Here is a 225646-nt window from a genome sequence, read left to right on the forward strand (position 1 = left end):
CCCCACGCAGCGCAAGGAAGGCTTGTTCGGCCTGGCGGCCTTCGGGCTGCTGCTGACCGGGATGTTTCTCAGCCGGTCGTAGGCGCCCACGGCGCTTCAGACCGGAGGAGATATTCCGTCCTCGCCCTCATCCTGAGGTGCTGCGCAGCGGCCTCGAAGGAGGCCTCCAGGGATCGCGCGGCCGGCTGGAGGGCTCCTTCGAGGCTCGCTTCGCTCACACCTCAGGATGAGGGCGAGGACGGGAGACACCGATCAGGTAAGCCCCTCACCCAGTCATGGCCGTGGCGGTGTAGCCGGCCTTGGTCAGGGCTTCGGCGATGACCAGGGCCTGGGCGTCGGTGCGGATCGCGACGCGGCCGGATTCGCGGTCGACCTGGACCTCGGCCGCCGGGTCGATCCGGTTGACCGTGCGGGTCACGGCGGCGGCGCAGCCGTCGCAGGTCATGCCCTCGACCTGCATCAGCAGGTCGGCGTGCGTCTCGTCCATCCGGGCCTCCGTGAACAGCGTCACCGGAATGTCGGGGCCGGGCGGTGCCGGCGCAAGACGCGTCAGAACTGCGCCGGCATGCGGAACGCGTAGTCGATCTTCAGGCCGAATTGGAACTGGTCGGGGTTGCCGAACGGGCGCCGCACCAGCGGGCTGTCGCCCGACGCGCCCAGGATCCGGGTGTAGCCGGCATAGCCCGTATAGGCCCAGGTCTCGTCCTGGGTGTAGGTCACGGCGCCGAGCACGCCCGCCGCGTAGAAGCTGTCGGGATTGTACGGGGTCACGCGGCCGTTGAGCGCCGCCTCGGCCGGCGACACGCCGAAATATTTCCGGGCGTAGCTGGCATCGCCGACGTTCAGGCGCGGTCCGAGCGAGAACAGGAACGGGCCCACCGGCATCAGGTAGTCGGCCGCGATCGAGCCGACCGTGCCGTGATGGCCGTACACGCCCTGGCGGATCTCGACGCGGGTGCGGATGGAGGGCGAGGGGTAGAACTCGGCGAACACCCCCGGCTCGAGGGCGATGCGGGCGTCCCGGAAGCCGAACAGGTGGCGCCGGTCGTCGCCGTAATAGCGGCCCGGCACGATGCGGGCGGTCGGGCCGATCCGGAACACGGGATCGTCGTAGAGCGAGACGCTGAAGCCGTCATCCGGCGTCGAGAAGCGGCGCGGCTCGCCGGCCTTGCGGATGTCGATCCCGGGATAGCCAACCGCGGTGTAGTCCGACGCGCCGGGATAGCGCGGGATCGCCTGGAGCGAGGCGCTGACGGTGACGATCCAGGTGCTCGGATCGACGGCGCCCGGATCGACCTGGGTGAAGACCGGCATCGGGCGCGACGGCGCCGCTCCGAGATCCGCGGCCAAGGTTGGCCCAGCGCCGAGGGCGAGAACGAGGGTGCCGATGGACGAGCCGACACGACGGAGGGAACGGAACATCGGGACGCACTTCGGAACACTTGGAGGCACGATCGTCATAGCCACGCTTTATGGCGCCTTTTCTTCCCATCCACATAAGCGCCCGGCGCAACCCTCGTCCGATCGCGTGCAAACCGCCCGGCCGTGACGATTCCGCAACGTTTCCGCGGGCGCCGGCATCACACCGGGCGGAATTCGCATGCCCTCGCCTTGCCGGGCGGGCCGCGCGGCGACAAAGATCGTCGCATCGGTCTTCGCCCGCCGAATCAGCGCCCGGGACTTCTCCCGGCGGCCGGTGCAGGCCCCTGTTAGGTGTTGTCACGATGATCCCGGTCCTCCGCCGGTACGCGGGGTTGTTGGCGGCCGGGCTTCTGGCGCTCGTCGTGCTCGGGCCGCTCGCGGTGTTCGCGCCGGCCACGAGCGCCCTGGCGCTCGGCGCGCTCGCCGCCGTCGCGGCTGGCCTCGCCCAGACGCGTGCCGCCACCCTGAAGGCGCGCTGCGACAAGCTGTCCGGCGAGGTCGACCTGCTGTCCCGGCGCCTGCTGAAGGCCGAGACCGCGGCCGCGCCGCCGCGGCAGGAGACGGGCGACGCCGCGCTCCGGGCCGAGGTCGAGGAATTGACCGTCGAACTGGGGCTGCTCAGCGGCATCGTACGCGACCTGACCCATGTGGTCGGCACCCAGGATTCCGAGATCGCCGCCCTCAAGGCCCGGCCGGAGCCGCGCCCGGAGCCCCTCCCCACCGTCGCCGCCGCCCAGGCTCATGCGGAGCCGGCGCGCACCCAGGCGCCTCCGGAACCCGAGCGCCCGGCACCCCCGAGCCCTCAGGGTGCAGCCCCTTCGCGGGCGCCGATCGAGCCGCGCCCGATCGCCCAGGACGCCCCGCCCGAGCCGGTGCCCGCACCGCGACCGATCCCGCCGCGCCCCGTCCCCCGTGCGCCCGCGCCCTGGGCCGAGAGCGAGGCCGAGATCGTCCGGGCCTTCGAGGCGGACGCGCTGGAGATCCACCTGCAGCCGGTGGTGACCCTGCCCCAGCGCAAGGTCACGGCCTACGAGGCGCTGGCCCGCCTGCGGGTCGAGGGCCGCCTCATCGAGCCGGAGGCGTTTCTGCCGGCTCTGGAGCGCTACGGCCGCACCACCGAGCTCGACCGGCGCATGCTGCAGCGGGCCGCCATCGTGGTGCGCCACCTCGCTCGCCGGGGCAGCGAGACCATGCTGACCTACGGCCTGTCGCCGCTCTCGCTGTTCGAGCCCGGCCTCCTCCGGGAGCTGGCGCGCAACGTGGCCGAGGATCCCGCCCTGGCCGGGCTGGCGATCGCCCTGCCCCAGGCGAGCTGGCACGGCCTCGACGGCGGCCAGCGGGGCCTGCTCCTGCCCCTGCGCGGCCGGATCGGGTTCAGCCTCGACCGGGCGGATGATCTGCGCTTCGACGTGGCCCAGCTCGCCGGGCTCGGGGTCGGCCAGGTCAAGGTGCCGGCCGAGATGCTGCTGCGGCCGGGCTCGGACCGGCGCAGGCTGTCGGACATCGCCATCGAGGATCTGGCGCCCGCCCTGGCCCGGGCCGGCATCCGCCTGGTCGCCACCGGCGTCACCGACGAGGCCGACGTGCCCGACCTGATCGACCTCGACGTGCCCTACGCCCAGGGCGCGGCCTTCGCGGCGCCGCGACCGGTGCGGGCCGAGGTTTTGGCCGCGCCGCCGCCGTCCGAGGCGCCCCCACCACCGCCGGCCGAGCCGGAGCCCGAGCGGCGGCCGTTCCGCTCGGTCCTGCGCAGAGCCGTCTGACGAGCGGTCCGAGCCGCGGGTCTCACCAATAAATCTGGAGCCGTCCCAGGACGGTGTCCACCGAGAACGGCGCGGTGCCCAGCGCGTCGGACTGGGCCGCGCCCGGCTGCACGCGGCCGTGGATGACGTTGGCGATCAGGCGCAGGTTCGGCTCGGGGTACCAGCTCAGGCCCAGGCTCACGTCCTGCTCGGCGCCGCCGCGAAACCCCCGGGCGTTCAGCGCGATGGCGCTGTAGCGGGCGGACAGCTCGAACACGCCGATCCCGCCCCGGGAGACCCTTTGGTCGTCCCGCGGCTGGACGCCCTTGAAGGTGGCGTAGGTGGTGCCGCCCTGCGGGGCCAGCGCGTAGGCGCGGCCCGCCCCGTTCAGCACCCAGCCGGCCTCGACATAGCCGCCCTGGAAGGCGAGGGTGGGGACGGTCTCGCCTGGGCCGCCGAACCGGTCGATCGCGGCGCGGATAACCTCGGCCTGCACCAGGAACGGGCCGTTGCGATAGGCGAACTCGGCGCCGATCCGGGACACCCGCGCCACGTCCGGCAGGTCGCCGGTATCGACGAACGGACGCGTGAACAGGAACGCCTCCGGCGGGGTGGAGAAGCTGAAAGGCCCGTCGCCCCGGGCGCGGCTCTGGTAGATGCCGGCCAGCCCGAGATGCAGGGTCTCGCGCTCCTCCAGGATCGGCGCCACCGTGGCCCGGCCCGCGGCCGCCACCCCGTCGCCGGTGATGCCGTTGCTGGCGGCGTCGCCGAACACGCTCGCCACGGCGGTCCAGGCCTGCCCGTGATGCCCGATCGCGAAGCCGAAGCGGCGATCCGGCACGAAGGCGTTGGCCAGGGAGCGCTCGGCGAACAGGGTGTCGTTGTTGCTCTGCAGCCATTCGAGGCTGAACGGCACCTTCATGTTGCCGACCGTCAGGATCGTGTCCGGCAGCCCCTTCCAGGCGACGAAGGCGTCGTTGATCGGCAGCATCGGATCGCTGAAATCGTACTGGAAGGCGACCACCCAGTCCTTGCCGATGGTGAGGGTCGGCTCGATCCACGAGCGGCGCACCGCGACGCTGTCGGGGAAGGTCGCGGCGAGGCCCGGCCGGCTGAAGCTCGCCGCGCCGGCATCGAGATGCAGGCGGCCGCCGATCTGGAGCTTCACTTCGGGCTCGGGAAAGCTGAGCGTCAGGCCCTTCGCGTCGTAGCGCAGGCGCTCGCCGGAGGGGCCGGCCATACCCTCGATCGCGTCCTCGATCGCGTCCTGGGCCGCGCCGGCGGGCGACGCGGCGGCCAGCGACAGGGCCAGCAGGGCAGGGGCACGGCGCATTCCCATCACCCGGCCACAGAGCAGGTCGGGGGACCGGTGCCAATCACGTCAGGCAGCGAACGCCCGAATCGCCGAGGGCGTGGCCCGGCGGCCACGGCTTGGCGACGGGCAGCGGACCGCAGGCTAGGCTTCGTATCCCGTCAGGGCCACGCGGTCCCGGCCGGCCGCGCAGGCGGCAATCGGGCGGCGGCCAACAGCCCGATCAGGGCAGCGCCGGCCAGCAGAACCATCACCCGGGAAAAGCCGTCCTCGCCGAACGCCACGGCGCCGAGGGTGACGCCGATGCTGCCGCCGAGCAGCGTGCAGCTGTTGACGATGCCGGAGCCCTGACCCGCCTGCGGCCCGGGAATCTCGGCCAGCGCCAGGCGCGGCGCGATCGCGTAGGGTACGGCCAGGCCCCCCCCCCGAGCCAGAACAGCCCGAACCCGAGGAGCGGGAGCGCACGGGCTTCGAAGGCCCACGCCACACCCGGGGCCGCCGCGGCGACCAGCACCAGTGCCGCCCCGATGGGTCGCCGCACCCCGAACCGCGCCGCGAGCCGGGGAGCGAGCAGCGCGAAGGCGAGCAGCCCCGCGCTCATCGGCAGCAACAGGGCCCCGGCGGCGATCGCGCTGAGGCCGAGGCCGTCCGGTCTCTGGGCCTCGAGGTTGAAGAACAGCAGCAGCGGCAGGATGCAGACCATCGCCGTGGTGGCGATGACCAGGGCCGGCCTGAAGCCCCGCGTCGCGAACAGGCCGAAATCGACCAGGGGGTCGGGCCGGCGCCGCTCCTGGCGCACGAACAGCGCGAAGGCCAGGAGCGCGAGGCCGAGCGGCACGGCCAGCCGGAGGGGAGCCCGGCCGACATGGGCGAGCCCCTCCAGGGCGAAGATCGTGGCGACCATCGCGACGGCCAGGGACACGAAGCCGACTCCGTCGAAGCGGTGCCGCCCGGTTGCCGGCAGCGCGGGTCGGCGCGGTCCCGCGAACCACAGGCCGCACGCGGCCAGCAGGATGGCGGCCCCATCCGCCCAGAAGATCACGCGCCATCCGGTGAGATGGGTCAGAATCCCCCCGATCAGAGGCCCGATGCTGAAGCCGAGCATCAGCGCCCCGCCCCAGGCGCCGATCGCCGCCGCGCGGCGTTCGGGCGGGCTCGCGGTACTGATCGCCGCCAGGGTGCTGGGGATCGACAGGGCCGCGCCGAGACCCTGGAGCGCGCGGCCGGCGAGCAGCATGTCCGCATCCCGCGCCAGGGCGATCACGGCGGAGGCGAGGGCGAACAGCAGCAGGCCGACCACGGAGGCCCGGGCCGCACCGATCCGGTCGGTGATGGTGCCGCCCAGCATCACGCAGGCGGCGGCCGCCACGAGATAGGCGTTCACCGCCCAGGCCAGGTGGCCGGCATCCAGCGCGAGATCGCGCCGCATGGTCGGCAGCGCGGTCATGATCGCCGTGCCGTTGATCCCGATGGCCAGCATGCCGAGGCAGCACGACAGGACGACGAGACGCGCGCCCGCCGGCCCGGCCGTCATGCGCCGGCTGCCCCATCCAGCCGCGCCCGGATGAACCGGCCCGCGCTCGCCAGGGAGCGCCGGCCGGCCGCGACCTCCGGGTAGAACAGGTGCCAGGCGTGGATCATGTGCGGCCAGACCTCCAGCGCGACCGCCACATCCGCCGCCGCGGCCACCCCGGCGAGCCGCAGGGCGTCGTCGAGGAGGGTTTCGGCGGAGCCGACCTGGATGAGCGTCGGCGGCAGGCCGGCCAGATCGGCCTGGATCGGCGAGACCAGCGGGTCGCGCGGATCGGCGCCGTTGAGATAGGCGGTGGCGAGCTCAGTCAGGTAGGCCCGGCTGATCAGCGGATCGACGGCGGCCTTGGTGTCCAGGCTCCCGCCGGTGAGCGCCAGGTCGGTCCAGGGTGAGCTGAGCCAGAGGCAACCGGGCAGCGGCATCCCCCGCGCCCGCAGCGACAGGGCGGTCGCCATAGCGAGGCCGCCCCCCGCGCTCTCGCCGGCCAGGGCGATGCGCTCGGGCGCGAACCCGGCTTCGAGCAGGAACCGGTAGCCGGCCAGCGCGTCACCGATCGCCGCCGGGTACGGGTGCTCGGGCGCGAGCCGGTAGGCGAGGGCGAGGGTGCGCGTCCCCGCCTCCCGGCCGGCCTGGGCGACCATGTGGCGGTGGCTCGCCAGCGACCCCGAGACGTAGCCGCCCCCGTGCAGGAACAGGATCACCCGGTCCCGGTCGGCCTCCGGCGTCGCGGTCCATTCCGCGGGCACGTCCCGGGCCTTGGCCGGCTGGACATGGACATCGTCCGGCAGCGGATAGTTTGCCCCGAGCGCATCCACGCGGGCGCGGCGGGCCGCGAGATCGGCCGGTCTCGGGCTGGCGGCCAGACGGGCGCGGATCCGGTCGATGTCGCTGGCATCAGGCGAAGGGGTCGGCATCGTCGGGTCTCGGCGCGGCGGGAATACAGTCACGATGGCCGGAGCCGCGTGATCGGCCAAGATGAGCGCGATCCCGCTGCTGACGCAACTGGAGGTTTGAAGGACTTGAAAAGTTGCAGGGCGCTACCCTGCACCCGCAAAAGGTCACGGACCTTTTGAAACCTTGGGTTTCCCGTCGATGCGCTTGGGCGCCGGACGAACGCTAGACCGCCACGTTGTCGATCAGCCGGGTCCGGCCGAGGAACGCGGCCACGAGAACCCGGGCGGGTGCGTCCACCCGCTCGACCGGCGCCAGGGTCCGGGCGTCGCAGACCACGAGGTATTGCACTTGGAAGCCCGCCGCCTCCAGCGCCGCGCGTCCCTCGGCGACCGGGCCCGCGACCGGGCTGCCGCCGCGAGCCGCGGCGGCGATCTCGGTCAGCACCGCGTGGAGCCGCGGGGCCACCGCGCGCTCCTCGGGCGAGAGGTAGCGGTTGCGCGACGACAGGGCGAGGCCGTCCCCTTCCCGCACGGTCGGCACGCCCCGGATCTCCACCGGCAGGTCGAGATCGGCCACCGCCTGCTGGATCACCCGGAGCTGCTGGAAATCCTTCTCGCCGAACAGGGCGACATCCGGCCCGACCTGGGTCAGGAGCTTGGTCACCACCGTGGCGACCCCCGAGAAATGCCCGGGCCGGAACGGGCCGCACAGCCCCTCGGTCAACCCGGCGACATCAATCCGGGTGGCGAAGCCCGGCGGGTACATGGTCTCCACCGCGGGCGTCCAGGCAGCGTCGGCACCGGCCCGGCCGAGCAGGGCGAGATCGGCCTCGAGGTCGCGCGGGTAGCGCGAAAAATCCTCGTTCGGGCCGAACTGGGTCGGGTTCACGAAGATGCTGGCGACGACCCGCCGGCCGATCCGCCTCGCCTCGGCCACAAGGGCGAGATGGCCCTCGTGCAGGGCCCCCATGGTCGGCACCAGGACGACGCGCTCGCCCGCGCCGCGCCAGTCGGCCACGCTCCGGCGCAGGGCGGCGAGATCGCTGAAACGCTGGGGTGTCGATTCGGGCACGGGTCGGGCTCCGCGGCGGGGCGCCGATCTAGAACATGATCCGCCGGAGTGGAACCCGCCTGCGCGGGATCAGGGGCAGTACGGCAGCAGCGACCGGCCGAACGGGTCGTCGACGCCGAGCGGCGGCGTGAAGCCGTAATAGCTCGGATGCGACAGGCCGTACTCCGAGCCGACATAGCTCGGATCGTCCGGCGCGTTGGTCGGCACCGGCACCCGGCGGGGCGTGCAGCCCACCGGAACCGCCCGCGTGCGAAGGCTGTAGACCGGCGGCCGGTCGATCCCGTCGTTGCGCGGGAAGAAACGCGGTCCGCTGCGGGTCACCGTCTCGTAGCCGCCGCGCACATCGAGATCCGCCGCGGGGGCGTGGTGCCCGGTGATCAGCAGAGCCAGGCCGAGCGCCGTCCCGATCGCGTATCGCCCCGTCACCCGCATGCCCGACCCATCCCCGTTCCGGCGGCAGGGTGCGGGAACAGGGTAAACGGCAGCTTACGCCCGCGCCGCGGTTCAGGTCAGCGGCACCACCAGGGCCGCGAGGGCGGCTACGAGATCGCCCTCGGTCAGGCGGATCTGCAGGCCACGCCCGCCGCCGTTGATGTGGATCTCGGCCGCCGGGTCCGACAGCGAGCCGGCATCGATCGCGGTCGGAAACACCCGCTTCTGCCCGAGCGGGCTGATGCCGCCGACATGGTAGCCGGTCAGGCGCTCGGCGTCGGCGGGCTTGAGCATCGCCGCCGCCTTGCCGGAAAACGCCGCGGCGACCCGCTTCATCGCAACCTCCTTGTCGGAGGCGACCAGCAGGCAGACGGTCTTGCCGTCCACCGCCGCCATCAGGGTCTTGAGCACCCGGCTGGGCGCGACGCCGAGCGCCTCCGCGGCCTGGAGGCCGATGCGCGGCGCCTCCGGGTCGTACTCATAGGCGTGGAGGCTGTAGCGCAGGCCGACCTTGTCGAGGGCCTGGGTCGCGCGGGTGGTCTTTGCGGGCGTCTTGGCCATGGCCGTCTCGGTTCAGGCTCCCCCCGCCCGCGCGGCGACGAGCCGGCCGATCTCCGCATAGGCCGCCTCCACCGCCTCCGCCGGGACTTGGGCTCCGGTGATGTACACGCAGGCGAAGACCGGCGCATGGCCCGGCGGCCGCAGGATCGCCACGTCGTTGAACGTGCCGTTGTCGCCGGTTCCGGTCTTGTCGCCGACGGGCCAGTCCGGCGGCAACCCAGCCCGGATGCGCTTCAGCCCGGTCCGGGATGCGGCCATCCAGGCCTCCAGCCGCGCGCGCGACGCGGCCGACAGGACGGGGCCGACCAGCACGCGCCCGAGGGTGTCGCGCATCGCCGCCGGGCTGGTGGTGTCACGCGGGTCGCCGGGCAGCGCGGTGTTCAGGGTCGGCTCGTTGCGGTCGAGGCGGGTGACGGAATCGCCGATGCCGCGCAGCCAAAGGGTCAGCGCCTCGGGGCCGCCCAAAGCCGTGAGCAACAGGTTAGCCGCGCTGTTGTCACTCCATTCGAGCGCGGCAGCGCAGAGATCCGACACCGTCATCCGCCCGGTGCCGCCGCCGGCTTCCAGCGTTTTTCGGGTGATCGGCGCGTAGCTGAGAAGATCGTCGGGTCCAAACGCGATGGCCCGGTCCAGAGATTCGCTCCCCGCATCGACCCGGGCCAGCACGGCGGCGGCGGCCAGAGCCTTGAAGGTACTGCACATTGGGAACAGCTCATCCGCCCGATGGCTCAGAACGACGCCCGCCTGCGTGCCCGCCGAAACCCCGAGCCGCCCGCCGAGCCGGCGCTCGATCGCGGCCAGTGCGGGCTCGGACTCCTCGGCGCGAGCGAGCCCGCGGCGCAGGATCAGCGGCGCGGCGAGGGTGCTCAAGCAGGCGGTGCGGCGGGTCCAGGATGTCATGGCGCGACTCGGTCTTTCGACGGCATCGCCGGCCGATGTGATGGCCTAGCTTGGCCATTCGATGGCGGCGGTGGAGCGGCGGTGCTCAGATGCTAAGGAGCAGGCGCGCGTGTTTCACGTGAAACGCGCCTTCACGAATCCACACGGATGCCGATCCCCGCCGGCGACATCACCATGACCGAGACCGAAACCCTCTTCGCCCCCGCCAGCGGCTTCGGCCGGGCCGCCGTCTCGGTGATCCGGGTGAGCGGACCGGCCGCCGGGCAAGCGCTTGTCGCCCTCGGCGGCCAGCTGCCCCCACCCCGCCGAATGTCCCTGCGGACCTTGCGGGACCCCGCGGACGGCACGGAACTCGACCGGGCGCTGGTCGCGTGGTTCCCCGGACCCGACACCTATAGCGGCGAGGACATGGCCGAGCTGCACCTCCATGGCGGTGCGGCGGTGCGGCTGGGGGTGCTCACCGCCCTGGCCCGGATGCCGGGCTGCCGCGCCGCCGGTCCGGGCGCCTTCACCCGCCGGGCGGTGCTCAACGGCCGGATGGACCTCGCCGAGGCCGAGGCGGTGGCCGACCTGATCGATGCCGAGACCGAGGGGCAGCGCCGCCAGGCCCTGCGCCAGCTCGACGGCGCGTTGAGCCGCCAAGTCGCCGCGTGGCGAGCCAAGGCGATCGATTGCCTCGCGGCCGCGGAAGCCGCCCTGGATTTTTCGGACGAGGGCGATGTCGATGAGGCTGGCCTCGACACCGCCCTGTTCGGCCGCGCTGCCGCCCTGCGCGAAGACATCGCCCTCGCGCTCCACGACGGCCGGCGGGGCGAGCGCCTGCGCGACGGCTTTTTCGTCGTGCTGGCGGGCGCGCCCAATGCCGGGAAATCGACCCTGCTGAACGCCCTCAGCCGCCGGGACGTGGCGATCGTGTCGGACATGCCGGGCACCACTCGGGACGCCATCGAGGTCCGCCTCGATCTCGGCGGCCTGCCGGTGTTCTTAGTGGACACCGCCGGCCTGCGTGACACCGCCGAGCCGGTGGAGGCCGAAGGCATCCTCCGCAGCCGAGCCCGCATCGGCTCCGCGGATCTGGTGCTGGCCCTGGTCCCCCCGGACGGCGCGGTGCCCGACCTCGGCGAGGCGGGGGTTCGGACGTTGACGGTGCACACCAAGGCCGATTTGTTCGCCGGCTCATCACAAGATATGCCGCCCGGTGTGCTTGCCGTTTCGGCCCGAACCGGAGCAGGCCTGGAGGCGCTTCTCGACGCGATCCAGAAGGAGGCGGCGGTCGGTCTCGGCGCCGGCGATGCGCTGGTCACCCGAGCGCGCCACCGGGCGGCGCTGGAGGCCTGCGTCGCGCATCTCGACCGGCTGCTCGCAGGGGAGGGCGCCCTGCCTGAACTCGCCGCAGAGGATCTACGCTTGGCTGTCCGGTCCCTCGGCGAGGTCGGCGGCCATGTCGGCGTCGAGGATGTTTTGGACCGGCTGTTCTCCGGATTTTGTATCGGAAAGTAGTTTTATTAGTCGGCGCATTATTTAGAACGCGGCCGGCGTTTGTGATGATTTTGAAATGGATTTTGGGGGGTCTTCCTACCCACACCCTCATCCTGAGGTGCCGCGTCAGCGGCCTCGAAGGAGGGCTCCAGGGATCGCGCCGCAGGCTGGAGGGCTCCTTCGAGGGCTCCGCTGCGCTACGCCACCTCAGGATGAGGGAGAGGTTTGGAGCTCTGTAGTCTCGAACCGCAAGCGATCACCCTAGCGCGGGATCCGCAGGATCCGCGGGCGCCAGATCCCCAGCGCGACATTGGCGGTCGCCACCGCCAGCAGCACCCACAGCGTGCCGCGCTCGCCCTCGAGCGAGCGGGCCAAGGCCGCGGGATCGAGCAGACCGGCCAGCGCCCGCGCACTCTGCTCGGCCTCGCGCTTCATCGGGCCCTGGATGTAGACCAGGCCGCCCTCGAACATCAGGACGCCGGTGGCGAGCTTGATCCAGGCCCAGCCGGCATTGAGGTAGGCGCGATTGAGCGCCATCGCCAGCAGGCCGGACATCAGGGTCACGGCCAAGGACGGCAGGAAGATCCAGGTGGCGACGGCGCCCATGGCACCCCGGATCGCGGCGTAGCCGGGCAGGGCGGCCGGCGCCGGGGCCAGGCTCACCATGACCACCAGGGCCGCCATCGCGCCCAAGAGGCCGGCGGATCCCATCGTGTGCAGGAATTTCAGGACGCGTCGCACGCCGTCTCAGCCCCCAGGGTCGGGCCGAGCATAGCGCCGGACATCCCAGGCGGGAGCAGGCCCGAAGGTCGCGCCTCGGGCCTGTCAGCTGCGCAGGCCCGGCGCCTCCTGGCCGGTGCGGGCGACGTATTCGGTGTAGCCGCCGCCATATTGGTGGATGCCCTCGGGGGTCACCTCCAGCACCCGGTTCGACAGGGCCCCGAGGAAGTGACGATCGTGGGAGACGAACAGCATCGTGCCCTCGTAGGCGCCGAGCGCCGCGATCAGCATCTCCTTGGTGCCCATGTCGAGGTGGTTGGTCGGCTCGTCGAGCACCAGAAAATTCGGCGGGTCGTAGAGCATCAGGGCCATGACCAGCCGGGCCTTCTCGCCGCCCGAGAGCACCCGGCAGCGCTTCTCGACATCGTCGCCCGAGAAGCCGAAGCAGCCGGCGAGCGCCCGGAGCGAGCCCTGGCCGGCCTGCGGGAACGCGTCCTCCAGGGTCTGGAACACGGTGCGGTCGCCGTCGAGCAGGTCCATGGCGTGCTGGGCGAAGTAGCCGAGCTTGACGCTGCCGCCGACCGTGACCGAGCCGTCATCGGGCTCGGTGGTGCCGGTGACGAGCTTCAGGAGCGTCGACTTGCCGGCGCCGTTGATCCCCATCACGCACCAGCGCTCCCGGCGGCGCACCGAGAAGTCGAGCCCCTCGTAGATCGTGCGGCTGCCGTAGCGTTTGTGCACGCCCTTGAGCATCACGACGTCGTCGCCCGAGCGCGGCGCCGGCTGGAACTCGAAGGCCACGGATTGCCGGCGCCGGGGCGGCTCGACGCGCTCGATCTTGTCGAGCTTCTTCACCCGGCTCTGGACCTGGGCGGCATGGGAGGCCCGGGCCTTGAACCGCTCGATGAAGGCGATCTCCTTGGCGAGCATCGCCTGCTGGCGCTCGAACTGCGCCTGCTGCTGCGCCTCGTTCAGCTTCCGCTGCTCCTCGTAGAAGGCATAATCGCCCGAGAAGGTGGTGAGCGCGCCGCCGTCGATCTCGATCACCTTGGTGACGATGCGGTTCATGAACTCGCGGTCGTGCGAGGTCATCAGCAGGGCGCCGTCATAGGCCTTCAGGAACGATTCGAGCCAGATCAGGCTCTCCAGGTCGAGGTGGTTGGAGGGCTCGTCGAGCAGCATCACGTCCGGGCGCATCAGCAGGATGCGGGCCAGCGCCACGCGCATCTTCCAGCCCCCCGAGAGGGCGCCGACATCCCCGTCCATCATCTCCTGGCTGAAGCTGAGGCCGTCGAGCACCTCGCGGGCGCGGCCCTCCAGGGCGTAGCCGTCGAGCTCCTCGAACCGGGCCTGGACCTCGCCGTAGCGCTCGACCAGGGCGTCCATCTCGTCGGCGCGGTCGGGGTCGGCCAGCGCCGCGCCGAGCTCGGCGAGCTCCGCCGCCACCGCGCTCACCGGCCCGGCCCCGTCCATCACCTCGGTGACGACGCTGCGGCCGGCCATCTCGCCGACATCCTGGCTGAAATACCCGATGGTGATGCCCCGGTCGGCGGAGACCTGGCCCTCGTCGGGCTGCTCCTGGCCGATGATCATCCGGAACAGGGTGGTCTTGCCGGCCCCGTTGGGACCCACGAGCCCGATCTTCTCGCCCCGCTGCAGGGCGGCCGAGGCCTCGATGAAGACGAGCTGCCGCCCGTTCTGCTTGGTGATTTTGTCCAGGCGTATCATGAAGGGCGGTTGCCGTGTCCGGGGGAGGGCTTTCTTCAGGCCGCTTACGGCATGGATCGAGACGGCGCAAAGACGGAGCCGGGATCGCGGGCTGTGGGATGCTTCACGCAACCGTGGTCGGGAGACCGGGAGCCAAGGGCAGGCTGGGCCGTTGTGCCCCGCGCGACGCCTTGGGTTGGGCATCATCTTTATCTAGACGCCGGCACATACCTGTCGGGCTGAGGCTCGCGAGACGAGGACCACGATGCTGTTCGGTTGGTGGAAGACGAGCCTCGACATGGCCATGCTGGGGCTGGAAGCGCAGGGGGTGATCGCCCAGCGCATGGCGATGTTCGCGGTGGGCGGCCCGGCCGCGCAGCTTGAGGCGCAGCGCATGGTCACGGAGAAGATCATGGCGGCGAGCGAGGCGGCCCTGATGGTCGCCTCCGGCGCCTCGAACAGCAAGGTGATCCGCAGCTACCGCCGGAAGGTCCAGGCCAACGCCAAGCGGCTGAGCAAGGGCTGAGGTATCCGGACCGGGGCCGCGTTCAGGAGAGGAGCTGCGCGGCCTCCCCTTGCTGGGACAGCAGCGCCACGGCCTTCCGATCGAAGGAGATGAAGGTCTCGCCGCCAAGCCATCGGCCTTCATAGGCAATGACGCCGTCGGCGAAGTCGCCGCCGGCCTCGAGCAGCCTGAGCCCGGCTTCCACGGCGGGTCGGTTCATGGCGACGTTCCCAGTGTTGACCAAGGCGCGGATCGCGCCTGCGATATCCGCTGTCGCGAGCTTGGCCCCGCGCCGGAGGATCCAGACCAATTCGCACAGGCACGGCAGCGGGACCGCGATCGTGGTCGCATCTGTGAGCAGCTTTCGGGCTGAGCGGCCCTGCTCGGGATCGTCCGCCAGAATCGCGCGCACCAACACGTTGGTGTCGACGGCGATGTTCATGCGTCGTCCGACACGCCGGCCCACCCCGCGTCGGTGATGGCGTTCATCGCCTCGATCGTCAGCGGTTGATCCAGCGTCACCTTTCCGTCGAGGGCATGAAGGAAGTCGTCGATGCTGCCGGTCGGCCGTGCCGCCCGCACCCGCAACTCACCGGCTGGCAATTTCTCGAAGTCGATCCGCTCGCCGGGCTTGACGCCGAGATGTTGCAGCAAGTCACGTTTGAGCTTGACCTGCCCTTTCACTGTCACCGCGAGGGACACCATCGCGATCTCCATAGGTCGGACTGGATCGAACGGAAGGTGAAATGACATTCCTGTCAAGGCGGAGGCCGTTTAGTCAGGATGCCGTAGGGGCAGAAAGCGATGGGCTCGCTTCAACGATTGCGGGAGGTCCAGGCCAACGCGAAGCGGCTGAGCAAGGGCTGACGCGGGATCGAGGCGGATTTCACATACGGAGTTTTCCGCCAAGCGTTTGAATCACAACGCTTTCCCCTTCCCCCTCTGCCTACGGACTACACAGGTTTCGACCGTAGCCGTGATCATGCCGTGGGCGCAGAAGGCGCGGGTTCCCTCTCCCATGCGGGAGAGGGACAGGGTGAGGGATGCGACCTCTCCGGAAAGACCTGATCCCTCACCCCAACCCTCTCCCACACGGGAGAGGGGGCGCGGCGCGGTCTGCAACAGCGCTTGTGCCTTAAACCAGTCTAAACCGTAGCCCCCCTCTGCGGGGGAGGGAGAGCGCGCATCTCTCGCCGGTCCAAGCTCCTTCAGAACCAGGGAAGCGACCCGAACAGCCGTCTCAGTTGTTCGCCGTCCGGAACGTGTCGCAGGCCTTGGTCTGGCCGCTCTTGAAGCCGGCGGTGAACCAGCGCTGGCGCTGGGCCGACGAGCCGTGGGTGAAGGAATCCGGCACCACGTAGCCCTGCGAGCGCTTCTGCAGCGAATCGTCGCCGATCTGGGCGGCGGCGTTCAGGGCCTCGTCGATGTCGCCCTGCTCCAGCTCGGCGTATTTGTCGTTGGAGTTCTTCGCCCAGACGCCGGCGAGGCAATCGGCCATCAGCTCGATCCGCACCGACAGGGCGTTCGCCTCGGTCTTGCTGGACGCCTGCTGCTGGCGGGCCTGGACCTTGCCGAGGATGCCGAGCACGTCCTGGACGTGGTGGCCGACCTCGTGGGCGATGACGTAGGCGTAGGCGAAATCGCCCTTCACGCCGAACTTGGTCGCCATCTCCTTGAAGAAGCCGGTATCGAGATAGACCTTCTTGTCGAGCGGGCAGTAGAACGGCCCCATGGCGGCTTGGGCCGAGCCGCAGCCCGAGCGGGTGCCGCCGGTGTAGAGCACCAGGGTGGTCGGGGTGTATTGCTTGCCGGTCTGCTGCGGCAGGATCTGGCTCCACACGTCCTCGGTGTTGCCCAGAATTTTTGACGCGAACCGGCCGCTCTCGTCCGTGGGGGCCTGGCGCCGCTTCGCCTGGGTCTGCGGATCGGCCGGCTGCTCCTGCTGGCTGCCGCCGCGGCCGCCGATCTGCTGGGCGCCGCCGATCAGGATCGCCGGGTTGATGCCGGTGAAGTAGCTGATGATCAGCAGCACCACGATGGTGCCGATCCCGAGCCCGCCCGCGCCGCCGCCCGGGAAGCCCATGCCGCCACCGCCGCCGCCCTCACCGCGGCGATCTTCGACGTTGTCGGAGCTGCGTAGATCGTCCCAGCGCATGGTCCCGCCCTGCATGCCGCGCAGCAGGGCGCGGTCCTAACTGTGCATCGCCTCGTGTCCGAAAGCCGGCAGACACCGTTCGGGACGAAGCTCTAATGACGGGAGGGAACGCCCGGTTCCGCGCCCACGGTCAAGCTTTTCCGTCGAGCAGGGCGCGCAGAGCCCGGAAATCCCGCCAGGCCAAGCGCTTCTGCACCGGCTGGCGCAGCAGGAAGGCCGGGTGGAGGGTGGCGAGCAGCTTCGCCTCGCGGGTCGGCAGCTTGTAGGGGAACAGCCGGCCGCGGGTGCGCAGGATGCCGTCCTTGGTGCCGGTGAGGGTCTGGGTCGCGGGAGCGCCCAGGCAGACGATCACCTCCGGGTCGACCAGCTCGATCTGGCGCTCCACGAAGGGCCGGCAGACCGCCACCTCCTGGGGGGTCGGGTTGCGGTTGCCCGGGGGCCGCCAGGGCACGATGTTGCCGATATAGGCGCTGGTCCGGTCGAGGCCGACCGCCGCCATCATCTTGTCGAGGAGCTGGCCCGACCGGCCCATGAACGGCTTGCCGATCCGGTCCTCGTCGGCCCCCGGCGCCTCGCCCAGAAACATCACCCGGGCTTCCGGATTGCCATCGGCGAAGACCAAGTTCTTGGCGGTGAAGCGCAGCGGGCAGGCGTCGAAATCCGCCAGGATTTTTTCCAGCTCGTCGAGGCTCTTGGCCTCGCGCGCCCGGGCGCGGGCGTCGATCGCTGCCTCGTCCGGCTGGGCGCTCGCCGCGCGCCCGAAGGTCCGGGCCGGGGCCGCCGGCGGCGGCGAGCCCGGGGGAGGGACGAGGCTGTTCGGCTGGGCCACGGGCCGAGGCGCCGCGGCCGGGCGGCGGGGTGCCCGCAGGGTCGGGGCCGGCGTGTCGGCCTCGCCGAACCGGTCATGCGGCTGCTCATCGAGAGCCGCGTCGGCGCCGGCCTCCACGTGGAAATCGAGATAGGCGATGAGGTCGGCTTGCGCGTCGTTGGGGCTCGGCATGCTGATCAGCATGTGGGGCGCTCGATGCCTGTGGACAACTCTTGAAACCCGCTCGACGACAAGGACTTGCGTGACCGAACGGCGCGGCTCCCAGCGCTATGCCGCGCCCGAAGGGAACCGCCGAGTCGCCCCGACCCCGTCCGCAGGCCCCACCCATGCGGCATAGGGGAGCGTTCGCTCAAGTCCGGGCCTCAGCACCTTGCCTTTCTAGCTTAGAATCGCTTGAGACGGCAGAACATCATGCCCACCCGGCAACGGATCGGGCATAGCGACAAGAAAACAGGAGGCTCGACGATGGCGCTGCCCGAACGCGAAAGCATGGATTTCGACGTGGTCGTGGTCGGCGCCGGCCCAGCCGGGCTCGCCACCGCGATCCGCCTGAAGCAGCGCGCGGCCGAGATCGGAGAGGACATTTCCGTCGTCGTGGTGGAAAAGGGCTCCGAGGTTGGCGCCCACATCCTGTCGGGCGCGGTGATCGACCCGAACGGCCTCGACCTGCTGGTGCCGGACTGGCGCACCGATCCGGAGCGGCCGCTGAAGACCGAGGTCCGGCGCGACGAGTTCATGATGCTGACCAAGAACAGCGGCGTGACCCTGCCGAACGTGTTCTTCCCCAAGCTCATGTCGAACCACGGCAACTTCGTCGGCTCGCTGTCGAACGTCTGCAAGTATCTGGGCGTCCAAGCCGAGGCGCTCGGCGTCGAGATCTATCCGGGCTTCCCGGCCTCCGAGGTGCTGTTCGACGAATCCGGCGCGGTGGCGGGCATCGCCACGGGCGATCTCGGAATCGGCAAGTCGGGCGAGCCGCGCGACGACTACACCCGCGGCATGGAGTTGCGCGGCAAGTACACGGTGTTCGGCGAGGGCGCCCGGGGCAACCTGACCAAGGGCCTGGTCCAGCGCTTCTCCCTCAACCGGCACAGCGACCACCAGAAATACGGGCTCGGCGTGAAGGAGCTGTGGCAGCTGCCGGATTCCACCTTCGAGCCGGGGCTGGTGCGCCACACGATGGGCTGGCCCCTGCCCAACAAGGCCGGCGGCGGCTCCTGGCTCTACCATTTCGACGACAACCTGCTCTCGGTCGGCTTCGTCACGCACCTGAACTACGAGAACCCGACCCTGTCGCCGTTCGAGGAGTTCCAGCGCTTCAAGACCCACCCGATGATCGCCGACACCTTCGCGGGCGCCAAGCGCATCGGCTATGGCGCGCGCGCCATCATGGAGGGCGGCTGGCAATCGGTGCCCAAGCTCGTCTTCCCCGGCGGCTGCTTGGTCGGCTGCTCGGCGGGCTTCGTCAACGTGCCGCGGATCAAGGGCTCGCACAACGCGGTCCTGTCTGGGATCCAGGCGGCGGACGCCATCGCGGACGCCCTGAAGGCCGGCCGCGCCGGCGACGAGCTCACCGCCTACGAGGCCGGCTGGCGCGACAGCCCGATCGGGCAGGACCTCAAGGCCGTGCGCAACGTCAAGCCGCTCTGGTCGCGCTACGGCACCCTGGTCGGCGTCGGGCTCGGCGGCATCGACATGTGGACCACCAGCCTGCTCGGCACCTCGCTGTTCGGCACGCTCAAGCACGGCAAGCCGGACCATGCCTGCCTCAAGCCGCTCTCGGAGGTGACGCCGATCACCTACCCCAAGCCCGACGGCAAGCTGACCTTCGACCGGCTCTCCTCGGTCTACCTCTCGAACACCAACCACGAGGAGGACCAGCCGCCGCACCTCAAGGTCCGGGACATGGAGCTGCAGAAGCACTCCGAGCACGACATCTACGGCGGCCCCTCAAGCCGCTACTGCCCGGCCGGCGTCTATGAATGGGTCGAGGACGCCGCCGCCAGCGACGGCGTGCGCTACCAGATCAACGCGCAGAACTGCGTCCACTGCAAGACCTGCGATATCAAGGACCCGAACCAGAACATCGACTGGGTGACGCCGGAGGGACCGGGCGGGCCGAACTATCCGAATATGTGAGGGGGGCCGATACCTATCGGCCGTCTCGCGCGCTCCCTGTTCGTTTGACAGGACAGGCGGGCGGACCCATATCTTCGCTATCAGCCGGCAGCGGGTTTGGGTCACCGAGCCCCGGCGCTTCCCACGGGATGGCGCGCCGGTTGACCCCCGTTTTTTCAGGGAAACACTTTTCGTCCGACCGTCAGGGCGTCGAGCTTTCGTCCGATCTGATGGATCGCCTTCTTGCTGGGCGCGGCATCGAGCTGCGCTTCACGCCATGTCGGCCAGGGAACGTTGGTCAGACTAGCGGCCCGGAAATCCTGGATCAGCCTCTGTTCCTGTCGATAATATTTCAGTGAAAAATACGCGACAATATCGACGCATTGGATGAGTCGGTTATTCGTCGATTGGACAAAATGAATCGAGTCCACGATCGAACTGATCTGGGTCGGCCGCCAGCCCATATTGGTGCCGCTCAGCTTGAAGATTTCAAGATCGTCGATCAGCTTCTGCTCTATTTCCTTGTTCTCGTCGGCGACCAGCAGCCCGAGTTTCGGCTCGGCGCGACTCAACCAATCTTCCAGGCGCTCGACCAAGAACAGGAATGCCATGCGATGGGGATGGCGGCTGGAATGGAGCTTCATCTTGTCCACGGCCGCCCACAGGACCGCCACGTCGTGCGCCGCGAGGGCGTCCAGGATATCGTGGATGCAGCCGATCCGTTGGTCTGGCCTGATCCCCTTGAAGAAGCCGTTGCCGCCGTACAGGTCGGCGGCATGCAATTCGAAGCCCTCCGTCAGAACCAGGACGCCGAAGCGGGCCTTTACGATTTCCCGGACGGCCATCTCGATCGCGCGAATCCGGGACTCGTGGACACACAGGGCCGCGATGAGGTGAATCGGCTGATCGGGGTCCTTGCGGGCGCCGGTGTTGCCGGATTCGTCCAAGTAGATGAGGTGCATGCCCCGAGCTTAACGGTGGAGACGGACCAGCCACAACGATGCAAGAGTTGAAGCAAGAGGCGAGGTATGACGCGCCACGTTGATTCCGAGACGGCGTAGGCGCGAGGACTCCGGCAGGATCGCGCAGGTGTCGAGCGCGACTTACGGGCGCGCGCTGTAGCGATCTTGACCGAGCATCAGACCGGCTTTCTCGCACCGCGGGTCCTCATCGAGCCGTTTCGCAATCTCGATCCGGCTGCCTCGGCCCGTCTGGAACTCAAGCTTGCGGAAGCCGCGTGAGAGATTGCCGGTCTCGATATCCCTGTGCGCGTGCCCAGCCTCGCGACGAACACGCTTCCAGCGATGCTTCCCAGCAAAACTCTGCCCGATCTGCTCGCCGCGGGCGGCAGCGTTGTCGCAGCAAGCGACGAGGGCCCGCGAGGGTACGAGCCTGACAGAAGTGCACGAGTCCGAGGACGACGGCTACCGAGCCTGCCTGACCCCGACAGCCCCCCGCGCCATCCTTTCGCCTTGCGGGGCTGGCGGGATGAGTCCAGTGTCCCCAGCGATTTTCGGGGACGCCCCGCCATTCTCGCGCCCGGCCCTTAGCGGGCCGGCGCCCAGGAGCCGCGACCGGTTCATGATGACAACACGCGCCCGCCGGAGCGTCTCGGCGCTCGCCCTGATGCTCGCTGCCGGTCTGCCCCAGACCGTTCTGGCCGCCCAGCCGCGCGAGTCGGCCCCGCTGCTCGAATACGAGCCCGCCGAATCCCTCGAGGGCAACTTCCTGTCCGCCTACATCGCGGGTGCCGCCCGGGACACGGCGGCGGCGGCAAGCTTCTACCGCGAGGCGGTCAAGGCCGATCCGCGCAACGCCGAGCTGGTCGAGCGCGCCTTCATCTCGCTCTTGGCCGACGGCGCCCTGCCGGACGCGTTCCGGGCCGCCGAGAAGCTGATCGCGCGCGATCCCACCAACGGGCTCGCCAACCTCTCCCTCGGGGTACGCCAGATCAAGGCCGGCCAGTGGGCCGCCGCCCGCCAGAATTTTTCCAGAAGCGGCCGGGGTGCGGCCACCGACCTGACCGCGACCCTGCTGACGGCCTGGTCGTATGCCGGCGCCGGCGACGGCAAGAAGGCGCTGGAGACGGTCAACAAGCTTCGGGGTGAGCGCTACTACAACACCTTCCGCGACTACCATGCCGGCCTGATCGCCGCGGTGATCGGCGACAACGCCGAGGCCGAGCGGCGGCTCAAGGCCGCCTACGAGGCGGACCGCAACACCCTGCGCATCGTCGACGCCTATGCTCGGCTCGAGGCCAGCCTCGGCCGCACCGACCTGGCGATCCAGGCCTATTCCGATTTCGACCAGCTCTCGCCCCGCCACCCGCTGGTGCGCGACGCCCTGGACAAGCTCAAGGACGGCAAGCCGCTGACCCGGCTGATCGGCACCGCCCAGGAGGGCGCCGCCGAGGTGCTGTACGGGCTGGGCTCGGCGGGCTCGACGCAGGGCGACGAGCTGCCCGCGGTGATCTACCTGCGGCTGGCACTCTACCTCGCCCCGGACCACGCGCTGGCCCGGCTGACGCTCGCCGACACCCTCGACCGGATGAAGCAGACCGAGCGGGCCAACGAGGCCTATGCGCAGATCCCCGCGACCTCGCCGCTCAAGCTCAACGCCGACATCCAGATCGGCCTCAACCTCGAGCAGATGGGCAAGGGCGACGAGGCGCTCGCCCATCTCGACGCCGCCATGAAGGCGCATCCGGACGACATCGACGTGATCACCGCGCTCGGCAACGTCCAGCGGGCGCGCAAGAAGTATGAGGAGGCGGCCGCCACCTATACCCGCGCCATCGACCTGATCGGCGACCGGCCGCTGGCGAATTACTGGACGACCTTCTACTTCCGCGGCACCGCCTACGAGCGCGCCAAGCAATGGCCCAAGGCCGAGGCCGACCTGAAGAAGGCCCTGTCCCTGGTGCCGGCGAGCCAGCCGGCCGCCAAGGCGCAGGTGATGAACTACCTCGGCTATTCCTGGGTCGACCAGAAGATCAACATCGACGAGGCGTTCAGGCTACTGCAGCAGGCCGCCGATGCCAGCCCCCGGGACGGCATGATCGTCGACAGCCTCGGCTGGGCCTATTACCGCCTCGGCCGCTGGGACGACGCGGTGCGCGAATTGGAGAAGGCGGTCGAGCTGAAGCCCGGCGACCCGACCATCAACGACCACTTGGGCGACGCCTATTGGCGTGCGGGCCGGCGCCTCGAGGGCAAGTTCCAGTGGCAGCACGCCAAGGACCTGAACCCCGAGCCGGACGATCTCGCCCAGATCAACGACAAGCTGAAGGACGGTTTGCCGGAGATCGAGAAGCCGACCGCCACCGCCGAGACCACGTCGGCCCCGGTTGCCGCCCCGCACAACGCCGAGAACCCGGAACTGCCCAAGGGCGCCCCCCAGCCGCACGAGGCCCCGGGCGCCGCCGACAAGGCCAAGAAGTCCGGGGGCTGACGGCTCCCGGCAGCCGCCGCCGGAGGGCGCATCCTCTCCGCGCCGGCAAGACTAATTTGTCGGCCGGCTCATAAAAATCGACGGGCGTTTTCGTCCGGTTTGACGCACAGTGCTGCCGCTGCGCGTCGGGCGGCCTCGCCGTGCGACCGCGTCCGCGCGAGACCGGCGCAGGCAGGACACCGCGAGGCAAGATCCCCGTACGATAACAGTCGGCGGGTGGGCGGGCGCCGTGCCCGCAGAGCCAGGGAGGAACGCCCATGCCGTCAGATATCGAGATCGCCCGCGCCGCGACCCTGAAGCCGATCGCGCAGGTCGCGGAGAAGCTCGGCATCCCGGATGCGGCGTTGCACAATTACGGCAAGCACATCGCCAAGCTCGACCACGGCTACATCGCCGGGCTGGAAGGCCAGAAGCCCGGCAAGCTCGTGCTGGTGACGGCGATCTCCCCGACGCCCGCAGGTGAGGGCAAGACCACCACCACGGTGGGCCTCGGCGATGCCCTGAACCGCATCGGCGAGAAGACCATGATCTGCCTGCGCGAGCCCTCGCTCGGCCCCTGCTTCGGCATGAAGGGCGGGGCGGCCGGCGGCGGCAAGGCGCAAGTCGTGCCGATGGAGCAGATCAACCTGCACTTCACCGGCGACTTCCACGCCATCACGTCGGCCCACAGCCTCGCGGCGGCGCTGATCGACAACCACGTCTACTGGGCCAACGAGCTCAACATCGACGTGCGCCGGATCCACTGGCGCCGGGTGGTCGACATGAACGACCGGGCCCTGCGCCAGATCAACCAGTCGCTCGGCGGCGTCGCCAACGGCTTCCCCCGGGAGGACGGGTTCGACATCACGGTCGCCTCCGAGGTGATGGCGGTGTTCTGCCTCGCCAAGGACCTCGCCGACCTGGAGGAGCGCCTCGGCCGGATCGTCATCGCCGAGACCCGGGACCGCAAGCTCGTCACGCTCAAGGACGTGAAGGCCACCGGCGCCATGACGGTGCTGCTCAAGGACGCCCTGCAGCCGAACCTGGTGCAGACGCTGGAGGGTAACCCGGCGCTGATCCATGGCGGCCCGTTCGCCAACATCGCCCATGGCTGCAACTCGGTGATCGCCACCCGGGCCGGCCTGCGGCTTGCCGATTACACGGTGACCGAGGCCGGGTTCGGCGCCGATCTCGGCGCGGAAAAGTTCCTGGACATCAAGTGCCGGCAGGCCGGCCTGACCCCCTCGGCGGTCGTGGTCGTGGCCACGATCCGGGCGCTCAAGATGCATGGCGGCGTCGACAAGAAGAGCCTCGGCTCCGAGAATATCGGCGCCCTGGAGAAGGGTTTCGCCAACCTCGCCCGGCACGTGACCAACCTGCGCGGCTTCGGCCTGCCCGTCGTGGTGGCGGTCAACCACTTCTACGCCGATACCGACGCCGAGCATGCCCGGCTCAAGGAGCTGTGCCGCGAGCGCCTCGACGTCGAGGCGATCACCTGCCGCCACTGGGCCGAGGGCGGCGCCGGCGCCGAGGACCTGGCCCGGGCCGTGGTGCAGCTCGCCGCTGCCGAGCCGGCGCCGCTCCGCTACGCCTACGAGACCGAGGCGCCGCTCACGGAAAAAATCCGGGCGATCGCGACCAAGCTGTACGGCGCCGCCGACATCCAGATCGAGAGCAAGGCGGCGGGCAAGCTCGCCACCTTCGAGAAGGACGGCTACGGCCACCTGCCGATCTGCATGGCCAAGACCCAGTACTCGTTCTCCACCGACCCGAGCCTGATGGGCGCCCCCGAGGGCCACGTCGTCGGCGTGCGCGACGTCCGCCTCTCGGCGGGCGCGGGCTTCGTGGTGGCGATCTGCGGGGAGATCATGACCATGCCGGGCCTCCCCCGAGTCCCGGCCGCCGACACGATCCGGTTGGATGCCGATGGGCAGATCGACGGGTTGTTCTGAGCGGGAGCGCTCAGGCTGCGCCTCCGCCGGGCTTGTCTGGATGCGGAACGTCGTTGGGATGTGGTACGTCGGGCGATCAAAGCCTACGCTTGATCAAACCCTACGCTTGGCGGTTCGAAGATGTGCGCCGCCGGTCTGCCAGGAGGGCTCGTTGATGCTCGCCATCCATCCCCGGCCCGCACCACTCTGGCTGTCCGCGCTGAGATCGCCCGCCTGGCGATCGCTCCGGCGCTTAGCCTGATCCAGCTCACACGACCGTCCGCCGATCTGCAAACACGCATCCCCAACCCAAAGCGCAAACGACAACAAGCCGCCCATTACCATAGGCGATGGATATCTTAGTGCCTGTGGGGCAGAGCCCCGATACCCCGCCAAAGGGCTGAGCCCTTTGGGAACCCTGATCTCAGCGTCGCTTGAACGGCAGCATCGCCGCCACGGCGAGCGCGTCGACCCGGTTGTTCAGCGGGTCGCTGGCATGGCCCTTGACCCAGTGCCAGGCCACCTCGTGGCGGGCGTTGGCCGTGTCGATCCGGCGCCAGAGGTCCTCGTTCTTCACCGGCTTCTTGTCGGCGGTGCGCCAGCCCCGGGCCTTCCAGTTGTGGATCCAGCTGGTGATGCCCTGGCGCAGGTACTGCGAGTCCGTGAACAGATCGACCCGGCAGGGGCGCTTGAGCGCCTCCAGGGACTCGATCGCGGCCAGGATCTCCATGCGGTTGTTGGTGGTGTGCGCCTCGCCGCCGGAGAGCTCCTTCTGGGTATCGCCGAAGATCAGGATCGCGCCCCAGCCGCCCGGGCCGGGATTCCCCGAGCAGGCGCCGTCCGTGTAGATCTTCACCCGCGTCGGCTCGGCCGCGGTCTCGGTGACGTCGTCGCTCATTCCATCCTCAAGCCTGCCGCCCGTAATCCCGCGCGTCCTGCGCCTGGCGGTGGAACGTCAGCCGGCGATCGAACTCCCGCGGATCCTTGGGCTTCACCAGGGCGCCGGGCGGCACGTTCAGCCAGTCGACCAGGCGGGTCAGCATGAAGCGGAGCGCCGCGCCCCGGCACAGGATCGGCAGCGCCGCGACCTCCGCGGGCTCCAGCGGCCGCACCGCCTCGTAGCCGGCAATCAAGGCGGCTGCCATGTCCCGGTGGAAACGGCCGTCGGCCTCGAAGCACCAGGCGTTGAGGCAGACCGCGAGGTCGTACGCGAAGGCGTCCGTGCAGGCGAAGTAGAAGTCGATCAGCCCCGACAGGGCATCGCCGATGAAGAACACGTTGTCGGTGAACAGGTCCGCGTGGATCACCCCGCCCGGCAGATTTTGGGGCCAGGCGGATTCGAGCAGCGCGAGGTCGGCGCGGGTGCGCTCCGCCAGCCCGGGCTCAACCGAATCGGCCTGGGCCTCGGCCTGGGCGAAGAGCGGGCGCCAGGAGGCCACCGAGAGGCTGTTCGCGCGCACCATCCCGAAATCGGCGCCGGCGGCGTGGAGTTCGGCCAGCGCCCGGCCGAGTTCCCGGCAATGCCCGACGCCGGGCGTCTTGACCGAGACGCCCTCCAGGAAGCTGACGATGGCGGCGGGCCGTCCGCAGAGCTGGCCGAGTGCCGTGCCGGCCCGGTCCCGCACCGGCTGCGGGCAGGCGAGGCCCCGGGCCGAGAGGTGCTCCATCAGCCCGATGAAGAACGGCAGGTCGCCCTCCCGCACCCGCTTCTCGTAGAGGGTCAGGATGTAGGAGCCTTGGGTGGTGTGCAGGAAGAAGTTGGAATTCTCGACGCCCTCGGCGATGCCCTTGAAGGAGAGCAGGCTGCCGATGTCGTAGGCAGACAGGAACTCGGAGAGCGCCGCGTCGGATACCTCGGTGTAGACGGCCACGTGATCGCGCTCGGGTTCGGGATTCTTTTGGGAGTTGGGATCGCCGATGAGCGGTACGGTCCCGGTCTTCCGACCCACCCCCTCATCCTGAGGTGCTGCGCAGCAGCCTCGAAGGAGGCCTCCAGATATCACAGCGGCCCCTGGAGGGCTCCTTCGAGGCCTCCGCTGCGCTTCGGCACCTCAGGATGAGGGGGTTGAATGGGATAAGCCCCCTTTGAGGGGAGGCTGGATCCTGGGGCTTACTCGGCGGCTTCGCTGCGCAATTCGCGCGGCAGCGGGAAGACCATGTCCTCGACCACCGTCGAGACCGTGTCGACGATCACGTCGTAGCGGGCGGCGAAGGCCTCGATGATCTCCTCGACCAGCACCTCGGGGGCCGAGGCCCCGGCGGTGAGGCCGAGCTTGCGGATGCCCTCGAAAGCCGGCCAGTCGATCTCCTCGGCACGCAGCACCAAGCGGGTGATCGGGCAGCCGACGCGCTCGGCGACCTCGCGCAGGCGCTGCGAGTTCGAGGAGTTCGAGGAGCCGACCACGATCAGGGCGTCCACCAGCGGGGCCACCTGCTTCACCGCCTCCTGGCGGTTGGTGGTGGCGTAGCAGATGTCGTCCTTGTGCGGCCCGGTGATGTTCGGGAATTTTTTCTTGAGCGCCTCGACGATGTGGCGGGTGTCGTCGACCGACAGGGTCGTCTGGGTGACCCAGGCGAGGTTGTCGGGATTCTCGGGGGTCAGGGCCTGGATCTGGTCCAGATCCTCCACCAGGGTGATCGAGCCCTTGGGCAGCTGGCCCATGGTGCCGACCACCTCGGGATGGCCGGAATGGCCGACCAGCAGCACGTGGCGGCCGCGCTTGTGATGGATTTCGGCCTCGCGGTGGACCTTGGTCACCAGCGGGCAGGTGGCGTCGATGGTGGTGAGGCCGCGGGAATCGGCGTTGGCCGGCACGGTCTTCGCGACGCCGTGGGCGGAAAAGATCACCGGGGCGCCGCTGTCGGGCACCTCGTCGAGTTCGCGCACGAACACGGCGCCCTTCCGCTTCAGGCTCTCGACCACGTACTTGTTGTGGACGATCTCGTGCCGGACATAGACGGGCGGTCCGTAGAGGGCGAGGGCCCGCTCGACCACGTCGATAGCCCGCACCACGCCGGCACAGAAGCCGCGGGGGGCACAGAGCAGGATCTCCAGCGGCGGCTTGCCGGTGGTGCCCTGAACGGGCGCGAGGGGCGCGAGGTCTGCGGTCATGGGGGCGATGTGGCGAGGGCGGGGCTGTCCTGTCAACGGTCCTGGACTGCGAACCGGGCAGGAAGACGACCGCGGAGCGCCTCTGTAGCACGTTTGCCGCGCAATTTGGACCCGGGCGCCCCAATCCGTGATCTAGAGTCTTCGGATTCCGGTCACGGCGCCGAAACTGTTCTCCCGGATCCGGGCGACCGCGCCGGCCAGCGGCTCGACCGCCACGGCCATGTGGTGGCCGTTGGCATGGATCAGCGTCTCGGGGTCGCGCATCAGCCCGACATGGCCGCGCCAGAACACAAAGTCGCCCCGGCGCAATCCGTCGAGGGCGAGGGGCAGCGCGTGGCCTAAAGACCGCTCCTGCATGTCGGCGTCGCGGGGGCAGGGCAGGCCGGCGGCGTCGAGGCACAATTGGACGAGGCCGGAGCAGTCGAGCCCGAGGCTGGTGCGCCCGCCCCACAGATAGGGAACGCCCACGAGCCGCTCGACCGTGGCGACGTAGTCCGGCTCGTGCTGCGCCAGCGGAGCACAGTGACTCGCATAGACGTAGCCGCCGGGCGTCTCCAGGTAGGCCCCCGCCTCCCCGGTGACCACGAGGCGCGCGCCCAGGCTGAGATGCCCGCGCACCGGCCGCTTCAGGTCCGGCTCGGGATACAGGAAGGTGCGCAACGCCGTGACGCGATGGCTCGGCTCGGGATCCGCCGGGCCGAGGCAGGCGGCGGGCAGATAGCCGACATAGCCATCCCGGACGAGCTGCACGAAGGCGAAGCCGTCCTGCTCGGCGTAGAGATCGACCGCGTCGCCAAGCAAAGCCTCGGTATCGAGCCCGGCCTCCGGGGTGGGCGCCCGGCGCAGCGGCGCGACCGGGGCGACCACCCGGCGCGGCGTGGCGGTGACGAAGCGCTCGGCCGTGACCCGGCCGCGCAGGCGCAGGTCGGCGACGTCCGGGCGTGCCGGGGTGAGGCGGGGATCGAGCGATTCGGTCATGGCGGTGAGCTTAGCGCATCCGCGCTTTCCGAAAGGCAGCAACCCGCATTCGGGCGGCGGCTCGGCGCGTTCGCCGGGCAGCTCGGGAGCCGATCGCGATCTCCGTGTGGCGTCCGGCGCGGGCGCGCGCTATTATGCCGCAGCGCGATGCCGGCGGCTGGCCGGATGATTTCCGCCCTGGGGAAACGAGCCGCTGGCATGCCTGACGCTCAGGTTCCGTGGTGAGGCATGTTCCCGGGACGGGCGGCCGCCGATTTTGATGCACTGCACAACCCGCCGGGAAGGCGCTATGTCTTGCCCATGATGACCGCGAGTCGCCCCGTGAAGAAGACGCAGAAGAGCTTCGCCGACCTGCCGCCGATCCGCGTGCGCCGCGAGCCGCCGACGGTGAACGAGGCGGTCGCCGCCGCCCAGGACCTGTCCGACGATGTCGAGCAGCAGGTCGAGATCGCCGCGGGCCTGATCGGTCTGCCGGCCGACGAGGTCCGCCCGCACGTCCTGGCGGCTAAGAAGGCCAAGCCGGAGCGCGCGCCGGAACGGATCCTGACCCATGCGAGCCCGAGCCGGGCGCCGCGCACCGTGGTGGTCGAGCGCCGCACCCGCCCGACCGTAGTCATCGAGCGCCGCAGCCGGCCCCTCGCCCCGCCGCGCTGACGGGACCGTCTGGTTCTCCAAGCCTGTTTGCCCCAGCCGTCCCTACCCTCGACCTGAGGTGCCCGCGCCAGCGGGCCTCGACGGAGCCCTCCAGCCGGCCGCGCGATCCCTGGAGGCCTCCTTCGAGGCCGAGCGATCTTCGATCGCCCGGCCCCTCAGGATGAGGGGAAAGACGAGGGGATCCGTCGCCTGAAACGGTCGTTCGAGCGTGAACGCGACATCGACAGGCTCTCACTGGGACTCGTCGGCACCCTTCGCGGTGACGCGGGCCCAGCGGCAAAAATCCCAAAAAGATCAATCGGCGGTCTGGACCGACCAGGTTGCGTGGCGGATGCCCGGGGCCTTGGCGAGATCGGCCGTGACGGCATCCAGCTCGTCCGCCTTGACGGCGCTGGCGGTGAGCGTCGCGACCACGTCGACCGCGCCTTCGCCGCGCTCCTCCACTTCGACGTTGCTGACCGGATAATTCGCCGCCTCCAGGCGCTCGACCAGCAAGTCCTGGGCGGGTCCGGCCTCGCCCGGCGCCGTGGTCACCTGGACCTCGTAGGTCGCCTCGGTCGAGGATTCGCGGATCGGCGCGCGGTTGATGGCGTTGACCAGCGGGCGGAGCGCAGTGTTGCAGGTCAGCACCGTGACGGTGACGAACACGGCCTCCAGCGGCAGGTCGGCGCCGCAGAACGCGCCCACGGCAGCGGAGCACCACAGGGTGGCGGCCGTGTTGAGGCCGCGCACGTTCATCCCCTCCTTCATGATCACGCCGGCGCCCAGGAAGCCGATGCCGGAGATCACGTAGGCCACCGTGCGGACCCCGCCGTCCGGGCCGGTGAGCCGCATGCCGAGATCCACGAAGGCCGAGGCGCCAATCGCCACCAGCACCGCCGTGCGCAGTCCGGCGGTGCGCTGCCGGTACTGCCGCTCGGCCCCGATCGCCGTGCCGAGCACGAAGGCCACGATCAGGCCGATGCCGGATTTCAGTTCCTCGGGGAAGGCGGCGTAGCTGGTCATGCCGGTCTCTTGCGAGCGGAGAGGTGACGAAACCGTGACATCATGGCCAGCTTGGCGCGTCGTCCTGGGCATCGGACCCAGGATGACGCGCCAGGCTTTTGATTTTCCATCATCTTTTTCCGAAAGCCGGCGACCGCCTTTCGGGAGGATGCTCTGCCCCAACCAAAGGGGGAACCCACCGGGATTGACGGCCCTACCGGGCAGCGGGCACACCGGCTGCAACCTGAGGATCCCATGAGAAGACGGGACCCGGCCGAGGAGACGTGCAGGATGCAGGACGCGGCCCCCGCGGCAGGAGTTTTTCTCCGCGCACGAGCGTTTCCCGCATGAGCAGCGCCCTCGCCGAAAGCCGGCCCGTTCTCGCTCCGGATGCAGCCTTGCACGGGCGGGTCATGGCGCTCCGTGACGGGCTAGAGCGCGGCCTGATCGGCAGCACCGGCCTGGTTGAGCGTCTGCTGATCGGGCTGCTGACCGGCGGCCACCTGCTGATCGAGGGCGCGCCCGGTCTTGCCAAGACCCGCGCGGTCAAGCGGCTCGCCGACGGGCTCGACGGCTCCTTCGCGCGCATCCAGTGCACGCCGGACCTGATGCCGGCCGATCTCACCGGCACCACCGTCTGGCGCCAGGACAGCGGCAGCTTCGAGTTCCTGCAGGGGCCCCTGTTCCACGCCCTCGTGCTGGTGGACGAGGTCAACCGGGCCCCCCCGAAGGTCCAATCGGCCCTGCTCGAGGCGATGGCCGAGGGGCAGATCACGGTCTCCGGGCAAACCCACCCGCTCGCCGATCCGTTCATGGTCGTGGCGACCCAGAACCCGATCGAGCATGCCGGCACCTTCCCGCTGCCGGAGGCGCAGCTCGACCGCTTCCTGCTGCATGTCGTGGTCGAGATGCCCGACGAGGCCACCGAGCGGGCGATCCTCGACCTCGTGGAGGGCGAGATCACCCACCATGTCGAGGCCATGCCGGTGCGCCTGTCGCTCGCCGACGTCCGCGCCGCCCGGGAGGCTGCGCTCGCCACCTACGTGTCGCCGGCGCTCAAGGATTATCTGGTCCGCCTGGTGGCGGCGACCCGTACCGACGCGGCGGCCCCGGACCTGCGGGCGATGATCGAGCACCCCGCCTCGCCGCGCGGCACCCTGGCGCTGATGATGGCCGGCAAGGCCCGGGCCTGGCTGCGCGGCCGGGACCACGTCACCCCGGAGGACGTCACCGAACTCGCCCGGGACGCGCTCTCCCACCGCATCGGCCTGACCTGGCGGGCGGCCGCCGAAGGCAAGACCGCCCGCGGCCTGGTCGGCGAGCTGGTGCAGCGGGTGCGGGCGCTCTGAGGGTGTTCGGGTTCGGAAAAGCGCACCGCCCATCCCCTCCCCCCTCTGCGGGGGAGGGTACCCTGCGGAGCAGGGGGGGAGAGGGGAGCGCCGCATCCGGACAGGGCGCTCCCCTCTCCCGACGCGGCCTGACGGCCGGCCCACCCTCCCCCGCAGCGGGGGGAGGGAAGAGCGCGCGTTTTGAGAGTGCCGCCCCATCCCAAATGAACGGCATTCATCTCTCGGGCGAGGCGCTGATGGGCCTGCGCCACCTGGCCCGACGGGGCGCGGCGCCCGCCACCCGGACGCTTGCCGGCCTGCCCGGCGGCATCGTCACGAAGCGGCGCGGACGCGGCTCCGAGCCGGAGGATGTGCGGCTCTGGTCCGAGGGTGACGACCGCCGGTTCATCGACCGCAACGCCACCGCGCGCACCGGGCAGCTGCACGTGCGCACCCACCACGACGAGCGCGACCGCGCCGTGGTGCTGCTCGCCGATTTCCGACCCTCGATGCTGTTCGGCACCCGCCGAGCCCTGCGCTCGGTGGCCGCCGCGGAGGCCCTGGCGCTGCTCGGCTGGCGGGTGGCGGCCGATGGCGGCCGGGTCGGCCTCGCAGTGGCGGCCTCGGGAGCGCCGACAGTGCTGCGGCCGGCCGGCGGCGAGCGCGCCATGATCGCGGTAACTGGGGCCCTGGCCCAGGCGCATGCGAACGCCCTCGAGACGGCCGGCACCGCCCGCTCCGACGCGCCCTTGGAATCGACCCTCGGGCTGGCCCGCAGCCTGCTGCCCGCCGGCGGCCACCTGGTCATCGCCAGCGCCCTCGATGCCCCCGGCCCGGGCTTCGACGAGACGCTCACCCTGCTGGCCGAGCGGGTCGCGATCCGGCTGATCCTGGTGAGCGACGCCTTCGAGCGCACCCGCCCGCCGGGCTTCTATCCCTTCGCCCTGGCGGATGGCCGCCGCGGCACCGCGCTCCCGGCGGTGCTGCCGGGCGAGACCGCCGAGGCCCGGCTCGCCGATTATGCCCGCCGGGGCATCGCCGGGGTGCGCCTCGACGTCGAGGCCGGCCCCGAGGCCTACGCGCCGCTGATGGAGCGCCTCGATGCGGTGCTGTGAGGCCGGAACCCATCTTCGCCGTCCGGGCTCGGCGCGATGAATCCCGTCGCGATCGCCCCGTCCCTCGACCAGCTCCGCGGCCTCCACCTGCCCGGGGGCGCCGCCGGGGCGGTGCAGGGCGAGATCGTCGCGGCGGCGGCTTTGGGCTTCCTCGCCGCCCTGCTGGTCGGGCTCGTTCGCTATCTGCTCGGCCGGGCCCGGCCGAGCCTGCGCCGGGCGGCGCTGGCCGAGCTCGCCGGCACCCGCGCCCTCGATCCGGAGTCCCGGCTCGTGGCCCAGGCCCGCCTGCTGCGCCGCCTCGCCCGGACGCTCGCAGGGGACGAAGCCGCCCGGGAAACCGGCGCGGCCTGGGCCACCCGTCTCGATGCGCTCCTGGCTACCGACTTCTTCACGCGAGGGGCCGGCCGGGTCCTGGCCGACGGGCTCTACCGGCGCCAGACGCCCGACCTCGACGGGCTCGACGCCGAGCTGGGCCGCCTGATCGGACGGTTGCGGCCATGAGCGGCCTCCTCCCCGCCTGGCTCGCCGCGCAGCTCTCGGCCTTCGACCTCGCGGCGCCCTGGATCCTGCTGGCTTTGCCGCTGCCGCTGCTCGCCGCGCGCCTGCTCCCGGCCGAGCCGGAGGGGGGCAGCGGCGCCCTGCTGGTGCCCGGGACCCTGGTCGGCACGGCCCGCTCCGGCGCCGACCTCGCCGCACGGGGCCGCCGCCGCGCCGCCCTGGTCTGGACCCTGTGGGCGGCCCTGGTGATCGCGCTCTCCGGCCCGCGCTTGGTGATGCCGGCCGCCGCGCTGCCGGCCTCGGGCCGGGAGATCATGATCGCCATGGACCTGTCCGGCTCGATGGAGCGGCGGGATTTCGCGCTGGACGGCGAGACCGTGAACCGCCTCACCGCGGTCAAGCGCGTCGGCACCGACTTCATCCGGCGCCGGGCCGGGGACCGGATCGGCCTGGTGATCTTCGCCGACCAGGCCTACGTGGCCGCCGCCCCGAGCTTCGACACCGCCGCGGTCGCCCGTGCCCTCGACGAGGCGACCATCGGCATCAGCGGCCGCTCCACCGGCATCGGCGACGGCCTCGGCCTCGCCCTGCGCCGGCTCGATCCGAAGGACCCCGCGACGAGCGCCGACGGCGCGGCGGTGCCTTCGGCGAAGGCGGTGATCCTGCTCTCGGACGGCGCCAACAATGCCGGCCAGACCGCCCCCAAGGACGTGGCCGCCCTGGCCAAGGAGCTGGGCATCAAGATCTACACGATCGCCCTCGGCCCCCGTGACATGGCCGATGCCGATGGCGAGCAGGACGTGGTCGACACCGAGACCCTGCGCGACATGGCCCAGGCCAGCGGCGGCGAGGCGTTCCGCGTCCGCACCACCGAGGATCTCGTCCGGGTCGCCGACGCCATCGACCGGCTGGAAGGCGGCCGCGCCCTCGCCCCACCGCTGCCGCTGCGCCGGGATTTTTGGCCTTGGCCCGCCGCCTTAGCGCTCGCCGCCGCCGCGGCCCTGCTGGCGACCCGGAGGGGGGTATGAAGCATCCGAACACCGCCTCCCCAACCCACGCCCTCATCCTGAGGTGCCGCGTCAGCGGCCTCGAAGGAACGCTCCAGCCAGCCGCGCGATCCCTGGAAGCCTCCTTCGAGGCCTCCGCTGCGCTCCGGCACCTCAGGATGAGGATGCGGGCGGGAGGACAGCCCGCATGAGCGCCCTCGATGCCTTCGCGTTCCTGCGCCCCTGGTGGTTCCTGGCGATCCCGGTCGTAGCCCTGCTGGCGCTCCGCGCCGCCTGGCGGGCGGCGCCGCTGGGCGATTGGGGGCGGGCGGTCGATCCGGCGCTGATGGCCCATCTCGCCCGCGCCGGCGCCGTGCTCGGCGGAAAACGGCAGGCGAACCGGGCCGCCGCCCTGGCGGCCGGGGCGATTGCCCTCGCCCTCACCGGGCCGGCGGTGGAGCGCCAGGATACCGAGACCTTCCGCAACCTCGACGAGACCGTGATCGTCCTGGACCTCTCCCGCTCGGTCACCGAGGGCGGGAACCTCCAGGGCGTCCGCCAGGCCGCCGCCGCGATCGCCGAGGCCGCCGGCACCCGGGCCGTGTCGCTCGTCGTCTATGCCGGCGACGCCTACCTCGCCGCCTCGCCGACAACCGACCGGGACAGCTTCGGCACCACCCTGTTCGCCCTCGACGCCGACACCGTGCCGGATCGCGGCAGCCATCCCGAGCGCGGGCTGGCGCTGGCCCGCCGCACCCTGGCGGAGGCCGACGTGGTCGCGGCCGACGTGGTGCTGATCACCGACGGCGACGGCATCGGCGCGGCGGCCGACCGGGAGGCCCGGGCCCTGGCCGATCGCGGCTGGCGCCTCCAGGCCCTGTTCGTCCCGGCCGACAAGCCGCTGCCGCCGGGCGCTCCGAAACCCGACCGGGCCGGCCTGGATGCGCTCGTGCGCGCCGGCGGCGGCCGAGTCGCCGACATTGCCGAACCTGGCCCAGTGCTCGACGCCGTCGGGGCCGGGACCGCCCAGCATCTCGCCGCCGGCGGCTACGGCGTGCTGGCCTACGCGGATCTCGGGCGCTGGCTGCTGCTGCTCGCGGCCCTGCCGGCCCTGGCCCTGTTCCGCAGGAGCGCGTGATGAAGCGGTTTTTTCCCAAGACCGGCCTCCCTAAGACCAACCTCCCTAAGACCGGCCTCGCCTTTCCGATCCGCGCCGGCCTGCCTGCCGGCTGGCGACGGTTCGCGCGGATGGCCGGGCTGGCGCTCGCCGGCCTCGGCCTCGTGGCTTTGCTCGCCGTCTCGCAGCCCCGCACCGGGTTCGGGCGCTTGTTGATGGCGCTGGGCCTGCCCGGGCTCGCCGCCGACCTGATCGTCGATCCGGCCTGGCGCGCCGCCGCCCTGTACGAGGCCGGCCGCTACGGCGAGGCGATCGCGCTGTTCCGCACCGGCGGGCGGCGGGCGCGCTACAATCTCGGCAACGCCCTGGCGCGCGCGGGCGACCTCGACGGGGCCCTCGCCGCCTACGACGAGGCCCTGCGCTTCGACCCACGCGATGCCGATGCGCAGGCCAACCGCTCCCTGGTGGCCCGAATGCAGGCCGAGGTGATCGACCGCGGCCCTGGCGGCGGCATCGCCAACGGCACCGCGCAGTATGGCGCCCGCTACAACAACACCGCCAACCAGGACCCGAACAACGACATCAACGCCGCCTCCAGCGGCGAGGGTCTGGCCGGCAACAAGGAATCCAACGCCAGCGCCTCGCTGCCCGGCAACAGCAAGGTCGCCCGCCGCGGCAAGGCCGAGCAGCAATCGATCGACGCCGGCAAGGGCCAGGCCCGGGGCTCGGCCGGCGACGCCGCCGGGCGCGGCCGCACCGGGGGCGGTTCGGCCATGGTCGCGGAGGCGCCCGAGCGCGAGGTCCGCCGGGTGACGAAGAGCTTCGAGGCCCACGAGATCCGCCCCGACCGGCTCTGGCTCCAGACCCTGCCGGACGATCCGGGCCGGTTCCTCAAGCTGCGCCTGCGCGCCGAGCAGACCCGCCGGGTCGAGGCCGGCACCGCCATCCCGGCCGGGAGCAACCCGTGGTGATTTTTTTTGGGATTTTGGCGCGCGTCCTCCCTCCCCCCTCTGCGGGGGAGGGTACCCTGCGAAGCAGGGGGGGAGAGGGGCAGCGCGACTTTTTCGGATACGGCTTTTCTTTCCGTCGCCACCACCAGACTCATGCGTCTCTGGATGCGGCGCGAGTCCCCTCTCCCGTGCGGGAGAGGGACAGGGTGAGGGGACAGGTTTGTCCTGATAGGGCGCATCCCTCACCCCAACCCTCTCCCGCACGGGAGAGGGGGCCCGTCGTGGCCTGCGCAACGCGATGTGTGAACAGCGTCGCTCATAGACGAACCAGTCACGTCCTCCTCTTGGCCCTCGCGTTCCTCGCCCCGCTCCCGGCCCGGGCCGAGATCGAGCCCGGCGACCTCAGCCTCACGGTCACCGCCGAGTTCAACGGCAACAGCGCGCCCTTCGCCCGCGAGATGGTGCTGTTGAAGATCCGGGGGGTCTACAAGCAGCCGATCCTGCTGGAGGAGGTGGTCCAGCCCTCCCTCGCGAACTTTTCCTGGACGCAGCTCGGCCGGGACCATTGGAGCAAGACCAAGCTCCCGGACGGCCAGAGCGCCATCGCGTTCGATCGCACCGTGGCGGTGTTCCCGCACCATGCGGGCGACTTCGTCATCGAGCCCTTCACCCACAAGCTCACGGTCAACGATGTCGGCGAGCGGCGGGTGGTCGAGGTGCGCTCGAAGCCGATCCCGTTTCCGGTGGCGGCCTGGACCGAGGCCAGCGGCGGGCCGGACGTCAAGGAGCCGTGGTGGCTGCCGGCCGGCGACGTGGCGGTCACCGATTCCTGGAGCCCGGATCCCGAGACCGTGAAGCTCGGCGAGACCACAAGGCGGATCGTCACCCTGGAGGTCCAGGGCATGGTCGCCGAGGGCCTGCCGCCTCGGCCGGTGATGCGCACCCGCGGCATCCTCACCTTCGCCGGCCCGGTCACCCGCGAGACCCTGCTGACGCCCTCGGGGCCGGTCGCCCGGGCGACCTACCAGTGGGACGTGAAGCCCGGCGTGCCCGAGGTGATCCCCCTCGACGCCATCGCGATCCCGTGGTTCGACACCAACACCCGCACCATGCGCGAGGCCGAGATCCCGGCCCGCCAGATCGGCGGCGGCCTGCCCGACCGGGAAGGCGACCGGGCGCCGCCGCCTATCCCGTCGCCGCTGGTGGCCGCCGCCGCGGCGCTCGCCGCCTTCGGCCTCGGCCTGGCGCTGATCGGTTACGGCACGGGCCGTCCGCGCCTGCGCCTCTCCGCCGCCACACGTCAGGCCCTGAACCGGGCCGCCCGCGCGGGTGATCCGGCCGGGCTCCGCGCCGCTCTGGAGACGGCTCGCCGGGAAGCGCCGGCGCTCGCCCGGATCTGGCAGGCGCGGCCTGATCTCGCGGCGCCGCTTGCCGCCCTCGACCGGGCGGTGTTCGGAACCGCGGGCGCCCTCGCCCCGGACCTGCCGGCGCTCGCCCGCGCCCTGTCGCGGCCCGAACTTTCAGCGACCGCACCCGCTCAGGACCGCTTGGCTCCCCTCGACGGGCCGGCGACCTGATCCGGCCTGCGATCCCTGCACAGGACTTGAGCACGTACTATTCCTGTGCAACGGCTCAAGTTCTCATCAGGCATCAATATTTTGCACTGTCTTGCGTCACCTGATTTCGCTTCGTAGTCTTCGATTCCTGAACAACGAAGCCTCATAACGAACATCAGGGAGGAACGCGATGACCCGCACCAACGACATCAAGGACCGGTTCCGCGCGCGGCTGCAGGATGCCGATGCCCGCAGCAACGATTTCCGCCGGAAGCTGCTGGAGGAGGGCAGCCGCGCCCTCGAGCCGGTGGTCGACGTCCTGAACCTGATGGCCGAGGTCCTCAACGAGGAGGACAACGTCCACGGCAGCATCACCGGCCTCGAGGCCAAGATCGACCAGGACAACTTCATCAGCCTGTGCGCCAAGCTGCGCGGGACCGACACCGAGCAGAAGATCAAGATCAAGTACGGCCCCGAGCTCGGCGGCAGCAACTACATCTCGGTCTCGGGCCTGAACCAGCGCTACAACGAGCGCTTGGTCCCGGGCGCGGCCGGCGCCGCCCTCGGCCGCAGCGTCGGCAGCGACATCCACCTGGACGAGCATCGCGGGACCGAGCTGGCCGAGGTGGTCCGCGAGGTGGTCGAGGATTTCTACGCCGCCCAGATCGAGCAGCGCAGCCACTTCGCCGCCGTCCAGTAGCGCGGAGGCCGACCCGGATTTCCCTCGGACCCATCCTGCGCTAGATCTGCCCGGGATGGGGATGGAGCTCCCCGATAACCGCCTGGCGTTCATGCCGGGCTGATGGCTCCTACCGCACGGGCGCTCCGGTCGTCCGCGGTGGGGCCCTGTGCCGACGCCGCCCGACCGAACAGGAAGGGCAGGCATGGTCAACACCCTCATCGTCATCCTCGGCGCCGGGCTCGGCGGCGGGGTCCGCCACGGCATCAACGTCGCGGTGGCCCGGCTGCTGCCGGGCTTCGGGTTTCCCCTCGCGACCCTGGTGATCAACGTGCTCGGCTCGTTCCTGATGGGCGTGCTGGCCGAGGGCTTCGCCCTGCGCGGCGCGGCCGGGCACCCGGCGCGGCTGTTCCTGACCACCGGGATCCTGGGCGGCTTCACCACCTTCTCGACCTTCTCGCTCGACGCGATCAGCCTGTACGAGCGCGGCGAGCCGGCCCTGGCCGCCCTCTACGTGGGCGTCTCGGTGGCGGGCGGCCTGCTCGGCCTCATCGCCGGCATGGCCCTGATCCGCGCGCTCTGAAAAAGTCCTGGTTTCACAAGGTCCGAGACCTTGTGCGGGTCCAGGGCAGAGCCCTGGAGTCATGGGGCTCCGCCCCAATCCCCGCCAAAGGGCTTGCCCTTTGGGATCCCGGATCTGTCTCAGTCCGCGATGAACTTCAGGCGGTGGTCGCGGTAGAGGTCAACGATCGCCGCAGCGGTCTCCTCGATCGAGCGGCGGGTCACGTCGATCGTCGGCCAGCGGTTCTTCGTGAACAGCCGGCGCGACATGGTGATCTCGTCGGCCACCGCCGAGCGGTCGACATACATCGAGGATTCGTCGGCGTTGAGGCTCGACAGCCGGTTCTGCCGGATCTGCACGATCCGCTCGGGCGAGGCGAACAGGCCGACCACCAGGGGCTTGCGCGCCCGCTCGATCGCCGGCGGCAGCGGCATGCCCGGCACCAGCGGCAGGTTCGTGGTCTTGAGCCCGCGATTGGCCAGGTAGATCGAGGTCGGCGTCTTCGAGGTCCGGCTGACCCCGAGCAGGATCACGTCGGCATCCTCCAGGTCCTCGGGCAGGTTGCCGTCGTCGTGGGCCAGCGTGAAGTTCATCGCGTCGATGCGCTTGAAATACTCCGCGTTGAGCATGTGCTGGGCGCCCGGCCGGGCCGTGGTCTCGGCGCCGAGATAGGCGCGCAGCAGGTCGTGGACCGGCCGCAGCACCGACAAGCAGGGCGAGCCGGTCTCCCGGGCGACCTCTTCGAGCCGCTCGCCGAGGTCGCCGCCCACTAGGGTGTAGAGCACCAGGCCCGGCGCCGCCCGGATCTCCGAGATCACCCGGTCGAGCTGCGCCGCCGAGCGGACCAGCGGATAGACGTGCTCGATCGCCGAGACGCCCTCGTACTGCGCGGCCGCCGCCCGGCCGACATTGATCAGCGTCTCGCCGGTGGAGTCGGAGACGAGGTGGAGGTGGAAGTAGCTGCGGCCCATCCGGTCTCCTTCGCCTCGGGCAATCGGGTTATCCACCGCCGGCCGCCAGGGGAGTTGATGAGTGTGGATAGGATGCGGCTTCGGGCAGGTCCAGGGCGCAGGGGCTGCGCTTTATCGACTCCGCCGTTCACAGGTCCGCCATAAGGGCACGCGGAATCCGGGCGCCTGGGAGAATCCGGGACGCAACAGGGGTGCGTACCGGACTCGGCGCTCGCAAGCCGCTGTTGGACTTGGCCGTTCTCGCAATATGGAGCGAATCCTTTAAAGCCTCGTTAACGGCGCGGCGGCGGGGACGGCCTGTGGACCCGCTTGCACCACCGTGTTGAGGCCCTCCAATAGAAAAAACAGAGTCTCAGAATCTCTCTTTTCTTTTCGAGAGGGGCCTGTGTGGGGATCCGGCGCGCCTCGACTCGACAGGGCGGCCGCCGACAGGCATGCCGGGTGACGGATACGGGATGGGAGCGACGATGACGGGGACGGAGCGCATGTCCGAAGGCCAGTCCGAGCGGACGGTGCTGCGCGTCCTCGACGGCGAGGCGATCGGACCGCCCCCCGCCTGGATGATGCGCCAGGCCGGCCGCTACCTGCCGGAATACCGGGCGAGCCGGGCCGAGGCCGGTTCCTTCCTCGACCTCTGCTACAGCCCGGATTTCGCCGTCGAGGTGACCCTGCAGCCGATCCGCCGCTTCGGCTTCGACGCGGCGATCCTGTTCTCGGACATCCTGGTCGTCCCCCATGCGCTGGGCCAGGACGTGCGCTTCGTCGAGGGCGAGGGGCCCCGTCTCGATCCCCTGGACGGCCGCGACGCCTTCGGGCGGCTGCGCGAGGCTGGCGATCCGGCGATCTTCTCGCACCTGGCTCCGGTCTTCGAGACGGTGAAGCGGCTGCGCTCCGAACTGCCCAATGAGACCACTCTGCTCGGCTTCTGTGGCGCGCCCTGGACGGTGGCGAGCTACATGATCGGCGGCCGCGGCACCCCGGACCTCGCCCCGGCCCGGGCGCTGGCCGAGGGCGACACCGCGTTGGTCGACAGCCTGATCGACCGCCTCGTCACGGTGCAGACCGAATATCTCGTCCGCCAGCTCGAAGCCGGCGCCGACGCGGTGCAGATCTTCGAATCCCACGCCGGCACCTTGCCGCGCGCCGTGCCGGCGTCCGGGGATATCGTCGAGCCGGTCGGCGACGTGACCGAGAGCGCCCTGCCGGACGATGCGGCGATGGACGCCCTGACCCGCTGGTCACTCCGCCCGATCGCCCGGATGATCGCAGGCGTCCGCGAAAAAGTGCCGGGCGCAAAAATCATCGTGTTCGCCCGCGGCTCGGGCCTCGACGGCCATGCAAGGGTGGTGCCGGAGACCGGGGCCGACGCCGTCGGCGTCGACTGGGCGGTGGACCTGAAGGCCCTGCGCGGACACGTGCCGGCCTCGATGGTGACCCAGGGCAACCTGCATCCCGACACGCTGATCGCCGGCGGCGACGCCCTCGACGCCGCGGTCGACACCGTGCTGGAGGCGACCGCCGGCCTGCCGCATATCTTCAACCTCGGCCACGGCATCACCCCGCAGACGCCGGTCGCCCATGTCGAGCGCATGCTCGCACGGCTGCGCAGGTAGGCCGTGCTCTACGATTGGCTCAAGGCCGGGCACGTCATCAGCCTGATCGCCTGGATGGCGGGCATGCTCTACCTGCCGCGGCTGTTCGTCTACCACGCCAGCCTGCCGCCGGGCTCGGAAGCCCAATCCGCGACCTTCAAGGTCATGGAGCGGCGCCTGCTCAAGGCGATCATGAACCCCGCCCTGATCGCCACCTGGGCGTTCGGGCTGGTGCTGGCCTGGATGAGCGGCTTCTACGCGAGCCCCTGGCTCCAGGCGAAGTTCGTGCTGGTGCTGGCGATGTCGGGCATCCACGGCTGGCTCGCCCGGATGGTCAAGGATTTCGCCGCCGACCGGAACACCCGCGGGCACAAGTTCTACCGCGTGCTCAACGAGGTGCCGACGCTCCTGCTGATCGGCATCGTCATCCTGGCGGTGGTCAAGCCGGGCCTCTGATCCCGGGATCCTGTGATCCGGCTGCGATTTACCACGCCGACGGCCCCGCCGGAGCCTTTCGCCGGCCGGGCCGTTGGGGGGCCATGACCAAGGTTTTCGTGCTCCTTCTGCCGCTGGCTCTCCTCACCGCCGCCCCCGTCCGGGCCGCGAGCTTCGCCTGCGACAAGGCCGAGACCCCGGACGAGAAGGCGATCTGCGCCCACCTCCCCCTCAACGACATGGATGTCGAGATGGCGACCCGCTTCGCCATCCTGAAGGATGTCCTGCCGATGGGCGGCCAGACCAAGCTGCGCGACGACCAGGAGACCTGGCTCAAGGAGCGCCACGCCTGCGGCGCCGACATCGCCTGCCTGCGCGGTCTCTACGAGACCCGGCTGAAGGTGCTGCGCGGCGTGCTGTCGGAATTTGCCAAGCAGGGGCCGCAGTGACGGTTCTCCTGGAAACGCATCACAACCCGAGAAACACTGCAGCCGGGAAGGCGAAGCGCTCGCTCAGCGCCTTGGCTTGGCGGAGATTGATCTGCCGCTTCCCGCTCAGGATCTCGGAGAGCACGGATTGGGTGCCCACCTCCGGCAAATCGCCCTGGCTGAGACCCCGCTCATCCATGATGGCGCGGAGCGCCGCCGCGCCCGTGACCTGCGGTATGGGTCGATGGGCCTCGTCATAGGCTTCGATCAAGTCGCCCATCCGAGACGCCAGGAGCGCCAGAGGATGATCCTCATCCTCGCCGACGAGGGCCAGGATCTGATCCATCGCCTGAACCAGCCGATCGTAATCCGTCTGGTTGGTCGGCATGGTGAGCAACGGCGCGACATGGGGCCAATGCTCGACGGCTTCCTTGACGAAGGGACGCATCGTCTTACGCCTTCCATCTGCCCGTGTCGTATTCGGTGTGATCCATGATCGCTTGGATATAAACTTTCTTGAACTTGTATTGTACCACGGCGATGAGCCGTATTTTATTGCCGCCGATGTCGAACACATGAAAACGGCCGACCTTGTCGGTTGCCGGAAACAGCGCTTTCATGCCGGCGAAGTCGCTCGGCTCGGATACCTTCATCAACCTGTACCAGGCGTCGAGGGCGCTCGCGGCTTGCGGCCACCGCTTCTTCGCCGCCCAGATCCGGGCCTGGGTGATGATGTGCATGAGGCAGCATCGCGCGAGGCCACGATTGTAGGGACACGCAGCACGTATCGCAATATGCGATATCACCCGCCCATCACGCCACGAGCGGCCGCATCACCGCATCGGCTTGGCTGACCGCGGGGCACGTTTGCGAAACCTGCCGGGCGTCTCAAAGCCGCGCCAGCAGCCGCTCCGCCAACAAGTTCTCGGCCGCGAAGGCATAGTCGACCCGTCGGACCGTGACGGCCCGGGCGCCGGCCTCGACCAGGGCGCCGGCGAGCTCGAACACGACGCCCTCGGGGCAGCGCATCACGATCTCGCCGTCGCTTCCCCGCGGGGCGCCGTAGGGCAATTCGGCCTCGTGCAGGCCCGCGATCGTGGCGAGGTCGATGGTGCCGCTCTCCGGCAGGGCCGCCCGGACCTCCCGGGTGGTGCGGGCGCGCTCCTCGGCGGCGATCCGGCCGAGCACGGTGCGCAAAGCCGCCCGTTGGCTCTCGCCCCAGGAGGCCTTCAGCGAGGCGACCAAGTTGGCCTCGGAGCGCAGGATGATGCCGTCGTCCAGCACCTTCAGGGCGTTGGCGCTGAGCGTCGCCCCCGTGGTGGTGATGTCGACCACGATCTCGGCCGAGCCCGCCGCCGGCGCACCCTCGGTGGCGCCCAGGCTCTCGACGATGCGGTAATCGGCGACGCCCTTCTCGGCGAAGAACCGGCGGGTCAGGTTCACGTACTTGGTCGCCACCCGCAGGCGGCGGCCGTGGCGGGTGCGCATCAGCGCCGCGACCTCGTCGAGGTCGGCCATCGCCCGCACGTCGATCCAGGCCTGGGGGACCGCCACCACCACGGTGGCGTTGCCGAAGCCGAGCGGGGTCAAGAGCTCCACTTGGCCGCGCACGTCCGGCAGGGTCTCGCGGATCAGGTCCTCGCCGGTCACCCCGAGATGGGCGGCGCCGGAGGCGAGCTGCGCGGCGATCTCCGAGGCCGAGAGGTAGCGCACCTCGACCCCAGGCACGCCGACGAGCTTGCCGCGATAGTCGCGGGCGCCGGCGCCCTGGGCGAGCCGCAGGCCGGCCCGGCCGAAGAACGCGCTGGCATTCTCCTGGAGGCGTCCCTTGGACGGGACGGCGAGGATCAACGGCATGGCGCCCGAGTCCGAAGAAGTCATCGGCCGGCTCCCGCCACGCGCTCGACCCAGAAGGTGCAGCCCACCGCGGGCAGAGGGGCCGGGCTGCCGAGATGCCCGAGCAGGCCGTCGTAGCGGCCGCCGCCGACCAGCATCGGGCCGTCGCCCTCGTTCACCTCGAAGATGAAGCCGGTGTAGTAGTCGAGGTTGCGGGCGAAGCCGCCCTGGAAGCGGAAGCGGTCGATCGGCAGACCCCGGGCCGCGATGAAGCCGGTGCGCTCCTCGAACAGGTCGAGGGCGGCCGAGAGGGCGTCGTGGCGCAGGCCCGCCTCGGCCACCAGCCCCCGCAGGTCGCGGGCCGCGGCGTCGGGATGGCCGGTGATCGCCCGGTAGCGGTCGAGCACGGCGCGGTTCTCGGCGTTGAGCCCAGCCCCGCCATTGGCCTGCGCGGCCGCCTTGCCGAGGAAGCGCTCGGCGATCTCGCCGGCGCTGCGGCCGCCCACCGCCGAGATGCCGGCGATGGCCAGCACATCCTCCACGAAGGCGCGCACGCCCTGCGGGTCCTGGCCCTGGATCGCGGCCAGCAGGCCGGCATGCGGATCCTCAGGGCGCGCACCCTCGCCGCCATTGGTGACCTCGTCGAGGGAGCGCCCGGCCGCGAGCGCCCGCAGGGTCCGGCGCTTGGCCGCGGGCGGAACCGCGAGGCCGTCGAGGAGCGCCACGGTCAGGCCCATATCGCCGAGCCGCACCGCCGGGTCGGTCCGGCCGAACAGGGCGAGACCCTCCAGCGCCAGCCCCAGTACCTCGGCATCGGCGGCCGGCGTGTCGGTGCGGCCGATCGATTCGATGCCGGCCTGGAAGAACTCGTCGGGCTCGTCGGCGGCGAGCCGGAAGACCGGACCGCAATAGCTGTAATCGGCCGCCTGGCCGTCGGCCTGGGCTCGGTGCAGGCGGCAGACGGGAATGGTGAATTCCGGCCGCAGGCATAGCTCGGCCCCGGCCGCGTCCTGGGTGACGAAGATCCGCCGGCGGATATCCTCGCCGGACAATTCCAGGAACGGCTCCACCGGCTGCAGCACCGGGGGCGTCACCGGCCGGTAGCCGGCCGCACTCAGATGCGCGAGCAGCCGCGCCCGCGCCGCGTCCCCCGCCCCCGTCTCACCGGCCTCCGGTCGTGTCATCGCATGTCCCTCGCGGGCGCTCCGTAGCAGCCGCAGTCGCGCTTGGCGACACGCGGAAAGCATGGGTTCCCAAAGGGCTCAGCCCTTTGGCAGGGGTTCGGGGGCGGAGCCCCTGAGACTTGCAGGGCTCTGCCCTGCACCCGCAAAAGGTCCCGGACCTTTTGAATCCGGGACTAACCGCCGGTGGCCGGGAAGTGGCGGGCCAGGACGGCGCGGACCTGGGCGACCATGTCGGCCTCCGGGCAGGAGAATTGCGCCGGCCGGGCGGCCTTCCACTCGGCGTTGCTGCCGATGGATTCGGCGGCGCGAGCGCCCTCGATCAGGTCCTTGATCTGGATCTCGCCGGCCAGGCGCTCGTTCGAGCCCTGGATGATCGCCACCGGGGCGCGGCGGCGGTCGGCGTACTTCATCTGCGCTTTCATGCCGGCGGCCCCGAGATAGAGCTCGGCCCGGATCCCGTCCGCCCGCAGCAGGGCGACCAGCCGCTGGTAATCGGCCATGTTCTCGCGGTCGAGGACCAGCACCACCACCGGGCCGGGGGTCTCGGTGCCGGCGAGCAGCGGGCTCTTCACCAGCTGGAGTGCCGAGAACAGCCGCGAGACGCCGATGGAGAAGCCGGTGGCCGGCACCGGCTCGGCCCGGAACCGCCCGACCAGGCCGTCATAGCGCCCGCCGCCGGCCACCGAGCCGAAGCGCACGGTCTGGCCGTCCTCGTTGGTCACCGGAAACGTCAGCTCGGCCTCGTAGACCGGGCCGGTATAGTATTCGAGCCCGCGCACCACGCTCGGATCGGCCCGGATCACGTCGTGGCCGTAGCCGGCGGCGGCGCAGAGCCGCATGATCGCGTGCAACTCGGCGATGCCCTCGCGGCCGGTCTCGGATTCGCCTACCGCCTCGTGCCAGCCGGCAAAGAACTGTTCCCAGAACGCCATCCGGTCGGCGCCGTCCCCGGCATCGGCCTGGAACGACACGTAGGCCAGGATCCGGGACACCGCGGTGGCGTCGAGGCCGGCGCCCTTGGTGAAGTCGCCGCTCTCGTCCTTGCGGCCGGGGCCGAGCAGGTCGCGCACGCCGTCGACGCCCAGGCGGTCGAGCTTGTCGATCGCCCGCAGGACGGTCAGCCGCTGGCCGGCCTTGTCGGGACCGGCGAGGCCGATCGCCTCCATGACCCCGTCGAGCACCTTGCGGTTGTTGACCTTGACCACGTACCGGCCGCCGAGCCCGAGCCGGTCGAGGGTGTCGGCCATCAGCATGCAGGTCTCGGCATCGGCCGCGACGCTGCCGGCGCCGACGATGTCGGCATCGAACTGCATGAACTGGCGGAACCGGCCCGGCCCCGGCTTCTCGTTGCGGAACACGTAGCCGGCCCGGTAGCTGCGATAGGGCTTGGGCAGGGCGTCGTAATTCTCGGCCACGAACCGGGCCAGCGGCGCCGTGAGGTCGTAGCGCAGGCTGAGCCAGGCCTCGTCGTCGTCCTGGAACGAGAACACGCCGGCGTTCGGGCGGTCGAGGTCGGGCAGGAACTTGCCCAGCGCCTCGGTGTATTCGACGAACGGGGTCTCCAGGGCCTCGAAGCCGTAGAGCTCGAAACTCTTGCGGATCGTCTCCAGCATCCGCCCCTGCGCGGCGATCTCATCGGCGCGGCGGTCGACGAAGCCGCGGGGCAGGCGGGGTTTCAAGATTTCGGCCCGGCTTTCGGCCTTTTCGGTTTCGGGCTTGGACATGTGAGCGCGTTCGCTTCTCGCGGACCCGGAGCCCGGATCCGGTGTGAGTCGTCCCCGGCACGGCGGAGATCCTGGGCCGGGCTCTAGAGCATGACGGGCGAAAGGGGAATTCGGTTTCCGGCGGGCTTACTTGGCCCCCCATCCTGCGCCGTCATCGCGAGCGTAGCGAAGCGACCCAGGGAAACGCTACGTTCGGGGACTCGGCGCCACGCTGGGTTGCTTCGCTACGCTCGCAATGACGGTGGTGGGTTGGATACCTCACGGAAATCCCAACCCCGATCCTCATCCTGAGGTGCGGCGAAGCCGCCGCGAAGGAGCCCTCCAGAGGCCGCTGTGATCCCTGGAGCTCTCCTTCGAGGCCTCCGCTTCGCTGTGTCGCCTCAGGATGAGGGGGGGAGAGCGGGAGGTGGGTTTGAGAAAAACGATTAGTACGGCGCCGTCAGCTTGAGCCAGAGCAGCACCGCCAGGCTCACTACGGCGATCGGCATCTGCAGCGGACGCAGGCGGGCATGGGCCAGCGGCACCTCGCCGGCCCGCGCCGCGATCGGATCCAGGATCCCGATGGCCGCGTAGCCGATGATCAGCATGGTCAGGGCGGGCACCGCCTTGCCCATCACCGCCGAGAACAGGCTGAACAGCCCGAGCCCGTACAGGATCAGCATCGTGACGATCTGGGAGAGCCGCGGCCCGCCCTCGGTGCGGAAGCTGACGCCCCGGTGAACGCCGGCCAGGAACAGCAGGATCGAGGCGGCGTAGAGCAGGGTGAACAGGGCCACGAGATAATCGAGGGGCTGGCCGTTCAGCCACCAGGCCGCGGCGGCGCCGACGGCGATCGGCACCATCGGGCCGAAGCCGAACACGATGTCGAGCCACGGGATCCGACGCGGCTCGTGCGCGGTGATGGTGCGTCCGGTGGCGTCGTCGCGCATGTCTGTGGGGCCGGGCTCTCGGGTGAAAAGTTTGCTGCGCTGCAGCGCCGGGACGGGGAACGGCTCCGTGAGAACACAGTTCCGCGCACAGCGCTTTAGCGCCGCGCAAGCGAAATCGCGAGATCAGGCGTGTGCGGGGGTGTTCAACGGATCGTGACAGGTGTCTCGCGGGCTGCCGTGGCTTTGATGAAAAGCGCTTCGCCCGATCTTCGGAGGCGGGGTTTTTGCATCCTGGAAATCGCCCCCCGAACTCTCCCTCAACCGACACGGTGAAAGCTGCCAAATAAACCACTGTGTCATTCCGGGGCCGCGAAGCGGAACCCGGAATCCATAACCACTGCCGGTTCAAAGCTTTGCACTGTCGGCGGCTCTGGATTCCGGGCTCGCCTGCGGCGCCCCGGAATGACGAAGCGGATGTTTAGAGGATCGTGCAAATCCCGAACCCGCGGGATCGCCATTCGCATATGCGATCGCCTGATCCCGCGACGATGCAGGCCCATCGTCACCGATCCCGCGCCGCCTCGGGCGCCCCCGATCCATCAGCCCCTTGAGTGCGGTGGAGAAACGCGTTATTTCTTGTGGGCCCTCTTCACAAGGTCAGCGCCGCAGCGCGCCCGTGAGCCACGAGGGTCCTGCCGAAAACGGTCCAGCCAAGACGATCTTTCGGGCCCCTCGCTGTTCCAGCGCGGCCCGCTCTCCGGCGCCCGTCCCCCGGGTTGCTTGGCGCAGAACCGGCCCTCCCACCTTCTCCGTCGGTTGCAAGACACCCCATGACGCCACATCCCGACGCCTTCGCCGATCCCCTGGCCGATCCCGAGACCGCGGATCCGGCCGACGCCCCGGCGACCGGTACCGTCGCCGCCCTCGAGGGCGTGCGCGAGGTCAAGCTGTTCGATCTCAAGGCCAAGACGCCGACCGACCTGACCGCTTTCGCCGAGGAGGTCGAGGTCGAGAACGCCTCGACCATGCGCAAGCAGGAGCTGATGTTCGCGATCCTGAAGCAGCTCGCTGCCAAGGAGGTCGAGATCATCGGCGCCGGCACCGTCGAGGTGCTGCAGGACGGCTTCGGCTTCCTGCGCTCGAACGACTCGAACTACCTGCCGGGCCCGGACGACATCTACATCTCGCCGACCCAGATCCGGCGCTTCGGCCTGCGCACCGGCGACACGGTGGAAGGCCCGATCCGCGGCCCCAAGGACGGCGAGCGTTATTTTGCTCTTCTCAAAGTGAACACCATCAACTTCGAGAACCCTGAAAAAATTAAGCACAAGGTCCATTTCGACAACCTGACGCCGCTGTTCCCGACCCAGCGCTTCAAGCTCGAACTGGACAACCCGCCCAAGAAGGATTTCAGCCCCCGGATCATCGACATCGTCGCCCCGATCGGCAAGGGCCAGCGCGCCCTGATCGTGGCGCCGCCGCGCACCGGCAAGACCGTGCTGATGCAGAACATCGCGCAGTCGATCACCATCAACCACCCGGAATGCTACCTCATCGTGCTGCTCATCGACGAGCGCCCCGAGGAGGTCACCGACATGATCCGCTCGGTGAAGGGCGAGGTCATCGCCTCCACCTTCGACGAGCCGGCCACCCGCCACGTGCAGGTCGCCGAGATGGTGATCGAGAAGGCCAAGCGCCTGGTGGAGCACGGCCGCGACGTCGTCATCCTGCTCGACTCAATCACCCGGCTCGGCCGCGCCTACAACACCGTGGTGCCGTCCTCCGGCAAGGTGCTGACCGGCGGCGTCGACGCCAACGCCCTGCAGCGGCCCAAGCGCTTCTTCGGCGCCGCCCGCAACATCGAGGAGGGCGGCTCGCTCTCGATCATCGCCACCGCGCTGATCGACACCGGCTCGCGCATGGACGAGGTGATCTTCGAGGAGTTCAAGGGCACCGGCAACTCGGAGATCATCCTGGACCGCAAGGTCTCGGACAAGCGCATCTTCCCGGCGATCGACATCACCCGCTCCGGCACCCGCAAGGAGGAGCTGCTGGTCCCGCCGGACGCCCTCAAGAAGACCTACGTGCTGCGCCGCATCCTCAACCCGATGGGCGTCACCGACGCGATCGAGTTCCTCATGGACAAGCTGCGCCAGACCAAGAGCAACAGCGACTTCTTCGACTCGATGAACACCTGATCAGGTCAGGTCCTGGATCCACGAGGTCCGGGACCTGTCCCAAGGGCTCCGCCCCTGAACCCCGCCAAAGGGCTGGGTCGACGACCTTTTGAATACAGGATTCCGAAGGATTGATGCCGGGCCCCGGGGCGCTGGCTTCAATCCGTCTTGCCGTCGAGGCCCAGCCAGTGGCGGCCGTCTCGGGCCAGGAGGTCGTCGGCTTCCTTCGGACCGGTGCTGCCGGCCGGATAGGGTTTCACGTCCGCCTGCGGCCAGCCCTTGAGCAGGGGATCGACCGCGGCCCAGCCGGCTTCGATGTTGTCGGCCCGCTGGAACAGGGTCGCGTCACCGATCATGCAATCGTACAGCAGGGTCTCGTAGCCGACATTCGGCTGGTCGGCGAAGAAGTCTTTGTAGCGGAACGCCGCGTTCACCCGGCCGATCTTCATCTCCGGGCCCGGGACCTTCACGTTGAACTCGGTGCTGACCCCGTGGTCCGGGTCGATCATGATCCGCATCACGGTCGGGCCGAGATCGGCGTTGGGCGTGTCCTCGAACATCTTGAACGGGGCCGGCTTGAACAGCACGGCGATCTCGGTGCGCCGGCCGGTCATGCGCTTGCCGGTGCGGACGTAGAACGGCACCCCGGCCCAGCGCCAGTTCTCGATGTTGAGCTTCAGGGCGATGTAGGTCTCGGTGACCGAATCCTCGGCGACATGCGGCTCGTCGCGGTAGCCCGGCACGTCGCGCCCCTCCGAGGTGCCGGCCGTGTACTGGCCGCGCACCGCGTCCTCCGGCGGGATCGGCCGGACGGCCTCGGCGAGCTTGGCCTTCTCCGAGCGGACCGCTTCGGCGTCGAAGGAGTTCGGCGGCTCCATGGCGACCATGCAGAGCAGCTGGAACATGTGGTTCGGCACCATGTCCCGCAGCGCCCCGGTCGGCTCGTAGAAGCCGCCGCGCTCCTCGACCCCCACGGTCTCGGCCGCGGTGATCTGGACGCTGTCGATGTATTCTCGCCGCCAGACCGGCTCCAGCAGGCCGTTGGCGAAGCGGAAGGCCATGATCGACTGGACCGTCTCCTTCCCGAGGAAGTGGTCGATCCGGTAGAACTGGCTCTCGTCGCCCTGCTTCAGGATTCGGGCGTTGAGTTCCCGGGCGGAGGCAAGGTCGGAGCCGAACGGTTTTTCGATCACCACCCGGCGGAAATCGCCGTTCTCCTGCTTGAGCAGCCCGGCCTGGCCGAGCCCGTCGACGATCGTGCCGAAGAACCGGGCCGCCACCGCACAGTAGAACACCGCGCTGCCGCTGACCTTCTCCTTGACCGCTGCGAAGGTCTCGGGCTTCTCGAAATCGCCTTTCAGGTAGTGGAGCCGGTCGCGGATGAAGCCCCAGCTCTTCGGGTCGATATGGTCCGCATGGAATTCCGAGGTCGGGTCCTTGCTGAACGCCTCCATGGTCTTGGTGAGGCTGTCCCGCAGGGACTCGTCGGTGCCGTCGGAATGATCGACGCCCAGGATCGAAAAGCCCTCCGGCAGGAGCCCGGCCCCGGCGAGGTTGTAGAGCGAGGGCATCAGCAGGCGCTTGGTCAGGTCGCCGCCGGCTCCGAAGATCACCAGCGTGCAGGGCGGCGCCGGCTTGGTGCCGCTGGCCGCGTCGTCCTTGAGGGCTATCGTCTGCTCGGCCATTCCTGGCTCCCTTCGGGCTGCGGTGCAGCAAATCGGCGTGACAACCCGTCGTAGCAATGCCCGTTCCGGCTGTCCGCCTCTATGCTGCGCCGAGCTTATGATGGGGCGATTCGCATGCACAGCCATTCCCTCGAACCCTGGAGCCACGGCCACGTCTTCCTGGGAGACCGGCACGATCGCCACGCGCGCCGGACCTGGGCCGTGGTGGCGCTGACGGCCGTCACGATGGTCGTCGAGATCGCCGGTGGCACGTGGTTCGGGTCGATGGCCCTGGTGGCCGATGGCTGGCACATGTCGACCCATGCGGCGGCGCTCGGCATCGCGGCTCTGGCCTACCGCTTCGCCCGGCGGCACGCGGAGGATCCGCGCTTCAGCTTCGGCACCGGCAAGTTCGGGGATCTGGCGGCCTTCGCGAGCGCGATCATTTTGGGCCTGATCGCCCTGCTGATCGGCGCCGAGAGCCTCGACCGGCTGCTCCACCCGGCGCCGATCGGTTTCGGGCAGGCGATCCCGATCGCGGTCCTGGGGCTGGCCGTGAACCTCGCCAGCGTCTGGCTCCTGCACGACGACCACGACGACCATGGCCCTCACGGCCACGCGCATGGCGGCCACGGGGGGCATGGAGGCCACGGCCATGGCGGTCACGACACCAATTTCCGCGCCGCCTACATCCACGTGTTGGCCGACGCGCTGACCTCGGTCCTGGCGATCGCCGCCCTGCTCGGCGGCCTGTATCTCGGCCTCGCCTGGCTCGACCCGGCCATGGGCCTGGTCGGCACGGTGGTGATCCTGGCCTGGTCCTGGAGCCTCCTGCGGACGGCGGGCCTCGTGCTCCTCGACGCAAGGCCGTCGCCGGCCGCCACCGCGGAGATCCGCGCCCGCCTGGAGACGGACGGCGACCGGGTGAGCGATCTGCATCTCTGGCAGGTGGGGCCGGGTCATCGGGCCGCCGTGATCGCCCTGGTCAGCGACCACCCGCAACCGCCGGCGCACTACAAGGCCCGGCTCGCCGGGCTGCGGGGCCTGAGCCACGTCACGATCGAAGTGCAGCCCTGCCCGGGGCATACGGAGCGTGCCTGATCCGGGATCCCAAAGGGCTCAGCCCTTTGGCGGGGGTCGGGGCAAGATCTCCAGGACTCGGCCCCCGATGCATCGGGCCAAGCCCGACACCAGGGCTCCGCCCTGGACCCGCAAAAGGTCCCGGACCTTTTGAATCCAGGATCGTGCGCGCTACTCGTCCACGCGGACGGCTTGGCCGCCCCGGTCGATCGGCAGGGTCGGGCCTTTCAGTTCGGCATCGCTCGGCAGGGAGCGCACGTCCCAGCCGCCGCCGAGCGCCCGGATCAGCGTGACCGCCGCGGTGAAGCGGTTGAGCCGGACCTGGAGGGCGTTGATCTCGTTGCTCACGAGCAGGCCCTGCGCGGTCACCACCGTGGTGAAGTTCTGCGTGCCGGCCCGGTACTCGTTGAGGGTGATCTCCACAGCCTTGCGGGACGATTCGACGGCGGCGTCCTGGGCGCCCTGCTGCAGGCCCAGGATGCGCAAGGCCGCCATCTGGTTCTCGACCTCCGCCAGGGCGGCGAGCACCACCTGCCGGTAATTGGCCACCGCGGCGTCGTAGCCGGCCTCGGCCGAGCGGACGGCCGCCGTGCGCGCGCCACCGTCGAACAGGACTTCGGTCCCTGCCGCCGTCGTCGACCAGACCTGGTTGGCGGCCGAGAACAGGCCATTGCGGGTCAGCCCGGAGACGCCCCCCTGGGCCGAGATCGTCACCGAGGGGTAGAAGGCCGCCACGGCGACGCCGATCCGCTCGCTCTGCCCCTGCACCAAGCGCTCGGCCTGGGCCACGTCCGGCCGCCGTTCGAGCAGGTCCGACGGGATCCCGACCGGCACGGGCGGCGGGTTGCGGCCGATGCCGGCCACCGGGATCGAGACCTCCGAGGGCGGGCGCCCGATCAGGGTGGCGATGGCGTTCACGTACTGGACCCGGGTCAGCCGGACCGCGATGGCCTGCGCCTCGATGGTCTGGACCTGGGTCTGCGCGGTGATCACGTCGGAGCGGGCCGCGACGCCGGCCGCGTACTGGTTCTCCGTGATCCCTAAAGTCTTCTTGAAGTTCGCGACGTTCTCGTCGAGCACCTTCTGGAGGGCGTCGGCGTAGCGCACGGTCAGGTAATCGGCGGCGATTTCGGCCTGGATGGTCAGGCGGGTCGCAGCGATCGTGGCGGCATCCGCTTGGGCCAGCGCCGCCTCGCTCTCAATGTTCCGGCGGGTGCCGCCGAACAGGTCGAGCTCCCAGCTCGCTTGGCCGAGTAGCGAGGCGCTGGTGCGCACGGTGCTGCCGCTGCCGGTTCGTGTGATGCTCGGCGCGCCGACCACCGTCGGGTAGAGGGCGGCCTGGGCCGAGGCGACGAGCGCCCGGGCCTGCCGGTAATTCGCCACTGCCTGCCGCAGGGACTGGTTGTCGACATCGACCAGGCGGATCAGGCGGTCGAGGGTCGGGTCCTTGAACACCCGCCACCAGTCGCCGCGCTCCACCGCGTCGTTGGGCCGGGCCTCGCGCCAGCCTTTCTTGCGCGCCGCCACGACGGCCGGGCTGTCTTCCCGCTTGCCGCCCTCTCGATAGGCCAGCGGCGTCTCGACGGAGGGCCGGGTGTAGTCGGGGCCGACGACGCAACCCGCCAGGGCGGGGATGAGGGGGAGACAGAGGATATGGCGCAGCCCGAGGCTGCGGGCGCGTCTCCCTCCCCCCTCTCCGTAGGGAAGACGCTCTTCCGTCAGCAGCGAGCGGGCCGCAGCGGACCCCCTCTCCCGTGCGGGAGAGGGGACCTGCGCCTCATGTGTCGCCGACGCGTGGGGGGAGCCCGCAGAGCCCGAAGAAATAGGCGCGCGCGCGGGTGCCGCCGGTGTTTCACGTGAAAACGAACGCATCACTCTCCGGCCGGCAGTGCCGCTGCGCCGCCGGGCCCGGCGCCGCGGCGGCGGCGGGCGAGCACCCGGTGCCGGAGGCGGTCGAGGGTCAGGTAGACGACGGGGGTGGTGTACAGGGTCAGGATCTGGCTCACGATCAATCCGCCCACGATGGCGATGCCCAGCGGCCGGCGCAGCTCGGCCCCCTCGCCGGTGGCCAGGATCAGCGGCACGGCGCCGAGCATCGCGGCCAGCGTGGTCATCATGATCGGCCGGAAGCGCACGAGACAGGCCTCACGGATCGCGTCCACGGGATTCGCGCCCCGGGTCCGCTCGGCGTCGAGGGCGACGTCGATCATCATGATCGCGTTCTTCTTCACGATGCCGATCAGCAGGAACACCGCGATCAGCGCGATGATGGTGAATTCGGTGCCGGTCACCAGCAGGGCCAGCACCGCGCCAACGCCGGCCGACGGCAGGGTCGAGAGGATCGTCAGCGGGTGCACGAAGCTCTCGTACAGGATGCCGAGCACCGCGTAGACCGCCAGGATCGCGGCCAGGATCAGCAGCGGCTGGCGCGAAGCCGAAGCGACGTAGTTCTTGGCCGCGCCGGCATATTCGCCGTGGATCGTGGCCGGCAGACGCAGAGACGACATCGCCCGGTCGATCGCCTCGGTGGCGTCCGACAGGCTCTTGCCCGGCGCGAGGTTGAACGAGATCGTGGTCGCCACGAACAGGCCCTGGTGGCTCACCTGCACGGGGGCGCTGCCGGGCTCGATCCGCGCGAAGGCCGAGAGCGGGATCATGGTCTCCTTGGCGGCCGAGACGGGGGCGCTCGACGAGGCGCTGCCCTTGCTGGCCGCGATGGCGTTGGACGAGGCGTTGCGGGCGGAATCGGAGGCGATCGCGGCGGCGTTCGAGGACGCATCGGCTGTGCTCGCGGCGGCCGCGGCCGCCGCGGCGACGCCGGTGGACGCGCCGCCGACTGCCCCCGTACCGGTGGTCGCCCCGGTCGAGGCCGCGGCGCCGCTCCCCGGGCTGCTGGTGCCGGTGGCCGCGTTGGTGTTGACGCCCCCTGCCGCCGCCACGGTGCCGGCCACCGCGTTGGTGGTGGCCGAGCCCGGCGCGTTGCCCCCGGAGGTCGAGACGAAGATCTGCTTCAGGGTCTCGGGGGATTCCAGGTAGCGCGGGGCGATCTCCATCACGACGTGGTACTGGTTCAGGGGGTTGTAGATCGTCGAGACCTGGCGCTGGCCGAAGGCGTCGTAGAGCGTGTTGTCGATCTTGTTCGGGGTGATGCCGTACCGGAACGCCGTGGCGCGGTCGATCACCACCCGGGTCTCCAGGCCGCCCTCCTGCTGGTCCGAGGTGACGTCCGCGAAGGTCGGATCCTTCTGCAGGGCGGCGAGCAGCTTCGGGGCGGCGGCGAACAGCTCCTCGGCGGTGTCGCCCTGGAGGGTGTACTGGTACTGGGCGAAGCTCTGGCGCCCGCCCATCTGCAGGTCCTGGCGGGGGAAGACGTAGAGCCGCGCCCCCGCCACCTGGGCCAGCTTCGGCCGCAGCCGCGCCATCACCTCCGAGATCGGCGCCCGCTCGCCGATGGGTTTCAGGCCGATGAACACGTTGGCCGAGTTGGTGCCGCGCCCGCCCGTGAAGCCGACGACGCTCTCCACCGCCGGATCCGCACCCACAATGGTGGTGGCCTGCCGGAGCTTGGCCTCCATGGACTGGAACGAGATGCGCTGGTCGGCCTGGATGCCGCCCATCATCTGGCCGGTATCCTGCTCGGGAAAAAAGCCCTTCGGCACGATGACGTAGAGGTAGACGTTGAGCCCCACGGTGGCGAGCAGGCTCAGCAGCACCAGGCGGGGGTGGGCGAGCGCCACTTCGAGCGTCCGCGCATAGGCGTCGAGCAGCCAGGAGAAGCCGCCCTCCAGGCCGCGGATCAGAATGTTCGGGCGGCGTCCCGCCGGGCGCCCGTGCCCCTCGGGCCGCAGCAGCCGGGCACACATCATCGGTGTGGTCGTGAGCGACAACACCAAGGAAATCAGGATCGACAGCGACAGGGTGACGGAGAATTCCTGGAAGATCCGCCCGATCAGGCCGCCCATCAGCAGGATTGGCAGGAACACCGCGATCAGCGATAGGCTCATCGAGATCACCGTGAAGCCGACCTCCCGGGCGCCGATCAGCGCCGCCTCCATCCGGGGCTTGCCGTCCTCGATGTGGCGCTGGACGTTCTCCAGTACCACGATCGCGTCGTCGACCACGAAGCCGGTGCCGATGATCAGCGCGGTGAGCGACAGGATGTTGAGCGAGTAGCCCAGCAGGTACATCGCCGAGAAGGTGCCGATGATCGAGATCGGCACCGCCACCGCGGGAATCAGGGTCGCCCGGCCGGAGCGCAGGAAGGCGAACACCACCAGGATCACGAGGCCGACCGCCACCAGCAGCGTCTCCTCGGTGGCCGCCAGCGACGCCCGGATCGTGGCACTGCGGTCGCCGGTGAGCTTGATGTCGATGCCGCCCGGCAGCGCCGCGGTGAGCTGCGGCAGGGCCGCCTTCACGGCGTCGATGGTCTCGACCACGTTGGCGCCGGGCTGCTTGTAGACGAACAGCAGCACCCCGGCCTTGCCGTTGACGATGCCGAGGTTGCGCTTGTCCTCGACGCCGTCGAGCACTTGGCCCACATCCGTGAGCTTCACCGCGGCGCCGTTGCGGTAGGCCACGATGATGTCGCGGTAATCCTCGGCCTTGCGGCCCTGGTCGTTGGCGTAGAGCTGGTAGCGCCGGCCCCCGGCATCGATCTCGCCCTTGGGCGAGTTGGCGTTGGCCGAGGCGAGCGCCGCCCGGATGCCCTCCAGGCCGATGCCGTAGTTGAACAGGGCGGTGGGATCGAGCTCCACCCGCACCGCCGGCAGGGACGAGCCGCCGATATCGACGTTGCCGACGCCGGGCAGCTGCGACAGCTTCTGCTGCACCACGGTGGCGGCGGAATCGTAGACTTGGCCGCGCGTCAGCGTCTCCGAGGTCAGGCCCAGGATGATGATCGGCGTGTCGGCGGGGTTGAACTTGCGGTAGGTCGGGTTCTGCCTGAGCGAGGCCGGCAGGTCGGCACGCGCCGCGTTGATCGCCGCCTGCACGTCGCGCGCCGCCCCGTCGATGTCGCGGTTCAGGCCGAACAGCAGCACGATCCGAGTGGAGCCGAGCGCGTTCGTGGAGGTCATCTCGTTGACGTCCGCGATGGCGCCGAGCCGCCGTTCGAGGGGCGCCGCCACGGTGGTCGCCATGGTCTCAGGGCTTCCGCCCGGCATCTGGGCCTGGACCAGGATCACGGGGAAGTCGATCTGCGGCAGCGGCGCCACCGGCAGCTTCAGGAACGCGAACAGGCCGGCGAGCAGCACGCCGATCGTGAGCAGCGTGGTCGCGACCGGCCGGCGGATGAACGGCTCGGAGATGTTCACGGCAGCGCCTCGCCGCCCGCGACATCCGGCGCCCGCCGCCCGGCGATCCGGCGCTCCAGCCGATCAAAGGCCAAATAAATCGCCGGGGTCGTGAACAGGGTCAGAATCTGGCTGACGATCAGGCCGCCGGCGATGCAGATGCCGAGCGGCTGGCGCAGCTCCGAGCCGACGCCGGTGCCGAGGATCAGCGGTACCGCGGCGAACAGGGCCGCCAGCGTCGTCATCAGGATCGGGCGGAAGCGCAGCAGGCAAGCCTGGAAGATCGCTTCCCGGGGATCGAGCCCGTCCTCGCGCTCGGCCTGGAGCGCGAAGTCGATCATCATGATCGCGTTCTTCTTCACGATGCCGATCAAGAGCACGATGCCGATCACTGCGATGATGTCGAGGGACAGGCCGAACAGCATCAGGCCGAGCAGCGCCCCGATGCCGGCGGACGGTAGGGTCGACAGGATCGTGATCGGGTGGATGAAGCTCTCGTAGAGCACGCCCAGCACGATGTAGACGGTGATGATCGCCGCGAGCACCAGGAACAGCTCGTTGCTGAGCGCCGACTGGAACGCGAAGACCGAGCCCTGCGGCACCACCCGGAACGAGGGCGGCAGGTCGATCGCGGCCTTGGCCTGCTCGATCGCCTCGACCGCCTGCCCGAGGGCCGCCCCGGGGGCGAGGTTGAACGACACCGTGGTGGCGGGGAACTGCCCGAGATGCGAGATCAGCAGGGGCGCCCGCCGCTCGCTGATCCGCGCCACCGCGGAGAGCGGCACCTGGCCGTTGGTCGCCGTCGAGGACGGCAGGTAGATCGTCTCGAGGCTGCGCACGGTCGTGTGCAGGCTCGGGTCGGCCTCCAGGATCACCCGGTATTGGTTGGACTGGGTGAAGATCGTCGAGATGATCCGCTGGCCGAAGGCGTCGTAGAGGGCGTTGTCGATGGTCGCCGGGGTGATGCCGTAGCGGCCCGCGGTGGGGCGGTCGATGGTGACGTAGGCGGCCAACCCTTGAGCCTGGTGGTCGCTCGCCACGTCGGCGACCACGGGGGATTTCGCCAGGGCTTCGGTGAAGCGCGGCACCCAGGTCTCGAAATCGTTGAGGTTCGGGGTCTCGAGGATGACTTGGTACTGGGTCGCCGAGACCGCGGTGTCGATGGTCAGGTCCTGGACCGGCTGCATGTACAGACGCATGCCCGGCTCGGCCCGGGTCGCCGCGTTGATCCGCCGGATGATCGCACCGGCCGAATCCGTCCGCTGGTCGCGCGGCTTGAGATTGATCAGCATCCGGCCGGAATTGAGCGTGACGTTCTGGCCGTCGACCCCGATGAACGAGGACAGGCTCGCCACGTCCGGATCCTGCAGGACGAGCGCGGCCATCCGCTGCTGGCGCTCGGCCATTGCGCCGTAGGAGACCGACTGGTCCGCCTGGGTGATGCCCTGGATCACCCCGGTATCCTGCACCGGGAAGAAGCCCTTGGGGATGACCACGAACAGGTAGACCGTGAGGACCAGGGTCCCGAGGGCCACCAGCAGGGTCAGGCCCTGATGGTTCAGCACCACCTGGAGCGCGCGGCCGTAGGCGGCGATGGTGCCGTCGGTGGCGCGCCGGCCCGCGCGGGCGAACACGCCCTCGCGGCGGCGGATCTGGGCCTCGGGGGCGTGCTTGAGCAGGCGCGCGCACAGCATCGGCACCAGCGTCAGCGAGACCACCGCGGAGATCACGATGGTGGCCGCCAGCGTGATCGCGAATTCGTGGAACAGGCGCCCGACCACATCGCCCATGAACAGCAGCGGGATCAGCACCGCGATCAGCGAGACGGTGAGCGAGATGATCGTGAAGCCGATCTCGCGCGACCCCTTGAGCGCCGCCTCCAGGGGCGAATCGCCGGCCTCGACGTGACGGGCGATGTTCTCGATCACCACGATGGCGTCGTCGACCACGAAGCCGGTGGCGATGGTCAGCGCCATCAGCGACAGGTTGTCGAGGGAGAAGCCGTACAGGTCCATCACCGACAGGGCGCCGATCAGCGACAGCGGCACCGACAGGCTCGGAATCAGGGTCGCCGACAGGCTGCGCAGGAACAGGAAGATCACCAGCACGACCAGCGCGATCGCCAGGCCCAGCTCGAACTGCACGTCCTCCACGGAGGCGCGGATCGTGGTGGTGCGGTCGGTGAGCGGCGTCACCGCCACAGCGGTCGGCAGGCTCGCCTGCATCTGGGGGAGCAGCGCCTTGATCTTGTCGACCGTGGCGATGACGTTGGCGCCCGGCTGGCGCTGGATGTTGAGGATCACCGCCGGCGTCCCGTCGGCCCAGGCGCCGAGCTTGGTGTTCTCCGGCCCCTCGACCACGTCGGCGACCTCCGAGAGCATCACCGGGGCGCCGTTGCGATACGCGATGATCGCCGCGTTGTAGGCCTTCGGGTCGCGAATCTGGTCGTTGGCGTTGATCGCGTAGGATTGCTTCGGCCCGTCGATCGAGCCCTTGGGGGTGTTGACGTTGAGGTTGGTGATGGTCGTGCGCAAATCGTCGATGTTCAGCCCGTAGGCAGCGAGCGCCCGGGCGTTGAACCGCACCCGCACGGCCGGCCGCTGGCCGCCCGAGATGCTGACGAGGCCGACGCCGGCCACCTGGCTGATCTTTTGGGCCAGGCGCGACTCGGCCAGGTCCCGGACCTGGGTCAGCGGCATGGTCTTGGAGGTCAGCGCCAGGGTCAGGACGGGCGTGTCGGCCGGGTTGACCTTGGCGTAGATCGGCGGCGCCGGCAGGTCCGACGGGAGCAGGTTGCCGGCGGCGTTGATCGCCGCCTGGACCTGCTGCTCGGCGATGTCGAGGGGCAGGTCCAGGTTGAACTGCAGCGTGATGACCGAGGCGCCCGCGGAGGATTGCGAGGTCATCTGGTTGAGGTTGGCGAGCTGGCCGAACTGCCGCTCCAGCGGCGCCGTGACCGAGGAGGTCATCACCTCGGGGCTCGCGCCCGGATAAAAGGTCTGGATCTGGATCGTCGGGTAGTCGACGGCCGGCAGCGCCGAGACCGGCAGGTTCAGGTACGAGACGCCGCCGACGATCAGGATCGCCAGCATCAGGAGCGTCGTGGCGACCGGACGGAGGATGAAGAGGCGGGACGGGTTCATGGCAGGCGCACCATGGCCGGGCTCACTGCGCCGACCGGCGCCCGTGCCGGCGGCCGCCCTCCGGTGCTGCCGGAGGGGCGGTCTCGACCGTCCCGTTCGGCCCGGCGGCCGGCTTCGCACCCGGCTTGTCGCCCGCCCCCGTAACCGCCCCGGTCGCGCCCGCCGCCTGCGCGCCGTCGGTGATCCGCACCTCGGCGCCGTCCTTGAGCCGGTCGGTGCCGTCGGTGACGATCCGGTCGCCCGGCTTCAGGCCGGAGACCACGACGGTGTTGGTCCCGTCGGTCTCGCCGGTCTTGATGGGCCGGACCGTGACCTTGCTGTCCCCGTCCATCAGGTAGACGTAGGTGCCGGGCGTGCCCTGGAGCAGGCCGGAATTCGGCACCAGCGTCGCCGCCCGCACCGTGTCGACGGTGAGCTTGGCGTTGACGAACTGGTTCGGGAACAGCTCCTCGTCGGCGTTGTCGAACAAAGCCCGCAGCTTCACCGTGCCGGTGGTCGTGTCGATCTGGTTGTCGACCGTGTCGAGGGTGCCGACCGCGATCTGGTGGGCGTCGCCGCGGTCGTAGGCGCGCACGGCGAGCTTGGCGCCGGCCCGGACCTGGCGCATCACCCGGGCGACGTCGTCCTCCGGCAGGGTGAAGATCACCGAGATCGGGTGAAGCTGGGTCACCACCACGATCGCCGTGGAGGCGGCCGAGATGTAGTTGCCCTGGTCGACCTGACGCAGGCCGACCCGCCCGTCCACCGGCGACGTGACGTGGGTGTAGGCGATGTTGAGCTTCTGCTGGTCGACCAGCGCCTGATCGGCCGCCACCGTGCCCTCGTTCTGCTTCACCAGGGCGGCTTGCGTGTCGACATTCTGCTTGGAGATCGAATCCTGCCGGTTCAGGGTCTGATAGCGCTGGAAGTCGAGCTTCGAGTTCTGCAGCAGCGCCTGGTCGCGGGCGAGCTGGCCCTGGTACTGGGCGAGCAAAGCCTCGTAGGGCCGGGAATCGATCTGGGCGAGCTCGTCGCCGGCCTTGACCGCCTGGCCCTCGCGGAACTTCACCGCCATCAGGTAGCCGCTGATCTGCGACTTCACCGTCACGGTGGCGAGCGGCGTCACGGTGCCGAGCCCCTGGAGCACCACCGGCATGTCGCCGGTCGTCACGCTGGCGATGCCCACCGCCTGCGCCATGTCCCCGCCGCCGTGACGGCCGCCGCGACCGCCGCCCTTGTGGGCCGCGGTCGGCTCGGCGCCCTTGTCGGTGCGGGCCTCGTACCAGCGATGGCCGATCGCCCCGGCCCCCGCCAGCAAGGCCAGGATCACCAGCCAGCGGATCGGCCGGAAGCGCCGCGTGCGGACCTCGCGCGCCGGCGCCTCGCCGGGCTGGTAGGCGCGCGCCGTGTCGGTGCGGATCGGTGAACTCTCGTTCATGCCTGACTAGAGCACATGCCGGACGCCTGCGCGACCGGCGGTACCCTATCCCTCGCTGTGCACGCCCCCATGGCGCATGTCCCGGCCGCCCGATGCTTCGCGGCTCGGACGGTCGCCTCTCGGCCTAAGCGGCTATACGGGCCGGACGGCGTCGGGCCGCTGCGGCATATTCCATCGCCGGGCAGGCGTTGGATGCCCGGCCAATGCGCCGTCACTAGGGCGACGAGGTTTCAGCCGTGTTGCTGGGCTCCGCGGCGGACGGATCCGGTGTCGCATAGGCCTTCAGCACCGCGCGGAACGGCGCGTCCACGGGCGCGACCGGCAGCGCCAGCCGGAGGGCGAGGCCGGTTCCGGAGATCAGCAGGGCGAGGAGGAGGCAGCGTGTCGTCCGCATGGTCGCATCCGGTGGCACCGGACACGCTACCAGACCGATCGGGCCTCGACATGACGAAAAGGGCCACCGATCCGGAGATCGATGGCCCTGATGACGAAGACCGAAGCGGCGTCTCTGATGACGGGGCGAGGGGGCAAAGCCCCGCCGGCGAGAGCGCCGCTCCGGCCGTGAAACGAACCTACGATACGACTGATGAAAGTCAACATTCGTCACAAGCGCGGCCGGCGCGGGATCGCCGGGTCTGTGCGGCCGCGCACATTCCGCACGCCGCCGACCCCATGCTACATCCCGGCCATGCTCCGATCGTCCGCCGCGCCCGACCTCGCATGAACCCGGTCTTCGCCACCCTGCCGACCACGGTGTTCGAGACCATGTCGCGACTCGCCCGCGCCCACGACGCGGTCAATCTCGGGCAGGGCTTTCCCGACGATCCCGGCCCGGCCGATGTGCGCGAGCGCGGCGCCCGGGCGCTGCTCGATGGCTGGAACCAGTACCCGCCGATGATGGGGCTGCCGGCCCTGCGCGAAGCGGTGGCCGCCCATTACGCCCGGCACCAGGGCCTCGCCCTCGACCCCGAGACCGAGGTGATGGTGACCTCCGGGGCTACGGAGGCCCTGGCCGGCGCCCTGCTGGCCCTGATCGAGCCCGGCGACGAGGTCGTGCTGTTCGCACCCATGTACGACGCTTACCTGCCGCTGGTGCAGCGGGCCGGCGGCGTGCCGCGGATCGTCGCCCTGCAACCGCCGGCCTTCCGGCTCGACGAGGCGGCGCTCGCCGCGGCGTTCGGCCCGCGCACCAAGGTTTTGGTGCTGAACAACCCGCTCAACCCGAGCGCGACCCTGTTCGCGCCGGACGACCTGGCGTTGCTCGCCCGGTACTGCACGCGCTTCGACGTCACCGCGATCTGCGACGAGGTCTGGGAGCACGTGGTCTTCGACGGCGCCCGCCACCAGCCGCTGATGGCGCTGCCCGGGATGCGCGAGCGGACGGTCAAGATCGGCTCGGCCGGAAAGATCTTCTCGCTCACCGGCTGGAAGGTCGGCTTCGTGATGGCCGATGCCCGGCTGATGCGGGTGCTCGCCAAGGCGCACCAGTTCCTGACCTTCACCACGCCCCCCAACCTCCAGGACGCGGTGGCCTACGGCCTCGCCAAGCCGGATTTCTGGTTCGAATCCATGCGGGCGGGCTACGCGGCTTCCCGGGATCGGCTGGCCTCGGGCCTGCGCGACCTCGGCTTCCGGGTGCTGCCGGCGCAGGCCACGTGGTTCCTCAACATCGACATCGCGGATCTCGGCTATGCCGACGACGTGGCCTTCTGTGAGGCACTGGTCGCCCGCCACGGGGTCGCCGCGATCCCGGTGAGCGCGTTCTACCCGGACGGCTCCGTGCGCAGCCTCGTGCGCCTGTGCTTCGCCAAGGCCGACGCCACCCTGGACGCGGCCCTGGAGCGGATGCGGGGCGTCGCCGGGGGTGCGGCATGATGGTCGCAGGCCCCCGCCTTGCGGGGATCCGGCCGGGGGGCCACGTCGTTGACTGTGATGGCTCTCCGACGGATCCCCGCGATGGAATTCACCCAGGCTTCCCGACAGGCTCCCGGGGCCGGACCCTTCGCCGGCGCCAAAACCTTTGCCGGCAGCGCATCGACGCGGCTGCCGCCGTTCCTGTCGACGGATCTCGACCGGGAGGCGAGCCTCGCCCGGCTGGAGACCCTGGCCCATTTCATGGACACGGCCTTCGTGATCCCGGGGATCAACCGGCGGGTCGGGTTCGACGCGCTGATCGGCCTCGTGCCGGTGATCGGCGACGTGGCCGGCATGGTGATCTCGTCCTTCATCGTCTACGAGGCCAAGCGCCTGGGCGCGCCGCGCTGGCTGGTGGCCCGGATGGGGCTGAACGTCGCCTTCGACGGTCTGCTCGGCGTGGTGCCCCTGGCGGGCGACCTGTTCGACGCCGCCTTCAAGGCCAACCGCCGCAACGTCCGCCTGCTGCGTCGCTGGATGGAGCGCACCGGCGGCGTCCGCCCGAACGAGATCGAAGGCACCGCGATCCGCCTCGACGCCTGATTCTTTTTCGCGAGTCGCGATCGGACGAGGCTGCTTTCACACCTGTGAACGTCGCTTTCGCGCACCGCGAACTTCGGTATTCCCACATAGCCGTATGCCGGACGCGACGCGCCCCCTCTCCCGAGCGGGAGAGGGGACCCGCGCGTCATCCGGTATCGCCTGGATCCGGTAACCTGCTCTGTCATAGCAAGAATCTTCTAGTTCTGCAGGGGCGGCGGCCATGAACGAGATCGCGCGCCCCGGCGAGAGCGAGGTCGTCCCGGCGCCGATGCCGGGCGCCCAGCCGATCGTCTTGCGGCCCGATGAGGCCGTTCCGGCGCCGGCCCCGGTCTCGGATGGCCGCGGCTGGCTGTCGCCGCTCGCCCGGCGCCGGCTCGACAATTTCCGCCGCAACCGCCTCGGCTACGGGTCGTTCCTGATCTTCGCCGCGCTGTTCGTTCTCAGCCTGTTCGCCGAGTTCATCGCCAACGACCGCCCGATCGTCCTCTCCTACAAGGGCGAGTGGCTGGTCCCGGTGCTGGTCGACTACCCGGAGGAGAAGTTCGGCGGCTTCCTGGCGGTGACGGATTTCCGCTCCCCCGAGATCCGCAAGGAGATCGCCGAGCACGGATGGGCGCTCTGGCCGCCGATCCGGTTCTCCTACGACACGATCAACGAGGACCTGCCCACCCCCTCGCCGTCGCCGCCGACCTGGATGCTCTCGGACGCCCAGTGCAAGCCGGTGGCCGAAAAACTCGGCGGGGCGACCTGCGCCGACATCCCCTGGCACTGGCTCGGCACCGACAACACCACCCGGGACGTGCTGGCGCGGGTGATCTACGGCTTCCGGATCTCGGTGCTGTTCGGGCTGATCCTGGCCGCGGTCTCCTCGGCGATCGGGGTCGTGGCCGGGGCGGTGCAGGGCTATTTCGGCGGCTGGGTCGATCTCGCCTTCCAGCGGTTCATCGAGGTCTGGGGCGGCATCCCGACCCTCTACCTGATCATCATCATCTCGGCCTTCATCGCGCCCGGCTTCTTCGTGCTGCTCGGGATCATGCTGCTGTTCTCGTGGGTGGCCTTGGTCAGCGTCGTGCGCGCCGAGTTTTTGCGGGCGCGCAACTTCGAATACGTCCGGGCCGCGCGCGCCCTCGGCCTCTCGAACCTGCGCATCATGACGGTTCATCTTCTGCCGAACGCCATGGTGGCGACGCTGACCTTCCTGCCGTTCATCCTCAACGGTTCGATCACCACCCTGACCTCCCTGGACTTCCTGGGCTTCGGCCTGCCGCCGGGCTCGCCCTCGCTCGGGGAGCTGCTCGCTCAGGGCAAGGACAACCTCACGGCCCCATGGCTCGGGCTCACCGGATTCCTGGTCATCGCCGTGATGCTGAGCTTGCTGGTCTTTGCCGGCGAAGCAGTGCGCGACGCCTTCGACCCCCGCAAATCCTTCGCCTGAGACCGAATCGGCCGTCGGTGCGGGGCCGGAACCCACAGCCGATCCGCGTGTCTGCAAAAATATTTTGTGTCTTCGCGGCAAGACAGGTCGACGGCCGGGAAAGACTCGCCAAGACCGCCCGCGGCGATCGCTCATCTAGGCCGTAACGGTCTCTCCCGCCAACGAAAACCCTGTTTCGGGCTCGCGCCAGCATTCGTCGCATCTGCCAGGATAAAGGGCTGCGCAAGTGTGGTGAAAATCCGGCCAATGCAACTTCAACCTGTAACCGTGGCCGGTCGATGCAGACCTGAACTTTCAATCGATCACACGGAATTGTATGGGTCACCTTGCTTTTTTCGGTGGCTGTCTTAACTCGCAGTCAGAGGCTACCTCAACGAGCGTCAAACCCAGGGAAAGTGAGAATGTCCGAAGAAGCGCCGGCATCCCAAGTGCACTATATCGAACGGACCGTGGACGTCGTCGCGGCCTATGTCGCCAACAACTCCCTGCCCCCCACCGAATTGCCGTCGCTCATCGCGAGCATCCACGAGGCGCTCAATGCGATCGCCTCCGGACCTTCCACTGCGGCTGAAGACACTGTCGATCGGCCGACCCCGGCCCAGATCCGCAAGTCGATCCGGCCCGATGGTCTGATCAGCTTCATCGATGGCAAGTCGTACAAGACGCTGAAGCGTCACTTGACCAAGCACGGCCTCGACCCGCAGGCCTACCGCGAGCGCTACGGCCTGCCGGCCGATTACCCGACGACCTCGGCGAACTATTCGGCGCAGCGTTCGGCCCTGGCCAAGAGCCTCGGCCTCGGCCAGCCCGGCCGGTCCCAGCAGGCCGACAAGGAGTCGGACGCCGAGACCAATGCGGAGCCGACACCCGTGCCGGCTCGCGGCCGCCGCAAGACCGAGTCCGCCCCGGCTGCCAAGACCCGCTCCAGCCGTAAGGCCGTCGAAGCCGCCTGAGGCTTCTGCCGCACCTCCCTCCGCGCCATCAGGTGCGGAGGGAGGTGGGAGCGATCCCTTAGCCCTCTTGCTGGATCGCCATTTTTATCGGCGCGAAGCACACACCCGACACGATTGTAGAAGCGCCCGCCAATCTTCGCGATCGACACAATAACTCGTTAACGGGACCACTATAGCGCTATTATAGAGCGTTATTAGAGCGTGTCCTGGTGGGTTCGAAGTCTAATATCCCGTTCGTCGCATGGGCGACCCGGTGCAGCTGGCGGCGCGCCTTCGACCTGCGCGCCTGGGCGGCGCTCGGGCTCGCGCTGGTCATCACGGGCTCGGCCGCCCTGTTCATCGTCCACCTGGAAACGCGGGCGGTCGAGGACAACGAGCGCAGCCTCGGCGGCCTCGCCACGATCCTGTCCGACCAGGCCGACCGGGCCCTGCAGGCGATCGAGCTGGTCCAGGACGCCGTGCTGGCCGAGTTCCGCACGGCGGGCATCGCCACGCCCGAGCACTATGCCGAAGCGGCCTCCCGGCCGGCCATGCACGCGGCCCTGCAGACCTGGATCGCGGCGCTGCCGCAGGCGAACGCCATCACGCTGATCGACCGGACCGGACGGCTACTCAATTTCAGCCGCTACTGGCCGATCCCGACCATCAACATCGCCGACCGGGACTACTTCAAGGCGCTCTCCACCGACCCGAACCTGCAGCGCTACGTCGGCCGGCCGGTGGCGAACCGGGGCGACGGCGCCTGGACGATCTACATCGCCCGGAAGGTCGCGGCCCCGGACGGCACGTTCCTCGGCCTGATCCTGGGCGCGGTGGAGCTCGGCTATTTCCAGGGCCTGTACGACCAGACCGCACCGGCGGACGACGCCGTCGTCTCGCTGTTTCGCAACGACGGCATGCTGCTGGTCCGGCACCCGCAGCGCGAAGGGACGATCGGCCGGATCTTCCCCCGGGCCGGCGCATCCCTGATCACCGCGCGGACCGCGCAGGGCGGCGCCACGCGCACCGTCAGCCCGATCGACGGCCAGGATCGGCTGATCGCCGCCCGCGCCCTCGAAAACTACCCGCTGGTCCTCAGCATCAGCCGCACCGCGGAGGCTTGCCTGGCGGCGGCGCGCCAGCAGGCGGCCATCGTGGGCGCGGCGGCGATCCTGCTGGATCTCGGCCTGCTCGGGCTGGTCCTGCTCGGCCGGCGGCAGGCCCGCGCGCAGGAACGGCTCGCTCAGTCCGAGGCCGCCCGGGCCGCGGCCGAGGCCCGCGAGCGCGGCGAGCGGGCCTTGCGCCTGCAGGATGCCCGGTTCGGCATCGCCCTCGACAACATGGTCCAGGGCCTGTGCCTGTTCGACCGGGACGGCACCCTCATCGTCATGAACGCGCGCTACGCGCGGATGTACGCGGTCCCCGATGCCCTGCGGCGGCCCGGGACCGCGCTGGCCGCCCTCCTCGACCATCTGGGTGCGCGGGAGCGCGGTCTCGGCGCGGCGGCCGCGGCGGCCCTGGTGGCGGCCTGCGAGCGCACCGCCGCGCAGGGCCATCCGGTCTCGCTGACCTGCGACTTCGCCGACGGGCGGGCGGTCGATGTGGTCCACGCCCCGATCCCCGGCGGCGGCTGGCTCTGCACCCACGAGGACGTCACCGAGCGCCGCCGGAGCGAGGCCCGGGTCGCCCACATGGCCCGGCACGACGCGCTCACCGGCCTGCCGAACCGCCTGGTCCTGAAGGAGCGCATGGATGCGGCGCTCGCCCGCTGCGATGCGCGCGCGCCGGCGACCGTGCTGTGCCTCGACCTCGACGGGTTCAAGACCGTCAACGACACCTACGGGCATCCGGTCGGCGACGCGCTGCTCTGCGCGGTGGCGGCCCGGTTCGCCGCCACGGTGGCGGGCGACGACCTCGTGGCCCGGCTCGGCGGCGACGAGTTCGCCATCGTCCTCGGCGCGGCCGCCCTGCCGACGGACGCGGCGCGCCTGGCCCGCTGCCTGGTCGCGGCGCTCGAAGCGCCGGTGACCGTGAACGGCCACAGCCTCGCGATCGGCACCAGCATCGGCATCGCGAGTGCCGACGACGCGTCCGGCACCGCCGCCACGCTCCTGCGGCAGGCCGACATCGCCTTGTACCAGGCCAAGGCCGCCGGGCGTGGCACCTGGCGCTTCTTCGACCCGGCCATGGATGTCGAGATCCAGCGGCGCCGCCAGCTCGGAACCGACCTGCGCCGGGCCCTGGCCGAGGGCGAGTTCGCCCTGCATTTCCAGCCGATCGTCGGGGCGCACAGCCAGGCCCTGCACGGCTTCGAGGCCCTGCCCCGCTGGCACCACCCGGAGCACGGCGAGGTCGGCCCGGCGGAGTTCATCCCGCTGGCCGAGGAGGTCGGGCTGACCAAGCCGCTGGGCGCCTGGATCCTCGCCGCCGCCTGCCGGGCGGCCGCATCCTGGCCGGACCCGGTCCGGGTCTCGGTCAACCTGTCGCCCCAGTCCTTTGCCGCCGACGGGCTCGAGGCGGATGTGCGGACCGCGCTCGCCGAGAGCGGCCTGAGCCCGGAGCGCCTGGAACTCGAGATCACCGAATCGGTCCTGCTGCGGGACAATGCCGCGAACCTGTCGCTCCTGCGGGCGCTCCGCGCCGCAGGCGTGCGGATCGCCATGGACGCGTTCGGGACCGGGTATTCGAGCCTCGGCACCCTGCACCGGTTCCCGTTCGACCGGCTCAAGATCGACCCGGGCTTCGTGCGCAGCCTCGCCCGCGACGGCGGCAGCGTCGAGATCCTGCGGGCCATGATCTGGCTCGGGCGCGCCCTGAAGATCGACGTCCTCGCCGAGGGCGTCGAGACCCCCGAGCAGGCCCGGATCCTGCGCGAGGAAGGCTGCCACGAGCTGCAGGGCACCCTGTTCGGCCGGCCCGCCCCGGTGGCCGACCTCGCCGCGATCCTGGCCCGGACCGCCGACAGCCTGCGCAAGCCCGAGGCCGGTCAGGCCCGCGACGGCGTGGCGGCCTGACCGAGAGCCGGAGCTTCGTCAGGGCTCCGCCCTGATAACCCGCCAAAGGGCTGAGCCCTTTGGAATCCCGGGACTTAGGCCGCCTTCGCTTCGAGTCGTCCTTCCAGGGGGAAAACCTTGGCGGGGTTGAGCATCCAGTCGGGGTCGAACACCGCCTTCACCCGCATCTGCTGCTCCAGGTCGGCCTGGGTGTACTGGAAGCGCATCAGCTCGCGCTTCTCGATGCCGACGCCGTGCTCGCCGGTGAGGCAGCCGCCGACCTCGACGCAGAGCTTGAGGATCTCGTCGCCGGCCGCCTCGGCCTTCTGCAGCTCGCCCGGCTTGTTGATGTCGAACAGGATCAGCGGGTGCAGGTTGCCGTCCCCGGCATGGAACACGTTGGCCACCCGCAGGCCGTGGCCGGCGCAGATCGCCCCGATCCGCTCCAGCACCGGCCCGAGCTGGCCGGTCGGAATGGTGCCGTCCATGCAGATGTAGTCGGAGATCCGGCCCGTGGCCCCGAAGGCCGACTTGCGGCCCTTCCAGATCGCGGCCGATTCCGCCTCCGAGCGGGAGACCCGCAGGCTGGTCGGCCGAAAATCTTGGGCGATCGCCTCGATGCGGGCCAGCATCGCGTCGCACTCGGCATCCGAGCCCTCGACCTCGATGATCAGCATCGCCTCGGCGTCGCGCGGGTAGCCGGCTTTCGCGAAATCCTCGGTGATCAGGATCGCCTCGCGGTCCATGTACTCGATCGCCACCGGGATGATGCCGGCCGCGATGATCGCGGCGACGCAATCGCCCGCATCCTCGACCTTCGAGAAGCCGACCAGCACCGGCCGCGCGCCTTCGGCCGCCCGCAGGATCCGCACCGTCGCCTCGGTGACGATCCCGAGCTGCCCTTCCGACCCGCAGATGAGGCCCAGGAGGTCGTAGCCGGGGCTGTCGAGGTGCTGGCCGCCGACCTCCACCACGGTGCCGTCGTTGAGCACCAGGGTGACGCCCAGCAGGTTGTTGGTGGTGACCCCGTATTTGAGGCAATGCGCGCCGCCGGAATTCATCGCGATGTTGCCCGCGATGGTGCAGGCGAGCTGGCTCGACGGGTCCGGGGCGTAGAAGAAGCCCTCATGGGCCACGGCGCCCGAGATCGCCAGGTTGGTGAGCCCGCTCTGGACCCGGGCGGTGCGGTTCTCGAAATCGAGGTCGAGGACCTGGGTCATCTTGCCGACGCCCAGGATGATCGCATCGCCTTGAGCGATCGCTCCGCCGGCGAGCGAGGTGCCGGCGCCCCGGGGCACCACCCGTACACCTTGCGCGTGGCAATAGGCCATCACGGCCGCGACCTCCCGGGTGGTCGAGGGCAGGACCACGGCGAGCGGCATCTGCCGGTAGGCGGTCAGCCCGTCGGTCTCGAAGGCCCGGCGCTCGTCCTCGCTGGTCACCAGCGCCTCCGGGGCGACCAACGGCGCGAGGCCCGCCAGGATCTCCCCCCGCCGGGCGAGGATGTTGGGGTCGGGCTCGGGGAAGCGGATGGTCATGGGGCTCGGGCCCTTTTTTGGCTGGCGTGTTAGGAGCATGGACCCGCCGGAGCGGGCCTTCAACCGCCCGGCGGACAGAGAGGGGCGGCATGTCGTCCCGGCGTCACATTTCAACCATGACGGCTCCCTAGCGTCGCGCCGCTCGCTTCGCATCGCCCATTGGGCGCCGGATCCGCCCGACGGGTCCAGAACGGAACCGATGAACGCTCCCGCCTCCAGCGCCCTGCGCGACGATCTCTACGATTCCGCGGCCGCGAACCTCGCCAGCACCCGCGATGTCGGGATCCGCAGCCTGCAACTGGGCATCGCCGCCCTGCAGGAGACCAGCGCGGCGTTCCAGGGCCGGCTCGGCGTGGCCTTCGAGGAGGCGGTGCAGACCATCCTGCAGAGCAAGGGCCGGGTGATCGTCAGCGGCATCGGCAAGAGCGGCCATATCGGCCGCAAGATCGCCGCGACCCTGGCCTCCACGGGCACCCACGCCTTCTTCGTCCACCCCACCGAGGCGAGCCACGGCGACCTCGGCATGATCGCCCGCGACGACGTGATCATCGCCCTGTCCTGGTCGGGCGAGACCGCGGAGCTGTCCGACCTCGTCGGGTTCAGCCGCCGCTTCTCGATTCCCCTGGTCGCCATCACCCGCAACGGCGCCAGCACGCTCGGCAAGGCCGCCGACGTGCTGCTGGAGCTGCCCCGGGTGCGCGAGGCCTGCCCGCACGACCTCGCCCCGACCTCCTCCAGCCTGATCCAGCTGGCGCTGGGTGACGCCCTGGCGGTGGCGCTGCTGGAGCGGCGCGGCTTCACCTCGGCGCGGTTCCACACCCTCCATCCGGGCGGGACGCTCGCGGCCCGGCTCAAGACCGTGCAGCAGGTGATGCACGGCCCCCAGGACATGCCGCTGGTCTCCGACACCGCGCTGATGTCCGAGGTGCTGATCGAGATCGCGGCGCGCCGCTACGGCTGCGTCGGCGTCACCGATGCCGCCGGCCGTCTGGTCGGCATCGTCACGGACGGCGACCTGCGCCGCCATATGGGCCCCGAGATCCTCGACACCCCGGTCTCGGCGATCATGACCCGCGAGCCGATCACCGTGGAGCCGCACAAGCTCGCCCAGGCCGCCCTGGAGCTGATGAACCGCCGGCTGATCACCGCGGTCTTCGCGGTCACGGACGGCCGGCCGGTGGGCATCGTCCACGTCCACGACCTGCTGCGCGCCGGCATCGCCTGAGCGGTCGATGCCCCACTGATCGCGAGCGAGGATCGTCCCATCCACCCCCTCATCCTGAGGTGCTGCGCAGCAGCCTCGAAGGAGCCCTCCAGGGATCGCAGCGACTTCTGGAGGGCTCCTTCGAGGCCTCCGCTTCGCTTCGGCACCTCAGGATGAGGGGGTTGGATGGGAGGCTCGATGGCCGATAGGCTTGCGGCCTGAAGACTTACAACCGCGCCAGAAGCTCCGCCTTCTTGTCCGAAAACTCCCGATCGGTGAGCACGCCCCGGGCGTGCAACTCCGCCAGCCGCTCGATCGTCGCCAGCACGTCGCCGGACGGTGACGCCTCCGACGGGAGGGCGACCGGCTGCGGGGGAGAGGCCGGCGGTTCGGCCGGATCGACCTGCCGGGGAGCGGCCGTCTCCGCCTCGATCCGGCGCAGGCGGTCGAGGGCCACGACGCCCCGCGGGCCGGTGAAGTCGAGGCTGCCGTTCGCCTGCGACACCCCGGAGATGTGGTGCTCGCCGGTATCGTAGAGGGCGATGCCGGAGCCCGAGTCGATGGCGAGCCGCCGCGTGTCGGGGAAATAGGCGTAGCGCATCCCGTTCTGCGAGCCGGTGCTCGCGGGAGACCCGAGGCCGGCGGGCCACCACTCGCCGCCGCCCCGCCGCGATGCGGGGCCGGTCTCCGAGAACCCGCCCGCCGGCAGGGCTGCGGCGAGTTCGGTGCACAGGGCATCGACCCGCGCCTTCAGGCCGTCGTCGAACATCCGGCCGACCATCACCATGCCGCCGGAAAACCACTGGCCCATCCCGCCGAGATCGGGATGGTCGAACTGCGCCATCGTGCCGTGCCCGCGCTCCAGCGCCTGGACGAGGTGGCGCACCGCATCGAGGCTGACCCCGTGGCGCTCGGCGACGCTACGCAGGCCCGAGGCGTGGTCGAACCCGCCCGCGTCCAGGAACGGATCGGGGGCGGCTGTTCCGCCGGGCGGGACCGAGGGTTTCGGGTCCGAGGACTTCGGATCCATGGGCGAGCTCCGATCGGGGCGGGGCGGGCGACATGCGTCAGGACCGCCACGGCATGGCAATATCGACCAAGTCCCGGTCGCACCCCCGGTTCCGGATCGCCTCAGGCGTCGGAAGGCGGGAACGGGCCGGCGATGACGAAGTCGGTGATCTGCCGGCGGCCGTTCGGGGCCTCGCGCGGCCGCTGCTCCTCGGTGAGCTCCGCATCCGGGGTCTTGCGGCCGACCGCGAAGGCGGCCTCGATCCGGTGGTTCTCGGGCAAACGCAGCACCTCGGGGGCGCGGACATGGTCGAACCCGGTCATGCCGTGGGCGTGCCAGCCCTGGCGGAACGCCTGGAGCTGGAAGGCCAGTGAGGCGGTCCCGGTATCGAAGGAATGGCTGTAGGACGGCTTCAGCTCGTCGCCGACCTTCATGAGGCCGTTCGAGACCAGGAACAGGATCGCGCCGGTGCCCGAGACCCATTTCTGGTTGCCGGGTACGAGCAGGCCGAAGAACGTGTCCCAGTTCGCGTCCTCCCGGAGCGCGTAGAGGAAGCGCCAGGGCTGCGAATTGTACGCGGAGGGCGACCAGCGCGCCGCCTCGATCATCCGCAGCAGCTCGGATTCGGGCAGCGCCTCGCCCGTGAAGGCGCGGGGCGAGTGCCGCGCCACGAAGATCGGATCGATGTCGTGGTCGGGCTTGCGGGGCGGGGGCAGGCTCACGGGGATCGACTCCGGCACGGTTACGCTTCGGGGAGCGCCGACACTGCCCGAAATGCTTGGCCGGTGGCAAACCCGAACCCGGCACCGCAGGGCCGCCATGCCCGTAGCGAAACGCCTCGCCGCGGGATACGCTCGCCGCGATGACGGCGCGCACGGACAGTTTGGCCGATTGTTGACATCGTCAGTTCGGATGAACGACCTCGGAAATCGCCGCGTATCCAGCCCTCCCCCCTCATCCTGAGGTACCCGCGCCAGCGGGCCTCGAAGGAGCCCTCCAGAAGCCAGTGCGATCCCTGGAAGGCTCCTTCGAGGCTTGCGCTCCGCGCAAGCTCCTCAGGATGAGGTCGAGAATGGGACGGACGTGCCTTGGCCCACGTTAGCCGATCGGCCCCGCTCTCACGCCACGCTGCGCTCGATCTCCTCCTCGTCGCAGATCACGCCAGCGTTGCCCTCGAACTCGGCCGCGAGGTCCACGGGGGCGTGGGTCGGGGCCGCGGCGGCGCGGTCGCGGGCGAAGGTCGAGAGGAACAGCCGCATGACGTGGCGCACCCCCGCGTCGTTGATGGTGCGCTGATCCTCGTTGTAGTAGCGCCCGGCATTCACGTTGCTCGTGACGATGTCGTAGGCCGGGAAATACACCGCCCGCGGATCGCCCCGACCGACCACCTCGCCGGCGGCCACCCGCAGCACCGACTTGGAGTAGCTGTTCGACTCCATCACGTGCCGGTCCATGTAGGTGGCGATCATCGGCACGGGCGAGACCGTGAAGATCACCCGGGCCTTGGGGTTCACGCTCCAGAGCCGGTCCAGGAAGCCGTTGAGGTCGCCCAGCACCTCCCCCGCGCCGGCATTGACGCATTCGTAGAGCGCCGGGTCGAAGGTGCCGCCCGCGACCCCGGGGGCGAGCGGCAGCGCCGCGCCGTCGCCCCGCCAGCGCCAGCCCTCGGTGAGGCCCAGCGTCAGCACGAACACGTCGAGGGTCTCGAACAGGCGGCGCACCTCGGCCAGATGCGCGTCCCGGGCGGCGACCACCTCGGCCTCGCTGGCGAAACCCGCCGGCTCGACGGTGGGGCGGAACGGATCGACGTAGCGGCCGTCGTCGCGCAGCCACGCCTTCAGCTCCGGCTCGAATTGGCCGTAGGCCCGGTCGAACAGCTGCACGAACTGGCGCGTGTAATAGAGATTGCCGTACCGGGCCGAGAAGGTGCCGAACTGGCGGGCATTGGCCTCCTCGGCGCTCATGCCGGGGGGCGGCGGCTCGGTCAGGTAATAGTTGAAGCCGGCGCCGCGCACCGCCTCGGCCACCCGCTGCGCGAAGCAGGAGCCGCCGGTGGCGACCTTGTCGGTCGGCCCGATCGCGAACGTGTCCTTCGGGTGCGGATTGACCGCGAAGGGCGGCACGTTGGTCACGACCTTGCGCCAGAATCGCTCGGCCGGTAGACCCGTATACGGATTCAACGCCATCTTCGAACCCTCTTCTTCACGACGGCAAGATCTTCACGACGGCGCGCGCCCTCGGGGATGCTGAGCCGTCCGCTGACACCGGCACGCGACGTGGCCCTGAACGATCTGCCCCGGCGCGCCCGCAGCGCGTTGTCCCTGTCGACCCCCAGTTGGGCGCCCACCTGGGCGACACCATGGCGAAACCGCGCCCGCGCCGCCACCACGCGCGACGGGCCGGCCATCGCGGTGCTGGGCAATTGCCAGGCGCGCGGCATCGCCCAGGCGATGCGCCTGCTCGCGCCGAAGAGCCCCGTGCGCTACCTGCCCATGGGCTCGCTCAAGCGCGACCACGGCCATGTCGACGGCCTGATCCGGACGCTGCGCTCCCACGACCACGTCTTCTCGCAGGTCTTCCCGGGCGGCCTGATCCCGGGGGGCGACATCGCGACCGTGCGGGCGGCCGATCCGCGGCTCAAGCTGTTCCCGTCGATCGTGTTCTCGGCCTTCCACCCGGACATGGTCTATGTCGGCCAGGCCTCGGACCTCGCCGCGCTCAAGCTCGCGCCCTCCCCGATGGGGCAGTACCACTCGGCGATCGCGCTCTGCGCCCACCGGCTCGGCCTCGATGCCGGCCGCACCGCCGGGCTGTTCCGCGAGGACGTGTTCCGGCGGCTCGGCTATCTCGACCATTGGGATCCGGCCGTGCACGAGCTGGTCGGGTCGGCGGCCGCGCTGGGCTTCAGCCTCGATCGCGAGGTGACCCGCTGGGCCCGCCGGGGCGCGTTCATGCACGTGATGAACCACCCCAAGGCCTTCGTCATCGGCGACATCGCCCGGCGGCTGTTGCACGAGAGCGGGCTCAGGCCCGAGCCCGTGGAGATCGAGGATTACCTCGGTGACGAGCTGGCCCAGGACGTAGTCTGGCCGCTCTACCCGCCGATCGCCGAGCATTTCGGGCTGACCGGCTCGTACCTGTTCAAGATGAAGCCTCGAGGCGAGGACTTCCCGACGCTCTACGACCTGCCGGGCTTCATCGCGGCAAGCTTCGCGATCTACGACGCGATGTCGGCGGGCGATCTCGCCTGCCAGCGGGTGGATGCGTGGCTCGCCGCGCCCGAGATCGTGGCCCTGTTCCGGGCCGGGTAGAACATCGTCCCGAAAGGTGGCCGCCGGCTTTCGGAAAAAGACGATGTGAATCAGGAGCCTAGGTCATCGTGCCGGTATGATGCCCTTGCCGAGCCCGCTCAGCCCGCCGCGCAGAGAGGCGCCTCGCTCAGGCCCTCGACCATCATCCGGACCAGCCGGTTGACCGCCTGCACCTGGAACGGCTTGCGCAGGAACAGGCTGCCCGGGACGCCCCGGCCGCCGCTCGAATCGGTCGAGGTGTAGACCACCGGCCGGTCGGCATGGATCGCCCGGAACGCGTGGGCCACGGTCCAGCCGTCGATCAGCCCGGGCAGGTGGATGTCGGTGAACAGCCAGTCGATCTCGGTCCCGCGCGTCCGCAGGAGCGTCAGCGCCGCCTCCCCCGTGGAGGCCTCGATCACCCGGATGCCCTGGGTCTCGCACAAGCTCGCGATGATCTCGAGGAGCAGGTAGCTATCCTCGACGATGAGGACGCACTGGGCGGGAGGCATGCTGCGGGTCCGGGGATCGACTGCGCGAATCAAGAACCCACACGGTTGAGGATCTCTTAAAAGCCGTCGCGAAAGCGGTATCCGGCGCTGTTGCAGCGCGGCAACCGGCGGGGCGGAAATGGCTGCGCGAGACGGTCCCATGCGCGATTGCCCCGGCACGGCCGCAATCCGGGCGCGTCAGCATCCCTCGGCGTGCGGCAGCGCACGCCGCCGACCGGCGCGGGCTCGCAGGACGCTCCGCGGCGCCGGACGGAACCGTCGCTTAACCATCCGCGCCTATCACCGGCGCTCAGGACTACGCGGACCCGCCTCGAAGACCAGCAGCCGGCCTTCGGCACCGCTCGAGGAGTTGAACGATCATGCCCCAGCGTTTCCGCGCACTCGCCCTCGGCCTCGCTGTCTGCGCCGCCCTCGGGCTCGGCGCCTGCAGCAACGACAAGGATCTCGCCGACGCCTCCGCGTTCGGGGCCGGCGCCGCAACCCCGGGCAGCGCGCAGGACTTCGTCGTCAATATCGGCGACCGGGTCTTCTTCGAATCGGATTCCACCGACCTGACCCCCACCGCCACCGCCACCCTCGACAAGCAGGCGGCCTGGTTGCAGCGCTACCCGCGCTACACCTTCATCATCGAGGGCCATGCCGACGAGCGCGGCACCCGCGAATACAACTTCTCCCTGGGCGCCCGCCGGGCCCAGTCGGTCAACGACTACCTCGCCACCCGAGGCATCGGCGCGAACCGGATGCGCACCGTCTCCTACGGCAAGGAGCGGCCGGTGGCGGTGTGCAACGACATCTCGTGCTGGTCCCAGAACCGCCGCGCGGTGATCGTGCTCGACCGCGGCGCCGGGGCGTAATCTTCGCAGAGACGGCCAACAGGTCCCGTCCGCCTGCCGATTCTTCGCAGAGTCGGCAGGCGTTTCTGCGAAGAGGAAGCCGGCCCCGGGTTCGACCTTTCCGCGCCGCAGTTTTGCCGCGGACCGGCGCATTTGATAGGGCCTCGCGCTTCCATCGGACCGCAGCCGCATCATGCTCGCCCGCCTTCGCACCCGCCTCGCGCTCACCACGATCCTCGGGGGCCTGCTCCTCGGCCATCCGGCCGCCGCGCAGGACGCCTCGGAACTGGTGGTGCGCCTGGGGCGCATCGAGAACCAGTCCCGGATCATGGCCGGGCAGATCGAGACCCTCCAGTACGAGAACCGGCAGCTGAAAGAGCAGCTGCGCAAGTTCCAGGAGGATGTCGAGTTCCGCCTGAACGAGGGCAAGGGCGGCGGCGGCAAGGCTGCCCCCTCGGCGGCGCCGTCGCAGGCCCCGGCGGGCGCGGTCAACGGCGGCAATCCCGGCTCCGGCCGCCCCGGCAAGCGCGGCGATGCCTTCGACCCGTCCCAGACCCCCGGCGCCCCCGGGGCACCGATGCCGCTCGGCAGCACCCAGCCCTCCCCGCCCCTGCCGCCCCGGGAAGCCGCCGAGGTGGCCCCGGTCCGGCCGCAGGCCTTGCCCCGGCCCGCGATCGAGGACGAGGATCCGGATGCCGAGGGTGCCGCCCCCGGCTACGACGAGCCCGTGGACCTGCGGCCTCCGGCCCGCACCGGCGCGATCCCGGTCCCGGCGCCCCGCCCGGCCGAGAGCGTGGCCGCGACCCGGACCGGCGACCCGGCCGCCGATTACGAGGCGGCGGTCGAGCTCTACCGCTCCAAGCAGTTCGAGCAGGCCGAGATGGGCCTGCGCCAGTTCATCCAGTCGCATCCCCGCGACAACCGGGTCGCCGGCGCGACCTACTGGCTGGGCGAGAGCTACCTGGCCCGCGGCCGCAACCGCGAGGCGGCCGAGCAGTTCCTGAAGGTCTCCACCGACTATGCCCGCTCGTCCCAGGCGCCGGACGCGATGCTGAAGCTCGGCGTCACCCTCAACGCCCTTGGGGCCCGCGAGCAGGCCTGCGCGACGCTCGCCGAGCTGGACCGGAAGTTCCCCAATGCCGGCACCGGCGTCCGCCAGGGCGTCGCCCGGGAGCAGAAGCGCGCCCGCTGCTCGGCCTGATCGGGATCCCAAAGGGCGTGCCCTTTGGCGGGGTTCGGGGGCGGAGCCCCCGAGAGACCAGGGCTCTGCCCTGGACCCGCAAAAGGTCTCGGACCTTTTGAATCCATGACTTGTCTGCCGGACGATCCGGTGCTTCACGCCCTCGCGCCCTGGCTCGCTCAGTCGGAGCGTAGCGTGTTGCTGGCCGTTTCGGGCGGGCCCGATTCGAGCGCGCTGATGCATGCCGCCGCGGCGCTCGGCGCGTCCGCGCAGGTCGCCACCGTCGATCACGGCCTGCGCCCGGATTCCGGCCCGGAGGCCGAGGGCGTCGGGCGAGCGGCCCGCGCGCTCGGCCTGCCGCACGCGATCCTGACCTGGGCGGGCCCGAAGCCCGGCACCGGCCTGCAGGACGCGGCCCGGGCCGCCCGCTATCGGCTGCTGGCCGCCCATGCCGAGGCGATCGGCGCCGGCCTCGTGCTCACGGGCCACACGCAGGACGATCAGGCCGAGACCGTGCTGATGCGGCTCGCCGCCGGCAGCGGACCGGCCGGGCTCGCCGGCATGCGGGCCGAACGCCCGCTCGCCCCGGGCATCACCCTCGGGCGGCCGTTCCTGGCCCTGCCGAAGGCGGTCCTGGTGGCGTGGTGCGCGGCCCGGGGCATCCCGCATGTCCGCGACCCGGCCAACGCCGACCCGCGCTTCGCCCGGGGACGCCTGCGCGCGAGCTGGGCCGCACTGGAGCGGGAGGGCCTGAGCCCGGCCCGGCTCGCGCGCCTCGCCGAGCGGGCCGCCCGGGACGACGACGCCCTCCGGGCCGCGGCCGCGCAGGCCTTCGCGGCGGTTTTGCTGCCGGCAAAGAATACCGACGCTGCGGCGCTGCGCCTCGACGGCGCCGTGCTGGCGGCCCTGCCGGAGGCCCTTGCCCTGCGCTGCCTCGACGCGGCCCTGACCCGGGTGGGCGCCGCGCCGCGCCGGCTGGAGCGCCTGGAATCCCTTGTCTTCGAGGCCGTGCTGCCGGCCCTGCGCCGCCGGGAGCCGATCCGCCGCACCCTGGCGGGGATTTTGGTCGCAACCGATTCCGCCGGCACGGTGAGTCTGGAGCCGGCCCCACTGCGCCGGCACAAGACCGCCGTTTGACGGATAGATGCTGCCCTCGCCGCAGGGGGGACCGGCTTACTTGGCAAGGAAGGCCCCCCCGCCTACATTGGCGAGGTGTGCACGGATGGACCGGCAAAGCCGCGCGACGTGTCCGTCTAGGGGGCCGCACGCACCAAGGATCGATCGATGAACCCGAATTTTCGCAACTTTGCCTTGTGGGTCGTCATCTTCCTGCTGGTGCTGGCCCTCGTCACCCTGTTCCAGAACCCCGGTCACCGGGGCGGCGGCAGCGAGATCGCCTACAGCCAGCTCCTCAACGACGCCGATTCCGGCAAGATCCAGTCGGTGGTGATTTCCGGGCAGGACGTGTCCGGCACCTATGTCGGCGGCGGCAACTTCACCAGCTACGCCCCCAACGACCCGAGCCTGGTCTCCAAGCTCCAGGGCAAGGGTGTGCAGATCACCGCCCGTCCGCCGTCCGACAACACCCCCTGGTTCATCCAGCTGCTCGTAAGCTGGCTGCCGATTCTCGTCTTCATCGGCGCCTGGATCTTCCTGAGCCGCCAGATGCAGTCCGGCGCCGGCCGGGCCATGGGTTTTGGCAAGTCGAAGGCGAAGCTCCTGAACGAGGCTCATGGCCGCGTGTCGTTCGATGACGTCGCCGGCGTCGAGGAGGCCAAGGAAGACCTCCAGGAGATCGTGGAATTCCTCCGCGACCCCCAGAAATTCCAGCGGCTCGGCGGTCGGATCCCGCGCGGCGTGCTGCTCGTCGGCCCGCCCGGCACCGGTAAGACCCTGATCGCCCGGGCGGTCGCGGGTGAGGCCAACGTGCCGTTCTTCACCATCTCGGGCTCCGACTTCGTCGAGATGTTCGTCGGCGTCGGCGCCAGCCGCGTGCGCGACATGTTCGAGCAGGCCAAGAAGAACGCGCCCTGCATCATCTTCATCGACGAGATCGACGCGGTCGGCCGCCATCGCGGCGCCGGCCTCGGCGGCGGCAACGACGAGCGCGAGCAGACCCTGAACCAGCTCCTCGTGGAGATGGACGGGTTCGAGGCCAACGAGGGCGTCATCATCATCGCGGCGACCAACCGCCCCGACGTGCTCGACCCGGCGCTGCTGCGTCCGGGCCGGTTCGACCGCCAGATCATGGTGCCGAACCCGGACGTCACCGGTCGCGAGCGCATCCTGCGGGTCCACGTCCGCAAGGTGCCGCTGGCGCCCGATGTCGACCTGAAGGTGATCGCCCGCGGCACCCCCGGCTTCTCGGGCGCCGACCTGATGAACCTCGTCAACGAGTCGGCCCTGCTGGCGGCCCGTCGCGGCAAGCGCATCGTCACGATGCACGAGTTCGAGGATGCCAAGGACAAGGTCATGATGGGCGCCGAGCGGCGCACCCTGGTGATGACCGAGGACGAGAAGCGGCTCACCGCCTATCACGAGGGCGGCCACGCCATCGTCGCGTTCAACGTCCCGGCCACCGACCCGGTGCACAAGGCGACCATCATCCCGCGCGGCCGTGCGCTCGGCATGGTCATGCAGCTGCCCGAGCGCGACAAGCTCTCCATGAGCTTCGAGCAGATGACCTCGCGGCTGGCGATCATGATGGGCGGCCGCATCGCCGAGGAGATGACCTTCGGCCGGGACAAGGTGACTTCGGGCGCCCAGTCGGACATCGAGCAGGCGACCCGGCTCGCCAAGATGATGGTGACCCGCTGGGGCTTCTCGCCCGAGCTTGGCACCGTCGCCTACGGCGAGAACAACGACGAGGTCTTCCTCGGCATGTCGATGGGCCGGCAGCAATCGGTTTCGGAATCGACCGCCCAGAAGATCGACGCCGAGGTCCGCCGCCTGGTCGAGACCGGCCTGGAGGAGGCCCGCCGCATCCTGGCCGAGCACAAGGACGACCTGGAGGCTCTGGCCCAGGGGCTGCTCGAATACGAGACCCTCTCGGGCGACGAGATCCGCAACCTGCTGAAGGGCCAGCCCCCGATCCGCGACGGCGGCGACGTGCCCCCGACCCCGGCCCGGGGCTCCTCGGTCCCCTCCGCCGGCCGCGGCCGCCCGAAGGAGAGCGACGGCGGCTTGGAGCCTCAGCCGCAGGCGTGAGCTAAACGGATGTGATGAGAGGGGCGCCGCGAGGCGCCCTTTTTTTATTAAGATTTTTTGCTCTTGGCGTCCCGCCGGATCAGGGCAGCGGTCGCCGAATCTCTCTCACTCGCAGAGGCTCGCGGACTCACACGGTGCTGGGGCGGGGATCCCCTCGCCCCGCTCGCGGGGAGAGGGCTTCGGCGACCTCGTCGTCGCCGAAGCGAGGCGGCAGCCGAAGGTGAGGGGGCGGTTCAGGACGCGCGCCTCGTTCTGAGCCACCCCCTCACCGCCGCTCCGGCTTCGCCTCTCGCTTCCCGCACGGACGACGAGGTCCGTGCGGGCCTCTCCCCGCGTGCGGGGAGAGGGGAACCCGCGCTTCGTCCTGCCTCGCCCCCCATGACAATCCGCCCCGCCTGTCCGTGAACACCCCCCGCAAGCTCGGCCGGAGGCTCGGCTCTCGGCGGCGAATCGGAAAGACCGGGGCCGGGATCTGTCTGAGCCGCGTACCCCATGGCGTTGTCCGTCTATCTCGTCGTCGGCCTCGGAGCCGCGGTCGCCGGGTTCGTGCAGGGGCTGTCGGGCTTCGCGTTCGGGCTCGTGGCTTTGTCGTTCTGGGCCTGGGTGATCGACCCGCAGCTGGCCGCGATCCTGGCGGTCGCCGGATCCCTGACCGGCCAGATCGTCGCCGCCGTCACGGTGCGGCGCGGCTTCGACCGGGCGCGTCTCGCGCCGTTCCTGCTGGGCGGGCTGGCCGGGGTCCCGCTCGGGGTGATGCTGCTGCCCCACCTCAATGCCGACTGGTTCAAGCTGCTGCTCGGCACCCTGCTGGTGGTCTGGTGCCCGGCGATGCTGCTCGCCAAGGACCTGCCGCGGATCACCACGGGCGGGCGGCTGGCGGATGCCGCCGTCGGCATGAGCGGCGGCCTGCTCGGCGGGCTCGGCGGCTTCACCGGCACGCTGCCGACCCTGTGGTGCGTGCTGCGCGGCTACGAGCGCGACGTGCAGCGCACGATCATCCAGAACTTCAACCTGGCGATGCTGGCCGTGACCATGCTGGTCTATCTCGGCTCCGGCCTCGTCACCCGCGCGGCCCTGCCGATGCTGGCCGTGGTGCTGCCCGCCATGCTGATCCCGGTCTTTCTGGGCACCCGGGTCTATGTCGGCTTGAGCGAGACCGCCTTCCGCCGGGTGGTGCTCGGCCTCCTGACAATCTCCGGCGTCACGCTGCTGGCGGCGGCGCTGCCGCGGGTGCTGTAGGGCAACGCCCCATTTCGACCGTCTTTGTCGCGGAGCACCCGGGGCAATCCAATCTGCTAAGGTCTGTCGGGCTACTCTATCGGCGCGTTGGCCGGACGAGAGGCCCGGCACCGGAGATCCTGATGGCGCGCAAGTATTTCGGAACCGACGGCATCCGGGGCCGGGCCAACGGGGTGATCACCCCGGAACTCGCCCTCAAGGTCGGGCAGGCGGCGGGCCTGGTGTTCCAGCGCGGCGACCATCGCCACCGGGTGGTGATCGGCAAGGATACCCGCCTGTCCGGCTACATGATCGAGACCGCGCTGATCGCCGGCTTCACCTCGGTAGGCATGGACGTGCTGCAGCTCGGCCCGGTGCCAACCCCCGCGGTGGCGATGCTGACCCGCTCGATGCGGGCCGATATCGGGGTGATGATCTCGGCCTCGCACAACGCCTTCGAGGATAACGGCATCAAGCTGTTCGGCCCCGACGGGTTCAAGCTCAACGACGCGATCGAGGGCGAGATCGAGGAGCTGATCGACGCCGAACTGCACACGCGGCTGGCGGGCTCCGCCGATCTCGGCCGGGCCAAGCGGATCGAGAGCGTGCATGCCCGCTACATCGAATTCGCCAAGCGCACCCTCCCCCGGCACGTGACGCTCGACGGCCTGCGCGTGGTGGTCGATTGCGCCAACGGCGCCGCCTACCGGGTCGCCCCCGAGACCCTGTGGGAACTCGGCGCCGAGGTGATCGCCATCGGCACCGAGCCGGACGGGTTCAACATCAACCGGGATGTCGGCTCCACCGCCCCGGCGGCCCTGGTCGCCAAGGTCCGCGAGCGCCGGGCCGATATCGGCATTGCCCTCGACGGCGACGCCGACCGGGTGCTGATCGTCGACGAGAAGGGCCACGTGGTCGACGGCGACCAGCTGATGGCGGTCGTCGCGCGCTCCTGGCAGGAGGACGAGCGGCTCACCCAGCCGGGGCTGGTGGCGACGATCATGTCCAATCTCGGCCTGGAGCGCTTCCTCGGCGGCCTCGGCCTGACCCTGGCCCGCACCGCGGTGGGCGACCGCTACGTGCTCGAGCACATGCGCGAGCACGGCTACAATCTCGGCGGCGAGCAATCCGGCCACATCATCATGTCGGACTACACCACCACGGGCGACGGCCTGGTGGCGGCGCTCCAGCTTCTGAGCGTGGTGCAGCGCCAGGGCCGGCCGGTGAGCGAGGTCTGCCACTGCTTCGATCCGCTGCCGCAGATCCTCAAGAACGTCCGCTACCGCTCCGGCCAGCCGCTCAGCCAGGACAGCGTGGTCAGCGCGATCGCCCAGGCCCGCGCCCGCCTGGGCAATGGCGGCCGCCTGGTGATCCGCCCCTCCGGCACCGAGCCGGTGATCCGCGTGATGGCCGAGGGCGACGACCGCGGCCTCGTCAACGAGGTGGTCGACGAGGTGGTCGAGGCCGTCACCAAGGTCGCGGCCTAAGATCCGGGATCCCAAAGGGCCCGCGGCCCTTTGGCGGGGTTCAGGGGCGGAGCCCCTGATGGCTGGATGATCACGCGTAGGCGGCGCGCAGGACCGCCGGTGCGGTGGTCCGCCAGGCCGCCAGCAGGGCGGCGCGCAGGGCCTCCTCCTCGCAGAGATCGAGGTCGAGATTGGTCCAGCCGCGCCGGCCCCAGGCGCCGTCCAGCGGCGTGAACAGGTCCGGCTCGGCCTCGCACAGCTCCGCCTGATCGGCGGGGGCCAGGCGCAGCACCACCCGGGCCTCCTCGACCCACAGGGTCGCGAACACCCGGCCGCCGACGCGGAAATCCGGGTTGCCGCGATGGGCGCCCGCCACCGTCTCCGGCAGCATCAGCGCCAGGATGCGCACGTCCTCGGGCAGCACCGCTCAGCCTGGCCCACGGGCGGATGTGTTCGTGATCGTACCGAGCGGTGCGGCCAAGACTAGCAAATCCCTCGTTGAGCTGCGGTTTTGCAGGCTGTAGCAGCCCGCAAGGCTAACATTTAACGTTAAGCCGGATTTAAGAGGTTCGATCCATCCTTCACCACGTCATCCGAGCCGGCTTGCCAAGCTTCCGGCACATGAGTCCAGTGAAGGAATCCTTATGGCCCGCTCCAAGCTGAACGCTTTGGTGCGCAGCCTGACGCTCGCGGCGAGCGTCGGCGCGCCCTGCCTGGCCGCTGCCGCGGACCTGCTGCCCCCGCCTCCGCCGCCGCCCCCCCCGCCCCCGATCGAGGTCGGCGGCGGCTGGTACCTGCGCGGCGATGTCGGCGCCAGCGTCTACACGCGGCCGAAATACACCGAGGCCTACGATTACACCGGCTACCCGGACGCCAACCGCGCGTTCGGCAACGAGATCGGCGGCGGCGGGTTCGCGGGCGTCGGCGTCGGCTACCAGTTCACCCCGTTCCTGCGCGGCGATGTGACCGGCGAGTACCGCTACTCCACCGGCCTGCGCGGCAGCGAGTATTACAAGGGCCCCGAGTTCGACAACGGCCTCGGCTCCTACGGGGTCAACAAGTCGACCAGCAACTTCGATTCCGCGGTGGTCCTGGCCAACGCGTATTTCGACCTCGGCACCTGGTACGGCATCACGCCGTTCATCGGCGGCGGCGTCGGCTACGCCTTCAACCACATCTCGGGCTACTCGACCAACCAGCAATTCACCAGCCCGAGCTACGCCTACGATTACGGCAATCCGATCTACGACTGCAAGTGCGGGCAGGCGTACTACAACTACGCGCCGGTCTACGACAGCAACGGCAACCCGGTGTACAACACCAACAGCGGCAGCAAGTTCTACAAGAGCAAGACCAGCGGCAGCTTCGCCTGGGCGCTGCATGCCGGTCTCGCCTACGACGTGAGCGACGCCCTGAAGATCGAACTGGCCTACCGCTACCTCAACCTCGGCAAGGCCGAGACCGGCCCGGGCTTCGTGCCGTGCTGCACCGGCAGCCTGCAGGCGATCAAGGTGAAGGACATCGAGGCGCACGACGTGAAGATCGGCCTGCGCTACTACCTCGGCGGCCTGGTCGCGGCGCCGCTGCCGCCGCTGATGCCCGAGCCGATCCCCGGCCCGCTGGTGCGCAAGTACTGATTTTTCCCCAACGACTCTGACGGCAGACGGCGCGGATCCTCTCCGCGCCGTTTTTTTTCGTTTTGTGGCCGGGGCTCGGTGGATGCACAGAGCAGAATTGGGCCGCCGGATAGTTCTTACCGGGCCGCGATGATCGAATCGGGATATCGGGAAGGACCCTAAAATAACGGACGCTTAAGGTTACCCATCTATCACTGCATCGAGGCCCGAGCCGCCGTCCGTCTCGCAGTCCCAGGACGATCCCGATGCGTACCGTCACCTTGCCGCTGCTGGCGATCCTCGGCCTCTGCGGCGCGAGCACAGCCCGGGCCGCCGACCTGGATTACGATTACCTGCGCGGCGCCGATTACGACCCGGTCCCGGCCCCGGTGGTGGACTGGAGCGGCGTGTATGTCGGCGGCCATGGCGGGTATACGTCGGGTGGCCTGGCGCAGCGCAACGCCCTGCAATCGACCCTCGCGCAGTACTTCAGCTACCGCGATATCGAGAGCGAGTTCGGGGTCTCGAAGATCCTGTCAATGCCGGGAACCCGCGTGAAGAGCGCGAGCTTCGGCGCGTTTGCGGGCTACAACGTTCAGTTCGACGAGATCGTCCTCGGGATCGAGGCCGACTACACGCACGCGGACCTGAACAGCTGGTCCACCAACGGCATCAGCCGGATCATGACGACGGCCGGAGGCAATTCCGAGACGGTCAACCTCTCGGGCACGTCGAACACGCGGATCGACGATTACGGCAGCATCCGCGCCCGGGCCGGCTACGCCTTCGGCAACCTGCTCCCCTACGTCACGGGCGGCCTCGCGGTCGGCCGGGTCACGATCAACGACACCGTCGCGGTCCAGAATTACGGCTACAGCGCCACGACCTATGCGGCCAACCAAGCCCTGACCACGGGCCTGCCGGCGGCCGTCTACAATCACGGCTATGCCAGCTTCAACCAAAACTTCCCGCTGAACCGGTCGACCCCGGCCGGACAGGGCGCCCAGACTATTCCGAACGCTCCGACCACGCTGTCGGCCAACGCCAAGACCAAGACGATCGGCGGCGTGGCCCTCGGGTTCGGCCTCGAATACGCGATCACGCCCAACATCCTGCTGCGGGGCGAGTATCAGTACGTGCTGTTCCAGAGCTTCAACGGTCACCGTGCCGAGCTGAACACGATCCGCGGCGGCGCCGCCCTCAAGTTCTGATCGTCCCGATGCCGGCCGGATACCGACCATGACCCAGCGCCGCCCCGCCCGACCGCCGCCGCTCGCCTGGATCGTGCTGCTGGCCGCCCTCGTCCCGGCCCCGGCCTCCGCCTGGCCGGAGGATCGCGGCTTCGATCCACCCCGACTCCGGCGCGTCGTCCGCGTGCGGCCCGAAGCGTCGGCCGTGCCGCCGCCCGTGATCGTCCGGGGCTACCTGCCCCGCAACCACAACGTCCCGATGTACAACGAGCCGCCCCGCCGCGGGCCGGCTTGGTGAATGAGGCCGTGCCGCTGCTCCGGATCGGGCTGCTGCCGGGAATGCCTCTGAGGCCTTTTGGCGGGTGTTCCCATTCGCGACCTCATCCTGAGGTGGCGTAGCGGAGCGAAGCCCTCGAAGGAGCCCTCCAGCCAGCCGCGCGATTCCTGGAGAGCTCCTTCGAGGCCCAGCGATCTTTGATCGCCGGGCACCTCAGGATGAGGGAAGAGCTTGGATATCCGTCGTCTACGCCGCGTCTCTCACCGCCGTTGCGCGCGTGACAGGCGGACGCGGTCGCGAACAGACGGCCCGTTCCGTCGGCTACCGATCCATTCCTCTGGTCTGAGGCGTGTCCGGCATGTCGTCACCGTCCTCGGGAGGCACATCCGGAGCGTTCCGCACGCGTGCGATGGCGGATCGTACATCCGACCGCGCGGCCCGCTCTTCGAGGTGGGCGACCGGCTCTTCGGCAGGACGGCTCATATCGACACGCTGAGCGATATCTTACTTGTGTCGTGCACCCCATAACGGCGCGTTGACGGGCCGCTAAGTCTTTGTTGTTCGACCGGCCCGCACCGCATTAGGATGTGCCGTTCAACCCAATAAGCACGTCAAGCTCGGGGGGGCTCACCCCATAAGCGCGTGATGCCCGTTTGACGGGGCAGCGCGCTGGCGGTCTCTCCTGAGGCGATGCGGAAATCTCAGCGTCCGAAGCCGCAGACCCGTTCGGCGATCCGCGCATTGTAGAGTTCGCGGACGGTCTGCCTGAACCGCGGCAGCTCCTTCTCGGCGAGGCAGAACGTCGGACGCCCGTCCACGAGGAACCTGCGCATCTCGACACGCTACCCATCCAGCGTCGGCTCGCCGAGAAGCTCACGGCTCTGGGACAGGCTCCTAGAGCGTGTTATGAACCTGTCATCAATCGTTCGGCCTGTTTCAGCATGAGACAGACGAAGGCGACCCTGTGAAGTCCTGCCAGCGTGCTGGCATAACGCTCGTAATCCTTGACCAGGCGCCGACAGCGCGTCGCCCAGGCGAAGGACCGCTCCACCACCCAGCGACGCGGCAGCAGGACAAATCCGCGCTTGGCCTCGGGCGCCTTGACTACCTCCAGGGCGATACCGTGCGCCTGGGCCGCGTCCGCCGCCCGCGCGCCGGTGTAGCCCTGATCGACGAAGCCCGTCTTGACGCTTCCGTCCGTCTCCGCCTGCATCGCGCCGGTCAGGCGATCGACCTCGCCGCGATCGTCGGCATCGGCCGGGGTGACGTGCAACGCCACCACGTGGCCTGGCGTGTCTACCGCCAGATGCACCTTCGAACCGCGCTTGCGCTTGGCCCCGTCGTAGCCCGGCCGCTCTCGGGCGAGGACCGCAGCGTCCGGCTGTCCAGGATCACCGCCGACGGCTCCGGCTTGCGATCCCCTGCCATCCGTAGAACCGCCTGCAGGTCCCCGGCCACATCGGTGAAGCACGCCGCCGCCAGCCAGCGCTGCGTCTGCTGGTACACCGCCGCCCACGGCGGAAGGTCGTGCGGCATGAACCGCCACGGCGCCCCCGTCTTCACGATGAACCGCAGGCCGTTGAACACCTCCCGCAGCTCGTGTCACGCTGACCCGAACTCTCCCGCAGCAGCGCCAGATACGGCGCGACCAGCGCCCATTCCTCATCGGACACGTCAGATGGATAGCCGGCACGACCTGCGCTCATGCCCGAAAACGCAAACCTCACCCATTCAGTTCATAACAGCCTCTAGGAACCATAGGCTGGGCTGGTTTGAAGCATAGGATCGACATCGGAAGGGCGCGAAGGGAATGCTTCGCGCCCTTTGCCATTTTTTGTCGCTGACAACACAGAATCGCATATCAAATTGTCTGCATTCGCAGTCGATCACATGCGCCACTCGGATGCTTCATGGGAGCGCTGTTTGACGCCCGCAGGCATATGGCCAAAAATCGGTCTGCAGACGCTGTCCGAGCAGGCCATGGCGCAGCCAGATGCCTTCACCGTCCCAGAATGTCATTCGGAAACCAGTTCCCGTGGAAGCCCGGCGGGATCCGGTGCCCGAGATGGACCGTGGCGACGGGCGGCGCCTCGAACGCGCGCGCGTCGAGGATGGTGAAGTCCGTCGTGTCGCGCGCCGTGTCGATGACGAGCCCGACGAGCCACCCTTCGTCCTCGCCGGCCTCCGGTCGCGCCGGTACGAACACGAACTCCCCCGGGACGCGGTCGGCGCCGAAGTCGTGTACGCGCCGCTCCCCTGTCGCCAGGTCGTGCTTGTAGATCTGCCTCGCGCCGACGAGTTGTGTGTTGCCGTCGGCGGGGACCGAGACCGTGTAGGGGTAACGGTGGGGCCGCCCGAAGCGGCGCTCGTCGATCCGGGGAAACTCCTGCGCCGTGGGGTCGATCACCCGCCGGTCGACGGTCCCCGTCTTGGGGTCGGCGGTCCAGCGCTCCAGCCGGCCCGGTGCGTCGAGGCCGCCGTCGGCCGAGGCGAACACCGTCTCGTAGGCGACCACGTCGAGGACCACCCGCCCGTGCGCGTCGTCGTAGGCGTTGGCGACGTGGAAGACGAAGCACGGCTCGACTGCGCACCACACGATGTCGGCGGCCGTACCGTGCCTGGGCAGCAGGCCGACGCGGGCGCGGTGGGCGGGGTTCCAGCGGAACGGGAAGCGGTGGCCGGCTAGCACCGCCCGCATCGAGAAGGTGAGGGGAAGGTCCAGCGTCACCGCGAAGCGCGCCGTGATCGCGCAGTCGTGGATGCAGGGGCCGTGCTCGACGCAAATCGGCACGTCGCGCACGACCCGGCCCGCGGGCGAGACGACGACGTGGCGCACGCGGTCCCAGACGCGGCCGTCGTAGGCGATGGCATGTGTCTCACCGGTCTCCGGGTCGCGATGCGGGTGCCCGGTGAAGGAGCCGGCGAGCGTGCCGTCGAACGGATCGTAGCGCTGCGTTTCCAGGTCCTCGGACAGCGCGACGGGGTAGCTGCCAGCCTCGACCACGGCGAAGGCGCGGCCGCCGATCGCGACGACGTTGGTGTTGACGGTGTCGTCGCCTCGGCGCGGCCCCGGGGCGGCAGGCCGGCCGAGCGCCGCGGACGCCGCGCGCGACCCGATCCAGCGGTTGCGGTACCACAGCGCCCTGCCGCCTTCGATGCAGAGACCGTGCACCATGCCGTCGCCCAGGAACCAGTCGTGGCCGCGCGTCGTCGGGCGGGCAGGGTTGGCCCCCATCTTGAGGTAGCGCCCGTCGAGCCCCGCCGGGATCGTCCCGGTCACGGACAGGTCCCGCAGGGTCAGCTCCTCGCGCATCGGCGCGTGGACGCCGACCGCGAAGGGGTGCTGCGTCCCCGGCAGGCGTCGCCGGTTGCAGGCCGCCACCAGGGCAACGAGGCCCTCGGCGGCGGTGCGCAGGATCGACTCGACAGGGTTCGGCATCGGTGGTGGTCTCGGGGCGGTGCGGGAGGAGCGAGGGCCATCATGACGCGGGGCGCTCCCCGTCACCGGACGAGGACGACGGCCCTGCCTGCGTGGGACGGCTCGGCGATCTGGCCGACGATGTATCCCGCCACGTCTGCCCGGGCGATCAGGCCGTTGCGCCACGTCGACGGCTCGGTCATCGCCCGGTAGCGGCCCATGGCGGCGCCGCTCGTCAGGATACCGGGCCGCACCAGCGTCCAGGCGAGGCGGCTGCGGCGGATGCGCATCTCCTGAGCGTCCTTGTCGTCGTAGGCGCGCCCGAGCATCAGGCGGAACGGCAGCCGCTGCAGTGGGCCGATCGCGTCGCGGCTGTCCCCCGCTCCGAAGCCGGTCACCGCGATGAGCCGATCCACCCCGGCCCGCTCCATCGCGGGCACGAGCAGGTTTGTGGCATCCGAGAACAGGCGTACGGGACCGAGGAGGTCCCGCGTCGGCACGCCGAGCGCCTGCACCACCACGTCGACCCCGTCGAGGGCGCGACCGACGTCGCCGGCGTTCAGCGCGTCGCCCGTGAACCGCTCTAATCCATCGCCTGGCAGGTCGATGCCGGCGGCCGAGCGGGCGAAGGCACGGACCCGGTGCCCCGCCGCGAGGGCCGCCTTGGCCGTCTCCAGGCCGACGCCCTTGCTGGCGCCCAGGACGAGGACATGGGCCATGCGAACTTCCTCACCGTCGCGGATCTGCACACAAGACCCGACCGCGGGCTCGCGCGCCATGTGTCCGCTTGACCGCGGCCGCCCGGGACACCGCGTGGCGTGGCGGGCGGGAACGGTACGCGGCCGTGGGCCTTGAGCAGGCGGACTCGCCCGCCTGGACCCGCGACAATGGACACGTTCCTCTACTACGCGCTCACCCTGGTCGAATCGGTCCTCGGTGTCTTCGGGATCCGGGCGCTGTACGAGCAGCCGCGCTACGCCGTGGTCGAGCGGCTCGACCGCGGGGTCGAGGTCCGGGCCTACGACGCACGCCTCGCCGTAGAGACTAACGCCCAGGGACAAGGTGACGGCGAGGCGTTCGGTCGGCTGTTCCGATACATTGCCGGCGCGAACCGGGACGGTAGCCGCATCGCGATGACGGCGCCGGTGGAGGTCGGCAGGCGGCGCATCGCGATGACGGTGCCGGTCGAGCGGGGCGCGGTGGACACGATGAGGTTCTACCTGCCCCGCACGGTCGCTGCAGAGGGCGCGCCCGAGCCGACGGAAGCGGGGGTGCGCTTGGTCCACATCCCGGCCGAGCGGATGGCGGCGCTGCGCTTCTCGGGCGGCGCCACGCCCGAGGCGAGGACCGAGCAGGGGCGCATTCTTGGCGAGGTGCTGGCCACGTCTTGCAAAGCCACCGGTCCGGTCGTCTTCCTCGGCTACGATCCGCCGTTCGCGATCCCGATCCTGCGGCGCAACGAGGTCGCGGTGCGATTACCTCCCGACTGACCGTTAACCGCCCTGGTCTGCCGCGGCTCCAGCGAGTCTCAACTCGTAGGCTAAGTTCGGACGTACCGCTCCGCGCCCACTGTGGCCCTTCAGCCGGATCTGGCAGCATCCCAGAAGCGGGACGCTGCCTCAGCGGACGTTCCAGGTCTGGATCGCGCCACGAGCAGACATCAGCCCACCGTCCTACAGCGGACATTCAGTTTCTAGTTAGCATCCGTCCGGTGTCGACCCAACACAGTCGTTCACGTGCGGCCGTGCGGATCCCAAAAGCGGACGTATGCTCTTCTGCTACTATGGCAGAGACGAGGCTTAGACTGTCCTCCTGATCTGATCGACAACATCCGGCAACGCGATGTGATGGTTCGAGCCGGCCGGAATGCAATCGATGCGGGGCGTCAGCGGCTGTACGACGGACGGCTCTCGATGTGTACGCGGATATCGGAAAGATCACGCTCGGAAGGGTTCTCGACCACCGCCTTGCGGATCACCGGAACCGCATTCTCGTGGTAGGCGAGACTGACATGTTCGGTGACCGAAAAGGTAATCCTGATGACGTCCTGCTTCCCCGGAACCGTGGCAGGCACGTCGATCTCGGCGGTCATGGTACAATCCAACGGCTGGTGAAATACTCGTTTTGCTTGTACCGGGCGAGCTTGGTTCCGACTTCGTCACAAAGTTCTCCGAACGCGTCACGCGTCACGTTGAACTCCGCGTCATTGATATAGCCCGTTACGTAACAGACATCCTGATACTCGCCCTTGATGCGATTTCGCATCTTGATGCGGGTGGTCACAAGGGCTGTTTCGAGGGGGCGGTTTTTGTAGAGCGCCGTGCCGTAGTCGAGCACGTGGGTTTCCAGAGACATGAACTCCCAGCGATCGTTGCGCTGTTCCCGGTAATGCTCCGCGAGCTTCGGATAGAGCTGGCTAAAGCTGACGGTCTGCACACCGGTGGCGAAGGCACGGGCATCGTCACCGAGTGTCTGCTCGAAGAACCGAGCTCGCTCGCCGTACTGCGCGCGCAGCGCCTGTTCCTGCGCGGCACGGCGAACGCCTTCTTCGTTCGCCTTGATCTGATCGAGTTTCCTGCGGTCGTCGAGCTCGCGCTGCCGCTTGAACTGCTGCTCGGCGCTGCGCGTCTTGTCCTGCTCGATCGAGTCCCGGGTCTGTGCGACCTCCGCCGCTTCGATCCAGAGCGGGAGGTAGCGATGGATGATCCCATCCCGGTTCATGGCTTCGTCGAGTGCGGCGAGATCGGCGGCAGCGGCGTAGACCGCGCCGCACTCGCTCCTTTTCACCGCGATGAATGCGCCATCGGCCGACGTCGCTGTGGCCACGGGCTGACCCGGCAGTTCGTCGGTGATCCGGTCATTCAGGCGGGTCAGGATCGCCGCGTGGACTTCGGCATCCGCCGACGGCACCCGGCATAGTACGCTCGAACCGTTGGGTACGACGACGAGGCCGAAGCCGTCTGCAGTCTTACTACGAACCTTGGCCTCGACCTCGTTCGCCTTGGCCGCTTCGGCCTGCTTGACCGCCGCTAAAGCGCTCGCGTCTATCACGTTGAGGCGCGCGAACAGGTTGCCGTTGACGGCATCCACCAAGCTGATCACCCGGTTGACGGGCTCACGCAGAAGGCGTTCTCGTTCGGCGAAGATGAGATCTTGGCTAACGAGATCGTTCGCGCCGCATGATGCGAGTGGCAGGTCAAGCTTGGCTCCCAGTGCAGCGCTGCGGTCGCGGATCTGACGGTTCATGAACACGTCAGAGAGCGGGGCGTGATACAGGCAGGCGGCGGCGCGCCCATCCTCGAATACCAACTCGCCGCGCAGGTTGCGGACGACCGATGGGGCCTTGCCGCTGTCGTTATACAGGATGATCAGGTCGCCGCGGTCACCATCCATAAGGAAACGGCTTTTCGTCGTGACTGCCCGGGCGAGCCGTGCTGCCTCGTCGATGCGGATGCGCTTCCCAGCATAGGCGTCCGCCAGCTCCCCAAGCCGGGTATCGGAAGTCTCGGGCGCGATGCTCGCGACCTCGGCGACGAAGCCGCTGAGGAACGTCTGAAGATCCTGCGGGATGCCACCCTTGAGGGTCGATTCGGCCTCGGCCTGATCACGCTTGAGGCGGTCGACGAGCGCAATCCGGCTACGCGCGGCTGCATCACGCTCGCGCCGACGCTCGTCCTGCTCGCGATCGCGCTGCTTCGTAGCCTGCTGCTCCGTCAACACTGCTTGCGCCTTGCCGACTGTTTCGGGCGTGATCCAGATCGGCAGATAGCGGAATGTGATCCCGTCGCGGGTAAGACCCTTCACCAGCGTAGCTAAGTCCTTGGCAGTGCCATAGGCAGCCCCGCACTGCCCGCGCTTGATCGACAGAAAGGCTCCCTCAGCGTTCGCGGTCACCGTTGTCGTCACACCGCGCAATTCCGCTCTCAGCAATGCCTCGTAGGGCTGCAAAAGCTGATCGTGGAGAATCTTTTCTCCGGTCGCGATCCGGCAGATCGTACGGGACCCGGGGCCAAAAGCGAGGACGGCCAAGCCATTCGAGATTCCGCGAGCGATTTCGCTCTCGGCCTCGGCTGCTCGGATCCCTTCTGCCTGACGTGCGGCCTCGATGTCCGACTTCGGCACCGTGCCGCCGAGGGTGAATACGCCCGTGTCGACGGCCGAGGCGATGGTCTGGAACCCCCCAATGTGCGCGCGCAGAGCGCCGCGCTCGAAGACCACGAGATCGGCGCTCTGCTGCTGCGCGCCGCTGCATGGGGGCAGAGTCTCCTTGACCGGTGCACCGAGGCTGTGCGCCTTGGCGACCAACTGCTCCAGGGCGATGCGGTCGCTCGGCGCTTCGGGCACCGCGCAGGCGACAGTGCGCTCGGGGTCGAACACGAGGTTGCCGTCGAGACCGCGCACGACGGCGACCGCGCGGGGCGAGCTATTGTAGAGCAGCAGCAGATCGCCGGGGTCGCCTTCTACGAGGAAGCGGTTCTTGTCGGTGACAGCGCGCTGGATTGCCTCGGCCTCCCGCACCCTTGGCTCGATTTGGGAGAAGCGCTGCTGAAGCGCCTCGGCGGCCTTGGGCAAATCCTTTGGCGCAGCGCCGTCGAACTGCTGGACTAGCACGGCGAGCTCCGGCCGGAGGTCCTCTGGCACGGGGCCGGCCAGGAGGGCCTCGACGCGCTTGCGCTGCTCGTCGATCTGGCGCTGTGCCTGCAGGCGCGTGCCACGATCCCGCTCCTCGACACCGAGATCCGTGAGGTAGTTCTCGTAGCGCCGTGCGACGGCATCGATGCGCGCGGGGAGGCTTGGATCGGTGATGAGGGAGACGTTCGGCGCAGGGGTCGAACCGCGCCCAAGCTTGGCGGCGAGCCCATCGCCGAGAAAACCAGCGGCGTCCATGCCTTCGGCCTCGGCGAACGCCACGAGTGCTTTGCGTGTCACACCGCCGTAGACGCCGTCCGCGGTCGCGTCGGCGGGGAGATAGCCGGCGTTACGCAATGCCTCCTGAAGGCGAACATGATCTTCCAGCGACCGAGCAATCTCCTGTCGGGCCGAGGCCGGCCCTTCACGACCGACGCGGGCGGACCAAGCATCCCGCTGACGCTGGTAGGTTGCGGCGATACAGGGGATGGCCTTCCGAACTGCCGCCGTGATCTTGCCTATCTCCGGGATTCGACAGGACGCAAGCGTGCGCTTCACGAGGTCGTTCGAAGCCTCCTTGAGCTCGGCCGCGGCTTCCGGGTGAAGCTGACGGAGCGCGTAGAACGCCCGGGCCATGTCGAGATCGACGCGCCGCAGCCCGCCATCCTCGCAGATCAGCATGGGGAGGGGCGTATTCGCCCGCTCGCAGTCGAACGAGGGGCCGAGGTCGCGCGCCGGACCCACTGTCTTTGTCGGTGAGGCTGGCCGGGGTGGTTCGGAAACCGTAACGGCGTCCTTGCGCAGGTCGGCCAGACGCTTGCGCAGTCCATCGGCCACATCGGCCTTCGTGCGGGCTTCCGCCTGCGCACGCAGTCCGCTCATCCGATCGAGCGCGGCCATGCGCAGGGCTTCGGCCTGAGACAGCGCGCTTAACCCGCCGATCTCCCGATTGAGTGACTCGGTATCGGGCGCGGATGGTCCGGTGCGTGCACCGAGCTGCTGGTCGATGCGGCTCTGGATCCGGGCGATCTCGGACCGGACAACAGGGGATGGATCCCGCTGGTAGGCTGTCAGCGATCCCTTGAGCACCTGAAGCTGCTCGGCGCGTCCCTGCGCCTCCGCGCGGGCCCGGCGCGTCTCACGCGCCTCGCCAGTCTCGACATCGGCAACGATGATCCGGGTGCCCGAGAAATGAAGGTCGATCGCCTCCCGCGCTTCAACGGGTTGGACGTGGCCATCACCATTGCGGTAGGCGAACGTCTGGTTGCAGGTCGTCGTGATCGACCATCCGCTATCGTCCGACACCGTGCAGCTATAACCGCGCCGGAAGTTCGGTTCGGTAAAGCGTCGGCATTGAGCGAACACCGCGCTCAACCGTCCATCGTCCGGACCAATGCCGCGCTGGGTCAGACCGGCGATGTCAGCATTCTGGCGGGCAAGAGCTCGATCGAGACACGAGCGATCAGCACTTGGTAGTCGTGCCCAAGCCTCGCGTGCCGCTTGCGCTTGAGCGGCACCGATCAGGGTTCCGAAGATATCGATCGGCGAGATCTGCGCGCGGGCTTGGCCTGGAAAGGAGGCGGCTGCCGCCAGCAGAAACCCACACCATCTTCCCCGGGCCATGGCCGTACCCTGCAGCTTCGTTTTAAGTTTTGTCGCCGGTTCCGATTCCCTATTCAAGGCTGCAAAAGACACGCAGCGCGGGTTTGTGGTGCGATCGTAAACCGGTAAAGCACTTAGGTTGGCGCATCCAAGCCACACTTCTGGCAATGACCGGCGAAAGATTAAATGGCCGCACTGGTCGAAGCCTCAGGTTAGCCGAGCTTCGCTTCACAACGGTCCGGTGGACGAGAGTGTCCGCACGCTATCTGAGGCGGTCACAGGCATAACCCCGGATGGAGCAGCTCATCGATGGAGAGTATTCCGGCTCCTAAGCCTAGGCTGCGAGGTCCGCTTTCGACGATACAACGCCAAGAGCGGACTGGCGGCTTTCCACCCAACCCAGCCGTAGGCCGCACCTCTCGTCAGCCTGGAAGCGGACCTTCCCAGGGCTCACACTGGGCCGAAGGCGGCCACGGAACGTCACGGTGCGCCTGGTTGCGTAGCGTGCCCTTATGCGAATGTCGCGTTCAAGCGGGGAGGTCGACGCGGCTTGCGCTTTGAGTCCGGTCCTCACTTTCTCAAAACTTACTTCTGCGACGTCAGGATAGGGGCCGAGACCTTGACGGGTCGCGACGGCCTAGCGTGGCACGCGCTGACCGAGCTTCCGCCGCCAGAACTCATGGAGCGGCCGCTTGATCTATCCTCAATGCGTTGACCCACAGAACGACGGCCCGCGTCCGGCCGTCAGGATTGCTGAACCGGTGCGGCCGATGGCTGGCGAAGCGGAAGCTGTCGCCAGTTGCAAGCTCCAGCGTGCGGGCTTCGACGATCAGGGTCATGCGTCCCTCCAGCACCAAGCCGGCTTCCTCGCCATCGTGGCTGAACAGCTCCTCGCCGGTGCTGGCCTTCGGCTCGAGCACCATGTGGAACAGGCTGAGGCTCTGCGTTCCCCCCACGGGCGTCAGCAACTGCTTGGTGATTCCGGCGCGCCAGAGCTTGAGTTCGGCCCGGTCCCGCTCGAATACGACGATCGGGTCGGGGTCCTTCTCGGACGGGGCCGCCTCGAACAGGCCGCCGATCCCGGTCTGGAGGGTATCGGCGAGCAGCGCCAGGACACGCAGCGACGGCGAGGACAGGCCGCGCTCGACCTGACTGATGAAACCGATCGACAGCCCGGTGCTGGCCGCAACCTTCTCCAGGGACAGGTGCCGCTCCTGGCGCAGGGCGCGCAGCCGCTGGCCCACGGCCCGGTCCACCGGATCGGCGGGCATCGCTTCGACTTTGGGCCTGCTCACCGCAGCGTCATCCTGGAGACTCCGTAGCATCTTCATGCACGTGAAATCACCTTGCGTCGAGTTCAGAACCGTGCGGTAATCTTCACAGATATGAAAACGCAAGAGCGATAGCGCCGCGCCGCGCTATGCCAGTGTCGAGGATCCGCGCCATGAGACGCCTGCTTCCGAGCCTGGGCCTGAGCCTCGCCCTGTTGATCGCCGGCCCGGCCAGGGCCGAGCCGCCCCTGCGGGTCGGCGCGACGCCCACCGGCCTGCCGTTCACCTTTCTCGACACCAAGACCAACTCGATCCAGGGCGTCATGGTCGACCTTGTGAACGCGGTCGGCAAGGAGGCCGGCTTCGCCGTCGCGGTGGAACCGCTGCAATTCTCGACGCTGATCCCGGCGCTCACCGCCTCGAAGATCGACATCATCTCGGCGGCGATGTTCATCACGCCCCAGCGCAAGGAAGTCGTGGCCTTCTCGGCGCCGGTCTACAGCTACGGCGAGGGGCTGATCGTCCCGAAGGCCGACACGAAGGACTACACGTCCTTCTCCGACCTGAAGGGCGAGACCGTGGGCGCCCAGGTCGGCACCGCCTTCGTCGAGCCGCTGAAGAAATCCGGCCTGTTCGCCGAGGTGAAGATCTACGACGCGATCCCGGACATCATCCGCGACGTGAATTCCGGACGGCTGAAGGCCGGCTTCGCCGACGCCCCGATCCTGGCCTACTACGTCAAGCAGGGGATGTTTCCCGGCGTCCGGCTGGTCGAGACCCTCAAGCCGAGCGTCGTCGCCGCGGTGGGCATCAGCGTGCGCAAAGCCGACACCGCCCTGCTCGCCAAGATCGACGCCGCGCTCGCCAAGCTGAAGGCCGACGGAACCCTCGAGAAGATCCTGACGAAGTGGGGTCTGCCGCCCTCCGCCGACCGGTCCTGAGCTGCATGCGCGAGTTCCTTGCCGACGCGCAGGATTATCTGCCGATCCTGTTCCAGGGCGTGCAGCTCACGGTCCTGATCACCCTGGCTTCCCTGGTGGTCTCGACCGTGCTCGGCCTGTTCTGGGCGGTGCTGCGGGTCTCGGGCATCGCCGTGCTGGCCGGCTTCAGCGCGGTGATGATCAACATCCTGCGCGGTATCCCGATCATCGTGCAGCTGTTCTACATCTACTTCGTGCTGCCGGATTTCGGCCTGTCGCTTACTGCGGTCCAGGCGGCGATCATCGGGCTCGGCATCGCCTATTCGGCCTACCAGGCCGAGAACTTCCGGGCCGGCATCGAGGCGGTGGACCGTGGGCAGGTCGAGGCGGCGCTCTCGATCGGCATGGGCTGGTGGATGACCATGCGCCGGGTGATCCTGCCGCAAGCGGTCAAGATCGCGCTGCCGCCCTACGGCAACATCATGATCATGATGCTCAAGGATTCGTCGCAAGCCTCGACCATCACGGTCGCGGAACTGGCCCTGCAGGGCAAGCTCATCGCCTCCTCGACCTTCAAGAACTCCAGCGTCTACACGATGGTGGCGCTGATGTACCTGGCGCTGAGCCTGCCGCTGATCCTCCTGGTGCGCCACCTCGAAGCGAAGGGGCGCCACCGGTGATCGTCCTCCAGGATGTGCACAAGCATTACGGCTCACTGGAGGTGATCAAGGGCGTCTCGGCCGAGGTCACCAAGGGCGAGGTGGTCTGCATCATCGGGCCGTCAGGCTCCGGCAAGTCAACCCTGCTGCGCTGCATCAACGGGCTCGAAGCCTATGACGGCGGCGAGATCCGGGTCGACGGCCAGCGCGTCGACCGGGACAAGCGCAGCATCCAGACGGTCCGGACCCGCGTGTCCATGGTGTTCCAGCGCTTCAACCTGTTCGCCAACCGGACCGCGCTGGAGAACGTCGTCGAGGGGCCAATCCACGTGAAGCGGGAGCCCCGCGCCGAGGTCGAGGAGCGGGCGAGGGCCCTGCTCGCCCGGGTCGGCCTCGCCGGCAAGGAGCACGCCCGGCCCGACGCGCTGTCCGGCGGCCAGCAGCAGCGCGTCGCCATCGCCCGGGCCCTGGCCATGAGGCCCGAGGCGATCCTGTTCGACGAGCCGACCTCGGCGCTCGACCCCGAGCTGGTCGGCGACGTCCTGCGGGTGATGCGCGGGCTGGCGGACGAGGGCATGACCATGATCGTCGTGACCCACGAAATCGGGTTCGCCCGGGAGGTCGCCGACCGCGTGCTGTTCCTCGACGGCGGACGCCTGGTCGAGCAGGGCCCGGCCGCCGAGATCCTCAACCGTCCGCAACACCCGCGCACCCAGGACTTCCTGCAGCGCGTGCTGCATCCGCTCTAGGGATCACCGTGGCCGAACCGTTTCCCCTCGCGCCGTCGCTCTGGGCCACCACCGCGCCGCCCGGCCCCGAGACGCCGCAGCTGACCGACTCCGGGCAGGCGGACGTCGTGATCGTCGGAGGCGGCTTCTGCGGCCTCTCGACCGCCCTGCACCTGGCCGAGCGCGGGATCCGGCCGGTGGTGCTGGAGGCCCGCGAGGTCGGCTTCGGCGGCTCCGGGCGCAACGGCGGTCAGGTCATCCCGGGCCTGAAATACGATCCCGCCGACCTCGTCGCCAAGTTCGGGCGCGAACGCGGCGAGCGGCTCGCGCGCTTCGCCGGAAGTACCGCCGATACGGTCTTCGACCTGATCGCCAAGCACGCCATGGACGTGCCGCACCGGCGCGCGGGCTGGATCCAGGGCGCCCATACCGAGGCCGGGCTCGCCGAGGTCGCGCGCCGGGCGGAGCAATGGGCCGGCCTCGGTGCGCCGACCCAGGTCCTCGACAAGGCCGAGACCGATCGGCTGCTCGGGACGGAGCGATACCTCGGCGGCTGGCTCGACGGCCGCGGCGGTGCGGTCCAGCCGCTGAGTTACGCCCGCGGCCTCGCCCGTGCGGCGCTGAAGGCCGGCGCCGTCATCCACGGGGACAGCCCGGTGACCGGCCTGTCCCGCAACGGGTCGACCTGGACCGTCACCACCGCGCAGGGCGCGCGGCTCTCCAGCGAACGGGTCGTTCTGTGCACCAACGGCTATACGGACGGCCTATGGCCCGGGCTCGCGCAGACCGTGATCGCGGCCAATTCCTTTCAGGTCGCCACGAAACCGCTCTCGGACAACCTGCGCCGCTCGATCCTGCCGGAGGGGCAGGTTTCCTCGGACACGCGTAAGCTGCTGCTGTATTTCCGCCTCGACCATACCGGCCGCCTGCTGATGGGCGGCCGCGGCCCGTTCCGCGAGCCGCGCAGTCCCCGGGACTGGGCGCATCTCGAGCGCATCGTCGGCAAGCTATTCCCGCAGCTCGACGGGGTCGCGTTCGACCATCGCTGGTGCGGCCGCGTAGCGATCACGCAGGATTACCTGCCTCACCTCCACGAGCCCGCCCCCGGGCTCCTCATCGACATCGGCTGCCAAGGCCGCGGTGTCGGTCTGCAATCCACGATGGGACGGGTAATCGCCGATTACATCACGACGGGCGACACCGACCGCCTGCCGCTTCCGCTGACACCAGTCGCGCCGCTACCGATGCACGCGTTCCACCGCCTGTACGTCTCGGCGATCATCGCTTGGTACCGGCTCAGCGACGGCGGCATTCGCTGACCGACGACGCACTAGATTCAAACGCGTCGCCCCAAGAGGGGCAGCCGCATTCGCAAATACGTAAAGGGTGGCCATGCGCCTCGACGAGAACGGAGAGTCTGTTCGCTGTAGCAGGAGGCCCTTGGCCGATAATAATCGACTCCGGCAATTCAAGTAGGCCGCTAGTAATACAAGATTGAAAAAATTGATGTCACGCAAAACTGCCCAATAACTAAACTTTCTCCGATTTCCGCTTTCAGATTCAGCCGAAGGTCGTCAAATGGCCGAGAAGGGCGCAATGCCGAACGTCGGCTTTCGGGCAGCAACCCAATGGTGGCTCAAGACCCATTGCTGAAGGCCGGAAGGTCTGCTTCCAGGCAGTACGGTGGGCTGCCTTTGGCAGCTCCTGACCGATTGCAACCCATCCGCTTCGGAGGAGGTTCGCCAGTAAAGCGGAAGGCCTCCTACCGACCCAACTAAGGATACAGAGCCAGGGGGTCCGAGTTTTACCAGATGCCGTCGTCGGACCCTCTCAGGATCTCCTGCAGCCGTCTGTCCTGCGCCGTCAGCGCATCGATGGTCTCGCCGATGATCACGTCATATCCTTCCGGGGATGGAAGTGAAAATCCTCCGGTCGGGCCGCAAGCCCCGGCGCGGTCACGCCTTGCGCTGGATCAAAGATCGCTGCGGTCTTCGTCCCCCAGCCGGGTCGCGTCAGGCCCTCAACCCTGGGGCTGTCTCCGGGAGACGCGCCTCGGCGGTGAAGACGATGCCATCGGGGCGGTAGTCGATCTCCGCCCGACCTTCGAGCTCGTCCGCCAGGGCCCGCTCGATCATACGCGAGCCGAAGCCCCTTCGCGATGGCGGGCAGACCGGAGGCCCGTCGAACTCCTGCCAGGTCAGACGCAAGGTCCGGATAGGAGAGCCGGCAAGGACGTCCCAATCGAGCAGGATGCGTCCGACCTCGTTGGTCAGCGCGCCGTACTTCACGGCATTGGTCGCGAGCTCATGGAAGGCCATCGAGAAGGCCAGGGCCAGCCGCGGCGTCAGCATGACTTCCGGACCCCTGACCTTGATGCGCTCGTCGCCTTCGGCCCGAAACGGCGCCAGGGCCGTGGTCGCCACCTCGGTCAGCGTTGCCCCGTCCCAGCGCTCACGGGTAAGCACGTCGCTTGCCGCCGCCAGGGAGTGGATGCGGCCCTGGATGGCGTCCCGGGTCTCGGCGTGGGAAAGGTTGGCCCGGAGGGTCTGGACGACGATGGCCTGGACCGTGGCCAAAGTGTTCTTGACCCGATGGTTGAGTTCGTTGGCGAGCATCGCCCGATGCGCCTCCGCATGTTTGCGATCGGTCACGTCGAGGGCGATGCCCGCCAAGCGGAACGGTACCCCGTCATCGTCGTAGAAAGGCTTGCCGCGAAACTTGAGCCACCGGACATCGCCGGCGGGGGGCACAATGCGGTACTCGATGTCGTAGTCACCGTGTCCCGCGATGCAGGTGGCGACCGCATCGTCCCGCCTCGCACGGTCGTCCCCATGGATCAGGGCGTCGTAGGCCGCCAGGCTCAACGGGTCGCCCGGTTCAAGCCCGAGGGTGACCTTGAAGGTCTCGGATGCGGCGAACCGCATGTCGGAAAGGTTCAGGCTCCACGAGCCCAGCCGTCCGGCCTGCAGCACGAACCGCAGGCGCTCCTCGCTCTCCGATAGGTCGCGGGTCCGTCGCTCGACCTCCCGCTCCAACGCCGCGCGGTCGGTCTTCAGGTGGTCGAGCCGTGCCTTCTCCGACGTGGCATCAAACTGCGAGGCCACGAAGAACGCGAGATCGTCTCCCTGGAACACCGGGGAGACGAACAGCCTGTTCCAGAATACCCCACCGTCCTTGCGGCGGTTCAGCAACTGGACCTCGACCGGGACGCGCCCGGCTATCGCAGCCCGGAGGCGGTCGACCTCGTCGCGGTCCGTATCCGGCTCCTGGAGGAATCGGCAGTTCCGCCCGAGGATCTAATCGCGGGGGTAGCCGGTGAGCGCGCAGAACGCGTCGTTGGCAAAGACGATGGGATTGTCGCGCTGGAGCGGATCGGTGATGACCATCGCCATCTGCGAGGCCCGGACCGCCGCCGCGAACGGATCGGCGCCGTCGACCGTCCGCGCCAATTCGCCGACGATCCGGTCGTGCTCGCGATGCGCGCCCAGGCCCTGAGTGCCCGGTGCCCCCTCGATGGCATGGGAGCGGGATGCCTCGTACTCGAAGGTGGCGGGCCGACCTCTCGCGGGCGCGACGCCGGAAGGTGGGGGCACCCGCGTGTCCGTCCTCATCCGATCTCCGGCGGCGCGCCGCCGGGGATGCCGAGCGGCTCGCTCGAGGGTGGTATCTCATCAGGCCCATAATCCGGTACGCCGCGCGGCTCGGGAAGCGGGCTCTGGTCGGGACGTGGCGGATGCGCCGGAGACGGATCGGGAAAGGCGGGGTTCGGCAGCTCGGGAAAACTCGGGTTCGACATGGAGGATTCCTGATCGGCGGTGGCAGGGAGACGGATGGGTGGGACTGTCATCCCATGAAGTGCCAGGCCGCCTCGGCCCTGGCTCGCCCATCGGATGCGACCCCATCGGGGCGCAACCCGAGCTCGTCGATCCGGGCCTTCTCGGAGTGGTCGAGGGCGAGGTCCCGCTCCTTCGCGGCCGCTGCGTGCTCGCCGTTCGCAAGGTGCCTGGCGGACTGCCGGTAATGGGCGGCCGCCCGGTCGTGTTGGTGCGCGGCTTTCTCGCAGGTTTGCGCCATCCTGGTCATCGCCATCGCCATTCCCCCGATCTGCGCTCTGGAAGCCGCATCCGACCCGGTCAGCCGCGCGCCTGGCCCTGCGCCATGTCGCGGCCCCAGGTGGTCTTGGCGGCATCGCGCGCCGCGCGCGCGGCGTTCGACGCGGCCGCTGCAGCCTTGACGATGGACGCCCGCGCTCCGGACACAGCCTGCCGAACCGACGCCACGTTGGAACGGATCGACGCCTGAGCAGCATCCTGGGACTTCCGCATCGCAACCTGGGTCGCCTCGACCGATTTCCGCGCTGAATCCGCTGCCTTCCGCATCGAGGCGTTGGCCTTCACCCCCGCCGCGCGGTTAGCCTCGGTGATCTTGGTCTCGGCCCGCGTCGCTGCATCGGCGGCGTCGGTCGTAAGTCTTCCGATCATATCGGCGGATTGCTGCGGGGCGTCCCGCACCGCCTTCCGCGATGCCGTCATCGCCAGCCTGGCCGCCTCCTGCGCAGCGTCGGCCGCCTGGCTCGCCTCGCGTCCGGCCTCGCGCATCGTGGTCACCGCATCCCCGGCAGGAGCCATTGGCGCCTGTGCCTGGGCCGCCGTCACCATCGACAGCGCGAGGAAGGTCGTCGTCAGTACCGTCATCGTACGCATCGGAAACTCCAATCGTGTCGCTGGTCTCGGAAGGTTGTGGCCAGGAGGCCGGTCGATGCGAGGCTCAGTCCGTCCGCGGGGTCTTGGCGGCGGCGCTCCAGTAGGCGTCCGCCTTCGCGGTCTGCCGAGCGAACGGCTCCGCCTTCGTGAAGCGGCCCTCGACGATCCGCGGTGCCTGGTCCATGCCGTCCTTGGTGGTATCGAGGACGAGGATGTTCAGGTTCGGCGTGACCTTGAACTGGTCCCAAGGGACCGCGACGTGGCGCTCGCCGAGGCCGAAGAGGCCGCCGCGGGCGACGACGAGGTAAGCGATCTTACCGCCCTCGGGACCCATGACGATGTCGTCGACGCTGCCGAGCGCCGCGTTGCCGGGGGTGCGCACCTCGCTCCCGAGCAGATCGTCGGACCGGAACGCCGTCGTCCGAGACGCGACCGGCTTGGCGAGCGAGAGTTCCCGCTTGCGGAATCCCAGGGCGTTCGCGACCCGCAGGTCACGACCCTGCATGTCCGTCTTGTATGCGGCGTAGCTGGCCCGGATCTGGACCAGCACGTCCTCGCACGGCTGCTGCTTGCCATGGCGAGCCAGGATGTCGGCGCCGGCGAGCAGGACCCGAACCTCGTATCCGGGACGGGCGTTGGCGTAGCTCATCATCGCGGACGCGGCGCCCATCGCCATGCCGGCGTCGGACCCGAGGCTACCCGCCCAGTATCCGCCGAGCGGATAGCCGTAGCCGTAGCCCGATCCGCCCAACCAGTACCCGTCCTTCTCCATCTGTCCGTCGAAGGCCTTGAGGTGTTCCAGGCAGACCTGCGCCGGCCCGGCTTCGACGTCCGGGGCGGTCACGACCACCGGACCGGGCTCGGCGCCGCCGGCAGCGTGGAGCGGTGTCGTGAGGCTGAGAGCGGTGCAGGCCCCGAGCGTCAGGGAGCTGATGAAACGGCGCATGGGAAGTTCCCCGGCGGGAAAAGAGGGACAATGGCCCCTGTCAGGCGATGGCGAGGTCGTTCTCGACGATGGCTACCCCTGGGGAGCCCCAGGCCGTGACGGCGGCGAGATTGCGCGCGTGCTCGGTGTGGACGCTGCCGGTCAGCCGGACGCAGTCGCCATGCACGTCGACCCCGACGCGCTTGGGATCGAAGAACCACGAGCGCCCGAGCGTGCCCTTGATCCCCTCGGCGATGTCATGGGCGTTCGCGCGTGGCCTGATCGTGATCCGGTTCGAGAGCCCGACGACGCCGAGCAGCGACCGGACGTCGAGGGCGGCGGCGTCCTTCTGAAAGTTCCAGTCGACGGCCCCGTCGAGGCTGACCCAGCCGTCCTGGACCTGTACCGTGACCATGTCGGGGAGGATCGCCGCGTCCCAGTCCAGGCGGTTGACGACGGCCGCGGCGATGTCCTCGTCGCTGCGGCGATGCTCGAAGGGAAGCTCGACCGAGATCTCCACGGCGATAGCCTTGACCCCGTTCACGCGGCGGGCCGCGGCGTCGACGGCGTGCTTCTGGGCGAAGCTGGTCACGTGCCCTGTCACGGTCACGATGCCATCCTTCGACGTCACCCCGAGATCCGTTCCGGTCACGCTCGGATCCCAGGCCAGCTCAGCGAGCACGTCCCGGCTCAGTGCCCTGTCGTCGATCATGATGGCCTGCCTTCGTCGGTGCGGTCTCGGCGGCGGGTGAGCCGCCGTATCCGCTCGATGACAAGCTAGCGCCTTGCCACAGTACATTCGCGAAGCGAATTTGAGAATTAGCTATGCGAGGACGGATATCGGCAGGGCTTCACGAGTAAACGTCCAAGTTTGATCTGGATCAAACACGGTCTCACGTTCCGCTGATGGACCCAAAGCCATCCATGCGCAGTCCGCCGGGAAATCCCATGTCTTCGCGGAACGCCTCACACGCCGACGGCCCGAACGTCGCCATCGTTCGCCCCCGGGGGCTGAAGCACGTTGCCCAAAGACTGGATGCTCTCCGTGATGTGGGTCAGCACCGTCCTGATCCTCGGGGTGTCGCGATTGTCCTTGTGGACCAGCAGCAGGATGTCGGCATTGGGAGGTTCGGTCGGCACCTCCAATCTCGTGAGCCGGCGCTCCTCGTCGCCGCGGAAGCGTGCCAGGCATGCCAGGCCTCCGCCATTGGCGGCTGCGAGCACGGCGGCCTCGTGGCTGCTGGTCTGCAGGACGATGCGGGACCTGGGCGCCATCTCGGTCAGCCAGGCCGACTGCGTCATCTCCTGGCTGTCCTCCATCTGCGTGATGAGATGGTGGTCGGGGCAACCATCGTCGAAGTTGAGTGCGCCGCGCTCCGTGATGTAGTCCCGGGTCGCGTAGAGACCGAAGGCGATGCCGCCGATGCGCCGCACCACGAGGTCGTGCTGCTCGGGCTGCCGCATACGCACGGAGATGTCGGCCTCGCGCATCGCCAAGCTGAGTTCCCGCGGGTTCGGGATGAGCTCGATCATGATGTCGGGATGCTTGGCGTGCAGGCCGGCGAAGCTCGGTGCCAGCAGGTGCGCGGCCATGGTCTCGGCGCAGGTGACCCGCACCAGGCCGCGCAGGCGGGTGTCGCGCCCGGTGACGTCCCGTTCCAGGGCGAGGGCTTCGGCCTCCAGGCTTTCGGCCTTCCTGCGGACCTCCTCGCCCGCCAGGGTCGGCACGTATCCGTCGGGGGTCCGGTTCAGCAGGCGTACCGCGAGGGTCGCCTCCAGCGAGTTCAGGCGGCGTCCGACCGTCGATTGCGACACGTGGAGCACCTTGGCGGCGGCCGAGAGCGTGCCGTGCCGGGCGAGCGTCAGGAAGAATCTCAGATCATCCCAGTCCAGCATGCGGCCTCCGCGATCCGTTTTCGCATTCCTCCTCGTCAGCTTTGGTGGCCGACTTCAATGCCGAAGAGCTTATACTGGAACTCATGAAATAACCACGACGGAAATATTTTCGCCATCAAGGAATTTTGACGGCGGCCATCCCTGTAGAGGAGAAATCAATGGCATTGCCTCCCGTGAAACCCGACGTCGGAGCCGCGGTCCCCATCGACAAGCGCGAGCTTCAGACGGTGATCGATAAGGGCAAGGCCGACCCGACCGCCGTCCGGACCCTGAGGTGCCGAACCGTCGCGCAGGGGAGATTGAGCCAACTCAATTACATCCGGAACCTGCCGCCGCAGCCGGTGATGGAGGACGAGCCCGAGGGACTGCTCGGCGAGAGCACCGCGCCGAACGCTTCCGAGGCGCTGCTCGCGGCGTTGGGATCGTGCCTCTCCATTGGTATCCACGCCAACGCCCTCGGGCGGGGCATCCCGATCCGATCGCTGGAGCTGCACGTCGAGGCCGACATCAACATGACCTCGGTCTGGGGCAGCGGCGACCTGCACCCGAAGACCATCGGGTTCGAAAGCATCCGCGTCGCCGTGAGCATCGACGCGGATGCGTCCCGAAAGGTCCTTGCGGCGCTCATCAGGCACACGGTGCTGTGGTCGCCGGTGGCGAACACCCTTCACAATCCGGTCCACCTCGACGTCGCCCTCGCGCCTGCCGTGGCCGCGGCGGCCTGAACCGGATAGCCGCCGAAACGGCATTCGCGCGGATCTGCGTTCTAGATCCTCGATTTTGAACAGCCCCACCACTTTGCCTTCGCGTTGGGCCCTGGACGTCGAGATGATGCCACGGCCGGCTTGGCGGCCGGGGTCCTGCAACGCGTGTTCTGGCTCGATGCGGATAGGCGGGACGCGTTCGTCGAACGCGCACGCAACGAGGAGCGGGTGCGGGCGACCGAACGCTGGCGGGGTCGCTGAGGCGACGCATCCGGAAAAGCCAGACGACGAGGGGGTGACCCATGGGCCACCGCGAAAGGACGTTCCCCATCGAAAGGACAGACTCATGTCGATCCATTCGCTACCCGCCGGCCCGGCGATCAGGCCACCCTTTCACGTCCCGCCGTCGTATCCGGTCGGGGGCATCGGCAAGGTCCGTCTAATCAGCCTGGCGACGGCCCTGCCGCTGGCGGAACGGGACACGCTGGAGCCGTTGAGCCGCCGTGTGGCGCTCGACCAGAAGGAAACCCTGTACGGTCAGGACGAGCCCGCGGTATCCGTCTTCAACGTCAGCTCAGGCGCGCTTCGCCTGTATCGCATTCTCCCAGACGGGCGCCGGCAGGTCACCGGCTTCGCCTTCCCGGGCGATTTTCTCGGGTTGTCCCTGCTGGACCGCTTCACCGTGTCTGCGGACGCCCTCGGTCCGGTGACCGCATGCAGGTTCGAGCGGCTGGCTTTCATGGACCTGCTTCGCGGGCAACCCTGCCTGATGATGCACCTGCATGAGATTCTGGGACATGAGCTGTCCCGGGCCAAGGACATGATGATGTTGCTCGGGAGGCGGACCGCGGACGAGAGAATCGCGACGTTCCTGATGGGATTGCAGGAGCGATACGTCCGGATCGGACGATCCTCGGTCACCCTGGAGCTGCCGATGGGGCGTCTCGACATCGCCGACCATCTCGGCCTGACCATCGAGACCGTAAGCCGGACATTCTCCAGGCTGGACCGGGACCACTGCATCCTGATCGTCCCGGGCGGCGTACGCCTCGTGGACCACGACCGCCTCGCACGGATGTCGGCACACTGATCTTCCCCTGCGCTGTGCCTAAAGGCCCGGGGGGCGAACCGGTGGTCGCTTGATGTTCCGCCACCGGGACCTTGTGCCGGGTACACCGGGAGCCTGTACCGCTCCCGTGTCGACGGGGTCCGATGGGCGGATATCGCTGGGCACCACGTCCTCCGAAGGCGGCATGTTCGGGCCGCTGGACGTGGCTTGATCGCCCTCTCTGGGCGCCGCGTGGGACGTCGTCGCGACCAGAAGCGCCCCCAGGGCGGTTAGCATGGTCTTGCGTGTTCCTGACATCATCCGGGCCTCCTCATCCGGGGCGACGGTTTCGGCCGCCCCACGCGATGGCCAGCATGCGCGCGACGTCGCCAACGGACTTTGCGCTGGATCAAGGACGCGACGGGGCCAGGGAATAGGGTTCGCCCCATCGGCACAGACGAAACGAACCGCTGCCGGGACACCCATCGGCGGTCACCAACGCCGGAAGGCTTCGCTGTCTCGATCCGGCTCGCCGAGGCGACGGAGGCGGCCCGATGAATTCCCCGACGATCCAGGAAACGCACCATGACCATGGACAAGACCTTGCAGACGAACGTCCTCGCGGAACTCGGCTGGGAGCCGAGCGTCACCGCCGCCCATATCGGCGTCACCGCAAAGGACGGCATCGTGACCCTGACGGGGCACGTCCAGAACTACATGGAGAAGTACGCCGCCGAGAAGGCAGCCGGCCGCGTCAAGGGCGTCCGAGCGGTCGCCGAGGAAATCGAGGTCCGCCTTCCCGCGCACGCCCGAAAGAACGACGACGAGATCGCCGTGGCCGTGGTCCAGCGCCTGGACTGGAACGTCTCCGTCCCCGACGAGACGGTGAAGGTCACCGTCGAGAAGGGTTGGGTCACCCTGACCGGCCAAGTCGAGTGGCAGTTCCAGAAGGCCGCGGCCGAGCATGACATCCGCGGCATGCTCGGCGTCGTCGGCATCGCGAACAACCTCACGATCAAGCCGCGTCCGAACGCGTCCGACATCAGCGCCGACATCACGGATGCCCTGCATCGGAGCTGGTACGACCCGAAGACCATCAACGTCAGTGCGGTCGGCGGCGTCGTCCACCTGAGCGGCACGGTCCACACCTGGTACGACCGGCAGATGGCCGGATGGACCGCCTGGGGAGCCCCGGGCGCCACGACCGTCGACAACGACATCCGGGTCGTCTGAGAGCGCCTTAACCGCCCGACGTGCCGGGCGGTCCGACTGGATCGCCCGCTACGGCCTCCCTCAGGAGCCCCTCGTGATGACGCACGCCCGGATACACGGCCACGACCGGACCACCCTTGCCCTGATCTTCAACCATCCGACCAGCGAGAATCTTGAATGGCGGGAGGTCGTGGCCTTCGTCGACAGGATCGGGACCAGCGAGGAAAAGCCGGACGGGAACTGGAGCCTGAGCCTCGGCGGTCGGACGCGGACCTTCCCCCAGCCACCGCGCAAGGACATGGACCCTCGCGAGGTCGAGCGGTTGAGGCTCCTGATGGAGGAGGCCGGCCTGTCAGCACATGCCACGGAATTGATGACGCCCAGCCCGGCCGCAGGTGAGAGCGATGCCCTGATCGTCGTCGATCACCATGAGGCGCGGATCTATCGCCTCGACCCCGGGACCGTAGGCGAGACGACCGATACCACGCTCAAGCCGTACGATCCCCACGGCCACATCCACCACCTCGCCCACAAGGAAGGTGGGAACTACCGCGGCCAGCGTGCCCCGGAGGACATGGCCTTCTACGACGGGATTATCGCGTCGGTCAGGGACGCGCCGCGTATCGCGATCGTCGGCCACGGCACCGGCAAGAGCAGCGCGATGTCGGTCCTGTCGCGGCGCCTCGGCGAGCACCATCACCAGGCGCAGGGACGCGTCGTGGCAACAGCGACCGTAGACCTCTCGGCGGCGACGGACGGACAGTTGCTGGCGCTCGGTCGCGAGATGCTGAACCGGAGTGACCGGTGATGGCCGTACGGGTTTCCACCGCCCCTGACGGCGACCTGACGCTGCAGGAGGCGGCATGCCATCCACGGAAGCCCGTCGCCTCGGGATCGCCGTAAGTGTCGCCGTCTGCGGAGACCAAGGCTTGAATTGCCTAGGCGACGCGCCGACGATGGTGGCTACCCGTACTGTGCCCATCGGTAGATCTGGGGGCGGTCCCGATCCTGTTGGCCTGCAGGCAGACCTCGTCCTCGTCGATTTGGCGGAGCGCCTCGACGAGATGGTCACGTTGCTTGATCAGGGCTTCGACGGCGCGGGGCAGATCCTTTTGACGCTCCTTCTCGCCATGGCCGAACGCGGGCGTCGACCGTGCAGGCATGGAGGTCACCGTAGATGCCGGGCTGGCGTCGGCCTTGCGGTGGATCAACGACCTCGCCGGATGTCGATCCACCGGATGGCGTTCAGTGGGACATCAGGCAGCAGACCGGGCTGTGGTCGAGCAGGTTGCGGGTAACGCCGCCGAAGAACCATTCCCGCAGGCGGCTGTACCCGAAGGCCCCGCCAACGATGAGGTCCGCCTTGAACCCCTCGGCGGCGTCGAGCAGGGTCTCGGCCGTCCCGCCACCGTTCGGGACCTTGAGAACCCCCACGGCCTTGACGCCGTGCAGGCCGAGATAGGCCACGACATCGTCCAACTCGGTCCGGTCGCCGTCCTTCGCGACTTGGACGACCTGGACCTCGTCGGCGAGCTTGAGGAACGGCATCGCATCCGAGATCGCCCGCCGACTCTGCGGGGTGTTCTTCCAGGCCACCACCGCGCGGGTCGCCAACAATCGTTCCACGCCGTGCGGCACGACGAGGACCGGCCGGCCCGCCGCCATCAGCGCGTCGCCGGGTCCGACGGCGGCCGCGAGATGCGGTCCGTCGTTCTTACCCTGACGTCCGACGACGACGAGATCGGCCGCCCGCGATTGCTCCGCGAGGAACGTCAGCGTTTCCCTGAGCTCGGAACGCCACTCGATCCGCTCCGTCGGCCGGGCCGCCAGGCGGAAGACCTCTTCCGCCTGGCGCAACTCGTCGAAGGCTTTCTGACGGAGGTCCTCGATCCCGTAACCGGTCGGCACGGACGTTTCCCCGAACCCCCGCGGGTAGTCCGGTCCCCACGCTGCGACGCCGATGAGGCGTGCATCGAGCCGTCGCGCGAGGTGCGCGGCCAGCCCGATCCGCGGAGCCGCCCGCGCCCCGGGATCCACGGCGACGATGATGCTGGCATACGACATGGGGAACCTCCGGTGACGAGGGGAGGACCATGCCGGTTCGACGGGCATCCATCGTTGATCCAGCGCAAACCCAACTCGCGGACACGAAAGGCCAGGCGTCGTCGTCCGCAGGCGATGGTCCGGGACGATTTCGGGCCCTGCCCTTGCGATGGGTCAAAGCCGGCGCCCCGGGGAACTGGCATTCTCGGACTTTGCCGAAGGGAGCCGTCCCATCCATGACCTTCGCGAGCATCATGGTCTCCGTCGACCTCGCAGGCGATGCGGGCGGACGGATCGCGATCGCAGCCCGTCTCGCGGATGCGGTCGGGGCCCGGACGATAGGCGTCGCCGCGCAGGCGCCCGACCATGTCACCGCCCAGGTCGGTCCGATGGGCGCCTCGGCCCTCCTGCCGGCCCTTTCGCGACGGGCCGTCTCGGACGGGCTCGCCCAAGCGCAGGAGTTGTTCCGTGCGGCCGTCGGCACCCGGAGCCGGGTCTCATGGCGATCCGCCCTCGAACCCGGGCTCGCCTTCCTGGCGAGCCACGCCCGAGCCGCCGACCTCGTCGTGGTCGGGCGGGGATGCCCGGACGGGGCGACCGGATGCCCCTTGCCGCTCGACGCCGCCTCCGTGGTGCTCGTGGCGGGACGTCCGGGACTCGTCGTGCCGCCCGGCATCGATTACCTTGAAGGCCGACGCGTGATGGTGGCGTGGAAGGATACGCGGGAGGCCCGTCGCGCGGTGCTGGACGCGCTTCCGATCCTCCGGCTGGCGGACCGGGTCGACGTCGTCGCGATCACGCACGAGGACCGGGTTTCCGGCGCCGCCGACGTGGCGACCTACCTCTCGGCACAAGGGATCCCCGCGACTTCCGCCGAGCACCCGTGTGAGGGAGGCAGCGACGCGGAAGTCCTGCTCGACCTGGCGTCCGAGGGCGCGACGGACCTGATCGTCATGGGGGCCTACGGTCATGGGCGCCTGCGAGAGGACGTCCTCGGCGGCGTCACCCGGGAGGTCCTGCGCCACTGCCCCGTCTGCAGCTTCCTGAGCCATTGATGACCGAGCACCTCCTGTCGAGCGGCACGGTCCCTCTCGCCATCCAGGCAAGCACCGATCACGCAGCAAAACCACCCGTCGATGGCGCGGTCACCCAGCTTGCCCGGCAGTTGATGGAGGCCGGTCTGGAAGGGCTGTCCGAGCGCGAGCGTAGAGTCATCCTCCACATCGCGAAGCGGCAGCATGTGGCCCGGGACGTGAACAGCGTCCTCGTCGAGCGCCAGACGTTCGGGGAGCGTCTCGCGGATCGCGTGGCGCAGATGGGCGGGTCCTGGGGGTTCATCCTGGTCTTCACGGGCATGCTCGTCGCATGGGTCGTGGTGAACACCGTCGTCCTGGCCCGAGCCGGCGCCTTCGACCCCTATCCGTACATCTTCCTGAACCTGATCCTGTCGATGGTCGCTGCCCTTCAGGCGCCGGTGATCCTGATGTCGCAGAACCGGCAGGCGGCGAGGGACCGGCTCGCCGCCGGCCTCGACTACGAGATCAACCTGAAAGCGGAGGTCGAGATCATGGCCCTGCATGACAAGCTCGACCGCATTCGGATGGAGCGTCTCGAAGGCATGCTGGCCGAGCAGTCGACGCAGATCGAGGCCATCGGCAGGGCGGTCGATGCAGACGCCGCGAAGCCGACGCCTCCCTGACGGGCCCCGATGTTGGCTTCCTATGGATTCTGGTCAGACGCCTTCATCGCGGGACGCTTATCGTTCCAGGGACTTGAGGTAGGCCAACACGTCCGTGATCTGGTCGGGCTCAAGCTGGAACTGCGGCATGGTCGGATGCCCGGTGGTGATGCCCTCCGCCAGGGCCTCGCCGAGATCCTCGATCGGATACCGCGTGTGGAGGTCTCGGAATGCGGGCGCGACGGCCAGCGGGCTCTCCCCGATCCGTCCGACGGCATGGCAAGTGGCGCAATTCGCCCCGACGAAGGTCTTACCGCGTTGGACCTGTCCGTCGGTGGCGGCCGCCGCGGTCTCCATCACTCCAGTCAGGAGAAGCATCGATAAGGCAAGGCGCATGGACACGGGAAGGCTCCGGGTTCGGTGGGTCGTGGATCCGGCAAGGGCCATCGGCCCGACGGGCCGGGACGCGCGCGCGACCAAGCCTCCCGCCGCACCGGACCCCGGGGCTGCGACGCCTAGGTCGGCTGGCGGTCCGGCCCGGTCTCGTAGTCCACGACCTCCCTCACCATCCGCAGATCGAACCCGACGCCCGCGGTCCGTGTGCCGGCAAAGGTGGACGCATCCGTCCAGGCCCAGTCGCGCACCTGCGGCAGGTCCTCCCCGGTGCGGCAGACGTGTTCGCGGTGCAGCGCCAGCAGGTCCCGCAGTTCCTCCTCGGCGCGCTCCACGCACGGCCCGAGCCCCGACGTCCACTTCAGGGCGGCAAGCGCGAGGTGGTAACGGTCGAGCCCGTTCAGCACCGCCATGTCGAAGGGGGTGGTGGTCGTCCCTTCCTCGACGAAGCCATGCACGTGGATGTTCGCGTGGTTGGTGCGCCGGTAGGTCAGGCGATGGATGAGCCAGGGATAGCCGTGATAGGCGAGCACGACCGGCCGGTCCCGAGTGAACAGGCTGTCGAAGGTGGTGTCGTCGAGTCCGTGCGGATGCATGTCGGGCGAGGGCAGCGTCATCAGGTCGACGACGTTCACGACCCTGATCCGGATGGCCGGGATACGGTCGCGCAGCCACGCGACGGCCGCCAGCGTCTCCATCGTCGGGACGTCCCCGGCGCAGGCCATGATGACGTCGGGCTCGCCGTCGCCGTCGTTCGAGGCCCATTCCCAGACGCCGATCCCGGCCGCGCAATGCCGGGCCGCCTCGTCCACGCCGAGCCACTGCAGGGCGGGTTGCTTCCCGGCGACGACGACGTTGATGCGGTCGTGCGTGCGCAGGCAGTGGTCCATCACCCAGAGCAGGCAGTTGGCGTCCGGCGGCAGGTAGACCCGCGCCGTGTCGCCCTTCTTGTTCGCGACGAAGTCGATGAAGCCGGGGTCCTGGTGGCTGAACCCGTTCTGGTCCTGGCGCCAGACATGCGAGGTCAGCAGGATGTTGAGCGAGGGCACGGGCTTGCGCCACGCCAGCGCACGGGACGCCTTCAGCCACTTCGCATGCTGGTTCACCATCGAATCGACGATGTGGATGAAGGCCTCGTAGCACGCGAAGACGCCGTGGCGCCCGGTGAGCAGGTAGCCTTCGAGCCAGCCCTCGCAGAGGTGCTCGGAGAGCACCTCCATCACCCGTCCCTGGCGCGCTAGGTGCTCGTCGGTCGGCAGGATGGCGTCGCGCCAGACGCGGTCGGTGACGTCGAAGACGGCATCGAGGCGATTGGAAAGGGTCTCGTCCGGTCCCATGACACGGAAGTTTCGAGCCGTCGCGTTGAGGGCGAGCACGTCGCGGAGGTATCCGCCGAGCACGCGGGTCCCCTCTGCCGACGCCGTGCCGTGGGACGGCATCGCGACGGCGTAGGCGGCGAGTTCGGGCAGCCGTAATTGCCTCGGATCTCGTCCGCCATTGGCATGGGGATTGGCGCTCAAACGGCGGTCGCCGCGCGGATGGAGCGCGGCCAACTCCGGATTCAGGCGGCCCGCATCATCGAAGAGCTCGTCGGGCCGGTAGGATCGCATCCAGGTCTCCAGGATCGCGAGGTGCTCCGGGTTCTCGCGCAGGGCGGCCACGGGCACCTGATGCGACCGCCAGGTTCCCTCCACCGGCTTACCGTCGACCGTCTTCGGCCCGGTCCATCCCTTCGGGCTTCGCAGCACGATCATCGGCCAGCTCGGCCGTCCGACATCGCGGTTCGGGGCGCGTTCCCGGATCTCGGCGATGCGATCGAGGGCGTAATCGAGGGCTGTCGCCATGGCCTGGTGCATCGGACCCGGATCGTCGCCTTCGACGAACAGCGGCTCGTAACCGTAGCCGACGAGCAGACTTCGTAGTTCCGCCGCCGGCATCCGCGCGAGGATCGTTGGGTTGGCGATCTTGTAGCCGTTGAGGTGGAGGATCGGCAGGACGGTGCCGTCGCCGACGGGATCGAGGAACTTGGACGCGTGCCAGGAAGCCGCCAGCGGTCCGGTCTCGGCCTCGCCGTCGCCAACCACGCAGGCGACGATCAGGCCCGGGTTATCGAGAGCGGCCCCGAAGGCGTGGATCAGGGAGTAGCCGAGTTCGCCACCCTCGTGGATCGAGCCCGGCAGTTCCGGGGAGGCGTGGCTCGGGATGCCGCCGGGAAACGAGAACTGCCGGAACAGGCGGCGCATCCCGTCGGTGTCGGAGGCGATGTCCGGATAGACCTCGCCGTAGGTCCCATCGAGCCAAGCATTGGCGACCAGCCCGGGCGCGCCGTGCCCCGGTCCCCACACGGCCATCATGTCGAGGTCGCGCAGGACGATGGCCCGGTTGAGGTGGGCGTAGATGAAGTTCAGGCCCGGCGTGGTTCCCCAGTGGCCGAGAAGGCGTGGCTTTACATCGGCAAGGGAAAGTGGCTCGCGCAGCAGCGGGTTGTCGAGCAGATAGATCTGGCCGACCGAGAGATAGTTCGCTGCCCGCCAGTACGCGTCGATGGCGTCGAGGCCGGTCGGCCCGAGCGGACCAGGCACGAAGTCCAGACCGGCCACCTTCATGCCGGTGCCTTGCATCCCGGTAACTTGGCGGTCGCCTCTCGGATCGTTCACGATAGGCATCTCGGACTCCCGGGCACTGCGGAGCGACTCGGCGCCCCGTCCGACCCTCTGGTCGCATCCCCGACGCGCGGGCGCTTTGATCTGGATCACGCCGCTCCCCGCCGAGCCGTGCCAGTCAGGGCCTCTCCGGAGATGCGCATGATCCTCGTCCTCAATGCCGGGTCGTCCAGCCTGCGATGCGCCCTGTTCAGGGACGGCGAGGACATCGCCGTCTGGCGCGTGCACGTCTCCGGGATCGACGGTGACGTGCACCTGACCGTCACGGGCGACCTCGACCTCGACGACGCACCGCCCGGGGGCGATCTCGGCGCCGTGGTCGGCTGGCTCCTGGGGCGCCTGAGGCGAATGCCACATCTCCACCTCCGGGCGGTCGGGCACCGGATCGTCCATGGTGGAGCCCGACACCGCGGTCCGGCCTGCATCGATGCCGGTCTGCGCGCGGAACTGGAGGCGCTGGTGCCGCTGGCCCCGGGCCACCAGCCGATGGGGCTCGCCATCATCGCCGCAGTCGATACGGCTTGGCCCGGCCTGCCGCAGGTCGCCTGCTTCGACACCGCCTTCCACCGGACCCAGGACCGTCTAGCCCAGATCGAACCGATCCCGCGTGCGCTCACCGAGGACGGCCTTCTGCGCTTCGGTTTCCACGGGCTGTCCTTCGCCCACATCGCACGCGTACTGCCAAGCTTGATCGGCGAAAGGGCCCGGGGACGCGTCGTCGTCGCCCATCTCGGTCACGGTTCCAGCCTCTGCGCCATGGCGGAAGGGCGTAGCGTCGCCACCACGATGGGGTTGACCACTCTCGGGGGAGTGATGATGGGGACCCGTTCCGGCACCGTCGATCCGGGCCTCGTGCTCCACCTGATCCAGGCGCGCGGCATGTCCGCGTCCGAGGTCGCCGAAATGCTCAACCGGCGCTCGGGCCTGCTCGGTGTCTCGGGCATCAGCGATGACGTCCGGGTCCTGCAGACCAGCCGGGCGCCGGAGGCCCGCGAGGCCCTCGACCTGTTCGCCTACCGCATCGTGCGCGAGACCGGCTCTCTCGTTGCCGCCCTCGGCGGCCTGGACGCCTTCGTGTTCACCGGCGGCATCGGCGAGAACGCTACAGCCATCCGTGCCGATATCTGCGGACGTCTGGCGTTCCTCGGACTCAAACTCGATCCGGGTCGCAACGAGCAAGGTTGCGCGCGCATCGACCGGGACGATTCGTCGGTTCCAGTCCTGGTCATCCCGGCCGACGAGGAGCGAGAGATCGCCGACGAAGCGAGACGGCTCATCGCGGATTGAAGAAGGACGACGATGGCCGGCGCTGTGTCAACGAGCCGACTTGGCGACCGTGCCGGCCCACCGATCAGACCGGCAAACCGTCCGTTCTGATCCTTGCGCTGGATCAACGACCGAGCCGGTCGCGCCACCTACGTTCGCCGGATGCCGGGACACGCTTCGACGTGGACGCTGGAAAGCCTCGCATCGGACGGGGTCGAAAGTCCTCCCCTAGATCGTTGAACCCGCCGCGCCCAAGGAGTCCATCATGTCCCATGACACCAGCTTGCAGCATCGCGTCACGGCCGAGCTTATCTGGGACCCGGCTGTGACCTCATCGGAGATCGGCGTCACGGCCAAGGACGGCGTGGTCGCGCTCTCCGGTCAGGTCGACACTTACGACGAGAGGATCGCTGCCGAGGCCGCCGCCTGCCGCGTCAGGGGCGTCAGGGCCCTCGTCCAGGAGATCGAGGTCGTGGTGCCTTATGCCCGCAAGCGGTCCGACGAGGACATCGCCGCCACCGCCATCGCGCGCTTGGCATGGAACGTGGCGGTGCCGCCGGATAGCGTCCTCGTGAAGGTTTCGAAGGGTACCGTCACCCTCACGGGCGATGTCGACCACCGCTTTCAATCCGAGGTCGCCGAGCGCGAGCTCAGGCAATTGTCCGGTGTCATCGCGGTCAACAACCGCATCGTGGTCAGGCCGCAGGTCGATGTCGAGGCCGTCAGCGACAGCATCAGCGAGGCTTTGGACCGTTCGTGGCTGTTCGATCCCAAAACCGTCACCGTCAAGGCGGAGGGCGGGACCGTCTATCTCGGAGGCACCGTCCGCTCGATGCAGGAACGGCGCCAGGCGATGGGCGCGGCTTGGGCCTCCCCGGGTACCACGGCCGTCGTGAACAGCATCGGCGTCGTCTGAGCGAAACACGCCGTCCAAGCCGGGGCTGGCCTTAACGACTGCGCTTCCTCGTCCGGGCCTAGATGTGCGGTGCCGGCGAATGTCGCCAATCGCCCGCTACCCCTCTTCCTGGTATCGAGGGAGTATCACAGGTCGCTGCATGAATCTCGCTTCGGTCGAGCTTGCTCAGGAAGGTTCTTTGACGAGTGACGCCTCGCCGTTGCCGAACGACCAATCCTCGGCGGAAACCGGTACGAGGTTGATCACGACGTCCTCCCGATGGACATCGAGCCTCTCCTGCAGCGCATCCGTCACCTGCCGGTAGGAAGCCGCCCTTCTGTTCGAGCGATCGGCCCGTGACGAGCGTGACTTGGATGACGATGCATCCGGCCGATCGATGGATGCCGAGGAAATCCGGATCGAAGATAAAGTTCGCAGGTTCGTGTTCGGCAATGACCTGGAAGCGGTCGCCGACCGGCGCCCTGAGGACATCGATCGTGGCCTGGTAGACGATCATGCCGACTAGCCTGCCCCCATTTGGTGGCCCAGGTTCGAAGTTAGTGCATCGTCGGGCGGGGCGATGACCCCGGCTATGGTCCAGCCCCACACCACCGGCGAGATCATCATCGTTGGCGGCATCCATCGCCTGGCCGTGGCGAGGGCGAAGGGAGCGGCAGCTGTGCCGATTCTGTTCGAGCCCTAGCACTTGCCTTTCCTGCAAGCCAGGCTGCCAAGCCTTGTCGTCCTCGCGACGCATTCGGCCTGAACGAAGATGATCGATGTGATGACGAACGGCCGGGAAGACCCCTGCCGTTCGTGTGTTTCGCTTAGGGACGTCGCACGCTTATGGGGTGTAACGTGACATCTTTATGGGGTGTTCGACGCCCTTATGGGGTGCACGACAGCACGACAACTCGGTCACCCCGCCTCAGCTCTCCAGCTCGCTGTCCCAGTACAGGTAGTCGAGCCAGGTGTGGTGGTACTGGCGGTGGTCGAACTCGGGCTGGCGGTGGTGCAGCTCGTAGCGGGTCGGCCGGCGCGGCTCGGTGGCGAGCGGCATGTCCGCCTCCTGCGGGGTGCGGTTGGCCTTGCGTAGGTTGCAGGGCGAGCAGGCCGCCACGACGTTCTCCCAGCTCGACAGGCCGCCCCGGGAGCGCGGCACCACGTGGTCGAAGGTCAGGCCGCCCGAGGGCAGCCGCAACCCGCAATACTGGCAGCTGAAGCCGTCGCGCAGGTAGATGTTGTAGCGGGTGAAAGCCGGGCTGCGGGCCAGCGTCACGTAGTTCTTCAGCGCCACCACGCTCGGCACCCGCAGCGACCGCGACGGCGAGCGCGCCTCGACATCGTAGCTCGCCACCAGGGTGACGCGATCGAGGAACAGGGCCGTGAAGGCGTCCTTCCACGACCACAGGGACAGCGGATTGTACGAGAGCGGCCGATAATCCGCGTTCAGGACGAGGGTTTGGAGATCCATCATCGGCGCGACTCTTCGGACTATCTCTGACGCGGGTAACGCGCGGGAACGCGCCGGCGCCCCACCGGCCCGTCCGACGCGGCCAGGGGCCGGCGCAGGAGGGGCCGGCGGACGGGGCGTCGGCTCGGCGGGAGAGGCGGAAGGAGCAACAGGGCGGCGGGCCGGCGCGCGGTGACGCCAGTCGGTGCGGTAGCAACCGGAACGCGGCCGGGCCGGACCGGCGTCAGAGCCGGCCGAACCCTTTCGCGTGACGACGAAAAGGCCCTGTCCATACGGTGTTCATCTAATCCCACCGTGACACCCTTGTGAAGCTTTTCCCGCAGGGTCCCGGGGACGCACCCACAGCGGGGCCTCGGGGCCGCCGATCCGGGCCGCGAAGTTCAGACATCTCCGACGGCCGAGGCCACACACCCCTCCCTCCCCCCGCAGAGGCTACGACGTCCACGCATCGGCCTGTGTCGAGCGCGACGCGCGCTCCTCCCCCTTGCGGGGAGGAGTTGGAGGTGGGGGTAGTTCAGGATCGCGCGTGACGGTGCCTTCTGCACCACCCCCACCCCTGACCCCTCCCCGCAAGGGGGATGGGAAAACGCGTGGTGCTTCAGGCGCTTGCTGCCGAACGCGCTGTGTGAATCCGCGAGCCACCCCGAGGCGAGGGTGGGCAGGGGCACGGTTTCGCCCTATTGGAAGCCCACAGCCCCCGCTCTCAGGCTTTGATTCCACGCGCTCGCTGACGCCGGACCGATGGTCCCTTCGGCGGTGAGCGATCGAGAAGGCCCGCGCGGTCCCCGGTGACCGCCGGTCCGCCGAGGCCGGGCTCCGACCGCGCGCCCGGCGCGCCCGACGAGAGGTAGCCTATGATTCGCACGCGTGTGCGCTCCCGGAATCTGAACGACGCCCCGCGTCGGCCCGCCGTGCTGGCCCTCGTGGCCGCATTGATGCTGGCGATCCCGGCCGCCGCGCCGCCCGGTGCCTGGGCTCAGGGCGAGACGCCGGCCGGGCAGCCCGCGGCGGCCAAACCCGCGGACTCCAAGCCCGCAGACTCCAAGCCGGCCGATGCGAAGGCGTCCGAGGCCAAGCCCGCCGAGGCCAAGCCCGCGGCGCCAAAACCCGAGATGTCCGAGCAGCTCAAGGCGGTCCGGGCCAAGCTCGACGCCGCCAAGGCCGAGCTCGAGGCCCGGGAGAAGCAGCTGGGGCATACCGACCTGAGTGCCGCGGACCTGGCGGCGATTCGCGACAGCGCCGCGACCGTCACCGAGGAGATCCGCGCGCTGATCACCCGGCTCGACACGCCGCTGGAGGCGGCGCGCGAGCGGTTGGCTCAGCTCGGCCCGAAGCCGAAGGACACCCCGGAGAGCGCGGACGTCGCCGAGCAGCGCGTCGAGCGCGAGGCCGCCGTGGCCCGCATCGACGAGACCCAGCGGCTCGCCCGCTCCCTGCAGGTGCAGGGCGACCAGATCATCGACCGGGTCTCGAACCGCCGGCGCGAATCGTTCACCCGCGACCTGTTCCAGCGCTCGCAGCCCCTGGTCAGCCCCGGCCTCTGGGCCAAGGTCATGGCCGACGTGCCGCGCGACACCCGCTCGCTGCAGAGCGCGGTGTCGGATATCGGGCTGCTGTTCTCGCGCAACGGCAGCATCGGCAACCTGCTGTTCCTGGGGCTCGCCTTCGGGATCTCGATCGCGCTGTATTTCGGGCGCCGCAACATCGCCCCCCGGGCCGCCCGGCGGGACGCGGCCACCACCGAGCCGTCGCGGCGCGCGACCCTGCTGGCCGCCTGGCGGGTGATCCTGCTCGGCACGGTGCCGGCGGTGGCGGGCTCCTACGCGGTTTATTACGCGCTGGACGCCACCAACCTGCTGCCCTCGCGGCTGCTGCCGGTGGCCGCCGCGATCCTGGGCGGGCTCGCCTTCATCGCCTTCGTGGAGGCCCTGTGCGACGGGCTGCTCAGCCCCGACAAGCCCGCCTGGCGCCCGGCCCCGGTCGGCGACGCGGCTGCCACCCGGCTGACCCGGCTCGCGGTCGGCATCGCCACGGTGCTCACCGTGGTGAAATCCGTCGAAGCGCTCAATTCCGGGATCTCGGCGGCCCTGCCGATCTCGATCGCGACCCGCGGCATCGGGGCCGTGGCGACCGCGTTGATCCTGGCGATCGGCCTGCACCGGTTCGCCGATACCGAGCAGGAGGAGGAAGCCTGCTTCGGCCCCTACGTGCCGACCAAGACCACCACGGGGCTCGGCGGCCCGGCCCGGCTCATCGGCTGGGCCGGGGTGGCGCTGATCGGGGTCGGGGCGCTGGTCGGCTACGTCGCCTTCGCGGCCTTCCTGATCGACCAGCTGATCTGGGCCGGGGGCGTGCTCGTCCTGCTCTACCTGCTGGTCCAGAGCGTCGACACCTTCATCGGACGGGCGCTCACCGACGAGACCCGGCTGGCCACCGCCCTCCAGGCCAATACCGGCCTGCGCAAGCGCTCGCTGACCCAGATCTCGGTGCTGGCGACCGGGGCCGCCCGGGTGGTGCTGATGCTGGTGGCGGCGCTGCTCGTGCTGGCGCCCTGGGGGCTCGATTCCACCGACATCGTCTCGTCGATCCGGCAGGCCTTCTTCGGCTTCAAGGTCGGGGACGTGACGATCTCGCTGTCGAGCATCGCCTTCGGCATCGGCATCCTGGTGCTCGGCGTGTTCGTCACCCGGGCGGTGCAGCGCTGGCTGGAACTGACCTACCTGCCGGCCACCGACCTGGACGCCGGCCTGCGCAACTCGATCACCACCATCGCGGGCTATTGCGGCTTCCTGCTCGCCCTGGCGCTCGCCTTCTCGTATCTGGGCCTCAGCCTGGAGAAGCTGACCATCGTGGCCGGCGCCCTGTCGGTGGGTATCGGTTTCGGTCTGCAATCGATCGTCAACAACTTCGTCTCCGGCCTGCTGCTGCTCTGGGAGCGCCCGATCCGGGTCGGCGACCAGGTGGTGATCGGCGACTCGGAGGGCATCGTGAAGCGCATCTCGGTGCGCTCCACCGAGATCCAGACCTTCGACCGCTCGTCCGTGATCGTGCCGAACTCGAACCTGATCTCCGGGGTGGTCAAGAACCGGGTGCGCGGCGACCGCTCAGGGCGGGTCAGCATCACGGTCAGCGTCCTGCGCAACCAGGATCCGGTGCGGGCCGCCGAGATGATCACGGCCTGCGCGCAGGCCCATCCCGACGTGCTGCGCGACCCGGTGCCCCGGGTGGTGTTCAAGAAGATCGGCGACCCGTTCCTGGACTTCGAGCTGCTGGTCTGGATCGTCGATGTCAGCCTCGGCCAGAAGGTCCAGACCGACCTGAATTTTTCCGTGTTCTCGACCCTGTCGGAGGCGGGCTTCATCCCGCCTCTCGGCCCCGGCGCCAGCATCGTCACCGTGCAGGGTTTCGAGGCGATGCAGGCCGCCATGGGCGAGATCGCGAGCCGGTTCGGGCAGCCGGCCCCGGAATCGGAGGTATCCGGGACATCGCCTGCCCAGCCGCAGCGCGACCGCGGCCTCCGGAGCGCCGGGGGCTGAGGCTCAGCGCGCCGCGCGCCGGGGTGGCCGCAGATCGAGATGCGCGCGCGCCCCGTCGGCGGCGAGCATCACCTGCGTGCCCCTGCGCGTCAGGAGGCCCGCCCGCTCCAGCGCGGTCACGTCGTCATGCACGCGCCGGTAATTCCGGCGGAGCGAGCCGGCCAGCGCGTTGATCGATTCGGCGGGGCCTCCGGTCAGGGCCTCCAGGAGCGCGATCCGCGCCGGCGAGAAGGTCTTCAGGAAGGCCGACCAGTTCTCGAAGGTGACGATCCGCTCGGGCCGAGGCTCCTCGCCGGCCTCAGCGCGGCGCACCGCCGCGAGGAAGCGATCCCGCATATCCTCGACGGATCCGCCGATGACGTATGTCACCTCGTCGCTCATAGATGGCCTCCGCGCAGCATCCCGACCTCGGTCAGGAAGTCGTCCAGCAGCTTTTCGTAGGTGGTGAACCGGTACGGGGATTTTACCAGGGAGGCCGTTCCCAAGAGAACCGGTCGCGCAATCGCGCCGCGCCCCCTATATCGCCCGGGCGTCCGAGCCGGATGCGGAAGCGTGGATCTGGAAACGTGGGCGGACACAACCTGAGACGAGGCCTGCTCGCGGCGGCCGGCATCCCGGCGCTGGCGCTGCTCGGCGCCTGCGCCACCGACGTGCCGACCACCGCGGCACTGCCGAGCATCTACCTGCCGCTCGCCAGCCAGAATGCCCATATCGACGTCGATGCGGCCCGCGACATGATCTCGTCCTATCGTCGCAACCGCGGCGCCGGGCCGCTCACGGTCGATCCCGATCTGCAGCGTCTGGCCGAGGCGGAAGCCGCCGCCATGGCGCTGGCCGACAGGCCGAGCAAGGCGCAGACCGTGAAGGCCGCGGTCGGGCGGCTCGGCTACGCCGACGTGAACGCCAACCTGTCGGCCGGCTATCACACCCTGGCCGAGGCCTTCTCCGGCTGGCGCGAGAGCGCGCCGCACGAAGCCACGATGCTCGACCCGCGGGCGACCCGGATGGGGATCGCCACGGCCTATGCGCCGGGCTCGAAATACAAGGTCTACTGGGCGCTGCTCACCGCCAAGTAGAGGGCGGTGCCAGCAGTGAACACAGGTTCGCAGGGCTCTGCTCTGCACCCGCAAAAGGTCTCGGACCTTTTGAAACCCTGACTGTCCGCGATGGATCGCCCTACGGCAGCCCCTTCACGTTCGGCACCGGGGGGGCTTCCTTCATCAGCGTCACCGTCACCCGCCGGTTGGCCGCGAGATAGGGGTTGTCGGGGAACATCGGCTCGGTGTCGGCCTTGCCGGTGACCGAGGCGAACCGGTCGTCCTGCAGGCCGGCACCGGCCAAAATCTCCCGCACGCTGATCGCCCGGCCGGCCGACAGCTCCCAGGGCGGCGCCTGCGGGCGCTGGCCCGGGCGTTCGGTGGCGGTGAAGCCCGTGATGGCGATGCGGTTCGGCATCTGCCGCAGGGTCGGGGCGAGCTTCTCCAGCAGGCGCCGGGTGCGCTCGTTCGGGCGGGTCGACCCGTCCGGGAACATCGAGCGCCCGTCCTGGTCGACGATCGACAGGTCGAGGCCCTGTTCGGAGCGGACGATCACCACGTTCTTCGACAGTTCGGCGATGTCCGGCATGTCCTGCAGCGCCTGCCGCAGGGAGGCCGCCGCGAGGCCGAAATTGTCCGGCTCGCCGGTCTCGGTCAGGCCGAATTCGCTGCTCTGGTCGCGCCGGGGCGGCGTCGTCCGGTCGGTGGCCTTCTCGGGCGGGATGTTGCGCAGGTATTTGACGTGGTCGGCGGCCGGCAGGCCCTCGGATTCGAGGATGCCGGCGAACTTCGATTCCTTGTTCACCCCGAAGGCGTCGCGCATCGAGCCGGCGACCACCTGCATCTTCTTCTGGTCCTGCGTCGAATAGGCCGCGACCATCACGAAGAAGCTCATCAGGAGCGCCATCAGGTCGGCGAAGGTCACGAACCAGCCGTGGCCGCCATGCGCACCGCCGCGCTTCTTTCTGGCCATATCAGGCGGCCGGTTCCATCAGCGCTTCGCGATGGTTGTGCGGCAGGTAGGCGATCAGCATCTCGCGCACCAGCGTCGGGCTCTTCTGGTCGCGGACCATCAGGATGCCGTCGATGATCAGCGAGCGGGAGACGTCCTCCTCCTCCAGCTTCACGTGCAACTTGTCGGCAAGCGGCAGGGTGATCAGGTTGGCGATCACGGCGCCGTACAGGGTGGCGAGCAGGGCGGTCGCCATGGCGGGGCCGAGCTTGGACGGGTCGGACATGTTGGCGAACATCGCCACCATGCCGAGGATCGTGCCGATCATGCCCCAGGCGGGGGCGCAGTCGCCGTAGGCCCGGTAGACCTTCGAGCCCTCGTCGAGATGCATCAGGAAGTTGTCGCGGTCGCGCTCCATCGTGTCGCGGATGAAGTCCCGGTCGTAGCCGTCGGCGATGTAGCGGGCGCCCTGCGCCAGGAACGGGTCGGAGATCTCCATGTTCTCCAGCGCGATCGGGCCGGACTTGCGGACCACGTCGGCGATCTTGGTGATCTCCTCGATCAGTTCCTGCGGCTTCACCGAGCGCATCATGAACGCGAAGCGCAGGCCCATCGGCAGGCCGTGCACGATCACCGAGAACGGGAACCGGATCATCGTCGCCGCGGTGGCGCCGCCGAACACCACGACCACGGCGTGCTCCGACGCGTAGGCCCCGAAATGGCCGCCATCGAGCATGATCAGCCCGACCACGACGCCGAGGCCGGAGAGCAGGCCGAGTGCGGTTGCGAGATCCATGACTCTGGGCGCCCGATGCAAAATCGTAACAAAGCGGTCCCAGCGGTCGCTTGCGGCCGGGTTATTCACAGCGGTAGGAAATCTTGCTGAACGAACCGTAAAGGCGATGGCTTCGACCCTGTATAGGGCCGTCATCGCCCGTTCAGGCGCGGCCCGGCATAAGCCGTGTCGTGTGAGGGGTTTGGCGGCGGAATCAGCGAGATCCGCCCGCCGCCCGGACCTTAAGAGTTGGCGCGAGACCCGGACACACGGGCCGCGCCGGGGGTGGCGGAGCTGTGGTGATGGTTCGTCTGTACGGGCGGGTCCTGGGTTTCCTGAAGGCGGAACGGCGGCTGGCCATCGGTCTGGCCGCCACCAACCTCGTGCTGGCGATCGCGGCGTTCGCCGAGCCGCTGCTGATGGGCCGGATCATCGATCAGCTCACCCACCTCAAGCGTGGCGGCAACGCCATGACCACCATGCTGCCCCTGCTGGCGGCCTGGGTGGCGTTCGGCTTCTTCACCATCGCGGCGGGCGTGTTCATCGCGCTCCACGCCGACCGGCTGGCCCACCGCAACCGCCTCTCCGCGATGGCGAGCTATTTCGAGCACGTGCTCGACCTGCCCCTCGCCTTCCACTCGGCCAACCATTCCGGCCGGGTCCTGAAGGCGATGCTGGAAGGCACCAACGGCATGGCCTGGCTGTGGCTCGGCTTCTTCCGGGACCACCTCGTCGCCCTGGTCTCCCTGGTCGTGCTCCTGCCGATGACCCTGTTCATCAACTGGCAGCTCGGCTCGATCCTGGTGGTGCTGGTGCTGGCGTTCACGGCGCTCACCACCTTCGTGATGCGCCGGACCGAGACCCTCCAGGGCCAGGTCGAGGAGTTCAATTCCGGCCTCGCCGCCCACGCCTCCGACGCGCTCGGCAACGTCGCCGTGATCCAGTCCTTCACCCGCGCCAAGGCCGAGAAGGACGCGATGCGCGGCATCATCACAAACCTGCTCGCCGCGCAGATCCCGGTCCTGTCCTGGTGGGCGCTCGCCAACGTGGCGACCCGGGCCTCGGCGACCATCACCATGACGGCGATCTTCGTCACCGGCATCTGGCTGTACCAGGCCGGCACCACCACGGTCGGCGAGGTCGTGGCGTTCATGAGCCTGGCCACCGCCTTCGTGGCGCGCCTCGACCACGTGGTCGGCTTCGTCAACGGCCTGTTCCAGCAGGCGCCCAAGATCGCCGAGTTCTTCGAGATCTACGACACCGTGCCGGCGGTGGCCGACCGTCCGCATGCCCGGCAGGTCGCCCGCTTCGAGGGCGAGGTCACCTTCGACGACGTCGCCTTCTCGTATGACGGCCGGCGCAAGGCGCTGGACGGCGTGTCGTTCTCGGCCCGTCCCGGCGAGACGATCGCGCTGGTCGGCACCACCGGCTCGGGCAAGTCGACGACGCTGGGCCTCCTGCACCGCAGCTTCGATCCGGCCTCCGGCTCGATCCGGATCGACGACATCGACGTGCGCGACATCGGCCTCGCGTCCCTGCGCCACAACATCGGCGTGGTGTTCCAGGAGCCGATGCTGTTCGCCCGCTCGATCCGCGAGAACCTCCAGGTCGGCCGCCCCGACGCCACCGACGCCGAGATGCTCGACGCCCTGGAGCGGGCCCAGGCCGGCGCCTTCATGGCGCGCCAGCAGGACGGGCTCGACACGGTGATCGGCGAGCGTGGCCGGTCGCTCTCCGGCGGCGAGCGCCAGCGGCTCTCGATCGCCCGGGCGCTCCTGAAGAACCCGCCGATCCTGATCCTCGACGAGGCGACCTCGGCGCTGGACGCCGCCACCGAGCGCAAGCTCCAGGGCGCCCTGGAGGCCGTGATGGAGGGGCGCACCACCTTCGTGATCGCCCACCGGCTCGCCACGATCCGCAACGCCGACCGCATCCTGGTCTTCCACGAGGGCCGGATCGTCGAGGCCGGCACGTTCGACGCGCTGGTCGCCGAGAACGGCCGCTTCGCCGAGCTCGCCCGGGCCCAGTTCATGGCGGCCGAGGCCGACGAGAGCGAGGGGCGGCTGGCCCTGGCGGCCTGAAGCGCCGATCCAGGGGTTTCCAAAGGGCTCAGCCCTTTGGCGGGTGATCAGGGCGGAGCCCTGATGGGACAGCACCCAGGGCTCCGCCCTGGACCCGCAAAAGGTCCCGACCTTTTGAATCCATGATTCTTCAACGATCGACGCTAGAGTGTCCCGGGAGCGGTCGCCCGGGGGGCAGCCATCCCGACCATGCGAGTCACAAAAAATGCTGCGCGAGATCGTCCTCGATACCGAGACCACCGGCACGGAGGCGCGCAACGGCGACCGGCTGATCGAGATCGGCGCGGTCGAGCTGCTCAACCACATCCCCACCGGCCGGACCTTCCACCGCTACTGCAACCCGCAGCGGGCGGTCTCCGAGGGCGCGTTCAACGTCCACGGCTTGTCGGACGCGTTCCTGTCCGACAAGCCGGTCTTCGCCGAGATCGTCGGCGAGCTGCTGGCCTTCCTGGCGGACGGGCGCCTCGTCATCCACAACGCGCCGTTCGATGTCGGCTTCCTCAACATGGAATATGCCCGGCTCGGGGCGAACGCGCCGCCGCCGATCCAGCTGGACGACGTGGTCGACACCCTGCCGATGGCCAGGCGCAAGCACCCGGGCGCGGCCAACAACCTCGATGCCCTGTGCAACCGCTACGGCATCGACACCAGCCGGCGCACCAAGCACGGTGCGCTCCTCGACGCGCAGATCCTGGCCGAGGTCTATGTCGAGCTGCTGGGTGGGAAGCAGACCAGCTTGGGGCTCATGGATGCCCAGGCCGGCCCCGCGGTCCGGACCGTCGCACAGGCGGCTCCGGCGGCCCCGCGGCCCTATCGCAGCCGACTTACGGATGAGGAGCGGACCAGGCACGACAGCTTCCGGGCGAGCCTCGGCCCGGCCGCGATCTGGGCCGATTATATCGGCGCCGACGACCCGGCCTGACTGACCTTGCCGCATCGCACATCGGCCTCTATTGCATCGCACCATATGTCGACCTTCGCGCCATCCCGGCCGCGACACGGACGCTGATGTGACCAAGCGCGCACCCATCATGGATCCCTTCAGCAAGCTGAAGGATATGCAGGACGGCGCCCGCGACCGGGCTGCGCATTCGCCCTTCGCCGACATGATCGAGGCGACCCGCCTGACCAGTCTCGGTCGCCTGGACGAGGCGACCGCCCTGATCCAGCGCAGCTTCGGCTACACCACCGCGCCGCCGCCGGAGCCGGAAGCGCCGGCTCCCCAATCCCCGCCCCCCCGTGACGACGCGCCCGGGACTGTCCGACGCAAGGCCGCCGCGGAGACTCGGAACGCGTCGCGCGGCTCGATCACCGAGCCGGCGGTGCGGGTCCGCAAGGCGGTCGGCAAGGTCGTGAGCGGCCTCGCGCCGATGCTGAAAGGTCTGAGCCGCCCGCGCCGCGCCCCCGCCAAGCCGTCGGCGCCCCGAGAGCCCGTCCGCGAGAGCCGCTTCGTCGCCCTCAGCCATACCGAACCGGCCGGCAGCCGCGACTACAAGCTGTTCATCCCGGGGAATCCGGCGGAGCCGGCGCCGCTGATCGTGATGCTGCACGGCTGCATGCAGAACCCGGACGATTTCGCCGCCGGCACCGGCATGAACGTCCTGGCCGAGCGCGAGGGCTTCTTCGTCGTCTATCCGGGCCAGAGCCGGCAGGCCCATGTCCAGCGCTGCTGGAACTGGTACGAGCCGCGCGACCAGCGCCGGGAATCCGGCGAGGCCGCGATCATCGCGGGGCTCACCCGGGCCGTGATGGCGGACCACCCGATCGACCCGGCCCGGGTCTACATCGCCGGCATGTCGGCGGGGGGCGCGGCCGCCCTAAACATCGCCCGGGCCTATCCCGACCTCTACGCCGCGGTGGGCGTGCATTCCGGCCTCGCCGCCGGTTGCGCCCGCGATATCGGCTCGGCCCTGATGGCCATGCAGGTCGGCGCGCCGGGGCTCGGCACCGCACCCTCGTTCGGCGCCTCCCCGACCGGGCAGCGCATCCCCACCATCGTGTTCCACGGCGAGGATGACGGCACCGTCAGCGTGCGCAACGCCGACCAGGTGCTGGCCCAGGCCAACGTCGCCGGCCTGACCCCCGGATCCGAGACCTTCGAGGGCCGCGGCCATCCCTTCACCCGCACCCGCTACCGGGACGAGACCGGCCGGGTCGTGGTCGAGGATTGGCGGGTCCGCGGCGCCGGCCACGCCTGGTCGGGCGGCCGCCCCGAGGGCAGCTACACCGATGCCGACGGCCCGGACGCCTCCCGGGCGATGCTCGACTTCTTCGCCGAGCATCGGCTCGGGCCGCGGTAAACTCTGGCTCGCCCGGAGGCTTGCAGGGCGCTGCCCTGCACCCGCAAAAGGTCCCGGACCTTTTGAAACCGTGACCGGACCCATCCATGACCGCACCGATCCCGACCCTCGACGGCCTCGCGCAGGTGGCGGAGCGCTACGACCTGCTCCTCTGCGACGTCTGGGGCGTGCTGCATGACGGCCAGAAGGCCCATGTCCCGGCCGGCGAGGCGCTGATCCGGTTCCGCGGCCTGCCGGGCGCGCGGCCGCGCCGGGTGGTCCTGGTCTCGAACGCGCCGCGTCCCGGGGACGGCGTCGGCCGCATCCTCGACCGGTTCGGGGTGCCGCGCGAAGCCTACGACGCGATCCTGACTTCGGGCGACCTCACCCGGGAGCTGATCGCCGAGCGCCCGGGCGCCCGGATCCGGCATCTCGGGCCCGAGCGCGACCTCGGCATCTTCAAGGACCTCGACCTCAGCCTCGTCCCGGAGGAGGAGGCCGACCTCGTCGTCTGCACCGGCCTGTTCGACGACCGCAGCGAGACCGCGGACGATTATCGCGCCGAACTCATGCGCCTGGCGGCCCGGGGGCTCACGATGATCTGCGCCAATCCCGACCTCGTGGTCGAGAGCGGCAACCGGCTGATCCCCTGCGCCGGCCTGCTCGCGGCGGCCTATGCCGAGCTCGGCGGCACCGTGATCTATGCCGGCAAGCCGCACCGCCCGGTCTACGAGGCGGCTTTGGCCAAGGGGGCCGAGCTCACGGGCGCGCCGGTGGATCCGGCCCGGGTGATGGCGATCGGCGACGCGATCCGCACCGACATCGCCGGCGCCCGCGGCTTCGGCATCGCCAGCCTGCTGGTGGCGCGCGGCATCCACGCGGAGGAACTCGGCGTCTCGGCCGAGCATCACCGCCTCGGCGACGTCGCCGAATGGCTCGGCCGCCAGGTGGTGCATCCGGACGCGGTGATCGAGCGGCTGGTCTGGTAGAGCCTCGTTCCCGGCCGCCATGCTACAACCGGGAATGGCCGATCCCGTCCCCGCCGCCACCCATGCCCGCACCATCCTGGCGGCCCATGAGCATCGCCGCCAGATCGCGCCCCTGAGCGGCTGGGATGCTGGCCTGGATCTGGCCGCCGCCTACCTTGTGGCCGCGGAGGTCCGGCGCCTGCGGGTGGCGCGGGGCGAGCGGCCGGTTGGCCGCAAGATCGGCTTCACCAATACGACGCTCTGGGATGCCTACAACGTCCACGCGCCGATCTGGGGCCCTGTCTACGACACGACCTTGCATGACCGCGCCGCCCTGACCGGCCCGGTCCCGCTCGCCGCCCTGGTCGAGCCGCGGATCGAGCCGGAGATCGTGTTCGGGCTGGCCCGGGCGCCCGAGCCCGGCATGGACGACGCGGCCCTGCTCGGCTGCCTCGCCTGGGTGGCGCAGGGGTTCGAGCTCGTGCAGTCGCTGTTTCCCGGCTGGCGCTTCGCCGCTCCCGACACGGTGGCGGCCTTCGGGCTGCACGGCCTGCTGGTGCTCGGCGAGCGGGTGCCGATCGCCGCGGATTCGGCGCAGGCCTGGATCGACGCCCTCGCGGGATTCTCCGTCGACCTGCTGCGGGACGGCGCAGTCGCCGACCGGGGCAGCGCCCGCAACGTGCTCGGTGGCGGCCCTCTTGCGGCCCTCCGGCACCTCGTTGATGTGTTGGCTAACGACCCGTTAAGCCCGCCGCTCGCAGCCGGCGAAATTGTCACCACCGGGACGCTCACCGACGCCCTGCCGGTGGCGTCCGGGCAGGTCTGGAGCACGCGGCTCTCCGGGCTGTCGCTGCCCGGCCTCGACCTCGCCCTGGCCTGACGCGATCGGACGCCTCTGCGTCGGCCCGCAAAAAGCCCCTCGCTCGCGCGTTTCCGGCCCAAAGCCGCCGGGCATCCGTGCGAAATCCCTCGCGGGGGGCGCCGGATGGGGTAAGGCGAGACGGGGCGGCTGCGCGCGGCACGCGATTCGCCCTGTGCCGCCCATCATCGCCCGCGTCTCGGCCCGGCCGCGACACGGGGGCGTTGGTGATGATTAGCCGACATGCCACATGCTGAGACATGCCCGGACGCGCGCGGAGCCGCTACACGACCTACCTGGTGTCCGTGACCGCGGAGCGGTCCGGCGGCCGCGGCCGCTCGGGTCGCAAACCCGCCCCCCTGGTCTACGCGGTGATGAAGCCGAACGCCGAGGCCGCGATGGCGGCGGTCAGGTCGCTGGCCGAGGAGCCGGTCGCGGTCGCCATCGTGGGCAGCCTGTCCACCCGGGTGTCCAAGGGCCTGAAGCTGAAGCCGGGCGAGCCGCGGGTAGTGTGACGAGCCGGGCTCAATCCACCGCGAGCCGGTAGCCGACGCCCCGCACCGTCTGCAGGAAGACCGGGTTGGCGGGATCGACCTCGGTCTTGCGGCGCAGGCGGTTGATCTGCACGTCGACGGTGCGCTCCGCGGCGAGGCCTCCGAGCCCGGCGAGCTGCTCGCGCTCGACATTGGCGCCCCCGGCCGCGGCCAGGATCGTCAGGATCTCGCGCTCGCGGTCGGTGATGCGGATCAGCGCGTCGTCCCGGCGCAACTCGCCCCGGTCGATGCGGAACGCGAACGGCCCGAAGGTCACGGTCTCGGCCGCCGCCTCGCGCGGGCTGACGCTGCGCTTGATGATGTTGCTGAGCCGCAGGGTCAGCTCTCGGGGCTCGAACGGCTTGGGCAGGTAATCGTCGGCGCCGATCTCCAGGCCCATCACCCGGTCGTTGGGGTTGGAGCGGGCGGTGAGCATCAGGATCGGCACCCGGGAGGTCTCGCGGACGCTGCGGGCGTAATCGAAGCCGTTCTCGCCGGGCATCATCACGTCGAGCACCATCGCGTCGAACACGACGCTCTGGGCCCGGGCCCGGGCCTCGGCGGCGCTCGCCGCCACGGTCACGCGAAACCCCTGGTCGGTCAGGTAGCGGGCGAGCAGCTCGCGCAGGCGGCGGTCGTCGTCGACCACCAGGACATGCGGCGCCGCGTCGGGCAGTTCGGCCCGGGGGGCGGTGGTCACGCGCCGCCACCCGCGCCGGACCCGCGCCGGGCCATCAGGCGCCGGACCGCGGGCCGGTCCTCCGGCTCGATCATCGCCATCAAGAAGTCCTCCGGGGAACCCAGCGCGTCCGGCGCGGCGAGGGCCCGGGCGAGGCGGCGGGCCTGGACCCGGGTGAGGTCGGCGGCCAGCTCGGCACCGGATGGCGTGCAGTACAGCAGGCGCTGGCGCCGGTCGCTCGGGCCGGTCTTCTGCGTGACGTAGCCCTGCCCGATCAGGTCCTTCAACACCCGGTTGAGGCTCTGCTTGGTGATCCGCAGGATGTCGAGCAGCTCCGCGATGGTCAGTCCCGGGTAGCGATCGACGAAGTGCAGCACCCGGTGATGCGCCCGGCCGAAGCCGTAGGCCGCCAGGATCCGGTCCGGATCGCCGACGAAGTCGCGATAGGCGAAGAACAGCAGCTCGATCAGGTCGTCGCTGCCCAGCGCCTGCGCCGGGTCCGCCGCGCGGGACGCAGGTGCGGGACCGGAGAGCCCGGATGCGACGGTGCCGTCGCGCTGTACCGATGAGGTCACGGGGGGCAGACCGTCACGTGGGGACCGTCCGGGTGGCAAGAAGGTCAGTCCCTCTGACATGTCTCAGCGCCGCCCGGGAGCGTCAAGCCCGGCGGCCTCCACCTGCGAGACACGGATCGGGGACTTGCCGGCCGCCGCTCCGGGTCCGATACCGGTCCGGGCCGGATTCGAGGGCCCGAGGGGAACAGCATGAGCGACGCCGACGCACGGGCCCGCCGCCTCTGGATCCGCGATCCGCTGGCCATCCTCGCCGAGGGGGCCGGGGGCGGCATCGTGGTGGAAGGCAGCCGGATCGTCGAGCGCGTCGCCGCGGGCGCCCGGCCGGCCGGCCCGGTGGACGAGACCTTCGACGCCGCGCGCCACGTGGTCATCCCGGGCCTCGTCAACACCCACCACCACGCCTTCCAGACCCTGACCCGCGCCCACCCGATCGCGATCAACAAGCCGTTGTTTCCCTGGCTGAAGGCGCTCTACACGGTCTGGGGCCGGATCACCCCGGAGGCGTTCCGGCTCGCCACCCGGGTGGCCTATACCGAGCTGCTGCTCTCCGGCTGCACCACGGCGGGGGACCACCATTACCTGTTCCCGAAGGGGCTGGAGCAGTCGGTCGACATCCAGGTCGAGGAGGCCAAAAGCCTCGGGATCCGCGCCGCCATCACCCGCGGCTCGATGAGCCTGTCCGACCGGGAGGGCGGCCTGCCCCCCGAGACGCTGACGCAGGACGACGACACGATTCTTTCGGATTGCGAGCGGGTGCTGAACCTGTTCCACGATCCGGCCCCCGGGGCGATGGTCCAGGTCGGGCTGGCGCCCTGCTCGCCCTTCGCGGTGACGAAGCGGCTGATGCGCGAGAGCGCGGACCTCGCCGCCCGGCACGGCTGTCGCCTGCACACCCATCTCGGCGAGACCCTGGACGAGGACCAGTTCTGCCTGTCGATGTTCGGCTGCCGCCCGGTGGATTACCTGGAGGAGGTCGGCTGGATGAGCGACCGGGTCTGGCTCGCCCACGGCATCCATTTCAACGATGCCGAGGTCGCCCGGCTCGGCAAGGCCGGGGTCGGCGTGTGCCATTGCCCGACCTCGAACATGACCCTGGCGTCGGGCCATTGCCGCACCTGCGAACTGGAGGCGGCGGGCTCGCCGGTGGGCCTCGGCGTCGACGGCTCGGCCTCGAACGACAGCTCGAACCTGATGGAGGGCGTCCGCCACGCGCTGATGCTGAACCGGCTTACCTACGGGGCGGAGACCGTGACCCATCTCGACGCCTTGCGCTGGGCCACCGAGGGCTCGGCCGCCTGCCTCGGCCGCGCCGATATCGGCCGGATCGAGCCGGGCCGCGAGGCCGATCTCGCGCTGTTCACCCTGGACGAATTGCGCTTCTCCGGCGCCCACGATCCGCTCGCCGCCCTGGTCCTGTGCGGCGCGACCCGGGCCGACCGGGTGATGGTGGCCGGGCACTGGCGGGTGATCGACGGCCAGCCGCTGGGTGTCGATGCAGTTCGCCTGCGGGAAGACCATTCGCGGCTGGCGAAGGAGCTGTTCGGGGTGGGGTGAGGCTCGAATGGTCTGGAACCTAGTCCTTTCAAGGTGTTTGGCACAGCGATTCGGGCGCGACGCGACGCGTTCTCCTCCCCCTTGCGTTTGGGGGCTGCACAGGTTTTGCTCCGCTTTCCGCGTCGGGACGTTGTCGGTTTTTCCGACAGGCGCGGAGGGGCGGATGGACGGGTTCGGCGGTGGGAACGTGCTGACGCCGGTGCGTAGCGCGTGGCTGTTCGAGCGGATCGTTGAGACCGGCAGCGTGGTGCTGAGTTGCGTAGGCGGCGACCATGCTGAGACGGCGGCAGCACACCGCTCCCTCGGCTCGCCGCAGAGCGACGTGCCGACGATCCTGGCGACGTTGCGCCCCGGGCGGTGGAGGCGTGCCGGGGCCGGTGCGTGGTAGCGGTGCAGGCTACCAGCGCGCTGAGCTTTGCCGGAGCGTCCGGCCGGTCTGGTCTGGGCTCGGGCGGGAACGGCGTACAGCCGGGCTTCTTCGTGCATCCGGTGGTGGCGGTGGACGCCGCCGATGAAGCAGTCCTGGGCCTGCTCGACGAGCAGATCTGGAGCCGGGCGCCGGACAAGGTGTCGGTGCGGCCGGCCGAGGAGAAGGAGAGCCTGCGCTGGCGGATCGGCCCTTCGACAGGCTCAGGATGAGGGGTCTTCCGGGGCTTGAAGGGCGAGGGCCTGCGGCTGGAGGAGACGCAGGTGCGGGTGCTCGAGACGCTGTTCCGGCTGGCGGCTCTGGCGCTCGGGGCGGCGGTGCGGATCCTTCAGCTGGTCGATGCCCGCGACGGCGGGCGGCGGCCGATGCAGGACGGGCTCGACGCAAAGACCCGGCCGGTGGTGGAGGCCTTGGGGCGCAGTTGCGAGCGGGGCACGGCGCGCCAGCGCAATCCCCACTGGGGCCGGCACCTTGGCCTGGCTGTCCTGGATCGTCGCCCGCTACGGCGGCTGGAACTGCTACGGCAAGCCCCCAGGCCCCAAGATCATGGCCTGCGGCTGGGAACGCTTCGCCGCAACCCCCGCAGGGGCCCTCATCGCACAGACCGAACTCGAACCTCGAACCCGTGTAGCCCGTAGCCCGTGTGGGGTAGGGGAAAAGCGCCCAGTTTTCAAAGCGTTGGCATCAAGTGGAGACGTGTGAAGCCGCTTAGCAAAACGTCCCGATCGCGACCCGATCAAACACCTTGAAAGGGGTGGGCTCGGCCCTTTGGAAACCCGGGGCCGCGTTGACCTTCTCCTAACCCGCGCCTGCCATCCTTCGATCTGGGAGCCAGGTTGCGTATCGGCTCCGCGACAGCCCCGCCGACCGGTTCATCCCGGCGGCGGGGCTCGTCGCAGCCTTGCTTCGCAGGCGCGATCCGTGACACTGGCGCGATGCCCCGCTCGCCCTGGCTCCGTCCGGATCCGCTCCTCCTCGCCTCCACCAGCCCGACCCGGCGCCTCCTGCTGGAGAGCGCGGCGCTTCCGGTGGAGACCGCGTCCCCCGATATCGACGAGCGCGCCCTGGAGGCATCGAGCCAGGGGCTGTCGCCGCCCGAACTCGCCCTGCGCCTCGCCCAGGCCAAGGCCGACGCGGTGGCCTCCCGCCATCCGGAGCGCGTCGTCCTCGGCGCCGACCAGGTGCTCGAGCTCGACGGCACAATCTTCCATAAGCCCCGGGATTCGGACGAAGCGCGAGCCCAGCTCGCCCGCCTCGCCGGTCGCACCCACGCCCTGCATTCCGCGGTGGCGCTGGCAGGCGCCGTCAGCGACGCCTTCGTGGAGACCGCCCGGCTGACGATCCGCCCCCTCGATGCCCGGGCGATCGCCGCCTATGTGGAGTGCGCCGGCGCTGACAGGGTCCGCGCCAGCGTCGGCGGCTACCAGTTGGAAGGGCCGGGCATCCACCTGTTCGAATCGGTCGCCGGTGACCACAGCACGGTGCTGGGCCTGCCATTGCTGCCGCTGCTCGCGCGCTTTCGCGACGCCGGCTACCTGGACTTCTAGCCAGGGTTTCCAAAGGGCTCAGCCCTTTGGCGGGGTTCCGGGGCGGAGCCCGGAGGCTTGCAGGGCTCCGCCCTGCACCCGCAAAAGGTCACGGACCTTTTGAAACCACGATCGAACGGAGCACCATCTTGGCCGGGCACGATCATTCCCACGGATCCCATTCCCATGGGGGGCACGGCGGCCATGGCGGCCACGCCCACGCGCCGAAGAATTTCGGGCCGGCCTTCGCGATCGGCATCCTGCTCAACACCGGCTTCGTGGTGGTCGAGGCGGCCTACGGCTACCTCAGCAACTCCATGTCGCTGGTGGCCGATGCCGGCCACAACCTCTCCGACGTGCTGGGCCTGGCCGCCGCCTGGATCGCCGCCATCCTGGTGCGTCGCCGGGCCAGCGCCCGCTTCACCTATGGCTATCGCGGCTCGTCGATCCTGGCGGCCCTGTTCAACGCCGTGTTCCTGCTGATCGCCATGGGCGCGGTGATCTGGGAGGCCCTGGTCCGGCTGGTCCATCCGGAGCCGGTGGCCGGGACGATCGTGATGGTGGTCGCCGCCATCGGGATCCTGGTCAACGGCGTCACCGCCTGGCTGTTCGCCAGCGGCGCCAAGGGCGACATCAACATCCGCGGCGCCTTCCTGCACATGGTCGCCGATGCCGCGGTTTCGGCGGGCGTCGTGATCGCCGGCCTGGTGATCCAGCTCACCGGGCTCGCCTGGATCGACCCCGCGGTCAGCCTCGCCATCGCGGGCCTCGTGGTCTGGGCGACCTGGGGGCTCCTGCGCGACAGCGTGGCGATGTCGCTGGACGCGGTGCCCCCTGAGATCTCGCCGGAGGCGGTGACCGGCTTCCTGCGCGGTCGGCCCGGGGTGATCGATCTCCACGACCTGCATATCTGGCCGATGAGCACCACCAGCGTCGCCCTCACGGTCCATCTGGTGATCGCCGAGGACCATCCGGGCAACGGCTTTCTGGCGGAGACCGCCGAGGGTCTGCGCACCCGCTTCGGCATCGGCCACGCGACCCTGCAGATCGAGGCGGCCGGCGGCCCGGCCTGCCGCCTCGCCGAGGCTTGCGCCGCGTGAGCGCGGCTCCGATCCCCCGGGCCTTCGTGGTCGGCCACCCGATCGCACATTCGCGCTCGCCGCTGATCCACGGCTACTGGCTGAGCCAGCACGGCATCCCGGGCTCCTACGAGCGCCTGGACGTCGACCCGGCGGCGTTCCCCGACTTCCTCCGGGCGCTGCCGGAATCCGGCTTCCGGGGCGGCAACGTCACGATCCCCCACAAGGAGGCGGCCTTCGCGCTGGCCGACATCCTGACGCCGCGAGCGGAAAAGATCGGCGCGGTGAACACCCTGGTGGTCGAGCCCGACGGCCGGGTCCGCGGCGACAACACCGACGCGCCGGGCTTCTGCGCCCATCTCGACCACAGCCTCGGGGCTGGCTGGCCGGAGCGGGCCGGCGGCACCGCCGTGGTGCTGGGTGCGGGCGGTGCGGCCCGGGCGATCGTCGTCGGGCTGGCCGAAAACGGCCTGCGCCGGATCCTGATCGCCAACCGCACCCGCGCCCGGGCCGAAACCCTGGCGGCCCTGGCCCCGGGGATCGGCGCGGCGCTCGCCTGGGACGACCTGCCCGATGCGCTCGCCGGGGCGGGGCTCGTGGTCAACACCACCTCGCTCGGCATGAAGGGCCAGCCGCCCCTCGATATCGACCTCACTCCGCTGCCGGCGACCGCCGCGGTGGCCGACATCGTCTACGCGCCTTTGGAGACCGACCTGCTCGCGGCGGCGCGCCGCCGGGGGCTCGCGGCGGTGGATGGTCTCGGCATGCTGCTGCACCAGGCGGTGCCGGGTTTCGAGGCATGGTTCGGCCTGCGCCCCGCCGTCACCCCGGGCCTGCGGGACCGGATCGTGGCGGATCTCGCCGGATGACCAAGGGCCGCCCCGTCATCCTCGGCCTGACCGGCTCGATCGGCATGGGCAAGTCGGCCACCGCCAAGATGTTTTCGGCGCTCGGCGTTCCGGTCCACGATGCAGACGCCGCCGTCCACGCCCTCTACGGTCCGGGCGGCGAGGCCGCGGCGGCGATCGGGGCGGCGTTTCCAGGCGTGCTCGATCCGCAGGGCGGCGTCGACCGCACCCGCCTGCGCGAGGCAGTGCTCGGCAAAGCTGATCGGATGGCGGCGCTCGAAGCCATCGTCCACCCGTTGGTTCGGGCGGCCAGCACGGCGTTCCTGGCCCGGCACGCGGATGCGCCCCTGGTCGTCCTCGACATCCCGCTCCTCTACGAGACCGGGGGCGAGAGCCGCTGCGACGCGGTCGCGGTGGTCAGCGCGCCCCCCGAGGTGCAGCGCGCCCGGGTGCTGGCCCGTCCCGGCATGACCGAAGAGGCCTTCGCGGCGATCCTCGCCAAGCAGATGCCGGATGCCGAGAAGCGGGCGCGAGCGGACTTCGTGATCGACACGAGCCGAGGCTTTCCGGCGGCCGAGGCCGAGGTGGCGCGGATCGTGGCTGCGTTGACGGAGCGTGGTGCGCCGGAACACCCCGCCGCTGGGTGACGCAGCCGCGGTACGGCATATCTCCCGGGTACCGATCCGGCTGCGGGATGGACGACGACGATGCGGTGTCTCGAAGGGATCAGCCGGGCCTCGGCAGGCCGCACCCTCATGGCCAAGGCCCTGATCGCCCTGCTGATCCTGCCACTGCTCGCGGCCATCCCGGCCCAGGCGCAAGTTGCCGGCACCTGCCCGCCCCCGAAAAAGTTCGCGGCCGGCGCCTGCGTCACCGCCTGTCCGGGCGGGTACGAGGATCGCGGGCGCGAGTGCGTCTACCGCAACCAGTCCCGCTGACGATCATTTCAAACCCACCCGATCCGCCCGAAAAACCCCGCGATCTCGGCCGCGGCCCGGTCGGGATCCTCCCGGTGGGGGAAGTGGCCGACGCCCGGGAACGAGGCCAAGTCGAGGTCCGAAAACGTCTCGCCCAGGCGGTCGGTCCAGGCATAGGGGAAGATCGGGTCGTGCTCGGCCCAGCGCACGCAGGTCGGCACCGTGATCGGCGGCAGGGGCGGGGCCTTGCCCTTGAGCATCGCGATCCGGCCGGCATGGGCCGCCCGGTAATGCGCGAACCCGCCCGCGAGGTTGCCGGGCTTCATGTAGGCGTCCGCGAAGGCGTCCAGAACGGGATCGAACGCATCCTTGCGGTACGACCAGTGCCGCAGGAAGTGGCCGATATAGGCGGCGCAGCTTGCCCGGCTGGCGCCCACCAGCGTCACCGCCAGGTCCATCTGGTTGAAGGACTGGTACCAGATCTCGCTGAGCCGGTCCGGGGCGCCGAGGCGGGGGCCGATCCCGGGATAGACGAAGTCGAACAGGAACAGGCCGGCGCACCGCTCCGGATGAGCCCGGGCCAGCGCCTGGATCACCGCGCCGCCGACATCGTGGCCGACGATGCCGGCGCGGTCGATGCCGAGCGCATCGAGCAGCGCCACCATGTCGGCCGCCTGCTCCTGCGGTCCGAAGGCGCCCTCGGGCTTGTCGCTGTCGCCGAAGCCGCGCAGGTCCGGGGCGATCAGGGTGTGGCGGGCGGACAGCCGCTCCATCACCGGCTCCCAGGTCAGCCAGAATTCCGGCCAGCCGTGAAGCAGCAGCAGCGGCGAGCCCGTGCCGCAGCGCGCGACGTGCAAGTCCGCGCCGTTCACGCGGATCGTCAGGTGCTCGATGCCGTCCATCGTCCCTCCATCTCGGCCCGCCGGGCCAGCATCTTCGCCTGCAGCCGGCTGCGGCGGGCGGCGATCACCGTGCCGTTGATCTCGCCGCCGAACAGGAACATGGCGGCGAGCCAGTACAGGAACACCAGGAACACCATCGCGGTGGCCAAGCCCCCGTAGGTGGACGCGTAGGCGTTCGAGAACCGGTCGAGATAATAGCCGAAGCCGAGGCCGGCGAAGAACCACAGGACCAGCGTCACCCCGATCCCCGGCAGCACCGACAGGATCGAGCGCCGGCCGGCCGCGACGAACTTGTGGGCGATGATCAGCACCACCGCCAGCAGCAGGGCGGTGACGCCGATCCGCCCGATCGCCACCGTGAGGCTCAGGGGCTCCAGCCCCGGCGCCACCAGCACGACGTTGCGCCAGATCAGCGGGCCCAGCACCACGAGCAGCGCGAAGGCCAGCATCGCGAAGGCGCCGCAGATCACGTAGCCGATCGATTCGAGCCGGGTCAGCCACCAGGGCCGGCTCTCCCGCAGCCCGTAGGCCCGGTTCAATCCGACCCGCAGGCTCTCGACGCCTGAGGACGAGAAATACAGGGCGAACAGGGCGCCGAGCGTCAGCACGCCGCTGCGCTGCTCGGTGAGCACCCGGTGGACCTCGCCGACGATCGGCTTGGCGATCTCCCGGGGCCAGGCGTCGAAGATCAGCACCCCGGCCTCGTCGGCGAGCGACTGCGTGCCGAACAGGCCGGCCAAGGCCGCCAGCAAAATCAGGAACGGGAACAGGGAGGTCAGGGTCGAGAGCGCGATGTGGCTGGCGATCGCCCAGCCGTCATGGGCGACGAAGCGCTGCGCCGCGAGGCCCGCGACCTGGAATCCGCTGCGGAGAGATTTCACGGGTGTCCAACGATCCTCGTGCCGGCCCGCCGATGAAGGGCGCCCGGGCCGGCCCGTCAACGCCGCCGAGCCGGTCCGGTCCCGTTCGCTGGCCGGTGAAGCGCCGCGGCCACGCCGACCGGACCCCCGCGCCGACCAGATCGCTGTTGCGACTCGCCGAGCCGACGCGCTCTAGATACGGCCATGCTTACGCCCGCACCACGTCCGTCGCTTGCCGCCAGCGCCCTGCCGGTCCTGTTCGTCCCGATCTGGGCGACCGGCTTCATCTCCGCCCGGGCCGTGATCCCGCACGCCGATCCGCTGGGCTTCACGGCGGTCCGGTTCACCGGCGTCGCCCTGCTGCTGGCGCTGATCGCGGCGGCCTCCCGGGTGCGCTGGCCCGGGACCCAGGCGGGCTGGCGCGACCCCATGGTGGCGGGCTTCCTGATGCAGGGGGTCTACCTGTCGGGGGTGTTCTGGGCAGTGAGCCGGGGGCTGCCGGCCGGGATCGCCGCCCTGGTCGGCAGCCTGCAACCCCTGCTGACGGCGCTCCTGGCGGGGCCGCTGCTCGGCGAGCGCGTCAGCGGCCGGCGGGCGCTGGGCATCCTGCTGGGCTTCGCGGGCGCCGGCCTGGTCCTCGCCCCGAAGCTCGGCGCCGCCGACCCGTCCGGGATCCCGCCGGTGGCCCTGGCGGTCAGCCTCGTGGCGGTGCTGGCGCTGACGCTAGGCACCCTCTGGCAGAAGCGCACCGGCGGCGGCGGCGACCTCCTGGCCAACGCGACGCTGCAATTCGTGGGTGGGATGGCCTGCGCGATCCCGCTGGCGCTGGCCTTCGGCCATGCGACGATCGACCCGGTGGCGCCCCTGTGGCTCGGGCTCGCCTGGGCGATCCTGGTCAACTCGGTGGCCGGAATCCTGCTGCTGCTGGCGCTGATCCGGCGCGGCGCGGTGGCGGGCGTCGCCGCCCTGTTCTTCCTGGTGCCGCCGGTCGCCGCGGTGCTGGGCTACGTGTTGTTCGGCGAGGTGCTGACCCTCGTGCAGGTCGCCGGGATGGCGGTGGCGGCGCTCGGCGTGGCGGTGGCGAGCCGGGCCTGATCCCGGAACCTTGGCGCCGCAGCCAGGGAACCCCCGAAGAGGCCCGGTCTTTCGCTTGATACCGCCCAGCCGCCGAAGAGCCGGGCCGGATCGACCAGATCCCCGGGAGGCCCCATGAACCAGATCCTCGTCGTCGCGCTCATCTGCGCCGCCAACGTCCAGGCCCCGGACTGCTCGCGGGAGACGGCCCTCGACGTGATCACCGGGCCGGCCCACACGCTGCAGGAATGCCTGATCCAGGGGCCGGTTCTGGCGGCCAATACCGGTTTCACCGGCGAGAACGGCGCCTACGTCAAGACGCGCTGCGAACAGAAGCGCTGAACCGGAGCGCCGGGCGCCGAAGTGGAGGCCGGTTCGGCGTCACCGAGCGCGTCAAAACCCCGCGGTCTTCAACTTGAGTTCAAGACGCGACAAATGAAATCTGCTTCGGCCTGGGCGTCGGACGGGTTAGAAGTCACGATCCAATAAAACGCCACGCGAGCAAAAACCATGTCCGCATCCCCCGCCATCCAGACCGAGCCGCAGGACGTCGTCAGCCTCACCAAGGCCGCCGGCGAGAGCGCGAAGGCCCTTGTGGCGGAGGCCACCCGGCGGGTGCGGACGCGCATCCTCGGCACGGATGGGCGGATCGATGCCGGCAAGCTCGAGGCCCAGCAGCACGCCGCCCACGGGCTGGCCTGGCTTGCGACCTACGCGGAGGCGGTGGCCGAGCTCGGCGGCTACGCCGAGCGCCTCCAGGCCGAGGGCCGGTTCGGCGAGACCGAGACGCTGCTCGTGCGGATCGGCGCCGGCGAGTATCTCGACCAGCTGTTCTCCGGCATCCCGATGAGCCAGGGCGAGATGGTCCGTCCGACCGGCTCGCTCGGCCTCTCGGCCAAGGAGGTCGCGCAGTACCGCTCCGACGCGATCGAGACCCTGATCGCCGAGGGCAACACCCCGGAGAACCGCGCCGCCCTGGTGGCGCTGATGCGCGAGGGCGGCGGCTCGGCCACCGTCGGCGCCTCGGGCCTCGACGAGGACATGGAGGCGATCCGCTCCGAGATGCGCCGCTTCGGCAAGGCCGAGGTGGTCGAGCAGGCCCATGAGTGGCACCTGAAGAACGAATACATCCCCATGGCGGTCGTCACCAAGATGGCCGAGCTGGGCGTGTTCGGCCTCACGATCCCGGAAGAGTACGGCGGCATGGGCCTGCCCAAGACCGCGATGTGCGTGGTCTCGGAGGAGCTATCCCGGGCCTATATCGGCGTCGGCTCGCTCGGCACCCGCTCGGAGATCGCCGCCGAGCTGATCCTGTGCGGCGGCACCGAGGAGCAGAAGCACCGCTTCCTGCCCAAGATCGCCTCGGGCGACATCCTGCCGACGGCCGTGTTCACCGAGCCGAACACGGGTTCGGATCTCGCCTCGCTCCGCACGAAGGCGGTGAAGGACGGCGACACCTGGAAAATCACCGGCAACAAGACCTGGATCACCCATCCGGTCCGGGCCGACATCATGACCGTGCTGGTGCGGACCAAGCCCGAGGAGAAGGGCCATCGCGGCCTCTCGATGCTGATCGCCGAGAAGCCCCGGGGCACGGACGAAGAGCCGTTCCCGGTCCAGGGCCTGTCGGGCGGCGAGATCGAGGTGCTCGGCTACCGGGGCATGAAGGAATACGAGCTGGCCTTCGAGGGGTTCGAGGTGCCCGGCGGCAACCTGCTCGGTGAGGTCGAGGGCAAGGGCTTCGCCCAGCTGATGCAGACCTTCGAATCCGCCCGCATCCAGACCGCGGCCCGGGCCATCGGCGTCGCCCAGTCGGCCCTCGACGTGGCCCTGCGCTACGCCGAGGAGCGGGTCCAGTTCGGCAAGGCGCTGGTCAGCTTCCCGCGGGTCGCCGACAAGCTCGCCATGATGGCGGTGGAGATCAACATCGCCCGCCAGCTCACCTACTTCTCGGCCCGCGAGAAGGATGCCGGCAAGCGCTGCGACTTGGAGGCCGGGATGGCCAAGCTGCTCGGCGCCCGGGTCGCCTGGGCGGCCGCCGACAACGCGCTCCAGATCCACGGCGGCAATGGCTTCGCACTGGAATACCCGGTCAGCCGGATCCTGTGCGACGCCCGCATCCTGTCGATCTTCGAGGGCGCCGCCGAGATCCAGGCCCAGGTCATCGCCCGGCGGCTGCTCGAAGCCGCCTGACGGATCGAGAACCAAAGGTCTCGGGGGCTCCGCCCCCGAACCCCGCCAAAGGGCTGAGCCCTTTGGGAACCCGCTACTTGGTGATCTTCACCGAGACCGGGTCGCTCGATGGGAACGTTTCCTCGAGGGCGTCGTCGAGGCGCTCGTCCATCTTCTCCTGCTTGTTCGCAGGATTGGTCTTGTCGTCCGGCTTGGCGCTGCCCTGCTGGAAGCCAGGCTTGGTCTCGTTCTTCAGCTTGTGGTCGTCGGCCATGTCTGTCGCTCGTCCGTGACGGGTGCACGCTCGGTGCCTGTGCGCGTCAACGCAACGGAGCCCGGGTGTTTCCGGTTTTTTCGGTCGCAAAGGGTATCAATCGGGCCGTGCCGTAGGCCCGGTCAGGCCGTTGCCACCGCCCGGCCGGGCCGCAGGCGCGCCGCCCGGTCCCGTGCAGAGGCTTCGCGCATCACCGTCTCGTAGACGCCGGTCAGCCGGTCGAGATGGACGTCCGGCGTCAAAGGCGCGGTCCAGTAGCGGGCATGCGCGGCCCGACCCATCCGGGCGGCGAGGCCGTCATCGGACAGGCGGCGCAGATGCGCGGCCAGCGCATCGGGATCGCCTGAGCGGAACCAGAACCCGGTCTCGCCGTCGACCACCGCCTCCCGGCCCGCGCAGGCGTCGCTGACGACCACCGGCGTGCCGCAGGCGAGCGCCTCGTAGACGGTGAGCGGCTGGCCCTCGTACCAGACGCTCGGGAAGACCAGCGCCCGCGCCTGCCGCATCAATACCTGTACGGCGGCGGGGTCGCGCCAGCCGAGCATCACCGCCTCGGGATAGCGAGCGGCGAGATCGGCCCGCTCCGAGCCGTCGCCGACGAACACCGCCCGGACCCCGGCCCGCCGGGCGGCTTCCGCGAAGATCGGCGCGCCCTTCTCGGCGGAGATCCGGCCGACGAACAAAAAGTCGCCCGGCGGCCCTTCATGGACCGGCGCCTGCGCCACCGCGATCGGGTTGTCGACCCGGTGAAACATGGTGCCGCCGGGCATCAGCGGCCGGACTACGCTCTCCTGCAAATCGCTGATCGTGACGACGTGGGAGAACAGCTCCGGCAACCGGGCGACATGCGCGAGCCCGGCATGGCGGATCATCCGGGCGACCTTGCGCGGGTAGCTGCGCGCGTCGCACTTCGCCAGGATGCAGGAGGCCGACATCGGCGTGCGGTGGCAGATCTTCTGCTCGGGATAGGCGTAGAACCCCCCGGTCGGGCAGACCAGGAAGAACTCGTGCATCGTGTAGAGGCTCGGCAGGCCGGAAGCCCGCAGGGCCGGGCCGATGGCCGGCGACAGCGCTTTGGCGAAGGCGTGGACATGGACCAGGGTGTCGCGCGGATCACAGGCGGCGAGTTCCGCCGCCAGGGCCCGGGCGGCCGGTCCGTTCCAGATCGCCTGGGCCGCGAAAGCCAGCTTGTTGCGCGCCGTGGTGACGTCGTCCTGATCCAGGCAGACCACCCGGATGCCGGCGGGTTCCAGCCGCGGATCGACCGGGCCTACGGCCGCGAACAGGCTGACGCGGAACCCCCGGGCGGCGAGACCCAGGGCGGATTCGATCGCGACCTTGGCCTGGCCGCCATTGATCGCGGCATGGTCGGCGACGAGGACGACGTGCACGTCAGGAATTCCGCCGCTCTGTTCTCGGAGTGTAAGTCTGTAACGGACGGCGGTTGATCCTCCGTAAACCGACCTGGACTTATCATCGCGGCAGGTGCTGCCGAGACAACTCATGCATGTCGTGATCCTGGCCGAGTTCGCGACCACCAGCGGCGGGGCGGAAAAGGTCGCCCTCGAATCCGCCCGCGGGCTCGCCGAGGCCGGCCTGAGGGTGACCTACCTCCAGGCGATCCCGAGCCCGGTCGATCCCCTGCTGGACCACGACAATATCCGCCGGATCGAGCTCGGCCTGCCCGACATCTGGACCCTGGGCGGCATCAAGGCGGCGGCTACCGGGATCTGGCATGCCGCCGCGGCCCGCGCCCTCGAGGCGGCGCTCCGACAGCTGCCGGCGGCGCCGGATTGCCTCCACCTGCACCAATGGACCCGCACCCTGTCCCCGGCGATCTTCCCGGTCCTGTCCCGGCTCGACGTTCCGGTCATCGTCACCCTGCACGACTACGCCCTGGCCTGCCCGAACGGGGTCTATTATCGGTTCGACCGGGCCGAACCCTGCGCGTTGGCGCCGCTCTCGCCCGCCTGCCTCGCCGCGCCCTGCGATCCCCGCAGCCGGGTGCACAAGCTCGTGCGCGTCGCCCGCGCGGGGGCGCTCCGGCAGGCGCTCCATCGGCGTCCGCTCCACGTCGTCCATGTCTGCGACGCCAGCCGGCGGCGGCTCGGCGACCTGCTCGGCGGCTACGCCCTCACCCACCACCGCATCGACAACCCCGTCCGGCTCGCGGACGGGCCCCCGGCCGATCCCGCCCGGGGCGACGCCATCGCGTATGTCGGGCGCTTGACCCGGGAGAAGGGCGCCGACCTCGTCGCCGACGCCGCCCGGGCCGCCGGGCTCCCGGCCCTGTTCGTCGGCGCCGGCCCCCTGGAGGCGGAGCTGCGCGCCCGGCCCGGGGTCGAGGTGGTCGGCTGGCAGGCCCCCGAGGCCGTCTGGGCCCTGCTGCGCCGCCGCGCCCGGGCGCTCGCCGCGCCGTCGCGCTGGTACGAGACCGGGCCGCTCACGGTCTACGAGGCCCTGGCGGCCGGCATCCCGGTGGTCGCGTCCGAGCGGTCTGGAGCCGCCGAGAAGGTCTGGGACGGGCGGACCGGTTTCGTCGTCGCCCCCGAGATCGGGGCCCTGGCGGCGGCGTTCTCGGCCCTGCGGGACGATGCCTGTGCCGCAACCCTTGGGGCGAATGCCCGGGCCCGGTTCCGCGCGGCGCCGATGACGCTCGCCACCCATACCGCCGCGCTCCGGTCCCTCTATGCGGGACTCGTGGAGAGCCGCACTAGTGCGCTGCACCATACCGAGGTGGCGGCCCGGTCGGAGCAGTCGACCGCGCGGTCGGCCTGACATCGAATCGGCAAGTCTCTGCCCCGGGCGTGTTGGCTATAGACAGCCGATAAGATTTATATAGAGAGGCGTCGAGGTGGCCGTGACGCGCCATGATGCCCAATGAAACGGCCGAGGTTTATCCGGATCGGCCGTGTTCTCCGCAAGGCGGCACGAAGACTGAGCGGATACCGGGGATCTGCATTTTATCGGGATTTCCACCCCCGCGCCCACCCCCGAATAGGCACTTGACTTCTTGTTGCAGTGCAACATATAGAGGCGCGTCACCGCGGACGCAGATCGGCGTCCCTCCGAGACAGCGTGCTGGAGACTCTGATGCAGACCCCGAATTTCGAAATCCCGACCGAGATGCGCGACTTCGCCGAGAAGAGCGTCGACCAGGCGCGCAACGCCGTCGGCACCATGATGGCGAACGCCATGAAGGCCGCCGAGCAGGCCCAGGTTTCGGGCCAGACCTTCCAGTCGACCGTGACGGCGGCGGTCTCGAAGGGTTTCGAGCACGCGCAGAACAACGCCAACGCGACCTTCGACTTCGCCCAGAAGCTGGCGCGCACCAAGGACCTGCGCGAGGCCTTCGAGCTGCAGTCCGAGTTCGTCCGCAGCCAATTCGCCGCCCTCCAGGCCCAGGCCAAGGATTTCGGCGCCCTCGCGCAGCAGAACATCGCCCGCTGAGGCACGGCCCGGTCCGCCACGGCGGACCGGTACAGATCGAGCCGATGCCCGGTCCGACAGGACCGGGCACCGGTGCTGGGCCCCGGGGTTCAACGGGATATCGCATCCGCCCCCCGTGATCCGTCACCGTAGGTCCCGCACCGCCGGACAGGCGATGCCGAAGACGGTCTTTCCCGCCGGCTGCCGCTCCGTCAGGGGGCCGAAGCGGACGAGGAGGAGATCGCCCAATGGGAAAACCGCGCCGACCGAAGGGCCCCCGCGCCACCTGGGATCCCAAGCCGAGCCTCGACGCGGACAGCGCCGCGCTCCGTGCAGTGCCGTCCACCGATACGGCCATCCCGACTGCCGCGGTTTCCGAGGCCATGGAGAGAAGCGCGGATTCGAGCCGGGACGATGCCGAGCCCGATGCGCCGGCCGAGGCTGAGCTTCCGGTAGCCGCCCTCGTTCCAACCGTCACGCTCCCGCCCGTCCCCGTTCCGTCCGCAGCGCCCGTAGCGAGTGAAGCCGTCGCCAAGGGCGGCCCGGTCGCGTTCGCGTCCGACAGCACCGGGATCGGCGCGACGATCGCGAGCTACATGCGCGGCGAGGGCGAGGCCGCCGTCGCCCATATCGGCGCCCTCACGCGGGTCCGTAACCCCGCCGACCTGATTCGCTTGCAAGTGGGCGAGGTCCAGCGCGCCGCCGACGCTTCGCTGACCTGCTGGAGCAACGTGTTCCGCAAGGCGAGCCGCATGGTCCCGTTCCGCTGACGTACGATCGCCATGTTCAGGCTGTCGCATAGGGACGACACGCACGGCCGCATCGAACCGCACCGGGCAACGATCGATTAACCCTATCGCTCCTATGCCTGATCGGAGGGCGCGGGAGATGAATCCGGACCGATGCCGAGCCGCGCGCACCTGATCCGTTCTGCCATTCACGGCCTCTGCCTCGCTCTGACGCTGGCGGGGGCGCCGGTCTTTGCCCAGAACGGCGACAAGCCGACCAGCCCGGCGCCCGCGATCGCCATCGGGGCGGATCTCGCGAGCCAGGGCGGCACCACGCGGCTCACCCTGACCCTGTCGCGGGCCGTCGAGGCTCGCGGCTTCGTGATGGAGCGGCCGGACCGGGTGGTGATCGACCTACCGGAGGTCAATTTTCAGCTCGAATCCGGGACCGGGCGCCGCCGCGAGGGCGTCGTACAATCCTTCCGCTACGGCCTGTTCGCCCCCGGCCGATCCCGGGTGGTGATTGACCTCGCCGCGCCGGCCACGATCGGGCGGATCGAGACCGTGACCCGGGCCAAGGACGGCGCCGTGCTGCTCACCATCCCGCTCCAGCGGGTCGAGCGCGAGGCGTTCCACAAGGCGGCGGCCGCAGCCGATCCTGCTCCCGCCCAGGCGCGCAGCGCCCCGCCTGAGCCCGCCGATCAGCGCCCGCTGATCATGATCGATGCCGGGCATGGCGGGACCGATCCCGGGGCGATCGCGGTGGGCGGCGTGTTCGAGAAGGACATCGTGTTCGGCTACGCGCAGGCGCTGGTCGAGAAGCTGGAAGCGAGCGGCCGCTACCGGGTCCGGATGACCCGCGACCGGGACGTGTTCGTGCCCCTGGCCGACCGCGTGCGCCTCGCCCGGGAGGCCAAGGCCGACCTGTTCGTGTCGATCCACGCGGATTCGATCTCGGCGGCGCCCCAGGTCCGCGGCGCCACCATCTACACCAACGCCGAGAAGGCCACCGACGTGGAATCCGCCCGGCTCGCCGAGCGCGAGAACAAGGCCGACGCCGCGGCCGGTGCCGACGCCGCCGAGGCGCCTCCGGATATCGCCGACATCCTGCAGGAACTGACCCTGCGCGAGACCCGCGGCTTCTCGTCGGGCTTCGCCCGCACCCTGATGGGCCAGCTCGCCCCGGTCATGGAGATGAGTTCCAAGCCCCACCGGGAGGCGCGCTTCATGGTGCTGCGCTCCCCCGATGTGCCGAGCGTGCTGGTCGAACTCGGCTATCTGTCGAGCAAGCGCGACCTGGAGATGCTGCAATCGCCGGAGTGGCGGGCGGGCGTCACCGGCTCCATGGCCAAGGCGATCGACCAGTTCTTCGGCAACCGCGCGACGCTGAAAGCTCCGACGATCACGCGGCGGTCGGCCGCCGTCGCCCCAGTTTTACCATAGAGTAAGTGTCGATACGGGACGTCCGAACGCCCCGTCGCACCGCCGCTGAACCGGCAATCCGAGGGGGCTTCACGGGAGCGTCCGGGAGCCGACCGCGTCGAGGATGGACGCCCGTGCCGGATGAGCCGAACCCGGCAGGCGGCCGGGCCAGCGACGAGCGGAACACCGGATGCGTCTGATCCTTCGTTTCTTCGGGATCCTGTTCAGCGCCGCCGCGGTGCTGTTCGTGGTCGGCGCCGCGGCCGGCGGGTACTTCTACTGGAAGTACAGCCAGGACCTGCCCGACCACGCCGCGCTCGCCAATTACGAGCCGCCGGTGATGACCCGCATCCACGCCTCCGATGGCTCGCTGCTGGCCGAATATGCCCGCGAGCGCCGGCTGTACCTGCCGATCCAGGCGATGCCGAAGATCGTGGTCGCGGCCTTCCTGTCGGCCGAGGACAAGAATTTCTACAAGCACGGCGGCATCGACCCCGAGGGGATCGTCCGCGCCTTCCTGACCAACGCCAAGTCGGGCAAGCGGCAGGGCGCCTCGACCATCACCCAGCAGGTCGCCAAGAACTTTTTGCTGTCCTCCGAGCAGACCTATGACCGCAAGATCCGCGAGGCGCTGTTGGCCCTGCGGATCGAGGCGGCCTACTCCAAGGACAAGATCCTAGAGCTGTACCTCAACGAGATCTTCTTGGGGACGATCGTTCCCGGCCGGAACCTGCACGGGGTCGCGGCCGCCGCGCTCGACTACTTCGGCAAGTCGGTCCACGAGCTGACCATCAACGAGGCCGCCTACCTCGCCGCGCTGCCGAAGGGGCCCAACAACTACCACCCCTACCGCAAGACCCAGGCGGCTTTGGACCGCCGCAACGAGATCATCCGCCTGATGGCGGAGAACAGCTACATCACCAAGGAAGAGGCGGACGCGGCCAAGAAGATGCCGCTCGGGGTCAACCCGCGGGTCGCCTTCCCGAACGCCGCCAACGCCAACTACTTCACCGAGGAGGTCCGGCGCGAGATCTCCGAGCGCTACGGCGAGAAGAAGCTCTACGAGGGCGGCCTCTCGGTGCGCGCGACCCTCGACCCGAAGATGCAGGCCTGGGCTCGCAAGGCCCTGGTCGACGGCCTGGTGCGCTACGACCAGGCCCATGGCTGGCGCGGCGCCGTCACCAAGGTCGACCTGACCGGACGCGACTGGGGCATGGCGGCCGCCGAGGTTCCGGCGCTCGGCGACGTGGCGCCCTGGCGGCTCGCCGTGGTGCTGGGCAATGGCGGCGGCGGCGTGCAGGTCGGCCTCCAGCCCAAGCGCGAGGCGTCGGGCCAGGTGGCCAAGGACCGCGAGACCGGTGTGATCACCCCGGACGGCATGCGCTGGGCCGGCCGCCCGAACCTCCAGCCCGGCGACATGGTCTATGTCGAGGCGATGGAGGGCGGCCGCGGCCAGTTCCGCCTGCGCCAGAAGCCCGAGGTCTCCGGCGCCATCGTGGCGATGGATCCGAACACGGGCCGCGTCCACGCGATGGTCGGCGGCTTCTCGTACGACGAATCCGAGTTCAACCGCGCCACCCAGGCGATGCGCCAGCCCGGCTCCTCGTTCAAGCCGATCGTCTACTCGGCGGCGCTCGATAACGGCTACACCCCGGCGTCGATCGTGCAGGACACGCCGATCACCATCGAGGCCGGCCCCGGCCAGGAGGCCTGGACGCCCTCGAACTACGACGGCAAGTCCGGCGGCCCGCACACCCTCCGGTACGGGATCGAGCACTCGAAGAACCTGATGACGGTCCGGCTCGCCAAGGATGTCGGCATGCCGCTGATCGCCGAGTACGCCCGCCGCTTCGGCGTCTACGACGACCTGCTGCCGGTGCTGCCGATGTCGCTGGGCGCCGGCGAGACCACGGTCATGCGCATGGTCACCGCCTACTCGATGCTCGCCAATGGCGGGCGCCGCATCCGGCCGACCCTGATCGACCGGATCCAGGACCGCATCGGCGAGACGATCTACCGGCACGACAACCGCAAGTGCATCGGCTGCGACGCGGAGAAGTGGTCCGGCCAGGACGAGCCGAAGCTGGTCGACGATTCCGAGCAGGTGCTCGACCCGCTCACCGCCTACCAGATGGTCTCGATCATGGAGGGCGTGGTCCAGCGCGGCACCGCGACCCTGCTGAAGCAGATCGGCAAGCCGCTCGCCGGCAAGACAGGCACCACCAACGACGCCAAGGACGCCTGGTTCGTCGGCTTCTCGCCGGACCTCGCGGTCGGCATCTATATCGGCTTCGACAAGCCGCGCTCGCTCGGCGACCGCGCCACCGGCGGCGGGCTGGCGGCGCCGATCGCCCTCGAATTCCTGAAGACGGCCCTCAAAGACAAGCCGCCGACGCCGTTCCGGGTGCCGCCCGGGATCAAGCTGATCCGCGTGAACCTCGCCTCCGGCACCCGTGCCGGTTCGGGGGAGGGCGCCGGCACGATCCTGGAGGCGTTCAAGCCCGGCACCGCACCGCCCGATTCCTACGTCGCCCCGGCCCAGAGCGCTGCCCCCGCGGCTGTGCCGGCGGATCCCGACCGGGCGGCGCAGGCCGGCGGGCTCTACTGAGGAACGGCCGCAGGATGAACCACCCTGTCATTCCGGGGCGCCCCAGGCGAACCCGGAACCCATAACCGCCGACGGTGCGAGGTCTTGATCTGTCGGCGGTTATGGATCCCGGGCTCCGCTTCGCGGCCCCGGGATGACAAGGCGGGTGATGGGGCGGCTGCGAAACTCCCACCGACAGAAAAAAGCCGCCCGGTTGGGGGCGGCTTGGATGAGTCATCAGGGAGGCATCAAACAGAGCGGACGGAGATGTCCAACTCGATATCCAGAACTCTGGATGCCTCGTTATAGCTTACGATCGTTAACGGCCGGTTAAAAACCAATCTCCGGCCGCGTTCTCACGCAGCGAGACTGTCGAACAGGCCGCGCCCGTCGGTGCCGCCGATCAGGCCTTCGACGAAATTTTCGGGGTGCGGCATCATCCCGAGGACGTTGCCGCCCTCGGAATAGACCCCCGCGATGGCGTTGAGGGAGCCGTTGCGGTTGGCCTCGACCGTGATGGTCCCGGCGGCGTCGCAATACCGGAAGGCCACGCGGCCCTCGCCCTCGATCCGCGCCAGGGTCTCTGGATCGGCGAAGTAGTTGCCCTCGCCATGCGCGACGCAGACGTCGATGACCTGCCCCTGCGTGTAGGCGCTGGTAAAGCGGGTGTCGGTGCGCTCGACCCGGAGCGTCTGCCGGTGGCAGATGAAGCGGCGGTTGACGTTGCGCATCAGCACGCCCGGCAGCAGGCCCGATTCGCACAGGATCTGGAAGCCGTTGCAGATGCCGAGCACGAGGCCGCCGCGGGCCGCATGCGCCCGCACCGCGTCCATGGCGGCCGCGCGGCCCGCGATGGCGCCGCAGCGCAGGTAATCGCCGTAGGAAAAACCGCCCGGCAGGACGGCGAGGTCGGTTCCGGCCGGCAGGTCCCGATCCGCGTGCCAGACCATGCTGACCCGCGCGCCGGACCGGCGCAGGGCCCGGGCGACGTCGCTCTCGCGATTCGAGCCCGGAAAGACGACGACCGCAGCATGCATCAGAGGATCTCGATCGCGTAATTCTCGACGACGGTGTTGGCGAGCAGCTTCTCGCAGGCCGTCCGCAGGGTGGCCTCGGCGGCTACGCCGTCGCCGGCCGAGACTTCGAGGTCGAACACCTTGCCCTGGCGGACGCTGTCGACGCCTTCGACGCCCAGCGACCGGAGCGCGGCCTCGATCGCCTTGCCCTGCGGGTCCAGCACACCGGTCTTCAGGGTGACGATGATACGGGCTTTCATGGATCTTCCGGTCTCACGCGCAGCCGAAAACGTGGGCGCAACCCGCGGCGTCGTTACACGGGCGGCCGTCGCGCGTTCCCTAGCAGGAAGGCCGCCGGCCTGTCGAACGTCGTGTCGGATGAGGTACGGCTAGCGCGGCGTGGCGCGCGCCCGGATCGGCTCGATGCTGGTCGCCCGGCGCCAGAGCTGGAGCATGATCCAGGCCGCGAATAGGCTGAAGACGCCCATCAGGACGTGGCCGACCCTGTCGCCCAGGTCGAACAGGCCGGCGAGCGCCCAGCCGGCCGCGATGGCGACGGCGAAGACCTCGGTGCCGACGAGGACCATCATGCTCACGATGGTGATGGCGTTGCGCCCGTTCACGAGACCCGTCTCCCGGTCGATTGCGAGGCCCCAGACGAAACGAGCCCGGGACCCGCGCAGCTAGCCCAGAGGGGAGGGGCTATGCAACCGCGGGACCCGGGATCGGTGGTTCTGAACGTCAGCGCGGCGCGCGCTTGGCCAGGATCCGCTGCAGCGTCCGCCGGTGCATGTTCAGGCGCCGGGCGGTCTCGCTGACGTTGCGGCTGCACAGCTCGTAGACCCGCTGGATATGCTCCCAGCGGACCCGGTCCGCCGACATCGGGTTCTCGGGCGGGTCGGCCCGCTCGCCGGGCTGCGCCATCAGCGTGCCGTGGATCTCGTCGGCGTCGGCGGGCTTGGCGAGATAGTCGAACGCGCCGAGCTTCACCGCCGTGACGGCGGTCGCGATGTTGCCGTAGCCGGTGAGGATCACGCCGCGCGCGTCGGGCCGGCGCTCCTTCAGGCGGGCGATCACGTCGAGGCCGTTGCCGTCGCCGAGCCGCATGTCGATGACCGCGAAGGCGGGGGGCCGGGCCTCGACCGCGGAAACGCCCTCGGCCACGCTGTCGGCGACCTGGACGTGGTAGCCGCGGCTCTCCATGGCGCGGGCGAGCCGCGTCGAGAAGGGCTTGTCGTCGTCTACGATCAGCAGGCTGCGGTCGGTGAAGGCGGCGAGCGGATCGGCTTCATTGATCACGGCGGGATCGATCGTTGCCGTGGTCCCGGGCTGCGTCAGCATCCGGCACTCCTTTCGGGTTTTTGTAAGGGAATTACTTAAGTCAGATCTTGGTCTGATCCTCATATAGGGACGACATCGCCCGGGGGCAGGGGCGCGTGGATATTGAATTCCGGCGAATGGCGCGGGGCTGCCCCCCGCTCGAAGATGTGGCGGGCCCAGGAGACACGCACGATCGCCCCGTGGGAATCCGGCGCCGAGACGTTCATCAGGGCGATCTGGGCGCCCGAGCGCTCGATCAGGGTCTTGGCGATGAACAAACCGAGGCCGAGGCCGGCGCCCACGGTCCCGCCGGTCTGCGAACGGTCGGCGCTGCGGGTGGTTACGTAGGGCTCGCCGGCCCGCAGCAAAACCTCGCTGGAAAAACCCGGGCCGTCGTCGCGGATCTCGATCCAGACGCGCTCCTGGGTCCAGCGGCCCTCCACGGCGACCCGGGAATCGGCGAAGTCGACGGCGTTGTCGAGGATGTTGGCGAGCCCGAACATCACCCCGGGATTGCGGCGGCAGGCGGGTTCCGGGCCGTCGCCCCGGCTGGAGATGTCCAGGACCGCGCCGAGGGCGCGCTGGGGCGCCACCAGCTCCTCCACCAGATGGCTGAACGTCACCGTCTCCAGGAAGCCGACGCCGTCGCCGTCGAGCGAGGTCAGCTTGCCGAGGATGCCCCGGCAGCGGTCGACCTGCTCGCGCAGCAGGTTCAAGTCCTCGGCCACCGCCGGGGACGCGGTCGGCCCGAGCTGGCGGATCAGCTCCTTGGTCACCAGCATGATGGTGCCCAGCGGCGTGCCCAATTCGTGGGCCGCCGCCGCCGCGAGACCGTCGAGCTGCGACAGGTGCTGCTCACGGGCGAGCACCAGTTCCGTGGCCGCCAGCGCCTGGGCGAGGAGCCGCGTCTCCTCGGCGACCCGCCAGGCGTAGACGCCCGTGAAGGCGGTTCCCAGCAGGATCGCGGTCCAGACCCCGGAGACGTAGAGGAACGGCAATTCGATCCGCCCGTCCGAGAACCAGGGCAGCGGCCGGTGGACCAGGGCGAGGAGCGTCGCCAGCCCTACCGCCAGCAGACCGAGCGCCAGGGTCCGCTCCGGCGGCAGCGCGGTGGCGGAGATCAGCACGGGGGCGAGGAACAGCAGCGAGAACGGGTTCTGGAGGCCGCCCGTCAGGAACAGGAGTGCGGCGAGCTGCACGATGTCGAAGGCGAGGAGCAAAGCCGCGGAATCGTCGCTCAGCCGGTAGCTCGCCGGGAAGCGGATGCGCAGCGCCAGGTTCAGCCAGGACGAGGTGGCGATCACCAGGAAGCACCAGCCGAAGGGCAGCGCCAGGCCGAGGCCGAACTGCGCCCCGACCACGGCGGCGCTCTGGCCGGTGATGGCGAGCCAGCGCAGGCGAACAAAGGTGTCGAGCCGGAGGTGGCGGGCGTTGCGGACGAGACCGTTGAGGTTGCTGTCAGGCATGCGTGCATCGGTGCAGCGCCGGTGAGGCCTTGCCGGCGCAGAGTGTTTCGATGGGGGCCGCGGCACGGCGTCCGGGCAAGGCGCCGGATCCGTCGCGCCGACGGTGTGGTCACGGGCAAGTCGCCCGGGGCCGGGGATGTTCCGTGATCGTTCAGGGTGGAACCTTATCCTGGGGCGCCGGGTTGCAGCAGGTTTTTCGCCTGTCGGCGGTGCGTCGGCGGCCCCAGGATGGGAGGTGGCGGTGCTTCTGGCTTACGCGATGTTCGAGGGCGCCCGCGCCATGATGGCGCCGGCCAGGGTCGCCGCGGACCTGACCCGCCACGCCCTCCAGATGCCCGGCAATCCGCTCGCCTACGGGCCCTACGCCCGGGCGATCAGCGCCGGCTGCGAGATGTTCGAGCGCGCCACCCGCCGCTACGGCAAGCCCGCCTTCGGGTTCACCGAGACCCTGGTCGACGGGACAGCCGTCCCGGTCACAGAGCGCGTCGTCTGGGAGCGGCCGTTCTGCCGCTTGGTCGCGTTCGAGCGCGCCTTCATCACCCCGCCGGCCGAGCCGCAGCCGAAGCTGCTCATCGTCGCGCCGATGTCGGGGCACTACGCCACGCTGCTGCGCGGCACCGTGGAGGCGATGCTGCCGAACCACCGGGTCTACGTCACCGACTGGACCGATGCCCGGATGGTGCCGCTGGCGGTCGGGCGCTTCGATCTCGACAGCTACATTGACTACCTGCAGGAGATGTTCGCCGTCCTCGGGCCGGACCTGCACATCATGGCGGTGTGCCAGCCGGCCGTGCCGGTGCTGGCCGCGGTGGCGCTCCTGGAAGCCAAGGGCGCGCCCGTGGTGCCGGCCTCGATGACCCTGATGGGCGGCCCGATCGACACCCGCCGCTCGCCCACCGCGGTGAACTGCCTCGCCCAGGAGCGCGGCCAGACCTGGTTCGAGCGCAACACGATCAGCCTGGTGCCGCCCGTGTTCCCGGGGGCCTGGCGCCGGGTCTATCCGGGCTTCCTGCAGCTCTCGGGCTTCATGGCGATGAACCTCGACCGCCACGTCACCGCCCATTCGGACATGTTCGACCATCTGGTGAAGGGCGACGGCGACTCGGCCGAGAAGCACCGGGAGTTCTACGACGAATACCTGGCGGTGATGGACCTCACCGCGGAATACTATCTCCAGACCGTGCAGACGGTCTTCGTCGACCACGACCTGCCCAAGGGCCGGATGCGCCACCGCGGCACCCCGGTCGATCTCGGGGCGATCCGCCGCTGCGCCATCCTGGCGGTGGAGGGCGAGAACGACGACATCTCCGGCGTCGGCCAGACCAAGGCGGCCCTCGACCTGACGCCGAACCTGCCCGAGGCCCGCAAGGCCTACCATCTCCAGGCGGGCGTCGGGCATTACGGGGTGTTCAACGGCTCGCGCTACCGCACGGTGATCGCGCCGCGGATCGCCGCCTTCATCCGCGCCCAGCAGGCGGAAGCCGGCACCCGCGGCGCGCATCTGCGCCAGGTGGGCTGAAGCCGGGCCAGGCGCGCCTCTCCCTCCCCCGCAGAGCTACGATGTTTCACACATCGGCTCGCGAAAGCCGCGAAGCGCCCCCTCTCCCATGCGGGAGAGGGTTGGGGTGAGGGACCAGGTCTGTCCGGATAGGTCGCATCCCTCACCCTGTCCCTCTCCCGCACGGGAGAGGGGACCCGCGCCACATCCGGGCTGTGTGATCCGATAGGCCACAAGGGGGAGGGCGCGCGTCCCTCAGACCTTTGGCCGCTGGCGCAGGCGCGGGAGCCCATGAACCCGACCGGGTGGTCGCGGTGCATTATGAATTCTCTTTCGCGCCCGATGGCGCGAGGCTTGCGAGACGGCGTCCGTGAGCATGATGACCGTCGATCCGACCGCGCCCCGCCTGCCGTTTCAGCCGTCGTCCCGTCCCCGGCGGGCGCGAAGGTGTGCGCCTGATGCGGAAAACCAGAATTCGATTCTCCAGAACCGTCTTGCGATAGCAGGAAACTGGCGCATGCTGCCGCTTCCGTGAAACTCAGGCTGTCCTAGCCCTGAGTCACGGCCGGGATACCGCACCTTCGCCGTCGAATCCTTCACACGCTGCATCCGCGATGCAGGCCCGCACCGGCCAGGGAGATCACGATGGACCGCAGGACCTTCCTCAAGGGCTCGGCCGCGATCGGGCTCGCCGCCCCGCAGATCGCGAGGCCGGCTCTGGCGCAGGGCGCCAAGGTGCTGCGCTTCGTCCCTCAGGCGAACCTCGCCAATTTCGATCCGATCTGGGGCACGCAATACGTCGTGCGCAACGCCGGCACCCTTGTCTGGGATATGCTCTACGGGGTCGACGCCCAGCTGAAGCCCCAACGCCAGATGGTGGAGTCCGAAGAACTCTCGGGCGACCACCTGACCTGGACCTTCCGGCTGCGTCCCGGCCTCAAGTTCCATGACGGTGAGCCGGTGATGGCCAAGGACGTCGTGGCGAGCCTGACCCGCTGGATGGCCCGCGACCCGCTGGGCCTGATGATCCGGGCGATCCAGGACGATCTCGCCGCCGTCGACGACCGGACGTTTCGATGGCGCCTGAAGAAGCCGTTCCCGAAACTTCTCTACGCGCTCGGCAAGACCAACGCCCCGATGGCCCTGATCATGCCGGAGCGGATCGCCAAGACCGACCCGTTCACGCAGATCACCGAGTATGTCGGCTCCGGCCCGATGACCTTCGTGCGCAACGAATGGGTGCCGGGCGCCCGGGCCGTGTTCCAGAAGTTCGCCGACTACAAGCCCCGCGACGAGCCGAATTCCTGGCTGGCCGGGGGCAAGCAGATCCTGGTCGACCGGGTCGAGTGGGTGATCATGCCGGATGCCGCCACCGCCTCGGCGGCGCTGCAGAACGGCGAGGTCGATTGGTGGGAGAACCCGATCTCCGACCTCGTGCCGCTCCTGCGCAAGAACGCCAACCTCAACGTCGATATCGCCGACCCGCTGGGCAATGTCGGGTCGTTCCGGATGAACCACCTCTATCCGCCCTTCGACAACCCGAAGATTCGCCAGGCCGTGCTCACCGCCATGAGCCAGGAGGATTACATGCGGGCGATCGTCGGCGACGACGACAGTCTCTGGAAGCCGCTGCCGGGCTTCTTCACCCCGGGCACGCCGCTGTTCAGCGATGCCGGCGGTGCCCAGGTCGGCAAGGGCGACATCAAGCTCGGCCAGAAGCTGCTCAAGGAAGCCGGCTACAAGGGCGAGCCCGTGGTCTGCGTCGTGGCGCAGGACCAGCCGATCACCAAGGTGCAGGGCGACATCACCGCCGACCTGCTGAAGCAGATGGGCTTCACCGTCGATTTCGTCGCCACCGATTGGGGCACCACCGGCACCCGCCGGGCCTCCAAGGCCCCGCCGAACCAGGGTGGCTGGAACATGTTCCACACCTGGCACGCGGGCGCCGACGCCATCAATCCGGCGGGCTATCCGGCGGTCCGGGCCAGCGGCGACAAGGCCTGGTTCGGCTGGCCGAACGTCCCGCCCGTGGAGGCGGCCATCACCGAGTGGTTCGACGCCGCCGATCCGGCCGCCGAGAAGGCCGCCATCGACAAGGTCAACGCCGCCGCCTGCGAGGGCGTGGTCTACGTGCCGACCGGGTTCTTCCTCGGCTACCAGGCGTGGCGCAAGACCGTCTCGGGCATCGTGAAGGGACCGATCCCGTTCACCTGGGGGGTGTCGAAGGCGTGATGGGGCGGGCGATGGTCAGGTCGGTACGCCCAGTGCGGGCTCCCTCCCCCCTCTGCGGGGGAGGGTACCCTGCGAAGCAGGGGGGGAGAGGGGAGCGACGGTGCAGGATCGGGCTGAGGCCTTCATACCTGCCGCGCCCCTCTCGGAAGCGTCGCTCCCCTCTCCCGACCCCTGCTGACGCAGGGGCCACCCTCCCCCGCAGAGGGGGGAGGGGGCGCGGCGGCGCTCGCCGCGCCCTCGGCCCGGCACGATAGCGGAGGACCCATGCTCGGCTATATCGGCAGGCGCATCCTGGCCACCATCCCGGTGATGGCGGTGGTCGGCTTGTTCGTCTTCAGCCTCCTCTACTTCGCCCCCGGCGATCCGGCCGCGATCATCGCGGGTGATCAGGCGACGCCGGACGACGTGGCGCGCATCCGCGCCTCGCTCGGCCTCGACCGGCCGTTCCTGGTGCGGTTCGGCGAATGGTCCTGGCAGATCCTCCACGGGGATCTCGGCACCTCGATCTTCACCAACCTGCCGGTCACCACGATGATCGGCCAGCGGGTGCAGCCGACCGTGTCGCTGATGCTGGTCACCCTGATCCTGGCGATCGTGGTGGCGGTGCCGCTCGGCGTCGTGGCGGCCTGGAAGGCCGGCAGCCTGATCGACCGGCTGGTCATGGGCCTCGCCGTGCTGGGTTTTTCCGTGCCGGTCTTCGTGGTCGGCTACGTGCTCGCCTACGTGTTCGCCCTCGAACTCGGCTGGCTGCCGGTGCAGGGCTACACGCCGATCGAGCAGGGCCTGTGGCCGTGGTTCGCGAACCTGATCCTGCCCGCGGTGACGCTGGGCCTCGTCTACATCGCGCTGATCGCCCGGGTGACGCGGGCGACCATGCTGGACGTGCTGAGCCAGGATTACGTGCGCACCGCCCGGGCCAAGGGTCTGGGGCAGGGGCCGGTGCTGTTCATCCACGCCCTCAAGAACGCCGCGGTGCCGATCGTCACCGTGATCGGCATCGGCATCGCGCTGCTGATCGGCGGCGCCGTGGTCACCGAGACGGTGTTCGCGATCCCCGGCCTCGGGCGCCTCACCGTCGATGCGATCCTGCGCCGTGATTACCCGGTCATCCAGGGCGTCGTCCTGCTGTTCAGCTTCGTCTACGTGCTGGTGAACCTCGCCATCGACCTGTTCTACACCTTGCTCGACCCGAGGATCCGCTATTGACCGCGACCGTCGCGCCTCTCTCCGGTCCGCCCCTCGCCCGGGATCCATCGCTCAAGGACCCGCCGCCCAAGGGGCCGCCCCCCGCGGGCCTCGCCGTCGCCACGCCGATGCCGGACGTGATCCCGGCGCGCAAACGCCGGGGCCCGGTCTGGACCTATGTCCGCCGCAACCCGACCATCGTGGTCGGCAGCCTTCTGCTGCTGATCGTGCTCCTGATGGCTTTGCTCGCGCCCTATCTCGGCACCGTCGATCCCACCGCCCTGGCGCCGGCCAAGCGCACCCGCGTGCCCTCGGCGCAGTACTGGTTCGGCACCGACATGCTCGGCCGGGACATCTATTCCCGCGTGGTCTACGGCGCCCGCGTCTCGCTGCTGGTCGGTTTTTCCGTGGCGCTCCTCGCCTCGGTGGCTGGGCTCGCGGTCGGGCTGATCTCCGGCATGGTGCGCTGGCTCGACGGCATCGTCATGCGGATCGTCGACGGCATGATGTCGATCCCGCCGATCCTTCTGGCCATCACCCTGATGGCGCTCACCCGCGGCTCGGTCCAGAACGTGATCGTGGCGATCACCATCGCGGAGATCCCGCGGGTCGCCCGGCTGGTCCGGGGCGTCGTGCTGTCCTTGCGCGAGCAGCCCTATGTCGAGGCCGCCGTGACCACGGGCACGCGCATGCCCGCGATCATCTGGCGCCACATCCTGCCCAACACCCTGGCGCCCATGACCGTGCAGGCGACCTATATCTGCGCCTCCGCGATGATCACCGAGGCGATCCTGTCGTTCATCGGCGCGGGCGTTCCGCCCTCGACGCCGTCCTGGGGCAACATCATGGCCGAGGGCCGGGCCCTCTGGCAGGTGAAGTTCTACATCATCCTGTTCCCGGCGATCTTCCTGTCCATGACGGTGCTCGCGGTGAACCTCGTCGGCGACGGCCTGCGCGACGCCCTCGACCCCCGCATGGCCAAAGACGCATGAGACTGGAAACATGAGGAGCCCCGGCGTGAGCGGCGTACCCCTCCTCTCCATCGAGAACCTGCAGGTCCATTTCCGCACCCCCGACGGGGCCAACCGGGCGGTGGACGGCGTGTCCTTCGCGATCCAGGCCGGCGAGACCCTGGCGATCGTCGGCGAATCCGGTTGCGGCAAGTCGGTGACCGCGATGTCGATCCTGCGGCTCCTGCCCGAGCCGCCGGCCAGCATCGCCGGCGCCATCCGGTTCGAAGGAAAAAACCTCCTCGACCTGCCGATCCGGGCGATGCGCAAGATCCGCGGCAACGACATCAGCGTCATCTTCCAGGAGCCGATGACCAGCCTGAACCCGGTGCTGACCGTCGGTCGCCAGATCGGCGAGACCCTGCGGCTGCACCAGGGCCTGAGCCGGCGCGAGGCCGAGGCGCGGGCGGTGGAGATGCTGACGCTGGTCGGCATCCCCGAGCCGGTGCGCCGGGTGCGGGAATACCCGCACCAGCTCTCGGGCGGCATGCGCCAGCGGGTGATGATCGCCATTGCGCTGGCCTGCTCGCCGAAACTCCTGATCGCCGACGAGCCGACCACGGCGCTGGACGTGACCATCCAGGCGCAGATCCTCGACCTGATGCGCGACCTGAAGCGCCGGGTCGGCGCCGCGATCATGCTGATCACCCACGATCTCGGGGTGGTCGCCGAGGTCGCCGACCGGGTGGTGGTGATGTATGCCGGCCGGAAGGTCGAGGAGGCGCCGGTCCGCGACCTGTTCCGGGCGCCGCGCCATCCCTACACCCGCGGCCTGATGGGGGCGGTGCCCAAGCTCGGCGCGGTCGAGCACGGCGCCACCGAGCGGCTCGCCGAGATCCCCGGCATGGTCCCGAGCCTGAAGCAGCGGATCGAGGGCTGCGTCTTCGCCGGCCGCTGCCCGGACGTGACCGACCTGTGCCGCACCTACGCCCCGGCCCTGGAACCGAAGGCCCCGGCCCACCTCGCCGCCTGCCACTACGCGCCCAAGGACGCCCTCGCGGCATGATGTTTTGTGACTTGGCGAACAGCTCGGCGCGTCTTCCCTCCCCCCTCTGCGGGGGAGGGTACCCTGCGGAGCAGGGGGGGAGAGGGGAGCGCCGCTTCCGGCGAGGGCGCGATGATCGCCACATCCTGCACCGTTGCTCCCCTCTCCCGACCCTCGCTGACGCGAGGGCCACCCTCCCCCGCAGAGGGGGGAGGGGACGCGCTGCGCGCGCCTTTTCTCGTCTCGTCACGGAGCCCCGCCCGTGACCACGACCGCCCGCACGCTCCTCCAGGTCAACGACCTCAAAAAGCACTTCTCGCTCGGCGGCGGTCTGTTCGGCCGGTCAACCCGGGTGCTTAAGGCGGTGGACGGCCTGTCCTTCACGGTGGACCGGGGCGAGACCCTGTCGCTGGTCGGGGAATCCGGCTGCGGCAAGTCCACGGTCGCCAAGGCGCTGATGCGTCTCTACGCCCCCACCGCCGGGCAGGTGGTGCTGGCGGGCCGGCGCATCGACGATCTCTCGGCCGGCACCCTGCGGCCATTGCGGCGGCGGATGCAGATGGTGTTCCAGGACCCGTTCTCGTCGCTCAACCCCCGGATGCGGGTGCGGGCGATCCTGGCCGAGCCGATCCGCAATTTCGGGCTGGCCAAGGGCTCGGCCGAGCTCGAGGCGAAGCTCGCCGCCCTGATGGAGCGGGTCGGCCTGCCACGCGAAGCACTGGGGCGCTGGCCCCACGAGTTCTCGGGCGGCCAGCGCCAGCGCATCGGCATCGCCCGGGCGCTCGCCGCCGAGCCGGACCTGATCATCTGCGACGAGGCGGTCTCAGCGCTGGATGTCTCGGTGAAGGCCCAGATCGTCAACCTGCTGCGCGACCTGCAGCGCGAGCTCGACCTCGCGATGCTGTTCATCTCGCACGACCTCGCCATCGTCGAGCACATGACCCACCGGGTGGCGGTGATGTATCTCGGCAAGATCGTCGAGATCGGCCCCCGCCGGGAATTGTTCCTGGCTCCGAAGCACCCCTACACCCAGGCGCTGCTCTCCGCGGTGCCGATCCCGGAGCCCGGGGCCGGGCGCACCCGCATCGTGCTCAAGGGCGACGTGCCAAGCCCGATCGACCCGCCCTCCGGCTGCCGCTTCCACACCCGCTGCCCGCAGGCCTTCGACCGCTGCCGGGTCGAGGAGCCCCGCCTCGATTCCGTGGGCACCGGCCATCTCGCCGCCTGCCACCTCAACGACGCGGCCGCGCCGGCGGTCGCGGCCTGACATCCCACCGGAGACCGCCGTGCAGCACGACCTGATTCTCAAGGGCGCCCGGGTGATCGACCCGTCGCAGAACCACGACGGGCTCTGCGACGTCGCCTTCGCGGAGGGCCGCGTCTCCGGCTTCGGCCGCGACCTCGTGGCGGGTCCCGGCACGCAGGTGCGGGAGATGGCCGGCGCGATCGTCACGCCCGGGCTGATCGACCTGCACACCCACGTCTACTGGGGCGGCACCTCGGTCGGCATCGATGCCGACGACTTCTGCCGCACCTCCGGGGTGACCACCTCGGTCGATACCGGCAGCGCCGGGCCGGGCAACTTTGCCGGATTTCGCAAGCACGTGATCGACCGGTCGGAGGCGCGCATCCTCGCCTATCTCCACGTGTCGTTTGCCGGCATCTACGCCTTCTCGAAGACGATCATGGTCGGCGAGAGCCAGGACCCGCGGCTGATGGCACCCCGCGAGGCCGTGGAGGTGGCCGAGGCCAACCGCGACGTGATCATCGGCATCAAGGTCCGGGTCGGGCGCAACTCCTCCGGGGACCAGGGCACCGCGCCGCTCAACATCGCCCTCCAGGTCGCGGAAGAGACCGGCCTGCCGCTGATGGCCCATATCGACGAGCCGCCGCCGAGCTACGAGGAGGTGCTCGCCATGCTGCGCCCGGGCGACGTGCTGACCCACGCCTTCCGGCCGTTCCCGAACGCGCCCGTGACCGCGCAGGGGGCGGTCAAGCCGGCGCTCCGCGAGGCCCGAGCGCGTGGCGTGCTGTTCGATATCGGCCACGGCAAGGGCTCGTTTGCGTTCAAGACCGCCCGGGCCATGCTGGCGGGCGGTTTTTTGCCGGACACGATCTCGTCCGACGTGCACCAGCTCTGCATCGACGGGCCGGCCTTCGACCAGGTCACTACCATGTCAAAAATGCTCTGCCTCGGCATGAGCCTGCACGAGGTCATCGCCGCCTCCACGGTCAACGCCGCCGTGGCGGTGAAGCGGATGGAGTACGGCACCCTGAAGGTCGGAGCACTCGGCGACGCCACCGTGCTGTCGGTGCAGGACGGCGCGTTCGATTACGTGGACACAAGGGGCGAGCACATGACCGGCGCCCAGCGGATCTTTTCGGAGGGCGTGGTGCTGCGGGGCCGGTGGTGGCATCCGGTTTGATGCCTGTTTGATCGCACGATCTCGGTCGAAGGACGGTTCTGACCGACCGATATCCCACTCTTCCCCCTCATCCTGAGGTGCTGCGCAGCAGCCTCGAAGGAGCCCTCCAGAAGTCTCAGCGCTCTCTGGAGGGCTCCTTCGAGGCTCGCTTCGCTCGCACCTCAGGATGAGGTCGAGAGTCGGAATGAGAGGGGGATCGACGATGCGCAGCCCGAAGAAGACACACCGCAGTGATGCACTCCGATCACTTCACACAGCCGCCACAGATTCCCACGCCGTCGGGGCGATCGACAAGGCGACGATGTGTCGGTTCGATTTTGCCTGCCTCACCTCTGTGAAGGCTCTGATCCCGAGGAAGATCAACTGAGTGCCTGCGCCAGCGCGCTTCCTACCCGGACGGTTTTGCGCTGCACCATAGTTGCGACCCATCGCCTGCAACGCACCGTCGACAAATAAACAACCGTCTCAACCGTGACAGCAATCCTAGTTTATTAAGAATACCAGGCTTTACAGCCTCTCCGCATCGACCCTACACTTTCCCGTGAGGCCCGGACCAACTCCGGGCCGTCAGCGACACGCGGGCCAAGCCGCGGCGCCAGGGAGGATGGATGGGTACGGGTCAGCCTCTGCTGGAAGTCGATGGCGTCACGCTCCGCTACAAGACGCCCGACCACCTCGTCACAGCCACCTATCGGGTGAGTTTCAAGGTCTGGCCCGGGGACCGGTTCGTCCTGCTCGGGCCGTCCGGCTGCGGGAAGTCGACCCTGCTGAAGGCGGTGGGCGGCTACATGGCGCCCACCGAGGGCGAGATCCGGCTGAAGGGCCGCGCGGTGACCGCGCCCGGGCCCGACCGGATGATGGTGTTCCAGGAATTCGACCAGCTCCTGCCATGGAAGACGGTCCGGCAGAACGTGGTCTTCGCTCTCGAAGCCTCGGGCCGGCTGAAAGGCCGTGAGGCGCTGGAGCGGGCCAACCTGTATATCGACAAGGTCAACCTCACGAAGTTCGCCGACAGCTACCCGCACACCCTGTCGGGCGGCATGAAGCAGCGGGTCGCCATCGCCCGCGGCATGGCGATGGAGCCTGACATCCTGCTGATGGACGAGCCCTTCGCGGCGCTCGACGCGCTCACCCGGCGGCGCATGCAGGACGAGCTGATGATGCTCTGGGAGGAGACGCGCTTCACGGTCCTGTTCGTGACGCACTCGATCCCCGAGGCGATCAAGATCGGCTCGCGCATCCTGCTGCTCTCGCCCCATCCCGGCGAGGTCAAGGCCGAGCTCAACAGCGCCGCCACGCCGGAAGCGGCGCTGCGGCTGGAGACCCGGATCCAGCAGATGCTGTTCTCGGAAGAGATCGAGGAGGCGGAGAATGTCTAGCGCACGCGTTCTGACCGGCGCGCCCCTGACCGTGCCGCCGCGCACCGCAGCCGTTGAGCCGGTCCGCCCCGAGATCGTCCGGGAGACCGGACAGGCCCACGGCGCCCCCGTGGTGGAGAAGCCGCTCTCGGCCTTCGAGCGCCTCTACAACCAGGCCTGGCTGCGCAAGATCCTGATCCTGGTCCTGCTGGCCGGGATCTGGGAGGCCTACGGGCGGTACCTCGACAACGACCTGCTGTTCCCGACCTTCTCGGCCACCATGGAGGCGTTCTTCCGGGCCATCGCCGACGGCACGCTGCCGGCCCGGGCCTGGAGCTCGCTGAAGGTGCTGCTGATGGGCTACGCCGCCGGCGTTGCGCTGGCGACCCTGCTCACCGGCATCGCCATCGCGTCGCGGATCGGCACCGACTTCCTCGAGACCCTGACCTCGATGTTCAACCCGCTGCCGGCGATCGCACTGCTGCCGCTGGCGCTGATCTGGTTCGGCTTGGGCAACGGCAGCCTGATCTTCGTCCTGGTGCATTCGGTAACCTGGGCGATCGCGCTCAACACCCATTCCGGCTTCCTCTCGGTGAGCCGGACGCTCCGGATGGTCGGGCGCAATTACGGGCTCTCGGGCCCGCGGCTGATCGGCAAGATCCTGATCCCGGCGGCCTTCCCCTCGATCCTCACCGGCCTGAAGGTCGGCTGGGCCTTCGCGTGGCGCACCCTGATCGCCGCCGAACTGGTGTTCGGCGTCAGCTCCGGGTCGGGCGGGCTCGGCTGGTTCATCTTCGAGAACAAGAACATGCTCGACATCCCGAACGTGTTCGCCGGGCTGCTCACCGTGATCCTGATCGGCCTCGTGGTGGAGAACCTGATCTTCCAGACGATCGAGCGGCGGACCATCCAGCGCTGGGGGATGCAGGCCTGACCGAAGTCCGGCATGGCATCGGGTCAGAACGCGCTGCGAACCCGGAGCCTCGACCATGCCGAACCTGTCCCTCGCGGAGGCGCATGCCCTCGCGTCCGGCGCCTTCCGCCGGTGCGGCGCCAGCCCCGTCTCCGCCGACAGCACCGCCCGGGCCCTGGTGGCCGCCGAGGCGGACGGCCTGAAGGGCCACGGCCTGTCGCGGGTGCCGGGCTACGCCGGGCAACTGCGGACCGGCAAGGTCGTGGGCGCTGCCGGGGTGGTCGTGACCCGTCCGCGGCCGGGGCTCCTGGCGATCGATGCCGGGCACGGCTTCGCCTACCCGGCGATCGACGCGGCGCTGGCCGAACTGCCCGGGCTGGCCCGCCGGCAGGGGATCGCGGCGGCCGGGATCCGCCGCTCGCATCATTGCGGTGCGGCCGGGCTGCCGGTGGAGACGCTCGCCGAGGCCGGGTGTATCGCGATCCTGTTCGCCAACACCCCCGCCGCGATGGCCCCCTGGGGCGGAAACCGGGCGGTGTTCGGCACCAACCCGCTGGCCTTCGGCTGCCCGCTGCCTGGCCGGGCACCCATCGTGATCGACCTCGCCCTGTCGAAGGTCGCGCGGGCCAACATCGTCGGCGCGAAGCAGCGCGGCGAGGCGATCCCGGAGGGCTGGGCGCTCGATGCCGAGGGGCGGCCGACCACCGATCCGGCCGCCGCCCTCGACGGGACGATGGCGCCGCTGGGCGACGCCAAGGGGACGGCGCTGGCCCTGATGGTGGAATTGCTGGCGGCCGGGCTCACCGGCGCCAACTTCGCTGCGGAGGCCAGCTCGTTCCTCGACCCGGTGGGCGAGCCGCCCGGGACCGGCCAGCTGATCCTGGCGATCGATGCGTCCGCCTTGAGCCCGGGGGCGCCGGAGCGCTTCGCCGGCCTGGCCGCCGCGATCGAAGACCAGGACGGCGCCCGCCTGCCGGGCAGCCGGCGCCTCGCTCTGCGCGCCCGCGCCGCGCAGGATGGGCTGGCGCTCCCGGACGCGCTCCTGGCCGAGATCGCGCAGCTGGGGTGACCGGGGCGGGGTGTTTCCCGTGAAACAATCACGCTTCGGGTCCAGCCGGTTCGCCCGGAAGAAATTCTGATACACCGCGCGGGTAGAACCGCCCCGGTGTTCGCCTCATCACAGGTATCGGCGCCGGATCGCTCGGTTCTGCGGGGCCGCTGAACAGGGACGCGACGATGGCTCATCTCGACAGGCGCCGGGTGCTGCAGGGCGGCCTCGGCGCGCTCGCGACGGCGGCGATGCCGTTGCGTGCCCGGGCCGACGAGGTCACGCTTCCGTTCGGCAACGGCACGCGCCCGCTGGTCGCCTATCCCGGCAAGCGCCCGCTCCTCCAGACCACGGCCCGGCCGCCGCAGCTGGAGACGCCGTTCTCAGTGTTCGACGAGGGCGCGATCACCCCCAACGACGCGTTCTTCGTGCGCTATCACCTGGCCGACATCCCGTTGGAGATCGACCCGGAGACGTTCCGGCTCGGGGTGACAGGCCATGTCGAGCGGTCGCTCGCGCTCTCGCTCGCCGAGATCAAGGCCCTGCCCGGACGGACCGAGATCGTGGCCGTCAACCAATGCTCGGGCAATTCCCGGGGCTTCTTCGAGCCGCGCATGGCCGGCGGCCAGCTCGGCAACGGCGCCATGGGCTGCGCCCGCTGGACCGGCGTGCCGCTCAAGAGCGTGCTGGACCAAGCCGGCGTGAAAGCCGGGGCCGTGCAGGTGACGTTCGACGGGATGGACGGGCCGGTCCTCCCCGAGACTCCGGATTTCGTGAAGGCGCTCGGCCTCAACCATGCCCGCGACGGGCAGGTAATGCTGGCCTGGGGCATGAACGGCGCGGACCTGCCCTGGCTCAATGGCTTCCCGCTGCGCCTCGTGGTGCCGGGCATCTACGGCACCTATTGGGTCAAGCACCTCAACGCCATCACGGTCCGGGACACGCCCTTCGACGGCTTCTTCATGAAGAGTGCCTACCGCATCCCGGACAATCCTTGCGCCTGCACGGAGCCGGGCCAGGCCGCCACCGCCACGGTGCCGATCGGCCGGCTCAACGTGCGCTCGTTCCTGACCAATCTCGCCGACGGGGCGGAGATCAAGGCCGGCCCGGTGGACCTGCGCGGCATCGCGTTCGACGGCGGCTCCGGCATCCGGTCGGTCGCGGTGTCCACCGACGATGGCCGGACCTGGACAGCCGCCGAGCTCGGCCAGGATCTCGGCGCTTACGCGTTCCAGCCCTGGTCGCTCGGCCTCGATCTGGCGTCGGGCGCGCATGCGATCCGGGTCCGGGCCATGGCCCAGGACGGCAGCACGCAGCCGATGGACGCGCGTTGGAACCCGTCCGGCTACATGCGCAACGGCGTCGAGACCACCCGGATCCGGGCGGCATGAGAGGGAACGGGATGCGCGCGCTTCTCCTCGGATCGCTGGCCGCCGGCCTGATCGCCGGTGCCGCCCTGTCCGCGCCGCGCAGCTACGCGGTGCCGGATCCCACGGCAGAGTTGAAGACGCCCAAGGACGGGGAGGGGGGCAGCCAGGGCCCCGGGATTTGCGGCGGCGCAGGCCAATTGCCAGACCTGCCATTCCGTCGATTACATCGCCACACAGCCACCGGGCCGGGGCAAGGCGTTCTGGGACGCGGAGGTGACCAAGATGATCAAGGTCTATCACGCCCCGATCGACGAGGCGGACGGCCGCGCGATCGCGGCCTATCTGGCGGATACCTATTGAGCGAGGGCCAAGCCGGCCAGGCTTTAGCGCAGGGCCACGGCCTGGGCGGCGTAGGCGACGACGCTCTGCACCGCGGGCATGTCGTAGGCGTAGACCCGGCCTGCCAGGATCGCCAGCGCCAGCGTCCAGAACACGGCGCCGCCGACACGACGGGCGGTCCGATCACCCGCAGCGGTCGGGCACGCCTCGGCCACACCCTGGGCGACGGGCTCGCCGAAGGGGTCGAACGCCAGTGTCGTCGACCGGATGTCAGAGGTGGTGCGCATGGAGGTGAATTTCGCGCTCCGAACCTTGCCATGCAATGGACGCGTCTTCCGAAGATTTCTCGCGCGGTAGAGCTTCCTTCTCTCTTGCGCGTTCGCGACAAACGTTTTCTTCCCTTTGCCGGGATGCCGACCGCGGAGCGACCCTCGTGAGTCTCAAAACCTCGTCCCGGACGGGTGCCACCGAGACGGCCGCGCGGGACGCGTCCGCCGCCTCCGTGCTGCCGGGCATCGGCCTGTGCGCGGCCATCACCGCCCTAGCCATAGCCGCGCAGGCCCTGGAGGAGCGCGTCGCCGGCCATCCCTATGTCGAGGCCCTGGTGCTGGCGATCCTGATCGGCATCGCGGTCCGCACCGCCTGGACGCCGGATGCCCGGTTCCGCACCGGCATCGCGTTCTCGGCCAAGCAGCTCCTCGAAGTCGCCGTCGTCCTGCTCGGCGCCTCGCTCAGCCTCGGGGCAATCCTGGCCTCCGGCCCGGCCCTGCTCGCCGGCATCGTCGGCACCGTGGTGATCGGCATCGCGGCCAGCGTCGGGATCTGCCGGGCGCTCGGCCTGCCGCCCCGGATGGCGATCCTGGTGGCCTGCGGCAACGCGATCTGCGGCAACTCGGCCATCGCCGCGGTGGCGCCGGTGATCGGGGCGCAGCCCAAGGACATCGCGGCGGCCATCGCGTTCACGGCGGTGCTCGGCGTGCTGATGGTGCTGGGTCTGCCGCTGTTCGTGCCGCTCGCGGGCCTGAGCGACAACCAGTACGGCGTGCTGGCCGGACTCACCGTCTACGCGGTGCCGCAGGTGCTGGCCGCGACCGTGCCGGTGAGCCTGCTGTCCACCCAGGTCGGCACCCTGGTCAAGCTCGTGCGCGTGCTGATGCTCGGGCCGGTGGTGGTGGCGTTCTCGCTGATCGCCCCGCGCCTGCCGCAGGAACCCGAGACGGCGGCGACCGGCGCGAAGGGGCGCCCCGGCCTGACCAAGCTGGTGCCGTGGTTCATCCTGGGCTTCCTGGCCCTCGCCACGTCCCGCTCCCTCGGGCTGATCCCGGACGCGGCGGTGAAGCCGCTGACACAGCTCGCGGGCGTGCTCACGGTCCTGTCCATGGCGGCCCTGGGCCTCGGCGTCGATGTGCGCGTGCTCGCCCGGGTCGGCGGCCGGGTGACGCTGGCGGTGACCGCCTCGCTGGCCGTCCTCGTCGCCGTCAGCCTCGGACTTATTCACGGCCTCGGCATCGGCTGAGCGTGTGGGCAGATCCTGATTGCGTTCTGAGTCTCGTATTTAGAATTTTCTGTAAATCCGTGTCTCAGTGCCCAAGCAACGTGATCGATACGCTGGGCGAAGACAGACACCCAGAAAACCGGTTTCCTTAGAGATGCATTAAAGTGCGTCCGACCGGGTCGATCGGCTGAAGAAAACATCTTGACACTGGGATGATTTTTGCTTTGGAAACGTGGTGTCACCCACGAAACCTTGGACTGGAACTTGCGCCGTGCCCGAAACGATTCCTGAGAGCAGCACCGAGCTCGCCGTGCTGGTCGGCGACGTCGTCGCGGCCTATGTCTCGAACAACCCAGTCCCGCCGGCCGCCCTGCCGGCGCTGATCGCCAGCGTGCACGGCGCGCTGGTCAATCTCGGCCAGAGGCAGCCGGTCGAGGCCGAGCCCGTGATCGAGCCGCCGAATGCGGCGCAGATCCGCAAGTCGGTCCAGCAGGACGGCATCATCAGCTTCATCGACGGCCGGTCGTACAAGACGCTGAAGCGTCACCTGACGGCCCACGGCCTGACGCCGGAGCGCTACCGCGAGCGCTACAGCCTCCCGGCCGATTATCCGATGACGGCGCCGGGCTATGCCGCGCAGCGCTCGGCCCTCGCCAAGGCGATCGGCCTCGGCGTTCCGGGTGCCCGCGCCGAAGAGCGCAGGACCGGCACGCGCGGCTGATCAGCCGGCTGTCGCCTGTCGCGGGCGGAACGGCAGCACGCAGGCGGTCATTCCGGGCCACCAGGCACGGGGCGGGCGCCCGAACGTGTCGGCCCAGCTCAGGTAGATGATGCGGGCGCCGACGACCTCGGCGACCGCCTCCGGCGTCTGCGGGCGGCGGTTGTCTGTCCCCGGCCGGCGCGCGGATCCTTGGCGCCGGGACGGCTGCCCGGCCGGCAGAGACCGCTTGCGCGGCGACTGAGGATCATTGGGCTTGGCTGAGAACGACACGTCAAAAGTCCCCGTGCGCGTTCGAGGTGTGAGCGGGGACGGACGTTTCGGTCGGCCGTAGATCCGCCGGGGCGCTCGGCCCTCGACAACTGCAGACATTCTACCGGGTGGCCCGAAACGGAACAGACCGAGTCCGTCCAAAAAACTTGTCTCTGTGTCCCACGGTGTCCCTGGCGTCCCAGGGAGGAGGCAGGACGTCCCAACCCGCCCCTACGAAGCGCGGGCCCCCGGCACAGCGGCCAGGAGGCTGCGCGTGTAGGCGTGCTCCGGCGCGGCGAACAGGTCGGCGGTGCCGCGCATCTCCACGATGGCGCCGCGATGCATCACGGCGATCCGGTCGCAGATGGTGGCCGCCACCCGCAGGTCGTGGGTGATGAACAGCATCGCCAGCGACAGCCGCTGCTTCAGGTCCTCCAGCAGGTCCAGCACCTGGCGCTGGACCGAGACGTCGAGGGCCGAGACCGCCTCGTCGGCCACCAGCACGTCCGGCTCCATGGCGAGCGCCCGGGCGATGCCGATGCGCTGGCGCTGGCCGCCCGAGAAGGCGTTCGGGTAGCGGGCGGCTGCCTTGGGATCGAGGCCGACGAGGTCGAGCAGGCTCCGGGCGCGCTCCCGCGCCTCCGCGGCCGGCACCCCGTGGGCGATCGGGCCGGCGATGATGATCTGCTCCACGGTGCGGCGCGGGTTCAGGGACGCGAACGGGTCCTGGAAGATCATCTGGATGCGGCTGCGCTGCTGCCGCAGCTCGGCGCTCCGGAGGGCGGTGTAGTCCAGGCTGCCGAGCCGGACGGTACCGCCGTCTGGCTCGATCAGCCGGATCGCCAGCCGCGCCGTGGTCGACTTACCCGAGCCTGATTCGCCGACAAGCCCCAGCGTCTCGCCGCGGCGCACGTCGAAGGCGACGTCCTTCACCGCCGCGACCACGCGTGGCTTGCCGAACAGCCCTGCCTTGGTCGCATAGGTCTTGGACAGTCCGATCACCGACAGCGCCACCGGGGCCGCCTGTACGGCCGCGCGGGCCGGCGGCGTCAGGCTCGGCACCGCGGCGAGCAGCGCCTTCGTGTATGGGGCCTGCGGGTCGCGCAGAACCGCCTCGGCGCTGCCCGATTCGACCAGTCTGCCGCGCTGGAGCACCGCCACATGGTCGGCGATCTCGGCGACCACCCCGAAATCGTGGGTGATGAACAGGACGCTCATCCCGCGCTTGCGCTGCAGGTCGCGGATCAGCTTCAGGATCTGGGCCTGGGTGGTCACGTCCAGCGCCGTGGTCGGCTCGTCGGCGACCAGGACCGACGGCTCGAGGGCCAGCGCCATGGCGATCATCGCCCGCTGGCGCTGGCCGCCGGAGAGCTGATGCGGATAGGCCCGCACCGCCTCCTCGGGATTGGGCAGCCCGACCTCGGTCGCGAGCGCCACGGCCCGGGCGCGCCGCTCGGCCCGGGTGAGCAGGTTATGCGCCTCGAACATCTCGGCGATCTGGTCGCCGATGCGCATCACCGGGTTGAGCGCGGTCATGGGCTCCTGGAACACCATGGCGATGCGCCGGCCGCGCAGCGACCGCCAGGCCGGCTCGTCCAGCGTCAGCAGGTTCCGGCCCTCGAACAGGATCGAACCGCCTTCGGGCTTGAGCGCCCGGGGCAGAAGGCCGGTGAGCGCGTAGGCGCTCATCGACTTGCCCGAGCCCGATTCCCCGACCACGCAGAGGATCTTTCCGGGCTCCAGGTCGAGGTTCAGGCCCTCGACGGCGTAGGGACGGTCGGCGCCCTTGGGGAGCGCGATCGTCAGGTCACGGATGCGGACGACCGGCTCGCTCATCAGTCAGGTCCTCGCTGCGCGGCGGCGTAAAATGTCCGGGCCGACCTCTCCGAGATCCCAGAACAGCCCGGCCATGATCGCCAGGCCCTCGCGGGTGCTGGAGGCGAGCATATGCTCGTCCGGCCCGTGCTGGCGGCAGGCCGGGTAGGAATGCGGCACCCAGAGGGTCGGCAGGCCCAGGATCTCCGAGAAGGCGTCGTTCGGCAGGGAGCCGCCGAGATTGGGCAGCAGGGCCGGTTTTTTTCCCGTGCTCGCCTCGATCGACAGAAGCGCCCAATCCACCCAGGGGTCTTCCACCGGCAGGCGGGTCGCCTGGAACACCTCCGCAGCCCGCGCCGGCCGGACCTCGATCATCGGAAAGCCGTTCGCGTCCAGATGGGCGCGCACGTTCTGGATCAGGTTCTCCCAATCGGTGCCGACCACGAAGCGCAGCTGCAGGGTCGCTTTGGCGTGGGGCGGCACGGCGTTGAGCGGGCCGTCCGGATCGCCGGTCTTGAAGGCCAGGACCTCCAGGGTGTTCCAGGCGAAGACGCGCTCGGCCGGGGTCAGCCCGGGCTCGCCCCAATCGGCATCGATCGCGGGTGCGGTCGGATCCTCGCCGACCCGGATATCCCGGAGTGCGGCGCGCACGCCCTCGGGGATCGGCGGCGGCCGCAGGGCCTCGATCCGGATGCTGCCGCGGGCATCGACCATTGAGGCGATCGCCGAGGCCAGGACGGTGCCGGGGTTGCGCAGCAGGCCGCCCCAATTGCCGGAATGGTGCGGCCCCTCGCGCAGATTCAGGCTCAGCTCGAAATTGTAGGCCCCACGCGATCCCAGGAATAGCGTCGGGCGCTCGGCGCTGAGCCGCGGCCCGTCCGAGGCGATCAGCACGTCGGAACGCAGGGCCTCGCTCTGCGCCCGGCAGAACGGGCGCAGGCCCGGCGAGCCCGCCTCCTCGCCCATCTCGATCAGCAGCTTCACGTTGAAGCCCAGGCGGCCGTCGCGCGCCGCGATCACCTGCTCCAGGGCCGCGAGGTTGAGGACGTGCTGGCCCTTGTTGTCGGCGGTGCCGCGCCCGTACCAGCGGTCGCCCTCGACCACGATCTCCCAGGGGCCGAGCCCCGCGCGCCACTGCTCGGGATAGCCCCGCACGGTGTCGCCGTGGCCGTAGATCAGCACGGTCGGCAGGTCCGGCCCCTCGTGCCGCTCGGCGATCAGGAACGGGCCGTGCACCCCGTCCGGATTGTCGTATTTTTTGGGGGGCTCGAAGCCGAGACGTTCCACCAACGGAGCGATGAACGCGTCGAGATAGGCGTGCAGGGCCGCTTCCTGGCCCGGCGCCTGGCTCTCGGTCGGGTAGGCGACCGCCTCCCGCAGGAGCGCGAGGAACGCGCCCGAATCGAAGGCCTCGGTGGCGCGCGCGATGGCGTCGTCTCGCGTCATGGTGTGATCTCGGAGAACAGGGGAGCTGTGACGAAGCTGATCGGGCGCATCCGCATCAGTTGCGTCCCTCGGGGGCGGTGATGTCCCGCAGGCCATCGCCCAGGAGATTGATCGCCAGCACGAGGAAGAGGAGCGCCACGCCCGGGATGGTGATCACCCAGGGTTGGAAGAACATGTACTGCTTGCCCTCGGCGATCATCAGGCCCCAGGACGGCAGCGGCGGCTGCACCCCGAGCCCCAGGAACGACAGGGCGGCCTCCAGCAGGATCGCGTGGGCCATCTCCAGGGTCGCCACCACGATCAGCGCGTTGAGGATGTTGGGCAGAATTTCCTGGAGCACGATGCGCAGGTCGGTGAGGCCCGAGGCGCGGGCGGCCGAGACGAAATCCTGGTTGCGGATCTGCTGGGTGGCAGCCCGGGTCACCACGGCGAAGCGGTCCCAGAGCAAAAAACCCAGCACCAGCACCACGACCTTGAGCGAGCCGCCGACGAGCGACGCCATGGCCAGCGCCACCAGCACCACCGGCATCGCCAGCCGGGTGGTCACGATGTAGCTCACCACCGAATCGACCCAGCCGCCGAAATAGCCGGCGCAGAGACCGAGCACCGTGCCGATCAGCCCGGAGATCAAAGCCGCCGAGATCCCGATCAAGAGGGAGATCTGGCCGCCGTAGAGCAAGCGGCTGAGATAGTCGCGCCCGAGCTTGTCGGTGCCGAGCACGTGGTCCCAGGAGCCCTTGGCGTGCCAGATCGGCGGGATCAGGCGGCGCGAGACGTCCTGCGCGTAAGGGTCGTGCGGGGCGATCAGCGGGGCGGCGAGCGCGGCCAGAACGATCAGCCCGAGGATGCCGGCGCCGATCAGGAAGCCGCCGTGGTGCAGGCCACGCTGAAGCACGAGGCCGGTGGGCGAGCGCACCGGCGCCAGGGCGGCCGGGACCTCGATCGAAACCTCGATGTCCTGGGGCAGGGCGGGGGCGGCGAGCGCCGCCGTGTCGGGGGGGAGGCTCATGGGCGGCGCATCCTCACGATTGGCGCAGGCGCGGATCGAGGAAGGCGTTCAGCAGGTCGGCCGCCAGCGTCAGGGCGATGTAGATCATCGCCAGAACCAGCACGATCGCCTGGACCACCGGGAAGTCGTTGCGGGCAATGGACTCCCAGGCGAGCTGGCCGAGCCCCTGGAGCGAGAACACCGCCTCGATCACGATCGAGCCACCGAGCATGAAGCCGAACTGCACCGCCGCCAGGGCGATCACCGGGATCACGGCGTTGCGCAGCGCATGCCGGACCAGGATCTTCCGCGGCGGCAACCCTTTGGCCCGGGCGGTGCGGACGTAGTCGGAGGCCAGCACCTCCAGCATGCCGTTGCGGGTGAGCCGCATCACCGCCGGCATGGCATAGTAGCCGAGCGCCACCGCGGGCAGGACGAAGTTCTTCCAGCTCGCATTGCCCGAGACCGGCAGCCAGCGGAGGTTGACCGAGAAGATCAGGATCAGGGTCAGCCCGAACCAGAAGCTCGGCATCGCCTGGCCGAGCACCGAGATCGACAGGGCGAGCCGGTCGATCCAGGTATCGCGCTTGACCGCGGCGATCACTCCGAGCGGCACCGCCACGAACAGGGCCACGCCAAGCGCGATGACCCCAAGATAGAGGGTGATCGGCAGGCGGGCGGCGAGCAGGTCGATCACCCGCTCGCGGAAGTAGAAGGAATTGCCGAAATCGAGGTGCAGCGCCTTCCAGGCCCAGGCGAGGAACTGGGCCAGGAGCGGCTGGTCCAGGCCGTAATCCTTGCGGATCTGCACGATCTGGGGCCCCGTGGCCTCCGGCCCGGCGATGGCCGTGGCGAGGTCCCCCGAGAGGTGGAGCAGCATGAAGCTCGCCACCGAGACCGTGAAGGCCACCGCCAGGGCGACCAGGATGCGCCGGAGCGTGAAGGCCAGCACGGTGCCGCCCCCTTACTTCCAGGACGCCGCGTAGAAGCGCGGCACCTCGTCCGGCTGGGCGGTGAAGTTCAGGTCCGACGTGAAGGCGTAGTTGGTCGCGTAGGAGAACATCGGCAGGGCGTAGGCCTCTCCGGCGATCCGCTGGAGTGCCTTGGCGTAGGCGGCCTTGCGCTTCTCCAGGTCGGTGGAGCCGTCGCCCGCCTGCAGGTCGGCGATCACGTGTGGATCCTTGGTCAGATCCTCCTCGCCGCCGCGGAAATACACCCCGTCGAAGGCCGAGACGTCGTTGACCGAGAACGAGCCCCAGGTCTGGTACCCGATCGAAATCTTGCCGGCCCGCAGGGAATCCCGGAACGCGGCGTAGCGCAGGTAGTTGAGCCGCACCTTGATGCCGACCGCCCCGAGATAGCCGATCACCGCCTCGGCATAGTCCCGCTCGCGATAGGCGCCGAGATCGATCTCGAACCCGTTCGCGTAGCCGGCTTCCTTGAGCAGGGCCTTGGCCTTGGCCGGGTCGTAGGGGTAGCGCATCACCCCCTGGTCGTTGCAGCCGAACTGGTCGACGAAGCAGAGCGCGTTCATCACCCGGGAGGCGCCGCGCACCAGGTTGTCGACCATCGCCTTGCGGTCGATGGCGTAGGAGATCGCCTGCCGGACGCGCACGTCCTTGAGCGGCGAGTTCTCCCTAGCGCGGCTCAGCGTGTCGAACTGCAGGAAGCCGACCCGCATCGTCTCGGAATTGAGCACGGTGACGTTGGGGGCGGCGCGCAGCTGCTCGGCCTGGTCGCTCGGCACCCGCCAGATCCAGTCGACGCCGCCGGTCATCAACTCGGCCATCCGGCTCTCGCCGTCCGGGATGACCCGGAACTGCAGCTTGCCGATCTTCGGCTTACCCAGCGGGCTGCCGGCCCAGTACTGGGCGAAGCGCTCCATGGTAACGCCGCGGCCGCTATCGACCTTGGTGATCTTGTACGGGCCGCTGCCGATGGGTGCCTTGGCGAAGCCGTCGAGGCCGACCTTCTTGAAATAGGAAGCCGGGAAGATCGGGGTCGGGCCGGCGAGGTATTCCAGCGCCGCCGGGAACGGCGCCTTGAGGTGGATCCGCACGCTGTGCGGGCCGGTGACCTCCACCGACTTCATCCAGTCGACGTTCTGGCGGGTGACCGTGCGGGCCTCGGGCGTCAGCACGTAGTTGAACGTGAAGGCGACGTCCTCGGGCCCGAGCGGGTCGCCGTTGTGGAAGGTCACGCCCTCGCGGATCGTCAGGTCGAGGGTGGTGTCGTCGGTCCAGGTCCAGGCGGTGGCGAGCATCGGCTTGTAGGTGCCGTCGGCCGGGTCGCGCCAGAGCAGCGTGTCCCAGCAGTTGCGGGCCAGCACGACGCCCTCGCGGGCGCTGTTGTGATAGGGGCTGACGTTCTCGGGCTCGCTGTCGGAGGCGTAGACCAGGGTATCGTCGGCCTTGCCGGCGAGCGCTGGGCTCGCGGCGACCAGTGCGATCAGGGAAGCCGCCAGGGAAGCGGTGAGGGTGATCGTCCGTACCGGCATGTCGACTCCGTCTCCGACGGCAAGACGGCAGGACGCTGGGAAAGACTCCGCGACTGCCGCCTTTTTCACCCTGCCATGATGTTGTGCATCTGGGATCGCAACAAGTAGAATTTAGCGAGCGATGCATTGCCGTTTCGGCAACGGAGATGCGAGATAACTCGTCGTGAGGCAGGATAATGCAGACCACGGGGCTGCGCTACTTCCTGGCCGTGGCCCGCACCGGCTCGATCGCGGCGGCCTCGGCCCAGCTCAACGTCGCCGCCTCGGCGATCAGCCGACAGATCGCCAACCTGGAGGCCGAGCTCGATTGCGTCCTGTTCGAGCGGCGCCCGCGCGGCATGGTGCCGAGCCCGGCCGGCGAGCTCCTGGCCCAGCACGCGCACCAGATGCTGATCCGCTCGGAGCAGGTGGTCACCGAGATCCGCGAGCTGGAAGGCCTCGCCCGAGGCCTGATCCGGGTGGCGAGTTCCGAGGGGTTCGCCCTCGACATCGTGCCGAACGCCGTGGCGTCCTTCCACGCCGCCCATCCCGGCCTGCGCTTCGAGGTGACGGTGCTGCCCCCCGCCCAGGTGACCCAGATGGTGGCGGCGGGCGAGGCCGATCTCGGCATCACCTTCGCGCTTGCGCCGACCACCCAGGTCGAGGTGCTGTATGACGGGGAGGTCGACATGCGGGCGCTGGCCGCCCCCGACCATCCCCTGGCGCGGGCGAAGCTCGTGCAGCTCTCCGATCTGCCGAACTATCCCGTCGCCCTGCCGACCCGGGACACGACCCTGCGGCAGGTCTTCGACGCCGCCTGCCTGCACGAGGGCATCGTGGTCGAGCCGGTGCTAACCGCCAACAACTTGGCCGCCCTGCTGCCGTTTGTCCGGAATTCCCGCGGTCTCGCGCTGATGTCGGCTTTGTCGGTACGGACGCCGGTGGACCTGAACGCGCTGGTCAGCCTGCCGATCCGCGCCCAGGCGAGCCTTACCCGGGGCATCCAGATCCAGGCCATGCGCGATCGGCGTCTGCCCCGGGCGGTGCGAGGTTTTCTGCGCCAGCTCACCGACGCGCTGCCGCCGCCGAAGGGGGCGGGATGAGCAGATCTTCGGCGGCGGTATCACCGCCGCATGGCAAGATCTGCGATGAACCAAGCATAAAAACGATCACGGCCTCGGCCTGGCGCAGCAATCTCGTCGCGATGAGGGAGTCCTGTGCCAGGTTCATCGTCCCGCTCGATGTACGGCGCATCCTTGCCGATCCGGATCTATACGGTGATCCTGTCCGCGGGCGTCGGGGCGAGGCCATGATTCTTGATGAGCTTGGGCCGCGCATCTGCATCATCGGCCCGTCGAACAGCGGCAAATCTACCCTGGCGGTGGCTATCGGACGGGCCCGGGGCCTGCCACCGATCCATCTCGACCAGCTCTACCATCGGCCGAACACCGATTGGGAGCCGCGCCCCGAGGAGGAATTTCGCGCGCTGCACGATGCGGCGATCCTCGAACCGCGCTGGGTGATGGACGGCAACTACACCCGGTACCTGCCGCAGCGGCTGGAGCGGGCGACGGGCGTCATCCTGCTCGATGTCCCGACCATGACCAGCCTTGTCCGATACCTGCGCCGATGCTGGTTCGAACGGGACCGGCCCGGCGCGCTCGAAGGCGGCCGGGACAGTGTGAAATGGGACATGATCCGTCATATCGTCGTCGCCACCCCGGCGAACCGTAAGCTCTCGGCGGCGCAGTTCGATCGCATCGGCCTGCCGAAGCTCCGGCTGGACACGCCGGGCGCGCTGACACGCTTCTCCCTCACGGCCGGGCTCGATCGCTGACCGGCGGCACCCCGCCTCAGGCGCCGCCGCGGCCCGACGCGACGGCGCAGCTATGGTCCATCACGTCCTCGGCGCTGGCGCTCGGCGCCCGGTAGGCCAGCAGCAGAAAACCCGGCTCGGGATCACCCGGCGGCGTGGCGAGCGCGGCAAAACTCGTCCGGTGCAGGTCCGGCCGGGGACCCGGCAGGGTGCGCAGGGCCGCGAACGGGTTGAAACGCTCGGCCTCGGCTTCCGGCACCCGCATCGCGTGGTAGCGATCCCCGGCGAGCGGCACCGGGAAGCGCGTCCAGGTCCCGCGGATCTGGCGGCCATGCGCCTTCACGGCGGCCAGCACGCTCGGCTTCAGGCAATCGAGATGGATATGGAGCTGGTCCTGGCTCCGCCCCCGGGCCGAGTTGACCGCCAGCCCCACCGCCTCGAGCGGCAGCTTGCCCTTCAGGGCATCCGACACGAACGGGCGCGCCGCCAGCGCCGCCCGCCAATAGGCGACCCCGCGCGGTCCGCGCAGGACCGGGGCTTCGAGCCCGGCCACGGTGTCGGTGGGCATCACCACGATGTGGGTCGGCTCGCCGGGCGCGCGCAGCACCGCCGAGCCGGGGCGGTCCTTGTCGCCGAGATTGACCGAGAGGCACGGAAACGTCCGGTCGGCGATCCGCTTGGCGAGCACGCAGGTCTTCAGCGCGGCCCAGAGCACGTCCCGGGTCGGGTCCGGCGCGGCCGCGGCCGGCATCGCGAGGGCGACGAGAAGGACGGCGATCGGCGCACGGCGCATGGAAAGTCCCGATGAGATCGGGCCGGCGGACTGCCCGGCTCGCCACGCTTGCGATAACCGTCTTGGACCGCGCCGGCAAAGCGTCCGGTGCCGCATGGGACGTCTCGCGATGCCGAACGCGCTCACCCCGGAGATCGGCGCCCGCTTCGCGGCGGTCGCCCTCGGCCACGTCACCCGCGAATACCCGAACAAGCCGGGCCACGTCCTGGCCGGTCCCGAGGATGCGCGCACCCCCGCGGCTTTGCACCCGGTCTTCCACGGCAGCTACGATTGGCATTCCTGCGTCCACGGATACTGGCTGCTGGCGCGGGTGCTGCGGCTGTTCCCCGACGGCCCCCAGGCCGGGGCGATCCGCAGGCAGTTCGACGCGCAGCTGATCCCGGAAAAAGTCGCCGGGGAATGCGCCTATTTCGCCGCCCCGACCGCCCGGGGCTACGAGCGGCCCTATGGCTGGGCCTGGCTCCTGAAGCTTGCCGACGAATTGTCCCGCCTGCCCGAACGCCGCTGGGCCGAGGCCCTGGCGCCGCTCACCGGCATGATCGCGCAGCGGGTCCGGGACTTTTTGCCGGTCGCGCCCTATCCGGTGCGGGTGGGGACGCATTTCAACACCGCCTTCGCGCTGCGGCTGGCGGCCGACTATGCCGAGGGGGCGGACGACGCGGCCCTGTCCGACCTGCTGCTGCGCACCGCCGAGCGCTGGTACGGGGCGGACACGGATTGCCCGGCCTGGGGCGAGCCGGGGGGCGACGACTTCCTGTCCTCCGCGCTGATCGAGGCCGAGTGCCTGCGTCGGCTCCTGCCGGCGGAAAGATTCCGGCCCTGGTTCGCCCGGTTCCTGCCGGACCTCGCGGCGGGGCGGCCCGCGACCCTGTTCCGGCCCGCCACCGTGACCGACCGCAGCGACGGCAAGATCGCCCATCTCGACGGGCTGAACCTCAGCCGCGCCTGGTGCTTCCGGGCGCTCGCCGCCGCCCTGGACCCGGACGATCCCCGCCGCAAGCCGCTCCAGGCCGCCGCCGAGGCCCACCTGGAGGCTGGTCTCCCGCACGTGACCGGCGACTACATGGGCGAGCATTGGCTCGCCACCTTCGCGCTGCTGGCCCTGGATATCGAGACGGGATCCGGCCCCCGCGCCACCGAAGGTTGAGAAGGTCTTGAGAACTTTCGGCCGCAGGGGACGTTGTTCCCTGTCGGCCGCACGCGGCGCGAAAAAAAAAGGACCGCCCCCGAAAGAGCGGCCCGAAGTCTTGGGAGGAAACGCCCACAAGGGGCAGCAGCGCGGCGACGCCATCGCCATGCTGCATCGCATCAACCGGAGAGCGGGGGCCTTGTTCCCCGCCCGCCCCGAAGCTGTGTCGCCTCGTAGAGCACCTGAGCGAGCTGCTCGGCCGAATACGGCTTGCGCACCAGCATAAATCCGTGCGCGTCGTCGGTGGCCAGGATGTGACTGTAGCCCGAGGTCAGGACCACCGGCAGGTCCGGGCGGGTGATCTGCAACTGCCGGGCGAGGGCGACGCCGCCCATGCCGGGCATGACCACGTCCGAGAAGACCGCGTCGAAGCGGGCGGGCGTCCGCTCCAGCTCGGCGAGCGCCTCCTCGGCGGATTTCGTCCAGATCGGCGCGTGGCCGAGATCCTCCAGGATCTGAGTGCAGAAGCGCCCGACCTCGAGATTGTCCTCGACGACCAGGATGCACAGGCTCCGCTGCGGCTCCGGCTCGCGCCTTTCGTCGCGGCCGGAATCGGCCACGTCCGCGGGGGCGTCGACCTGAGGGAGGTACAGGGTGAAGCGCGTGCCGCGCCCCGGCAGGCTCGCCACGTCGATATCGCCGCCCGATTGCTTGGCGAAGCCGATGACCTGGCTGAGCCCGAGCCCGGTGCCCTTGCCGATCTCCTTGGTGGTGAAGAACGGCTCGAAGATCCGGCCGAGATCCGGGGCCGGGATGCCGCTCCCGGTATCGACCACCATCACGGCCACGAACGGCCCCGGGCCGCCGGCATGGCCGCGGATCGGCGGCATCGGGCGGCCGCTCTCGAGGCGCAGGGTCAGGCTGCCTTCCCCGTCCATCGCGTCGCGGGCGTTCACCGCCATGTTGATCAGCGCCGTCTCGAACTGGCTCTCGTCGGCCCGCACGAAGCAGGGCGTGCCGGGCAGGTCGGTCTCCACGTGGATGCGGGCGCCCGTGACCGAATCGAGCATGTCGGAGATGCTGCGCAACCGGGCGCAGATGTCGAAGACCTGGGGCTTGAGCGCCTGGCGCCGGGCGAAGGCGAGGAGCTGGCCGGTGAGCTTGGCGGCCCGGTCCACCGTGTCGGAGACCGCGTCGAGGTAGCGGCGCCTGCGCTCCTCGGCGAGTTCCGGCCGGCGCAGGAACTCGACCGACGAGCGGATGATGGTCAGCAGGTTGTTGAAGTCGTGGGCGACGCCGCCGGTGAGCTGGCCGATCGCCTCCAGCTTCTGCGATTGCCGCAAGGCCTCCTCGGCCTGGCGCTGCTCGGTGATGTCGCGCCCGAAGCCGTAGAACAAGCCATCCTCCGGGACCACGGTCCAGAGCACCCGCCGCCAGCCGCCGTCGCGGGTCGTGCAGGCGACCTCGACATCCTCGACCCGCCGGTCCTCGCAGAGGGGCTTGAGCGCCGCGCGCGCCGCTTCGCGGTCCGGGGCGGCGATGAAGTCCAGGGCCTTCCGGCCCAGGGTCTCCGCTTCGGACCAGCCGAGCGCCCGGCTCCAGGACGGGTTCACCGACTGGACCTGCCCGTCCTTGGCCGAGACGAGCTTCAGCACCGGCGACAGGGTCCAGACCCGGTCGCGGTCGCGGGTCTGGGCGGCGACCTGCGCCTCCAGATGGTCCGCCCGCGCCTTGAGCAGCGCCCCGGTGCGCCGGCTCTCCAGCAGGTTCATGAGGGTCCGGGCGAGCCCCTCCAGGATAAAGACCTGCGGCTCGGTCAGGCTGTGCGGTTCCCGGTCGAGGACGCTGAGCGTGCCGATCGCCCAGCCCTCGGAGGTCGCGAGCCGCACGCCGGCGTAGAAGCGCAGATCCGGCTCGCCGGCGACCGCCCCGCAATCCGGCAGCACCAGCGCGCCCGCCCGGCCCAGGGTCTCGATGCAGGGGCCGGTCTCAAGGGGCCGGTCCGGCGCCGCGTGGCCGAAGGCGGCCTTGCTCCACTGCCGGTCGGCATCGGCGAAGGTGATCCGCGCCATCGCGGTGCCGCAGGATACGGCCGCCATCCGGGCGATCTCGTCGAAGGCGTGCTCCGGCGCGGTGTCGAGGATGGCGTAGCTGCGCAGAGCCGCGAGGCGCTGGGGATGATGGCGTTCGAAGCCCGCTGGGCAGGACATGGTCTCGTTCCGCGACACGGCTGCGTCATAGCCCACGGCACCGACCCCCCCAAGTGAATCATCAGCGGCGGTCTGACGGCTTGTTAAGCCGGATCTCTCTACAACGCCTGGATGTCGATTCGGGGCCGGGTCGCCCGGTGCAGATCGACGCGCCGCAGGGCCCTCGTCGCCGCAGCCCAATCCGCCACGATGTGCAGTATCGTCGCACGGCGTATCGAAGCGAGTCGCGGCGGGTTGCTCGTTCGAGCCCTATTGTGAGCGGAGCAGGCGTGGACCTCAGACTCGACGATATCGCCTGGGGCACCCAGGGCGATCCGGTGGCGGCGGCCCGTGAGGTCGCGGCCGGCGCGGCGCGTCGGGCCGGAAGCCACGATCACGACGGGGGTTTTCCGGCCGACGACGTAGCGGCGCTGGCCCGGCTGGGCCTGCTGGCCGCGCCGGTCCCCCGGCGCGCCGGCGGCGCGGGCCTCGGCGAGGAGCCGGACGGGGCGATCCTGCGGGCCGTGCTCACCCATGTCGGGTCCGGCAGCCTCGCCCTGGGGCGCGTCTACGAGGGCCATGTCAACGCGGTCCAGCTCGTCGCCCGCTATGCCGCGGGCGAGGCGCGCAACAACCTGCTCTCTGATGCCACGCAAGGCCACCTGTTCGGGGTCTGGAACACCGAGCCGCCCGGCAACGGCCTCAAGATCGACAGCACCGGAGCCACCCCGGTCCTCAAGGGCGTAAAAACCTTCGCGTCGGGGGCCGGGTTCGTGACCCGCGCCCTCGTGACTGCGCAGCCCGCCACCGGCGGCTCGCAGATGATCGTCGTCGCCTTGGAGCCCGGCGCGCGGGCCGACCTCTCGGCCTGGCGGGCGCAGGGGATGCGGGCCTCGGCCACCGGCACCGTGGATTTCACCGGGCTCGGCGCCGAAAGCTTCACCCTCGTGGGCGCCCCCGACGATTACCAGGCCCAGCCGCATTTCTCGGGGGGCGCCTGGCGCTTCCTCGCGGTGCAGCTCGGCGGCCTGGAGGCTTTGCTCGACGCCTGGCGCGGCCATCTCGTCGCCACCGGCCGCGGCGAGGACCCGCATCAGCTCGCCCGCTTCGGCGAGGGCGTGATCGCCGCCGAGACCGCGCGCCTCTGGGTGGCCCGGGCCGCCGCGATCGTGACGGATGACGGCGATCCGGACGGGATCATCGCCTACGTCAACCTCGCGCGCCTCGCGGTCGAGCGCGCCGGGCTCGATCTGCTGGAATTGGCGCAGCGCTCGGTCGGCCTGCAGGGCTTCCTGCGCGACCACCCCCTGGAGCGCCTGACCCGCGACCTCGCCACCTACCTGCGCCAGCCCGGACCCGACCGGGCGCTCACCGAGGGCGCCCGCCACGTGCTGCGGTCTCCGCGGGCGAGCGGCGATCTCTGGCTGGACGAGGCCTGATCCCGGAAGGCCCGGGATTCCCGGACGCAAGCCTTTTCGAATGCGGCATCGCGTCTGTGAATCGGACCGGCGCGGCCGGGAGCCCTGACCGCCGGCCGGCGTTTGCAGGATCCGGGACAGGTTCGGATCAGGCATGGCCAAGCGCAGGACGAAGACGGTCGCCCACCAGGAGACCGAGGACGCGCCGCTGATGCCGACCGGCGCGCTGGCGGTGGCACTGCTGGGCTTGGCGGAAGATGCGGCACCTCTCGTCCACGTCGCCCGGGATGCCAGGCGGCTGGAGGAACTGGCCGCGACGCTCCAAGCCCTGGACCCCGAGGCGCGCGTCGCCGTCTACCCGGAATGGGATTGCCTGCCGCTCGACCATGCCTCGCCGTCGCGGGCGATGATGGGCGCCCGGGCCGCCACGATGCGCTGGCTGACCGACCGGGGCGCCCTGCCGGGCTTCGTGCTGACCACGGCCCCGGCGCTGATCCAGCGGGTGCCCCCGCCCGAGACCTGGGCCTCGGCCCGGGTGACCCTGCGGGTCGGCGATCCCCTCGACGTGGCCGCCGTGACGGCCGACCTTCAACGCCTCGGCTACATCCTCGACGAGCGGGTCGACGAGCCGGGCGAGATCGCCGTCCGGGGCCGCACCGTCGAGGTGTTTCCCGCCGCGGCCCCGCGCCCCTGCCGGATCGAGCACGCCGACGGCCGGGTCACCGCGATCCGCTCCTACGACCCGATCTCGCAGCGCTCCGTCGCCGAGGTCGCGGATCTGGTGATCGATCCGGCCACCGAGATCGTCCTGGCGCCGGATTCCGGCCAGAGCTTCGAGCCGTTCACCGGGCAGGAGCACCGGCTGGACCGCTACTATCCGCGCCTCGTGACCCTGCTCGATTACGTGCCCGAGGCCCGGCTCGTGGTCGAGGACGGCACCCAGGCCCGGGTCGATGCCTTCTACGAGCAGATGGACGAGGCCGGAGCCCGGCGGGTGCCCCGCGGCGGCCGGCCGGATGACGGTGTGGGCCTCTACCTCGCGCCCAAGGCTTGGCGGGACCTCGTGGCGGCGCGCACCCGGGCCATGGCCACGGACGCGGCGGCCGAGCCGGTCGGGATCCCGGTCTTCGCCCGGGAGCGTCGGCCGGACGCCGCCTTCGCCAAGGCGATGCGCGAGCGGCTGAAGACCGGCGACGTGGTCGTGCTGGCCGGCTCGCGCCAGCCGCTCCGGCGCCTCGTGCGCCAGGCCGGCAAGATCGCCGAGCGCCCGGTCCGGCTGATCGACGGCTGGTCCGACCTCGTCGACGCGGCGCCGGGGGACATCCTCGCCCTGGAGGCGCCGATCGGGGCCGGCTTCCGCGTCCCGGCGCGGGGCGCGACGCTGTTCGCTGCCGCCGACCTGTTCGGGCCGGACGCCGCGGTGGCCGGCACCGCCAGGGCGATCCTGCCGATGGGCGAAGTCGACCTGCGCCCCGGCGACGTGGCGGTCGACCGCGACCACGGCCTGTGCGTGTTTGAGGGGCTGGAGCCCGTGGCGAGCCCGCAGGGCGTCGGCGCGGACGACGAGCCCTCCGAGGCGTTGCGTCTTCGCTTTGCCGGCGACGCGATCCTGATGGTGCCGGTGACCCAGGCCGACCGGATCTGGCGCTACGGCCCGGAGCCCGACGCGGTCACTCTGGACAAGCTCGACGGCGGCACCTGGGCGCGCCGCCGCCTCCAGGCCGAGGCCACCATGGCCCGGACCGCCCGGGTGATGCTGGACGCCGCCCGCGCCCGCCGGGAGACCGAGGCCCCGGTCCTGGCGCCCCCGTCCCGCGACATGGAGCGCTTCGCCGCCGGTTTCGGCTTCGCCCCGACCCCGGACCAGGCCGCCGCGATCGACGCGCTGATGATCGATCTCGCCTCGGGCCGGCCCATGGACCGGCTGGTCTGCGGCGATGTCGGGTTCGGCAAGACCGAGGTCGCGCTGCGGGCTCTGGCGGCGACGGTTTTTGCCGGCAAACAGGCCGCGCTGATCGCCCCGACCACGGTCCTGGCCCGCCAGCATGTCGAGACCCTGCGCCGCCGCTTCGGCCGGTTCGGCATCGAGGTCGCGCAGCTCTCGCGCCTGGTCTCGCCGGCCGAGGCCAAGCGGGTGAAGGCCGGGCTGGCCGACGGCACGATCCGGCTCGTGGTCGGCACCCAGGCGCTGGCCGCCCGCGGGGTGCGCTTTTCCGATCTCGGCCTGACCGTGATCGACGAGGAGCAGCGCTTCGGCGCCAAGATGAAGACGGATCTCCGCCGCCTGGCCGAAGGCGGGCACGTGCTGACGCTCACCGCCACGCCGATCCCGCGCACCCTCCAGGCGGCGCTCGTCGGCCTCCAGAGCCTCAGCGTGATCGCCACGCCCCCGGCGATGCGCCAGCCGGTCCGGACCGTGGTGGCCCCCTTCGAGGCCGATGCGATCCGCGAGGCCCTGATCCGCGAGCATCGCCGCGGCGGCCAGAGCTTCGTCGTCTGCCCGCGCATCGAGGACATCGCCCCCATGGCCGAGCGCCTGCGCGGCCTCGTGCCGGGCCTCGACGTGCTGGTGGCCCATGGCGACCTGAAGCCGTCGGCCATGGACGAGGTCATGGTCCGCTTCGCCGACGGGGATGGCGACGTTCTGCTCGCCACCGCCATCGTCGAGAGCGGCCTCGACGTGCCCCGGGCCAACACCATGCTGGTCTGGGAGGCGGCCCGGTTCGGTCTGGCCCAGCTCCACCAGCTGCGCGGCCGGGTCGGACGGGGCCAGCGGCGCGGGGTCGTGCACCTGCTGAGCGACCCGGCCGCGCCGCCCCCGCCCGCGGCGCTCCAGCGCCTGCGCGCCCTGGAAGCCCTGGACCGGCTCGGCGCCGGCTTCGCGGTCAGCGCCCGCGACCTCGACCTGCGCGGCGCCGGCGACCTCGTCGGCGAGGACCAGGCTGGCCATGCCAAGCTGGTCGGGCTCGGCCTCTACCAGCACCTGCTGCAGCTGGCGCTCACCGCCGCCAAGGGCGAGCCGGCCGAGGATTGGAGCCCGGAGATCGAGATCGGCCTGCCGAGCCGGATCCCGGCGGATTACGTGCCGGAGCCGGAGATCCGCCTGAGCCTGTACACGCGGCTGCTGCGCCTGCGCGACGGCGAGGCGATCGAGGCCCTGGCCGGGGAGGTCGAGGATCGGTTCGGCGCAGCCCCGGCGCCGGTCCTGGCCCTGTTTACCCTGGCGCGGCTGCGCGCCGCCTGCTGCGGGCTGGGCGTCGCCCGGCTCAGCGGCGGTCCGCAGGGTGTCGCGGCCGATCTCCGGTCCGACCGGCCCCTGCCGCCGATGGCCGCCGAGGACGGGATCGTCCTGCGCCAGGGCCGCGTGGTCTGGCGCCGGCCCTGTGCCGACGCCGAGGCCCGCGCCGGGCTGGCCGGTGATCTCCTCGACCGCATCCGGTCCGCCCGGGAGCGCGCTGCGTGAGGCGGTTCTCGTCGGCAGCCCTCACGGTCACGCGCTTGTGAGGGCTGCCGGGGCCGGACCGGTACGAACGTATCAGTGACAGCGGGCCCGCCGCGGCCCATCTGCGGCGGGCCATACCCCGACCGGGACTCCGCGCGCCACGGGCTGGCGCGCCGGATCGGTCGGGTCCCGCCGTTGTACCGGGGTCTCTTGCCCTTTCGTCTCCGGTACGGCCGCATGGCCGGGTGCCCATGAACCCCGTGCAAGGCGGGCACCCGGCCTGTCGTCCGTCCACGCCCGGACTCGATCCCGGAGTTGACCGGGGGCATTCGCTCGGGCCTTCTCAACCGGAACGGGTCATGCCCGGCTCCGCTGGAACCACTCCGCGAGCTTGTGCATTCCCGGGGCCAACCAGGGAGGCACCATGCACGTCACGATTGAGCAGGCCGAGCGGGCGATCGCCGCGGCACGGGCGAAGGCCGTGGAGCTGGGCACCCAGATGTGCATCGCGGTGGTCGATTCCGGCGGCAACCTGAAGGCGTTCCACCGCATGGACGATGCCTGGGTCGGCTCGATCGACATCGCCCACAAGAAGGCCAAGACCTCGGTGTTCTTCGGCATGATGACCGGCCAGATCGGCCAGCTGTCCCAGCCCGGCGGCCCGCTCTACGGCATCGAGCATTCCAACGACGGGTTGATCACCTTCCCGGGCGGCATCCCGATCGTCGACGCCGACGGGATCATGTCGGGCGCGATCGGGGTCAGCGGCTCCACGGTCGAGAACGATCACGCGGTGGCGGAGGCCGGGGCCAAGGCGATCGGCGAGACCGAACTCCCGGCCCATCCCTGGCGGACCTGAACCCGCCTTACGGCTCCCGCTGCGCGAGCGCCCGGCCGATCCCGAGCAGCAACATGTTCGAGATCAGCCGGAGGTTCTCGTCGCCGTGGCGCTCGAGCGCGGAATGGGCCCGGATGCAATGGTCGGCCGCGGCTTCCAGGTGCTTGGCCTGGGCCGCGCCGTCGCCATTCGCGGCCGGTGACGCGCCGGCATAGAGATCGGTGACGTCGATATAGGCGCCGCGTCCCCGCAGCGCCCCCACGGCGTCGGGAACCAGGCGGCCGCGATTGAGGATCCAGCGGACGTGGCCGGTCTCGCTCAGCACGCGGAACTCCAACGAGACCAGGCCGCCCGTCCGGCGCACCGCGCGGATCCGCTCGAAGACCCAGCCGCGATCCTCGGGATGGATGCGCCCGAGGGCGACGTCCAGGGGCAACGGCTTGCCGGCAAAGCTCGAATCCCCGGACAACACGGTGGCTGCACCCGCGTCGAGCACGGATCGGCCGGCCAGGACATCCGTGTCCCAGGTCCCGACAAATCCCGCATCCTGCAAGGCAGAGGCTGCCGTGGACGCCAACGCCATTCAATCCCCCGAACCGGCTGCGGCCTGTCGATCACCTGATATCCGCCAACCCGTAGCGACAATGCAGCCGCGACGTTGTGTGTCCAGGGATCGATCCTGATCAATCGCCGATCCGCACCCGGACATGTCGTCACGGGTCTCCGGCATCCGATCGCCGACGGATGCTGCTCTTCGACGGCGTCGCCGCCGCATTCGTGCCGGATGCACGCAGCGTAAAGCTTTTCGTGATGCGGTCCCTCCGTCGCCGAACCCATACCCACTTCGGTGATGAAGACACTATATGCTCGGATACGATATCGTTTCAGGTCTGTTGATGCGCACATACATTGTCCGGGCGATCCGCCGTGAGCCGGACGGGATGCTCGGGCCGGACCTGTACCGGCACGCCTTCGCGGCGAAGGACGATTCCGACGCGGTCGCGGCAGCCAAGCGGATCGATCTCGACCTGGCCGAACTCGGCGCCAACGCGGTCTACGTCTCGGCCGAGGATGGGCGGGCGATCTGGAGCCTGCACGCGCAGGATTTCCCCGACCCGACCCTCTGACGCCGACCCGCCCTGGTGCCGGGCGGGATCACGGCCTAACGTCGCCGCCTCCGGTCTACGGTCGACCGAGGCGAGGATCACACGGGCATGGATCGCACCAACCTCCCGCTCTCGCAGGACCGCCTCTGGGACAGCCTGATGGAGCTCGCCTGGATCGGCGCGCTCCCCAACGGCGGCAACGACCGGCAGACCCTGACCGACCGGGACGCCGAGGGGCGCGCCCTGTTCCAGCGCTGGGGCGAGGCGATCGGGCTCACCCTCACGGTGGACCGGATCGGCAACATGGTGTTCCACCGGCCGGGGCGGGACCCGGGCCGGAAGCCCGTCGCCATCGGCAGCCATCTCGACACCCAGCCCACCGGCGGCAAGTTCGACGGGCCGCTCGGCGTGCTCGCCGGCCTGGAGATCCTGCGCGCCCTGCACGAGGCCGGGATCGAGACCGAGGCGCCGCTCCTGCTGATCAACTGGTGCAACGAGGAGGGCTCGCGCTTCGCGCCGCCGATGAGCGGCAGCGGCGTCGCCATGGGGATCGTCCCGGAGGCCGACGTGATGGAAACCCGCGACCTCGCCGGCCACGTCTTCGGCGAAGAGCTGCGCCGGATCGGCTGGCAGGGGGAGGCGGATCCGGCGACTCTTCGCGGGATCGGCGCCTATTTCGAATTGCACATCGAGCAGGGCAAGCGCTTGGAGGATGCCGGCCTGACCATCGGGGTGGTCGACCGGGCGCTGGCCCAGATCTGGTACGAGATCACCGTGCTGGGCGAGGAGGCCCATGCCGGCAGCCCCATGGCCGGCCGGCGCGACGCCATGATGGCCGCCGCGGCACTGATCGGCTCCCTGGAGGACATCGCGCGGGAGGCGGTCGGCCCCGAGGGCGAGCGCGGCCGTGCCACCGTCGGGGTCCTGACCGCCGAGCCCGCGAGCCGCAACATCACCCCGGGCCGGGTCTGGTTCAGCCTCGACACCCGCCACGGCGATCCCGGGCAGCTGGAGGCGATGCGGGGGCGGATCTTGGCCCGGGCCGACGCGCTTTCTGCCGAGCGCGGCGTCGCGATCCGGGTGGAAGACTTCTGGCGCGCGCCGCTCACCCCGTTCGACCCGGTGCTGGTCGACCGGGTCCAGGCAGCCGCCGAGGCGCGGGGCCATGCCTGGACCCGGATGCCGACCGCGATCTATCACGACGCCGTCTACTGCGCCCGCGTGGTGCCGGCGGCCCTGGTCTTCTGTCCCTGCCACGGCGGAATCAGCCACAACGAGGCCGAGAGCATCACGCCGGACTGGGCCCGGGCCGGCATGGAGGTGCTGGCCGACGCGGTGCTGGCCACCGCCGGCATCGCGCGCTCCTGAGGAGGCTGGTTCGGCATGTCCGACGACAACGTCATCCGCCCGACCTTCGGTGCCCCCCGCACCATTACACCGCCCGAGCGAACGGAGCCCGGTTCCGAGCTGCCGCCGATGCGCCTGTTCGGTGCGGCCGCGGGCCACCGGGTCGGCCTGATCCGCGACCCGGCCGCCCAGGAGGGCGACGTGTTCCGGATCGTGATCGGCCCGGAGGACGAGCAGGCGGTGGAGACCGTGGCGCTGCTGCCGGCCGGCGCCGACGCGGAGGGCGAGGCGGAGCGGATCGGCTTCGCGATCCTGCGGGCGCTGGAGGTGGTCGAAGGGGCGGTCTGAGGCGCGGTCTGATCGGGGCCGGTCAGGCGATCGGCTTTGGCTTGATGATCGGCGAGCGCGTCAGGCTCTGGATCTCGCGGCCGGGCCGCCCAGCCTTGAGGGCGATCTCCTCCTCCTGCTCGGCGATGATCTGCCGGGCCGGCTCGTCGCCGTCGAGGCCGCCGAGGATCTCGGCTGGGACACGCCGGTTCGAAGCCCGGGAGCCGTCCTCGAAGACGACGTCGAACAGAATGAAGCCCCGTTCCTGGGGTCTCGACTTGATGCGCTTAGCCATAGGTGCTGATACGCCACCGCGATCCCGCGCGGCAGGGGGCACCGCCGCGCAGGGGGTTGCACCGCGCGCAGCGCCGAACCCACCTGCGGCCCCGCTCTCGCCGTGATCTTTCGTGCCGCCGGTCCCCGACCGGCCGAACCGCCAAACTAAGGAAACGTCCGTGATACCCTGGGTTCATCTCGACACCGGCTCGGTCCCGGGCGGCGGCACCGACCTGCGCCTGATGCAACGCGGCGACGAGTTCTCGATCCTGGCCGACACGATCGAGCTGATGAACAACCGCCGCAGCGGCTCCGAGGCGGCGCTCGCCGCCATGACCTGCGAGCGGCTGAAGGACCGGCCCCGGGCCCGGATGCTGATCGGCGGTCTCGGCATGGGCTTCACCCTGCGGGCGGCGCTCGAAGGCCTCGGCCCGGAGGCGCGGGTCGTCGTGGCCGAGCTGGTCCCGGCCGTGATCGCCTGGGCCCGCGGCCCGCTCGCCCATGTCTTCGGCGATTGCCTGGACGACCCCCGGGTCGAGGTGCGGGAATCCGACGTGAACCGGCTGATCCAGGCGGGGCCAGGCCAGTACGACGCCATCCTGCTCGACGTCGACAACGGCCCGGAGGGCCTGATGCGCCGCTCCAACGACCGGCTCTACGACAATTGGGGCCTCAAGCGCGCCCGCTGGGCCCTGCGGCCGGCCGGCATCCTGGCGGTCTGGTCCGGCGCCCCGGACCGGAAGTTCAAGTCCCGCCTGCAGCGCTCCGGCTTCGCGGTCGAGGAGGCCCGGGTCCACGCCAGCGGCCGCGGCAGCGGCCCCAAGCACGTGGTCTGGCTCGGCACCCGGACCGAAGGGCCGGTCGCGCCGGATCGGCCCGAGACCGGTCGCTCAAGGCCAGCCCGGTAGCTGTCGTTGCCGCGCGGTGTCGGCCGTTGCGACGACGGCCGATGCCCTCAGGCGAACGCGATGGTGGTGCCGGCCTGCTGAAAAGGGTCGGTCAGCTCCATCGGGAGGCCGCCCTCGACAACGAGAACGTCGATGTCAGCCAGCTGTTGGATCTGGAACGGCGAGACGGCGCCGAGCTTTTCTCGGGAGGCCAGAACGATGGTCTCGGCCGATTGCCGGCTCAGAGCACGCTTGATCGCCGCCTCCTCGGGATCTCCGGTCGTGAGGCCCATCTCGGCATGTACGCCGGTCACTCCCAGAAAGTAGAGGTCGGCGCGGATACGCGCGATGGCTTCGGCAGCGGTTGCGCCTACGGCGACCATGGAGTGTCGAAACAATCGTCCGCCGATCAACTCGACCTCAATGCCGGTATGATCGGCCAACGCGACCGCCACGTTCGGACTATGGGTAACGAAGGTGGCCTTGAGATTTGGGTCGAGATGTCGAGCGATCTGGATGGCGGTCGTGCCGCCGTCGAGAAAGATTATTTGCCCAGGCTTGACCATTTTGGCCGCCGCCCTGCCAAGCGCGGTCTTGCCTTCCGGTGAGAGACTTTGCCGAGCCACGAGATCGGCGACCGCAGGCGATGCCGGCAATGCACCACCATGAACGCGTTGCAGCAGCCCTTGCCCTGCAAGCTCACGCAAGTCGCGACGGATCGTATCTTCCGAAAGCCCCAATTCCTGGCTGACTGCCTTCGCGACGATGCGCCCGTCGCGTTGCAGAGCCTTCAGGATGTGGGTTTTGCGTTCCAAGGTCAGCATGGGGCAGTCCGTGCGCGAAATTTCTTGACTCTAAACGAAATTGCACGAAATTCGCGAAAATGGCAAAGCCTAATACGAATCCGTGCTGTTTCGTGCGGTCGAGAGGTGTTCCATGAGTGTAGCGGATCGGATTCGCGTTGAAGACGTGCGAGTGCTCTCGGACGATTGGTCGGTATTGAGAAAAACGACCTTTCGTTTTCGTCGTACCGATGAGACATGGCAGCGACAGAGCCGAGAGACTTACGACAGAGGAAATGGAGCGACGATTCTCCTCTATGACCCGGAGCGCTTCACGGTCATCTTGATCCGCCAGTTCCGATACGCCGCCTTCGTTAATGGCTGGGATGACCTCTTGATCGAGACGCCCGCCGGGCTGCTCGACGATGCCACCCCGGAAGACCGTATTCGCGCTGAAACGGAGGAAGAGACCGGCTTCAGGGTCCGGAACGTCAGACGAATTTTCGAGGCCTATATGAGTCCCGGCTCGGTGACGGAGAAAATGTTCTTTTTCGTAGGGACTTATCACATCAATGATCGCGTTCGCGCCGGCGGCGGACTGGCAGCCGAAGGCGAGGACATCGAAGTTCTGGAGGTCGGCTTCGATCAGGCACTTAAGATGATCGAGGATGGCATCATCCGCGATGCCAAGACGATCATGCTCCTGCAATATGCCGCTCTGAACCTGTTCAAGTTCCCGCTTTCCGGGGGGAACTGATTCATGCTGATCCTGATCGCAGGCCCTTACCGCTCGGGTACGGATGACGATCCCGCCAAGATGGCTGCGAACCTTCGGCAGCTCGAGGCAGTGTCCTGGCCCCTCTTCGAGGCCGGTCATCTGCCCATGATCGGCGAGTGGATTGCCCTCCCAGTTTGGCAAGCGGCGGGCGGACAGCACGCGGGAGACGAACTGTACGATCGGATCTTCCATCCTGCCGCGGGCCGAATCCTTGAGCTCTGTGATGCGGTACTTCGTCTTCCGGGGGCATCCACGGGGGCGGATAACGATGTCCGCATCGCGACGAAGCGAGGCATCCCGATTTTTTATCGCCTTGAGGACGTACCCGGCTGCTCCGGTTGAGCGGGTTTCGCAGCTTTGGTCGAAAACCTGCAATCTATCAAAACCCTAGGCGGGCGAAACGTTGGCCTGCCAACGCGATGCTGCTTAGGTCGTTAGAGGACCGGATTGCAGCACCGGGGACCTGATCTCATTGCCGTTGGGACAGGATCAATCGGGACGAAATATCTGTAGGACGTGACGATGGTACCGCTCGCGCCGGCAGTGTCCGCTGACGCAAGACGCGTCAGACAGGACAGGGGCTCGGGATCGGCCTGCCGCCCACGGTCGCACCCCCTGGGCCGGCGGCCGGGACTCCGCACATGCGGGGCATGGGTGCGAATGGCGGGCATCTCTATACGGTCGAGGTCAGGCCGAGCCGGCATGACCCGGGCCGTTTCACGTGGGCGATCCGCGACCGCGGCAAGCTGGTCCGGGGATCGTACCGTCCGCACGCCTCGGAGGGCGCCGCCCGCGCCGTCGCCCTGGCCGAGGTCGAGCGGCTGATCGGGCATGACGAGCCGCAGAACGGCGGCTGATCGGGCCGTGCGGGACCCGAGCCATGGTGTGAACGCGCATCTCGACGACCAGAGCGTGTCACGCATGCATGCAGAAACAACTCCCGATCGGTTGCATGCCGCACTGCGGTAGCCTATCTCTGCACTGCGGGATGGCGATGGCGTCGCGATCCCGCTGCCCTTCTTGGGCGTTTCCTCCCTAGACTTCGGGCCGCTCCTTCGGGAGTGGCCTTTTTTCTTGCCTGCAGCCGCGGCTGAGAGCCGCTGCCCGTACTCCGCGCGCGGCCGAGAGCTTCGGCCAAGCGGAACCATGACCTTGGCTGTTCGTTCTGCCGTCATGGAACACTACAGATCCACCCTCGCGACGACCGCGATCGCCGTATTCGGGCTGGTGGTGGCCGCGCATACTCTGCATCCGGGCAATTACGAGGCGCAGACGCGCCCGGTCCGGACCGTGACAGCGCCGGCCGAGCCGTCGAGCTGGATGGATCCGCCGGCCCGGATGGCCGGTGTGAGCAAGCCGGAGCCGCGCGTCTCCGAAACCGCAGCCGCGACCCCGTCCGACCTGCTGGCGCCGCAGATGACCGCCCTGCCGGCCGGCCTCGCCACGGCCCCAGCTCTGCCGAGCGAGATGATCGCCCCGGCCCAGAAATCCCGGACCACGCTCGCGACGCATCGGTCGAAGGCGGCGGACCGCAACACCCGTCACGCGGCGCGCCTGCGCCATGCCGCCCTGGCCCGCACGGCGACCGTCGAGCCCGCCGTCTCGGCCCCAGCGCCCGGGCAAGACTCCAAAAAAATCGATCCGATCGGCGATCTCATCCGCGGGCTCGGCCTCGGCCGCGACAGCGAAGGCTGAGCCGGGGGCGGCTCTTAGAGCCTGTTTGACTGCGTGATCGCAGTCGCGTGACGGTTCTGACTGCCGTGTATCCCAATCGTCCCCTCATCCTGAGGTGCTGCGCAGCAGCCTCGAAGGAGCCCTCCAGGCATCGCGCGGCCGGCTGGAGGGCTCCTTCGAGGGCTCCGCTCCGCTACGCCACCTCAGGATGAGGTCGAGAAGGGGAAAGACCGGTCAAACAGGCTCTTAGAGCATCCTTAGACTGCGCGATCGCAGCCGAATGACGGTCCTGATCGACGGAAATCCCACTCAATCCCCTTATCCTGAGGTGCTGCGCAGCAGCCTCGAAGGAGCCCTCCAGGGATCGCGCGGCCGACTGGAGGGCTCCTTCGAGGGCTCCGCTCCGCTACGCCACCTCAGGATGAGGTTGAGGATGGGAATGATTGGTCAAACAAGCTCTTAAGAGACACCGGATTGTCATCTCGTTGAGCCCTGCGTGCCCTACTGCACGTGAATGGTCAGCTTCATCTTCGGGTGGATGCCGCATTGGATGACGAAATCCCCGGGCTCGACCAGGACCAGCCGGGTCTCGGTGCCGGGCTCCTGATCGCCGGCATCGAACGAGAACCGGTCGGCTTCGATGAAGGCGTGGTGGCTCTGGCTGGCGTCCTCGTTGCGCAGGGTGATCGTGTCGCCCAGCCGCAGGAACAGGTCGGTCGGCACGTAGTGGCGCCCCTTCTGGAGGACGATACGGGTCGTGCTCGACAAGGTCGCCCAGGCCGAACCCGGCGCCGCACACAGGCCTACGAGGGCCATCGTCCCGACGAGGAGCAGGGGCCGCAGGCACCGGTTGCGTAGGGGCATGTCTGGTGTCCGCGCGAGAAGAGGATGCGTCCGGGCAAGGGATCGGGGAGGTCGCGTACCGAAGCGGCCCGGGATGCCGCTGCCGGCCATGATGCGCGGCGCCCCTCAACGCCGCCTTACACGGACCCGTAAGATTGTCTCGACCGTGTCGTCAATAGCGTGTCTATAGTTCATAAATACAATCTTAGACTGTATTCGTTGGTGAATGCGTCTCCTCATCGCACGGCGTCAGGGCCGCGCGCACGTGCTCCCGGAAGACTTGGACCCGCGCCGGCAGGTCGCGCCCGGCCAGGGTCACGGCGCGCAGGGCCGCCCCCCGCCTCGCCCAGGGGGCGAGCACGCGCACGAGCTGGCCCGCCGCGACCGCCCGGGCGGCCACGAGGCTCGGGATATGGCCGATCCCGGCACCGACCAGGGTCAGGCGGTGGACGGTGGAGAAGTCGCTGACCCGGATGGCGGGGTTCAGGACGAGCTGCTCGGCCCGGCCCTGCCCGTCGGTGATGGAGAGGGCGCCCCCGCCGGTCCGCTCCCGGGGGAGGATCAGGTCGTGGTCGTGCAACCCGGCCAGGTCGGTCGGCGCCGAGCGGCGCAGCAGGTAGGCGGGGGCGGCGTAGAGGGCCACCGACAGGGTCGCCAGGACGACGGCCCGGTAGCCGGTCTCCTCCGCACCGCCGAGCCGCAAGGCGAGGTCGATCCGGTTGGCCGCGAGGTCGAGGCGGGTATCGGTGTTCAGCATCTCGACCGTGATCTGCGGGTAGGCCGCCCGGAAGCTCGCGATGATTTCCGGCATCACCTCGATTCCGAAATCGATCGAGGTGGTCATGCGCAGGTGCCCGGCCGGCACTGTCTGGGCGTCGCGGGCGGTCTCGGCCGCCGCGTCGAGCAGCGCCAGGCTCTCATGGGCCTTGGCGTAGAAGGCGAGCCCCTCCGCGGTGGGCGAGACCGCCCGCGAGGTCCGCGCCATCAGCCGGGCGCCGAGCGCCTGCTCCAGCCGGGACAGGCGCCGGCTGACGCTGCCCTTGGTCTCCCGCAGGCTCGCGGCCGCGGCCGTGACGGTGCCGAGATCGACGACCGTGCAGAAGGCGCGCACGTCGTCGAGGCTGCCGTGGAAGGTTTCCGATTTCGCAACCATGGGGTTCCGGATAGCAGGCTCAACCGCGGCCGTGAACGGGTCTAGAGGGACGTGGCTGTGCGCCGGACCGAGTCGGCCGTCCCAATCGGCCGTCACACCCGCCGTCCTCATCTGGGAGAATCCCTTGAAGTCGCTTCTCGCCTCCGGCCTTCTGGCCCTCCTCGTCGCCACCCCGGCCCTGTCCCAGACCCCGGCGACCCGCGACCCGGCCCAGATCCAGGCCGGCACCTACGCGGTCGATCCGAATCACACCCAGGTCGGCTGGCGGGTCTCCCATATGGGCTTCTCGAACTATGCCGGCGGCTTCTCGGACGTGTCCGGGACCCTCGACCTGCAGCCGAAGAACCCGGCGGCCGCGAAGCTCACGATCAAGATCCCGGTCGCCTCGGTGACCACGACCAGCGCCAAGCTCACCGACGAGCTGAAGGGCGACCAGTGGCTCGACGCGGCCAAGTACCCCGACATCACCTTCGTCTCCACCAAGGTCGCCCCCGAGGGCAAGGACAAGGCGAAGGTCACCGGCAACCTGACGCTTCACGGCGTGACCAAGCCGGTGACGCTGGACGTCACCCTGATCGGAGCCGGCGTGAACCCGCTGAGCAAGAAGGTCACGGTCGGCTTCGACGCCACCGGCACGGTCAAGCGCTCCGAGTTCGGGGTGAAGACCTACGTGCCGCTGATCGGCGACGACCTGCACCTGACCATCGCGGGCGCCTTCGAGCGGCAGGACTGACCCGGAACTCCGGGGCGGGAGGATGGCCATGGCACCCGATGCAGCGGCGCGGCGCTACTCCGCGGTGGCCATCCTGCTGCACTGGGCGAGCGCGCTCGGCGTGCTCGCCCTGATCGGCATGGGCCTGACCATGACCCATGCGGGCTTAAGCCCGATGCGCCTGTTCCCGCTCTACCAGTGGCACAAGTCGGTCGGGATCACGGTGCTGATCCTGACCGGTCTGCGCCTCGCCTGGCGGCTGGCCCACCGCCCGCCGCCCCATCCGGCGAGCATGCCGACCCACGAGCGCCGGGCGGCGGGGGCGGCGCATGGGGCCCTGTACGGTCTCCTGATCGGGCTGCCGCTCACCGGCTGGGCGGTGGTCTCGCTCTCGCCGTTCAACATCCCGACCGTGCTGTACGGGCTCGTGCCCTGGCCGCACCTGCCGCTCGCCCCGCTGCTCGCCGACCCGGCGGCCGCGGAGGGGCTGTTCAAGGCGCTCCATGCCTACGGAGCCTGGTTCCTGACCGCACTCCTGGTGCTGCACGTCGCGGCCGCGCTGCGCCACCATCTCATCCTGCGCGACGGCGTGCTGTGGCGGATGCTGCCGGGCCGCCGCCTGGCGACGCTCTCTGAGCCCCTGGAATCCACCCGATGACCCTGCGCCGCCTGCTTTCCGCTGTGTGCCTGTCGGCCTGTCTGCTGGGCGCCGCGTGTCCGGCCACTGCCGCCGAGTGGGCGGTGGATCCGGCCAAAAGCGCGATCCGGTTCTCGGGCGTGCAGGTCGGGACGCCGTTCTCCGGTCGCTTCGAGCGCTTCGAGGCAAAGGTGGATTTCGATCCCGCCAAGCCCGAGGCCGGCCGCGCCACGGTGCTGGTCGACTTGAGCAGCGCCCGCACCGGCGACGCCCAGCGCGACACGGCGCTGCCCCAGAAGGACTGGTTCGACGTAGCGAGCGCCAGCCAGGCCCGGTTCGAGGCGACCCGCTTCGTCGACAAGGGTCGCGGCGACTACGAGGCCATCGGCGAGCTGACGATCCGCGGCGCGAAACGCCCGCTGACGCTGCCCTTCCACCTGTCGCTCGAAGGGCCCCAAGCGCACGCCACCGGGCATGTCGGGCTCGTCCGCACCGATTTCGGTGTCGGCCAGGGCGCCTGGGCCTCCGGACAATGGGTCGCCCTCGAAGTCGGGGTCGATATCGATCTCGTCGCCACGGCCCGGTCCGCCCCGGCCGACGGGCACTGACCGGTCCCGTCGCTTCCTACGACCCCGGCTGGTCCTCGGAGCCGGTGCCGAGCGCCCGCTGCACCATCACGCTGTCGGACCAGCGGCCGTACTTGAACCCCACCGCCTTCAGGAGGCCGACGCGGGCGAATCCGCAGGTCTCGTGGAGGCGTAAGGACGCCGCGTTCTGCGCGTCGATGTAGCCGATCATCTGCCGGTAGCCGCCCGCCGCGCAGGCCTCGATCAGGGCCGGCAGGAGACGGCGCCCGATCCCGGCATGGAGATGGTCGGGATGCACGTAGATCGAGTGCTTGAGGGTGTAGCGATAGGCCGGTCGCTTCCGGAACGGCACCGCGTAGGCGTAGCCCGCCACCTGGCCGCCGCGCTCGGCGACGAGGTGGGGCAGGCGCTTCTTGCGCATGGTCTTGCGCCGCCGCTTCAGGTCGTCGGGCAGCAGGCGCGCCTCGTCGTCGAAATCGGCGACGTTGCCGACGCCCTTGCCGATATGGTGCTCGTAGATCGCCACCATGGCCTCGACATCCGCGTCCGAGGAGGCGCGGATGATGATGTCCGGGCTCGGCCGGGCCGGGATCGGGGCGCCCTCCTCGGGCTCGATCTCCATCAGGCGCCGTCCCGCACGACGTAGGTGTGGAAGCGGATCCGCCCGTCCGGCTCGACCTCGCGGTAGACTCCCTGGATCTCGGCCTCGAAGCCCGGGAACAGGTTGGCCGAGGCCTCGAACATCTTGAAATAGTCGAGCATCGGCTTGGCGCGGTCGTCCAGGCGTTCCCCCGGCAGCACGGTGCCGATGCCTGGCGGGTAGACCAGCATCAGGGTCGTGGCGATGCGCCCCTCGGCCTCGGCGATCGGCACGTAATCGACCTTGTTGCGGGTCAGCATCTGGGCGGCCTTCTTGGGCGGCATCACCATCTCGGGTAGGTGCTCGGGAGCGAATTGCCGGCGCTGGAGCGCGGAGGTGCCGGCTTCCCGGTGGAAGGCGTGGAACTCGGCGCAGAGGTCGCGCAGGCGCACCCCGCGGTAGCGGTTGGGCCGGCGGTTGACGAATTCCGGCATGGCCTCCTCCAGCGGCACGTTGTCGTCGTGGAGCCGCTTGAAGGCGACGAGGCCCGAGATCAGGGTGCCGGCCTTCGAGGATTCGACGCCGGGCGTCAGCAGGAAGAGCAGCGAGTTCAGGTCGTTCTTCTCGGCGACGATCCGGTTCTCACGCAGGTATTGGGCCACGATCGGCGCCGGCACGCCGTGGTCGGCATAGGCTCCAGTCCGCCGGTCGAAGCCCGGGGTGAGCACTGTCAGCTTGTTCGGGTCGGTGATCGCGTAGCCCGGGGCGACATGGGTGAACCCGTGCCAGCGGGCACCGGGCTTCAGTTCCCAGTGCCGCGGGTCGGCGGCGAGTTCGTCGGTGGGTACCTTCTCCCACGGCACCTCGGCCCCGTCGGCGTTGCTGGTCACGTCCGGCACGAACGGGTCGAAGAACCAGCGCCGCAGCGGGTCCGCCTCGTGCGCCTCGAATTCCCGCCGGATCGCCCGGACCTTCTTGCGCCACTCGATCCCGAGCCGGATCGTGTCGTCCCACAGGATCATGCCCGAGCGCCCCTTCATCATCTGGGCGCCGACATCGAGGGAGGCGAAGAGCGGGTAGAACGGCGAGGTCGAGGCGTGGACCAGAAAACTCTCGTTCAGGCGCTTGTGCTCGACCCGCCGGGTCTGGCCGCGGATATGGCCGTCGCGGGTGTGGATCTGCGAGGCCTGCGAGAAGCTCGCGAGCTGCTTGTGGGTCGATTGCGTGGCGACGATGCCCGGCGAGGTCTCGTCGAGGCCGGTGAGCCCCATGGCGAAGCGGCGCGCGTAGAGCGGGTGGAACTTCATGAAGCCCGCCCAGGCCTCGTCGAACAGGATGTAGTCGCAGAGGTGACCGATCTTCTCCAGGATCTCCTGCGCGTCGTAGATCGTGCCGTCGTAGGTGCATTGCTCGATCACCGCGACCCGGAACGGCCGCTCCCGGCGCCAGGCCTCCGGGTCGGTGACCAGCGGGTTGCGGCGGATCTTCTCGCGGATACGCGTCTCGTCCAGGGCCTCATGATAGATCGGACCGATCAAGCCGTAGGCGTTCCGGTCCGTTTCCAAAAAAATCGGGATGCCGCCGCCGAGGAACAGGGCGCCGTGATGGGCCGCCTTGTGGTTGTTGCGGTCGAACAGAACGAGATCGTCCTCGGCCACCAGCGAGGACAGCACGATCTTGTTGGAGGCCGAGGTACCGTTGAGGACGAAGTAGGTCTTCTCCGCCCCGAAGATCTTGGCGGCCTCCTTCTGGGCCTTGAGCGCCGGACCCTCGTGGGTCAGCAGGTCGCCGAGATCGAGCACCGAATTGTCGAGGTCGTCGCGGAAGATCGCCTCGCCGAGATGCTCCACGAAGATCCGGCCGATCGGCGAGCGGTTATAAAAAATGCCGCCGTTATGGCCCGGGCAGGTCCAGAGCTGGTTGCCCTTCTCGGCATAGTCGACCAGCGCGCCGAAGAACGGCGTCTTCAGGGTCTGGGCATATTGCGTCACCCGGCTGACCAGGCCGCGGGCGATGAATTCGGGGGTTTCTTCCGCCAGGAAGATGTAGCCGTCGATGAAGTCCAGGAGCTCGACCGGGATGTCCTCCAGCCGCTTGCGGCGGACCATGATGACGATCGGCATCTCCAGGCCGCGCTTGCGCATCATGTCGATGAGCGCGGCGGCCTTGCCGTCGAGGCCGCGCTTGCCCCAGTCGACCACCATGCAGCCGATGGCGGCATCGGTCTGCACGGCGATGGCCGCGTCCTCGACGCGCCGGGCCCGCACCACCTCGAAGCCGCGATTCTCGACCGCGGCCACGATCTGGGCGACCCGCGCGCCCTCCAGGTCGTCCGGATCGAAGGCGGGGGCGCACATCAGAACCGTGAAGCGACGGTGGAAATCCATGGAGCCCCTCTCAGCCTTGCAAGCAGCGAGTGGCTTTCTGGCCCATCTGCGACGATTGCATGACAGCGCGCCGGATGGCGGCGGAAACCGGCCGTCTCAGACGCCGATCGAGATCCCGATCACCTGAGCCATCGGCCTGATCGCGATCCCCCGGGCCGTGAGGTCGGCGCGCACCTGCGCGGCCATCGCGACGGCCCCTGGCGTGTCGCCGTGGACGCAGATGCTGTCGATCCGGGCCGGGATGCGCCGCCCGGACAGGCAGAGGATCGCGCGATCCTCCAGCATCCGCACGACGCGCCCGGTCGCCTCGACCGGATCGTGCAGCACCGCCCCCGGGAGTTTTCGCGAGACCAGGTTGCCGTTATCGGCGTAAGTCCGGTCGGCGTAGATCTCCCGGGCCAGGGGCAGGCCGAGCCGCTCGCCCGCCCGCTCGGTCTCGAAGCCGGGCATCACCACGAAGATCAGGTCGCGGTCCAGCGTTCGGACCGCCCGGGCCACCGCCAGGGCGAGGTCCGCATCCTCGTTGGCGATGTTGCCGAGCGCCCCGTGGGTCTTCACGTGCCGCACCGGGCAGCCGGCATCCTGCGCGAGCGCCAGCAGGGCGCCGACCTGGTAGAGCACGGCCTTCTCGACATCGGCCGGGCGCTCGCCGTGGATCGGGCGCCGGCCGAAGCCCCAGAGATCGAGGAAGCCCGGATGGGCTCCCGCCTGCACGCCGTTCGCTGCGGCGAGCGTCAGGGTCTCGTGCATCACCAGCGGGTCGCCGGCGTGGAAGCCGCAGGCGATGTTGGCCGAACTGGCGACCGCCAGCATCCCGGCATCGTCGCCCAGGCGATAGACGCCGAAGCCTTCGCCCATGTCGCAGTTCAGGTCGACGATCATCCGGGTCCCTCGAAAGCGCGGCGGCTTCGCGCATTCAAGGGTCGGACCAGCCGGCGTCTCGGGATACGGAAGCGGCCCTCTAATGCAGCGGGTACCGGCTCAGAATATCGTCGGTCCGCTGGACGGTCTTGTCGGACTTGCAGGCGTAGAGAGCAGCGGTGATGCCGCTGCCGTTGTTCCACTCGCTGAAGGTGAGATCGCCACAATCGGCGTCCCGGAAGGCGATCCAGGCGCGCTGAGCTGCCATGAACTGGGTCTTCCAGGCCGCCTTGGAATCCTGCGGGCGTTCGTCCTGGTCGATGTTCGACAGGGCTTTCTTGTAGGCCGTGTTGAGCTTCGCGTCGGCCGCGTCGAGGGCCTTGTGCAGTTAGGCCTGGGTCTCGGGTGTCGCGGTGGTGTTCTCGCACAGCTTGGCCGTCGGCTGCTGTCGATGTCGGTGGATCTGTAGGCTGCCTTCAGGCACCGGCCGATGCGCCCGCGCCGATGTTTCACGGGAAACACTTTTTTAAGCCTACCAGCCCGAACCTGTGGCCCGGATGCCGTCGCCTTCCCGCGCGTCGCGCGCTAGCACGGCCCGGCATGACGGTCTCGATCACGACATCCAGCTGGCGCGACCTGAAGAACGCCAAGGCCCAGGCCCGACTGGAGCGGGCCCTGCCGTCGATCTTCCCGGCCCCGGTGCTGCACCACGCCCTGACGCGGCCGCTGATCCCGCCGACCCCGCGGCTGGCGGTGGAGAGCTACTGGCGCAACCACATCCTGCGGGCCGACCGGCTGGCCCGGGCCCTGGCGGCGCGCTCAGGCACGCCGGAGGGCTGGACCTGGCAGCTCGGCGAGGGCGGTGCCGGCGGCCGCCCGGCGAGCTTCCGGGTGCCGCCGGCCCCGTTTCGCGAGTTGGCCTTCGCCCGCGGTCGCGGCGCCTGCTGCATCTGCGGCCAGCCGGTCTACCGCTTCGGCTGGCACCGCGACCTCTGGGGGCAGGGCGTACCGAACGGTAAGGCCGCCTGGCACGCGGCCTGTGTCGCCGCCTGGAAGTTCTGGATCGCGCCGCACGAGCAGGTCAAAGTGCTGAAGCGCCACCAGGGGCATCGCTGCAAGGCCTCCGGCAAGCGGCTGCTGCGCACCGCCGAGGTCGACCACGCTCTGCCGCTCTACCGGGTCTGGCGCGAGCACCGCGACGCGCCCTGGCCGGAGCTGCTCGGCTACTGGGGCGTGCCGAACCTCCAAGTCGTCAACCGGACCGCGCACGTCCTGAAATGCCGGGACGAGGCGGCCGAGCGCTCCCAGACCCTGCGGCTGTCCCGGTACCGGGTGGTCGAGGACGAGTCCGGGTTCAGCGTGGTCGAGGAGGAGTGAGCGGCCGGCTCAGTCCCGGTTGACCGCCTCAAGGCCGCGGGACAGGTCGGCCAGAAGATCGTCCACGGCTTCGAGGCCGATCGACAGGCGCAGCAACCCGTCGGTGATGCCCGCGATGGTGCGGGCCTCGGGATCCATCGCCGCATGCGTCATGGTCGGCGGGTGCGCGATCAGACTCTCGACCCCACCCAGCGACTCGGCCAGCGTGAACACCCGTAGGCTCTCCACCAGGATCTTCACGGCGGCGCGGCCGCCGGCCAGCTCGAAGCTCAGCATGGCGCCGAACCCGGCCTGCTGCGCCTTGGCGATGGCGTGGCCCGGATGGCTCGACAGGCCCGGGTAATGGACCCGGCTCACCGCCGGATGCGCCTCCAGGAAGGCCGCGAGCTGCGCCGCATTCTGCTGCTGGCGCTCCACCCGGACGAACAGGGTGCGGATGCCGCGCAGCGTCAGGTAGGCGTCGAGCGGCGAGCCCGTGACCCCGATCGTGTTCGCCCAGGCGGCGAGTTCGTCGCCGACCGAGGCCTCGGCGGCGATCACGGCCCCACCGATCACGTCCGAATGGCCGTTGAGGAATTTCGTGGTGGAGTGGACGACGAGATCTGCCCCGAGGGCGATCGGCTGCTGCAGCGCCGGCGACAGGAAGGTGTTGTCGACAACAGCCAGTGCGCCGACCGCCTTGGCCTGGCCGGTGACCCGGCGGACATCCACCACCCGCATCAGCGGATTGCTCGGCGTCTCGACCAGCACGACCTTGGGCTTTTCGGCCAGCGCCGCGGCCAGGGCCGCCTCGTCGGTCTGGTCGACGAAGATCACGCGGTACTGCCCGCGGGCGGCACGCAGGCTGAGCAGCCGATGCGTCCCGCCGTAGCAATCATGCGGCGCGACCAGCAGGTCGCCGGGACAGAGGCTCGACAGGGCGAGGTCGAGGGCTGCCATGCCGCTCGACACCATGACGGCCCGGGCGCCGCCCTCAAGCTTGGCGATCGTGTCGGCGAGCTGGTCGCGGGTCGGGTTGCCGAGGCGGGAGTAATCGTACGGGCCGGGCTGCTCGAAGGCCGGGAACTTGAAGGTCGTCGACAGATGGATCGGCGCGATCACGGCCCCGAAGGCCGTATCCTGAGCCACTCCGTTGGTCGCCGCGATGGTGCGGGCATCGAGTCCCTCGGGCATCGGCTGTTCCTTCCTGCGCCGGAATCGAGCCGGCACGCGTGACTGGCCGGCTGGTACGTGCGTTCTTTATGGCGAACGGAACAGGCTTTCAAGAGAACGGTGGCGGCGAACCGAGGGCGAATTGTCCGCGGGAACGATCCGACCTCTGAGAGCCTGTTTGACCGGTCTTTCCCATCCTCGCCCTCATCCTGAGGCGACGGAGCGAAGCGGAGGCCTCGAAGGAGCCCTCCAGCCAGCCGCGCGATCCCTGGAGGGCTCCTTCGAGGCCTGCTCGCGCAGGCACTTCAGGATGATGGGGAGATTGGGATCCTGCGGTCAAACAGGCTCCGACAGCCTTCAGCGCGTCCACCGTCTGCCGCTGCCCGGTGCCAAGGCCGCGTTACGGCAGGAAATCCAGCCGGGACAGCAGCCGGCCTCCGGCAGCGGCTTCGCCGACGGCCACGCTGCAGGTCATGCCCGCCGCGAGCGTCACGCCCGGCGGCACCGCGTCGATGTGGATCCGGACGGGAATGCGCTGCGCCAGCCGCACCCAGGTGAAGACCGGATTGACGCTCGGCAGGCCGAGATGATCCGGGCTTTCATTGGTGTCGGCAATGCCGTGTCCGATGCTGTCCACGTGCCCGGAGACGGGCGGCGCGAAGCCCATCAGGCGGATCTCGGCGCGGGCGCCGATCGCGATCCGGGACAGCTTGGTCTCCTCGAAATACGCGGTGATCCAGAATCCCTCCGCATCGATCACCGAGACGCGGGTGATGCCGGCCGTCGCATAATCGCCCGGCCGCAGCCGGAGGTTGGTGACGTAGCCGTCGACCGGGGCCCGGATCGTGGTGCGATCGAGGTTGATCTGCGCGACATGGGCTGCGGCGAGCGCCGCATCGTGATCAGCGTGCGCGATCGCCGCCATGCCGTTCGCCAACTCGATCGTTTCCGGGGCCACGACACCCGGCGCCAGTTGGTTGCGTCGGCGCGCCGTCGCGGCTTTCAGCGCCGCATCCTCGCGCCTGGCCAGGACCACGGCCTGCGCGCCGTCGAGCGCCAGCCGGAAGCGGTGCGGGTCGATGACGTAGAGGATGTCGCCCCGATGGACGAACTGGTTGTCGACGGCGCGCACGTCGACGACCGTACCCGAGACCTCGGGCGTGACCCGCACCACCTCGGCGCTGACCCGCCCGTCGCGCGTCCAGGGCGCGAGCATGTAGGCGCGCCACAAAGCCACGAGCAGCACCACCGTAGCGGCGACGACGGCCAGGGTCAGCAAGGGGCGGAGCAGGCGCTTCAGGACCGTCATGGCGGCACTCAGACGAACAGGATGAGGAGCGCCACCGTCGCGAGCAGCACCGCGCATTCCAGCAGCGCCGGATGCCAGGCGAAGCGCAGCACCCCCGTGCGGGCCAGGACGGCGCGAAGCCCGGTGAAGACCGGGATCGCCGCGACGAGGTAGACGAGGATGGGCGGCAGGTAGACGCCCCCGATGGCGACCTCGCTCAGCATGGGGCGCTCCGGTGCCGGCCGGAGGACCGGTCCGGATGGGCTTCGAGCCGCATCGCCATGTCGGTCAGGCAGGCGGCGACCCGATGCGCCGCCGGCCATGCGCGAGGATCCTCGATCGACCGCGCGGCGATCTCGGCGGCTGCCGCCGCGAGGATGTCGCGCGCCTGTCGCGGCGACCGGGCGGCGTCGGCCAGGGCCTGCCGGGTCATCGTGCGCAGGAGCGCCGGTGCGGTGGGGTGTCGAGCCGCGGCGCGGGCTCGAATCGCCGCGCGCCCGACCTGCAGGGCTGCGATTCCGTCCGCCGTCATCATGGCCGCCGCAGCCGGATCGGCCCGGAGGCTCAGGGTGATGCGGGCCAGCCGGTGATGCTGGAGATGCTCCCAGACGTGCCGAGGCTCGGGCGGGTCCGCCTCCAGGCGGGCCAGCGCGTCGCGGCGCAGAGTTGCCTGGATGCGGTGCGCCTGCCGCCGGGGATCGTGCGGCAAGAGCAGGCGGAAGACGAGAAGCGTCACGAAGACCGCCGCCACCCAGCCGAACGCCTGGTTCAGGAAGGCCGGCACGCTGAACACCATCGGGTTGGTCGCGCCAATGAGGGTGTTGAACGCGACCAGGTAGGCGAGCCCGGCCGGCGCGTGGCGCGGCACGGTGGTGGCGTAGAGGCCCGCCATCCAGAACGGCGCGATCACCGCGATCAGCAGCGGGAAACCCTGCACGCTCGGCATCAGGCCGAAGGCGCAGACGAAGGCCGTCGGCACGGCCACGATCGTACCGTGGATGAACGCGACGGCGCCTGCCGCCGGATTGCCGGTCATGGCGAGCAGGACCGAATAGGGGGCGAGGATGAGCAGCAGGAGCGACCAGTCGTTCCAGCCGGTCGCGATCCCGAAGGCGCCCGCGAGCAGGATCGCCAGCGCCGAGCGTAGGCCGTTCTCGGTCGCCGCCCCCCAGTCCCGATGGAACCGGAACGACCGCGCCGGGATCGGTCGGCTTCCATAAAGCCGCGCCATTCCCGACAGCGCCGACCCGTAATCTTCGACGAACGCGACGAGCCGGTCGAGCGCGATCAAGGGGGCGGGTGTTCCGGTCTCCGCAGTTTCGGCACGGCCCACGCGCACCAGCAGGGCGTCGCGCAACGCGGTGATCCGGTCGAGCGCGTCAGCGAAGCGCCGAGCCTCGATCAGGGCCAGGATCCGCGGCAGTCCGGCGACGACGTCCCGGTGCGCCGCGACGCAATCCCGGGGCGCCTGCGGATCGACGGCGCACAGGTCCGGCGTGCCCAGCAGCGCGCCGAACAGGGCCGCGATGGTGTCGCGCACCGCGCCTTCACACCCCGCCATGTCCGGGGACTCGGCTCGGCTCAGTTCCAGCAGATCGTCGATCGCGAAGAGGCCGGCGATCTGAGGCGCGGTCGGCAGCCCATGCGCCCGCTCTTCGCTGCGCAGCCGCTCCAGGGCGAGGCCGGCGACCGTGCCGCATTGCCCGATCAGAGCCGTGTCGAGCGCGCTGCGCGTGGCACGCTTGCTGAACAGGGCCGCCACCACCCCGAGGCAGACCACGCCGACCGCGACGGTGGCCGTACGGCCCAGCACTGCATCCAGCGCCCGCTCGGGCATCTCCAATGCGCCATACGTGGCAAGGCCGACCGTATAGCCGGCTACCGCCGCGCCGGACGCCCGGAAGTGGCGGAGCAGCGTCGCCCCGGCGGTACAGAGGCCGAGCCAGAGGGCAAAACCGAGGATGAACAGGACGGGCGCCTGGATGAACAGGCCCATGAGGGCGAGCGCGGCCACGCCGCCGATCACCGTGCCGACGAGGCGCCATCCACCCTTGGCGAGAACCGCGCCCTGGTTGGCGTTGGCGACCAGCAGGACCGTCGAGGCCGCCGAGTAGGGCGTCTCGAGTTGCAGGCCGAACGCGACGCCGAGGGCGAGAATCGCTGCACCGGTCGAGCGCGCGACGTGGCCTCCCCGGGGCGTCAGGATGTCGATGGCGAGGAGGCGCTCACGGGCGCTCCGCAAAAAGACGACGGCACGCGGCGATGGGTGAGCGGCCTGGCCGGTCATGCGGCAACAGCGGCTCGGGCGGCCGCGATGCATGAGCGTGCGATCCTGGATCGAACTGATGAACGGCTCATCGCTGGCTTGATGACGGCACTAAAGTAGGATCATCCTATCTTTTGTCTTGCCTTCGTCAACCCGCGTGACGAGAGGTAGGATGATCCGTCTTCCGCCCGTATGAGCGTGGCATGGCGACCATCCCGTCTCTTCCCCAGATCCCGCGACGCTCCCTGGTCGATTCGACCATCGATCTCATCCGCAAGCAGATCGAGGGCGGCCATTGGAAGGTCGGCGCCCGCATCCCGAAGGAGGCGGAACTCGCCGAGATGCTCCAGGTCGGGCGGAACACCGTGCGGGAGGCCGTGCGGGTGCTCTCCCACGCCATGGTGCTGGAGGTGCGGCAGGGCGACGGGACCTATGTCCGGCTGAACGTCGACCCGGCGGAGATCATGCGGCGGGTGACCCATGCGAGCCTGCGCGACCATTTCGAGCTGCGCGCGCTCCTCGAAACGGAGGCGGCGCGCCGGGCCGCGGCGCGGCGGAGCGATGACGACCTGCCGCGGCTCGAAGCCTTGCTGGAAGCGCGGGGGGAACGCCCCCGGGACGGCGATCTCGCCGGCTTCATCGAGCGCGATATCGCCTTCCATGTCGCGGTGGCGCAATGCGGCGACAACGCCGCCCTCGCGGAACTCTATCGCTACTTCGCTCTGTCGTTGCACAGCAGCACGAGCACGGCGCTCGCCGACCTGACCCTGCCCGAGCCGGACCTCGCGGCCCATCGCCGGCTGGTCGACGCGATCCGGGACCGGGACGAGCCTGGCGCGGCGGAGGCCGCCCGGGCGATCGTCGGACCGATCCTCGACGCCCTCGCGAGCGTCGAGACGCCCGCCGCCTCCGGCGGCTGATCGCCCCCGGCTTCGTTAGCCCTCCGCCCCCAGAACCTGCCTGGCGAGCGAAACCGCATCCCGATCCGTGGCGCAGGCGGCCTGGGGCGTGCCGAACGCGCGGATCAGGCTGGGAAAGGCCGCCTCCAACGCCTGGCGTCGATCCGGGTCGGGCTCGACCACGATCAAGGCCCGGCAGCGCGCCGCCAGGGCCGCCTTGTTCCGCTTCAGCCAGAGCCCCCGGGCGACCCGGTCGTCATGCGGCTCGTCGGTCCGGCGGGCTGGGTAGATGAGCGCGAAGGGTGTTTGGCTGGCCAGAAGCCGATCCATCTCCGCGCACCAAGTGGGGGCGTGGCCGGGAGAGGAGGCCGCCTCATTCCGCAGCCGGACGATGGGGAAGGTCGAGACATCGTGGAGGGTGAACGACTCGCGGTCCATGACCAGAACGCCTTGGAATGGTGCTAAAAGATAGTTTCATCCAATCATCCTACCTTTGTTGACCGACCTGAGCAATCGCCGTAGCGCTGGGCTCCCGAAAACAGGAGCTCGACCATGTCTCCGCGCCCGCTGCACCGGAACGCCCCCGCCATGTTCGATCGGCCGTGGCCTCCCGGTCGGGGCTGCCGGACGAGCGGCGCGGTACTGGCGCTGATCCTGTGCCTCGCCCCGGCGGACCTCCGCGCCGAGTCCCGGCCGCTGACCGACGCGCCCTCGGGCGACGAGCCGGACCGGCTCTCGGCTGCTCGGAATCGGGCCGCTCCCAAGCGTGGCGGCGAAGGCGCGGAGATCGCGCTGCCGGCCCTCACGGTGAGCGGCGGCGGGATCACCGGCACGGATTCGGTCCCCAGCCTCGTGGCGCGGGTCACGGCCGCGGGCACGAAGACCGACACGCCCCTCATCGCGGTGCCGCAGGCGGTGTCAGTGATCCCCCGGGCGCAGATCGACCAGCAGGCGGCCCGGAGCGTCGGCGACAGCGTGCGCTACACGCCGGGCGTGTTCGCCGACACGCGGGTCGGCGGCGTGCTGGAGAGCGTGTTCCTGCGCGGCTTCGGCGGCTTCGCGGCGAGCGCGACCAATCCGCAGATCCTCGACGGCCTGCCGCTGGTCAAGGGCGGCAACTGGGCGGCCCAGGTCATCGATCCGTCCGTGCTGGAGCGCGTCGAGGTGCTGCGCGGGCCGGCCTCGGTGCTCTACGGGCAGGCGAGCCCGGGCGGCCTCATCGCCATGGTCAGCAAGAGGCCGACCGAGCAGCCGTTCCATGCCGTGACGCTCACCACCGGCAACCGCAACCGCGCCGAGGCGGCCTTCGACCTCGGCGGCCCGATCACCGAGGACGGCAGCTGGGCCTATCGCCTCAACGGCCTCGGCCGCCGGGTCGACACCCAGCCCGACTTTTCCAAGGAGCAGCGGCTCGTGCTGGCGCCGGCGCTGGCCTGGCGGCCGGACGACGACACGCATCTCACCCTGCTCGGCTTCTACCAAAACGATCCGCACAACAATTTTGCGGGCTGGCTGCCGGCCGAAGGAACCCTGTTCCCTAGCCCGGCCGGGCGGATCCGGCGCCGCTTCTTCCCGGGGGAGCCCGGCTTCGACACTTACGACCGCCAGCAGGCGATGATCGGCTACGCCTTCGAGCATCGCTTCGACGCGACCTGGGCCGTCCGCCAGAACCTACGCTACGCCCATATCAACACCCGCTTCGAAGGCGTGGCGATCAACTACTTCGCCCCGTTCGGCGCGACTTCGAGCCTGCTCGAACGCTCGGCCTCTTGGTCGCGGGAGGCGGTCGACGGCCTGTCCCTGGACAATCAGGCGCAGGCTGACTTCGCCACCGGGCCGATCGGCCATACAATCCTGCTCGGGCTCGGCTATCAGGGCTCCCGGGCGGACGTGAACGCCTCGGGCTTCGGCCCGGTGCCGGCGATCAATTACGCAGCGCCGGTCTACGGCCGGCCCTTCGCCCTTCCGGCTGCGCTCCCGCGCACCCGTCAGGACTGGAACCGCGTCGGACTCTACGCCCAGGACCAGATGCGCTTGGATCACTGGGCGGTCACGATCGGGGGAAGGCAGGACTGGTCCTTCCTCGACACCGCGAGCCACCTGACGACGCAGACATCTGGCCAGGACGACCAGGCCTTCACCGGCCGGGTCGGCGCCGCCTACCTGTTCGACAGCGGCCTCGCGCCGTATGCGAGCTACGCGACGTCGTTCGAGCCGACGCTGGGCACCGGCTTTTCGGGCGCTCCGTTCAAGCCGACCCATGCGCGGCAGACCGAGGCCGGGGTGAAGTACCAGCCGCCGGGCCTGGAGAGTTTTGTCGCCGTCTCGGGCTTCGACATCACCCAGGACAACGTCGCCACCGCCGACCCAGCGCATCCGTTCTACAGCGTCCAGACCGGCGCGGTGCGCTCGCGCGGCATCGAGTTCGAGGCCCGCGCGACCCTGTCCGACAGCCTCGATCTGATCGGCGCCTATACCTACCTCGACACCACCGTGCGCAGGGACAGCGACCCGGCGATCGTCGGCAAGCGCTTCGTGGCCGTGCCCGATCAGCTGGTCTCGCTCTGGGCGAATTATCGGTTCCCGGGCGGGCCGCTCGCGGGCCTCAGCCTCGCCGGCGGGATCCGCGCCATCGGCCGGAGCGCCGGCGATCCCGCCAACAGCTTCTCGGTGCCGCCCGTGACCCTGATCGACGTAGGCGTCCGCTACGATCTCGGCGCCGCCGATCCGGGGCTGGCGGGCTGGCAGGCCTCGGTCAACGCCGCGAACCTGTTCGACCGGACCTATTTCGCCTCCTGCTTCGCGGCGGGCGGCTGCTTCTACGGCAACGGCCGGACCGTCATCGCCAGCCTCGGCTACCGCTGGTGAGTTTTAAGTCGTTATTTCGCATCATCTTTTCCCGAAAGCCGGCAACCACCTTTCGGGATGATGCGCTACCGCGTGCCCGCCCGCCGGGTGCGGCGCTCGGCCTTGCGGGTGGCGGTCTCGCGCAGGTGCTGCTCGATGGCGTCGTTGGCGCGGCCGCGCATGTGCCGGATCGCCTCGACGTCGTCGAACGTGTCGGGGAAGCGACGCGACAGCCACAGATAGGCGCTGGCGAGCCGCACGGTCCGCTCCTGGTAGTCGAGCTCCCCGGTCAGGTTCGCCCGCAGGGCCGGGACCGTGGTGCCGGCGGCCCGGGCCTGGCTCCAGCGCTCGAGCATGCCCATGGCGATCTCGTCGCGCCGGTTGATCGGGCAGACCGAGAAGGCGAACTTTTCCTCGATCGGCAGCCGTGCCCGGTCGACCGTCCGGGCGACATCAAGGATTTCCTCCAGGGCCGAGGGCTGGAACGGCGAGCCGGCGTAGAAGGTCGCCCGGGCGAAATGCGTCAGCACCTCGTGGAGGCTCTGGGTCTGCATCTCCTCGGCGACCGAGCGGATCGCGCCGAGGTCGGGCCGGACGAAGAAGCGCGAATCGGCCGCCGGCGCCGTCGGTGCGCCCGAGAGGGCGATCCGGATCGGCTCGACGGCGATCGCCTCCGTCGCCGCCACGTAGCCGACATCCTGATGGCCGTAGCGGCCGGCCCGGCCGGCGATCTGGCGGATTTCGGAATTGGTCAGCCCGCGCTCCTTCGTGCCGTCCCACTTGCGCACGGTCGAGAACACGATCCGCCGGAGCGGCCCGAGATTGAGCCCCATGCCGATCGCGTCGGTGGTGACCAGCACGTTGGCCTCGCCGGTGCGGAAGCGGGTGGCCTCGGCCCGCCGCACCTCCGGCGACAGGGCGCCGTAGATGGTCGCGACCCGGTGCCCGCGGGCGACCAAGATCTCGCGGTTCTCGTGCACGGCCCGGCGCGAGAACGCCACGACCGCGTCCCCCGGCTCGACCTTCTCCAGGGGGACCGGTTCGTCGAGCAGCAGCAGCGGCGACTTGCGGGTGAACGGGATCACCTCCAGCGACTCGCCCGCAGCCTCGGCGGCGCGGCGGACATAGGCCAGGGCGTCGTCGGAGCCGCACACGATCACGGTCCGGGCGGCCACGCCGAACAGGGCGTTGGTCCAGGCCCAGCCGCGATCGGGATCCGACAGCATCTGGATCTCGTCGATCACCGCCACGTCGATCGGGCGGGTCAGGTCGGCGGTCTCGATGGTGCGGGCGGTGTGGGTCGGCTGCGGCTCGCCCAAAACCTCCTCGCCGGTGACCATGCCGGCCCGGAGGCCGCGCTCGCGCAGAGCCTCGTAATTCTCCAGGGCCAGCAGCCGCAGGGGGGCGAGGTAGGTGCCGGTGGGCGCCGCCGTCAGCATCTGCAGGGCGGCGTAGGTCTTGCCGGAATTGGTCGGCCCCATGTGGAACAGGATCCGCCGGTTCAGCCGGCGGGCGGCACTGAAGCGCTCGATATAGGCGCCGAACCCGACCTGATCGCGCAGGCGGCGCAGGCGCGAGCCCTCGCTTGCCACTGCCTTGGCGTGGCGGCGCACGGGGGTGAGCGTGTCGTTCAATGAGCGCGCCAGCTTCGGCCCGAAGCTGAACACCCGGGAGCGCAGCGAGCGATCGAGATGGGCGATATAGGCGGGGGCGTCGGCCCCGACCTCGCGCAGGTCCTGGAGGATCTGCGCCCGCAGGTGCTCGACCGGCTTGGCCAGGGTCCAGGTGACCTCGGCGGTGCGCTCCGCCACCGCCGCCCGCAGGGCCTCGATGCGGTACGCCGGGTCGTTCCGGGCCGCCATGCGGGCCAGGATCTCGGCCGCCGCCGGGTCCGGTGCGCTGTCGATCCGCAGGTCCAGGCGGCCGTTATCGAGGAGCGGGATCTCGGTCCGGATGGTCCAGATCACCCGGCGGTCCCGCAGGATGGCAGCCCTGAGGGCCGGGATGGCCTTCCGGACCGCCGGGACGCCGGTCTCGGCGAAGGCCCGGGCCTTCTGGCGGGCGCGCAGCACCTCCGCGACCCGCTCGTCGTCGACCTCGGCGCCGAATTCGGGCAGTTCGAGATCGGCGCGCAGGGTTTCCAGGTCGATGGAATCGGGAGAGAGCCCGAGCCGCGCCACGGCCTCGGACAGGTAGACGATCGTGGGGCGGAGACGCTTGCGCGCCATGGACTCACCTTCGGCCGCAGCATCCGCCCGCCGGCGCTGACGCCGCCGCCGAACGCGTTCCTGAGAACCATCCTTGCGCCAGTCCGACCCCCGACGCCATCCCCGGCGCTTCAGGTGTCCCGCGCCGCCGCGGTGAGCCAGGTGCAGAAGGCGCGCACGGTCGGATCGTCGGCCCGGGCCTCCGGCACGTAGGTGTAGTAGCTCCGCGCCGGCAGGGACGGGCCCGGGAACGGGCAGGTCAGGCGGCCGGCGGCCACGTCGTCGGCGATCAGGCGCTCCGGGCCCATCGCCACGCCGAGACCGTCGAGGGCGGCCTGGAGCGTCAGGTAGAAATGCTCCAGGGTCACGGAGGCCTGCGGGATCAGGTCCGGCACCCCGGCGGCGCGCAGCCAGTGCGGCCAGACCTGCGGGAGCGTCGCCGCGTGCAGCAGCGTGTGGTGACGCAGCTGCTCCGGCTCCTGCAGGGGCAGGCGCTCCAGCAGGGCCGGGCTGCAGACGGGGCTGCGCCGCTCGGTCAGGAACGGCTGCCCGACATGGCCGGGCCGGGTATCCGGCCCGCCGCGGATCGCGACGTCGAACGGATCGGCGAGGCTCGCCAGCGGCACGTTGGAGGTGGTCAGCCGGACCTCGATGGCCGGATGGGCGACCTGGAAGCCGGACAGGCGCGGGATCAGCCAGCGCAGGGTGAAGGTCGCGAGCGCGTTGACGTGCAGCAGGCGCGGTCGGCCGCGCTCCACCTGGCGGGCGGTGGCGAGGGCGACCCGGTCGAGGGCGGCGCCGATCTCGGCGGCGTAGCTGCGCCCGGCCTCGGTGAGCACCACCCGCCGGTTGTGGCGCTCGAACAGCGGCACGCCGAGCCAGGCTTCGAGCATCTGCACGTGCCGGCTCACTGCCCCGTGGGTGACGCGCAGCTCGTCCGCGGCGCGGGTGAAGCTGGCGTGGCGAGCCGCAGCCTCGAAGGCTTTGACGGCGTTGAGCGGCGGTAGGCGACGATGCATGCGTGTCAGGTTTCCTCACGCGAGCGTCAGCATAAGGCGTTTGTCAGCCGGGCGCGAGACCCGCATCCTGTGGTGGAATCATCAAGGATCGCCGGATGGCCCGCGCATCGGAGTTCACCGCCTCGCTCGACGCCGTCCCGGACCGGGAGGCCAAGCGCATCGAGGACAAGCGCATCGAGGACAAGCGCACCCTCGTGGTCACCGGGATCAACCACGCCCTGCACGACGGCTACACCGACCTGATCTACGTGCTGCTGCCGGTCTGGCAGGCCGAGTTCGGCCTCGATTACGTGGCGCTGGCGCTGCTGCGCTCGCTCTACAACGGCGCGCTCGCCGCCCTGCAGATGCCGGCGAGCTGGCTCGCCCAATCGCTCGGCGCCCGCACGGTGCTGGTGCTCGGGACGCTGCTCAGCGCTGGCGGCTACGCGCTCGCCGGGGCGTCGGGCGGGCTGTTCGGCCTCTGCGCCGGCCTGCTGCTCGGGGGCGCGGGCAGCAGCACGCAGCATCCGCTGGCCTCGACGGTGATCGCCCGGGCCTACGGAGCCGCGGCGCGCGGCCCGCTCGGCACCTACAACTTCACCGGCGATCTCGGGAAGGCGGCCGTGCCGCCGCTGGTCGGCTTCCTGCTGACCCTCTCGGGCTGGCGCTCCGCCCTCTGGGTGATCGCCGGGCTGGGCGTGGCGGTCGCCCTCGGCGTCGCCCGCTGGCTACCGCGTGATCCCACCTCACACACCGAGAGGTCCAAGGGCGCGGCGCGCTCTGCGCGCTCCGGCGACGGGGCGGGCGCGCGGCCCGGCTTCGGACTGCTCGTCGCCATCGGCACCCTCGACAACGCTGCCCGCCCGGCCTTTCTGCTCTACCTGCCGTTCCTGTTGCAGGAGAAGGGCGCGGCCTTGACCACGGTGGGGCTGGCGCTCTCGCTGGTGTTCATCGGCGGCGCGTTGGGCAAGGCCGTGTGCGGGCGGCTTGGCGAGCGCCTCGGCGTGACCCGGACCGTGCTGCTCACCGAGACCGGGACCGCCGCGGCGATCCTGGCCGTGATCGC

The 225646-nt window shown here is 69.8% G+C and carries 206 protein-coding genes, 3 pseudogenes and 1 riboswitch (1 of these 210 cut by a window edge); of the genes and pseudogenes, 109 read left to right on the plus strand and 100 right to left on the minus strand.

Annotated elements, in window-relative coordinates:
- Window positions 1-265: 265 nt before the first annotated feature.
- The gene (locus MKK67_RS21415) at window positions 266-487 is read right to left on the minus strand and encodes a heavy-metal-associated domain-containing protein (protein ID WP_243969701.1); all 222 of its coding nucleotides are present in this window, start codon (window positions 485-487) and stop codon (window positions 266-268) included.
- Between the two features lie 62 nt (window positions 488-549).
- A complete protein-coding gene (locus MKK67_RS21420; RefSeq protein WP_243969210.1) occupies window positions 550-1422 on the minus strand; it encodes a MipA/OmpV family protein in 873 nt (290 codons plus the stop codon).
- 302 nt (window positions 1423-1724) lie between these two features.
- On the opposite strand from MKK67_RS21420, the gene MKK67_RS21425 reads away from it, so the two are divergent.
- Window positions 1725-3185 carry an EAL domain-containing protein gene (locus MKK67_RS21425; RefSeq protein WP_243969212.1) on the plus strand — a complete coding sequence of 487 codons (1461 nt, stop codon included), beginning with the start codon at window positions 1725-1727 and terminating at the stop codon, window positions 3183-3185.
- 22 nt (window positions 3186-3207) lie between these two features.
- Here the strand turns inward: MKK67_RS21425 and MKK67_RS21430 are convergent, their stop codons facing one another.
- The 7 genes from MKK67_RS21430 to bla form a co-directional block, all read right to left on the minus strand.
- Window positions 3208-4497 (minus strand): OprO/OprP family phosphate-selective porin, encoded by a 1290-nt coding sequence (locus tag MKK67_RS21430; protein WP_243969214.1) that lies wholly within the window; start codon window positions 4495-4497, stop codon window positions 3208-3210.
- 229 nt (window positions 4498-4726) lie between these two features.
- The gene (locus MKK67_RS21435) at window positions 4727-6010 is read right to left on the minus strand and encodes an MFS transporter (RefSeq protein ID WP_243969215.1); all 1284 of its coding nucleotides are present in this window, start codon (window positions 6008-6010) and stop codon (window positions 4727-4729) included.
- Entirely contained in the window at window positions 6007-6921 is a 915-nt protein-coding gene (locus MKK67_RS21440; RefSeq protein ID WP_243969217.1) for an alpha/beta hydrolase, read from the minus strand. Before MKK67_RS21440 ends, MKK67_RS21435 begins: the two co-directional genes overlap by 4 nt.
- A 202-nt stretch (window positions 6922-7123) precedes the next feature.
- The gene (panC, locus tag MKK67_RS21445) at window positions 7124-7972 is read right to left on the minus strand and encodes a pantoate--beta-alanine ligase (RefSeq protein ID WP_243969219.1); all 849 of its coding nucleotides are present in this window, start codon (window positions 7970-7972) and stop codon (window positions 7124-7126) included.
- Window positions 7973-8041: 69 nt separating this feature from the next.
- Window positions 8042-8404 carry a hypothetical protein gene (locus MKK67_RS21450; protein WP_243969221.1) on the minus strand — a complete coding sequence of 121 codons (363 nt, stop codon included), beginning with the start codon at window positions 8402-8404 and terminating at the stop codon, window positions 8042-8044.
- A 72-nt stretch (window positions 8405-8476) separates the two neighbouring features.
- Window positions 8477-8965, minus strand: coding sequence for a YbaK/EbsC family protein (locus MKK67_RS21455; RefSeq protein WP_243969223.1), 489 nt, complete (start codon window positions 8963-8965; stop codon window positions 8477-8479).
- Between the two features lie 12 nt (window positions 8966-8977).
- Window positions 8978-9865, minus strand: a complete 888-nt coding sequence (gene bla, locus MKK67_RS21460; protein ID WP_243969225.1) for a class A beta-lactamase — start codon at window positions 9863-9865, stop codon at window positions 8978-8980.
- Window positions 9866-10039: 174 nt separating this feature from the next.
- Here bla and mnmE point away from each other — a divergent pair, with 174 nt between their 5' ends.
- Entirely contained in the window at window positions 10040-11365 is a 1326-nt protein-coding gene (mnmE, locus tag MKK67_RS21465) for a tRNA uridine-5-carboxymethylaminomethyl(34) synthesis GTPase MnmE (RefSeq protein ID WP_243969703.1), read from the plus strand.
- 240 nt (window positions 11366-11605) lie between these two features.
- Here mnmE and MKK67_RS21470 read toward each other — a convergent pair whose 3' ends face one another.
- Both MKK67_RS21470 and MKK67_RS21475 read right to left on the minus strand, forming a co-directional pair.
- Window positions 11606-12085: a hypothetical protein gene (locus MKK67_RS21470; protein WP_243969227.1), complete on the minus strand. Its 480-nt coding sequence runs from the start codon at window positions 12083-12085 to the stop codon at window positions 11606-11608.
- Between the two features lie 84 nt (window positions 12086-12169).
- Window positions 12170-13792: an ABC-F family ATP-binding cassette domain-containing protein gene (locus MKK67_RS21475; RefSeq protein WP_243969229.1), complete on the minus strand. Its 1623-nt coding sequence runs from the start codon at window positions 13790-13792 to the stop codon at window positions 12170-12172.
- A gap of 244 nt (window positions 13793-14036) precedes the next feature.
- Here MKK67_RS21475 and MKK67_RS21480 point away from each other — a divergent pair, with 244 nt between their 5' ends.
- Window positions 14037-14297, plus strand: a complete 261-nt coding sequence (locus MKK67_RS21480) for a hypothetical protein (RefSeq protein WP_243969231.1) — start codon at window positions 14037-14039, stop codon at window positions 14295-14297.
- A gap of 22 nt (window positions 14298-14319) precedes the next feature.
- Here the strand turns inward: MKK67_RS21480 and MKK67_RS21485 are convergent, their stop codons facing one another.
- From MKK67_RS21485 to MKK67_RS21500, 4 genes are all read right to left on the minus strand, one after another.
- Entirely contained in the window at window positions 14320-14718 is a 399-nt protein-coding gene (locus tag MKK67_RS21485) for a type II toxin-antitoxin system VapC family toxin (protein ID WP_243969233.1), read from the minus strand.
- Window positions 14715-14981, minus strand: a complete 267-nt coding sequence (locus MKK67_RS21490; protein ID WP_243969236.1) for an AbrB/MazE/SpoVT family DNA-binding domain-containing protein — start codon at window positions 14979-14981, stop codon at window positions 14715-14717. The genes MKK67_RS21485 and MKK67_RS21490 overlap by 4 nt, the downstream gene beginning before the upstream one ends.
- 535 nt (window positions 14982-15516) lie before the next feature.
- Complete coding sequence (locus tag MKK67_RS21495) at window positions 15517-16431, minus strand: neutral zinc metallopeptidase (RefSeq protein WP_243969705.1); 915 nt, start codon at window positions 16429-16431, stop codon at window positions 15517-15519.
- A 130-nt stretch (window positions 16432-16561) separates the two neighbouring features.
- Complete coding sequence (locus MKK67_RS21500) at window positions 16562-17443, minus strand: uracil-DNA glycosylase family protein (RefSeq protein ID WP_243969238.1); 882 nt, start codon at window positions 17441-17443, stop codon at window positions 16562-16564.
- Window positions 17444-17725: 282 nt separating this feature from the next.
- Between MKK67_RS21500 and MKK67_RS21505 the strand changes: the two genes are divergently transcribed.
- Complete coding sequence (locus MKK67_RS21505) at window positions 17726-19399, plus strand: electron transfer flavoprotein-ubiquinone oxidoreductase (protein ID WP_243969240.1); 1674 nt, start codon at window positions 17726-17728, stop codon at window positions 19397-19399.
- 155 nt (window positions 19400-19554) lie between these two features.
- Here MKK67_RS21505 and MKK67_RS21510 read toward each other — a convergent pair whose 3' ends face one another.
- Window positions 19555-20340 (minus strand): DUF3800 domain-containing protein, encoded by a 786-nt coding sequence (locus MKK67_RS21510; protein WP_243969242.1) that lies wholly within the window; start codon window positions 20338-20340, stop codon window positions 19555-19557.
- A 619-nt stretch (window positions 20341-20959) separates the two neighbouring features.
- On the opposite strand from MKK67_RS21510, the gene MKK67_RS21515 reads away from it, so the two are divergent.
- Together MKK67_RS21515 and MKK67_RS21520 are read left to right on the plus strand one after the other, a co-directional pair.
- Window positions 20960-22828: a tetratricopeptide repeat protein gene (locus MKK67_RS21515; RefSeq protein ID WP_243969244.1), complete on the plus strand. Its 1869-nt coding sequence runs from the start codon at window positions 20960-20962 to the stop codon at window positions 22826-22828.
- A gap of 257 nt (window positions 22829-23085) precedes the next feature.
- Complete coding sequence (locus MKK67_RS21520; RefSeq protein WP_243969246.1) at window positions 23086-24759, plus strand: formate--tetrahydrofolate ligase; 1674 nt, start codon at window positions 23086-23088, stop codon at window positions 24757-24759.
- Window positions 24760-25162: 403 nt separating this feature from the next.
- On the opposite strand, the gene rnhA is transcribed toward MKK67_RS21520, so the two are convergent.
- The 4 genes from rnhA to MKK67_RS21540 all read right to left on the minus strand — a co-directional run bounded on the left by rnhA (window position 25163) and on the right by MKK67_RS21540 (window position 28828).
- The gene (gene rnhA, locus MKK67_RS21525; protein ID WP_243969248.1) at window positions 25163-25636 is read right to left on the minus strand and encodes a ribonuclease HI; all 474 of its coding nucleotides are present in this window, start codon (window positions 25634-25636) and stop codon (window positions 25163-25165) included.
- 7 nt (window positions 25637-25643) lie between these two features.
- On the minus strand, window positions 25644-26609 hold the full coding sequence (gene thrB, locus MKK67_RS21530; RefSeq protein ID WP_243969707.1) for a homoserine kinase: 966 nt from the start codon (window positions 26607-26609) through the stop codon (window positions 25644-25646).
- Window positions 26610-26848: 239 nt separating this feature from the next.
- Window positions 26849-27850: a 4-hydroxy-3-methylbut-2-enyl diphosphate reductase gene (ispH, locus tag MKK67_RS21535; RefSeq protein WP_243969250.1), complete on the minus strand. Its 1002-nt coding sequence runs from the start codon at window positions 27848-27850 to the stop codon at window positions 26849-26851.
- 132 nt (window positions 27851-27982) lie between these two features.
- Window positions 27983-28828 carry a C40 family peptidase gene (locus tag MKK67_RS21540; RefSeq protein WP_243969252.1) on the minus strand — a complete coding sequence of 282 codons (846 nt, stop codon included), beginning with the start codon at window positions 28826-28828 and terminating at the stop codon, window positions 27983-27985.
- 321 nt (window positions 28829-29149) lie between these two features.
- Here MKK67_RS21540 and MKK67_RS21545 point away from each other — a divergent pair, with 321 nt between their 5' ends.
- On the plus strand, window positions 29150-29482 hold the full coding sequence (locus MKK67_RS21545) for a hypothetical protein (RefSeq protein ID WP_243969254.1): 333 nt from the start codon (window positions 29150-29152) through the stop codon (window positions 29480-29482).
- 294 nt (window positions 29483-29776) lie between these two features.
- On the opposite strand, the gene MKK67_RS21550 is transcribed toward MKK67_RS21545, so the two are convergent.
- Window positions 29777-30487, minus strand: coding sequence for an MgtC/SapB family protein (locus MKK67_RS21550; protein ID WP_243969255.1), 711 nt, complete (start codon window positions 30485-30487; stop codon window positions 29777-29779).
- A gap of 326 nt (window positions 30488-30813) precedes the next feature.
- Here MKK67_RS21550 and MKK67_RS21555 point away from each other — a divergent pair, with 326 nt between their 5' ends.
- The 9 genes from MKK67_RS21555 (at window position 30814) to crcB (ending at window position 39278) form a co-directional block, all read left to right on the plus strand.
- Window positions 30814-31815 carry an AAA family ATPase gene (locus MKK67_RS21555; RefSeq protein WP_243969257.1) on the plus strand — a complete coding sequence of 334 codons (1002 nt, stop codon included), beginning with the start codon at window positions 30814-30816 and terminating at the stop codon, window positions 31813-31815.
- A 236-nt stretch (window positions 31816-32051) separates the two neighbouring features.
- Window positions 32052-32909, plus strand: a complete 858-nt coding sequence (locus MKK67_RS21560; RefSeq protein WP_313899036.1) for a DUF58 domain-containing protein — start codon at window positions 32052-32054, stop codon at window positions 32907-32909.
- Between the two features lie 36 nt (window positions 32910-32945).
- A complete protein-coding gene (locus MKK67_RS21565; RefSeq protein ID WP_243969261.1) occupies window positions 32946-33410 on the plus strand; it encodes a DUF4381 family protein in 465 nt (154 codons plus the stop codon).
- Window positions 33407-34435 (plus strand): VWA domain-containing protein, encoded by a 1029-nt coding sequence (locus MKK67_RS21570; RefSeq protein ID WP_243969264.1) that lies wholly within the window; start codon window positions 33407-33409, stop codon window positions 34433-34435. Before MKK67_RS21565 ends, MKK67_RS21570 begins: the two co-directional genes overlap by 4 nt.
- A gap of 166 nt (window positions 34436-34601) precedes the next feature.
- The gene (locus MKK67_RS21575; RefSeq protein ID WP_243969266.1) at window positions 34602-35531 is read left to right on the plus strand and encodes a VWA domain-containing protein; all 930 of its coding nucleotides are present in this window, start codon (window positions 34602-34604) and stop codon (window positions 35529-35531) included.
- Window positions 35531-36481, plus strand: coding sequence for a tetratricopeptide repeat protein (locus MKK67_RS21580; protein WP_243969268.1), 951 nt, complete (start codon window positions 35531-35533; stop codon window positions 36479-36481). Before MKK67_RS21575 ends, MKK67_RS21580 begins: the two co-directional genes overlap by 1 nt.
- A 323-nt stretch (window positions 36482-36804) precedes the next feature.
- A complete protein-coding gene (locus MKK67_RS21585) occupies window positions 36805-38037 on the plus strand; it encodes a hypothetical protein (RefSeq protein WP_279601758.1) in 1233 nt (410 codons plus the stop codon).
- A 169-nt stretch (window positions 38038-38206) separates the two neighbouring features.
- Entirely contained in the window at window positions 38207-38716 is a 510-nt protein-coding gene (locus tag MKK67_RS21590) for a hypothetical protein (RefSeq protein WP_243969272.1), read from the plus strand.
- Between the two features lie 48 nt (window positions 38717-38764).
- A riboswitch (Fluoride riboswitch) is annotated at window positions 38765-38835 on the plus strand.
- Window positions 38836-38900: 65 nt separating this feature from the next.
- The gene (crcB, locus tag MKK67_RS21595) at window positions 38901-39278 is read left to right on the plus strand and encodes a fluoride efflux transporter CrcB (protein ID WP_243969274.1); all 378 of its coding nucleotides are present in this window, start codon (window positions 38901-38903) and stop codon (window positions 39276-39278) included.
- A 119-nt stretch (window positions 39279-39397) separates the two neighbouring features.
- Here crcB and MKK67_RS21600 read toward each other — a convergent pair whose 3' ends face one another.
- Window positions 39398-40228, minus strand: a complete 831-nt coding sequence (locus MKK67_RS21600; protein WP_058190745.1) for a pyruvate, water dikinase regulatory protein — start codon at window positions 40226-40228, stop codon at window positions 39398-39400.
- Window positions 40229-40683: 455 nt separating this feature from the next.
- Here MKK67_RS21600 and MKK67_RS21605 point away from each other — a divergent pair, with 455 nt between their 5' ends.
- The 3 genes from MKK67_RS21605 (at window position 40684) to MKK67_RS21615 (ending at window position 42704) form a co-directional block, all read left to right on the plus strand.
- A complete protein-coding gene (locus tag MKK67_RS21605) occupies window positions 40684-41841 on the plus strand; it encodes a uroporphyrinogen decarboxylase (protein ID WP_409568428.1) in 1158 nt (385 codons plus the stop codon).
- 3 nt (window positions 41842-41844) lie between these two features.
- Window positions 41845-42276 carry a protoporphyrinogen oxidase HemJ gene (gene hemJ / locus MKK67_RS21610; RefSeq protein WP_243969277.1) on the plus strand — a complete coding sequence of 144 codons (432 nt, stop codon included), beginning with the start codon at window positions 41845-41847 and terminating at the stop codon, window positions 42274-42276.
- Between the two features lie 83 nt (window positions 42277-42359).
- Window positions 42360-42704, plus strand: a complete 345-nt coding sequence (locus MKK67_RS21615; RefSeq protein WP_243969279.1) for a lysozyme inhibitor LprI family protein — start codon at window positions 42360-42362, stop codon at window positions 42702-42704.
- A 19-nt stretch (window positions 42705-42723) separates the two neighbouring features.
- On the opposite strand, the gene MKK67_RS21620 is transcribed toward MKK67_RS21615, so the two are convergent.
- The 6 genes from MKK67_RS21620 to MKK67_RS21645 form a co-directional block, all read right to left on the minus strand.
- The gene (locus MKK67_RS21620) at window positions 42724-43131 is read right to left on the minus strand and encodes a type II toxin-antitoxin system HigA family antitoxin (RefSeq protein ID WP_243969281.1); all 408 of its coding nucleotides are present in this window, start codon (window positions 43129-43131) and stop codon (window positions 42724-42726) included.
- Window positions 43132-43135: 4 nt separating this feature from the next.
- Window positions 43136-43423 carry a type II toxin-antitoxin system HigB family toxin gene (locus MKK67_RS21625; RefSeq protein WP_243969283.1) on the minus strand — a complete coding sequence of 96 codons (288 nt, stop codon included), beginning with the start codon at window positions 43421-43423 and terminating at the stop codon, window positions 43136-43138.
- 148 nt (window positions 43424-43571) lie between these two features.
- On the minus strand, window positions 43572-44564 hold the full coding sequence (gene hisG / locus MKK67_RS21630) for an ATP phosphoribosyltransferase (protein WP_243969285.1): 993 nt from the start codon (window positions 44562-44564) through the stop codon (window positions 43572-43574).
- A complete protein-coding gene (locus MKK67_RS21635) occupies window positions 44561-45703 on the minus strand; it encodes an ATP phosphoribosyltransferase regulatory subunit (protein ID WP_243969287.1) in 1143 nt (380 codons plus the stop codon). Before MKK67_RS21635 ends, hisG begins: the two co-directional genes overlap by 4 nt.
- A gap of 173 nt (window positions 45704-45876) precedes the next feature.
- Window positions 45877-47427 carry a histidine--tRNA ligase gene (gene hisS, locus MKK67_RS21640; protein WP_243969289.1) on the minus strand — a complete coding sequence of 517 codons (1551 nt, stop codon included), beginning with the start codon at window positions 47425-47427 and terminating at the stop codon, window positions 45877-45879.
- 425 nt (window positions 47428-47852) lie between these two features.
- Window positions 47853-48356, minus strand: a complete 504-nt coding sequence (locus MKK67_RS21645; protein WP_243969291.1) for a DUF3429 domain-containing protein — start codon at window positions 48354-48356, stop codon at window positions 47853-47855.
- 770 nt (window positions 48357-49126) lie between these two features.
- On the opposite strand from MKK67_RS21645, the gene rho reads away from it, so the two are divergent.
- Window positions 49127-50494 (plus strand): transcription termination factor Rho, encoded by a 1368-nt coding sequence (gene rho, locus MKK67_RS21650; RefSeq protein ID WP_243969292.1) that lies wholly within the window; start codon window positions 49127-49129, stop codon window positions 50492-50494.
- A 137-nt stretch (window positions 50495-50631) separates the two neighbouring features.
- Here the strand turns inward: rho and zwf are convergent, their stop codons facing one another.
- Window positions 50632-52158, minus strand: a complete 1527-nt coding sequence (zwf, locus tag MKK67_RS21655; RefSeq protein WP_243969294.1) for a glucose-6-phosphate dehydrogenase — start codon at window positions 52156-52158, stop codon at window positions 50632-50634.
- Window positions 52159-52272: 114 nt separating this feature from the next.
- Here zwf and dmeF point away from each other — a divergent pair, with 114 nt between their 5' ends.
- On the plus strand, window positions 52273-53238 hold the full coding sequence (gene dmeF, locus MKK67_RS21660; protein ID WP_243969296.1) for a CDF family Co(II)/Ni(II) efflux transporter DmeF: 966 nt from the start codon (window positions 52273-52275) through the stop codon (window positions 53236-53238).
- A gap of 150 nt (window positions 53239-53388) precedes the next feature.
- Here dmeF and MKK67_RS21665 read toward each other — a convergent pair whose 3' ends face one another.
- From MKK67_RS21665 to MKK67_RS21685, 5 genes are all read right to left on the minus strand, one after another.
- Window positions 53389-54879 carry an efflux transporter outer membrane subunit gene (locus MKK67_RS21665; RefSeq protein ID WP_243969712.1) on the minus strand — a complete coding sequence of 497 codons (1491 nt, stop codon included), beginning with the start codon at window positions 54877-54879 and terminating at the stop codon, window positions 53389-53391.
- 209 nt (window positions 54880-55088) lie between these two features.
- A complete protein-coding gene (locus tag MKK67_RS21670) occupies window positions 55089-58532 on the minus strand; it encodes an efflux RND transporter permease subunit (protein ID WP_243969298.1) in 3444 nt (1147 codons plus the stop codon).
- Window positions 58529-61654, minus strand: a complete 3126-nt coding sequence (locus MKK67_RS21675) for an MdtB/MuxB family multidrug efflux RND transporter permease subunit (protein ID WP_243969300.1) — start codon at window positions 61652-61654, stop codon at window positions 58529-58531. The genes MKK67_RS21670 and MKK67_RS21675 overlap by 4 nt, the downstream gene beginning before the upstream one ends.
- A gap of 22 nt (window positions 61655-61676) precedes the next feature.
- Window positions 61677-63071, minus strand: coding sequence for an MdtA/MuxA family multidrug efflux RND transporter periplasmic adaptor subunit (locus MKK67_RS21680; protein WP_243969302.1), 1395 nt, complete (start codon window positions 63069-63071; stop codon window positions 61677-61679).
- 214 nt (window positions 63072-63285) lie between these two features.
- A complete protein-coding gene (locus tag MKK67_RS21685; RefSeq protein ID WP_243969305.1) occupies window positions 63286-63465 on the minus strand; it encodes a hypothetical protein in 180 nt (59 codons plus the stop codon).
- A gap of 326 nt (window positions 63466-63791) precedes the next feature.
- Here MKK67_RS21685 and MKK67_RS21690 point away from each other — a divergent pair, with 326 nt between their 5' ends.
- From MKK67_RS21690 to MKK67_RS21710, 5 genes are all read left to right on the plus strand, one after another.
- Window positions 63792-64946 carry an aminotransferase gene (locus MKK67_RS21690; protein WP_243969307.1) on the plus strand — a complete coding sequence of 385 codons (1155 nt, stop codon included), beginning with the start codon at window positions 63792-63794 and terminating at the stop codon, window positions 64944-64946.
- 81 nt (window positions 64947-65027) lie between these two features.
- Window positions 65028-65528, plus strand: coding sequence for a DUF4112 domain-containing protein (locus MKK67_RS21695; protein WP_243969309.1), 501 nt, complete (start codon window positions 65028-65030; stop codon window positions 65526-65528).
- Between the two features lie 220 nt (window positions 65529-65748).
- Window positions 65749-66963, plus strand: a complete 1215-nt coding sequence (locus MKK67_RS21700) for an ABC transporter permease (protein WP_243969311.1) — start codon at window positions 65749-65751, stop codon at window positions 66961-66963.
- A 401-nt stretch (window positions 66964-67364) separates the two neighbouring features.
- Window positions 67365-67916: a MucR family transcriptional regulator gene (locus MKK67_RS21705; RefSeq protein ID WP_243969313.1), complete on the plus strand. Its 552-nt coding sequence runs from the start codon at window positions 67365-67367 to the stop codon at window positions 67914-67916.
- A 209-nt stretch (window positions 67917-68125) separates the two neighbouring features.
- Window positions 68126-70909 (plus strand): EAL domain-containing protein, encoded by a 2784-nt coding sequence (locus MKK67_RS21710; protein ID WP_243969315.1) that lies wholly within the window; start codon window positions 68126-68128, stop codon window positions 70907-70909.
- Between the two features lie 74 nt (window positions 70910-70983).
- Here MKK67_RS21710 and MKK67_RS21715 read toward each other — a convergent pair whose 3' ends face one another.
- Window positions 70984-72426, minus strand: coding sequence for an FAD-linked oxidase C-terminal domain-containing protein (locus tag MKK67_RS21715; RefSeq protein ID WP_243969317.1), 1443 nt, complete (start codon window positions 72424-72426; stop codon window positions 70984-70986).
- 199 nt (window positions 72427-72625) lie between these two features.
- On the opposite strand from MKK67_RS21715, the gene MKK67_RS21720 reads away from it, so the two are divergent.
- Entirely contained in the window at window positions 72626-73651 is a 1026-nt protein-coding gene (locus MKK67_RS21720; protein WP_243969319.1) for an SIS domain-containing protein, read from the plus strand.
- Between the two features lie 205 nt (window positions 73652-73856).
- Here the strand turns inward: MKK67_RS21720 and MKK67_RS21725 are convergent, their stop codons facing one another.
- The 3 genes from MKK67_RS21725 to MKK67_RS21735 form a co-directional block, all read right to left on the minus strand.
- Entirely contained in the window at window positions 73857-74660 is an 804-nt protein-coding gene (locus tag MKK67_RS21725) for an SHOCT domain-containing protein (protein ID WP_243969321.1), read from the minus strand.
- Window positions 74661-74761: 101 nt separating this feature from the next.
- Window positions 74762-75361: a nitroreductase family protein gene (locus MKK67_RS21730; RefSeq protein WP_243969323.1), complete on the minus strand. Its 600-nt coding sequence runs from the start codon at window positions 75359-75361 to the stop codon at window positions 74762-74764.
- A gap of 396 nt (window positions 75362-75757) precedes the next feature.
- A complete protein-coding gene (locus tag MKK67_RS21735; protein ID WP_243969325.1) occupies window positions 75758-76825 on the minus strand; it encodes a GSCFA domain-containing protein in 1068 nt (355 codons plus the stop codon).
- Window positions 76826-76882: 57 nt separating this feature from the next.
- On the opposite strand from MKK67_RS21735, the gene MKK67_RS21740 reads away from it, so the two are divergent.
- Window positions 76883-77950, plus strand: a complete 1068-nt coding sequence (locus MKK67_RS21740) for a WcbI family polysaccharide biosynthesis putative acetyltransferase (RefSeq protein WP_243969327.1) — start codon at window positions 76883-76885, stop codon at window positions 77948-77950.
- 98 nt (window positions 77951-78048) lie between these two features.
- Here MKK67_RS21740 and MKK67_RS21745 read toward each other — a convergent pair whose 3' ends face one another.
- On the minus strand, window positions 78049-78441 hold the full coding sequence (locus MKK67_RS21745) for a response regulator (protein WP_243969329.1): 393 nt from the start codon (window positions 78439-78441) through the stop codon (window positions 78049-78051).
- A 359-nt stretch (window positions 78442-78800) separates the two neighbouring features.
- On the opposite strand from MKK67_RS21745, the gene pal reads away from it, so the two are divergent.
- From pal to glmM, 6 genes are all read left to right on the plus strand, one after another.
- Window positions 78801-79295, plus strand: coding sequence for a peptidoglycan-associated lipoprotein Pal (gene pal / locus MKK67_RS21750; RefSeq protein ID WP_243969331.1), 495 nt, complete (start codon window positions 78801-78803; stop codon window positions 79293-79295).
- A 172-nt stretch (window positions 79296-79467) separates the two neighbouring features.
- Window positions 79468-80475 carry a tol-pal system protein YbgF gene (gene ybgF, locus MKK67_RS21755; protein WP_243969333.1) on the plus strand — a complete coding sequence of 336 codons (1008 nt, stop codon included), beginning with the start codon at window positions 79468-79470 and terminating at the stop codon, window positions 80473-80475.
- Window positions 80476-80580: 105 nt separating this feature from the next.
- Complete coding sequence (gene tilS / locus MKK67_RS21760; protein WP_243969335.1) at window positions 80581-81591, plus strand: tRNA lysidine(34) synthetase TilS; 1011 nt, start codon at window positions 80581-80583, stop codon at window positions 81589-81591.
- Window positions 81592-81738: 147 nt separating this feature from the next.
- Complete coding sequence (ftsH, locus tag MKK67_RS21765; protein ID WP_243969337.1) at window positions 81739-83661, plus strand: ATP-dependent zinc metalloprotease FtsH; 1923 nt, start codon at window positions 81739-81741, stop codon at window positions 83659-83661.
- Window positions 83662-84153: 492 nt separating this feature from the next.
- Window positions 84154-84900 carry a sulfite exporter TauE/SafE family protein gene (locus MKK67_RS21775; RefSeq protein WP_243969340.1) on the plus strand — a complete coding sequence of 249 codons (747 nt, stop codon included), beginning with the start codon at window positions 84154-84156 and terminating at the stop codon, window positions 84898-84900.
- A gap of 122 nt (window positions 84901-85022) precedes the next feature.
- Entirely contained in the window at window positions 85023-86366 is a 1344-nt protein-coding gene (glmM, locus tag MKK67_RS21780; protein WP_243969342.1) for a phosphoglucosamine mutase, read from the plus strand.
- Window positions 86367-86436: 70 nt separating this feature from the next.
- On the opposite strand, the gene MKK67_RS21785 is transcribed toward glmM, so the two are convergent.
- Window positions 86437-86769: an MmcQ/YjbR family DNA-binding protein gene (locus MKK67_RS21785; RefSeq protein ID WP_243969343.1), complete on the minus strand. Its 333-nt coding sequence runs from the start codon at window positions 86767-86769 to the stop codon at window positions 86437-86439.
- Between the two features lie 220 nt (window positions 86770-86989).
- On the opposite strand from MKK67_RS21785, the gene MKK67_RS21790 reads away from it, so the two are divergent.
- The 3 genes from MKK67_RS21790 to MKK67_RS21800 all read left to right on the plus strand — a co-directional run bounded on the left by MKK67_RS21790 (window position 86990) and on the right by MKK67_RS21800 (window position 89449).
- Window positions 86990-87982: an outer membrane protein gene (locus tag MKK67_RS21790; RefSeq protein WP_243969345.1), complete on the plus strand. Its 993-nt coding sequence runs from the start codon at window positions 86990-86992 to the stop codon at window positions 87980-87982.
- 245 nt (window positions 87983-88227) lie between these two features.
- Window positions 88228-89172 (plus strand): outer membrane protein, encoded by a 945-nt coding sequence (locus tag MKK67_RS21795; RefSeq protein WP_243969347.1) that lies wholly within the window; start codon window positions 88228-88230, stop codon window positions 89170-89172.
- 28 nt (window positions 89173-89200) lie between these two features.
- Complete coding sequence (locus MKK67_RS21800) at window positions 89201-89449, plus strand: hypothetical protein (RefSeq protein WP_243969349.1); 249 nt, start codon at window positions 89201-89203, stop codon at window positions 89447-89449.
- A gap of 680 nt (window positions 89450-90129) precedes the next feature.
- Here MKK67_RS21800 and MKK67_RS32690 read toward each other — a convergent pair.
- The 4 genes and pseudogenes from MKK67_RS32690 to MKK67_RS21815 form a co-directional block, all read right to left on the minus strand.
- Window positions 90130-90261, minus strand: a complete 132-nt coding sequence (locus MKK67_RS32690; RefSeq protein ID WP_279594611.1) for a hypothetical protein — start codon at window positions 90259-90261, stop codon at window positions 90130-90132.
- A gap of 71 nt (window positions 90262-90332) precedes the next feature.
- A pseudogene (locus tag MKK67_RS21805) lies at window positions 90333-91134 on the minus strand (IS5 family transposase).
- A 293-nt stretch (window positions 91135-91427) separates the two neighbouring features.
- Window positions 91428-92867, minus strand: a complete 1440-nt coding sequence (locus MKK67_RS21810; protein ID WP_243969351.1) for a carotenoid oxygenase family protein — start codon at window positions 92865-92867, stop codon at window positions 91428-91430.
- Window positions 92868-92929: 62 nt separating this feature from the next.
- On the minus strand, window positions 92930-93565 hold the full coding sequence (locus MKK67_RS21815) for an NAD(P)-dependent oxidoreductase (protein ID WP_243969353.1): 636 nt from the start codon (window positions 93563-93565) through the stop codon (window positions 92930-92932).
- A 168-nt stretch (window positions 93566-93733) separates the two neighbouring features.
- Between MKK67_RS21815 and MKK67_RS21820 the strand changes: the two genes are divergently transcribed.
- On the plus strand, window positions 93734-94336 hold the full coding sequence (locus MKK67_RS21820; RefSeq protein ID WP_243969355.1) for an SOUL family heme-binding protein: 603 nt from the start codon (window positions 93734-93736) through the stop codon (window positions 94334-94336).
- Window positions 94337-94731: 395 nt separating this feature from the next.
- Here MKK67_RS21820 and MKK67_RS21825 read toward each other — a convergent pair whose 3' ends face one another.
- The 3 genes from MKK67_RS21825 to MKK67_RS21835 form a co-directional block, all read right to left on the minus strand.
- The gene (locus MKK67_RS21825; RefSeq protein WP_243969358.1) at window positions 94732-94938 is read right to left on the minus strand and encodes a hypothetical protein; all 207 of its coding nucleotides are present in this window, start codon (window positions 94936-94938) and stop codon (window positions 94732-94734) included.
- Window positions 94935-99098: a peptidoglycan-binding protein gene (locus tag MKK67_RS21830; protein ID WP_243969360.1), complete on the minus strand. Its 4164-nt coding sequence runs from the start codon at window positions 99096-99098 to the stop codon at window positions 94935-94937. The genes MKK67_RS21825 and MKK67_RS21830 overlap by 4 nt, the downstream gene beginning before the upstream one ends.
- 656 nt (window positions 99099-99754) lie before the next feature.
- Window positions 99755-100348 carry a cupin domain-containing protein gene (locus tag MKK67_RS21835; RefSeq protein WP_243969714.1) on the minus strand — a complete coding sequence of 198 codons (594 nt, stop codon included), beginning with the start codon at window positions 100346-100348 and terminating at the stop codon, window positions 99755-99757.
- Window positions 100349-100521: 173 nt separating this feature from the next.
- On the opposite strand from MKK67_RS21835, the gene MKK67_RS21840 reads away from it, so the two are divergent.
- From MKK67_RS21840 to MKK67_RS21855, 4 genes are read left to right on the plus strand one after another with little or no spacing between them, the layout of a single operon-like run.
- Window positions 100522-101289 carry an ABC transporter substrate-binding protein gene (locus MKK67_RS21840; protein ID WP_243969361.1) on the plus strand — a complete coding sequence of 256 codons (768 nt, stop codon included), beginning with the start codon at window positions 100522-100524 and terminating at the stop codon, window positions 101287-101289.
- A 5-nt stretch (window positions 101290-101294) separates the two neighbouring features.
- A complete protein-coding gene (locus tag MKK67_RS21845; protein ID WP_243969363.1) occupies window positions 101295-101948 on the plus strand; it encodes an amino acid ABC transporter permease in 654 nt (217 codons plus the stop codon).
- Window positions 101945-102676, plus strand: coding sequence for an amino acid ABC transporter ATP-binding protein (locus MKK67_RS21850; RefSeq protein ID WP_243969365.1), 732 nt, complete (start codon window positions 101945-101947; stop codon window positions 102674-102676). Before MKK67_RS21845 ends, MKK67_RS21850 begins: the two co-directional genes overlap by 4 nt.
- An 8-nt stretch (window positions 102677-102684) precedes the next feature.
- Window positions 102685-103974 carry an NAD(P)/FAD-dependent oxidoreductase gene (locus MKK67_RS21855; RefSeq protein ID WP_243969367.1) on the plus strand — a complete coding sequence of 430 codons (1290 nt, stop codon included), beginning with the start codon at window positions 102685-102687 and terminating at the stop codon, window positions 103972-103974.
- Between the two features lie 693 nt (window positions 103975-104667).
- Here MKK67_RS21855 and MKK67_RS21860 read toward each other — a convergent pair.
- The 7 genes from MKK67_RS21860 to MKK67_RS21885 form a co-directional block, all read right to left on the minus strand.
- Window positions 104668-105951 carry an HWE histidine kinase domain-containing protein gene (locus MKK67_RS21860; RefSeq protein WP_313899037.1) on the minus strand — a complete coding sequence of 428 codons (1284 nt, stop codon included), beginning with the start codon at window positions 105949-105951 and terminating at the stop codon, window positions 104668-104670.
- Complete coding sequence (locus tag MKK67_RS32805; protein WP_313899035.1) at window positions 105952-106266, minus strand: PAS domain-containing protein; 315 nt, start codon at window positions 106264-106266, stop codon at window positions 105952-105954.
- A 232-nt stretch (window positions 106267-106498) separates the two neighbouring features.
- Window positions 106499-106744: a hypothetical protein gene (locus tag MKK67_RS21865; protein ID WP_243969369.1), complete on the minus strand. Its 246-nt coding sequence runs from the start codon at window positions 106742-106744 to the stop codon at window positions 106499-106501.
- A 44-nt stretch (window positions 106745-106788) separates the two neighbouring features.
- Entirely contained in the window at window positions 106789-107370 is a 582-nt protein-coding gene (locus MKK67_RS21870; RefSeq protein ID WP_243969371.1) for a hypothetical protein, read from the minus strand.
- A 52-nt stretch (window positions 107371-107422) separates the two neighbouring features.
- Window positions 107423-108304, minus strand: a complete 882-nt coding sequence (locus MKK67_RS21875) for a PRC-barrel domain-containing protein (protein WP_243969373.1) — start codon at window positions 108302-108304, stop codon at window positions 107423-107425.
- 40 nt (window positions 108305-108344) lie between these two features.
- Window positions 108345-108995, minus strand: a complete 651-nt coding sequence (locus MKK67_RS21880; RefSeq protein WP_243969375.1) for a BON domain-containing protein — start codon at window positions 108993-108995, stop codon at window positions 108345-108347.
- A 254-nt stretch (window positions 108996-109249) separates the two neighbouring features.
- A complete protein-coding gene (locus tag MKK67_RS21885) occupies window positions 109250-110179 on the minus strand; it encodes a LysR family transcriptional regulator (protein WP_243969377.1) in 930 nt (309 codons plus the stop codon).
- 158 nt (window positions 110180-110337) lie between these two features.
- Between MKK67_RS21885 and MKK67_RS21890 the strand changes: the two genes are divergently transcribed.
- The 4 genes from MKK67_RS21890 to MKK67_RS21905 all read left to right on the plus strand — a co-directional run bounded on the left by MKK67_RS21890 (window position 110338) and on the right by MKK67_RS21905 (window position 113951).
- Window positions 110338-110904, plus strand: coding sequence for an OsmC family protein (locus MKK67_RS21890; RefSeq protein ID WP_243969379.1), 567 nt, complete (start codon window positions 110338-110340; stop codon window positions 110902-110904).
- Window positions 110905-111388: 484 nt separating this feature from the next.
- A complete protein-coding gene (locus tag MKK67_RS21895) occupies window positions 111389-111973 on the plus strand; it encodes a helix-turn-helix domain-containing protein (protein WP_243969381.1) in 585 nt (194 codons plus the stop codon).
- Between the two features lie 543 nt (window positions 111974-112516).
- Entirely contained in the window at window positions 112517-113164 is a 648-nt protein-coding gene (locus MKK67_RS21900; protein WP_243969384.1) for a BON domain-containing protein, read from the plus strand.
- A gap of 76 nt (window positions 113165-113240) precedes the next feature.
- Complete coding sequence (locus MKK67_RS21905; RefSeq protein WP_243969386.1) at window positions 113241-113951, plus strand: hypothetical protein; 711 nt, start codon at window positions 113241-113243, stop codon at window positions 113949-113951.
- Window positions 113952-114081: 130 nt separating this feature from the next.
- Here MKK67_RS21905 and MKK67_RS21910 read toward each other — a convergent pair whose 3' ends face one another.
- Both MKK67_RS21910 and MKK67_RS21915 read right to left on the minus strand, forming a co-directional pair.
- Window positions 114082-114354, minus strand: a complete 273-nt coding sequence (locus tag MKK67_RS21910) for a hypothetical protein (RefSeq protein WP_243969389.1) — start codon at window positions 114352-114354, stop codon at window positions 114082-114084.
- A gap of 34 nt (window positions 114355-114388) precedes the next feature.
- Window positions 114389-115207, minus strand: coding sequence for a universal stress protein (locus MKK67_RS21915; RefSeq protein WP_243969391.1), 819 nt, complete (start codon window positions 115205-115207; stop codon window positions 114389-114391).
- A 215-nt stretch (window positions 115208-115422) separates the two neighbouring features.
- Between MKK67_RS21915 and MKK67_RS21920 the strand changes: the two genes are divergently transcribed.
- Both MKK67_RS21920 and MKK67_RS21925 read left to right on the plus strand, forming a co-directional pair.
- On the plus strand, window positions 115423-116241 hold the full coding sequence (locus MKK67_RS21920) for a universal stress protein (RefSeq protein WP_243969393.1): 819 nt from the start codon (window positions 115423-115425) through the stop codon (window positions 116239-116241).
- Complete coding sequence (locus MKK67_RS21925) at window positions 116241-116885, plus strand: DUF1003 domain-containing protein (protein WP_243969395.1); 645 nt, start codon at window positions 116241-116243, stop codon at window positions 116883-116885. The genes MKK67_RS21920 and MKK67_RS21925 overlap by 1 nt, the downstream gene beginning before the upstream one ends.
- Before the next feature lie 57 nt (window positions 116886-116942).
- Here the strand turns inward: MKK67_RS21925 and MKK67_RS21930 are convergent, their stop codons facing one another.
- Complete coding sequence (locus MKK67_RS21930; protein ID WP_243969716.1) at window positions 116943-117260, minus strand: c-type cytochrome; 318 nt, start codon at window positions 117258-117260, stop codon at window positions 116943-116945.
- Between the two features lie 119 nt (window positions 117261-117379).
- On the minus strand, window positions 117380-119878 hold the full coding sequence (locus MKK67_RS21935; RefSeq protein ID WP_243969718.1) for a phosphoketolase: 2499 nt from the start codon (window positions 119876-119878) through the stop codon (window positions 117380-117382).
- A 183-nt stretch (window positions 119879-120061) separates the two neighbouring features.
- Here MKK67_RS21935 and MKK67_RS21940 point away from each other — a divergent pair, with 183 nt between their 5' ends.
- A complete protein-coding gene (locus tag MKK67_RS21940; RefSeq protein WP_243969397.1) occupies window positions 120062-121207 on the plus strand; it encodes an acetate/propionate family kinase in 1146 nt (381 codons plus the stop codon).
- Between the two features lie 244 nt (window positions 121208-121451).
- On the plus strand, window positions 121452-122102 hold the full coding sequence (locus MKK67_RS21945) for a BON domain-containing protein (protein ID WP_243969399.1): 651 nt from the start codon (window positions 121452-121454) through the stop codon (window positions 122100-122102).
- A gap of 165 nt (window positions 122103-122267) precedes the next feature.
- Here MKK67_RS21945 and MKK67_RS21950 read toward each other — a convergent pair whose 3' ends face one another.
- From MKK67_RS21950 to MKK67_RS21960, 3 genes and pseudogenes are all read right to left on the minus strand, one after another.
- On the minus strand, window positions 122268-122573 hold the full coding sequence (locus MKK67_RS21950; RefSeq protein ID WP_409568429.1) for a tautomerase family protein: 306 nt from the start codon (window positions 122571-122573) through the stop codon (window positions 122268-122270).
- Window positions 122467-122724 (minus strand): annotated as a pseudogene (locus MKK67_RS32975) (hypothetical protein); the annotation flags it as partial. The gene MKK67_RS21950 and the pseudogene MKK67_RS32975, both read right to left, overlap by 107 nt.
- A gap of 285 nt (window positions 122725-123009) precedes the next feature.
- Window positions 123010-123558 (minus strand): HNH endonuclease, encoded by a 549-nt coding sequence (locus tag MKK67_RS21960; protein ID WP_243969402.1) that lies wholly within the window; start codon window positions 123556-123558, stop codon window positions 123010-123012.
- Window positions 123559-124409: 851 nt separating this feature from the next.
- On the opposite strand from MKK67_RS21960, the gene MKK67_RS21965 reads away from it, so the two are divergent.
- The gene (locus MKK67_RS21965) at window positions 124410-127091 is read left to right on the plus strand and encodes a DUF3772 domain-containing protein (protein WP_243969404.1); all 2682 of its coding nucleotides are present in this window, start codon (window positions 124410-124412) and stop codon (window positions 127089-127091) included.
- 3 nt (window positions 127092-127094) lie between these two features.
- On the opposite strand, the gene MKK67_RS21970 is transcribed toward MKK67_RS21965, so the two are convergent.
- Window positions 127095-127472, minus strand: coding sequence for a hypothetical protein (locus tag MKK67_RS21970; RefSeq protein ID WP_243969406.1), 378 nt, complete (start codon window positions 127470-127472; stop codon window positions 127095-127097).
- A 161-nt stretch (window positions 127473-127633) separates the two neighbouring features.
- On the opposite strand from MKK67_RS21970, the gene MKK67_RS21975 reads away from it, so the two are divergent.
- Window positions 127634-128167 (plus strand): CAP domain-containing protein, encoded by a 534-nt coding sequence (locus MKK67_RS21975; protein WP_279601760.1) that lies wholly within the window; start codon window positions 127634-127636, stop codon window positions 128165-128167.
- Window positions 128168-128267: 100 nt separating this feature from the next.
- Here MKK67_RS21975 and MKK67_RS21980 read toward each other — a convergent pair whose 3' ends face one another.
- Entirely contained in the window at window positions 128268-129101 is an 834-nt protein-coding gene (locus MKK67_RS21980; protein ID WP_243969410.1) for a flagellar motor protein MotB, read from the minus strand.
- Between the two features lies 1 nt (window position 129102).
- Window positions 129103-129876 carry a motility protein A gene (locus MKK67_RS21985; RefSeq protein ID WP_243969412.1) on the minus strand — a complete coding sequence of 258 codons (774 nt, stop codon included), beginning with the start codon at window positions 129874-129876 and terminating at the stop codon, window positions 129103-129105.
- A 281-nt stretch (window positions 129877-130157) separates the two neighbouring features.
- Here MKK67_RS21985 and MKK67_RS21990 point away from each other — a divergent pair, with 281 nt between their 5' ends.
- From MKK67_RS21990 to MKK67_RS22015, 6 genes are all read left to right on the plus strand, one after another.
- A complete protein-coding gene (locus MKK67_RS21990; RefSeq protein ID WP_279601761.1) occupies window positions 130158-131936 on the plus strand; it encodes a glucan ABC transporter ATP-binding protein/ permease in 1779 nt (592 codons plus the stop codon).
- Window positions 131937-132141: 205 nt separating this feature from the next.
- On the plus strand, window positions 132142-132858 hold the full coding sequence (dnaQ, locus tag MKK67_RS21995) for a DNA polymerase III subunit epsilon (protein WP_243969418.1): 717 nt from the start codon (window positions 132142-132144) through the stop codon (window positions 132856-132858).
- A 136-nt stretch (window positions 132859-132994) separates the two neighbouring features.
- Window positions 132995-134236 (plus strand): alpha/beta hydrolase family esterase, encoded by a 1242-nt coding sequence (locus MKK67_RS22000; protein ID WP_409568431.1) that lies wholly within the window; start codon window positions 132995-132997, stop codon window positions 134234-134236.
- Between the two features lie 86 nt (window positions 134237-134322).
- On the plus strand, window positions 134323-135204 hold the full coding sequence (locus tag MKK67_RS22005; RefSeq protein ID WP_243969419.1) for a TIGR01459 family HAD-type hydrolase: 882 nt from the start codon (window positions 134323-134325) through the stop codon (window positions 135202-135204).
- A gap of 34 nt (window positions 135205-135238) precedes the next feature.
- A complete protein-coding gene (locus tag MKK67_RS22010) occupies window positions 135239-136063 on the plus strand; it encodes a 2-keto-4-pentenoate hydratase (RefSeq protein WP_243969421.1) in 825 nt (274 codons plus the stop codon).
- A 239-nt stretch (window positions 136064-136302) separates the two neighbouring features.
- A complete protein-coding gene (locus MKK67_RS22015) occupies window positions 136303-136557 on the plus strand; it encodes a hypothetical protein (protein ID WP_243969423.1) in 255 nt (84 codons plus the stop codon).
- A 10-nt stretch (window positions 136558-136567) separates the two neighbouring features.
- Here the strand turns inward: MKK67_RS22015 and MKK67_RS22020 are convergent, their stop codons facing one another.
- Together MKK67_RS22020 and MKK67_RS22025 are read right to left on the minus strand one after the other, a co-directional pair.
- Window positions 136568-137275 (minus strand): response regulator, encoded by a 708-nt coding sequence (locus tag MKK67_RS22020; RefSeq protein WP_243969425.1) that lies wholly within the window; start codon window positions 137273-137275, stop codon window positions 136568-136570.
- Window positions 137272-137829: a MarR family winged helix-turn-helix transcriptional regulator gene (locus MKK67_RS22025; protein WP_409568114.1), complete on the minus strand. Its 558-nt coding sequence runs from the start codon at window positions 137827-137829 to the stop codon at window positions 137272-137274. The genes MKK67_RS22020 and MKK67_RS22025 overlap by 4 nt, the downstream gene beginning before the upstream one ends.
- Before the next feature lie 189 nt (window positions 137830-138018).
- Here MKK67_RS22025 and MKK67_RS22030 point away from each other — a divergent pair, with 189 nt between their 5' ends.
- From MKK67_RS22030 to MKK67_RS22065, 8 genes are all read left to right on the plus strand, one after another.
- Window positions 138019-139383 (plus strand): 8-oxoguanine deaminase, encoded by a 1365-nt coding sequence (locus MKK67_RS22030; protein WP_243969427.1) that lies wholly within the window; start codon window positions 138019-138021, stop codon window positions 139381-139383.
- A 130-nt stretch (window positions 139384-139513) separates the two neighbouring features.
- On the plus strand, window positions 139514-139771 hold the full coding sequence (locus MKK67_RS22035) for a hypothetical protein (RefSeq protein WP_243969429.1): 258 nt from the start codon (window positions 139514-139516) through the stop codon (window positions 139769-139771).
- 2 nt (window positions 139772-139773) lie between these two features.
- Window positions 139774-140022: a hypothetical protein gene (locus MKK67_RS22040; protein ID WP_243969432.1), complete on the plus strand. Its 249-nt coding sequence runs from the start codon at window positions 139774-139776 to the stop codon at window positions 140020-140022.
- Between the two features lie 723 nt (window positions 140023-140745).
- Entirely contained in the window at window positions 140746-141357 is a 612-nt protein-coding gene (locus MKK67_RS22045) for a Maf family protein (RefSeq protein WP_243969435.1), read from the plus strand.
- A gap of 128 nt (window positions 141358-141485) precedes the next feature.
- Window positions 141486-142436: a cation diffusion facilitator family transporter gene (locus tag MKK67_RS22050; RefSeq protein ID WP_243969437.1), complete on the plus strand. Its 951-nt coding sequence runs from the start codon at window positions 141486-141488 to the stop codon at window positions 142434-142436.
- A complete protein-coding gene (locus MKK67_RS22055; RefSeq protein ID WP_243969441.1) occupies window positions 142433-143284 on the plus strand; it encodes a shikimate dehydrogenase in 852 nt (283 codons plus the stop codon). Before MKK67_RS22050 ends, MKK67_RS22055 begins: the two co-directional genes overlap by 4 nt.
- A complete protein-coding gene (gene coaE / locus MKK67_RS22060) occupies window positions 143281-143910 on the plus strand; it encodes a dephospho-CoA kinase (RefSeq protein WP_243969443.1) in 630 nt (209 codons plus the stop codon). Before MKK67_RS22055 ends, coaE begins: the two co-directional genes overlap by 4 nt.
- 60 nt (window positions 143911-143970) lie before the next feature.
- Window positions 143971-144201, plus strand: a complete 231-nt coding sequence (locus MKK67_RS22065) for a hypothetical protein (protein ID WP_243969445.1) — start codon at window positions 143971-143973, stop codon at window positions 144199-144201.
- Window positions 144202-144209: 8 nt separating this feature from the next.
- On the opposite strand, the gene MKK67_RS22070 is transcribed toward MKK67_RS22065, so the two are convergent.
- Window positions 144210-145082 (minus strand): alpha/beta fold hydrolase, encoded by an 873-nt coding sequence (locus MKK67_RS22070; RefSeq protein WP_243969447.1) that lies wholly within the window; start codon window positions 145080-145082, stop codon window positions 144210-144212.
- Complete coding sequence (locus tag MKK67_RS22075; RefSeq protein WP_243969449.1) at window positions 145061-145963, minus strand: YihY/virulence factor BrkB family protein; 903 nt, start codon at window positions 145961-145963, stop codon at window positions 145061-145063. The genes MKK67_RS22070 and MKK67_RS22075 overlap by 22 nt, the downstream gene beginning before the upstream one ends.
- A 183-nt stretch (window positions 145964-146146) precedes the next feature.
- Here MKK67_RS22075 and MKK67_RS22080 point away from each other — a divergent pair, with 183 nt between their 5' ends.
- From MKK67_RS22080 to MKK67_RS22090, 3 genes are all read left to right on the plus strand, one after another.
- Window positions 146147-147037, plus strand: a complete 891-nt coding sequence (locus tag MKK67_RS22080) for a DMT family transporter (protein ID WP_243969451.1) — start codon at window positions 146147-146149, stop codon at window positions 147035-147037.
- 114 nt (window positions 147038-147151) lie between these two features.
- The gene (locus MKK67_RS22085; RefSeq protein WP_007565256.1) at window positions 147152-147358 is read left to right on the plus strand and encodes a hypothetical protein; all 207 of its coding nucleotides are present in this window, start codon (window positions 147152-147154) and stop codon (window positions 147356-147358) included.
- 168 nt (window positions 147359-147526) lie between these two features.
- Window positions 147527-149209: an acyl-CoA dehydrogenase family protein gene (locus tag MKK67_RS22090; protein ID WP_243969453.1), complete on the plus strand. Its 1683-nt coding sequence runs from the start codon at window positions 147527-147529 to the stop codon at window positions 149207-149209.
- Window positions 149210-149282: 73 nt separating this feature from the next.
- Here the strand turns inward: MKK67_RS22090 and MKK67_RS22095 are convergent, their stop codons facing one another.
- Together MKK67_RS22095 and MKK67_RS22100 are read right to left on the minus strand one after the other, a co-directional pair.
- The gene (locus MKK67_RS22095) at window positions 149283-149462 is read right to left on the minus strand and encodes a hypothetical protein (protein WP_243969455.1); all 180 of its coding nucleotides are present in this window, start codon (window positions 149460-149462) and stop codon (window positions 149283-149285) included.
- Between the two features lie 122 nt (window positions 149463-149584).
- Entirely contained in the window at window positions 149585-150853 is a 1269-nt protein-coding gene (locus MKK67_RS22100; RefSeq protein ID WP_243969458.1) for a glycosyltransferase family 4 protein, read from the minus strand.
- Window positions 150854-150965: 112 nt separating this feature from the next.
- Between MKK67_RS22100 and MKK67_RS22105 the strand changes: the two genes are divergently transcribed.
- From MKK67_RS22105 to MKK67_RS22125, 5 genes are all read left to right on the plus strand, one after another.
- Window positions 150966-152240 (plus strand): glycosyltransferase, encoded by a 1275-nt coding sequence (locus MKK67_RS22105; RefSeq protein WP_243969460.1) that lies wholly within the window; start codon window positions 150966-150968, stop codon window positions 152238-152240.
- Window positions 152241-152555: 315 nt separating this feature from the next.
- On the plus strand, window positions 152556-152912 hold the full coding sequence (locus MKK67_RS22110; protein WP_243969462.1) for a phasin: 357 nt from the start codon (window positions 152556-152558) through the stop codon (window positions 152910-152912).
- Between the two features lie 227 nt (window positions 152913-153139).
- Window positions 153140-153661, plus strand: a complete 522-nt coding sequence (locus tag MKK67_RS22115) for a hypothetical protein (protein WP_243969464.1) — start codon at window positions 153140-153142, stop codon at window positions 153659-153661.
- A 132-nt stretch (window positions 153662-153793) separates the two neighbouring features.
- The gene (locus tag MKK67_RS22120) at window positions 153794-155062 is read left to right on the plus strand and encodes an N-acetylmuramoyl-L-alanine amidase (protein ID WP_243969466.1); all 1269 of its coding nucleotides are present in this window, start codon (window positions 153794-153796) and stop codon (window positions 155060-155062) included.
- Window positions 155063-155231: 169 nt separating this feature from the next.
- Window positions 155232-157649, plus strand: coding sequence for a penicillin-binding protein 1A (locus tag MKK67_RS22125; RefSeq protein WP_243969468.1), 2418 nt, complete (start codon window positions 155232-155234; stop codon window positions 157647-157649).
- Between the two features lie 335 nt (window positions 157650-157984).
- Here MKK67_RS22125 and purQ read toward each other — a convergent pair whose 3' ends face one another.
- The 5 genes from purQ to MKK67_RS22150 all read right to left on the minus strand — a co-directional run bounded on the left by purQ (window position 157985) and on the right by MKK67_RS22150 (window position 161430).
- The gene (gene purQ, locus MKK67_RS22130) at window positions 157985-158665 is read right to left on the minus strand and encodes a phosphoribosylformylglycinamidine synthase subunit PurQ (protein ID WP_243969470.1); all 681 of its coding nucleotides are present in this window, start codon (window positions 158663-158665) and stop codon (window positions 157985-157987) included.
- Window positions 158665-158904, minus strand: coding sequence for a phosphoribosylformylglycinamidine synthase subunit PurS (gene purS, locus MKK67_RS22135; RefSeq protein ID WP_243969472.1), 240 nt, complete (start codon window positions 158902-158904; stop codon window positions 158665-158667). Before purS ends, purQ begins: the two co-directional genes overlap by 1 nt.
- Window positions 158905-159033: 129 nt before the next feature.
- Window positions 159034-159267: a hypothetical protein gene (locus MKK67_RS22140; RefSeq protein WP_243969474.1), complete on the minus strand. Its 234-nt coding sequence runs from the start codon at window positions 159265-159267 to the stop codon at window positions 159034-159036.
- 118 nt (window positions 159268-159385) lie between these two features.
- Window positions 159386-159985: an ActR/PrrA/RegA family redox response regulator transcription factor gene (locus MKK67_RS22145; protein ID WP_243969476.1), complete on the minus strand. Its 600-nt coding sequence runs from the start codon at window positions 159983-159985 to the stop codon at window positions 159386-159388.
- Between the two features lie 59 nt (window positions 159986-160044).
- Window positions 160045-161430 carry an ActS/PrrB/RegB family redox-sensitive histidine kinase gene (locus MKK67_RS22150; RefSeq protein WP_243969478.1) on the minus strand — a complete coding sequence of 462 codons (1386 nt, stop codon included), beginning with the start codon at window positions 161428-161430 and terminating at the stop codon, window positions 160045-160047.
- A 241-nt stretch (window positions 161431-161671) separates the two neighbouring features.
- Here MKK67_RS22150 and MKK67_RS22155 point away from each other — a divergent pair, with 241 nt between their 5' ends.
- From MKK67_RS22155 to MKK67_RS32980, 12 genes and pseudogenes are all read left to right on the plus strand, one after another.
- Window positions 161672-162949, plus strand: coding sequence for a polyhydroxyalkanoate depolymerase (locus MKK67_RS22155; protein WP_313899038.1), 1278 nt, complete (start codon window positions 161672-161674; stop codon window positions 162947-162949).
- A 624-nt stretch (window positions 162950-163573) separates the two neighbouring features.
- The gene (locus tag MKK67_RS22160) at window positions 163574-165160 is read left to right on the plus strand and encodes an ABC transporter substrate-binding protein (protein WP_243969480.1); all 1587 of its coding nucleotides are present in this window, start codon (window positions 163574-163576) and stop codon (window positions 165158-165160) included.
- A 264-nt stretch (window positions 165161-165424) separates the two neighbouring features.
- Complete coding sequence (locus tag MKK67_RS22165; protein WP_243969483.1) at window positions 165425-166366, plus strand: ABC transporter permease; 942 nt, start codon at window positions 165425-165427, stop codon at window positions 166364-166366.
- The gene (locus MKK67_RS22170; protein ID WP_243969485.1) at window positions 166363-167337 is read left to right on the plus strand and encodes an ABC transporter permease; all 975 of its coding nucleotides are present in this window, start codon (window positions 166363-166365) and stop codon (window positions 167335-167337) included. Before MKK67_RS22165 ends, MKK67_RS22170 begins: the two co-directional genes overlap by 4 nt.
- A 10-nt stretch (window positions 167338-167347) precedes the next feature.
- Window positions 167348-168361, plus strand: a complete 1014-nt coding sequence (locus tag MKK67_RS22175; RefSeq protein WP_243969487.1) for an ABC transporter ATP-binding protein — start codon at window positions 167348-167350, stop codon at window positions 168359-168361.
- A gap of 241 nt (window positions 168362-168602) precedes the next feature.
- Entirely contained in the window at window positions 168603-169607 is a 1005-nt protein-coding gene (locus MKK67_RS22180) for an ABC transporter ATP-binding protein (RefSeq protein ID WP_243969488.1), read from the plus strand.
- A gap of 19 nt (window positions 169608-169626) precedes the next feature.
- Window positions 169627-170766 carry an amidohydrolase/deacetylase family metallohydrolase gene (locus MKK67_RS22185; protein ID WP_243969490.1) on the plus strand — a complete coding sequence of 380 codons (1140 nt, stop codon included), beginning with the start codon at window positions 169627-169629 and terminating at the stop codon, window positions 170764-170766.
- Window positions 170767-171374: 608 nt separating this feature from the next.
- Window positions 171375-172145, plus strand: coding sequence for an ABC transporter ATP-binding protein (locus MKK67_RS22190; RefSeq protein WP_243969492.1), 771 nt, complete (start codon window positions 171375-171377; stop codon window positions 172143-172145).
- A complete protein-coding gene (locus MKK67_RS22195) occupies window positions 172138-173058 on the plus strand; it encodes an ABC transporter permease (protein WP_243969494.1) in 921 nt (306 codons plus the stop codon). Before MKK67_RS22190 ends, MKK67_RS22195 begins: the two co-directional genes overlap by 8 nt.
- Before the next feature lie 55 nt (window positions 173059-173113).
- Window positions 173114-174106 (plus strand): Ldh family oxidoreductase, encoded by a 993-nt coding sequence (locus tag MKK67_RS22200; protein WP_243969496.1) that lies wholly within the window; start codon window positions 173114-173116, stop codon window positions 174104-174106.
- 167 nt (window positions 174107-174273) lie between these two features.
- On the plus strand, window positions 174274-175476 hold the full coding sequence (locus MKK67_RS22205; RefSeq protein ID WP_243969499.1) for a molybdopterin-dependent oxidoreductase: 1203 nt from the start codon (window positions 174274-174276) through the stop codon (window positions 175474-175476).
- Between the two features lie 11 nt (window positions 175477-175487).
- A pseudogene (locus MKK67_RS32980) lies at window positions 175488-175815 on the plus strand (cytochrome c).
- Between the two features lie 23 nt (window positions 175816-175838).
- On the opposite strand, the gene MKK67_RS22215 reads toward MKK67_RS32980, so the two are convergent.
- The gene (locus MKK67_RS22215) at window positions 175839-176081 is read right to left on the minus strand and encodes a hypothetical protein (RefSeq protein ID WP_243969501.1); all 243 of its coding nucleotides are present in this window, start codon (window positions 176079-176081) and stop codon (window positions 175839-175841) included.
- Window positions 176082-176227: 146 nt separating this feature from the next.
- On the opposite strand from MKK67_RS22215, the gene MKK67_RS22220 reads away from it, so the two are divergent.
- Both MKK67_RS22220 and MKK67_RS22225 read left to right on the plus strand, forming a co-directional pair.
- On the plus strand, window positions 176228-177310 hold the full coding sequence (locus MKK67_RS22220; RefSeq protein WP_409568430.1) for a YeiH family protein: 1083 nt from the start codon (window positions 176228-176230) through the stop codon (window positions 177308-177310).
- A gap of 250 nt (window positions 177311-177560) precedes the next feature.
- Window positions 177561-178010: a MucR family transcriptional regulator gene (locus MKK67_RS22225; RefSeq protein WP_243969503.1), complete on the plus strand. Its 450-nt coding sequence runs from the start codon at window positions 177561-177563 to the stop codon at window positions 178008-178010.
- Here the strand turns inward: MKK67_RS22225 and MKK67_RS22230 are convergent, their stop codons facing one another.
- From MKK67_RS22230 to MKK67_RS22255, 6 genes are all read right to left on the minus strand, one after another.
- On the minus strand, window positions 178011-178280 hold the full coding sequence (locus tag MKK67_RS22230; RefSeq protein WP_243969506.1) for a hypothetical protein: 270 nt from the start codon (window positions 178278-178280) through the stop codon (window positions 178011-178013).
- 210 nt (window positions 178281-178490) lie between these two features.
- A complete protein-coding gene (locus MKK67_RS22235) occupies window positions 178491-180095 on the minus strand; it encodes an ABC transporter ATP-binding protein (protein ID WP_243969509.1) in 1605 nt (534 codons plus the stop codon).
- Between the two features lie 3 nt (window positions 180096-180098).
- Window positions 180099-181520 (minus strand): M20 family metallopeptidase, encoded by a 1422-nt coding sequence (locus MKK67_RS22240; RefSeq protein WP_243969511.1) that lies wholly within the window; start codon window positions 181518-181520, stop codon window positions 180099-180101.
- A gap of 55 nt (window positions 181521-181575) precedes the next feature.
- On the minus strand, window positions 181576-182529 hold the full coding sequence (locus tag MKK67_RS22245) for an ABC transporter permease (RefSeq protein WP_243969513.1): 954 nt from the start codon (window positions 182527-182529) through the stop codon (window positions 181576-181578).
- Window positions 182530-182542: 13 nt separating this feature from the next.
- A complete protein-coding gene (locus MKK67_RS22250; protein WP_243969515.1) occupies window positions 182543-183460 on the minus strand; it encodes an ABC transporter permease in 918 nt (305 codons plus the stop codon).
- 12 nt (window positions 183461-183472) lie between these two features.
- Window positions 183473-185005, minus strand: coding sequence for an ABC transporter substrate-binding protein (locus MKK67_RS22255; RefSeq protein WP_243969517.1), 1533 nt, complete (start codon window positions 185003-185005; stop codon window positions 183473-183475).
- Between the two features lie 176 nt (window positions 185006-185181).
- On the opposite strand from MKK67_RS22255, the gene MKK67_RS22260 reads away from it, so the two are divergent.
- Window positions 185182-186087 (plus strand): LysR family transcriptional regulator, encoded by a 906-nt coding sequence (locus tag MKK67_RS22260; RefSeq protein WP_243969519.1) that lies wholly within the window; start codon window positions 185182-185184, stop codon window positions 186085-186087.
- Window positions 186088-186293: 206 nt separating this feature from the next.
- Window positions 186294-186821, plus strand: a complete 528-nt coding sequence (locus MKK67_RS22265) for an AAA family ATPase (RefSeq protein ID WP_243969730.1) — start codon at window positions 186294-186296, stop codon at window positions 186819-186821.
- A gap of 16 nt (window positions 186822-186837) precedes the next feature.
- On the opposite strand, the gene MKK67_RS22270 is transcribed toward MKK67_RS22265, so the two are convergent.
- Window positions 186838-187593, minus strand: coding sequence for a CDP-diacylglycerol diphosphatase (locus MKK67_RS22270; RefSeq protein ID WP_243969521.1), 756 nt, complete (start codon window positions 187591-187593; stop codon window positions 186838-186840).
- Window positions 187594-187702: 109 nt separating this feature from the next.
- Between MKK67_RS22270 and MKK67_RS22275 the strand changes: the two genes are divergently transcribed.
- A complete protein-coding gene (locus MKK67_RS22275) occupies window positions 187703-188740 on the plus strand; it encodes a DUF2891 domain-containing protein (protein WP_243969523.1) in 1038 nt (345 codons plus the stop codon).
- Between the two features lie 161 nt (window positions 188741-188901).
- On the opposite strand, the gene MKK67_RS22280 is transcribed toward MKK67_RS22275, so the two are convergent.
- The gene (locus MKK67_RS22280) at window positions 188902-190932 is read right to left on the minus strand and encodes an ATP-binding protein (RefSeq protein ID WP_243969525.1); all 2031 of its coding nucleotides are present in this window, start codon (window positions 190930-190932) and stop codon (window positions 188902-188904) included.
- Window positions 190933-191201: 269 nt separating this feature from the next.
- Here MKK67_RS22280 and MKK67_RS22285 point away from each other — a divergent pair, with 269 nt between their 5' ends.
- The 3 genes from MKK67_RS22285 to MKK67_RS22295 all read left to right on the plus strand — a co-directional run bounded on the left by MKK67_RS22285 (window position 191202) and on the right by MKK67_RS22295 (window position 196630).
- A complete protein-coding gene (locus tag MKK67_RS22285; protein ID WP_243969527.1) occupies window positions 191202-192350 on the plus strand; it encodes an acyl-CoA dehydrogenase family protein in 1149 nt (382 codons plus the stop codon).
- Window positions 192351-192483: 133 nt separating this feature from the next.
- Window positions 192484-195792: a DEAD/DEAH box helicase gene (locus MKK67_RS22290; RefSeq protein WP_243969528.1), complete on the plus strand. Its 3309-nt coding sequence runs from the start codon at window positions 192484-192486 to the stop codon at window positions 195790-195792.
- Window positions 195793-196195: 403 nt separating this feature from the next.
- Window positions 196196-196630 carry a GlcG/HbpS family heme-binding protein gene (locus tag MKK67_RS22295; protein ID WP_243969531.1) on the plus strand — a complete coding sequence of 145 codons (435 nt, stop codon included), beginning with the start codon at window positions 196196-196198 and terminating at the stop codon, window positions 196628-196630.
- 7 nt (window positions 196631-196637) lie between these two features.
- Here the strand turns inward: MKK67_RS22295 and MKK67_RS22300 are convergent, their stop codons facing one another.
- The gene (locus MKK67_RS22300) at window positions 196638-197192 is read right to left on the minus strand and encodes a PAS domain-containing protein (RefSeq protein WP_243969533.1); all 555 of its coding nucleotides are present in this window, start codon (window positions 197190-197192) and stop codon (window positions 196638-196640) included.
- Between the two features lie 313 nt (window positions 197193-197505).
- Between MKK67_RS22300 and MKK67_RS22305 the strand changes: the two genes are divergently transcribed.
- From MKK67_RS22305 to MKK67_RS22315, 3 genes are all read left to right on the plus strand, one after another.
- Window positions 197506-197736 carry a hypothetical protein gene (locus tag MKK67_RS22305; RefSeq protein WP_243969535.1) on the plus strand — a complete coding sequence of 77 codons (231 nt, stop codon included), beginning with the start codon at window positions 197506-197508 and terminating at the stop codon, window positions 197734-197736.
- Window positions 197737-197823: 87 nt separating this feature from the next.
- Complete coding sequence (locus MKK67_RS22310; RefSeq protein WP_243969537.1) at window positions 197824-199083, plus strand: Zn-dependent hydrolase; 1260 nt, start codon at window positions 197824-197826, stop codon at window positions 199081-199083.
- Window positions 199084-199098: 15 nt separating this feature from the next.
- Window positions 199099-199410, plus strand: coding sequence for a hypothetical protein (locus MKK67_RS22315; RefSeq protein WP_243969539.1), 312 nt, complete (start codon window positions 199099-199101; stop codon window positions 199408-199410).
- A 22-nt stretch (window positions 199411-199432) separates the two neighbouring features.
- On the opposite strand, the gene MKK67_RS22320 is transcribed toward MKK67_RS22315, so the two are convergent.
- Window positions 199433-199684: a hypothetical protein gene (locus tag MKK67_RS22320; protein ID WP_243969541.1), complete on the minus strand. Its 252-nt coding sequence runs from the start codon at window positions 199682-199684 to the stop codon at window positions 199433-199435.
- A 160-nt stretch (window positions 199685-199844) separates the two neighbouring features.
- Between MKK67_RS22320 and MKK67_RS22325 the strand changes: the two genes are divergently transcribed.
- Window positions 199845-200573: a hypothetical protein gene (locus tag MKK67_RS22325; RefSeq protein WP_243969543.1), complete on the plus strand. Its 729-nt coding sequence runs from the start codon at window positions 199845-199847 to the stop codon at window positions 200571-200573.
- 47 nt (window positions 200574-200620) lie between these two features.
- On the opposite strand, the gene MKK67_RS22330 is transcribed toward MKK67_RS22325, so the two are convergent.
- Complete coding sequence (locus tag MKK67_RS22330) at window positions 200621-201376, minus strand: DeoR/GlpR family DNA-binding transcription regulator (RefSeq protein WP_243969545.1); 756 nt, start codon at window positions 201374-201376, stop codon at window positions 200621-200623.
- A 112-nt stretch (window positions 201377-201488) separates the two neighbouring features.
- Between MKK67_RS22330 and MKK67_RS22335 the strand changes: the two genes are divergently transcribed.
- From MKK67_RS22335 to MKK67_RS22350, 4 genes are all read left to right on the plus strand, one after another.
- On the plus strand, window positions 201489-202091 hold the full coding sequence (locus MKK67_RS22335; RefSeq protein ID WP_243969547.1) for an NUDIX domain-containing protein: 603 nt from the start codon (window positions 201489-201491) through the stop codon (window positions 202089-202091).
- Between the two features lie 3 nt (window positions 202092-202094).
- Window positions 202095-202454: a DUF4406 domain-containing protein gene (locus MKK67_RS22340; RefSeq protein ID WP_243969549.1), complete on the plus strand. Its 360-nt coding sequence runs from the start codon at window positions 202095-202097 to the stop codon at window positions 202452-202454.
- 299 nt (window positions 202455-202753) lie between these two features.
- Entirely contained in the window at window positions 202754-202969 is a 216-nt protein-coding gene (locus tag MKK67_RS22345) for a hypothetical protein (RefSeq protein WP_409568137.1), read from the plus strand.
- 295 nt (window positions 202970-203264) lie between these two features.
- Complete coding sequence (locus MKK67_RS22350) at window positions 203265-203807, plus strand: hypothetical protein (protein ID WP_243969551.1); 543 nt, start codon at window positions 203265-203267, stop codon at window positions 203805-203807.
- Window positions 203808-204287: 480 nt separating this feature from the next.
- On the opposite strand, the gene MKK67_RS22355 is transcribed toward MKK67_RS22350, so the two are convergent.
- Both MKK67_RS22355 and MKK67_RS22360 read right to left on the minus strand, forming a co-directional pair.
- Window positions 204288-204650, minus strand: coding sequence for a hypothetical protein (locus tag MKK67_RS22355; RefSeq protein WP_243969553.1), 363 nt, complete (start codon window positions 204648-204650; stop codon window positions 204288-204290).
- 184 nt (window positions 204651-204834) lie between these two features.
- Window positions 204835-205782, minus strand: a complete 948-nt coding sequence (locus MKK67_RS22360; protein ID WP_243969555.1) for a LysR family transcriptional regulator — start codon at window positions 205780-205782, stop codon at window positions 204835-204837.
- A gap of 124 nt (window positions 205783-205906) precedes the next feature.
- Between MKK67_RS22360 and MKK67_RS22365 the strand changes: the two genes are divergently transcribed.
- Genes MKK67_RS22365 through MKK67_RS22375 form a run of 3 tightly spaced genes read left to right on the plus strand, consistent with a single transcriptional unit; the run spans window position 205907 to window position 207739 of the window.
- Entirely contained in the window at window positions 205907-206515 is a 609-nt protein-coding gene (locus tag MKK67_RS22365; RefSeq protein WP_243969557.1) for a YceI family protein, read from the plus strand.
- Window positions 206516-206543: 28 nt separating this feature from the next.
- Complete coding sequence (locus MKK67_RS22370; protein WP_243969559.1) at window positions 206544-207152, plus strand: cytochrome b; 609 nt, start codon at window positions 206544-206546, stop codon at window positions 207150-207152.
- Window positions 207149-207739 (plus strand): YceI family protein, encoded by a 591-nt coding sequence (locus MKK67_RS22375; protein ID WP_243969561.1) that lies wholly within the window; start codon window positions 207149-207151, stop codon window positions 207737-207739. Before MKK67_RS22370 ends, MKK67_RS22375 begins: the two co-directional genes overlap by 4 nt.
- Before the next feature lie 16 nt (window positions 207740-207755).
- Here MKK67_RS22375 and MKK67_RS22380 read toward each other — a convergent pair whose 3' ends face one another.
- The 4 genes from MKK67_RS22380 to MKK67_RS22395 form a co-directional block, all read right to left on the minus strand.
- Complete coding sequence (locus MKK67_RS22380; RefSeq protein WP_243969563.1) at window positions 207756-208340, minus strand: GNAT family N-acetyltransferase; 585 nt, start codon at window positions 208338-208340, stop codon at window positions 207756-207758.
- Window positions 208340-210685, minus strand: coding sequence for an Orn/Lys/Arg decarboxylase N-terminal domain-containing protein (locus MKK67_RS22385; protein ID WP_243969565.1), 2346 nt, complete (start codon window positions 210683-210685; stop codon window positions 208340-208342). Before MKK67_RS22385 ends, MKK67_RS22380 begins: the two co-directional genes overlap by 1 nt.
- 96 nt (window positions 210686-210781) lie before the next feature.
- Complete coding sequence (locus MKK67_RS22390; RefSeq protein WP_243969567.1) at window positions 210782-211567, minus strand: LamB/YcsF family protein; 786 nt, start codon at window positions 211565-211567, stop codon at window positions 210782-210784.
- 79 nt (window positions 211568-211646) lie between these two features.
- The gene (locus MKK67_RS22395) at window positions 211647-211934 is read right to left on the minus strand and encodes a lysozyme inhibitor LprI family protein (RefSeq protein ID WP_279601777.1); all 288 of its coding nucleotides are present in this window, start codon (window positions 211932-211934) and stop codon (window positions 211647-211649) included.
- 212 nt (window positions 211935-212146) lie between these two features.
- On the opposite strand from MKK67_RS22395, the gene MKK67_RS22400 reads away from it, so the two are divergent.
- Window positions 212147-212923 (plus strand): hypothetical protein, encoded by a 777-nt coding sequence (locus MKK67_RS22400; protein WP_243969569.1) that lies wholly within the window; start codon window positions 212147-212149, stop codon window positions 212921-212923.
- A gap of 9 nt (window positions 212924-212932) precedes the next feature.
- Here MKK67_RS22400 and metB read toward each other — a convergent pair whose 3' ends face one another.
- The 4 genes from metB to MKK67_RS22420 form a co-directional block, all read right to left on the minus strand.
- Complete coding sequence (gene metB, locus MKK67_RS22405) at window positions 212933-214096, minus strand: cystathionine gamma-synthase (RefSeq protein ID WP_243969571.1); 1164 nt, start codon at window positions 214094-214096, stop codon at window positions 212933-212935.
- 379 nt (window positions 214097-214475) lie between these two features.
- Window positions 214476-215384 carry an HlyD family secretion protein gene (locus MKK67_RS22410; protein WP_243969573.1) on the minus strand — a complete coding sequence of 303 codons (909 nt, stop codon included), beginning with the start codon at window positions 215382-215384 and terminating at the stop codon, window positions 214476-214478.
- A gap of 8 nt (window positions 215385-215392) precedes the next feature.
- Window positions 215393-215587: a DUF1656 domain-containing protein gene (locus MKK67_RS22415; RefSeq protein WP_243969575.1), complete on the minus strand. Its 195-nt coding sequence runs from the start codon at window positions 215585-215587 to the stop codon at window positions 215393-215395.
- Window positions 215581-217650, minus strand: coding sequence for an FUSC family protein (locus tag MKK67_RS22420; protein WP_243969577.1), 2070 nt, complete (start codon window positions 217648-217650; stop codon window positions 215581-215583). Before MKK67_RS22420 ends, MKK67_RS22415 begins: the two co-directional genes overlap by 7 nt.
- Before the next feature lie 182 nt (window positions 217651-217832).
- Between MKK67_RS22420 and MKK67_RS22425 the strand changes: the two genes are divergently transcribed.
- On the plus strand, window positions 217833-218549 hold the full coding sequence (locus tag MKK67_RS22425) for a FadR/GntR family transcriptional regulator (RefSeq protein ID WP_243969578.1): 717 nt from the start codon (window positions 217833-217835) through the stop codon (window positions 218547-218549).
- Between the two features lie 15 nt (window positions 218550-218564).
- Here MKK67_RS22425 and MKK67_RS22430 read toward each other — a convergent pair whose 3' ends face one another.
- Window positions 218565-218966 (minus strand): GntR family transcriptional regulator, encoded by a 402-nt coding sequence (locus MKK67_RS22430; RefSeq protein ID WP_243969580.1) that lies wholly within the window; start codon window positions 218964-218966, stop codon window positions 218565-218567.
- Between the two features lie 114 nt (window positions 218967-219080).
- Between MKK67_RS22430 and MKK67_RS22435 the strand changes: the two genes are divergently transcribed.
- Window positions 219081-221396, plus strand: coding sequence for a TonB-dependent siderophore receptor (locus MKK67_RS22435; RefSeq protein WP_243969582.1), 2316 nt, complete (start codon window positions 219081-219083; stop codon window positions 221394-221396).
- A gap of 65 nt (window positions 221397-221461) precedes the next feature.
- Here MKK67_RS22435 and MKK67_RS22440 read toward each other — a convergent pair whose 3' ends face one another.
- Together MKK67_RS22440 and gcvA are read right to left on the minus strand one after the other, a co-directional pair.
- A complete protein-coding gene (locus MKK67_RS22440; RefSeq protein ID WP_243969584.1) occupies window positions 221462-223603 on the minus strand; it encodes a helicase-related protein in 2142 nt (713 codons plus the stop codon).
- A gap of 110 nt (window positions 223604-223713) precedes the next feature.
- A complete protein-coding gene (gcvA, locus tag MKK67_RS22445; RefSeq protein WP_243969586.1) occupies window positions 223714-224601 on the minus strand; it encodes a transcriptional regulator GcvA in 888 nt (295 codons plus the stop codon).
- Window positions 224602-224696: 95 nt separating this feature from the next.
- On the opposite strand from gcvA, the gene MKK67_RS22450 reads away from it, so the two are divergent.
- Window positions 224697-225646: the 5' portion of an MFS transporter gene (locus tag MKK67_RS22450; RefSeq protein ID WP_243969588.1), read on the plus strand. The gene runs 328 nt beyond the window's last position; the window shows 950 of its 1278 coding nt (coding positions 1-950); it begins with the start codon at window positions 224697-224699; its stop codon lies off the right edge, out of view.

This window comes from Methylobacterium sp. J-072 (genome assembly GCF_022829425.1).
Taxonomy (GTDB): domain Bacteria; phylum Pseudomonadota; class Alphaproteobacteria; order Rhizobiales; family Beijerinckiaceae; genus Methylobacterium.

What these genes read in the sequence shown, in the direction of transcription:
- MKK67_RS21965 (WP_243969404.1), top strand. Translation starts at nt 124,410, where the DNA reads ATGATTCGCACGCGTGTGCGCTCCCGGAATCTGAACGACGCCCCGCGT.
- crcB (WP_243969274.1), top strand. Translation starts at nt 38,901, where the DNA reads ATGGTCAACACCCTCATCGTCATCCTCGGCGCCGGGCTCGGCGGCGGG.
- MKK67_RS22145 (WP_243969476.1), bottom strand. Translation starts at nt 159,985, where the DNA reads ATGCTGACGCAGCCCGGGACCACGGCAACGATCGATCCCGCCGTGATC.
- MKK67_RS21815 (WP_243969353.1), bottom strand. Translation starts at nt 93,565, where the DNA reads ATGGCCCATGTCCTCGTCCTGGGCGCCAGCAAGGGCGTCGGCCTGGAG.
- rho (WP_243969292.1), top strand. Translation starts at nt 49,127, where the DNA reads ATGACGCCACATCCCGACGCCTTCGCCGATCCCCTGGCCGATCCCGAG.
- MKK67_RS21930 (WP_243969716.1), bottom strand. Translation starts at nt 117,260, where the DNA reads ATGCGCCTTGCCTTATCGATGCTTCTCCTGACTGGAGTGATGGAGACC.
- MKK67_RS21420 (WP_243969210.1), bottom strand. Translation starts at nt 1,422, where the DNA reads ATGTTCCGTTCCCTCCGTCGTGTCGGCTCGTCCATCGGCACCCTCGTT.
- MKK67_RS21620 (WP_243969281.1), bottom strand. Translation starts at nt 43,131, where the DNA reads ATGCGTCCCTTCGTCAAGGAAGCCGTCGAGCATTGGCCCCATGTCGCG.
- MKK67_RS21825 (WP_243969358.1), bottom strand. Translation starts at nt 94,938, where the DNA reads ATGACCGCCGAGATCGACGTGCCTGCCACGGTTCCGGGGAAGCAGGAC.
- MKK67_RS21540 (WP_243969252.1), bottom strand. Translation starts at nt 28,828, where the DNA reads ATGACCGAATCGCTCGATCCCCGCCTCACCCCGGCACGCCCGGACGTC.
- MKK67_RS22320 (WP_243969541.1), bottom strand. Translation starts at nt 199,684, where the DNA reads ATGGCTAAGCGCATCAAGTCGAGACCCCAGGAACGGGGCTTCATTCTG.
- MKK67_RS22120 (WP_243969466.1), top strand. Translation starts at nt 153,794, where the DNA reads ATGCCGAGCCGCGCGCACCTGATCCGTTCTGCCATTCACGGCCTCTGC.
- MKK67_RS22300 (WP_243969533.1), bottom strand. Translation starts at nt 197,192, where the DNA reads ATGGCGTTGGCGTCCACGGCAGCCTCTGCCTTGCAGGATGCGGGATTT.
- MKK67_RS21940 (WP_243969397.1), top strand. Translation starts at nt 120,062, where the DNA reads ATGATCCTCGTCCTCAATGCCGGGTCGTCCAGCCTGCGATGCGCCCTG.
- MKK67_RS22095 (WP_243969455.1), bottom strand. Translation starts at nt 149,462, where the DNA reads ATGGCCGACGACCACAAGCTGAAGAACGAGACCAAGCCTGGCTTCCAG.
- MKK67_RS22000 (WP_409568431.1), top strand. Translation starts at nt 132,995, where the DNA reads ATGCAGGACGGCGCCCGCGACCGGGCTGCGCATTCGCCCTTCGCCGAC.
- MKK67_RS22115 (WP_243969464.1), top strand. Translation starts at nt 153,140, where the DNA reads ATGGGAAAACCGCGCCGACCGAAGGGCCCCCGCGCCACCTGGGATCCC.
- MKK67_RS21745 (WP_243969329.1), bottom strand. Translation starts at nt 78,441, where the DNA reads ATGCCTCCCGCCCAGTGCGTCCTCATCGTCGAGGATAGCTACCTGCTC.
- MKK67_RS21835 (WP_243969714.1), bottom strand. Translation starts at nt 100,348, where the DNA reads ATGCCCGCCGATCCGGTGGACCGGGCCGTGGGCCAGCGGCTGCGCGCC.
- MKK67_RS22290 (WP_243969528.1), top strand. Translation starts at nt 192,484, where the DNA reads ATGGCCAAGCGCAGGACGAAGACGGTCGCCCACCAGGAGACCGAGGAC.
- MKK67_RS22380 (WP_243969563.1), bottom strand. Translation starts at nt 208,340, where the DNA reads ATGGAGATCGAGCCCGAGGAGGGCGCCCCGATCCCGGCCCGGCCGAGC.
- MKK67_RS22125 (WP_243969468.1), top strand. Translation starts at nt 155,232, where the DNA reads ATGCGTCTGATCCTTCGTTTCTTCGGGATCCTGTTCAGCGCCGCCGCG.
- MKK67_RS21975 (WP_279601760.1), top strand. Translation starts at nt 127,634, where the DNA reads ATGCGGAAGCGTGGATCTGGAAACGTGGGCGGACACAACCTGAGACGA.
- MKK67_RS22310 (WP_243969537.1), top strand. Translation starts at nt 197,824, where the DNA reads ATGGATCGCACCAACCTCCCGCTCTCGCAGGACCGCCTCTGGGACAGC.
- MKK67_RS21905 (WP_243969386.1), top strand. Translation starts at nt 113,241, where the DNA reads ATGACGCACGCCCGGATACACGGCCACGACCGGACCACCCTTGCCCTG.
- MKK67_RS22435 (WP_243969582.1), top strand. Translation starts at nt 219,081, where the DNA reads ATGTCTCCGCGCCCGCTGCACCGGAACGCCCCCGCCATGTTCGATCGG.
- MKK67_RS21695 (WP_243969309.1), top strand. Translation starts at nt 65,028, where the DNA reads ATGGAATTCACCCAGGCTTCCCGACAGGCTCCCGGGGCCGGACCCTTC.
- tilS (WP_243969335.1), top strand. Translation starts at nt 80,581, where the DNA reads ATGACTTGTCTGCCGGACGATCCGGTGCTTCACGCCCTCGCGCCCTGG.
- dmeF (WP_243969296.1), top strand. Translation starts at nt 52,273, where the DNA reads ATGCACAGCCATTCCCTCGAACCCTGGAGCCACGGCCACGTCTTCCTG.
- MKK67_RS22430 (WP_243969580.1), bottom strand. Translation starts at nt 218,966, where the DNA reads ATGGACCGCGAGTCGTTCACCCTCCACGATGTCTCGACCTTCCCCATC.
- MKK67_RS21510 (WP_243969242.1), bottom strand. Translation starts at nt 20,340, where the DNA reads ATGCACCTCATCTACTTGGACGAATCCGGCAACACCGGCGCCCGCAAG.
- MKK67_RS21790 (WP_243969345.1), top strand. Translation starts at nt 86,990, where the DNA reads ATGGCCCGCTCCAAGCTGAACGCTTTGGTGCGCAGCCTGACGCTCGCG.
- MKK67_RS22240 (WP_243969511.1), bottom strand. Translation starts at nt 181,520, where the DNA reads ATGACGCGAGACGACGCCATCGCGCGCGCCACCGAGGCCTTCGATTCG.
- mnmE (WP_243969703.1), top strand. Translation starts at nt 10,040, where the DNA reads ATGACCGAGACCGAAACCCTCTTCGCCCCCGCCAGCGGCTTCGGCCGG.
- MKK67_RS21690 (WP_243969307.1), top strand. Translation starts at nt 63,792, where the DNA reads ATGAACCCGGTCTTCGCCACCCTGCCGACCACGGTGTTCGAGACCATG.
- MKK67_RS21495 (WP_243969705.1), bottom strand. Translation starts at nt 16,431, where the DNA reads ATGCGCTGGGACGATCTACGCAGCTCCGACAACGTCGAAGATCGCCGC.
- MKK67_RS22015 (WP_243969423.1), top strand. Translation starts at nt 136,303, where the DNA reads ATGCCCGGACGCGCGCGGAGCCGCTACACGACCTACCTGGTGTCCGTG.
- MKK67_RS21565 (WP_243969261.1), top strand. Translation starts at nt 32,946, where the DNA reads ATGAATCCCGTCGCGATCGCCCCGTCCCTCGACCAGCTCCGCGGCCTC.
- MKK67_RS21605 (WP_409568428.1), top strand. Translation starts at nt 40,684, where the DNA reads ATGGGAGCGACGATGACGGGGACGGAGCGCATGTCCGAAGGCCAGTCC.
- MKK67_RS21430 (WP_243969214.1), bottom strand. Translation starts at nt 4,497, where the DNA reads ATGCGCCGTGCCCCTGCCCTGCTGGCCCTGTCGCTGGCCGCCGCGTCG.
- MKK67_RS21715 (WP_243969317.1), bottom strand. Translation starts at nt 72,426, where the DNA reads ATGACCATCCGCTTCCCCGAGCCCGACCCCAACATCCTCGCCCGGCGG.
- MKK67_RS22390 (WP_243969567.1), bottom strand. Translation starts at nt 211,567, where the DNA reads ATGATCGTCGACCTGAACTGCGACATGGGCGAAGGCTTCGGCGTCTAT.
- MKK67_RS21500 (WP_243969238.1), bottom strand. Translation starts at nt 17,443, where the DNA reads ATGCTGATCAGCATGCCGAGCCCCAACGACGCGCAAGCCGACCTCATC.
- MKK67_RS22090 (WP_243969453.1), top strand. Translation starts at nt 147,527, where the DNA reads ATGTCCGCATCCCCCGCCATCCAGACCGAGCCGCAGGACGTCGTCAGC.
- ftsH (WP_243969337.1), top strand. Translation starts at nt 81,739, where the DNA reads ATGAACCCGAATTTTCGCAACTTTGCCTTGTGGGTCGTCATCTTCCTG.
- MKK67_RS21455 (WP_243969223.1), bottom strand. Translation starts at nt 8,965, where the DNA reads ATGGCCAAGACGCCCGCAAAGACCACCCGCGCGACCCAGGCCCTCGAC.
- MKK67_RS22425 (WP_243969578.1), top strand. Translation starts at nt 217,833, where the DNA reads ATGGCGACCATCCCGTCTCTTCCCCAGATCCCGCGACGCTCCCTGGTC.
- MKK67_RS22010 (WP_243969421.1), top strand. Translation starts at nt 135,239, where the DNA reads ATGGCCGATCCCGTCCCCGCCGCCACCCATGCCCGCACCATCCTGGCG.
- MKK67_RS21625 (WP_243969283.1), bottom strand. Translation starts at nt 43,423, where the DNA reads ATGCACATCATCACCCAGGCCCGGATCTGGGCGGCGAAGAAGCGGTGG.
- MKK67_RS22280 (WP_243969525.1), bottom strand. Translation starts at nt 190,932, where the DNA reads ATGTCCTGCCCAGCGGGCTTCGAACGCCATCATCCCCAGCGCCTCGCG.
- MKK67_RS21720 (WP_243969319.1), top strand. Translation starts at nt 72,626, where the DNA reads ATGAACGCTCCCGCCTCCAGCGCCCTGCGCGACGATCTCTACGATTCC.
- dnaQ (WP_243969418.1), top strand. Translation starts at nt 132,142, where the DNA reads ATGCTGCGCGAGATCGTCCTCGATACCGAGACCACCGGCACGGAGGCG.
- MKK67_RS21810 (WP_243969351.1), bottom strand. Translation starts at nt 92,867, where the DNA reads ATGCCGAACCCTGTCGAGTCGATCCTGCGCACCGCCGCCGAGGGCCTC.
- MKK67_RS21885 (WP_243969377.1), bottom strand. Translation starts at nt 110,179, where the DNA reads ATGCTGGACTGGGATGATCTGAGATTCTTCCTGACGCTCGCCCGGCAC.
- ybgF (WP_243969333.1), top strand. Translation starts at nt 79,468, where the DNA reads ATGCTCGCCCGCCTTCGCACCCGCCTCGCGCTCACCACGATCCTCGGG.
- MKK67_RS22065 (WP_243969445.1), top strand. Translation starts at nt 143,971, where the DNA reads ATGCGGTGTCTCGAAGGGATCAGCCGGGCCTCGGCAGGCCGCACCCTC.
- MKK67_RS21925 (WP_243969395.1), top strand. Translation starts at nt 116,241, where the DNA reads ATGACCGAGCACCTCCTGTCGAGCGGCACGGTCCCTCTCGCCATCCAG.
- MKK67_RS21480 (WP_243969231.1), top strand. Translation starts at nt 14,037, where the DNA reads ATGCTGTTCGGTTGGTGGAAGACGAGCCTCGACATGGCCATGCTGGGG.
- MKK67_RS21990 (WP_279601761.1), top strand. Translation starts at nt 130,158, where the DNA reads ATGGTTCGTCTGTACGGGCGGGTCCTGGGTTTCCTGAAGGCGGAACGG.
- hisS (WP_243969289.1), bottom strand. Translation starts at nt 47,427, where the DNA reads ATGTCCAAGCCCGAAACCGAAAAGGCCGAAAGCCGGGCCGAAATCTTG.
- MKK67_RS22420 (WP_243969577.1), bottom strand. Translation starts at nt 217,650, where the DNA reads ATGACCGGCCAGGCCGCTCACCCATCGCCGCGTGCCGTCGTCTTTTTG.
- MKK67_RS22195 (WP_243969494.1), top strand. Translation starts at nt 172,138, where the DNA reads ATGTCTAGCGCACGCGTTCTGACCGGCGCGCCCCTGACCGTGCCGCCG.
- purQ (WP_243969470.1), bottom strand. Translation starts at nt 158,665, where the DNA reads ATGCATGCTGCGGTCGTCGTCTTTCCGGGCTCGAATCGCGAGAGCGAC.
- MKK67_RS32805 (WP_313899035.1), bottom strand. Translation starts at nt 106,266, where the DNA reads ATGAGGACGGACACGCGGGTGCCCCCACCTTCCGGCGTCGCGCCCGCG.
- MKK67_RS21680 (WP_243969302.1), bottom strand. Translation starts at nt 63,071, where the DNA reads ATGAACGAGAGTTCACCGATCCGCACCGACACGGCGCGCGCCTACCAG.
- MKK67_RS22270 (WP_243969521.1), bottom strand. Translation starts at nt 187,593, where the DNA reads ATGCGCCGTGCGCCGATCGCCGTCCTTCTCGTCGCCCTCGCGATGCCG.
- ispH (WP_243969250.1), bottom strand. Translation starts at nt 27,850, where the DNA reads ATGACCGCAGACCTCGCGCCCCTCGCGCCCGTTCAGGGCACCACCGGC.
- MKK67_RS21875 (WP_243969373.1), bottom strand. Translation starts at nt 108,304, where the DNA reads ATGCGCCGTTTCATCAGCTCCCTGACGCTCGGGGCCTGCACCGCTCTC.
- MKK67_RS21515 (WP_243969244.1), top strand. Translation starts at nt 20,960, where the DNA reads ATGATGACAACACGCGCCCGCCGGAGCGTCTCGGCGCTCGCCCTGATG.
- MKK67_RS21920 (WP_243969393.1), top strand. Translation starts at nt 115,423, where the DNA reads ATGACCTTCGCGAGCATCATGGTCTCCGTCGACCTCGCAGGCGATGCG.
- MKK67_RS21450 (WP_243969221.1), bottom strand. Translation starts at nt 8,404, where the DNA reads ATGCGGGTGACGGGGCGATACGCGATCGGGACGGCGCTCGGCCTGGCT.
- MKK67_RS21700 (WP_243969311.1), top strand. Translation starts at nt 65,749, where the DNA reads ATGAACGAGATCGCGCGCCCCGGCGAGAGCGAGGTCGTCCCGGCGCCG.
- hisG (WP_243969285.1), bottom strand. Translation starts at nt 44,564, where the DNA reads ATGACTTCTTCGGACTCGGGCGCCATGCCGTTGATCCTCGCCGTCCCG.
- MKK67_RS22340 (WP_243969549.1), top strand. Translation starts at nt 202,095, where the DNA reads ATGCTGATCCTGATCGCAGGCCCTTACCGCTCGGGTACGGATGACGAT.
- MKK67_RS22400 (WP_243969569.1), top strand. Translation starts at nt 212,147, where the DNA reads ATGACGGTCTCGATCACGACATCCAGCTGGCGCGACCTGAAGAACGCC.
- bla (WP_243969225.1), bottom strand. Translation starts at nt 9,865, where the DNA reads ATGACATCCTGGACCCGCCGCACCGCCTGCTTGAGCACCCTCGCCGCG.
- MKK67_RS21985 (WP_243969412.1), bottom strand. Translation starts at nt 129,876, where the DNA reads ATGGATCTCGCAACCGCACTCGGCCTGCTCTCCGGCCTCGGCGTCGTG.
- MKK67_RS22085 (WP_007565256.1), top strand. Translation starts at nt 147,152, where the DNA reads ATGAACCAGATCCTCGTCGTCGCGCTCATCTGCGCCGCCAACGTCCAG.
- MKK67_RS21735 (WP_243969325.1), bottom strand. Translation starts at nt 76,825, where the DNA reads ATGGCGTTGAATCCGTATACGGGTCTACCGGCCGAGCGATTCTGGCGC.
- MKK67_RS22165 (WP_243969483.1), top strand. Translation starts at nt 165,425, where the DNA reads ATGCTCGGCTATATCGGCAGGCGCATCCTGGCCACCATCCCGGTGATG.
- MKK67_RS21425 (WP_243969212.1), top strand. Translation starts at nt 1,725, where the DNA reads ATGATCCCGGTCCTCCGCCGGTACGCGGGGTTGTTGGCGGCCGGGCTT.
- MKK67_RS21960 (WP_243969402.1), bottom strand. Translation starts at nt 123,558, where the DNA reads ATGATGGATCTCCAAACCCTCGTCCTGAACGCGGATTATCGGCCGCTC.
- MKK67_RS21935 (WP_243969718.1), bottom strand. Translation starts at nt 119,878, where the DNA reads ATGCAAGGCACCGGCATGAAGGTGGCCGGTCTGGACTTCGTGCCTGGT.
- MKK67_RS22440 (WP_243969584.1), bottom strand. Translation starts at nt 223,603, where the DNA reads ATGGCGCGCAAGCGTCTCCGCCCCACGATCGTCTACCTGTCCGAGGCC.
- MKK67_RS21945 (WP_243969399.1), top strand. Translation starts at nt 121,452, where the DNA reads ATGTCCCATGACACCAGCTTGCAGCATCGCGTCACGGCCGAGCTTATC.
- MKK67_RS22205 (WP_243969499.1), top strand. Translation starts at nt 174,274, where the DNA reads ATGGCTCATCTCGACAGGCGCCGGGTGCTGCAGGGCGGCCTCGGCGCG.
- MKK67_RS22080 (WP_243969451.1), top strand. Translation starts at nt 146,147, where the DNA reads ATGCTTACGCCCGCACCACGTCCGTCGCTTGCCGCCAGCGCCCTGCCG.
- MKK67_RS22335 (WP_243969547.1), top strand. Translation starts at nt 201,489, where the DNA reads ATGAGTGTAGCGGATCGGATTCGCGTTGAAGACGTGCGAGTGCTCTCG.
- MKK67_RS21830 (WP_243969360.1), bottom strand. Translation starts at nt 99,098, where the DNA reads ATGGCCCGGGGAAGATGGTGTGGGTTTCTGCTGGCGGCAGCCGCCTCC.
- zwf (WP_243969294.1), bottom strand. Translation starts at nt 52,158, where the DNA reads ATGGCCGAGCAGACGATAGCCCTCAAGGACGACGCGGCCAGCGGCACC.
- MKK67_RS21725 (WP_243969321.1), bottom strand. Translation starts at nt 74,660, where the DNA reads ATGGATCCGAAGTCCTCGGACCCGAAACCCTCGGTCCCGCCCGGCGGA.
- MKK67_RS21415 (WP_243969701.1), bottom strand. Translation starts at nt 487, where the DNA reads ATGGACGAGACGCACGCCGACCTGCTGATGCAGGTCGAGGGCATGACC.
- MKK67_RS22315 (WP_243969539.1), top strand. Translation starts at nt 199,099, where the DNA reads ATGTCCGACGACAACGTCATCCGCCCGACCTTCGGTGCCCCCCGCACC.
- MKK67_RS21775 (WP_243969340.1), top strand. Translation starts at nt 84,154, where the DNA reads ATGGCGTTGTCCGTCTATCTCGTCGTCGGCCTCGGAGCCGCGGTCGCC.
- MKK67_RS22265 (WP_243969730.1), top strand. Translation starts at nt 186,294, where the DNA reads ATGATTCTTGATGAGCTTGGGCCGCGCATCTGCATCATCGGCCCGTCG.
- MKK67_RS21980 (WP_243969410.1), bottom strand. Translation starts at nt 129,101, where the DNA reads ATGGCCAGAAAGAAGCGCGGCGGTGCGCATGGCGGCCACGGCTGGTTC.
- MKK67_RS22150 (WP_243969478.1), bottom strand. Translation starts at nt 161,430, where the DNA reads ATGCCTGACAGCAACCTCAACGGTCTCGTCCGCAACGCCCGCCACCTC.
- gcvA (WP_243969586.1), bottom strand. Translation starts at nt 224,601, where the DNA reads ATGCATCGTCGCCTACCGCCGCTCAACGCCGTCAAAGCCTTCGAGGCT.
- MKK67_RS21435 (WP_243969215.1), bottom strand. Translation starts at nt 6,010, where the DNA reads ATGACGGCCGGGCCGGCGGGCGCGCGTCTCGTCGTCCTGTCGTGCTGC.
- MKK67_RS21590 (WP_243969272.1), top strand. Translation starts at nt 38,207, where the DNA reads ATGACCCGCACCAACGACATCAAGGACCGGTTCCGCGCGCGGCTGCAG.
- MKK67_RS22200 (WP_243969496.1), top strand. Translation starts at nt 173,114, where the DNA reads ATGCCGAACCTGTCCCTCGCGGAGGCGCATGCCCTCGCGTCCGGCGCC.
- MKK67_RS21970 (WP_243969406.1), bottom strand. Translation starts at nt 127,472, where the DNA reads ATGAGCGACGAGGTGACATACGTCATCGGCGGATCCGTCGAGGATATG.
- MKK67_RS22305 (WP_243969535.1), top strand. Translation starts at nt 197,506, where the DNA reads ATGCGCACATACATTGTCCGGGCGATCCGCCGTGAGCCGGACGGGATG.
- MKK67_RS21645 (WP_243969291.1), bottom strand. Translation starts at nt 48,356, where the DNA reads ATGCGCGACGACGCCACCGGACGCACCATCACCGCGCACGAGCCGCGT.
- MKK67_RS22275 (WP_243969523.1), top strand. Translation starts at nt 187,703, where the DNA reads ATGCCGAACGCGCTCACCCCGGAGATCGGCGCCCGCTTCGCGGCGGTC.
- MKK67_RS22215 (WP_243969501.1), bottom strand. Translation starts at nt 176,081, where the DNA reads ATGCGCACCACCTCTGACATCCGGTCGACGACACTGGCGTTCGACCCC.
- MKK67_RS22375 (WP_243969561.1), top strand. Translation starts at nt 207,149, where the DNA reads ATGACCCTGCGCCGCCTGCTTTCCGCTGTGTGCCTGTCGGCCTGTCTG.
- MKK67_RS21520 (WP_243969246.1), top strand. Translation starts at nt 23,086, where the DNA reads ATGCCGTCAGATATCGAGATCGCCCGCGCCGCGACCCTGAAGCCGATC.
- MKK67_RS21600 (WP_058190745.1), bottom strand. Translation starts at nt 40,228, where the DNA reads ATGGGCCGCAGCTACTTCCACCTCCACCTCGTCTCCGACTCCACCGGC.
- MKK67_RS21440 (WP_243969217.1), bottom strand. Translation starts at nt 6,921, where the DNA reads ATGCCGACCCCTTCGCCTGATGCCAGCGACATCGACCGGATCCGCGCC.
- MKK67_RS32690 (WP_279594611.1), bottom strand. Translation starts at nt 90,261, where the DNA reads ATGCGCAGGTTCCTCGTGGACGGGCGTCCGACGTTCTGCCTCGCCGAG.
- MKK67_RS21705 (WP_243969313.1), top strand. Translation starts at nt 67,365, where the DNA reads ATGTCCGAAGAAGCGCCGGCATCCCAAGTGCACTATATCGAACGGACC.
- MKK67_RS21505 (WP_243969240.1), top strand. Translation starts at nt 17,726, where the DNA reads ATGGCGCTGCCCGAACGCGAAAGCATGGATTTCGACGTGGTCGTGGTC.
- coaE (WP_243969443.1), top strand. Translation starts at nt 143,281, where the DNA reads ATGACCAAGGGCCGCCCCGTCATCCTCGGCCTGACCGGCTCGATCGGC.
- MKK67_RS22190 (WP_243969492.1), top strand. Translation starts at nt 171,375, where the DNA reads ATGGGTACGGGTCAGCCTCTGCTGGAAGTCGATGGCGTCACGCTCCGC.
- metB (WP_243969571.1), bottom strand. Translation starts at nt 214,096, where the DNA reads ATGCCCGAGGGACTCGATGCCCGCACCATCGCGGCGACCAACGGAGTG.
- MKK67_RS22385 (WP_243969565.1), bottom strand. Translation starts at nt 210,685, where the DNA reads ATGGATTTCCACCGTCGCTTCACGGTTCTGATGTGCGCCCCCGCCTTC.
- MKK67_RS21570 (WP_243969264.1), top strand. Translation starts at nt 33,407, where the DNA reads ATGAGCGGCCTCCTCCCCGCCTGGCTCGCCGCGCAGCTCTCGGCCTTC.
- MKK67_RS21840 (WP_243969361.1), top strand. Translation starts at nt 100,522, where the DNA reads ATGAGACGCCTGCTTCCGAGCCTGGGCCTGAGCCTCGCCCTGTTGATC.
- MKK67_RS21900 (WP_243969384.1), top strand. Translation starts at nt 112,517, where the DNA reads ATGACCATGGACAAGACCTTGCAGACGAACGTCCTCGCGGAACTCGGC.
- MKK67_RS21485 (WP_243969233.1), bottom strand. Translation starts at nt 14,718, where the DNA reads ATGAACATCGCCGTCGACACCAACGTGTTGGTGCGCGCGATTCTGGCG.
- MKK67_RS21475 (WP_243969229.1), bottom strand. Translation starts at nt 13,792, where the DNA reads ATGATACGCCTGGACAAAATCACCAAGCAGAACGGGCGGCAGCTCGTC.
- rnhA (WP_243969248.1), bottom strand. Translation starts at nt 25,636, where the DNA reads ATGAGCGACGACGTCACCGAGACCGCGGCCGAGCCGACGCGGGTGAAG.
- MKK67_RS21575 (WP_243969266.1), top strand. Translation starts at nt 34,602, where the DNA reads ATGAGCGCCCTCGATGCCTTCGCGTTCCTGCGCCCCTGGTGGTTCCTG.
- MKK67_RS22295 (WP_243969531.1), top strand. Translation starts at nt 196,196, where the DNA reads ATGCACGTCACGATTGAGCAGGCCGAGCGGGCGATCGCCGCGGCACGG.
- MKK67_RS21890 (WP_243969379.1), top strand. Translation starts at nt 110,338, where the DNA reads ATGGCATTGCCTCCCGTGAAACCCGACGTCGGAGCCGCGGTCCCCATC.
- MKK67_RS22255 (WP_243969517.1), bottom strand. Translation starts at nt 185,005, where the DNA reads ATGCCGGTACGGACGATCACCCTCACCGCTTCCCTGGCGGCTTCCCTG.
- MKK67_RS22045 (WP_243969435.1), top strand. Translation starts at nt 140,746, where the DNA reads ATGCCCCGCTCGCCCTGGCTCCGTCCGGATCCGCTCCTCCTCGCCTCC.
- glmM (WP_243969342.1), top strand. Translation starts at nt 85,023, where the DNA reads ATGGCGCGCAAGTATTTCGGAACCGACGGCATCCGGGGCCGGGCCAAC.
- MKK67_RS21795 (WP_243969347.1), top strand. Translation starts at nt 88,228, where the DNA reads ATGCGTACCGTCACCTTGCCGCTGCTGGCGATCCTCGGCCTCTGCGGC.
- MKK67_RS22245 (WP_243969513.1), bottom strand. Translation starts at nt 182,529, where the DNA reads ATGAGCCTCCCCCCCGACACGGCGGCGCTCGCCGCCCCCGCCCTGCCC.
- MKK67_RS21555 (WP_243969257.1), top strand. Translation starts at nt 30,814, where the DNA reads ATGAGCAGCGCCCTCGCCGAAAGCCGGCCCGTTCTCGCTCCGGATGCA.
- MKK67_RS21950 (WP_409568429.1), bottom strand. Translation starts at nt 122,573, where the DNA reads ATGTCCTCAGGGCGCCGGTCGGCGACCGCTTCCAGGTCATTGCCGAAC.
- MKK67_RS22175 (WP_243969487.1), top strand. Translation starts at nt 167,348, where the DNA reads ATGAGGAGCCCCGGCGTGAGCGGCGTACCCCTCCTCTCCATCGAGAAC.
- MKK67_RS22260 (WP_243969519.1), top strand. Translation starts at nt 185,182, where the DNA reads ATGCAGACCACGGGGCTGCGCTACTTCCTGGCCGTGGCCCGCACCGGC.
- MKK67_RS21550 (WP_243969255.1), bottom strand. Translation starts at nt 30,487, where the DNA reads ATGACCAGCTACGCCGCCTTCCCCGAGGAACTGAAATCCGGCATCGGC.
- MKK67_RS22105 (WP_243969460.1), top strand. Translation starts at nt 150,966, where the DNA reads ATGCATGTCGTGATCCTGGCCGAGTTCGCGACCACCAGCGGCGGGGCG.
- MKK67_RS22410 (WP_243969573.1), bottom strand. Translation starts at nt 215,384, where the DNA reads ATGACGGTCCTGAAGCGCCTGCTCCGCCCCTTGCTGACCCTGGCCGTC.
- MKK67_RS22110 (WP_243969462.1), top strand. Translation starts at nt 152,556, where the DNA reads ATGCAGACCCCGAATTTCGAAATCCCGACCGAGATGCGCGACTTCGCC.
- MKK67_RS22330 (WP_243969545.1), bottom strand. Translation starts at nt 201,376, where the DNA reads ATGCTGACCTTGGAACGCAAAACCCACATCCTGAAGGCTCTGCAACGC.
- MKK67_RS21915 (WP_243969391.1), bottom strand. Translation starts at nt 115,207, where the DNA reads ATGTCGTATGCCAGCATCATCGTCGCCGTGGATCCCGGGGCGCGGGCG.
- MKK67_RS21865 (WP_243969369.1), bottom strand. Translation starts at nt 106,744, where the DNA reads ATGGCGATGACCAGGATGGCGCAAACCTGCGAGAAAGCCGCGCACCAA.
- MKK67_RS22360 (WP_243969555.1), bottom strand. Translation starts at nt 205,782, where the DNA reads ATGGTTGCGAAATCGGAAACCTTCCACGGCAGCCTCGACGACGTGCGC.
- MKK67_RS21490 (WP_243969236.1), bottom strand. Translation starts at nt 14,981, where the DNA reads ATGGTGTCCCTCGCGGTGACAGTGAAAGGGCAGGTCAAGCTCAAACGT.
- MKK67_RS21615 (WP_243969279.1), top strand. Translation starts at nt 42,360, where the DNA reads ATGACCAAGGTTTTCGTGCTCCTTCTGCCGCTGGCTCTCCTCACCGCC.
- pal (WP_243969331.1), top strand. Translation starts at nt 78,801, where the DNA reads ATGCCCCAGCGTTTCCGCGCACTCGCCCTCGGCCTCGCTGTCTGCGCC.
- MKK67_RS21580 (WP_243969268.1), top strand. Translation starts at nt 35,531, where the DNA reads ATGAAGCGGTTTTTTCCCAAGACCGGCCTCCCTAAGACCAACCTCCCT.
- MKK67_RS22160 (WP_243969480.1), top strand. Translation starts at nt 163,574, where the DNA reads ATGGACCGCAGGACCTTCCTCAAGGGCTCGGCCGCGATCGGGCTCGCC.
- MKK67_RS22355 (WP_243969553.1), bottom strand. Translation starts at nt 204,650, where the DNA reads ATGCCCCTACGCAACCGGTGCCTGCGGCCCCTGCTCCTCGTCGGGACG.
- MKK67_RS22345 (WP_409568137.1), top strand. Translation starts at nt 202,754, where the DNA reads ATGCGGGGCATGGGTGCGAATGGCGGGCATCTCTATACGGTCGAGGTC.
- MKK67_RS21845 (WP_243969363.1), top strand. Translation starts at nt 101,295, where the DNA reads ATGCGCGAGTTCCTTGCCGACGCGCAGGATTATCTGCCGATCCTGTTC.
- MKK67_RS22370 (WP_243969559.1), top strand. Translation starts at nt 206,544, where the DNA reads ATGGCACCCGATGCAGCGGCGCGGCGCTACTCCGCGGTGGCCATCCTG.
- MKK67_RS21675 (WP_243969300.1), bottom strand. Translation starts at nt 61,654, where the DNA reads ATGAACCCGTCCCGCCTCTTCATCCTCCGTCCGGTCGCCACGACGCTC.
- MKK67_RS21800 (WP_243969349.1), top strand. Translation starts at nt 89,201, where the DNA reads ATGACCCAGCGCCGCCCCGCCCGACCGCCGCCGCTCGCCTGGATCGTG.
- MKK67_RS21740 (WP_243969327.1), top strand. Translation starts at nt 76,883, where the DNA reads ATGCTGAGCCGTCCGCTGACACCGGCACGCGACGTGGCCCTGAACGAT.
- MKK67_RS22005 (WP_243969419.1), top strand. Translation starts at nt 134,323, where the DNA reads ATGACCGCACCGATCCCGACCCTCGACGGCCTCGCGCAGGTGGCGGAG.
- purS (WP_243969472.1), bottom strand. Translation starts at nt 158,904, where the DNA reads ATGAAAGCCCGTATCATCGTCACCCTGAAGACCGGTGTGCTGGACCCG.
- MKK67_RS21560 (WP_313899036.1), top strand. Translation starts at nt 32,052, where the DNA reads ATGGGCCTGCGCCACCTGGCCCGACGGGGCGCGGCGCCCGCCACCCGG.
- MKK67_RS21685 (WP_243969305.1), bottom strand. Translation starts at nt 63,465, where the DNA reads ATGCGGACGACACGCTGCCTCCTCCTCGCCCTGCTGATCTCCGGAACC.
- MKK67_RS21635 (WP_243969287.1), bottom strand. Translation starts at nt 45,703, where the DNA reads ATGACACGACCGGAGGCCGGTGAGACGGGGGCGGGGGACGCGGCGCGG.
- MKK67_RS22235 (WP_243969509.1), bottom strand. Translation starts at nt 180,095, where the DNA reads ATGAGCGAGCCGGTCGTCCGCATCCGTGACCTGACGATCGCGCTCCCC.
- MKK67_RS22030 (WP_243969427.1), top strand. Translation starts at nt 138,019, where the DNA reads ATGAGCGACGCCGACGCACGGGCCCGCCGCCTCTGGATCCGCGATCCG.
- MKK67_RS21880 (WP_243969375.1), bottom strand. Translation starts at nt 108,995, where the DNA reads ATGATCGACGACAGGGCACTGAGCCGGGACGTGCTCGCTGAGCTGGCC.
- MKK67_RS22070 (WP_243969447.1), bottom strand. Translation starts at nt 145,082, where the DNA reads ATGGACGGCATCGAGCACCTGACGATCCGCGTGAACGGCGCGGACTTG.
- MKK67_RS21820 (WP_243969355.1), top strand. Translation starts at nt 93,734, where the DNA reads ATGGACACGTTCCTCTACTACGCGCTCACCCTGGTCGAATCGGTCCTC.
- MKK67_RS22415 (WP_243969575.1), bottom strand. Translation starts at nt 215,587, where the DNA reads ATGCTGAGCGAGGTCGCCATCGGGGGCGTCTACCTGCCGCCCATCCTC.